Source organism: Luteimonas wenzhouensis (assembly GCF_007859305.1).
In the GTDB taxonomy this organism is placed as follows: Bacteria; Pseudomonadota; Gammaproteobacteria; order Xanthomonadales; family Xanthomonadaceae; genus Luteimonas; species Luteimonas wenzhouensis.
The window spans coordinates 1-201,407 of the sequence record NZ_VOHE01000006.1 but is presented as its reverse complement, the minus strand read 5'-3'; the positions used below and the strand labels follow the sequence as shown (position 1 = coordinate 201,407).

At 73.4% G+C, this 201,407-nt stretch carries 180 protein-coding genes, 1 tRNA gene and 5 pseudogenes; 103 read left to right on the top strand and 83 right to left on the bottom strand.

The annotated features are described in order from the left end of the window. Positions 1-417 precede the first annotated feature (417 nt). From FQY79_RS12140 to FQY79_RS11825, 63 genes are all read left to right on the top strand, one after another. Positions 418-1,338 (top strand): chemotaxis protein CheV, encoded by a 921-nt coding sequence (locus FQY79_RS12140; RefSeq protein ID WP_146313163.1) that lies wholly within the window; start codon positions 418-420, stop codon positions 1,336-1,338. Positions 1,339-1,415: 77 nt separating this feature from the next. After that, on the top strand, positions 1,416-1,775 hold the full coding sequence (flgB, locus tag FQY79_RS12135) for a flagellar basal body rod protein FlgB (RefSeq protein ID WP_146313162.1): 360 nt from the start codon (positions 1,416-1,418) through the stop codon (positions 1,773-1,775). A gap of 22 nt (positions 1,776-1,797) precedes the next feature. After that, positions 1,798-2,205: a flagellar basal body rod protein FlgC gene (gene flgC, locus FQY79_RS12130; protein ID WP_146313161.1), complete on the top strand. Its 408-nt coding sequence runs from the start codon at positions 1,798-1,800 to the stop codon at positions 2,203-2,205. 20 nt (positions 2,206-2,225) lie between these two features. After that, positions 2,226-2,894, top strand: coding sequence for a flagellar hook assembly protein FlgD (locus tag FQY79_RS12125; RefSeq protein ID WP_146313160.1), 669 nt, complete (start codon positions 2,226-2,228; stop codon positions 2,892-2,894). Positions 2,895-2,933: 39 nt separating this feature from the next. After that, the gene (gene flgE, locus FQY79_RS12120) at positions 2,934-4,154 is read left to right on the top strand and encodes a flagellar hook protein FlgE (protein ID WP_146313159.1); all 1,221 of its coding nucleotides are present in this window, start codon (positions 2,934-2,936) and stop codon (positions 4,152-4,154) included. A gap of 121 nt (positions 4,155-4,275) precedes the next feature. Then, positions 4,276-5,022 (top strand): flagellar basal body rod protein FlgF, encoded by a 747-nt coding sequence (locus tag FQY79_RS12115; RefSeq protein WP_027072041.1) that lies wholly within the window; start codon positions 4,276-4,278, stop codon positions 5,020-5,022. A 31-nt stretch (positions 5,023-5,053) separates the two neighbouring features. Beyond that, positions 5,054-5,839: a flagellar basal-body rod protein FlgG gene (gene flgG / locus FQY79_RS12110; RefSeq protein WP_146313158.1), complete on the top strand. Its 786-nt coding sequence runs from the start codon at positions 5,054-5,056 to the stop codon at positions 5,837-5,839. 8 nt (positions 5,840-5,847) lie between these two features. Continuing rightward, the gene (flgH, locus tag FQY79_RS12105; RefSeq protein ID WP_146313157.1) at positions 5,848-6,579 is read left to right on the top strand and encodes a flagellar basal body L-ring protein FlgH; all 732 of its coding nucleotides are present in this window, start codon (positions 5,848-5,850) and stop codon (positions 6,577-6,579) included. A 10-nt stretch (positions 6,580-6,589) separates the two neighbouring features. After that, a complete protein-coding gene (locus FQY79_RS12100; RefSeq protein WP_146313156.1) occupies positions 6,590-7,711 on the top strand; it encodes a flagellar basal body P-ring protein FlgI in 1,122 nt (373 codons plus the stop codon). Between the two features lie 13 nt (positions 7,712-7,724). After that, positions 7,725-8,780 carry a flagellar assembly peptidoglycan hydrolase FlgJ gene (gene flgJ / locus FQY79_RS12095; protein ID WP_146313155.1) on the top strand — a complete coding sequence of 352 codons (1,056 nt, stop codon included), beginning with the start codon at positions 7,725-7,727 and terminating at the stop codon, positions 8,778-8,780. A 3-nt stretch (positions 8,781-8,783) separates the two neighbouring features. Beyond that, a complete protein-coding gene (gene flgK / locus FQY79_RS12090; protein WP_246123105.1) occupies positions 8,784-10,664 on the top strand; it encodes a flagellar hook-associated protein FlgK in 1,881 nt (626 codons plus the stop codon). A 10-nt stretch (positions 10,665-10,674) separates the two neighbouring features. After that, entirely contained in the window at positions 10,675-11,877 is a 1,203-nt protein-coding gene (flgL, locus tag FQY79_RS12085; protein WP_146313154.1) for a flagellar hook-associated protein FlgL, read from the top strand. A gap of 156 nt (positions 11,878-12,033) precedes the next feature. Next, complete coding sequence (locus FQY79_RS12080; protein ID WP_146313153.1) at positions 12,034-13,200, top strand: flagellin; 1,167 nt, start codon at positions 12,034-12,036, stop codon at positions 13,198-13,200. Between the two features lie 175 nt (positions 13,201-13,375). Next, positions 13,376-14,722: a flagellar filament capping protein FliD gene (fliD, locus tag FQY79_RS12075; protein ID WP_027072034.1), complete on the top strand. Its 1,347-nt coding sequence runs from the start codon at positions 13,376-13,378 to the stop codon at positions 14,720-14,722. 2 nt (positions 14,723-14,724) lie between these two features. Further along, the gene (gene fliS / locus FQY79_RS12070) at positions 14,725-15,117 is read left to right on the top strand and encodes a flagellar export chaperone FliS (protein WP_043740842.1); all 393 of its coding nucleotides are present in this window, start codon (positions 14,725-14,727) and stop codon (positions 15,115-15,117) included. Continuing rightward, positions 15,114-15,395 (top strand): hypothetical protein, encoded by a 282-nt coding sequence (locus tag FQY79_RS12065; RefSeq protein ID WP_146313152.1) that lies wholly within the window; start codon positions 15,114-15,116, stop codon positions 15,393-15,395. Before fliS ends, FQY79_RS12065 begins: the two co-directional genes overlap by 4 nt. Next, entirely contained in the window at positions 15,392-15,946 is a 555-nt protein-coding gene (locus FQY79_RS12060; protein WP_146313151.1) for a PilZ domain-containing protein, read from the top strand. The genes FQY79_RS12065 and FQY79_RS12060 overlap by 4 nt, the downstream gene beginning before the upstream one ends. An 88-nt stretch (positions 15,947-16,034) precedes the next feature. After that, on the top strand, positions 16,035-16,667 hold the full coding sequence (locus tag FQY79_RS12055; protein WP_146313179.1) for a response regulator transcription factor: 633 nt from the start codon (positions 16,035-16,037) through the stop codon (positions 16,665-16,667). 197 nt (positions 16,668-16,864) lie between these two features. Next, positions 16,865-18,265 carry an RNA polymerase factor sigma-54 gene (gene rpoN, locus FQY79_RS12050; RefSeq protein ID WP_146313150.1) on the top strand — a complete coding sequence of 467 codons (1,401 nt, stop codon included), beginning with the start codon at positions 16,865-16,867 and terminating at the stop codon, positions 18,263-18,265. Next, positions 18,265-18,669: a response regulator gene (locus FQY79_RS12045; RefSeq protein ID WP_146313149.1), complete on the top strand. Its 405-nt coding sequence runs from the start codon at positions 18,265-18,267 to the stop codon at positions 18,667-18,669. Before rpoN ends, FQY79_RS12045 begins: the two co-directional genes overlap by 1 nt. Beyond that, a complete protein-coding gene (locus FQY79_RS12040; RefSeq protein ID WP_146313148.1) occupies positions 18,666-20,159 on the top strand; it encodes a sigma-54 dependent transcriptional regulator in 1,494 nt (497 codons plus the stop codon). The genes FQY79_RS12045 and FQY79_RS12040 overlap by 4 nt, the downstream gene beginning before the upstream one ends. Before the next feature lie 57 nt (positions 20,160-20,216). Continuing rightward, positions 20,217-20,567: a flagellar hook-basal body complex protein FliE gene (gene fliE, locus FQY79_RS12035; RefSeq protein ID WP_146313147.1), complete on the top strand. Its 351-nt coding sequence runs from the start codon at positions 20,217-20,219 to the stop codon at positions 20,565-20,567. A gap of 64 nt (positions 20,568-20,631) precedes the next feature. After that, the gene (gene fliF / locus FQY79_RS12030; protein ID WP_146313146.1) at positions 20,632-22,302 is read left to right on the top strand and encodes a flagellar basal-body MS-ring/collar protein FliF; all 1,671 of its coding nucleotides are present in this window, start codon (positions 20,632-20,634) and stop codon (positions 22,300-22,302) included. A gap of 19 nt (positions 22,303-22,321) precedes the next feature. Further along, on the top strand, positions 22,322-23,308 hold the full coding sequence (fliG, locus tag FQY79_RS12025; protein WP_186760024.1) for a flagellar motor switch protein FliG: 987 nt from the start codon (positions 22,322-22,324) through the stop codon (positions 23,306-23,308). A 32-nt stretch (positions 23,309-23,340) separates the two neighbouring features. Then, on the top strand, positions 23,341-23,934 hold the full coding sequence (locus FQY79_RS12020) for a FliH/SctL family protein (protein WP_246123109.1): 594 nt from the start codon (positions 23,341-23,343) through the stop codon (positions 23,932-23,934). Then, the gene (fliI, locus tag FQY79_RS12015) at positions 23,931-25,328 is read left to right on the top strand and encodes a flagellar protein export ATPase FliI (RefSeq protein WP_146313143.1); all 1,398 of its coding nucleotides are present in this window, start codon (positions 23,931-23,933) and stop codon (positions 25,326-25,328) included. Before FQY79_RS12020 ends, fliI begins: the two co-directional genes overlap by 4 nt. Before the next feature lie 3 nt (positions 25,329-25,331). After that, positions 25,332-25,781, top strand: a complete 450-nt coding sequence (fliJ, locus tag FQY79_RS12010; protein ID WP_146313142.1) for a flagellar export protein FliJ — start codon at positions 25,332-25,334, stop codon at positions 25,779-25,781. 161 nt (positions 25,782-25,942) lie between these two features. After that, the gene (locus tag FQY79_RS12005) at positions 25,943-26,920 is read left to right on the top strand and encodes a flagellar hook-length control protein FliK (protein WP_146313141.1); all 978 of its coding nucleotides are present in this window, start codon (positions 25,943-25,945) and stop codon (positions 26,918-26,920) included. 276 nt (positions 26,921-27,196) lie between these two features. After that, the gene (locus FQY79_RS12000) at positions 27,197-27,694 is read left to right on the top strand and encodes a flagellar basal body-associated FliL family protein (protein ID WP_186760018.1); all 498 of its coding nucleotides are present in this window, start codon (positions 27,197-27,199) and stop codon (positions 27,692-27,694) included. Further along, positions 27,694-28,698, top strand: a complete 1,005-nt coding sequence (gene fliM / locus FQY79_RS11995; RefSeq protein ID WP_146313139.1) for a flagellar motor switch protein FliM — start codon at positions 27,694-27,696, stop codon at positions 28,696-28,698. The genes FQY79_RS12000 and fliM overlap by 1 nt, the downstream gene beginning before the upstream one ends. Then, entirely contained in the window at positions 28,695-29,027 is a 333-nt protein-coding gene (gene fliN, locus FQY79_RS11990; RefSeq protein ID WP_146313138.1) for a flagellar motor switch protein FliN, read from the top strand. Before fliM ends, fliN begins: the two co-directional genes overlap by 4 nt. 35 nt (positions 29,028-29,062) lie before the next feature. Then, positions 29,063-29,503: a flagellar biosynthetic protein FliO gene (fliO, locus tag FQY79_RS11985; protein ID WP_146313178.1), complete on the top strand. Its 441-nt coding sequence runs from the start codon at positions 29,063-29,065 to the stop codon at positions 29,501-29,503. 101 nt (positions 29,504-29,604) lie between these two features. Beyond that, on the top strand, positions 29,605-30,330 hold the full coding sequence (gene fliP / locus FQY79_RS11980) for a flagellar type III secretion system pore protein FliP (RefSeq protein WP_246123108.1): 726 nt from the start codon (positions 29,605-29,607) through the stop codon (positions 30,328-30,330). Positions 30,331-30,340: 10 nt separating this feature from the next. Then, complete coding sequence (locus FQY79_RS11975) at positions 30,341-30,610, top strand: flagellar biosynthetic protein FliQ (protein WP_146313136.1); 270 nt, start codon at positions 30,341-30,343, stop codon at positions 30,608-30,610. An 8-nt stretch (positions 30,611-30,618) separates the two neighbouring features. After that, entirely contained in the window at positions 30,619-31,407 is a 789-nt protein-coding gene (gene fliR, locus FQY79_RS11970) for a flagellar biosynthetic protein FliR (RefSeq protein WP_146313135.1), read from the top strand. Between the two features lie 7 nt (positions 31,408-31,414). Next, positions 31,415-32,572, top strand: a complete 1,158-nt coding sequence (gene flhB, locus FQY79_RS11965) for a flagellar biosynthesis protein FlhB (protein WP_146313134.1) — start codon at positions 31,415-31,417, stop codon at positions 32,570-32,572. Further along, positions 32,569-34,644 (top strand): flagellar biosynthesis protein FlhA, encoded by a 2,076-nt coding sequence (flhA, locus tag FQY79_RS11960; protein ID WP_146313133.1) that lies wholly within the window; start codon positions 32,569-32,571, stop codon positions 34,642-34,644. Before flhB ends, flhA begins: the two co-directional genes overlap by 4 nt. Before the next feature lie 643 nt (positions 34,645-35,287). Then, positions 35,288-37,003, top strand: coding sequence for an AAA family ATPase (locus FQY79_RS11950; protein WP_186760014.1), 1,716 nt, complete (start codon positions 35,288-35,290; stop codon positions 37,001-37,003). Then, positions 36,990-37,865: a MinD/ParA family protein gene (locus tag FQY79_RS11945; protein WP_146313130.1), complete on the top strand. Its 876-nt coding sequence runs from the start codon at positions 36,990-36,992 to the stop codon at positions 37,863-37,865. The genes FQY79_RS11950 and FQY79_RS11945 overlap by 14 nt, the downstream gene beginning before the upstream one ends. Positions 37,866-37,867: 2 nt before the next feature. Further along, positions 37,868-38,626 (top strand): RNA polymerase sigma factor FliA, encoded by a 759-nt coding sequence (locus FQY79_RS11940; protein WP_425463208.1) that lies wholly within the window; start codon positions 37,868-37,870, stop codon positions 38,624-38,626. A 40-nt stretch (positions 38,627-38,666) separates the two neighbouring features. Then, positions 38,667-39,059: a chemotaxis response regulator CheY gene (cheY, locus tag FQY79_RS11935; protein ID WP_146313128.1), complete on the top strand. Its 393-nt coding sequence runs from the start codon at positions 38,667-38,669 to the stop codon at positions 39,057-39,059. Beyond that, entirely contained in the window at positions 39,056-39,664 is a 609-nt protein-coding gene (locus tag FQY79_RS11930; RefSeq protein ID WP_146313127.1) for a protein phosphatase CheZ, read from the top strand. The genes cheY and FQY79_RS11930 overlap by 4 nt, the downstream gene beginning before the upstream one ends. 2 nt (positions 39,665-39,666) lie before the next feature. Further along, positions 39,667-41,502, top strand: a complete 1,836-nt coding sequence (locus tag FQY79_RS11925; RefSeq protein WP_146313126.1) for a chemotaxis protein CheA — start codon at positions 39,667-39,669, stop codon at positions 41,500-41,502. Between the two features lie 7 nt (positions 41,503-41,509). After that, positions 41,510-42,250: a flagellar motor protein gene (locus FQY79_RS11920; RefSeq protein ID WP_146313125.1), complete on the top strand. Its 741-nt coding sequence runs from the start codon at positions 41,510-41,512 to the stop codon at positions 42,248-42,250. 7 nt (positions 42,251-42,257) lie between these two features. Continuing rightward, the gene (motD, locus tag FQY79_RS11915; RefSeq protein ID WP_146313124.1) at positions 42,258-43,274 is read left to right on the top strand and encodes a flagellar motor protein MotD; all 1,017 of its coding nucleotides are present in this window, start codon (positions 42,258-42,260) and stop codon (positions 43,272-43,274) included. 1 nt (position 43,275) lies between these two features. Beyond that, entirely contained in the window at positions 43,276-44,049 is a 774-nt protein-coding gene (locus tag FQY79_RS11910) for a ParA family protein (RefSeq protein WP_146313123.1), read from the top strand. Next, positions 44,046-44,897 carry a chemotaxis protein CheW gene (locus FQY79_RS11905; protein ID WP_146313122.1) on the top strand — a complete coding sequence of 284 codons (852 nt, stop codon included), beginning with the start codon at positions 44,046-44,048 and terminating at the stop codon, positions 44,895-44,897. The genes FQY79_RS11910 and FQY79_RS11905 overlap by 4 nt, the downstream gene beginning before the upstream one ends. Positions 44,898-44,959: 62 nt before the next feature. Beyond that, positions 44,960-45,271 carry an STAS domain-containing protein gene (locus FQY79_RS11900; RefSeq protein ID WP_146313121.1) on the top strand — a complete coding sequence of 104 codons (312 nt, stop codon included), beginning with the start codon at positions 44,960-44,962 and terminating at the stop codon, positions 45,269-45,271. Continuing rightward, entirely contained in the window at positions 45,268-45,633 is a 366-nt protein-coding gene (locus FQY79_RS11895; RefSeq protein WP_146313120.1) for a response regulator, read from the top strand. The genes FQY79_RS11900 and FQY79_RS11895 overlap by 4 nt, the downstream gene beginning before the upstream one ends. Continuing rightward, positions 45,630-47,630 (top strand): chemotaxis protein CheA, encoded by a 2,001-nt coding sequence (locus FQY79_RS11890; RefSeq protein ID WP_146313119.1) that lies wholly within the window; start codon positions 45,630-45,632, stop codon positions 47,628-47,630. Before FQY79_RS11895 ends, FQY79_RS11890 begins: the two co-directional genes overlap by 4 nt. A gap of 37 nt (positions 47,631-47,667) precedes the next feature. After that, on the top strand, positions 47,668-48,183 hold the full coding sequence (locus FQY79_RS11885; protein ID WP_146313118.1) for a chemotaxis protein CheW: 516 nt from the start codon (positions 47,668-47,670) through the stop codon (positions 48,181-48,183). 70 nt (positions 48,184-48,253) lie between these two features. Then, positions 48,254-50,554 carry a methyl-accepting chemotaxis protein gene (locus FQY79_RS15815; RefSeq protein WP_186760012.1) on the top strand — a complete coding sequence of 767 codons (2,301 nt, stop codon included), beginning with the start codon at positions 48,254-48,256 and terminating at the stop codon, positions 50,552-50,554. Positions 50,555-50,657: 103 nt separating this feature from the next. Then, positions 50,658-53,024 carry a methyl-accepting chemotaxis protein gene (locus FQY79_RS15810; protein ID WP_186760010.1) on the top strand — a complete coding sequence of 789 codons (2,367 nt, stop codon included), beginning with the start codon at positions 50,658-50,660 and terminating at the stop codon, positions 53,022-53,024. 15 nt (positions 53,025-53,039) lie between these two features. After that, complete coding sequence (locus FQY79_RS11870; RefSeq protein WP_146313116.1) at positions 53,040-53,795, top strand: flagellar brake protein; 756 nt, start codon at positions 53,040-53,042, stop codon at positions 53,793-53,795. Positions 53,796-53,882: 87 nt separating this feature from the next. Next, positions 53,883-54,263, top strand: coding sequence for a hypothetical protein (locus FQY79_RS11865; protein ID WP_146313115.1), 381 nt, complete (start codon positions 53,883-53,885; stop codon positions 54,261-54,263). Between the two features lie 59 nt (positions 54,264-54,322). Further along, positions 54,323-56,650: a methyl-accepting chemotaxis protein gene (locus FQY79_RS15805; RefSeq protein WP_146313114.1), complete on the top strand. Its 2,328-nt coding sequence runs from the start codon at positions 54,323-54,325 to the stop codon at positions 56,648-56,650. 37 nt (positions 56,651-56,687) lie between these two features. Next, positions 56,688-58,916 carry a putative bifunctional diguanylate cyclase/phosphodiesterase gene (locus FQY79_RS11855; protein ID WP_146313113.1) on the top strand — a complete coding sequence of 743 codons (2,229 nt, stop codon included), beginning with the start codon at positions 56,688-56,690 and terminating at the stop codon, positions 58,914-58,916. Beyond that, positions 58,906-59,790 carry a CheR family methyltransferase gene (locus tag FQY79_RS11850; RefSeq protein ID WP_146313112.1) on the top strand — a complete coding sequence of 295 codons (885 nt, stop codon included), beginning with the start codon at positions 58,906-58,908 and terminating at the stop codon, positions 59,788-59,790. The genes FQY79_RS11855 and FQY79_RS11850 overlap by 11 nt, the downstream gene beginning before the upstream one ends. Then, on the top strand, positions 59,787-60,377 hold the full coding sequence (gene cheD / locus FQY79_RS11845; RefSeq protein WP_146313111.1) for a chemoreceptor glutamine deamidase CheD: 591 nt from the start codon (positions 59,787-59,789) through the stop codon (positions 60,375-60,377). The genes FQY79_RS11850 and cheD overlap by 4 nt, the downstream gene beginning before the upstream one ends. 1 nt (position 60,378) lies before the next feature. Then, complete coding sequence (locus FQY79_RS11840) at positions 60,379-61,452, top strand: protein-glutamate methylesterase/protein-glutamine glutaminase (protein WP_146313110.1); 1,074 nt, start codon at positions 60,379-60,381, stop codon at positions 61,450-61,452. Positions 61,453-61,517: 65 nt separating this feature from the next. Further along, the gene (locus FQY79_RS11835; RefSeq protein WP_146313109.1) at positions 61,518-62,696 is read left to right on the top strand and encodes a methyl-accepting chemotaxis protein; all 1,179 of its coding nucleotides are present in this window, start codon (positions 61,518-61,520) and stop codon (positions 62,694-62,696) included. A gap of 60 nt (positions 62,697-62,756) precedes the next feature. Then, entirely contained in the window at positions 62,757-64,568 is a 1,812-nt protein-coding gene (locus tag FQY79_RS15430) for a histidine kinase (RefSeq protein ID WP_186760008.1), read from the top strand. A 124-nt stretch (positions 64,569-64,692) separates the two neighbouring features. Continuing rightward, entirely contained in the window at positions 64,693-65,748 is a 1,056-nt protein-coding gene (locus tag FQY79_RS11825; protein ID WP_186760006.1) for an HDOD domain-containing protein, read from the top strand. Positions 65,749-65,761: 13 nt separating this feature from the next. On the opposite strand, the gene FQY79_RS11820 is transcribed toward FQY79_RS11825, so the two are convergent. From FQY79_RS11820 to FQY79_RS11810, 3 genes are read right to left on the bottom strand one after another with little or no spacing between them, the layout of a single operon-like run. Then, entirely contained in the window at positions 65,762-65,893 is a 132-nt protein-coding gene (locus FQY79_RS11820) for a DUF2474 domain-containing protein (RefSeq protein ID WP_146313107.1), read from the bottom strand. Further along, positions 65,893-66,888 carry a cytochrome d ubiquinol oxidase subunit II gene (gene cydB / locus FQY79_RS11815; RefSeq protein ID WP_281289324.1) on the bottom strand — a complete coding sequence of 332 codons (996 nt, stop codon included), beginning with the start codon at positions 66,886-66,888 and terminating at the stop codon, positions 65,893-65,895. The genes FQY79_RS11820 and cydB overlap by 1 nt, the downstream gene beginning before the upstream one ends. 11 nt (positions 66,889-66,899) lie before the next feature. Further along, positions 66,900-68,369 carry a cytochrome ubiquinol oxidase subunit I gene (locus FQY79_RS11810; RefSeq protein ID WP_146313105.1) on the bottom strand — a complete coding sequence of 490 codons (1,470 nt, stop codon included), beginning with the start codon at positions 68,367-68,369 and terminating at the stop codon, positions 66,900-66,902. A gap of 340 nt (positions 68,370-68,709) precedes the next feature. Here FQY79_RS11810 and FQY79_RS11805 point away from each other — a divergent pair, with 340 nt between their 5' ends. The 5 genes from FQY79_RS11805 (at position 68,710) to FQY79_RS15420 (ending at position 74,244) form a co-directional block, all read left to right on the top strand. Then, positions 68,710-68,928: a hypothetical protein gene (locus tag FQY79_RS11805; RefSeq protein ID WP_146313104.1), complete on the top strand. Its 219-nt coding sequence runs from the start codon at positions 68,710-68,712 to the stop codon at positions 68,926-68,928. Next, on the top strand, positions 68,925-69,434 hold the full coding sequence (locus FQY79_RS11800; RefSeq protein WP_186760004.1) for a hypothetical protein: 510 nt from the start codon (positions 68,925-68,927) through the stop codon (positions 69,432-69,434). The genes FQY79_RS11805 and FQY79_RS11800 overlap by 4 nt, the downstream gene beginning before the upstream one ends. A 21-nt stretch (positions 69,435-69,455) precedes the next feature. Next, positions 69,456-72,119, top strand: coding sequence for a DNA ligase D (gene ligD / locus FQY79_RS11795; protein WP_146313103.1), 2,664 nt, complete (start codon positions 69,456-69,458; stop codon positions 72,117-72,119). A 76-nt stretch (positions 72,120-72,195) separates the two neighbouring features. After that, complete coding sequence (ku, locus tag FQY79_RS15425; protein WP_186760002.1) at positions 72,196-73,125, top strand: non-homologous end joining protein Ku; 930 nt, start codon at positions 72,196-72,198, stop codon at positions 73,123-73,125. A gap of 18 nt (positions 73,126-73,143) precedes the next feature. Further along, entirely contained in the window at positions 73,144-74,244 is a 1,101-nt protein-coding gene (locus FQY79_RS15420; RefSeq protein WP_246123104.1) for an SDR family oxidoreductase, read from the top strand. Positions 74,245-74,710: 466 nt separating this feature from the next. On the opposite strand, the gene FQY79_RS11785 is transcribed toward FQY79_RS15420, so the two are convergent. Continuing rightward, a complete protein-coding gene (locus FQY79_RS11785) occupies positions 74,711-75,454 on the bottom strand; it encodes an N-acetylmuramoyl-L-alanine amidase (RefSeq protein WP_146313102.1) in 744 nt (247 codons plus the stop codon). Between the two features lie 184 nt (positions 75,455-75,638). On the opposite strand from FQY79_RS11785, the gene FQY79_RS11780 reads away from it, so the two are divergent. Next, positions 75,639-76,262 (top strand): hypothetical protein, encoded by a 624-nt coding sequence (locus FQY79_RS11780; protein ID WP_027071994.1) that lies wholly within the window; start codon positions 75,639-75,641, stop codon positions 76,260-76,262. Positions 76,263-76,415: 153 nt separating this feature from the next. On the opposite strand, the gene FQY79_RS11775 is transcribed toward FQY79_RS11780, so the two are convergent. The 4 genes from FQY79_RS11775 to glnA all read right to left on the bottom strand — a co-directional run bounded on the left by FQY79_RS11775 (position 76,416) and on the right by glnA (position 80,703). Next, entirely contained in the window at positions 76,416-77,876 is a 1,461-nt protein-coding gene (locus FQY79_RS11775) for an ammonium transporter (protein ID WP_146313101.1), read from the bottom strand. Positions 77,877-77,898: 22 nt separating this feature from the next. Next, on the bottom strand, positions 77,899-78,237 hold the full coding sequence (locus FQY79_RS11770) for a P-II family nitrogen regulator (RefSeq protein WP_027071992.1): 339 nt from the start codon (positions 78,235-78,237) through the stop codon (positions 77,899-77,901). 31 nt (positions 78,238-78,268) lie between these two features. Beyond that, on the bottom strand, positions 78,269-78,973 hold the full coding sequence (locus FQY79_RS11765) for a TorF family putative porin (protein ID WP_146313100.1): 705 nt from the start codon (positions 78,971-78,973) through the stop codon (positions 78,269-78,271). Positions 78,974-79,293: 320 nt separating this feature from the next. Further along, entirely contained in the window at positions 79,294-80,703 is a 1,410-nt protein-coding gene (glnA, locus tag FQY79_RS11760) for a type I glutamate--ammonia ligase (RefSeq protein WP_146313099.1), read from the bottom strand. Between the two features lie 298 nt (positions 80,704-81,001). On the opposite strand from glnA, the gene FQY79_RS11755 reads away from it, so the two are divergent. From FQY79_RS11755 to FQY79_RS11745, 3 genes are all read left to right on the top strand, one after another. Further along, positions 81,002-81,796, top strand: a complete 795-nt coding sequence (locus FQY79_RS11755) for an undecaprenyl-diphosphate phosphatase (RefSeq protein WP_146313098.1) — start codon at positions 81,002-81,004, stop codon at positions 81,794-81,796. 191 nt (positions 81,797-81,987) lie between these two features. Then, on the top strand, positions 81,988-82,371 hold the full coding sequence (locus FQY79_RS11750; RefSeq protein ID WP_146313097.1) for a VOC family protein: 384 nt from the start codon (positions 81,988-81,990) through the stop codon (positions 82,369-82,371). A gap of 29 nt (positions 82,372-82,400) precedes the next feature. Continuing rightward, positions 82,401-82,979 carry a YceI family protein gene (locus FQY79_RS11745; RefSeq protein WP_146313096.1) on the top strand — a complete coding sequence of 193 codons (579 nt, stop codon included), beginning with the start codon at positions 82,401-82,403 and terminating at the stop codon, positions 82,977-82,979. An 8-nt stretch (positions 82,980-82,987) separates the two neighbouring features. Here the strand turns inward: FQY79_RS11745 and FQY79_RS11740 are convergent, their stop codons facing one another. The 11 genes from FQY79_RS11740 to FQY79_RS11690 all read right to left on the bottom strand — a co-directional run bounded on the left by FQY79_RS11740 (position 82,988) and on the right by FQY79_RS11690 (position 92,844). Continuing rightward, positions 82,988-84,247 (bottom strand): RNA polymerase sigma factor, encoded by a 1,260-nt coding sequence (locus FQY79_RS11740; RefSeq protein WP_146313095.1) that lies wholly within the window; start codon positions 84,245-84,247, stop codon positions 82,988-82,990. Positions 84,248-84,965: 718 nt separating this feature from the next. Next, on the bottom strand, positions 84,966-85,580 hold the full coding sequence (locus tag FQY79_RS11735) for a YbhB/YbcL family Raf kinase inhibitor-like protein (protein ID WP_146313094.1): 615 nt from the start codon (positions 85,578-85,580) through the stop codon (positions 84,966-84,968). A gap of 64 nt (positions 85,581-85,644) precedes the next feature. Next, positions 85,645-86,643 carry a YheT family hydrolase gene (locus tag FQY79_RS11730; protein ID WP_146313093.1) on the bottom strand — a complete coding sequence of 333 codons (999 nt, stop codon included), beginning with the start codon at positions 86,641-86,643 and terminating at the stop codon, positions 85,645-85,647. Continuing rightward, positions 86,640-87,437, bottom strand: a complete 798-nt coding sequence (locus FQY79_RS11725; protein WP_246123107.1) for a lysophospholipid acyltransferase family protein — start codon at positions 87,435-87,437, stop codon at positions 86,640-86,642. The genes FQY79_RS11730 and FQY79_RS11725 overlap by 4 nt, the downstream gene beginning before the upstream one ends. Before the next feature lie 97 nt (positions 87,438-87,534). After that, positions 87,535-87,951, bottom strand: coding sequence for a hotdog fold thioesterase (locus FQY79_RS11720; RefSeq protein ID WP_146313092.1), 417 nt, complete (start codon positions 87,949-87,951; stop codon positions 87,535-87,537). A 16-nt stretch (positions 87,952-87,967) separates the two neighbouring features. Next, a complete protein-coding gene (locus FQY79_RS11715) occupies positions 87,968-88,582 on the bottom strand; it encodes a YkvA family protein (RefSeq protein WP_146313091.1) in 615 nt (204 codons plus the stop codon). Between the two features lie 109 nt (positions 88,583-88,691). Then, on the bottom strand, positions 88,692-88,871 hold the full coding sequence (locus FQY79_RS11710) for a hypothetical protein (protein ID WP_146313090.1): 180 nt from the start codon (positions 88,869-88,871) through the stop codon (positions 88,692-88,694). 292 nt (positions 88,872-89,163) lie between these two features. Next, complete coding sequence (locus FQY79_RS11705) at positions 89,164-91,113, bottom strand: phospholipase D family protein (RefSeq protein ID WP_146313089.1); 1,950 nt, start codon at positions 91,111-91,113, stop codon at positions 89,164-89,166. Next, on the bottom strand, positions 91,110-91,709 hold the full coding sequence (locus FQY79_RS11700; RefSeq protein ID WP_146313088.1) for a YceI family protein: 600 nt from the start codon (positions 91,707-91,709) through the stop codon (positions 91,110-91,112). The genes FQY79_RS11705 and FQY79_RS11700 overlap by 4 nt, the downstream gene beginning before the upstream one ends. Further along, entirely contained in the window at positions 91,706-92,182 is a 477-nt protein-coding gene (locus tag FQY79_RS11695; RefSeq protein ID WP_146313087.1) for a SixA phosphatase family protein, read from the bottom strand. The genes FQY79_RS11700 and FQY79_RS11695 overlap by 4 nt, the downstream gene beginning before the upstream one ends. 26 nt (positions 92,183-92,208) lie before the next feature. Continuing rightward, positions 92,209-92,844, bottom strand: a complete 636-nt coding sequence (locus FQY79_RS11690; RefSeq protein ID WP_146313086.1) for a ParA family protein — start codon at positions 92,842-92,844, stop codon at positions 92,209-92,211. A gap of 201 nt (positions 92,845-93,045) precedes the next feature. Here FQY79_RS11690 and FQY79_RS11685 point away from each other — a divergent pair, with 201 nt between their 5' ends. After that, positions 93,046-94,536 (top strand): AAA family ATPase, encoded by a 1,491-nt coding sequence (locus FQY79_RS11685; protein WP_146313085.1) that lies wholly within the window; start codon positions 93,046-93,048, stop codon positions 94,534-94,536. Positions 94,537-94,708: 172 nt separating this feature from the next. On the opposite strand, the gene FQY79_RS11680 is transcribed toward FQY79_RS11685, so the two are convergent. The 4 genes and pseudogenes from FQY79_RS11680 to aceB form a co-directional block, all read right to left on the bottom strand. Beyond that, the gene (locus FQY79_RS11680; protein ID WP_146313084.1) at positions 94,709-95,311 is read right to left on the bottom strand and encodes a hypothetical protein; all 603 of its coding nucleotides are present in this window, start codon (positions 95,309-95,311) and stop codon (positions 94,709-94,711) included. Between the two features lie 165 nt (positions 95,312-95,476). After that, a pseudogene (locus FQY79_RS11675) lies at positions 95,477-96,394 on the bottom strand (gamma-glutamyltransferase family protein); the annotation flags it as partial. Between the two features lie 336 nt (positions 96,395-96,730). Then, the gene (aceA, locus tag FQY79_RS11670; protein WP_027071974.1) at positions 96,731-98,059 is read right to left on the bottom strand and encodes an isocitrate lyase; all 1,329 of its coding nucleotides are present in this window, start codon (positions 98,057-98,059) and stop codon (positions 96,731-96,733) included. Between the two features lie 76 nt (positions 98,060-98,135). Then, on the bottom strand, positions 98,136-99,746 hold the full coding sequence (aceB, locus tag FQY79_RS11665; RefSeq protein WP_146313083.1) for a malate synthase A: 1,611 nt from the start codon (positions 99,744-99,746) through the stop codon (positions 98,136-98,138). Between the two features lie 114 nt (positions 99,747-99,860). Between aceB and FQY79_RS11660 the strand changes: the two genes are divergently transcribed. Next, positions 99,861-100,853: a LysR family transcriptional regulator gene (locus tag FQY79_RS11660; protein WP_146313082.1), complete on the top strand. Its 993-nt coding sequence runs from the start codon at positions 99,861-99,863 to the stop codon at positions 100,851-100,853. Positions 100,854-100,884: 31 nt separating this feature from the next. Here FQY79_RS11660 and FQY79_RS11655 read toward each other — a convergent pair whose 3' ends face one another. The 7 genes from FQY79_RS11655 to FQY79_RS11625 form a co-directional block, all read right to left on the bottom strand. Next, the gene (locus FQY79_RS11655; RefSeq protein ID WP_146313081.1) at positions 100,885-102,255 is read right to left on the bottom strand and encodes a phospholipase effector Tle1 domain-containing protein; all 1,371 of its coding nucleotides are present in this window, start codon (positions 102,253-102,255) and stop codon (positions 100,885-100,887) included. A gap of 24 nt (positions 102,256-102,279) precedes the next feature. Continuing rightward, complete coding sequence (locus FQY79_RS11650; RefSeq protein ID WP_146313080.1) at positions 102,280-102,927, bottom strand: hypothetical protein; 648 nt, start codon at positions 102,925-102,927, stop codon at positions 102,280-102,282. 91 nt (positions 102,928-103,018) lie between these two features. Continuing rightward, entirely contained in the window at positions 103,019-104,077 is a 1,059-nt protein-coding gene (locus FQY79_RS11645) for an isoaspartyl peptidase/L-asparaginase family protein (protein ID WP_246123103.1), read from the bottom strand. A 104-nt stretch (positions 104,078-104,181) separates the two neighbouring features. Next, positions 104,182-104,784, bottom strand: a complete 603-nt coding sequence (locus tag FQY79_RS11640; RefSeq protein WP_146313079.1) for a lysophospholipid acyltransferase family protein — start codon at positions 104,782-104,784, stop codon at positions 104,182-104,184. A 31-nt stretch (positions 104,785-104,815) separates the two neighbouring features. Then, the gene (arfB, locus tag FQY79_RS11635) at positions 104,816-105,241 is read right to left on the bottom strand and encodes an alternative ribosome rescue aminoacyl-tRNA hydrolase ArfB (protein ID WP_146313078.1); all 426 of its coding nucleotides are present in this window, start codon (positions 105,239-105,241) and stop codon (positions 104,816-104,818) included. A gap of 6 nt (positions 105,242-105,247) precedes the next feature. Then, a complete protein-coding gene (locus FQY79_RS11630; RefSeq protein WP_246123102.1) occupies positions 105,248-106,024 on the bottom strand; it encodes a pseudouridine synthase in 777 nt (258 codons plus the stop codon). Beyond that, the gene (locus FQY79_RS11625; protein WP_146313077.1) at positions 106,021-107,292 is read right to left on the bottom strand and encodes a sialidase family protein; all 1,272 of its coding nucleotides are present in this window, start codon (positions 107,290-107,292) and stop codon (positions 106,021-106,023) included. The genes FQY79_RS11630 and FQY79_RS11625 overlap by 4 nt, the downstream gene beginning before the upstream one ends. A gap of 99 nt (positions 107,293-107,391) precedes the next feature. Between FQY79_RS11625 and FQY79_RS11620 the strand changes: the two genes are divergently transcribed. Continuing rightward, positions 107,392-107,766 carry a putative signal transducing protein gene (locus FQY79_RS11620; RefSeq protein ID WP_146313076.1) on the top strand — a complete coding sequence of 125 codons (375 nt, stop codon included), beginning with the start codon at positions 107,392-107,394 and terminating at the stop codon, positions 107,764-107,766. Positions 107,767-107,873: 107 nt separating this feature from the next. Next, positions 107,874-110,225 (top strand): Tex family protein, encoded by a 2,352-nt coding sequence (locus FQY79_RS11615; protein WP_146313075.1) that lies wholly within the window; start codon positions 107,874-107,876, stop codon positions 110,223-110,225. A gap of 15 nt (positions 110,226-110,240) precedes the next feature. Here FQY79_RS11615 and FQY79_RS11610 read toward each other — a convergent pair whose 3' ends face one another. Continuing rightward, positions 110,241-113,207, bottom strand: a complete 2,967-nt coding sequence (locus FQY79_RS11610) for a ligand-binding sensor domain-containing diguanylate cyclase (protein ID WP_186759995.1) — start codon at positions 113,205-113,207, stop codon at positions 110,241-110,243. Between the two features lie 111 nt (positions 113,208-113,318). Here FQY79_RS11610 and FQY79_RS11605 point away from each other — a divergent pair, with 111 nt between their 5' ends. Continuing rightward, on the top strand, positions 113,319-113,525 hold the full coding sequence (locus FQY79_RS11605; RefSeq protein ID WP_146313073.1) for an oxidoreductase-like domain-containing protein: 207 nt from the start codon (positions 113,319-113,321) through the stop codon (positions 113,523-113,525). Positions 113,526-113,555: 30 nt separating this feature from the next. Here FQY79_RS11605 and FQY79_RS11600 read toward each other — a convergent pair whose 3' ends face one another. From FQY79_RS11600 to FQY79_RS11575, 6 genes are all read right to left on the bottom strand, one after another. After that, a complete protein-coding gene (locus FQY79_RS11600) occupies positions 113,556-115,022 on the bottom strand; it encodes an amidohydrolase (RefSeq protein WP_222434284.1) in 1,467 nt (488 codons plus the stop codon). Beyond that, positions 115,019-116,821, bottom strand: a complete 1,803-nt coding sequence (locus tag FQY79_RS11595; RefSeq protein ID WP_246123101.1) for an amidohydrolase family protein — start codon at positions 116,819-116,821, stop codon at positions 115,019-115,021. The genes FQY79_RS11600 and FQY79_RS11595 overlap by 4 nt, the downstream gene beginning before the upstream one ends. An 11-nt stretch (positions 116,822-116,832) precedes the next feature. Next, positions 116,833-117,807: a FecR family protein gene (locus FQY79_RS11590; protein ID WP_146313072.1), complete on the bottom strand. Its 975-nt coding sequence runs from the start codon at positions 117,805-117,807 to the stop codon at positions 116,833-116,835. Beyond that, on the bottom strand, positions 117,794-118,420 hold the full coding sequence (locus FQY79_RS11585) for an RNA polymerase sigma factor (protein ID WP_146313071.1): 627 nt from the start codon (positions 118,418-118,420) through the stop codon (positions 117,794-117,796). The genes FQY79_RS11590 and FQY79_RS11585 overlap by 14 nt, the downstream gene beginning before the upstream one ends. Next, the gene (locus FQY79_RS11580; protein WP_222434283.1) at positions 118,420-121,770 is read right to left on the bottom strand and encodes a TonB-dependent receptor; all 3,351 of its coding nucleotides are present in this window, start codon (positions 121,768-121,770) and stop codon (positions 118,420-118,422) included. Before FQY79_RS11580 ends, FQY79_RS11585 begins: the two co-directional genes overlap by 1 nt. 121 nt (positions 121,771-121,891) lie before the next feature. Then, positions 121,892-122,230: an ArsR/SmtB family transcription factor gene (locus FQY79_RS11575; protein WP_222434282.1), complete on the bottom strand. Its 339-nt coding sequence runs from the start codon at positions 122,228-122,230 to the stop codon at positions 121,892-121,894. 132 nt (positions 122,231-122,362) lie between these two features. Here FQY79_RS11575 and FQY79_RS11570 point away from each other — a divergent pair, with 132 nt between their 5' ends. From FQY79_RS11570 to FQY79_RS11550, 5 genes are all read left to right on the top strand, one after another. Next, positions 122,363-122,566, top strand: a complete 204-nt coding sequence (locus tag FQY79_RS11570; protein ID WP_146313069.1) for a YgaP family membrane protein — start codon at positions 122,363-122,365, stop codon at positions 122,564-122,566. 11 nt (positions 122,567-122,577) lie between these two features. Then, a complete protein-coding gene (locus tag FQY79_RS11565; protein ID WP_146313068.1) occupies positions 122,578-123,657 on the top strand; it encodes an efflux RND transporter periplasmic adaptor subunit in 1,080 nt (359 codons plus the stop codon). Position 123,658: 1 nt separating this feature from the next. Next, on the top strand, positions 123,659-126,907 hold the full coding sequence (locus FQY79_RS11560; protein WP_146313067.1) for an efflux RND transporter permease subunit: 3,249 nt from the start codon (positions 123,659-123,661) through the stop codon (positions 126,905-126,907). 1 nt (position 126,908) lies between these two features. After that, on the top strand, positions 126,909-127,388 hold the full coding sequence (locus FQY79_RS11555; protein WP_146313066.1) for an OsmC family protein: 480 nt from the start codon (positions 126,909-126,911) through the stop codon (positions 127,386-127,388). A gap of 178 nt (positions 127,389-127,566) precedes the next feature. Further along, on the top strand, positions 127,567-128,724 hold the full coding sequence (locus tag FQY79_RS11550) for a porin (RefSeq protein WP_186759985.1): 1,158 nt from the start codon (positions 127,567-127,569) through the stop codon (positions 128,722-128,724). A 21-nt stretch (positions 128,725-128,745) separates the two neighbouring features. Here FQY79_RS11550 and mnmG read toward each other — a convergent pair whose 3' ends face one another. Both mnmG and FQY79_RS11540 read right to left on the bottom strand, forming a co-directional pair. Further along, positions 128,746-130,647, bottom strand: a complete 1,902-nt coding sequence (gene mnmG, locus FQY79_RS11545) for a tRNA uridine-5-carboxymethylaminomethyl(34) synthesis enzyme MnmG (protein WP_146313064.1) — start codon at positions 130,645-130,647, stop codon at positions 128,746-128,748. 626 nt (positions 130,648-131,273) lie between these two features. Next, the gene (locus FQY79_RS11540) at positions 131,274-132,032 is read right to left on the bottom strand and encodes a hypothetical protein (RefSeq protein WP_146313063.1); all 759 of its coding nucleotides are present in this window, start codon (positions 132,030-132,032) and stop codon (positions 131,274-131,276) included. Positions 132,033-132,156: 124 nt separating this feature from the next. Here FQY79_RS11540 and FQY79_RS11535 point away from each other — a divergent pair, with 124 nt between their 5' ends. The 4 genes from FQY79_RS11535 to FQY79_RS11520 all read left to right on the top strand — a co-directional run bounded on the left by FQY79_RS11535 (position 132,157) and on the right by FQY79_RS11520 (position 135,444). After that, the gene (locus tag FQY79_RS11535; protein WP_146313062.1) at positions 132,157-133,122 is read left to right on the top strand and encodes a pyridoxal-phosphate dependent enzyme; all 966 of its coding nucleotides are present in this window, start codon (positions 132,157-132,159) and stop codon (positions 133,120-133,122) included. Next, positions 133,119-133,733 (top strand): YdcF family protein, encoded by a 615-nt coding sequence (locus tag FQY79_RS11530; protein ID WP_146313061.1) that lies wholly within the window; start codon positions 133,119-133,121, stop codon positions 133,731-133,733. Before FQY79_RS11535 ends, FQY79_RS11530 begins: the two co-directional genes overlap by 4 nt. Positions 133,734-133,797: 64 nt before the next feature. Continuing rightward, complete coding sequence (locus tag FQY79_RS11525; RefSeq protein ID WP_146313060.1) at positions 133,798-134,223, top strand: ketosteroid isomerase-related protein; 426 nt, start codon at positions 133,798-133,800, stop codon at positions 134,221-134,223. Between the two features lie 81 nt (positions 134,224-134,304). Continuing rightward, a complete protein-coding gene (locus FQY79_RS11520) occupies positions 134,305-135,444 on the top strand; it encodes a glycoside hydrolase family 16 protein (RefSeq protein WP_146313059.1) in 1,140 nt (379 codons plus the stop codon). Here FQY79_RS11520 and FQY79_RS11515 read toward each other — a convergent pair. From FQY79_RS11515 to bioB, 6 genes are all read right to left on the bottom strand, one after another. Next, complete coding sequence (locus tag FQY79_RS11515; protein WP_146313058.1) at positions 135,399-135,995, bottom strand: hypothetical protein; 597 nt, start codon at positions 135,993-135,995, stop codon at positions 135,399-135,401. The two genes, FQY79_RS11520 and FQY79_RS11515, sit on opposite strands and share 46 nt — an antisense overlap. A 96-nt stretch (positions 135,996-136,091) precedes the next feature. Continuing rightward, positions 136,092-137,036: a methyltransferase domain-containing protein gene (locus tag FQY79_RS11510; protein ID WP_146313057.1), complete on the bottom strand. Its 945-nt coding sequence runs from the start codon at positions 137,034-137,036 to the stop codon at positions 136,092-136,094. Further along, complete coding sequence (gene bioH, locus FQY79_RS11505) at positions 137,033-137,809, bottom strand: pimeloyl-ACP methyl ester esterase BioH (protein ID WP_146313170.1); 777 nt, start codon at positions 137,807-137,809, stop codon at positions 137,033-137,035. Before bioH ends, FQY79_RS11510 begins: the two co-directional genes overlap by 4 nt. Positions 137,810-137,820: 11 nt before the next feature. Continuing rightward, positions 137,821-138,822: a multidrug resistance efflux transporter family protein gene (locus FQY79_RS11500; RefSeq protein ID WP_246123100.1), complete on the bottom strand. Its 1,002-nt coding sequence runs from the start codon at positions 138,820-138,822 to the stop codon at positions 137,821-137,823. Continuing rightward, positions 138,819-140,036, bottom strand: coding sequence for an 8-amino-7-oxononanoate synthase (gene bioF, locus FQY79_RS11495; protein WP_146313168.1), 1,218 nt, complete (start codon positions 140,034-140,036; stop codon positions 138,819-138,821). The genes FQY79_RS11500 and bioF overlap by 4 nt, the downstream gene beginning before the upstream one ends. A 20-nt stretch (positions 140,037-140,056) precedes the next feature. After that, positions 140,057-141,184, bottom strand: coding sequence for a biotin synthase BioB (bioB, locus tag FQY79_RS11490; protein ID WP_146313056.1), 1,128 nt, complete (start codon positions 141,182-141,184; stop codon positions 140,057-140,059). Between the two features lie 49 nt (positions 141,185-141,233). Between bioB and FQY79_RS11485 the strand changes: the two genes are divergently transcribed. Then, positions 141,234-141,962, top strand: a complete 729-nt coding sequence (locus tag FQY79_RS11485; RefSeq protein ID WP_146313055.1) for a ComFC family protein — start codon at positions 141,234-141,236, stop codon at positions 141,960-141,962. A 165-nt stretch (positions 141,963-142,127) separates the two neighbouring features. On the opposite strand, the gene ubiA is transcribed toward FQY79_RS11485, so the two are convergent. Next, positions 142,128-143,036 carry a 4-hydroxybenzoate octaprenyltransferase gene (gene ubiA, locus FQY79_RS11480; RefSeq protein ID WP_146313054.1) on the bottom strand — a complete coding sequence of 303 codons (909 nt, stop codon included), beginning with the start codon at positions 143,034-143,036 and terminating at the stop codon, positions 142,128-142,130. Positions 143,037-143,230: 194 nt separating this feature from the next. On the opposite strand from ubiA, the gene FQY79_RS11475 reads away from it, so the two are divergent. Both FQY79_RS11475 and FQY79_RS11470 read left to right on the top strand, forming a co-directional pair. Next, positions 143,231-143,307: transfer RNA gene (locus FQY79_RS11475), tRNA-Arg, on the top strand. Between the two features lie 134 nt (positions 143,308-143,441). Next, on the top strand, positions 143,442-144,941 hold the full coding sequence (locus tag FQY79_RS11470; RefSeq protein WP_146313053.1) for a catalase: 1,500 nt from the start codon (positions 143,442-143,444) through the stop codon (positions 144,939-144,941). Between the two features lie 51 nt (positions 144,942-144,992). Here the strand turns inward: FQY79_RS11470 and FQY79_RS11465 are convergent, their stop codons facing one another. The 3 genes from FQY79_RS11465 to FQY79_RS11455 form a co-directional block, all read right to left on the bottom strand. Beyond that, positions 144,993-145,577, bottom strand: coding sequence for a copper chaperone PCu(A)C (locus FQY79_RS11465; protein WP_146313052.1), 585 nt, complete (start codon positions 145,575-145,577; stop codon positions 144,993-144,995). An 83-nt stretch (positions 145,578-145,660) separates the two neighbouring features. Further along, entirely contained in the window at positions 145,661-147,802 is a 2,142-nt protein-coding gene (locus FQY79_RS11460; protein ID WP_146313051.1) for a TonB-dependent receptor family protein, read from the bottom strand. Positions 147,803-147,866: 64 nt separating this feature from the next. Next, positions 147,867-148,277, bottom strand: coding sequence for a DUF2946 family protein (locus tag FQY79_RS11455; RefSeq protein WP_146313050.1), 411 nt, complete (start codon positions 148,275-148,277; stop codon positions 147,867-147,869). A 191-nt stretch (positions 148,278-148,468) separates the two neighbouring features. Here FQY79_RS11455 and FQY79_RS11450 point away from each other — a divergent pair, with 191 nt between their 5' ends. Further along, positions 148,469-149,416, top strand: coding sequence for a glutathione S-transferase family protein (locus tag FQY79_RS11450; RefSeq protein ID WP_146313049.1), 948 nt, complete (start codon positions 148,469-148,471; stop codon positions 149,414-149,416). Between the two features lie 252 nt (positions 149,417-149,668). Here the strand turns inward: FQY79_RS11450 and FQY79_RS11445 are convergent, their stop codons facing one another. Together FQY79_RS11445 and FQY79_RS11440 are read right to left on the bottom strand one after the other, a co-directional pair. Next, positions 149,669-150,196, bottom strand: a complete 528-nt coding sequence (locus FQY79_RS11445; protein WP_146313048.1) for an outer membrane beta-barrel protein — start codon at positions 150,194-150,196, stop codon at positions 149,669-149,671. Between the two features lie 347 nt (positions 150,197-150,543). Further along, positions 150,544-151,002 (bottom strand): annotated as a pseudogene (locus FQY79_RS11440) (DNA ligase-associated DEXH box helicase); the annotation flags it as partial. A 110-nt stretch (positions 151,003-151,112) separates the two neighbouring features. Here FQY79_RS11440 and FQY79_RS11435 point away from each other — a divergent pair. From FQY79_RS11435 to FQY79_RS11420, 4 genes are all read left to right on the top strand, one after another. Continuing rightward, positions 151,113-152,387, top strand: a complete 1,275-nt coding sequence (locus FQY79_RS11435) for a putative DNA modification/repair radical SAM protein (protein WP_146313046.1) — start codon at positions 151,113-151,115, stop codon at positions 152,385-152,387. Then, complete coding sequence (locus FQY79_RS11430) at positions 152,387-153,874, top strand: UdgX family uracil-DNA binding protein (RefSeq protein WP_146313045.1); 1,488 nt, start codon at positions 152,387-152,389, stop codon at positions 153,872-153,874. The genes FQY79_RS11435 and FQY79_RS11430 overlap by 1 nt, the downstream gene beginning before the upstream one ends. 155 nt (positions 153,875-154,029) lie before the next feature. Further along, positions 154,030-155,517 carry a sodium/proline symporter PutP gene (putP, locus tag FQY79_RS11425; RefSeq protein WP_146313044.1) on the top strand — a complete coding sequence of 496 codons (1,488 nt, stop codon included), beginning with the start codon at positions 154,030-154,032 and terminating at the stop codon, positions 155,515-155,517. A 51-nt stretch (positions 155,518-155,568) separates the two neighbouring features. Continuing rightward, the gene (locus FQY79_RS11420) at positions 155,569-155,916 is read left to right on the top strand and encodes a DUF488 domain-containing protein (protein WP_027071944.1); all 348 of its coding nucleotides are present in this window, start codon (positions 155,569-155,571) and stop codon (positions 155,914-155,916) included. 9 nt (positions 155,917-155,925) lie between these two features. Here the strand turns inward: FQY79_RS11420 and FQY79_RS11415 are convergent, their stop codons facing one another. Next, positions 155,926-156,984, bottom strand: a complete 1,059-nt coding sequence (locus FQY79_RS11415) for a DUF5694 domain-containing protein (protein WP_425463207.1) — start codon at positions 156,982-156,984, stop codon at positions 155,926-155,928. Positions 156,985-157,220: 236 nt separating this feature from the next. Then, positions 157,221-158,390, bottom strand: coding sequence for a class I SAM-dependent rRNA methyltransferase (locus FQY79_RS11410; protein ID WP_146313042.1), 1,170 nt, complete (start codon positions 158,388-158,390; stop codon positions 157,221-157,223). A gap of 243 nt (positions 158,391-158,633) precedes the next feature. Here FQY79_RS11410 and FQY79_RS11405 point away from each other — a divergent pair, with 243 nt between their 5' ends. Next, the gene (locus FQY79_RS11405; protein ID WP_146313041.1) at positions 158,634-159,416 is read left to right on the top strand and encodes a rhomboid family intramembrane serine protease; all 783 of its coding nucleotides are present in this window, start codon (positions 158,634-158,636) and stop codon (positions 159,414-159,416) included. Positions 159,417-159,522: 106 nt separating this feature from the next. Here FQY79_RS11405 and FQY79_RS11400 read toward each other — a convergent pair whose 3' ends face one another. From FQY79_RS11400 to FQY79_RS15800, 15 genes are all read right to left on the bottom strand, one after another. Beyond that, the gene (locus FQY79_RS11400) at positions 159,523-160,326 is read right to left on the bottom strand and encodes a hypothetical protein (protein WP_146313040.1); all 804 of its coding nucleotides are present in this window, start codon (positions 160,324-160,326) and stop codon (positions 159,523-159,525) included. Next, positions 160,323-161,834, bottom strand: a complete 1,512-nt coding sequence (locus FQY79_RS11395; RefSeq protein ID WP_222434281.1) for a hypothetical protein — start codon at positions 161,832-161,834, stop codon at positions 160,323-160,325. The genes FQY79_RS11400 and FQY79_RS11395 overlap by 4 nt, the downstream gene beginning before the upstream one ends. A gap of 61 nt (positions 161,835-161,895) precedes the next feature. After that, positions 161,896-164,031, bottom strand: a complete 2,136-nt coding sequence (locus FQY79_RS11390; RefSeq protein WP_222434280.1) for a TonB-dependent receptor — start codon at positions 164,029-164,031, stop codon at positions 161,896-161,898. A gap of 194 nt (positions 164,032-164,225) precedes the next feature. Continuing rightward, positions 164,226-164,699, bottom strand: coding sequence for a MarR family winged helix-turn-helix transcriptional regulator (locus tag FQY79_RS11385; protein ID WP_146313039.1), 474 nt, complete (start codon positions 164,697-164,699; stop codon positions 164,226-164,228). A 191-nt stretch (positions 164,700-164,890) separates the two neighbouring features. After that, on the bottom strand, positions 164,891-166,411 hold the full coding sequence (locus FQY79_RS11380) for a thymidine phosphorylase family protein (RefSeq protein WP_146313038.1): 1,521 nt from the start codon (positions 166,409-166,411) through the stop codon (positions 164,891-164,893). Continuing rightward, positions 166,408-168,783, bottom strand: coding sequence for a phosphoketolase family protein (locus FQY79_RS11375; protein ID WP_146313037.1), 2,376 nt, complete (start codon positions 168,781-168,783; stop codon positions 166,408-166,410). Before FQY79_RS11375 ends, FQY79_RS11380 begins: the two co-directional genes overlap by 4 nt. Positions 168,784-168,828: 45 nt before the next feature. Next, positions 168,829-169,716, bottom strand: a complete 888-nt coding sequence (locus FQY79_RS11370; RefSeq protein ID WP_146313036.1) for a ribose-phosphate pyrophosphokinase — start codon at positions 169,714-169,716, stop codon at positions 168,829-168,831. A gap of 28 nt (positions 169,717-169,744) precedes the next feature. Next, entirely contained in the window at positions 169,745-169,939 is a 195-nt protein-coding gene (locus tag FQY79_RS11365) for a hypothetical protein (RefSeq protein WP_146313035.1), read from the bottom strand. 38 nt (positions 169,940-169,977) lie between these two features. Continuing rightward, entirely contained in the window at positions 169,978-171,198 is a 1,221-nt protein-coding gene (locus FQY79_RS11360; RefSeq protein ID WP_146313034.1) for an acetate/propionate family kinase, read from the bottom strand. Beyond that, entirely contained in the window at positions 171,195-173,693 is a 2,499-nt protein-coding gene (locus tag FQY79_RS11355; protein ID WP_281289320.1) for a heavy metal translocating P-type ATPase, read from the bottom strand. The genes FQY79_RS11360 and FQY79_RS11355 overlap by 4 nt, the downstream gene beginning before the upstream one ends. Further along, positions 173,690-174,085 (bottom strand): heavy metal-responsive transcriptional regulator, encoded by a 396-nt coding sequence (locus tag FQY79_RS11350; RefSeq protein WP_146313165.1) that lies wholly within the window; start codon positions 174,083-174,085, stop codon positions 173,690-173,692. The genes FQY79_RS11355 and FQY79_RS11350 overlap by 4 nt, the downstream gene beginning before the upstream one ends. 354 nt (positions 174,086-174,439) lie before the next feature. After that, positions 174,440-175,864 (bottom strand): bifunctional enoyl-CoA hydratase/phosphate acetyltransferase, encoded by a 1,425-nt coding sequence (locus FQY79_RS11345; RefSeq protein WP_146313032.1) that lies wholly within the window; start codon positions 175,862-175,864, stop codon positions 174,440-174,442. Next, entirely contained in the window at positions 175,861-176,739 is an 879-nt protein-coding gene (locus tag FQY79_RS11340; protein WP_186759980.1) for a universal stress protein, read from the bottom strand. Before FQY79_RS11340 ends, FQY79_RS11345 begins: the two co-directional genes overlap by 4 nt. Further along, on the bottom strand, positions 176,736-179,504 hold the full coding sequence (locus FQY79_RS11335; protein WP_146313030.1) for an HAD-IC family P-type ATPase: 2,769 nt from the start codon (positions 179,502-179,504) through the stop codon (positions 176,736-176,738). Before FQY79_RS11335 ends, FQY79_RS11340 begins: the two co-directional genes overlap by 4 nt. After that, positions 179,497-179,982 carry a phasin family protein gene (locus tag FQY79_RS15800; protein WP_186759978.1) on the bottom strand — a complete coding sequence of 162 codons (486 nt, stop codon included), beginning with the start codon at positions 179,980-179,982 and terminating at the stop codon, positions 179,497-179,499. The genes FQY79_RS11335 and FQY79_RS15800 overlap by 8 nt, the downstream gene beginning before the upstream one ends. A 240-nt stretch (positions 179,983-180,222) precedes the next feature. Between FQY79_RS15800 and FQY79_RS11325 the strand changes: the two genes are divergently transcribed. Further along, a complete protein-coding gene (locus FQY79_RS11325) occupies positions 180,223-181,902 on the top strand; it encodes a M28 family metallopeptidase (protein WP_146313028.1) in 1,680 nt (559 codons plus the stop codon). Between the two features lie 725 nt (positions 181,903-182,627). On the opposite strand, the gene prpF is transcribed toward FQY79_RS11325, so the two are convergent. The 6 genes and pseudogenes from prpF to prpB all read right to left on the bottom strand — a co-directional run bounded on the left by prpF (position 182,628) and on the right by prpB (position 189,964). Then, positions 182,628-183,812: a 2-methylaconitate cis-trans isomerase PrpF gene (prpF, locus tag FQY79_RS11320; RefSeq protein ID WP_281289326.1), complete on the bottom strand. Its 1,185-nt coding sequence runs from the start codon at positions 183,810-183,812 to the stop codon at positions 182,628-182,630. Between the two features lie 66 nt (positions 183,813-183,878). Then, positions 183,879-184,232, bottom strand: a pseudogene (locus FQY79_RS15645) (rhodanese-like domain-containing protein); the annotation flags it as partial. Between the two features lie 109 nt (positions 184,233-184,341). Beyond that, on the bottom strand, positions 184,342-184,809 hold the full coding sequence (locus FQY79_RS11315; RefSeq protein ID WP_146313026.1) for an SRPBCC family protein: 468 nt from the start codon (positions 184,807-184,809) through the stop codon (positions 184,342-184,344). Between the two features lie 78 nt (positions 184,810-184,887). Then, positions 184,888-187,506 (bottom strand): Fe/S-dependent 2-methylisocitrate dehydratase AcnD, encoded by a 2,619-nt coding sequence (gene acnD, locus FQY79_RS11310; protein ID WP_186759975.1) that lies wholly within the window; start codon positions 187,504-187,506, stop codon positions 184,888-184,890. Positions 187,507-187,731: 225 nt separating this feature from the next. Further along, entirely contained in the window at positions 187,732-188,889 is a 1,158-nt protein-coding gene (gene prpC, locus FQY79_RS11305) for a bifunctional 2-methylcitrate synthase/citrate synthase (RefSeq protein WP_027071925.1), read from the bottom strand. A 181-nt stretch (positions 188,890-189,070) separates the two neighbouring features. After that, entirely contained in the window at positions 189,071-189,964 is an 894-nt protein-coding gene (prpB, locus tag FQY79_RS11300; RefSeq protein ID WP_027071924.1) for a methylisocitrate lyase, read from the bottom strand. A 95-nt stretch (positions 189,965-190,059) separates the two neighbouring features. Between prpB and FQY79_RS11295 the strand changes: the two genes are divergently transcribed. The 7 genes from FQY79_RS11295 to FQY79_RS11265 all read left to right on the top strand — a co-directional run bounded on the left by FQY79_RS11295 (position 190,060) and on the right by FQY79_RS11265 (position 196,089). Further along, the gene (locus tag FQY79_RS11295) at positions 190,060-191,337 is read left to right on the top strand and encodes a citrate synthase family protein (protein WP_146313024.1); all 1,278 of its coding nucleotides are present in this window, start codon (positions 190,060-190,062) and stop codon (positions 191,335-191,337) included. Positions 191,338-191,717: 380 nt separating this feature from the next. Continuing rightward, entirely contained in the window at positions 191,718-192,509 is a 792-nt protein-coding gene (locus tag FQY79_RS11290) for an ABC transporter ATP-binding protein (RefSeq protein ID WP_146313023.1), read from the top strand. 175 nt (positions 192,510-192,684) lie between these two features. Then, entirely contained in the window at positions 192,685-193,434 is a 750-nt protein-coding gene (locus FQY79_RS11285) for an MlaE family lipid ABC transporter permease subunit (protein WP_027071922.1), read from the top strand. Positions 193,435-193,507: 73 nt separating this feature from the next. Next, the gene (gene mlaD, locus FQY79_RS11280) at positions 193,508-194,020 is read left to right on the top strand and encodes an outer membrane lipid asymmetry maintenance protein MlaD (protein WP_146313022.1); all 513 of its coding nucleotides are present in this window, start codon (positions 193,508-193,510) and stop codon (positions 194,018-194,020) included. Next, positions 194,017-194,682, top strand: coding sequence for an MlaC/ttg2D family ABC transporter substrate-binding protein (locus FQY79_RS11275; RefSeq protein WP_146313021.1), 666 nt, complete (start codon positions 194,017-194,019; stop codon positions 194,680-194,682). The genes mlaD and FQY79_RS11275 overlap by 4 nt, the downstream gene beginning before the upstream one ends. After that, positions 194,682-194,969 (top strand): STAS domain-containing protein, encoded by a 288-nt coding sequence (locus FQY79_RS11270; protein WP_027071919.1) that lies wholly within the window; start codon positions 194,682-194,684, stop codon positions 194,967-194,969. Before FQY79_RS11275 ends, FQY79_RS11270 begins: the two co-directional genes overlap by 1 nt. A gap of 31 nt (positions 194,970-195,000) precedes the next feature. Further along, positions 195,001-196,089 carry an MlaA family lipoprotein gene (locus FQY79_RS11265; RefSeq protein WP_186759973.1) on the top strand — a complete coding sequence of 363 codons (1,089 nt, stop codon included), beginning with the start codon at positions 195,001-195,003 and terminating at the stop codon, positions 196,087-196,089. A gap of 21 nt (positions 196,090-196,110) precedes the next feature. Here the strand turns inward: FQY79_RS11265 and FQY79_RS11260 are convergent, their stop codons facing one another. The 9 genes and pseudogenes from FQY79_RS11260 to FQY79_RS11220 all read right to left on the bottom strand — a co-directional run. Next, the gene (locus tag FQY79_RS11260) at positions 196,111-197,679 is read right to left on the bottom strand and encodes a DNA recombination protein RmuC (RefSeq protein WP_146313020.1); all 1,569 of its coding nucleotides are present in this window, start codon (positions 197,677-197,679) and stop codon (positions 196,111-196,113) included. Positions 197,680-197,756: 77 nt separating this feature from the next. Beyond that, positions 197,757-198,164: a DUF1801 domain-containing protein gene (locus tag FQY79_RS11255; RefSeq protein WP_146313019.1), complete on the bottom strand. Its 408-nt coding sequence runs from the start codon at positions 198,162-198,164 to the stop codon at positions 197,757-197,759. Between the two features lie 4 nt (positions 198,165-198,168). Further along, a pseudogene (locus tag FQY79_RS11250) lies at positions 198,169-198,429 on the bottom strand (YnfA family protein); the annotation flags it as partial. 49 nt (positions 198,430-198,478) lie between these two features. Beyond that, complete coding sequence (locus FQY79_RS11245; RefSeq protein WP_146313018.1) at positions 198,479-199,036, bottom strand: hypothetical protein; 558 nt, start codon at positions 199,034-199,036, stop codon at positions 198,479-198,481. Positions 199,037-199,092: 56 nt separating this feature from the next. Further along, positions 199,093-199,674, bottom strand: coding sequence for a GNAT family N-acetyltransferase (locus tag FQY79_RS11240; protein WP_146313017.1), 582 nt, complete (start codon positions 199,672-199,674; stop codon positions 199,093-199,095). Between the two features lie 88 nt (positions 199,675-199,762). Further along, positions 199,763-200,176, bottom strand: a complete 414-nt coding sequence (locus FQY79_RS11235) for a hypothetical protein (protein WP_146313016.1) — start codon at positions 200,174-200,176, stop codon at positions 199,763-199,765. A gap of 79 nt (positions 200,177-200,255) precedes the next feature. Beyond that, complete coding sequence (locus FQY79_RS11230; RefSeq protein ID WP_146313015.1) at positions 200,256-200,621, bottom strand: VOC family protein; 366 nt, start codon at positions 200,619-200,621, stop codon at positions 200,256-200,258. 44 nt (positions 200,622-200,665) lie between these two features. After that, positions 200,666-201,001, bottom strand: coding sequence for a hypothetical protein (locus FQY79_RS11225; protein ID WP_146313014.1), 336 nt, complete (start codon positions 200,999-201,001; stop codon positions 200,666-200,668). Positions 201,002-201,124: 123 nt separating this feature from the next. Next, positions 201,125-201,280: pseudogene (locus FQY79_RS11220) on the bottom strand (integrase core domain-containing protein); the annotation flags it as partial. Positions 201,281-201,407 lie beyond the last annotated feature (127 nt).

Below are 201,407 nucleotides of genomic sequence, written 5' to 3'. Positions count from 1 at the left end.
GAGCCGCTCTACAAACGGGGTCAGTCAATGCTGCCCCAAGGAGCAAACGGCTTCCCCGGAAACCGATCCTGTCCGGCCAAATGCCGGACACCAGTAACGTACAAGGAGCGGCTTCAGCCGCGACCGGGAGAACCACCCATGCTCCGGGTCGCGGCTGAAGCCGCTCCTACAGGCTCAATGCGGGCCTGCCCGATCCATCCGGCGTGCCGGGGCCGCGAGTTGGACAGGCACGTCCGAGGACCGGGGCGGCGGACCCTCCCCGGCCCGGGGCGTTGCGGCCCTTCCGAAGCGATGCCCAGGCGCGCGGCGCCTGGACGCGGCCGGCCGCCAGGTCGCGGCTGAAACCGCTCCTGCAGGGGAACGGGGCCGACGGAATGCCGGGCTCAAGATCGGGGCGCGGCGGCCGTCACAGGGCACATGAGCCAGGACCTGCTCGACCGCATCGACCAGCGCACCCGCCTGGCCGGCCACAACCGGCTGGCCCTGCTGCTGTTCCGCCTCGGCGGCCGTCAGCTTTTTGGCGTCAACGTGTTCAAGGTCAAGGAAGTGCTGCAGCGTCCGCCGCTGTTCACCCTGCCGCAGCTGCCCAGGGCCTTCGCCGGGGCGGCCGACGTGCGCGGACGCAGCGTGCCGGTGCTCGACCTGGCGCGCGCCATCGGCTATGCCGAGGGCGAGGCCGACGAACCGCGTTACCTCGTGGTCACCGAGTTCAACCGCAGCGTCCAGGGCTTCCTGGTCGCCGGCGTGGACCGGATCGTGAACATCGCCGTCGAACAGATCCAGCCCCCGCCCGACGCCGGCGGCGACGGCCACTATCTCACCGGCGTGGCCCGCCACCAGGGCGAACTGATCCAGCTGATCGACGTGGAGAGCGTGCTGGCCGAATCGGCTCCGCGCGGCAGCGACCTGGGCACCCTGCACGCCCTGCCCGCCGGGCGCGGCCCGCGCGAGGTGCTGGTGGTGGACGACTCGCGCGTGGCCCGCAACCAGATCCGCGCAGTGCTCGAACAGCTGGGGCTGGAATCGCTGCTGCTGTCCGACGGTCGCCAGGCCCTCGACCACCTCCAGGCCCTGGTGCGCAACGGCGAATCCCCGGCCGAGCGCTACGCCATGGTCATCTCCGACATCGAGATGCCGGCCATGGACGGCTACACCCTGACGACGGAAATCCGTCGCGACCCGGCCTTGCGCAACCTGTTCGTGCTCCTGCACACCTCGCTCTCGGGCGTGTTCAACCAGGCCATGGTCGAGCGCGTGGGCGCCGACGACTTCGTGCCCAAGTACTCCGAACGCGAGCTGGCACAACGGGTTGCGGCCCGGATCACGTCCCTGGGCTGACTTCCCGGCGCCCGCGCGCGGCGCGTCTGGCACGCCGCTTGCCTCTCCAAGGGCGAACCCGCCCGACGGAGGGGCCCATGTCCGATTTCCTTGGCATCCACGGCACCGCGCTGGCCCTGCGCGAGCAGCGCCTGCAGCTGCTGGCCGCCAACATCGCCAACGCCGACACCCCCGGCTACCAGGCCCAGGACCTGGACTTCACCCACGCCCTGGGCGCGGCCCTGCGCCCGTCGGCCGAGGCCGGTGACCCCATCGCCGCCGCCGCCGAGGCGGCCCGCTACACCCGCCCGTCCTCGCAGCCGAGCCTGGACGGCAACACCGTCGACGGCGACCTCGAGAACGCGGTCTTCGCCCAGGCGGTCCTCGAATACCGCGCCTCAATGTCGTTCGTCGAATCGAAGGTGCGCGGAATGCTGACCGCGATCACCGGCCAGTAACCGCCGCGACAGGAGCCCCGAGATGAGCAACCTCCCGATCTTCGACGTCGCCGGTTCGGCGATGAACGCCCAGTCGGTGCGGCTGAGCACGATCGCTTCCAACCTGGCCAACGCCAATTCCGTCGCCGGCAACCCGGACGAGGTGTTCCGCGCCCGGCAGCCGGTGTTCTCGGCCACCGCCATCGAGGGCAACCCGGCGCTGGCCGGGGTGCGCGTGGACGAGGTGCGCCAGAGCGAGGCTGCGCCGCTGCGCCGCTACGAGCCCGGCCACCCGCTCGCCGACGCCCAGGGCTACGTGTACGCGCCCGACATCGACCCGGTGGCGCAGATGGTCGACCTGATCTCCGCCTCACGCAGCTACCAGGCCAACGTCGAGGTCTTCAACGCCGCGAAGGAGCTCGCGGTGGCCACCCTGAACATGGGCCGCTGAGGCGGCCGCGAGGAACCACGATGACCACGATCGCCAGCACCGACTACGCCGCGCTGGGCCTGGCCCAGCAGCAGCCGGCGCGCAGCACCACGCTCGGGCAGGCCGACTTCCTGCTGCTGATGACCGAGCAGCTCAAGAACCAGGACCCGCTCAAGCCGCTGGACAACAACCAGTTCCTCGGCCAGCTCGCGCAGTTCTCCACGGTGCAGGGCATCGACGGCATGCAGGCGGCGATGGGCGCCATGGCCAGCATCATGGAATCGGACCAGACCCTGCGCGCGGCGTCGCTGGTCGGCCACGACGCGCTGGTGTCGGTGGAGGAGGTGCCGCTGGCGGCCGGCGCGGGCCTCCGGGCCGAGGTCATGGCGGTCGCGGCCGGGCCGGTGACGATGGACGTCGTCGACGCCAACGGCGTGCGCGTGCGGCGCATGACCATCGAGGCCACCGGCGCCGGCGCCACCGCGTTCGAATGGGACGGCCGCACCGACGCCGGCGTGGCCGCCCCGGCAGGCACCTACAGCTTCCGCGCCGTGACCGGCGCCAGCGATCCCTCGGCCCAGGGCGCCGAGCTGCTGCCCATCCGCGCCAGCGCGCGGGTGGAGAGCGTCTCGATCGAGCCCGACGGGCTGTTCCTCAACCTCGCCGGCATGGGCAGCGTGCCGCTGTCGGCGATCCACCGCATCGGCTGACCGCGCCACGGCGGTTATTCCTTTCCAAAGGAGCACACCATGAGTTTCCTGATTTCGCTGAGCGGCATGAACGCGGCGTCGGCCGACCTCAACATCACCTCTAACAACGTGGCCAACGCCAGCAGCACGGGCTTCAAGGCCTCGCGCGGCGAGTTCGGCGACGTGTTCGCGGCCTCGGCCCACGGTCTGTCGGCCAACACCGTCGGCGCCGGCGTGCGCCTGCAGCGCGTGGCCCAGCAGTTCGCCCAGGGCAACGTCGACTACACCGGGCGCTCGCTGGACATGGCGCTCACCGGCGAGGGCTTCTTCACCCTGTCGGGCAGCGCCGGCATCACCTACACCCGCGCCGGCAATTTCGGCGCCGACCGCGAGGGCTACGTGGTCAACCCGGCCGGCCAGCGGCTGCAGGTGTTCCTGCCCAACGCCAGCGGCCAGGGCTTCGACACCGGCCGCATGAGCGACCTGCGCCTGGCCACCGGCGACGCCCCGCCGCGCGCCACCAGCTCGGTCTCGCTGGGGCTGAACCTGCCCGGCAACGCCACCCCGCCGGAAATGGCGCCGTTCAGCGCCGACGACCCGACCACCTACAACCACACCACCTCGGTGACGATCTACGACTCGCTCGGCGCGCCGCACTCGCAGTCGATGTACTTCGTGCGCACCGCCAACCCGAACGAGTGGCAGGTCTACACCCGCATCGACGGCGTCGACGTCGGCGGCCCGCAGACCCTGCAGTACTCCGACGCCGGCGTGCTGCTGGCGCCGGCCGGCGGCAACATCCCGCTGCCGCCGCACACCCCGCCGGGCGGCGCCGCGCCGATGGAGATCACCCTCGACCTGGAGCGCTCGACCCAGTACGGCGACCGCTTCGGCGTCTCGGCGCTGGTCCAGGACGGCCACGCCACCGGCCGCCTGAGCACGATCGAGGTCTCGGCCGAGGGCGTGGTCAGCGCCCGCTACACCAACGGCGTGTCCACGCCGCTGGGCCAGGTGGCGCTGACCAACTTCGCCAACCCGCAGGGCCTGCAGCCGGTCGGCGACAACGCCTGGGCCGAGACCCACGGCTCGGGCCTGGCCCGCCGCGGCGCCGCCGGCACCGCCGAGTTCGGGATGATCCAGGGCGGCGCGCTGGAGGCCTCCAACGTCAACCTCACCGAGCAGCTGGTGAACATGATCACCGCGCAGCGCAACTTCCAGGCCAACGCGCAGATGATCCAGGCCCAGGACGCGCTCACCCAGACTGTCATCAACATCCGCTGACCCATGGCGCGCCGGCGGCTGTGGCCGCCGGCAGCGCGCGCGGCGCCGCCGCGGCACGGAGGTTGCAGCGGCACCGGGCAGGCGCCGATGGCGCCGGCCCCGCCGCCACACCGAGGCCCGCATGGACAAGTCCCTCTACATCGCGATGACCGGCGCCAGCGCCACCCTGCGTGGCCAGGCCGCGGTCGCCCACAACCTGGCCAACGCCGACACCACCGGCTTCCAGGCCACCCTCAGCGGCACCGTGGCCGCCCCGGTGCAGGGCCCCGGCCACGCCTCCCGGGTTGCCGCCGTGCAGCGCACCCTGGGCGTCAGCGAGGCGCCCGGCGCGCGCACCGTGACCGGCAACCCGCTCGACATCGCGCTCGAACCCGGCCACTGGCTCGCGGTCCAGGCCGCCGATGGCGGCGTGGCCTACACCCGCGCCGGCGACCTGCGCCTGACCGCCAACGGCCTGCTGACCACCGCCAGCGGACTGCCGGTGCTCGACCGCAACGGCGCGCCGATGGCGCTGCCGCCCAGCGACGCGATCGAGATCGGCGGCGACGGCACCGTCTCGGTGGTGCCGCAGGGCGAGCCGATGTCGGCGATGGCCGTGCTCGGCCAGCTGCAGGTCGCGGCGGCGCCCGCGCGCGACCTGGTGCGCGGCGAGGACGGGCTGATGCGGCTGCCGCCCGGCGCCGGGCCGCTCCCGCCGGCCGACGGCAAGGTCCTGGCCTCGGGCGTGCGCGAGGGCAGCAACGTCGACGCGACCGGGATGCTGGTCTCGATGATCGAGCTGGCGCGCCAGTTCGAGATGCAGGTACGGGTCTTGCAGAGCGGTGACGACACCGCCCGCGCGGCCAACACCCTGCTGTCCACGCGCTGAGCGCGCCCACCTCCACTGACGGAATCCCGCCATGACCCAGGCTCTATGGATCGCCAAGACCGGCCTCGACGCGCAGCAGACGCGCATGGCGGTCATCTCCAACAACCTCGCCAACACCAACACCACCGGCTTCAAGCGCGACCGCGCCAGCTTCGAGGACCTGCTGTACCAGACCACCCGCCAGCCCGGCGGCGCCACCTCCGAGCAGACCAGCCTGCCCACCGGGCTGCAGGTCGGCACCGGCGTGCGCGTGGCCGCGACCTCCAAGGAGTTCGCCCAGGGCAGCCTGGCCCAGACCGGCGGCGCGCTGGACGTGGCGATCAACGGCCGCGGCTTCTTCGAGATCCTGATGCCCGACGGCAGCACCGCCTACACCCGCGACGGCAGCTTCAAGATCAACGCCCAGGGCGAACTGGTGACCAACGCCGGCTTCCCGGTGCAGCCCGGGCTGCAGCTGCCCGAAGGCGCGCAGTCGATCACCATCGGCGCCGACGGCACGGTCAGCGTGCAGCTGGCCGGGCAGGCCGAGCCGGTGCAGGTGGGCGCGCTGACCATCGCCGACTTCGTCAACCCCGCCGGTCTCCAGGCCAAGGGCGAGAACCTCTACATCGAGACCGGCGCCAGCGGCCCGGCGCAGACCGGCGCGCCCGGCGAGAACGGCACCGGACTGCTGGTGCAGGGCGCGCTGGAAGGCTCCAACGTCAACGTGGTCGAGGAACTGGTGTCGATGATCGAGACCCAGCGCGCCTACGAGACCAACGCCAAGGCGATCTCGACCATCGACTCGATGCTCGCCTACCTCAACAACAAGCTGTGAGCGCGACGATGAACACCCGGTCCGCCCTCGCCCCTGCCCTGGCCATCGCGCTGGCCCTGTCCGGCTGCGCCGCCACCCTGGGCGACGTGCGCCCGTTCCCGGCGCCCGACGCCGCCAGCCGCGGCTACGCCGCCGCGCCCGCCGTGCAGCCCGCCTACGCGGCGCCGGGCGCGCGCGACGGCGGCGGCTCGATCTACGCCTCGGCCGGCGGCGGCCACCGCGGCATGCACCTGTTCCAGGACAACAAGGCGCGCCAGGTGGGCGACCTGCTGACCATCGTCCTGGTCGAGAACACCCGCGCCCGCACCAACGCCACCACCTCGGTGAGCAAGGACAGCGGCGTCGACATGGCCGCCCCGACGATCTTCGGCCGCGGCGTCACCGTCAACGGCCGCCCGGTGCTGCAGGCGGGGATCGAGGGCTCGCGCGACTTCTCCGGCGCCGGCGACAGCGCCCAGAGCAACCAGCTGGCCGGCAACATCACCGTGACCGTGGTCGAGGACCTGGGCAACGGCAACCTGCGGGTGGCCGGCGAGAAGCGCCTGCGCCTGAACCAGGGCGACGAGCTGGTCCAGATTCAAGGCCTGGTGCGGGTGGCCGATATCGGGGCCGACAACCGCATCACCTCCGACCGCGTGGCGGAGGCGGCGATCGTCTACGGCGGCCGCGGCACCCTGGCGCGTTCCAACGCGATGGGGTGGCTGGGGCGGTTCTTCAATTCCGCCGCGTATCCGTACTGAGGGCCGCGACATGGCAACCAACATCGCGAGCCGCACCCTCGTCGCCCTCGCCGGCCTGCTGGCCGTCGCGATCGCGGCGCTGCCGGCGCCCGCGCGCGCCGAGCGGATCAAGGACCTGGCCCAGGTGGCCGGCGTGCGCGGCAACCCGCTGGTGGGCTACGGCCTGGTGGTGGGACTGGACGGCAGCGGCGACCGCACCAGCCAGACGCCGTTCACCGTGCAGAGCCTGAAGACCATGCTCGACCAGCTCGGCGTGAGCCTGCCGCCGGGCATCAACCCGCAGCTCAAGAACGTGGCCGCGGTGGCGATCCACGCCGAGCTGCCGCCGTTCGCCAAGCCCGGCCAGACCATCGACGTCACCGTGTCCTCGATCGGCAACGCCGGCTCGCTGCGCGGCGGCAGCCTGCTGATGGCCCCGCTCAAGGGCGCCGACGGCCAGGTCTACGCGATCGCCCAGGGCACCCTGGTGGTGAGCGGTTTCGGCGCTTCGGGCCGCGACGGCTCGCGCATCTCCACCAACGCGCCCAACGGCGGCACGATCCCCAACGGCGCGATCGTCGAACGCGCCGCGCCGGGCGGTTCGCCGTCGGACGTGGTCACGCTCAACCTGCGCCAGTCCGACTTCACCACCGCCTCGCGCATCGTCTCGGCGATCGACGCCGCCTTCGGTCCGGGCCGCGCGCGCGCGCTCGACGGGGTCACGATCGAGGTGATGCCGCCGCCGGGCGACCGCATCGGTTTCCTGGCCCGGCTCGAATCGCTCGAGGTCACGCCCGGCGCCGCGGCGGCCAAGGTGATCGTCAACGCCCGCACCGGCACCGTGGTGATGGGCGGCGAGGTCACGGTGATGCCGGCCGCGGTCTCGCACGGCTCGCTCACCGTCTCGGTCACCGAGAACGCACTGGTCAGCCAGCCCGGCGCGTTCGGCCGCGGCGACACCGTGGTCGCGCCGCAGTCCTCGCTCCAGGTCAGCCAGGAGGGCGGACGCATGTTCCTGTTCGAAGGCGGCTCGTCGCTGGAATCGATCGTGCGCGCGGTCAACGCGGTCGGCGCGGCCCCCGGCGACATCGTCGCCATCCTCGAGGCGCTCAAGCGCGCCGGCGCCCTGCGCGCCGAGCTCGAGGTGATCTGAGCACGCACCGGCCATGCACCTGCCCGCCGCCACCCCGATCCCGCTCGCGCCCGCGCAGGCCACCCCGCGCGCGGACATCGAGAAGGCGGCGCGCGAGCTCGAAGCGCAGTTCGCGCACATGCTGATCAAGTCGATGCGCAGCGCCTCGGGCGGCGATCCGCTGGGCGGCGACACCCGCTATCGCGAGATGTACGACCAGCAGCTCGCGCGCGAACTCACCAAGGGCCGCGGGCTGGGCCTGGCGCCGATGATCGTGCGCCAGCTCGAGCGCAGCGCCGGGACCGCCCCGGCCCCGACCACCGCCGCGCCGGCCGCGATGCCGCTGCGGCGCGGCGGCGACAGCCTGCCGTCGCTGCCGCTGACGCCGGCCGCGGCGATGCCGGCGATGCTGCCGCTGGCGCCGACCCGCTCGGGCGTGTCGCTGCCCGGGCTGGCGCCCGCGCAGCCCGCGCCACCGGCCACGACCCCCGGCCCGGACCCGGCGCGCGCGGACGCGCCGTTCGACGCCAGCACGCCGGAAGCCTTCGTGCGTTCGATCTGGCCGCAGGCGCAGAAGGCGGCCGCGGAGCTGGGCGTGCCGGCCAAGGCCCTGGTGGCCCAGGCCGCGCTGGAGACCGGCTGGGGCCGACGCCTGGCCGGCGGCAAGCACGGCTCCTCGCTGAACCTGTTCGGGATCAAGGCCACCGGCGGCTGGAAGGGGGCGCGCGTGAGCGCCGGCACCCACGAGTTCGTCGGCGGCAAACGGATCCAGGAGCGCGCCGAGTTCCGCGCCTACGGTTCGGTCGCCGAGAGCTTCGCCGACTACACCCGGCTGATCGGCCGCGACCGCTACGCCGCCGCGCGCGGCACCGGCGACGACGTCCACCGCTTCGCCACCGCGCTGCAGAAGGCCGGTTACGCCACCGATCCGTCCTACGCGGCCAAGATCACCGCGATCGCCAACGGCGCCACGCTCAACCGCGCGCTGGCCTCGCTCTCCGCGCCGGCGCGCGCCGACGTGCAGGTCGCGCAGGCGGGCACCGCCCGCGCCACCACCGTCGCGGCGCTGGCCGCGGGCCACAGGGGATAGCCCATGACCGGGATGCTCGGTACCGGAACTTCCGCCCTGCTCGCGTTCCAGCGCGCGCTGGGCACCGTCAGCCACAACGTGGCCAACGCCTCGACCCCCGGCTACAGCCGGCAGCGGGTCGAACTGTCCTCGCGCCCGGCCCTGCCCGAGGGCGGGCACTGGGTGGGCCAGGGCGTCGACGCGGCCACGCTGCAGCGCCTGGCCGACGGGCTGGTGTTCGCGCGCCAGATCGACAGCAGCGGCGAGCTGGGGCGGCTCCGGCAGCTGTCCTCGCTCGCCGGCCGGGTCGACGGCCTGGTCTCGGATCCGGCCACCGGGCTGGCGGAGCACTGGTCGGCGTTCTTCAACGCCGCCGACGCGCTGGCCGCCGAGCCCGGATCGACCATCGCGCGCAGCCAGCTGCTGTCCAGTGCCGAACAGCTGGCCGCGCGCTGGCGCACGCTCGACGGGCAGCTGTCGGCGCTCGACGAGGAGGCCGGGAAGCGGCTGCAGAGCACGGTGGCCGACGCCAACCGGCTGGCCAGCGAGATCGCCAACCTCAACCGCGCGATCCACCAGGGCGGCGACCGGGTCGCGCCCGACCTGCTCGACGCCCGCGAGCTGCGCATCAGCCAGCTCGCCGCACTCACCGGCGCGACCACGGTCGAACAGGACGGCATGCTCAACGTGTTCACCTCCGGCGGCCAGCCGTTGGTGGTCGGCAGCCAGGCGATGCAGCTCGCCACCACGCCCGATCCAATGCAGCCCGGGCGCATGCAGCTCTCGCTCCAGACCCCGGGCGGCGACGTGCGCCTGCCCTCCGCGACCGTGTCCGGCGAACTGGGTGGCATCCTCGAGTTCCGCGAACGCGTGCTCGACCCGGCCCGGGCCGAACTCGGCCGCCTGGCCACCGCCTTCGCCACCGCGTTCAACCAGGCCCACCGCTCGGGCGTGGACTACGCTGGCGCGCCGGGCGGCGACTTCTTCAGCCTCGCGCCGCCGCGCGTGGACCCGCACGCGGGCAACGGCGGCAACGCCGGCATCAGCGCGCGCATCGACGACGTCGCCGCGCTTACCGGCCAGGACCTGGTGCTGCGCTTCGAGGGCACCTGGTCGGCGGTGCGCGCGGACACCGGCGAGGCGGTGCCGATGAGCGGCAGCGGCACCGCGGCCGATCCGTTCCGCGTCGGCGGCGTGGCGTTCGAAGTCACCGGCACGCCGGCGCCGGGCGACCGCTTCGCGTTGCGCCCCACCGCGGGCGCTGCCGCCAGCCTGCGCGTGGCGATCACCGACCCGGCCGCGATCGCGGCCGCCTCGCCGCTGCAGGCGGCCACCGACCCGTCCAACCTGGGCGATGCGCGCGCGGCCACCGCCACGGTCACCGACCCGGCGGCGTTCGCCGGGTTCGCCGGCGCCACGATCGAGTTCATCGATGCCGGCCAGTACACCATCGACGGCAATGGCCCGTTCGCCTGGGTGCCCGGCACCCCGGTCGCCGACGCCGCGGCCGGCTGGAGCCTGTCGCTGCAGGGCACGCCGGCGGCCGGCGACCGCTTCACCCTCTCGCCCACCCCGCCGCGCTCGACCGACAACGGCAACGCGCTGGCGCTGGCCGCGCTCGACCAGCGCGAACTGCTCGAGGGCGGCACCCTGTCGCTGACCGGCGGCCTGACCGGGCTGACCGCGCGCGCCGGCGCCGAGGCCCGCCACGCCAGCCTGAGCCACGAGGCGCAGGCCGCGATCGACACCCAGGTGGCGGCCGAGCGCGAATCGGTGAGCGGCGTGAACCTGGAGGAGGAGGCGGCCGACCTGCTGCGCTACCAGCAGGCCTACCAGGCCGCGGCCCAGATCATCGCCACCGCCGACGCGATGTTCCAGACCCTGCTGTCCGCCGTGCGGCGCTAAAGGAGCGATCATGACCGTCCTGCGCATGTCCACCGCCGGGTTGTACAACCAGGGCCTGCAGGGGCTGCTGCAGCAGCAGCAACGCCTGGCCCGCGTGCAGCAGGAGCTGGTCGGCCAGAACAAGCTGCTGCGCGGCGCCGACAATCCCTCGGGCATGGCCCGTGCCCAGCAGATGGACCACCTGCTGGCCTCGCTGCAGCAGCAGGACCGCAACGCCACCCTGGTCGAACATCGCCTGCGCAGCCAGGAGAACGCGCTGGCCGACGTCGGCACCCAGCTCGACCGCGCGCGCCAGCTCGCGGTACAGGCCAACAGCCCGGCGCTGTCGGACAGCGACCGCGCCTCGATCGCGGCCGAGCTGCGCGCGGTGCGCGACGAGCTGCTGGCGATCGCCAACCGTGACGACGGCAACGGCCGGCGCCTGTTCGCCGGCACCCGCGACGGGGTGATCCCGTTCGCCGACAACGGCGGCGTGGTGAGCTACGCCGGCGACGACGGCCGCAACAGCCTCGAGATCTCGCCCGACCACTGGGTGGTCGACGGCGAACCGGGCAGCGAGGTGTTCCTGCGCGTGCGCACCGGCGACGGCATCGTGCGCGGCAGCGCCGCGGCCGGCAACACCGGCACCGGCGTGCTGCAGTCCAGCGGCGTGGTCGACCATGCGGCATGGACCGGGCAGTCGCTGCGGGTCGAGTTCACCGCCGCCGACGCCTGGCGCGTGCTCGACGGCGACGGCAACGAACTGGCCACCGGCAGCTATACCGAAGGCGCCACCATCACCGCCGGCGGCATGCAGCTCAAGATCAGCGGCGCCCCCGCCGCCGGCGACAGCTTCCGCGTCGAACCGGCGCCGGTGCGCGACGTGTTCGCCACCCTGCAGGGCCTGGCCGACGCGCTCGAGGCGCCGGCCGCCGACCCGGCGGCGCGCGCCTGGCGCGCGAACCAGGTCGGCGCCGCCCTGGGCGACCTGGCCACCGCGCAGGACCACATGCTGTCGCTGCGCGCGGCCACCGGCTCGCGCCTGTCCGCGCTTGACAACGCCGCCGACGCGCGCAGCGCCACCGACCTGACCCTGCAGGAGTCGCTGTCGGAACTGCGCGACGTCGACGTGGCCGAGGCCAGCACCCGCCTGGCGCTGCACCTGGCCGCGATCGAGGCCGCGCAGAAGACCATGCTGCGGGTCCAGGGCCTGTCCCTGTTCGACCGCATGTAGCGATTTTTCGCGATCGGGTGTCCCCGGGGCCTAAAGCTTGACAGGACGGCGCCGATACCCATTCCAGCAGCGGCGAGGACCGACCCGGTCAGCACCCTGCGAAGTACCGGCGCAGCCTCTCGTCGCCGCCGGACCCAACCTCCCAGGAGAACCACGATGTCCACTGTCATCAACACCAACGTGATGTCGCTCAATGCGCAGCGGAACCTGACCGCGTCCGGCGCCGACCTCGCCACCAGCCTGCAGCGCCTGTCCTCGGGCATGCGCATCAACAGCGCCAAGGACGACGCCGCCGGCCTCGCGATCTCGCAGCGCTTCACCACCCAGATCCGCGGCCTCGACCAGGCGGCCCGCAACGCCAACGACGGCATCTCGCTGGCCCAGACCGCCGAAGGCGCGCTGGCCGAGATCGGCAACAACCTGCAGCGCATCCGCGAGCTGGCGGTGCAGTCGCGCAACGCCACCAACTCGGCGTCCGACCGCGAGGCCCTGGACGCCGAAGTCCAGCAGCTGAAGGCGGAGATCCAGCGCGTCGCCGAGACCACCAACTTCAACGACGTCAAGCTGCTCGACGGCTCGTTCCAGGCCCAGAGCTTCCAGGTCGGCGCCAATCAGGGCGAGACCATCGACATCGCCGCGATCGTCAACGCCAACATCGACGCGCTGGGCACCTGGACCTCGGTGGGCACCGGGTACAGCCAGACCCTGGACGCGTTCACCGCCACGGACCCCGAGGCTGCGGCCTCGGTCACGATCAATGGCGTCACGATCAACGTCGCCGACGAGGTTGACCGTGATGGCGACGGCTTCGTCGCGGCCCTGAAGGCCGCGTTCGACGCCGCGAAGGCCAACCCCGCCAACACCGCGCTGGCCAACGTGGAGATGAGCGCCGCCGGCGTGCTGAGCACGACCGACGCCGACATCACCCTGGCCAACCTGACCAACCTGACCGGTCCGGCGGCGGGCACCACGCAGAGCACCGAGACCCAGGTCCCCGGCTCGGGCCAGACCGGCTTCGCCACCCTGGACATCAAGACCGTCGATGGCGCCGACAACATGATCCTGGCCATGGACGCCGCGCTGAAGGACATCAACACCGCGCGCGCCAACATGGGTGCGGTGCAGAACCGCTTCACCTCGGTGATCGCCAACCTGTCGACCTCGATCGAGAACCTGTCGGCGGCGCGCAGCCGGATCCAGGACGCGGACTTCGCCAAGGAATCGGCGCAGCTCTCGCGCAACCAGATCCTGCAGCAGGCCGGCACCGCGATGCTGGCCCAGGCCAACCAGGCCACGCAGAACGTGCTCCAGCTGCTGCGCTGATGCACATTGGCCGCAGGGCGTCGCTCCGGGCGCGCCCTGCGGTCCTTTACCGGCCTGACCGCAAGACCCGGGATCTCCGTTCCGCCGCAGCCACCGTGCACCGCCTGCCTGCCGCCGCGCAGCCAGGACGCCGCCCGCGGGCCACGGCGCCACCACGCCAGGGGCAGCACGCGCCATGACCACCATCGGAAACGTTGGCAAGCTCGACGTCATGACCATGGTCGCGCAACTGGTCGCGGCCGACCGCGCCCAGCCCGAGGCGCGCATCGCCGGCAAGGAACGCGAGGTCAATGCCCAGATCTCGGCCATCGGCACGCTGCGCAGCGCGTTCTCCGCGCTCGGCACCGCCATCAAGGGCCTGTCCTCGGGCGAGAATCTCTCCGCGCGCAAGGCCACCGTGCCTGCCGACGCGAACTTTTCCGCCAGCGCCGGCAGCGGCGCGGCGACCGGCCGCTACCAGATCGAGGTGATCGCGCTCGCCAGCGCGCACAAGCTCGGTTCGGCCGCCCACGCCGCCGATGCCGCGATCGGCACCGGCACCCTGACCATCACCACCGGCGACACCACCCTCGAGGTGGTGATCGACGAATCCAACAACACCCTCGCCGGCATCCGCGACGCGGTCAACGCCGCGGCCGGCGGCAAGGGCGTGAGCGCCACGATCGTCACCGGCGACGACGGCGCGCACCTGGTCTTCAACGCCCTGGGCACCGGCAGCGCCGGCGCGCTGCGCATCGCCGCCAGCGGCGGCGACGGCGGCCTGTCCGCCTTCGCCTTCGACCCGGACGTCCCGGGCGGCCTGGCCGAACTGGCGGCGGCCTCCGACGCCCGGGTCAAGGTCGACGGCATCGAGCGCAGCAGCCCGTCCAACACCGTCGCCGACCTGATCGACAAGGTCTCGATCACGCTCACCAAGGCCGAACCGGGCACCGTGCGCGAACTGCGCGTCGAGGGCGACACCGGCGCCCAGCGCAGCGCGGTCAAGGCCTTCGTCAGCGCCTACAACGCGGCGCTGGGCGCGCTGGGCCAGGTGTCATCGTACAACGCGGCGAACAAGACCGCGGCCGCGCTCAACGGCGACGCCATGGTGCGCAACACCACCCGCGACCTGCGCAACATCCTCGGCGACGGCGTGATGGACCTAAAGGCGCTCGGCATCGCGATCGCCAAGGACGGCACGCTCAGCCTCGACGAGGCCGCGTTCGACAAGGGCCTGGCCGACGACCCCGGCGCCGCGGCGCGGCTGTTCGGCGCCGACGGCATGGCCGGGCGCCTCGACGCCGTGGTGCAACGCCTGGTCGATCCCGACGAGGGCCTGCTGGCCGGGCGCACCGCCAACCTCAACGCGCGGACCAAGGCCCTGGCGGCCCAGCGCAGCCAGCTCGACTTCCGCATGAGCCAGGCCGAGGCGCGCTACCGCGCCCAGTTCACCGCCCTCGACGTGCTGCTGACCTCGCTCCAGACCAGCAGCGACTACCTCAGCCAGCAGATCGCCGCCCTCAACAACAACAAGACGACCTGACCATGAACGCGCGCGCCCTTGCCAACCAGTACCGCCAGACCGCGGTGACCAGCGCCGCGCTGGACGCCAGCCCGCACCAGCTGATCGCGCTGATGCTGGCCGGTGCGCGCGACCGCGCCCGCCTCGCCGCGGCCTGCCTCGAACGCGGGGACCTGCCGCGCAAGGCGCAGGCCATCAGCGATGCCAGCGCGATCATCGGCGGCCTCAACGGCGCGCTCAACATGGAAGCCGGCGGCGAGATCGCCGACGGCCTGGCCGCGCTGTACGACTACGCCCAGCGCCGCCTGGTGCTGGCCAACGCGCAGAACGACCCCGCGCCGCTGCGCGAGGTGGACGACCTGCTGGGCGAGATCGAATCGGCGTGGCTGGCGATCGCGCCGACGGAGGCCGCATGATCCCGGCCCTGCCCGCCGACCAGGTGCGCGCCGCGATCGCGGCCGACGACTGGGCGCTGGCCGGCCGCCTGCTGCGCGAGCACGACGCCGCGGTGGCCGCGGCCTGCGCCTCGCCCGGGTTCGCCGCGCTCCCGCGCGAGCAGCTGCAGGCGCTGCTCGACGCCCAGCGCGCGCTGGCCGGCGAGATCCGCGCGGCGCGCGACGAGGCCGCGCGCGCGCTGGAGAAGATCGGCCAGGACCAGCGCGGCGCGCGCGCCTGGCAACGGGCGCTGGCATGAGCCCGGCCGAGGCCGACGCCCTGCTGTTCGGCGACAGCCTGGCCTGCGAGGTGCTGCGCCCGGCCGCGCTGCTGCCGCGCCCGCGCGATCCCGACCCGGCCCTGGCCGCCAGCGGCGAGGCGCTGCTGCGCGCGCTGGCGGTGCTGGAGGACGGCGCCCGGCCGGAAGAGCCCGAGGGCGACGACCACGCCCTGGCGCGGGTCGAGGCCAAGCTCGACCTGCTCACCGTCCTGGTCGCCGGCCTGGTGCGCCAGGAAGATGCCGACCCGGTGCGCCGGCTGGCCTGGTCGGCGCGCGGCGCCCGTCTGGAACTGCCCGAAGCGCCGGCCGAGGCCACCGGCCTGTTCCGGGTGCGCCCGGCCGACTGGCTGCCCTCGACCCTGGTGCTTCCGGCCAGCGAGATCGCGCGCGATACCCGCGCCGACGGCGTGCGCTGCTGGCTGCGCTTCGATCCCATGCCACCGGCGCTGGAAGCGGCGCTGGAACGCCACCTGTTCCGCATCCATCGCCGCGCGGTGGCGGAAAGCCGGCGCCAGAAGCAGGAAACCTGAGACCGCGATCACGTATTCTTGCGTTGCCATGCGCGCGTCCTCCGGGGCCGCTATCGTGGTGGACAGGAAACGCCAGGGGGTCGAGTTGCTGCGAGTCCTCATCTGCGACGACCACACGCTGGTCAGGGCCGGCCTGCGCCGGCTGCTGGAGTCGTTCGCGGACATCGAAGTGGTGGCCGAGGCCGCCAGTGCCGACGAGGCGGTCATCCGCGCCCGCGAGGCGCTGCCCCACGTGGTCCTGCTGGACCTGTCGATGCCCGGCCGCAGCGGGTTCGACGCCCTGGCCGAGCTGCGCCGCACCTGCCCCGAATGCGCCGTGGTCATCATGTCCATGCACGACGATGCGCTGCACGTGCGCGAGGCCCTGGCGCGCGGCGCGATGGGCTTCGTGGTCAAGGAAGCGGCGCCGGCGGAACTGGAGATCGCGCTGCGCGCCGCCGCCGCCGGCCGTCCCTACCTGAGCCCGCACGTCTCGGCACCGCAATTGCAGGCGCTGCGCAACGCCACCCCGGGGGAAGCCAACATCGACGCCCTGCCGCGCCGCCAGCGCGAGATCTTCGAGGCGCTGGGTGCGGGCCGGACCACCAAGCAGATCGCCGCCGACCTGGGCATCAGCGTCAAGACCGTGGAAACCCACCGCGCGCGGATGATGGAAACGCTCGGCTGCCGCAACGCCGGCGAGCTGCTGCGCATCGCGCTGCGGCTGCACGACCGCCCCTGAGCGGCTGACGCAAAGCGTCACTTCGCGTCACCTTCTGCGCCCGCGCGTCGGAAACACGACGAGATGTCGGGGCAACCCCTACACCGGGCCGGGTTTCCCCTGATCCGGAGCCGGGTTTGCCCTGATTCGGGTTCCGTCACGCCCTCGTCACGATGGGTTCCGTCGCCGGCGCGGGAGCCGGCACGGAGGCGAGGAAGATGAAGGCCAACCTGCGCATCGGCATCACCCAGGGCGTCAACCTCACCCCGCAGCTGCTGCAGTCGATCCGGCTGCTGCAGCTCACCGCCCCGCAGCTGGAACAGGAGCTGCGCCAGGCGCTGGAGCGCAACCCCCTGCTCGAGCAGGAAGAGATCGAGGACGAAGACGCCGAGGAGGCCGTGCCCGAGGCGGCGGCGGTGGAAGTCGCGGCCTGGGACGAACTGCCGGAACCGGCGTTCCTGTCCGGCGGCGCCACCGGCGGCGGCGACGAGGACGCGACCCTGCGCATCGCCGACGGCGAATCGAGCGACCCGCGCCTGCGCCTGCTGCGCGAGCTGGCGCTGCACTGGGACCCCGCCGACCTTGAAGTCGCGGCCTGGTGGCTGGACCACTGCGACGACCGCGGCTACCTCGAACGGCCGCTCGACGAACTGCTCGCCGCCGCGCGCGCCGCCTTCCCGCACCGCGCCGGCGACGTCGGCCTGCTGCGCATCCGCCTGCTGCACGGCGACTGGCCGGGCATGGCCGCGGCCGATGCCCGCGAATGCCTCGCGGCGCAGCTGCGCGCCTTGCCCGCCGATGCGTCCACCGGGCTGGCGGCGCGCATCCTCGACCAGCAGATGGAGCTGCTCGCCGCGCACGACGTGGATGCGCTGGCCGCGGCCACCGGCGCCGATCCCGGCGCGGTGCAGGCGGCGGTCGCGACCATCCTGTCGCTGCGGCCGCATCCGGTGCAGGCCCCGGTGGCGGCGGAGGACGGCCACATCGTCCCCGACGTCATCGCCTGGCGCGCCGGCGGCGGCTGGCGGGTGGCCCTGTCCAGCCGCGGGGCGCCGCGGCTGCGCATCGCCCCGCACTGTGAGCGCGCGCTGGCCGGCAGCGACCACCAGGTGCTGCGCGGCCTGCTCGACGAGGCGCGCTGGCTGGTGCGTGGCGTCAACATGCGCAACGAGACACTGCTGCGCACCGCCCAGGTGCTGGTCGAGCGCCAGGCCGGCTTTCTCGACCACGGCCCGGAGGCGATCCTGCCGCTGACCCTGCGCGAGGTGGCCGATGCGATCGGCATGCACGAGTCCACCGTCTCGCGCATCGTCAGCGGCAAGTACATCCAGACCCCGCGCGGCACCTTCGAGCTCAAGCGCCTGTTCGCGGTGCGGCTGGAAGGGGCCGAGGTCAGCGGCGCGGCGGTCAGGGCCATGGTCAAGCGCCTGATCGACGAAGAGCCGGCGAACGCGCCGCTCGCCGACGACGTGATCGCCGGCCTGCTGGCGCGCCAGGGCATCCGCATCGCCCGCCGCACCGTGGCCAAGTACCGCGACCAGCTTTCGATCGGCCCGGCGCGCGCCCGCCGCCGCGCCGCGACCCGTCCGGCCCGCCCCTCCCGCCAGGAGTACGTGTGATGCGCCAGATTTCCGTGCTGCTGGTCGACGACCATGCCGGCTTCATCTCCGCCGCCCTGCGCCACCTGCGCCGCCTGCCCTGGCTGACCGTGGCCGGCACCGCGGGAAACGGCGTGGAGGCCATCGCCCAGTGCGAGATGCTGCGCCCGGACGTGGTGCTGATGGACCTGGCCATGCCCGAGATGGGCGGCCTGCAGGCCACCCGCCTGATCAAGGCCCAGGACAACCCCCCCTACATCGTCATCGCCAGCCACTTCGACGACGGCGAGCACCGCGAGCACGCCATGCGCGCCGGTGCCGACGCCTTCGTCAGCAAGCTGGCCTACATCCACGAAGTACTGCCCCTGCTCGAGGCCCTGGCCGCGCGCGGGGGCGAAGGCAATGAACCGGAGGCCTCGTCATGAGCGAGTCGCGCATCCTGGTCATCGACCGCGACGACGCCCGCGCCGAGCGCGTGGCCACCCTGCTCGATTTCATGGACTTCAACCCGCGCATCGTCGACGACGCCGCGGACATCGACCTGGCGCGCGCGCGCGCCAGCGACTGGGTCGCGGTGGTGGTCGGCGACGTCGGCGACGGCGCCTCGTGGGAGGCGTTCGCGCAGTGGCTGGCGGCCCAGTCGCTGCACCCGCCGGTGCTCGAACTCCCCGGCCACGCCGCGGACGCGCCCTGGCGCGGCCACCTGCACCCGCAGTCGGTGTGGCCGCTGGCCTATCCGATCCGCCGCGCCCAGCTGCAGGACGCGCTGCGCCGCGCCAGCCTCAAGCGCATCGACGACGACGCCCGCCGCGAGGTGCACTCGTCCGGCCCGACCGGCCGCAGCGCCGCGGTGCTGCAGCTCAACCGCATGATCGACCAGGTCGCCCCGCACGACACCACCGTGCTGCTGCTGGGCGAGTCGGGCACCGGCAAGGAAGTGGCCGCGCGCGCCCTGCACGACCGCTCGCCGCGCCGCGACAAGCCGTTCGTGGCGGTGAACTGCGGCGCGATCCCGGCCGACCTGCTCGAGAGCGAACTGTTCGGCCACGAGAAGGGTGCGTTCACCGGCGCGCTGACCCAGCGCAAGGGCCGCTTCGAGATGGCCGAGGGAGGCACCCTGCTGCTCGACGAGATCGGCGACATGAGCATGCCGATGCAGGTCAAGCTGCTGCGCGTGCTGCAGGAGCGCTGCTTCGAGCGGGTCGGCGGCACCACCACCATCAAGTGCAACGTGCGCGTGATCGCCGCCACCCACCGCAACCTCGAGCAGCGCATCGCCAGCGGCGACTTCCGCGAGGACCTGTTCTACCGCCTGAACGTGTTCCCGATCGAAATGCCGGCGCTGCGCGATCGCACCGAGGACCTGCCCGACCTGGTCGCCGCGATCACCCGCCAGCTGGCCGAGTCCGGCCGCGGCCGGGTCTCGCTGTCGGCCGACGCGATCGCCGCGCTGCGCCACTACCGGTGGCCCGGCAACGTGCGCGAGCTGAGCAACCTGCTCGAGCGCCTGGCCGTGCTGCACCCGGGCGGCACCGTGCGCGCGGCCGACCTGCCGGCGCGCTACCGCGCCGCCGCGGCCGCCGCCGGCGACCTGTTCGACCCGCCGCCGGCGCCGGAACCCGGGCCGGCCGCGGCCGAGGCCCCGCAGGCGGCTTCGGCCCTGGACCCGGCCCACATCAGCGCGCTCACCACGCTGCCACCGCAGGGCATCGACCTGCGCGGGCACATGGCCGGGATCGAACTGGGCCTGCTGCGCGCCGCGCTCGAGCAGGCCGGTGGCGTGGTCGCGCACGCCGCGCCGCTGCTGGGCCTGCGCCGCACCACGCTGGTGGAAAAGCTGCGCAAGTACGGCATCGACCGCGAGCAGCTGGCCGCCGGCGAGACCGCCCGGGACCGGCGCGCGGCGGCTTTCTGACGGGGCCGTGGCACGGGACTTGCCTGATCCATCGCAGCCAACACCGGCAACCGGGCCATGACCACCGACGCCATCTCCTCGATCCTGTCCCAGATCCGCGCGCACGAGATGCGCACCGGCGCCATCCGCGCCGACGCCGCGCCGTCCAATGCGATCGACGTGGGCCGGACCGGCGAAACCCGGGCCCCGGGCTTCGCCCAGGTCCTGGGCAACGCGATCGACCAGGTCAGCGCCACCCAGGCCCGCGCCGGCGCCCTGCAGCAGGCGTTCGAACTGGGCGACCCGCGCGCCGACCTGGCCCGGGTGATGGTCGCCATGCAGCAGTCCCAGGTCGCGTTCCGGGCCACGGTCGAGGTGCGCAACCGCCTCGTCCAGGCCTACCAGGACGTGATGAACATGCCGATCTGACCCGGCCGCCGCCGGCCGCACCGCCTCCCCGCTTCCTTCCACGAACACCGGACCCGCCACCACCATGAGCGTGATCGCACTCCCCAAGGCCGCCGCCGCGAACCTGCGCGAACTCGGCCGCCTGCAGGACATCCCGCTGGTCCGCCAGCTCGGGATGCTGGCGCTGGTCGCGGTGACCATCGCGCTGGGCCTGTGGCTGTTCACCTGGAGCCAGAAGCCGGACTTCGTGCCGGTGCACGCCGGGCTCGACGCCAAATCCACCGCCGAGGCCTCGGAGCTGCTGCGCAGCGCGCGGATCCCGTTCAGGCTCGACCCGGCCACCGGCGCGCTCGCGGTGCCGGTGGACCAGGCCGGCGAGGCGCGCATGGCGCTGGCCTCGGCCGGGCTGCCGGCCAGCCCCGGCGGCGGTTTCGAGACCATCCACGGCGACCAGGGCTTCGGCACCAGCCAGTTCATCGAGAGCGCGCGCTACCAGCACGCGATGGAGGTCGAGCTGGCCCGCACCATCGCCAACCTGCGTCCGGTGCGCGAGGCGCGGGTGCACCTGGCCATGCCCAAGCCCAGCGCCTTCACCCGCCAGCGCGAGCCGGCGAGCGCCTCGGTGGTGCTGCAGCTGCGCGCCGGCAGCACCCTTGAACAGGGCCAGGTCAACGCGATCGTGCACCTGGTGGCCTCGAGCATCCCCGGCCTGCCGGCCGAGAACGTCACCGTGGTCGACCAGTTCGGGCGCATGCTCTCCAACGCCGACCCGCACAGCGACGACGCGGTGGGCGCGCGCCAGTTCGAGCAGCAGCGGCGCCAGGAAGCGGTGTACGTGCAGCGCATCCAGGAGCTGCTCGAGCCGATGACCGGCCCGGGCCGGGTCAGCGCCACGGTCAGCGTGGACATGGACTTCGCCCAGACCGAGGAAGCCAGCGAGCGCTACGGGCCGCAGCCGGCCATCGTGCGCAGCGAGCAGATCTCCGAGTCGGGCATCCTCGGCGCCGAACCGGTCGCGCGCGGCGTGCCCGGCAGCGCCAGCAACACCCCGGAAGCGGCGGAGGCGGAGGCGGCCGCCGAGCCGGCCGCGTCCTCCGCGGCCGCCACCGGCCCCGGCAGCCGCAGCGCGGTGCGCAACTACGAGATCGACCGCACCCTGACCCACACCCGCCAGGCGCCGGGCCGGATCCGCCGGGTCACCGCCGCGGTGCTGGTGGACCACATCGCCCCGCCGGCCGCGGGCGCCGGCGGCACCGCCGCGCAGGCCCAGGGCCGGCCGCTGACCGAGGCCGAGCTGGCCCGGATCGAGACCCTGGTGCAGCAGGCGATCGGCTTCGACGCCACGCGCGGCGACGTGGTCTCGGTGGTCAACGCGCCGTTCGCGCGCGACACCGGCGAGGCGCCCGACGAATCGATCCCGTTCTGGGAGCACCCGCGCGCACGCGAGTTCGGCCGCATCATCTTCGGCGGGCTGGCGGTGCTGGTGCTGATCCTGGCCGTGCTGCGCCCGGCCTCGCGCCAGCTGCTCGGCGCGCGCACCGCCACCGCCACGGTGATCCCGGCCGGCGAACTGGACGAGGATCCGACGGTGAGCCTGTCGGCGCCGGCCCAGGTCCAGGCGGCCAAGGACGACGGCCCGGCGCCGACGGCGGCGATGAGCTTCGACGAGAAGCTCGAGATCGCCCGCACCGCGGTCAGCACCGACCCCAGGCGCGTCGCCCAGGTGGTCCGCGACATGGTGGCCTCCGATGGCTGATCCCGCACTCGAACCGCCCCTGACCGGCGTCCAGCGCGCCGCTATCGTCCTGCTCTCGCTGGGCGAGCAGCAGGCCGCCGAGGTGCTCAAGCACATGGGCGCCAAGGAGGTGCAGAAGCTCGGCGTGGCCATGACCTCGGTCGGCGACGTCAGCCGCGAGACCGTGGCCCGGGTGTTCGACGAGTTCGTCGACGTGCTGGCCCAGCCCAGCGGCCTGGGCGCCGGCGCCGACGACTACGTGCGCGCGGTGCTCACCCAGGCGCTGGGCGAGGAGCGCGCCAGCAGCCTGATCGACCGCATCCTGCACGGGCGCAACACCTCCGGGCTCGACACCCTGAAGTGGATGGAGCCGCGCGCGATCGCCGAACTGGTGCGCAACGAGCACCCGCAGATCATCGCCATCGTGCTCGCCCACCTCGACGGCGACCAGGCCGCCGAGGTGCTCAAGTGCCTGCCCGAGCGGGTGCGCGTGGACGTGCTGCTGCGCCTGGCCACCCTCGACGGCATCCCGCCGCACGCGCTCAACGAGCTCAACGACGTGATGACCCGGCAGTTCTCCGGCAGCCAGAGCATCAAGTCCTCGTCGGTGGGCGGGGTCAAGGTGGCGGCCAACATCCTCAACTTCATGGATTCGGGCCAGGAGGAGGCGCTGCTGTCGGCGATCGCCGAGGTCGACGGCGACCTGAGCGTGCAGATCCGCGACCTGATGTTCGTGTTCGACAACCTCGCCGACCTCGACGACCGCGCGATGCAGGCGGTGCTGCGCGAGGTCAGCAGCGAGCAGCTGGCGCTGGCGCTGCGCGGCGCCGAGGCCAAGGTGCGGCAGAAGATCACTTCCAACATGTCGCAGCGCGCGGCGCAGATCCTGATCGAGGACATGGAAGCGCGCGGCCCGGTGCGCCTGGCCGAGGTCGAGGCGGCGCAGAAGGAGATCCTGGCGATCGTGCGGCGGATGGCCGAGAACGGTGACATCACGCTCGCAGCCAAGGCCGAGGTGCTGATATGAGCGACGCCGCGCCGGCCTTCGACGAGCTGCGCCTGTCCGGCGAGGTGGTGCGGTGGACCGCGCCGGGCCTGGCCGAGCCGCCGCCGGCGCCCGCGGAGGAACCGCCGGCGCCGCCGAGCGTGGAGGAGCTGCAGGCGCTCGAGCGTGCCGCGCGCGAGGAAGGCTACGCCCGCGGCCACGCCGAGGGCCTGGCCGCCGGCCAGGCCGAGGTGCGGCGCATGGTCGCCCAGATCGAGGGCGTGCTCGACGGCTTCACCCGGCCGCTGGCGCGGCTCGACGCCGAGGTCGCCGAGGCCCTGGCCGAGCTGGCGGTGCGCATCGCCGGCTGCCTGCTCGGGCGCGCCTACAAGGCCGACCCGACCCTGCTCGCCGACCTGGTGCGCGAGGCGCTGGAGGCGGTGGGCAGCGACACCCGCGAACTGGAACTGCGCCTGCACGACGACGACTTCGGCGTGCTGGCCCCGCACCTGGCCGGCCTGGACGGCGTGCGCCTGGTGATCGACAGCAACCTGGGCCGCGGCGAACTGCGCCTGCACAGCGAAGGCGTGCGCATCGACGGCACCCTGGGCGCGCGGCTGCAGTCGGCGCTGGAGGCGACGCTGGCCCGGCACGAGGCGCACCCATGAGCAACGTCGCCGCGGCCCACTGGCAGGAAGCGCGCAACCTGCGCCTGGCCGAGCGCCTGCGTTCGGCCAGGCCCAACCTGCCGTCGCTGGGCCTGGCCCGCGAGGGCGTGCTGCGGCGCGCGGTCGGCCTGACCCTGGAAGCCTCCGGCTGCAGCGCCCCGCTGGGGTCGCGCTGCCGGGTCGAGACCGCCGGCGGACGCTGGGTCGACACCGAGGTGGTGGGCTTCTCCGGCGACCGCACCTTCCTGATGCCCACCGCCGACCTCGAGGGCCTGCTGCCCAACGCGCGCGTGGTGCCCTCGCGCCGGCGCGGCGAGGTCGCGGTCGGCGAAGGCCTGCTCGGGCGCGTGATCGACAGCGACGGCGTGCCGCTGGACGGCCGCGGCCCGATCCGCGCCGAACAGTGGGCCGGCCTGGCCGGCGCGGCGATCAACCCGCTGATGCGCGAGCCCATCACCCAGTCGCTGGACGTGGGCGTGCGCGCGATCAACGCGATGCTGCCGATCGGCCGCGGCCAGCGCATCGGCCTGTTCGCCGGTTCGGGCGTGGGCAAGTCGACCCTGCTCGGGATGATGACCCGCTTCACCGCGGCCGATGTGATCGTGGTCGGCCTGATCGGCGAGCGCGGCCGCGAGGTGCGCGACTTCGTCGAGAGCACCCTGGGCCAGGAGGGCCTGCGCCGCTCGGTGGTGGTGGCCGCGCCCGCCGACCGGCCGCCGCTGGCGCGCCTGCACGGCGCGCTGCGCGCCACCGCGATCGCCGAGTACTACCGCGACCAGGGCCTGCACGTGCTGCTGCTGATGGATTCGCTGACCCGGTTCGCCCACGCCCAGCGCGAGATCGGCCTGTCGGTGGGCGAACCGCCGACCACCCGCGGCTACCCGCCCAGCGTGTTCGCGCGGCTGCCGGCGCTGGTCGAGCGCGCCGGCAACGGTGCCGACGGGCGCGGCTCGATCACCGCGTTCTACACCGTGCTCACCGAGGGCGACGACCAGCAGGAGCCGATCGCCGACGCCGCGCGCGCGATCCTCGACGGCCACATCGTGCTCAGCCGCCGCATCGCCGATTCCGGCCAGTACCCGGCGATCGACGTCGAGGTCTCGGTGAGCCGGGTAATGCAGGACATCACCGACGCGCCGTGGCGCGAGCGGATCCGCAAGCTCAAGCGGCTGATGGCCGCCTACTCGGCCCAGCGCGACCTGATCGCGATCGGCGCCTACCAGCGCGGCAGCGACCCGCTGGTTGACGAGGCGCTGGCGCGCTGGCCCGCGATCCAGGCCTTCCTCGGCCAGGACGTGGCCGAGGCCGCCGACGTCGAATCCAGCCGCGCCGCACTGGCGGCGCTGCTCGACGACGCCCCCGCTCCCACCCACGGCACCACCACGGAGGCTTGACGGATGCGCTCGCAACGGCTGGACCCGCTGCTCAGGGTCATGCAGCAACGCCAGGACGCCGCCGCGCGCGACGTCGCCGAGCGCGAGCGCGCGCTGAGCGAACAGGAGCAGCGGCTCGAGGCCCTGCGCCGCTATGCCGCCGAGTACGCGGCCCCGCCCACCGATGCGTCGATCTCGCCGGCGCTGCTGGTCAACCGCCTCGCCTTCCGCGAACGGCTCAACGCTGCGGTGGTGCAGCAGGCCGGGATCGTCGACCAGAGCCGCCAGCTCAGCGACGTCGAGCGCGCGCGCCTGCTGCTGGCCAGCCGCGAGACGAAGGTGCTCGAGAAGCTGGCCGACAGCTACCGCGCCCAGGAGTCGAAGGCCGCCGAGCAGCGCGTGCAGCGCGAGCTCGACGACCTGGGCGGCCGCCGCGCGCGGCTCGCCGCCGCCGACCGGGATCCCGCGCCGTGACCGGCCCGGGCGCGCTCGGCACGGTCGCCGCGGCGCCGACACCACAGGTCCACGCCATGCACTCGGCCACCGATCCGCAGACCTCCACCGCCGCAAACACGGGCGCGAAGGCGCCCGCCGCCCGCCCCGGTGCCCACGGCCGCGACGGGGACGATGCGGCCATGCCCGGACACGCGTTCGCCGACCTGCTGCTGGCAGCCCCGCCATCGCCGCCGTCGCCGGACGCCGCGGACGCGGCGGCGGTCGAGGACGACGCGGCCACGGGCCCGGACGCGGCCGTGCCGGGCCAGCTGCTCGCCCTGCTGGACGGCTATCGCCGCGACGCGGGCGCCCCGGCGGCCCAGGCGGCCCCCGGCGGCGCACCCGCCGGCCCGGATCCGGCGCAGGCGGTGGGGCTGGACGCGGCCGGCCTGCCGGCCGCGGGCACGGCGCCGGCGGATGCAGGCGCCGCGCCTGCCCCGGCCCGCGCCGCCCCGCCCTTCGCCACCCCGCTGGCCGCCGCGCTCGAGACCGCCGGCACGGCCCACGCACCCGCCATCCCGGCGGCGGCCATGGCCACCGCGCCGGCCGAGGGCGAGACCACCGTGGTCGAATCGCTGGCCGCCTCCGCGGCCGGGGCCGCGCCCGACGCGCCCGACGCGCTGGCCGCCTCCGCACCGGCGGCGGCGCCGCGCGTCCAGCAGGCCGCCCCCGCGCTGCCGCCGCTGGCCCTGCCCGCGGAGCCGGGCGACGGTTTCGACGACGGCTTCGGCGCGCGCATCGCATGGATGGCCGGGCAGCGCCTGGGGCATGCCGAGATCCGGCTCAATCCCGAACACGTGGGCCCGATCGACGTGCGCCTGAAGCTCGACGGCGACCAGGTCCGGGCCGAATTCAACAGCGCCAATGCCGAGGTGCGCCAGGCGATCGAGGCCAGCCTGCCGAGGCTGCGCGAGATGCTCGGCCAGCAGGGCCTGCAGCTGGGCCACGCGGACGTGGGCCAGGGCCGGCCGGACGCGGACGGCGGCGCCGCGCGCGCCGGCGGCTCGGGCCACGCGCAGGCGGGCGGTGGCGGCGGTGGCGGCGACGCGGACGGGGCGGACCCGGCGCCCGCGGCGGCGCCGGTGCGCACGCGCGGACTGGTGGACGCGTACGCCTGAATGGCGCAGTGGCGCAGCGCGCGCCCCGGGGCCGCGGGGTGATCGTGGGCTTGCGGGGCGCTGGCGCGGCTTGCAGTTGAGGGCAGGCCGTTTGCCCCCTCCCCGGCCGGCCCCTGCGCGCGGCGGCAGGGGCCGGCGTCGGGCGCCATGCCACGACGGGATCGCCCGCCGTCAAGACTCCGGCATCCGCGCCCTGCCCCGCCGCGTCAAAACCCCGCCGCCGGCGCGGCACGCCGATTGCATCAGGCCAGGCATCGATCCTCCGGAGCCTGTCCCGTGTCCGCCGCAGCCGCCAACCCCAAGTCGCAAGCCCCCGAACAGAAGGCCCGCCGCCGGGCATGGCCGTGGATCCTGGCCATCGTCGTGCTGGCTGCGGCCGGCGCCGGCGGCTGGTGGTGGTGGCAGGACCGGCAGGCCGCCGCCGAGGACGCCGCGGACGCCAGGCCCGACAAGCAGCCGGCGCAGTACATCGCGGTCGAACCTTCGTTCGTGGTCAACCTGGCCGACCCCGGCGGCAACCGCTACCTGCAGGCCGACGTCCAGGTGGTGAGCCGCGACCCGGCCACCGTCGACGCGGTCCACGCCCACCTGCCCTCCGTGCGCAACCGCCTGCTGCTGCTGTTCGGCCAGCAGGAGTCGACCCGGCTGGCGCAGCGCGCGGGCAAGGAGCGGCTGCAGGAAGTGGCGCGCGAGGAAGTGCGCGCGCTGCTGCGCTCCGAGGGCGCGCCGGACAAGGTCGAGGCGGTGATCTTCACCAGCCTGGTGACCCAGTAATGAGCGCCGACCTGCTCTCCCAGGACGAGATCGACGCCCTGCTCCACGGCGTCGACAGCGGCGCGGTCGAGACCGAGCCGCCGCCGGCGCCGGGCGAGGCGCGCCCGTACGACTTCGCCAGCCAGGACCGCATCGTCCGCGGCAAGCTGCCGACCCTGGAGATGATCAACGAGCGCTTCGCGCGCACCTGGCGCATCGGCCTGTTCAACCTGCTGCGGCGTTCGGCCGACCTGTCGGTGCGCGGCATCGACCTGGTCCGCTTCGGCGAGTACATGCACTCGCTGCAGGTGCCGTCCAACCTCAACCTGGTGAAGATGAAGCCGCTGCGCGGCACCGGCATCATCGTGTTCGAACCACGGCTGGTGTTCACCGTGGTCGACAACTTCTTCGGCGGCAACGGCCGCTACCACATCCGCATCGAGGGCCGCGAGTTCACCCCGACCGAGATGCGGGTGATCCAGCTGCTGCTCAAGCAGACCTTCGCCGACCTGGTCGAGGCCTGGGCGCCGGTGATGCCGGTGGAGTTCGAGTACCTCAACTCCGAGGTCAACCCGCACTTCGCCAACATCATCAGCCCGCGCGACTACATCGTGGTCAGCCGCTTCCACGTCGACCTCGAGGGCGGCGGCGGCGAGCTGCACGTGGCCCTGCCCTACGCGATGCTCGAGCCGATCCGCGAACAGCTCGACGCCGGGGTGCAGAGCGACCGGATCGAGAAGGACGAGGGCTGGATCCGCGCCCTGCGCAACCAGCTCGAGGACGCCGAGGTGGAGCTGAGCTCGGCGATTGCCGAACGCCAGATCAGCCTGCGCGAACTCTCGCGCCTGCGGGTAGGCGACGTGATCCCGATCGAGCTGGCACGCACCGTGCAGCTGAAGGTCGAGCAGATGCCGCTGTTCAGCGGCGAGTTCGGCATCCACAACGGCAAGAACGCCATCAAGATCACCCGCGTGCACAGCCCGCGCGCCGCCACCCAACCCGACCCCTCCGACGAATCGCCATGACCAACAACGACGCCGCGGCCGTGGCCGCCTTCGACCCGCTCACCGCCGATGCCGGACAGGCCGGCGCGGACCTCAACCTGGACGTCATCCTCGACGTGCCGGTCTCGCTGTCGCTGGAGGTCGGCCGGGCGCGGATCCCGATCCGCAACCTGCTCCAGCTCAACCAGGGCTCGGTGGTCGAGCTCGAGCGCGGCGCCGGGGAACCGCTCGACGTGTACGTCAACGGCACCCTGATCGCCCAGGGCGAGGTGGTGGTGGTCAACGACCGCTTCGGCGTGCGCCTGACCGACATCGTCAGCCCGTCCGAGCGGATCAAGAGGCTGCGGTGAGCGGCGCCGCCGGCCCCGTGGTCGCTTCGCTGCCCGTGACCGGCGTCGCCGGCGCGGCCGCCATCGCCGCGGGCGACGCCACGCCGGCGACGACGGCCACCGCGCAGGTGCTCGCGCCGTCCGCGCCGCCGCCCCCGGCCCCGGCGGGCGCCGGCAGCCTGGGCGGCGCGGTGCTCGCCCTGGTGCTGGTGGTCGGGCTGATCCTGGCGCTGTCGTGGCTGGCGCGCCGGATCCCCGGCCTGGGCGGTACCGGCGGCGGCCACCCGGGGCTGCGCATCGTCGGCGCGCTGCCGCTCGGGCCGCGCGACCGCCTGGTCGTGGTCGACGTGGGCGGCACCCAGCTGCTGCTCGGGGTCGGCGCCGGCGGCCCCCGCACCCTGCACACCCTCGACCAGCCGCTGCCCGACCCCCCGGCCCGCTCCGCGCCGGCGTTCGCCCAGCTGCTGGCGCAACACCTGGGAAAGAAGACGCCATGACCCTCCCGCGCGCGCCGCGCCACCCCGCCGCGACCCGCCGCGCCGCCGCGCCGGCCTGGCTGCTGCTGCTCGCCAGCCTGGCGCTGGCGCTGCTGCCGGCCATGGCCTTCGCCCAGGCGGCCCCGGCCGTCGATCCGCCGGCCGTGCCGGCGCAGCCGCTGCCCTCGGTGGAGGTCGGCAGCGTCGGCGGCCAGCCGGTGAGCCTGCCGCTGCAGGTGCTGGCGCTGATGACCGGTATCACCCTGCTGCCGGCCGCGCTGCTGGGCCTGACCGCGTTCACCCGGATCATCATCGTGCTGGCGCTGCTGCGCCAGGCGCTGGGCACCGGGCAGACGCCGAGCAACCAGGTGCTGCTGGCACTGGCGCTGTTCCTCACCGCGATGGTGATGATGCCGGTGTTCGATCAGGCCTGGGCCAACGGCATCGCGCCCTACCTCGACGACCAGCTCGACTTCCGCGCCGCGTGGGCGGCCGCGTCCGAACCGTTCCGCGGCTTCATGCTCGCCCAGGTGCGCGAGACCGACCTGATGACCTTCGCCGGCCTGTCGCAGACCGGCCCCTACGCGAGCCCGCAGGACGTGCCGTTCGGCGTGCTCGCCGCCTCGTTCCTGACCAGCGAGCTCAAGACCGCGTTCGAGATCGCGTTCCTGGTCTACATCCCGTTCGTGATCATCGACCTGGTGGTGGCGAGCGTGCTGATGTCGATGGGCATGATGATGCTCTCGCCGATGCTGATCTCGGCGCCGTTCAAGATCCTGCTGTTCGTGCTGGTCGATGGCTGGGTGCTGATCGTCGGCTCGCTCGCGGCCAGCTTCAACCCGCTGTGAGGCCCCTGCCATGACCCCCGAAACCGCGCTCGGCGAAATCTCCCGCGGCCTGCAGATGGCGCTCACCCTCGGCGGCCCCGCACTGATCGCGGTGCTGGTGGTGGGCGTGGCGGTGGGCGTGATGCAGGCCGCCACCCAGGTCAACGAGCCGACCATCCAGTTCGTGGTCAAGGCGCTGGGCCTGGTGGTGGTGCTGGCCACCACCGGGCATTTCCTGCTCGGGCGCCTGGTGGCGTTCACCATCGACCTGTTCCACCGCATTCCGCACCTGATCGGCTGAGGCCCGCCGTGGACACCGTCTCGCTCGTCGCGCTGACCGGGGTCGACCTGTTTGCCATGCTCGGCGCGGTGCTGTGGTACGCGCTGCGCGTGGGCGCGGCGCTGCAGGTGCTGCCGGCGGTGGGCGGGCGCGGGATCCCGGTGCGGGCGCGCCTGGTCATCACCCTGGCGCTGTCGGCGGCGATGGCGAGCGTGCTGCCGGCGCCGCCGCCGATGGGCGTGGACGCGGCCACCGTGCTGGGGGTGCTGCGCGAGTTCTCGCTCGGGGTGGCGATCGGGATGATGCTGCGGCTGGCGTTCGAGGCCGGGCGCCTGGCCGGCGAGCTGGTCAGCGTGGGCATGGGCCTGTCGTTCGCGACCATGGCCGACCCCTTGAGCGGCACCTCCTCGCCGGTGCTGTCGCAGTGGTTCTACCTGGCGTTCGCCCTGCTGTTCTTCATCGTCGACGGTCACCTGGCGCTGGTGAACCTGCTCGCCGACAGCTATGGCGGGGTGCCGGTCGGCGCCGCCCTGCCGGACGTAGCCGGCCTGCTGGCGGCGGTGCCGGAGTTCTTCGGCGCCTGCCTGCGCGCCGGGCTGCTGCTGGCGCTGCCGGTGATGATGGCGCTGCTGGCGGTGAACCTCGCCTTCGGCGTGCTGGCGCGCGCCGCCTCCCAGCTCAACCCGATCGCGGTCGGCCTGCCAGTCTCGCTGCTGGCCGGGCTGACCCTGATGATGCTGTTGATGCGCGGGATCGAAGCCCCGGTGCGGCGGCTGTTCGAGGACGCGTTCACGGCCGCGCGGGCGCTGGCCGGGTGAGGCGGCGATGAGCGAACAGCCGCAAAAGGAGGACCGCACCGAACGCCCGAGCGAGAAACGGCTGCGCGACGCGCGCGAGAAGGGCCAGGTCCCGCGCTCGCGCGAACTGGCCAACGTGGCGGTGCTCGGCTGCGCGGTACTGGCGCTCAAGGCCACCGGCGGCTACGTCGGCGCGGCCGCGCGCGACTGGATGAAGAACGCGCTGACCCTCGACCCGGCCCTGCTCGGCGACCCGGACCGGATCCTCGTCCACTCGCTGGCGCTGGCGCGCGACCTGTTCGTCCCGGTGCTGCCGCTGCTGGCCGTGGCGCTGGCCGCATGCGCGATCTCGCCGGCGGCGATGGGTGGGCTGCGCTTCGCCTCGCAGGCGCTCAAGCCCGACTTCGCCCGCCTCAACCCGCAGAAGGGCCTGGCCCGGATGTACGGCAGCGAGAGCCTGGCCGAACTGCTGCGTTCGCTGCTGCGGGTGGCGCTGATCGGCGGCGTCGGCGGCTGGGTGGTGTGGCGCGCGTTCGCGGCCCTGCTGGCGCTGCCGCAGGCCTCGCTGGAGGCTTCGGTCGCCGGCGGGGTGGACCTGGTGCTGGGCGCGGTGCTGGCGATGGTCGGCTCGCTGCTGCTGCTGGCGGCGATCGACGTGCCCTGGCAGCACTTCCAGCACCGCAACAAGCTGAAGATGACCAAGCAGGAGGTGCGCGACGAGCACAAGGAGCTCGAGGGCAACCCCGAGGTCAAGGCGAAGGTGCGCCAGGTGGCGCGGCAGCTGTCGCAGCGGCGGATGATGGACGCGGTGCCGGCGGCCGACGTGGTGGTGGTGAACCCGACCCACTATGCGGTGGCGATGAAGTACAAGCCCGGCATGCGCGCCCCGGTGGTGGTGGCCAGGGGCGTGGACGAACTGGCGCTGGCGATCCGCGCCATCGCCGAAAAGCACCGGGTCGCGATCGTCGAGGCGCCGCCGCTGGCACGCGCCTTGTATCGGATGGCCCAGGTCGACCAGGAAATCCCGGTGAAACTCTACGCCGCCGTCGCGCAGGTGCTGTCCTACGTCTACCAGCTGCGGGCCTGGGTGCCCGGCCGCGGGCCGATGCCCGAGCTGGCACCGCTGGACGTGGGCGCCGAGGGCGCGCCCGACCCGGCCGACGGCGACGGGAGTCCGGCGCGATGAGCAGCGTGCCCGGGCGCGGCGCCGGGATCCTGGCGGCGATGCGCGGCGGCCTGGCCGCGCCGCTGGTGGTCCTGGCCCTGCTGGCGATGGTGGTGGTGCCGCTGTCGCCGGTGCTGCTGGACGCGCTGTTCACGATCAACATCGCGCTGTCGCTGGTGGTGATGCTGGCGGTGGTGTACGTGCGCCGGCCGCTGGAGTTCTCGGTGTTCCCCAGCGTGCTGCTGATGGTCACCCTGCTGCGGCTGGCGCTGAACGTGGCCTCGACCCGGGTGGTGCTGCTGCACGGCCACGAGGGTCCGGCCGCGGCCGGCCACGTGATCGAGTCGTTCGCCGAGTTCGTGATCGGCGGCAGCTACGCGGTCGGCATCGTGGTATTCGCGATCCTGACCATCATCAACTTCGTGGTCGTGACCAAGGGCGCGACCCGCATCTCGGAAGTGTCGGCGCGGTTCATCCTCGATGCCCTGCCCGGCAAGCAGATGGCGATCGACGCCGACCTCAACGCCGGCCTGCTGACCCGCGAGGAAGCCAAGGCCCGGCGCCAGGAAGTGCGCGAGGAGGCCGACTTCTACGGCGCGATGGACGGCGCCAGCAAGTTCGTCCGCGGCGACGCGATCGCCGGCATTCTGATCCTGGCGATCAACCTGGTCGGCGGGATCGTGATCGGGCTGTTCTCGCACGGGCTGTCGCTCGCCGATTCCGCCCAGGTCTACACCACGCTGGCGATCGGCGACGGCCTGGTCGCGCAGCTGCCGGCGCTGCTGATCGCGGTCGCCACCGCGATGCTCGTCACCCGCTCCACCGGCGAGCACGAGATGGGCGAGAGCGTGCACAAGCAGGTGTTCGGCCAGCAGCGCGCGCTGGCCGTGGCGGCGTTGCTGATGGGCCTGGTCGGGGTGGTGCCGGGCATGCCGAACCTGCCGTTCCTGGCCCTGGCCGCGCTCCTGGGCTGGGCCGCGTGGCGGCTGCGCGCGGGCGCGGCGGTGGCGCAGGAGGGCGAGGCCGCGGCGACGGATGGCGCCCCGGCCGCGACGGCCGCGGTGCCCGAACTGAGCTGGGACGAGGTGCGGCCGCTGGAGCCGCTGGCGATGGAGGTCGGCTACCGGCTGATCCCGCTGGTCGACCAGGCCCAGGGCGGGCAGCTGCTGGCGCGGCTCAAGGGCGTGCGGCGCAAGCTGACCCAGGACCTGGGGTTCCTGATCCCGGCGGTGCACGTGCGCGACAACCTCGAGCTCGCGCCCGGCCAGTACCGGCTGCTGGTACACGGGGTCCCGGTCGCCACCGGCGAACTGGTGCCCGACCGCGAAATGGCGCTGGACCCGGGACAGGTGTTCGGGCCGCTCGACGGCATCCCGGGCAAGGACCCGGCCTTCGGCCTGGACGCGGTGTGGATCGTGCCGGGCCAGCGCGCGCACGCCGAGTCGCTGGGCTACACCGTGGTCGACGCCTCCACCGTCGCCGCCACCCATCTCTCGCACATCGTGCGCGAGCATGCGGCCGAACTGCTCGGCCACGACGAGGTGCAGAACCTGCTGGCCACGCTCGGCCGCAGCGTGCCCAAGCTGGTCGAGGACCTGGTGCCCAAGCTGCTGCCGCTGTCGGTGGTGGTCAAGGTGCTGCAGTCGCTGCTGGCCGACCGGGTGCCGGTGCGGCAGATGCGGCAGATCGTCGAGGCCCTGCTCGAGCACGGCGCCCACACCCAGGACCCGGCCGCGCTCACCGCCGCGGTGCGGGTCGCGCTGGGCCGCTTCATCGTCCAGGAGATCAACGGCATGGCGCCGGAGCTGCCGGTCTACACCCTGGCCCCGGCGCTGGAGCAGGTGTTGCAGGATTCGGTCAACGGCCAGGGCGCGGCGCTGGAGCCGGGCCTGGCCGAGCGCCTGCACCAGAACCTGGGCGAGTGCGTGCGCCGCCAGGAAAGCCGCGGCGAGCCGGCGGTGCTGCTGGTGCCCGGCGGCGTGCGCGCCGCGGTGGCGCGGCTGGTGCGCCACAGCGTGCCCTCGCTGGCGGTGCTGGCGTATGCCGAAGTGCCGGAAGACAAGCGCCTGCGCCTGGTGGGCTCGGTGGGGTGAGGCCGGCCCTCTGGCCTTCCGACATCCTGCTCTCCCCTTGGAGGAGCGACTGCTGCCACGACCCGGCCCGCCACGTCGGCCGCGACGTGGCGCTGGCGACGGGTCGCGGCTGAAGCCGCTCCTACAGGCGCGGTCGCGAGGCGGCGCGTCACGCGACCGGCGCATGGGCCGCGTCAACACCCCGCCCCGCCCATGGAGCTGGAGGGAGCGGCCCAGCTCATGCCGGCGGCAGGCGTGCCCCCACCCCAGCCCTCCCCCGCAAGCGGGGGAGGGAGCCGTTGCCGGCGGCACGGTGTGGGGGACGGGGCCGCGACCGGCTCCGTACGAAGCGGCAACACCGCTCCTCCCCGCATGCGTGGGAGGCTGCTGGAGAAGGCGTTGCGAGACTCCTCCCCCCGCGTGCGGGGGGAGGCCGGGAGGGGGCGGCATCAGGTCACGCCGGCGGCGGGCAGCCCCCACCCCAACCCTCCCCCGCAAGCGGGGGAGGGAGCGTCCCGGGGTGGCGACGTTGCCGGCGGGCGGGGCCGGATTTCCGTCGCCGGGGGCGCGCCAAGCTTCCGGCGGAGGCGGGGAAACATTCCGGCCCAGGTCTTGCAGGGAAGGGGGCAGGCCGGCTCCAGGCCGCTCCAGACGGGCTTTCGACATGCGAATCAAGCGTTTCACCGCTCCCGACATGCGCACCGCCCTGCGCATGGTCCGGGAAGAACAGGGACCGGACGCGGTCATCCTGTCCACACGCCCTGGCGCCGGCGGCGCCGGCATCGAGGTGGTGGCCGCCACCGACTACGACGAGGCCCTGGTGACGCAGGCGCTGCGCGCCGCGGCACCGGGCCTGGAGGACGCCGGCGCCCAGGCCGGCACGGTGCCGGAACGTGCCGCGTCCGGCGCCCCGACCTCCACGACTCCGACCGCCCACGCCCCGGCCTCGGCCGCGCGCCGCGACGGGGTGCGCGAGAGCCTGCTCTCGCGGGCCCGCGCCGTGTTCCGGATCGACGAGGGCCAGACCCTGGCCGAGCTGACCACCGGCACCCCGGCGGCGGCCGACGCGGGCGGCGGCACCCCCGCCCGTCCCGCGCCTGCCGGCGTCCCGGCGCCGGCCAGCGGGATCCGCGACGGCGCCCGCCCGGCCACCCCGGCTTCGCCGGCCCGGGCCCCGGCAGCTGCAGCGGCTCCGCGCCCGCACCGCGACCGGAGCCCGGCGGCGGCACCCGCCGCCCCGGCCGCGCCGAGCCGGTTCGAGGCGATGATGGCCGCGCTCGACGCCACGCCGCGCGCCAGCGCCGGCCGCGACGGGGAGCCGGCGGCCGACGAGTTCGACCGCCTCCCGCCGGAACTGCCCGTGCCCGAACGGCCCGAGCCGCCGGTCGAGTCCGCCGCCACCACGCCAGCCCCGGCCCCGGCACCCGCCGCGGCCACGCCGCCCGCGCTGCAGGTCGTCGCCGCGCCCGAGCAGGATCCGGCGATCGTCGCCATGCGCGAAGAGCTGGCGCGGATGCGGCGGATGATGGAGACCCAGCTCGAGCAGCTCTCGATCGAACGCCTGCGCGGCTCGCCGGCGCGCGCGGCGGTGCTCGACGCGCTCACCGGCTACGGCTGCAGCGAGTCGCTGGCGCGCGAAGTCGCCGCGGGGATCGATCCCACCCTGGCCCCGGACCAGGTCCACGGCCCGATGCACGCCGCCCTGGCGCGGCTGCTGCCGATCGTGCACGGCGAGCCGATCGAGGACGGCGGGGTGATCGCCCTGGTCGGTCCCACCGGCGCCGGCAAGACCACCACCGCGGCCAAGCTCGCCGCCCGGTTCGCCGCGCGCCACCGCGCCCGCGACGTGGCCCTGGTCACCACCGACGGCCAGCGCGCCGGCGCCCTGGAGCAGCTGCAGGCCCTGGGCCGCCGGTTGGGCATCACGGTCTGCGAGGCGCAGGGCCCCGACGGCCTGCAGGCCGCCCTGGAGCAGCTGCAGGACTACCCGCTGGTGCTGGTCGACACCACCGGCCACGCCCCGCGCGACCGCGCCGTGTTCAGCCAGATCCTGTGGCTGCGCGCCGCCAAGCGGGTGCGCAGCCTGCTGGTGCTGCCGGCCAACGCCCACCCGCAGGACCTGGGGGAAGTGATCCGCCGCTACCGCCCCGCCAAGCCCGACGGCGTGGTCCTGACCAAGCTCGACGAGACCTGCCAGCCCGGCTCGGCGCTTTCGGTGCTGGTCCGCCACGAGCTCGGGCTGGCCTACACCGCCGGCGGCCAGCAGGTCCCGGGCGACCTGGAAGCCGCCGATGCCCACCGCCTCGTCCAGTCACTGGAGAAAACCCGCCGTGCTGCCGATAACCCCCTCGTCACCGAGGATCGCCATGCAGTCGCCTGACCCCCATCCGTCCGCCGCCGCCGCCGGCCAGCCCGGTGTCCCCGGCCCGGTCCGGGTGATCGCCGTCGCCAGCGGCAAGGGCGGTGTCGGCAAGACCTCCGTCTCGGTCAACCTGGCCGCGGCGATGGTCGCGGCCGGCCAGCGCACCCTGCTGCTGGACACCGACCTGGGCCTGGCCAACGTCGACGTGATGCTGGGCCTGGCGCCGCGCCACACCCTGGCCGACGTGTTCGCCGACCGCTGCGAACTGCGCGACACCGTGATCCAGGCCCCCAACGGCCTGATGGTGGTCCCGGCCGCCTCGGGCAAGCGGCACATGACCGAACTCACCCCGGCCCAGCACGTGGGCCTGGTGCACGCGTTCTCGCAGCTCGACCTCGACCTGGACGTGATGGTGGTCGACAACGCCGCCGGGATCGCCGACGGCGTGCTGACCTTCTGCCAGGCCGCGCAGGACGTGATCGTGGTGGTCTGCGACGAACCGGCCTCGGTCACCGACGCCTACGCCCTGATCAAGGTGCTCAGCCGCGACCGCGGCGTGGCCCGGGTGCAGGTGCTGGCCAACCAGGTCCAGGACCAGCGCGAGGGCCGGCAGCTGTTCGACAAGCTCGAGCGGGTCAGCTCGCGCTTCCTCGACGTCACCCTCAACTACCTGGGCGCGATCCCGCGCGACGAGTGGCTGCGGCGCGCGGTCCAGCGCCAGGAGCCCGTGGTCGACGCGTTCCCGTCGGCGCCCTCGTCGGTGGCGTTCCGCGACATCGCCCGGCGCTCGCGCCAATGGCAGTCGCCGGCCGGCGCGCGCGGCCACGTCGAGTTCTTCCTCGAGCGCCTGGTGGCGCCGGCGCGGGGGGCGATGGCATGAACATGGCCGCCGCCGCGCAGTACCGCGCCAACCAGCAGGGCTCGCCCGCCGAGGTGGTCGAGCGCCACGGCGAACTGGTGCGCCGCATCGCCCACCACCTGGCCGCGCGCCTGCCCGCGAGCGTGGAGATCGACGACCTGGTGCAGGCCGGCATGCTCGGCCTGATCGAGGCCGCGCGCAATTTCCAGTCCGACCAGGGCGCGGCCTTCGAGACCTACGCCTCGATCCGCATCCGCGGCGCGATGATCGACGAGATCCGCCGCGGCGACTGGGTGCCGCGCTCGGTGCACCGCCGCTACCGCGACCTGGTCGCGGCCACCCGCGAGGTCGAGCAGCGTACCGGCCAGGCGGCCACCGCGCAGCAGGTCGCGGCCGAACTGGGCGTGTCGCTGGACGAGTACCACGCCATGGTCGAGAACTCCGCGCGCGGCCAGCTGGTGAGCCTGGACGCGCACATGGACGAACACGACGGCGAGGCCCGCGTGGCCAGCCGCGGCACCGCGACGCCCGAGCGCGCGTTCGAGCAGTCCGCATTCCGCGACGCGCTGGCCGAGGCGATCGCCGGCCTGCCCGAACGCGAGCGCCTGGTGCTGTCGCTGTACTACGAGCAGGAACTGAACCTGCGCGAGATCGGCGCGGTGCTGGGCGTGAGCGAGTCGCGCGTGTGCCAGATCCACGGCCAGGCCGCGGTGCGCCTGCGCGCGCGGCTGGCCGACTGGCACCGCGACGACGGCGACGACGACGACCACGACCTGCCCTGAGCGCCCCGCGCACCACCCACCCCCGCTACCACGAGGCCCCATGGACAAGAACATCCGCATCCTCATCGTCGACGACTTCTCGACCATGCGTCGCATCGTCAAGAACCTGCTCAACGACCTGGGGTTCTTCAACACGGTCGAGGCCGACGACGGCACCTCGGCGCTGGTGGAGCTGCGCAAGGGCCCGTTCGACCTGGTGATCACCGACTGGAACATGCCCGGCATGCCCGGCATCGACCTGCTCAAGGCGATCCGCGCCGACGCCGCGCTGTCGAAGGTCCCGGTGCTGATGGTCACCGCCGAGGCCAAGCGCGAGCAGATCATCGAGGCCGCGCAGGCCGGCGTGAACGGCTACGTGATCAAGCCGTTCACCGCCGCCACCCTCAACGACAAGCTGACCAAGGTGTTCGAGCGCCTGGGAGCGGTGGCGTGAGCACCACCCCCGCGCCGCCCGCGGCGACGCAGGGACGCGAGGCGCTGGTGGCCTGCCTGCACGCGGCGCTCGATGCGCTCGAGCGCGAGGACGACACCGCCTGGCGGCGCAACGTCGACGAGTTGATCCAGTGGCGCACCCAGCCGCTGGTGCAGGGACTGGTGCGCCTGGCGCGCGAACTGGAGACCACGCTGGGCACCGGCGGCGGCAACGGCTCGCTGCACGAGGCCTGCCTGCGCCTGGAGCACGTGGTCAAGGTGAGCGAGGAGGCCAGCCACCACACCCTGGACCTGATCCAGGACTGCCGCATCCTGCTCGGCACCCTCGGCAAGGGCGGCGACGACGCGCCCACCCTGGCCGCGATCCGCTCGCGGCTGTCCGAGATGACCGCGGCCCAGGGCTACCAGGACCTCACCGGCCAGATCATCCGCCGGGTGGTGGAGCTGGTGCGCGCGGTGCACGAGGGTCTGGGCGAGTACGCCGGCGACGACGCGCGCCCGCTGCAGCTCGACCCGCGCGGCCACGGCCCCTCGGTCCAGGGCCTGGACGGCCCGGCCGCGACCCAGGACGACGCCAACCAGCTGTTGTCCTCGCTGGGGCTGTAGCCATGTCCTCGATCGCCCCGGACATTTGCGCCGACTTCCTGGTCGAGGCCGGCGAGATCCTCGACCAGCTCGGCGAGCAGATGGTGGCGCTCGAGCGCGCCCCGGGCGACCGCGAGTGCCTGAACGCGGTGTTCCGCGGGTTCCACACCATCAAGGGCGGGGCCGGCTTCCTCGACTTCGACCCCATGGTCGCGGTGTGCCACGCCGTGGAGGACCGGCTCAACGCCGCGCGCGACGGCAGCGCGCCGCTGGACCCGGAGGCGTTCGACGGGGTCCAGCAGGGCATCGACCTGCTGGTGGACATGCTCGCCAGCATCTCCGCCGGCGCGCCGCCGCAGCCGGCGCCGCAGGCGCTGCTCGACGCGCTGCGCGCGGGCGCGGCCGGGACCGCGCCGGCGCCGGCCGCGCCGGTGGCGCCTCCGCCGGCCGCCGCGGCCGGCGACGACGATTCGATCGACGACCTCGATTTCGAGGCCCTGCTCGACAGCCTGCACGGCGTGGGCGGGGTCCCCGGCGCCCAGCCGGCCGCCGCGCCTGCGCCTGCGCCTGTGCCTGCGTCCGCGCCTGCACCCACGCCTGCACCCGCCCCGCCGCCGCGCCCGCCGGCGCCCGCGGGCGGCTCCGCGCCCAAGGCCCACGAGCCGGCCGACGTCACCGTGCGCGTGGACGTGCGCCGGCTCGACGCCATGGTCAACCTGGTCGGCGAACTGGTGCTGGCCCGCAACCGGCTCAAGACCATCCGCCCGCGGCTGCGCGACGACGAGCTCGACCGCGCGGTGGCCGCGCTCGACGTGGCCACCTCGCGCCTGCAGGGCGCGGTGATGACCGCGCGCATGCAGCCGGTGGGCCGGGTGTTCGCGCGCTTCCCCAAGCTGGCGCGCGACGTCGCCCGCCAGCTGCGCAAGCAGGTGCAGCTGGAGGTGGTCGGCGCCGACACCGAACTCGACCGCAACCTGGTCGAGGCCCTGGCCGACCCGCTGGTACACCTGGTGCGCAACGCGATCGACCACGGCATCGAGATGCCCGAGGTCCGGCGCCGCGCCGGCAAGCCCGAGCAGGGCGTGGTGCGGCTGTCGGCGCAGCAGGAAGGCGACCACGTGCTGATCGAGGTACGCGACGACGGCGCCGGCATCGACCCGGAGAAGATCCGCCGCGGCGCGGTGGAGAAACGCCTGATCGACGACGACGCGGCCGCGCGCCTGTCGCCCGAGGAATGCCTGCAGCTGCTGTTCCTGCCCGGCTTCTCCACCCGCACCGAGGTCAGCGACCTGTCCGGCCGCGGCGTGGGCATGGACGTGGTGCAGTCGAAGATCCGCGAACTCTCCGGCACGGTCCAGATCCAGTCCTCGCCCGGCGCCGGCTCGCGCTTCTCGATCCGGGTGCCGCTGACCCTGGCGATCCTGCCGACGCTGCTGGTGGAGGTGGGCAGCGACGTGTACGCGCTGCCGCTGGTGCGCGTGGTCGAGGTGCTCTCGCACGATCCCGGCCAGGCGCTGTGGATCGACGGCCAGCGCATGCTCGACCTGCGCCAGCGCCCGCTGCCGCTGCTGGGCCTGCGCGAGTGGCTGGGCCTGGAGCCGCTGCCGCTGCGCGACTCGACCTGCGTGGTGCTGCAGTCGGGCGAGCAGCGCTACTGCCTGGCGGTGGACCGGGTGCGCGGGCGCGAGGAAGTGGTGATCAAGGCACTGCCGCCGACCCTGCGCGGCCTGCCCGGCTACGCCGGCGCCAGCCTGATCGGAGATGGCCGCATGGCCCTGATCCTGGACGTGGACGCGCTGCAGGGCGGCGGCGCGCGCACCCCGGGGCCGCGTTCAAGTCAACCGCCCACGGACCGATAAACAGGCAATGGACAGACTCAGCGTCATCGGCGTCGTGCTCGCGCTCTGCGCGCTGGTTGGTGGCAGCATCCTCAAGGGAGCCGGCCTGGCCGGGCTGTGGTCGCCGGCCGCGTTCCTGATCGTGATCGTCGGCACCATCGCCGCGATCCTGGTCCAGACCTCGGCCTCCACCTTCATGCGCGCGATGAAGATGCTGCCGTGGGTGTTCCGCCCGCCGGAGCAGGACCACCAGGCGGTGATCGCGCAGATCGTCGAGTGGTCCACGACCGCGCGCAAGCAGGGCCTGCTGGGCCTGGAGGCGCAGGTCGCCGAACAGGCCGACCCGTTCATGGCCAAGGGTCTGCAGATGGTGGTCGACGGACTCGAGCCCGAGGCGATCCGGCAGATGCTGGAGATCGAACTGCAGGGCCAGAGCGAACGCGACGTGGCCGCGGCCAAGGTGTTCGAGGGCATGGGCATCTACGCGCCCACCCTGGGCATCGTCGGCGCGGTGCTGGGCCTGATGGCGGTGATGAAGAACCTGGCCGACCCGAGCAAGCTCGGCCACGGCATCGCCGCCGCGTTCACCGCGACGATCTACGGCATCGGCAGCGCCAACCTGGTGCTGCTGCCGGTCGGCAACAAGCTCAAGACCCTGATCCGCGCCCAGGCCACCGGGCGCGAGATGATCATCGAGGGCCTGATCGCCATCGCCCAGGGCGAGAACCCGCGCAACATCGAAGCGCGCCTCAACGGCTACCTGCACTGAGGCCGCGATGGCACGCCGGCGCCACCACGAAGAGCACCAGAACCATGAGGCATGGGCCGTGCCCTACGGCGACCTCATGACCCTGCTGCTCGCCTTCTTCGTGGTGATGTACGCGATCTCCTCGATCAACGAGGGCAAGTACCGCGCGGTGTCCGACGCGCTGGCCTCGGCCTTCGGCGGGCCGCCGCGCTCGATCACCCCGATCCAGCTCGGCCAGACCCAGCTGCGCGGCTCCTCGTTCGACCGCCCGTCCCTGCTCACCCCCGGCGCCAAGACCGGCCCGACCGCGACCGCGCCGGTGAGCAACGTACGCGTGCGCCAGATGCTCGACGTGCCGCTGGGCCAGCAGGGCCGCGCCATGGCCCAGCGCGACAGCGCCAAGGCGGCGATGGACGCCGCGCTCGCCGGCCAATCCCAGCTCAACACCCTCGGCCGCCGGATCCAGCATGCGCTGGCCGAACTGGTGCGGCAGAAGCTGGTCACCGTGCGCCGCGGGCGCACCTTCCTGGAAGTCGAGATCCAGAGCGACATCCTGTTCGCCAGCGGCGTGGCCGTGCCCAGCCCGATGGCCCTGGCCACCGTGCGCAAGCTCGGCGCGGTGCTGCGCGACGAGCCCAACGCGGTCCGGGTGGAGGGCTACACCGACAACGTGCCGATCAACACCCCGGCGTTCCCCAGCAACTGGGAACTGTCGGCCGCGCGCGCGGCCAGCGTGGTGCACGTGCTGGCCGACGAGGGCGTGGACCCCACGCGGCTGGCGGTGGTGGGCTACGGCGAGTTCCAGCCGCTGGCCGACAACGCCACCGTCGAGGGCCGCAACGCCAACCGCCGCGTGCTGCTGGTGATCCTGGCCGCGCCACAGGGCGTGGACGCGGTGCCCGAGGAAGCCCCCGAGATCGCGCTGGCCCCGGACCTCCACCCGATCGATGTCCCCACGGCCGTGGCCGGCGACGGCGCAGGCGCAGCGCCCGACGTCGCCGCGGCGATGCCCGCGGCCCCCGGATTCAATGCAGGAGCGCGCTGAGATGCACGTCTGGGCGATCGCCAACCAGAAGGGCGGGGTCGGCAAGACCACGACCACCCTGTGCCTGGCCCGCGGGCTGGCACAGGCGGGCCACCGCGTGCTGCTGGTGGACCTGGACCCGCACGCCTCGCTTACCCGGGCCTTCGGCGTACCGGCCAGCCCGCCGCCGAGCGGCACCCACGACCTGTTCACCGGCAGCGGTGCCACCCTGGCCTCGCTGGCCCGGCGCACCGAACTGCCGGGCCTGCAGCTGGTGGCCGCGCAGCCGGCGCTGGCCACCCTGGAGCGGCGCGGCTCCACCCAGCCCGGGCTCGGTCTGGCGCTGGGCCGTGCGCTGCACGGCGCCCATTCCAGCTACGACCACGTGCTGCTCGACTGTCCGCCCACGCTCGGCCTGCTGATGGTCAACGCGCTGGCCGCGGCCGACCGGCTGGTGGTGCCGACCCAGACCGACCCGCTGGCGCTGCACGGCGTGGCCGACATGCTGCGCACCGCGGCGATGGTCGAGCGTTCGCGCCGGCGCCCGCTGCCCCAGCATGTGCTGCCGACCCTGTTCGACCGCCGCACCCGCGCCGGCGTGCAGAGCTTGGCCCAGCTGCACGAACAGTACGCGGACCGCGCCTGGCCCGGTGCGGTGCCGATGGACACCCGGCTGCGCGACGCGCACGCGCTCGCCCGCGAGGGCGAGGTCGGCGGCCGCGGCTACGAGGCCTACGGGCGCGCGCTCAAGTGGCTGCTGGCGCAGGGCGATGCCGCCCAGAGGCGGGCGGCATGAGCGCGGGCGAAGGCGAAGTGGTCGACTACATCGACATGCTGCTGGACGAGGCGCCGGACGGCGCCGTGCCGGCGGCCGCCGCGGCCCAGGACGCCCCCGAACCGCCGGCGCCGACGCCGGCGGACCCGGCACCGCCTGCGGACCCGGCCCCGGCGCCCGCGCCGGCTCCGGCAACGGACCCGGCCATGGACACGACCGCGGACTCGACCGCGGACTCGACCGTGGCCCCGGCCACGGGAGACCCGGCCGCGGGCCCCGCGCCGGGCGCGGCGCCGACGCCGGCCGCGGCGGCGCAGCTGCCGCCCGCCCCGCCGCTCCAGCCCGTGGCACCGCCGTCCGCCGCCGGGCCCGTCCCCGCCACGGCGGCGACGCCGGCGCCCCGGCCTCCGGGCCCCTCCGCGGCGGCCGCCGAGGCGCCGCCCGCCCCGCTCCATGCCGCTCCCGCGCCGCGCTGGCTGCGGGTGCGGGTGGGCGCGGCCAGCTACGCGCTGGAACTGCTGCGGGTGCAGGAAGTGGTGCGGCTGATGCCGATCGTGGCGATGCGCGGCGCCGACCCGGCGGTGCTCGGGGTGATGAACCTGCGCGGCCGGATCGTGCCGGTGTTCGACCTCGGCCTGTGGCTCGGCACCGGGCGCGTGGAGCCGGGCGACCAGGGCCGGATCGTGGTGGTCGAGCGCGACGACGAGTTGATCGGCCTGCTGGTCAGCGCGGTCGAGGACGTGGTCACGCTCGGCCGCGACCGGATCGAGCCGGCGCTGCCCGGCGACGACCGCGGCGTGGTGCTGGGGGTGGCGCGCGTGGGCGACGTGCCGACCGTGCTGTTCGACGCGCACGCGCTGTACCGCTGAGGCGCTCAAGCCCCGCCCGTCGCCGCCGTTAATCCCCTGGACCGCAACCACGTGCCCCGTCCATGACCCAACTGACGCTCCAATCCGATCTCGGGATCGAGCGCGTCGCCGACCTGCAGGCGGCGCTGCAGCCGCACCTGGACGCCGACGCGCCGCTGGAGCTGGCCGGCGACCGGGTCGAGCGCGTGCACGCGGCCGGGCTGCAGCTGCTGCACGCCTTCGTCCGCGACCGCGCCGCGCGCGGCCGCAGGACCACCATCGTCCACCCTTCGCCGGCGCTGGCCGAGGCCGCGCGCCAGCTGGCGCTGGCCGCCAGCCTGGGCGTCGACGGCGACGCCCCCCGTTCCGCAAACGCCCCCGGAGCAACCGCATGAGCAAGCAGCTGCTGGTCGTCGACGATTCGACTTCGATGCGCCAGATGGTGGCCTTCGCCCTGACCTCGGGCGGCTTCCAGGTGAGCGAGGCCGAGGACGGCCAGGCCGCGCTGGAGATCGCGCGCACCCGGTCGTTCGACGCCGTGGTCACCGACGTCAACATGCCGCGCATGGACGGCATCGCCCTGATCCGCGAGCTGCGCCAGCTGCCGGCCTACCGCTTCACCCCGCTGCTGATGCTCACCACCGAGTCGGGCGCGGACAAGAAGATGGAAGGCAAGACCGCCGGCGCCACCGGCTGGCTGGTCAAGCCGTTCGACCCCGAGCAGCTCGTCGCCACGGTGCGCAAGGTCCTGGCCTGAGCATGGACGTCTCCCGCTTCCACGCCGCATTCTTCGAGGAGAGCCGCGAGGGCCTGGACGCGATGGAGAGCGGCCTGCTGTCGCTCGAGTCGGGCGGGGCCGACCCCGAGACGATCAACGTCATCTTCCGCGCGGCGCACTCGATCAAGGGCGGCGCCGCCACCTTCGGCTTCACCGCGGTCACCGACCTGACCCACGTGCTCGAGACCCTGCTCGACGAGGTCCGCGGCGGCCGCCGGGCGCTCGACCGCGACGCGATCGGCGCGCTGCTGTCCTCGGTGGACGTGCTGCGCGGCCTGCTCGCGGCCTGCGAGCACGGCGGCGACGTCGACGCCCCGGCGCTGGGCGCGGCCCGGGCCGCGCTCGACGCGCTGCTCGCCGGCGGCCAGGCGCCCGCGGCGGACGGCGCGGCCGCGGCCGGCGCCGCCGGGACGGACGCCGCGGCGGACGGCGACTGGCGCATCGCCTTCGTCCCCGGCCCGCAGCTGTTCCTGAGCGGCAACGACCCGCTGCGGATCCTGCGCGAGCTCGCCAGCCACGGCGAGATGGGCGTGGAGTGCGTGGACGGGCGGCTGCCGCCGTTCGCCGAGATGGATCCGTTCGAGGCCTACCTGGCCTGGAACCTGACCCTGCCCGGCAGCGTGCCGCGCGCGGCGATCGACGAGGCGTTCGCCTGGGTCGCCGACGAGTGCGAGCTGGACATCGCCACCGTGCCCGCCGGCCGCGCCCCGGCCCCCGCGCCAGCGGCAGGCGCGCCGGCCGCCGCCGCGCCCGCCCAGGACGCCACGGCCCCCGCGGCGCGCCGCAGCACCGACCACGACAATTCGATCCGGGTCGCGGTGGCCAAGGTCGACGCGCTGATCAACCTGGTCGGCGAGCTGGTGATCACCCAGGCCATGCTGCGCCAGCGCACCGAGCACCTGGACCCGGTCGCCAACGAGGCGCTGCTGTCGGGCCTGGTGCAGCTCGAGCGCAACACCCGAGACCTGCAGGAGTCGGTCATGGGCGTGCGCATGCTGCCGGTCGACTTCGCCTTCAGCCGCTTCCCGCGCATGGTCCGCGACCTCGCCACCCGGCTCGAGAAGAAGGTGGTGCTGCGCACCCACGGCGAGGCCACCGAGCTGGACAAGGGCGTGATCGAGAAGATCGTCGACCCGCTGGTGCACCTGGTGCGCAACGCGATCGACCACGGCCTGGAGTCGCCGGCCGAGCGCCGCGCCGCGGGCAAGGACGAGACCGGCACCCTGACCCTGAGCGCGGCCCACCAGGGCGCCAACATCCTGATCGAGATCAGCGACGACGGCCGCGGCCTGGACCGCGAGCGGATCCTGCGCAAGGCCGCCGAACGCGGCATCGCGGTGCCGGACAACCCCAGCGACGGCCAGGTCTGGGACCTGGTGTTCGCGCCGGGCTTCTCCACCCGCGACGAGGCCACCGACCTGTCCGGCCGCGGCGTCGGCATGGACGTGGTGAAGAAGAACATCGCCGCGCTCGGCGGCCAGGTCGAGATCCGCAGCCGCCCCGGCGAAGGCACCACCGTGGCCATCCGCCTGCCGCTGACGATGGCGATCGTCGACGGCATGTCGGTCTCGGCCGGCGGCGAGGTGTTCATCGTGCCGCTGGCCATGGTCGTCGAGTCGCTGCTTCCCGCGCCCGGCCAGGTGCGCACCATCGCCGGCGAGGCGCGGGTGCTGCGCGTGCGCGAGGACTACATCCCGCTGGTCGACCTGGCCGCGCAGTACGGGCTGCAGCCGGCCGAGCGCGGCGAGGACGCGCCGCCGCGCATCGCGGTGGTGGTCGAGGCCGACGGCCGGCGCCTGGCGCTGGAGGTCGACGAGCTGCTCGGCCAGCAGCAGGTCGTGGTCAAGAACCTCGAGTCCAACTACAAGCGCGTCGCCGGCGTGTCCGGCGCCACCATCCTCGGCGACGGCCGCGTGGCACTGATCGTCGACGCGGGCGGGCTCGCCCAGTCGGCGCCGGTGCCGGCGGCCGCCTGATCCCCCAACGCAAGCACCCCATCCAAGGGACCACCCCATGTCCGCATCCGACCAGACCGTCCAAGACGCACCCACCACTCCCGAGGCCGCCGCCGGCGTGGGCAGCGGCGAGTTCCTGACCTTCGTGCTCGGCGAGGAGGAGTACGGCGTCGACATCCTGCAGGTGCAGGAGATCCGCAGCTACGACGCGGTGACCCGGTTGCCCGACGCCCCGGACTACATCAAGGGCGTGATCAACCTGCGCGGGGTGATCGTGCCGGTGGTCGACATGCGGCTGAAGTTCCGCCTGGCCAAGGCCGAGTACAACGCGCTCACGGTGATGATCGTGCTCAACGTCGGCGGCCGCGTGGTCGGCATGGTCGTCGACAGCGTCTCGGACGTCGTCCGGCTGTCGGGCGAGCAGGTCCGGCCGGTGCCGGAGATCGGCGCCACCATCGACCGCCAGTTCCTGACCGGCATCGGCACGCTCGACCAGCGGATGCTGATCCTGCTCGATATCGAGCGCCTGATGGGCCACGAAACCATGGGCCTGGTGGCGGCCGAGGCCGCCTGACGCCCGCCCCGCGCCGCTGCGGCCGGCGACGGCCGCGCGGCGCCGCCCCTCCCCGGGAGCCGACATGCGCATGAACCTTCCCGTCACCCAGCGCGAGTACGTGCTGGAGGACGACGAGCCGCTGGTCTCGCGGACCGACCGGCGCGGTGTGATCGTCTACACCAACGCCGCCTTCGTCCGCGCCAGCGGCTACGCCGAGGCCGAACTGCTCGGCCAGCCGCACAACATCGTGCGCCACCCGGACATGCCGCCGGAGGCGTTCGCCGACCTGTGGCGCACGCTGCAGGCGGGGCGGCCGTGGGTGGGCATGGTCAAGAACCGGCGCAAGGACGGCGACCACTACTGGGTCATGGCCCACGTCACGCCCTACTACGAGGGTGCCGACCACGTGGGCTACATGTCGGTGCGGCGCCGGCCTTCGCGCGACGAGGTCGAAGCGGCCGACCGCGACTACGCCGCGATGCGCGCCGGCAGCAGCCGCCTGCGCGTGCGCCACGGCGCGCGGGTCGTGCCCGACCGCCTGCGCGCGCTCAACCCGCTGTGGCGGATGAGCCTGCGCCAGCGGCTGGCGCTCGCCGCCGCCGGGGTCGGCGGGTTCGGCCTGGCGCTGGTGCTGCTGGCCGCGGCCGGGATCCAGGGGTCGGTGCTCTACGGCCTGGTCGCGCTCGCCACTGCCGCGGCGGGATATTCGGCCTGGTGGCTGGGCAACGACGTGGTCGGCCGGCTGGAGACCGCGGTCGGCCACCTGCGCGACTTCGCCACCGGCCACTACGACCGCGAGATCGCCATCGACCGCAACGACGAGGTCGGCAGGGTCCTGCTCGGGCTGAAGTCGATGCAGGTGCGGCTGGGCTTCGAAATCGAGGATCGCCGCCGCCACGCCGAGCAGATGGCGCGGGTGCAGTGCGCGCTCGACGCCGCGCCCACCAGCGTGATGGTGGCCGGGCCCGACCACGCGATCGTGTACGCCAACCCCGCCGCGCGGGCGATGCTCGCGGCCGCGGCCGACGACGTGCGCGCCAGCTGCCCCGGGGTCGACCCCGGGGCCCTGGAACGCAGCGCCCTGCATGCGCTCGACCCCGACCCGGCCGCGCGCCGGTCGCTGCTCGACGCGCTCACGGCGCCGCATCCCTACCGCGCCGTGCTCGGCAAGCGCACCTTCGACATCACCGTCACCCCGGTGCTGGGCGACAGCGGCGAACGGCTGGGCACGGTGGCCGAATGGCGCGACCGGACCGACGAGCTGGCGCTGGAACGGCAACTCGAGGAAGTGGTCTCCGCGGCCGCGGGCGGCGACTTCAGCCGCCGCCTGCGGCTGCACGGCGCCACCGGCTTCGTGGCCGCGGTTGGCAGCGGCCTGGAACGGCTGATGCAGGCCACCGAACAGAGCCTGCGCGAGACCGCCGCGGTGCTCGACGCGCTCGCCCAGGGCGACCTGCGCCGCCGCATCACCCGCGAGATGCACGGGTTGTTCGGCGAGATGAAGGCCAGCACCAACGCCGCGGTCGACCAGCTCGCGCAGCTGGTCGGCGAGATCCAGGCCGCCACCCTCACCATCGGCCAGGCGGCCGCGGAGATCGCCAGCGGCAACGCCGACCTGTCCACCCGCACCGGCCAGCAGGCGGCCAACCTGCAGGAAACCGCGAGTTCGATGGAACAGCTCACCGCCGCCGTGCAGCGCAACGCGCACAGCGCGCAGCAGGCCGACGAACTGGCGCGCGGCGCCGGCGAGGTAGCCGAGGACGGTGGCCGGGTGGTGGCCGAGGTGGTGGCCACCATGGCCCAGATCAGCGAATCCTCGCAGCGCATCGCCGACATCGTCGGGGTGATCGACGCGATCGCGTTCCAGACCAACATCCTCGCGCTCAACGCCGCGGTCGAGGCCGCGCGCGCCGGCGAGGAAGGCCGCGGCTTCGCGGTGGTGGCCAGCGAGGTGCGCGACCTGGCGCTGCGCTCGGCCGAGGCCGCGCGCGAGATCAAGGCCCTGATCGAGGATTCCACCGCGAAGGTCGGGCTCGGCGCCGAGCGCGTGGACCGCGCCGGCCGGACCATGGCCGGGATCGTGGAGGCGGTGCAGCGCGTCACCGCGATCATGGGCGGCATCACCGCGGCCTCGCGCGAGCAGTCGGCCGGCATCGGCCAAGTCAACCGCGCCGTGGCCCAGCTCGACCAGGCCACCCAGCAGAACGCCGCCCTGGTCGAGGAGGCCTCGGCCGCCGCCAGCAGCCTGCAGGACCAGGCCCGGCACCTGGCCCGCGCGGCCGCGGCCTTCCGCCTGGACGACGGCGACGCGCCGCGGCCCGCTGCCACGCCCGCCGCGCCCGCCCCGGCGCACGTCGCCGCGCCCGCGCCGGACGCCGCGCTCGCCTGAGCGCCCGCGTCCGCGCGCGGACGCGGGCGCGGCCCGGCCCGCCCGGCCAAAGTTTCGCGGCCCGCGGCCGATAGCAGGGTGACGACCCCACCCGGCGGATCCCATGGCCTCCTTCCTCTCGCGCCTCGGCGTTTCCCGCAAGCTTGAGCTGCTCACCCTGCTCGGGACCCTCGCGGTGCTGGTGGTGATGGTGGTGCAGCTGCTCGACGCACGCCGCGCGATGATCGCGGAGAAGGAAGCGGCCACCCGCGGCCTGGTCGAGACCGCGCTCAGCCTGGTCGCGCACTACCACGCCCGCGCCGAGCGCGGCGAGATCAGCGAGCAGGCCGCCCGCGCCGGCGCCGCGGACGCGATCAAGGCCCTGCGCTTCGGCGACGACGACTATTTCTGGATCAACGACCGGCACCCGCGGATGGTGATGCATCCGTTCCGCCCGGAGCTGGACGGCACCGACCTGAGCGACTACGCCGATCCCGACGGCGTGCGACTGTTCGTGGAGATGGTGCGACGGGTGGAGGCCGACGGCGGCGGTTTCGTGCACTACGCCTGGCCGCGCCCGGGCGAGGACCGCCCGGTGCCGAAGATCTCCTACGTGCAGGAGTTCGCGCCCTGGGGCTGGATCATCGGCTCGGGCATCTACGTCGACGACGTGCAGGCCGCGGCCTGGGCCTCGGTGCGCGCGGCGCTGCTGATGCTGGCGCTGGTGCTGGCCTTGCTGCTGTCGGCCTCGTGGATGCTGGCGCGTTCGATCACCCGCCCGGTGCTGCGCGCGGTGGACGCCGCGCACGCCATGGCCCAGGGCCGCCTGGACGTGGACCTGGAGGCCGAAGGCGGCAACGAGACCAGCCGCCTGCTCGGTTCGCTGCACGCGATGCAGCAGGTGCTGCGCCGCTTCACCGACGCCCAGCGCCGGATGCACGAGGCGCACGAAGCCGGCACGATCAGCCACACCCTGCCCGCGGACGAGTTCCCCGGCGTGTACGGGACCATGGCCAGCGGCGTGAACGCACTGGTGGCCTCGCACATCGCGGTGAAGATGCACGTGGTCGACGTGGTCTCGGACTACGCCCGCGGCGACCTGTCGCGCGACCTCGATCGGCTGCCGGGCGAGAAGGCGCGCATCACCGCGGCGGTCGACGCGATCAAGCAGTCGATGCTCGACGCTACCGCCCAGGTGCGGCGCCTGGTCGAGGGCGCGGAAGCCGGCGATTTCTCGCTGCGCGGCGACGCCGGCCGCTTCGAGCACGCCTACCGGGAGATGATCGAGGGCCTCAACCGGCTGATGGCCACCACCGACCAGGGCCTGTCCCGGGTCGGCGGGCTGCTGTCGGCGGTCGCCGGGGGCGACCTGGCGCGGCGGATCGACGACGACATGCCGGGCCGCTTCGGCGAGGTCGCCGCGGCGGCCAACCGCACCGTCGGACAGCTGGCGGAGATCGTGGGCCACATCCGCGAGGGCAGCGACGCGATCAACGCGGCCGCCGGCGAGATCGCCGCCGGCAACGACGACCTGTCGCGCCGCACCGAGCAGCAGGCCGCCAACCTGGAGGAGACAGCCGCCACGATGGAGGAGCTGACCTCCACCGTGCGCCAGAACGCCGAGCACGCGCGCCAGGCCAACCAGCTGGCCATCGGCGCGGTCGACGTCGCCTCCCAGGGCGGCGAGGTCGTCGGGCGCGTGGTCCAGACCATGTCCGCCATCTCCGAGTCCTCCAACCGCATCGCCGACATCATCGGCGTCATCGATGGCATCGCCTTCCAGACCAACATCCTCGCCCTCAACGCCGCGGTCGAGGCCGCCCGCGCCGGCGAGCAGGGGCGCGGATTCGCCGTGGTCGCCGCCGAAGTGCGCTCGCTGGCCCAGCGCTCGGCCGGCGCCGCCAAGGAGATCAAGCAGCTCATCACCGATTCCACCGACAAGGTCCGCCAGGGCAACGAGCTGGTCGACCAGGCCGGCCGCACGATGGGCGAGATCGTCACCAGCGTGAAGCGGGTCACCGACATCATCGCCGACATCTCGGCCGCCTCGCAGGAGCAGAGCGCGGGCATTGAGCAGATCAACCAGGCCATCGCCCAGATGGACGAGACCACGCAGCAGAACGCGGCGCTGGTCGAGGAGGCCACCGCCGCCGCGCGCAGCATGGAGCAGCAGGCCGGACAGCTGGTGCAGACCGTGGCCGTGTTCCGGCTGCAGGACGGCGAGCGGCCGACGGCCGCGAAGCCCGCGCCCGCGTCGGCGGACGTGGCCGCGGGCGACGACCGCGGGCCGGGGCACGCGCCGCGCCCGGCGCCCGCGCCCCCATCGACACCGGCGCCATCGACACCGACACCGACACCGGCACCGCCACCGGTGCCGACCGGGGCACCGGTGGCGGCCGGCGGCCGCGCCGGTCCGGCGCTCCCGGCCCGGCCGGCCCCGCGGCGGACGCCCGTCGCCGCCGACGCCGACGGCGAATGGCTGGAGTTCTGAGCGGGGCCCAGGACGATGCCCGACGCCGACGCCCTCCACCTGCTCGACGACGAGGAACACTCGCCGTTCGCACTGCACGATCCGCAGCAGATCGGGCAGGTGCTGCGTGGGCTGGCCGAGGCCCGGGCGCAGATCGCCACGCGCCTGGTGCCCGGCGGCCACGCCTGCCCGACGGCGCTGCTGGAGGTCCGCGACGACCGCACCCTGGTGCTCGACGGCAACCGCGACGAGGCCATGAACCAGCGGATGGCCGCGGCCACCCGCGTGGTGTGCAGCGCGCAGCTGGACCTGGTGCCGATCCGGTTCCGGCTGTCGACCCCGCGACGCACGCTGCACGAGGACTACGTGGCGTTCACCGCGCCGTGGCCGGCGGCGCTGCTGCGGCTGCAGCGGCGGGAAAGCTACCGGCTGCCGCTGTCGGCCACCGCCACCGCCACGCTGCTGCCGGGCGCGGATGCGGACGGCCGCACGCTGCGGGTGCTGGACCTGAGTGCCGGCGGCCTGGCGCTGGCCGTGCCCGACGACGCGATCCACGGCTTCCAGCCCGGCACCCGGCTGCCGCCGTGCCGGCTGCAGCTGGGCGACGCCGAGCCGGTGCCGGTGGCGGTCGAGGTCGCCTGGACCGCCCGCGACGGCGTCCGCGGCAACACCGCCTGGTGGCGCGCCGGCTGCAGGTTCGCCGAGCTTCCCGCCGCGCTCGAACAGCAGCTGATGCAGTACATCTTCCGGATCGAGCGCCAGCGCAACGCGCGGCTGCGCCGGGGCGGCTGAGCGGCGGCTAAAGTCCCGGCCGGTCCGGCCGCTACAGGGGCAACGGGTGCGCGATCGCCCACCACACCCCACTGGAGTACACCGGACATGACCATCAGGACCACCCGCATCCTGGTCGCGCTGCTCGCGGCCAGCTGTGTTTCCGCCGCCGCCGCCCAGAGCGTCATCCGCCCCGAACACGCCGTCCGCCACGCCGGCCAGACCGGCATGGTCTGCGGCAAGGTGGAGAAGACCCGCTACGCAGAGAACTCGGAAGGCCAGCCGACCTTCCTGCACATGGGCGGCATGTTCCCGCGCCACACCTTCTCCGCGCGCATCCCCCAGGAGCTGCGCGGCCGGTTCCGGCCCACGCCCGAAGAGCTGGAGGGCCGTGACGTGTGCGTGATCGGCACCATCCAGCGCGACGCCAGCCGCGCCGAGATCGCGATCGCGTCGCCCAACGACGTGAAGCTCGCCACGATCGAGTGACCCCGCGGCCCGCTGCCGCGCCCGACCCCGGTCGCCCACCAACGCCAGGCGGAACCACCATGCACGTCATCACGAACATGAAACTCATGCCGAAGCTGATGCTGGCCTTCGGCATCCTCCTGCTGATCATGCTGGTCCAGGGCGCCGGTGCCTACATGGGCATGCGCTCGATGGACCGCACCAGCCAGAGCATCGCCCAGGGCGTGCTGCCGGCCGTCACCCTGGTCGGCCAGACCCGCGGGCTGCTGGGCGAGTACCGGACCGCGTCGTACCGTGGCCTGGTGCGCGCCAGCGAGGCGGCCAAGCAGGAAGCGCGCGAGCGCGCGGTGGCGATCGACGCGCAGCTGGCGCAGAACTTCAAGGACTACGAGCAGTACGTCACCACGGCCCAGGAGCGGCGCATGCTCGAGGAGCTGGTGGCGGCCTGGGCCGCGGCGCGCGCGTCCTACGACTCGGTCAACGAACTGCTCGACCTGGAGCTGCCCGACGACGCGATCGACACCTTCATCGGCCAGACCAGCGGGCTGCACGACGCGACCAGCGCGGCCCTGGCCGCGCTGGCGGACGAGTCCAACCGGATCGCGGCCGCCTCGACCGCCGCCGCCTCGCGCGCCTACGTCGCGTCCAACACCCTGACCCTGACCCTGCTGGTCGCCGGCATCGCCGTGGGCCTGGTGGTGGCCTGGCTGATGGCGCGCAACCTCACCCGGGCCGCGCGCGAAGCGGCCGTGGTGGCCAACGACGTGGCGGCCGGCAAGCTCGACAGCCACATCGACACCCGCCGCGCGGACGAGATCGGCGACCTGTTCAGGGCGATGAAGCGCATGCAGCACGACCTGCGCGAGCGCATCGAGCGCGACCAGGCCGTGGCCAGCGAGAACCTGCGCATCCGCACCGCGCTCGACAGTTCCGGCACCTGCGTGATGATCACCGACGCCCAGCGCCGGGTGATCTACGCCAACCAGGCCGTCGCCGACCTGCTGCGCCAGTACCAGGACGATGTCCACGCCAGCCTGCCGGGGCTCGAGGCCGGCGAACTGGTGGGCACCGCGCTCGACGACTTCCACCAGGATCCCGACCAGCTCGCGGCCCGGCTCGGGCAGCTCGAGGACGTCTACCAGGGCGAGCTGGCGATCGGCCAGGCGCATTTCGGCGAGAACATCGCCCGGGTCGCCGACGCCGACGGCACCCTGCTCGGCTACGTGGTCGAATGGCGCGACCGCACCCCGCAGGTGCGGGTCGAGACCGAGCTGGCGCGGGTAGTCGAGGCCGCGGCCGCCGGCGACCTCTCGCACCGCATCGCGCTGGAGGACAAGCAGGGTTTCTACCTGCAGCTCGCCGGCCTGCTCAACGGCCTGCTGGACGCCAACGCGGCCAGCCTGCAGGAAGTCTCGCGGGTACTCACCGCGCTGGCCCGGGGCGACCTGACCGTGCGCATGGAGGGCGACTACCAGGGCGTGTTCGCGACCATGCGCGACGACGCCAACGCCACCGTCGAGCAACTGACCGCGATCGTCGCCCGGATCCAGGCCGCGGCCGACGCGATCGGCGCGGCCTCGACCGAGATCGCCGCCGGCAACGACGACCTGTCGCGCCGCACCGAGCAGCAGGCCGCCTCGCTCGAGGAAACCGCCTCGTCCATGGAGGAACTCACCTCCACCGTGCGCCAGAACGCCGACAACGCCCGCCAGGCCAACCAGCTGGCCATCGGCGCGGTCGACGTCGCCTCCCAGGGCGGCGAGGTCGTCGGGCGCGTGGTCCAGACCATGTCCGCCATCTCCGAGTCCTCCAACCGCATCGCCGACATCATCGGCGTCATCGATGGCATCGCCTTCCAGACCAACATCCTCGCCCTCAACGCCGCGGTCGAGGCCGCCCGCGCCGGCGAGCAGGGGCGCGGATTCGCCGTGGTCGCCGCCGAAGTGCGCTCGCTGGCCCAGCGCTCGGCCGGCGCCGCCAAGGAGATCAAGCAGCTCATCACCGACTCCACCGACAAGGTCCGCCAGGGCAACGAGCTGGTCGACCAGGCCGGCCGCACGATGGGCGAGATCGTCACCAGCGTGAAGCGGGTCACCGACATCATCGCCGACATCTCGGCCGCCTCGCAGGAGCAGAGCGCGGGCATCGAGCAGATCAACCAGGCCATCGCCCAGATGGACGAGACCACGCAGCAGAACGCGGCGCTGGTCGAGGAGGCCACCGCCGCCGCGCGCAGCATGGAGCAGCAGGCCGGACAGCTGGTGCAGACCGTGGCCGTGTTCCGCGCCCAGCGCGACCGGCAGGCCGCGCCCGCGCCGACGCCCACGCCAACACCCGCGGGCGCGCCGCGCGGCGGCCGCCGGCTGGCGGTCGCGGCCCCGGAAGAGGCGGCCAGCGCGCTGGCCTGACGCCACCGCCGCCCGCCGCCCCTCCCGGACCGTCGCCATGCTCGAGCCCCTGGTCGCCCCCGACGCCAGTCCCGGCAAGCCCGCATCCCCGAATCCGCCGCCCCCGCAGCCGGCCGCCGCGCACCGGCACGAACGGCCGCGCGGCCAGGTCCTCGAGGCGGTGCTCGCGGTCGCGGCCGGCCTGTTCGACTGCCGCTGCGCGATGCTGTGGACGATGGACGCCGGGCGCCTGCGCCTGGCCGCCGCGCGCGGACTGCCGGCCGGCGTCGACGGCACCGACAGCGCGCTGGCCAGGCTGGTGGACGCGGACGCGCCCACCGCGGTGGTGGCCGACGCCGGCGCGGACCCGCGACTGGAAGGCGATCCGCTGGTCGCCGGCGACGGCGGCGTGCGCTTCTACATGGCGGCCCTCCTGCGCGGCGCGGACGGCGAGCTGCTCGGTGCGCTCGGCGTGGGCGACGCGCGGCCGCGCGAGCCGCGGCCCGACGCCCGCGAACGCCTGGCGGCGATGGCCGCCGTGGCCGCGCCGGCGCTCGGGCGCCTGGCCGGCCCGCGTTGCCGGCAGGCGGCCGACGCCAGTTCCAGCGCGATCCTGGTGGTCGATCCGGCCGGCAGGACGCTCTTCGCCAACGGCGCGGCACGCGACCTGCTGGGTCCGGCGGCGATGCCGGGCCAGCCGCTCGACCGGCTGCTGCCGCTCCCGCTGCAGGACGATCCGGAACAGGTCGTGCGCTGGCTGCACGGCGACGGCAAGGCCCGCGACGAAGTCCCCAGCGCGCGCCGGCTGCGCATCCGCGACGCCGCCGGCGAACTGCGCGTGGTCGAAGCCGTGCGCTGCGACTGGCACGACCGCAACAGTCGCGGAGTGTCGCTGATCCTGCGCGACGTCACCGAAGCCGGCGCCGCGCCGCGCGAATCGCGGGCGGTCCGGCGCGACGCGCTCACCGGCCTGGCCACCCGCGAGGCCCTGTTCGCCACCATCGACTCGCTGCGCCGCCGCGGCGCCCGCCTCGGCGTGGCGCTGCTGGGCCTGGACAACTTCCGCGCCGTGAACGAGGCCCTGGGCCACGAGGTCGGCGACACCGTGCTCCAGGTCGTGGCCTGCCGGCTGATGGCCTGGCTGCCGGCCGACGCCCACCTGGCCCGGTTCGGCGGCGACGAGTTCGCGATCCTGTTCCAGGCCCCCGCCGGGCTCGACGCGTTCGAGCCGCGGCTGCAGGCGCTGCTGCGCGACGTCGCCAGGCCGTGCGAGATCGACCACCAGCGCGTGCACGTGGAGGCCTGCATCGGCCTGGCCTGCGACGCCGACGCCGAGGGCGCCGCGCACGGCGGCCACGGCGGCAGCGGGCTGCTGGCGCTGGCGTCGCTGGCCCTGCACCACGCCAAGCGCGCCGGCAGCCTGCAGCTGCGCCGCTTCTCGCCCTCGATGCGGGCCGAGGCGATCGACCGCCGGCACCTGGACCTGGAACTGCGGCGTGCGTTCCGCGACGGCGAGTTCGAGCTGCACTACCAGCCCCAGGTCGACCTCGCCACCGGCCTGCCGTCCGGCGCCGAGGCGCTGCTGCGCTGGCGCCACCCCGAGCGCGGCCTGCTGATGCCGGTGGCCTTCATCGACGCGCTGGCACGCAGCGCGATCGCGCCGGCGGTGGGCAACTGGATCCTGCAGCAGGCCTGCCGCGACGCCGCCAGCTGGCCGCCGGCCGGCGGGCGCCCGCTCAAGGTCGGGGTGAACCTGTTCCCGGCGCAGTTCAACGACGACGCGCTGGTGGACAAGGTGGACGCCGCGCTCGCCGCCAGCGGCCTGGCCCCGGAGCAGCTGGAGATCGAACTCACCGAGACCATCGCCCTGCGCGAAGACGGCGTGGCCGAGCGCACCCTGGGCCAGCTGCGCAAGCGCGGCATCCGCGTCTCCTACGACGACTTCGGCACCGGGCACGCCTCGCTGTCGATGCTGCACCGGCTGCCCGTGGACCGGGTCAAGATCGACCGCTCGTTCGTGCGCGACCTGGTCGACAGCCGCGGCGACAAGGCGATCGTGCGCTCGATCACGCTGATCGCGAAGAACTTCGACATGGAGGTGATCGCCGAGGGCGTGGAGTCGGTCGAGCAGGCCGCGCTACTGCGCGAGTTCGGCTGCCACGAGGTCCAGGGCTTCCTCTATTCGAAGGCGCTGCCGCGGCCGGTGTTCGACCACTGGCTCGCCGCCCGCGTCGCCTCGCCCGGGGCGGCCGGCGGGCCGGCGGTGGAGCCGGGCGATGGCGGCTGAGGCGCTGCGCGAGCCAGCGGACGCGATCGGCGCGGCCGGCGAACGCGGCTTCGTGTTCGAGGAGCGGGACTTCCAGCGCGTGTGCCGGATGATCCATGCGCGCGCCGGGATCAGCCTCGGCCCGCACAAGCGCGACATGGTCTACAGCCGGCTGGCGCGGCGCCTGCGCGCGCGCGGGATCGAGCGCTTCGCCGACTACCTCGACCTGGTGGAACGCGACGCCGACGGCGAGGACGAACAGTTCGTCAACGCGCTGACCACCAACCTGACCTCGTTCTTCCGCGAGGCCCACCACTTCCCGCTGCTGGCCAGCCAGCTGCGCGCGATGTACCGGCGCGGCCCGTCGCTGCTGGTGTGGTGCTGCGCGGCCTCCACCGGCGAGGAGCCCTACTCGCTGGCGATCACCGCCTGCGAAGCCTTCGACAGCCCCACCCCGCCGGTGCGGATCCTGGCCACCGACATCGACACCTCGGTGCTGCAGGTGGCCGCGCGCGGGGTGTACCCGCTCGAGCGCATCGCCGGGATCGATCCGGTGCGCCGGCGGCGCTTCTTCCAGCGCGGCGCCGGCGCCAACGAGGGCCTGTGCCGGGTGCGCCCGGAGCTGCGCGCGCTGGTCGAGCTGCGCCCGCTCAACCTGCTCGCGCACGACTACGGACTGCGGCCGGGCTCGTGCGCGGCGGTGTTCTGCCGCAACGTGATGATCTACTTCGACAAGCCCACCCAGTACCGGGTGCTGCAGCGGATCACCCCGCTGCTGGCCCCGGAGGGCCGCCTGTATACCGGGCACTCGGAAAGCTTCAACCACGCCGCCGACCTGGTGGCGCCGTGCGGGCGCACCGTGTACCGGGCCGTACGACAGGGAGGTGGACGATGAGCACGGCCCTGGCCGCACCGCCCGCCGGAACCTACTACGACACCGCGTTGAAGACCCGCGCCATCCGCCTGCTGCCGGCCGACTACGTGGTCACCGACGAGCCGGTGGCGCTGGTCACCCTGCTCGGATCGTGCGTGGCCGCGTGCCTGTACGACCCCCTGCCGGGACTGGGCGGGATGAACCACTTCATGCTGCCCGGCGGCCACGGTGACGACGGCAAGCCCGCGCGCTACGGCGTCAACGCCATGGAGCTGCTGATCAACGGCCTGCTCAAGCGCGGCGCCAACCGGCGCCGGCTGCAGGCCAAGGTGTTCGGCGGCGGCAACGTGCTCAGCGGCATCCACAGCGACCCGATCGGCACCCGCAACGCGAGCTTCGTGCTCGATTACCTGGACGCCGAGAAGATCCCGGTGCTGGCCCAGGACCTGGGCGACAACCAGGCGCGCAAGATCGGCTTCTTCCCGCGCACCGGCCGCACCCTGGTCAAGCGCCTGCCGGCCACCCGCGACGACGTGGTGGACGTCGAGCGCGCGCTGTACGGGCGCCTGGCGCGGGCGCCGGTGGCCGGCCCGGTGGAACTGTTCTGACATGGGCCCGCGGCCGGTCCGGGTGCTGGTGGTCGACGACTCGGCGCTGGTGCGGACGCTGGTGTCCGAGCTGCTGGGCGCCGATCCCGGGATCGAGGTGGTCGGCACCGCCGCCGATCCCTACATCGCCCGCGACAAGATCAAGCGCCTGGCGCCGGACGTGATCACGCTCGACGTCGAGATGCCGCGCATGGACGGCCTGACCTTCCTGCGCAACCTGATGCGGCTGCGGCCGATGCCGGTGATCATGGTCTCGTCGCTGACCGAGGCCGGCGCCGCGGTGACCCTGGACGCGCTCGCGGCCGGCGCGGTCGATTTCGTGGCCAAGCCCAGGATCGACGTCGCCCGCGGCCTGGTCGAGTACGGCGCGCGGCTGGCGGAGAAGGTCAAGCTGGCCGCGCGGGCCCGGGTGGGGCACGCCGCCCCGGCCGCCACGCCGCATCGCGAGGGCCCGATCGGCCACCATAGCACCGGTCGGCTGCTGGCGATCGGCGCCTCCACCGGCGGCACCGAGGCGATCCGCGAAGTGCTCGGACAGATGCCGGCCGACGCCCCGGCCACGGTGATCGTGCAGCACATCCCGGCCGCGTTCAGCGCCTCGTTCGCCGAGCGGCTGGACCGCCACAGCCGCATGGCCGTGACCGAGGCGCGCGACCGGCAGCCGCTGCTGCCCGGACACGCCTACGTCGCCCCCGGCGGCCGCCACCTGCGGGTGGCGCGCAGCGGCGGGCAGTGGATCTGCCGCCTGGGCGACGACGCACCGGTGTGCCACCACCGCCCGAGCGTGGACGTGCTGTTCGAATCGGTGGCCGCGGCCGCCGGCCGCGACGCCTGCGCCGCGCTCCTCACCGGCATGGGCGAGGACGGCGCCGCCGGACTGCTGGCGCTGCGCCGCGCCGGCGCGCTGACCATCGCACAGGACGAGGCCACCAGCGTGGTCTGGGGCATGCCCGGGGCCGCGGTGGCGCTGGGCGCGGCGGCCGAGGTGGTGCCACTGCGCCAGGTCGCCGCGCGCCTGCTCGCCCCCGCGCGCGAGGACGGCGCCGCCGCGGCCGCGCCGCCGCCCGGTGGCTAAAGCAGGCCCGATCGCAGCCGTTACCTAGGCAGACCGTCCAGCCCCCCATCCCGACAGGACCGACAATGGATTCGCGTGTTTTGCTTCGTCTCGCAGCGCCGCTGGCGCTCACCCTGGTCCTGGTGGTGGCCCAGGCGCTGGACCTCGCCCCGGCGGTGCGCTGGGGTGCCCTGGCCGCCATGACCCTGGCCTGGCTGTGGTTCGCGTGGACCACGGGCCGGCCGGCCGACACCGCGCTGCTGCGCGACCAGGGCCGGCTGCTGGAGGAGCTGCGCAACTTCATCGGCGCCGAGGTCGAGGGTTCGCGCGCCGAGATCGACCGCACCCGCGAGCTGATCCGCGAGTCGGTGGCCAAGCTGGGCACCAGCTTCGACGCGGTCAACCGCCGCTCGCGCCAGCAGAGCGAGGTCGCCGCGCGCATCCTCGACCGCCGCAACGGCGGCGACGACAGCGGCAGCGGCTCGGACGTGCACCGCTTCGCGGTCCAGGCCAGCCAGCAGATGGAACAGCTGGTCGAGGCGCTGGAGGCGGTGAGCGGCCAGAGCGGCGCCACCGTCACCCACATCGACGCGATGGCCGAACACCTGGACGGCATCTTCTCGCTGCTCGAGGACGTCAAGTCGATCGCCGACCAGACCAACCTGCTCGCGCTCAACGCCGCGATCGAAGCCGCGCGCGCGGGCGAGGCCGGCCGCGGCTTCGCCGTGGTCGCCGACGAGGTGCGCAACCTGTCCGAGCGCTCGACCGCGTTCAACGAACAGATCCGCAAGCTCGCCCACAGCTCCAAGGACGCGATCGCCCGCGTGCGCGAGACCGTGAGCACGATGGCCTCGCGCGACCTCGACCGCAGCCGCCAGGCGCGCAACGAGGCCGCGGCGATGCTCGAGCGCGTGGACGAGATCAACCGCAACCTCGGCGCCGGCATGCGCGAGATCGCCGAATGCAGCAAGGCCATCGACGGCTCGGTCGCCGAGGCGGTGCGCTCGCTGCAGTTCGAGGACATCGCCACCCAGGCGCTGGCCGCCGCGAACCTGCACCTGGAGCGGCTGGGCGCGATCAACCGCGAGGCGACCGTGCTGCAGGACCTGCTCCACCGCAACGGCGCCCAGTGCAGCCCCGAGCTGCGCAAGGCCCTGGCCCAGATCGGCCAGCGCATCTCGCAGATGCGCGGCGAATGGGAGCGCCCCCCGCACAAGCCGGTGACCCAGCAGTCGATGGACGCCGGCAGCGTCGAACTGTTCTGAGCACCGGCCACCCGCCGGCAGGCTTGCGGCTCCGCCTCCGGGGCCGGTAGCGTGGCCGCCATGCCCGACACTGCCACCACCACCCGGCCCGGCTGGGCCCTGCTCGGCGAATTCACCAAGCTGCTGCTGCTGGCGGTCGCGCTGCCGGTGCTGGTGCTGGTCGGGCTGCTGCTGTGGCAGCTGTCGCTGTCGGTGCACGCGCGGTATTCGGCCCGGCTCGCCGCCACCGCCAGTTCCACCGCGCGCGAACTCGACAGTTTCCTGCGCGTGCACATGGCGACCATGCAGGTGCTCGCCGACCGCCGCATCGCCGCCGGCGACATCGACGACGTCGCCGGCTGGGACACCGACCTGGCGCGGATCAACCGCCATTACCCCGCCTTCGCCCACCTGCTGGTGGCCGGCGCCGACGGCCAGGTCCTGGCCGCCAACCCGGCGCTGGCCGGGGGCAGCGACCGCTCGGTGGCCGGTCGCGAGTATTTCCAGGTGCCGCGCGAGAGCGGACGCGGCCACGTGTCCGGGGTCTACATGGGACGCGGGCCCGAGCGCTCGCCGCGGGTCGCGGTGTCGGTGCCGCTGCTGCAGGGGGACCGCTTCGCCGGGGTGGTCTCGGGTTCGATGCCGGCCGCCGCGCTGGTCCCCGGCCACGGCCTGGAGGAGCACGGCTTCGAACTGCTGCTGCTCGATCGCGAGCTCACCGTGGTCCAGGCCAGTCCGGGCCTGTCGCTGCAGGCGCTGGAGCGGCTCGATGCCCGCGGCGGGCGCGAGGCCGAACGCGACCTGGCGCGCGCCGCGCGCTCCAGCAGCCTGGTCCGCGAACTGCGCGGCGTGCTGCGCGACGGCGGCGATGCGCTGGCGGTGCCGGTCGCGCTGGAGAACGGCTGGCGGTTGCTGCTGCTGCAGCCGCGCGCGGCGCTCGACGCCGAACTGCGGCGCACCGCGCTGGCGCTGCTCGGCCTGCTCGCACTGGTGCTGGGCGGAGTGATGATCGTGGTGGTGCTGCGGATGCGGCGGCTGCGCCGCAGCGTGCGCGGCCTGCTGGAACGCATGCAGCAGTTCGCGCTCGACAGCGATTCCGACCAGGTGGTGCCGGGGCGGATGCCACGCGAGCTGCGCCCGCTGGCGGACGCGATGAACGCGCTCGCCGCGCGCGCCCGCGCCTCCTACGACGAAGTCAGCTTCAGCCTGCAGGAACAGCGCCGGCTGCGCGAGGAACTGCAGACCGTGGCCCAGCGCCTGCTCACGGTGCAGGAGGACGAGCGGCGCACGCTCTCGCGCGAGCTGCACGACGACATCGGCCAGTCGATCACCGCAATCAAGCTGGCCGCGACCTCGCTTACCGACGAATCGCTGGGCGGCGATCCCGAGGCGCGGCGCGAGATCCTCGACGAGGTGATCGCGATCGCCGACCAGACGGTGCACAAGCTGCGCGACCTGTCGCTGCTGCTGCGCCCGCCGCAGCTCGATTCGCTGGGGCTGGAACCCGCGCTGCGCGGCCAGATCGCCCTGCTCTCGCGCAACAGCCGGGTGCGCATCGAACTGGACGTGGCGCCGGTGGACGAGCGGCTCCCGGCGGCGGTCGAGCTGGCCTGCTTCCGCATCGCCCAGGAGGCGCTGACCAACGTCGTGCGCCACGCCGCCGCGACCCGGGCGCGGGTCGAGGTCGCGCTCGCCGACGACGGCCGCGCCCGCACCCTGGTGCTGCGGGTGGTCGACGACGGCCGCGGCCTGGACCCGGCGCGCGGCGGCGGGCTGGGAATGCTCACCATGCGCGAACGCGCGGCCCAGCTCGGCGGCAACGTGGTCGTGGTCGCGCGCGTCGGCGGCGGCACCGAAGTGGTCGCCCGGCTGCCGGTGGACGGGGTGGCCTGACCATGCCATGCCGCGGAACCGCACCGAACTGTGCGCGGCGTGGAAGAACCGCGCCCGCGCGCTGTGGCCGCGCGCCGTGGCGGGGTATCTTTGGCGGTCCAGGGGACGCAACAGGATGAGTGCCGTGCAGATCGTTGTGGTCGGTGGCGATTCCGCGCAGGTCGCGCAGGTCGCCCGGGAACTGTCGGATTACGGGATGGAGTGGCGGCTGCGGCATGCGCCCGGCCCCGCCGACGTGCCCGCGCCCGACGCCCCCGACGCGCCGGAGGTGCTGGTGGTGTCCGCACGCGAGTCCGAGGGCGGCGGCCTGCCGGTACTGGCCGCGCTGGCCCGGCGCCATTCGGGCACGGTGCGCATCCAGCTGATGGCGCCCGACAGCGGCCACGACCTGCTCGACGTGCTGACCAACAGCCACCGGATGCTCAACGAGCCGCTGGAGGCGATGGCGCTGATCGAGGCGGTGGAAAGCGTGGCCGAACTGCGCGAACTGCTCGAGGATCCCGCGCTCAAGCAGGCGATCGAGCGTGTCGGCACCCTGCCCGCCGCGCCGCGCCAGTACCTGGCGCTGACCGCGCTGCTGCGCGACCCCGACAGCACCGCGGCGCAGATCGCCGAGGTCGTCGGGCAGGACCCGACCGTGGCCGCACGGGTGCTGCGGCTGTCGAACTCGGCCTATTACTCCGGCGGTCGCGAGATCAGCGACCTGCGCACCGCGGTCACCCGCCTGGGCCACAACGCGCTGCGCCAGCTGGTACTGGCGAGCGAGGTGTTCTCGGTCGGCCCCGAGGCCGACGAGCTGCGCGAGCGCGCGCTGCGCATTTCCCAGCTTGCCGGCAGGCTGCTGGCCGGGCCCAGTGCCGACCTGGCCGCCACCGCCGGGCTGCTGGCCGAGGTCGGCCTGCTGTTGCCGCGCAGCGCCGGCATCGATCCGGCGGTCACCCCCTACAGCTCCACCGGCGCCTACCTGCTGGGCCTGTGGGGGCTGCCCGGGCCGATCGTCGAGGCGGTGGCCTTCCACGACCGCCCGGCGCGGGTGCGCGGCAGCTTCTGGGTGACCGGCGCGGTGCACGTGGCCGCGGCCCTGGTCAACGGCCGCGAGCCCGACGAGGCGTACCTGCGTTCGGTGGGCCAGTACGACCGCCTGCCGCGCTGGCGCGAAATGGCCGCCGCCGTCGCCTGAGCCGGCGCGGCCCTCAGCCGATCCACAGCCGCAGCGTCCAGGCCACCAGGCCCACCGCGGCCAGCCCGCCCAGCCACAGCGCCGCGAACCACAGCAGCCGCTTCCACAACGGCCCGGGCGTGCGCGTGCCGTGCGCGACGGGCATCAGTGGTAGCCCTCGTCCCCGACCTTGCCGCGGAACACCCAGTACGCCCAGCCGGTATAGGCCAGGATCACCGGCACCAGCACCACCGCCCCGACCAGCATGAAGCCCAGGCTGGCGTCGGGCGCGGCCGCGTCGTGGACGGTCAGCGCGCGCGGCACCACGTAGGGGAACATGCTGATGCACAGGCCGGCGAAGGTCAGCGCGAACAGGCCGAGGGTGAGCAGGAACGGCGCCAGCTCGCGGCCGCGGCGCAGCGCGCGCCACGACGCGTAGGCGAGGATCGCGGTCAACAGCGGCACCTGCGCGGTGAGCAGCACCACCGGATAGCGGGTCCAGCGGTTCCAGTAGTCGAACTCCAGCCCCAGGGTGGCCAGGCTCACCGCCACGATCCCCGCCAGCAGCCCCGCCCCCAGCGGCGGCGCCATCCGCCGCGCGCGCGCCTGGGTGTCGCCCGTGGTCTTCCACACCAGCCAGGTCGCGCCGAGCAGGGCGTAGCCGACCACCACGCTGGCGCCGGTGAGCAGCGAGAACGGCGTCAGCCAGTCGAGCCAGCCGCCGGCGTACATCCGGTCCTCGACCGCGATGCCCTGCAGCAGCGCGCCGAGAATCACGCCCTGGGCGAATGCGGCCACGGTCGAGCCCACGGTGAACGCCAGGTCCCACCACGGCCGGTGCGCGGGGTCGCGCCAGCGCGCCTCGAAGGCCACGCCGCGGAACACCAGCGCCAGCAGCATCGCGACCACCGGTGGATAGAGCGCGGTCATGATCACGCCGTAGGCCAGCGGGAACGCGGCCAGCAGGCCGCCGCCGCCGAACACCAGCCAGGTCTCGTTGCCGTCCCACACCGGCGCCACCGAATTGATCGCCTGGTCGCGGCCGCGGCCGGGCGGGAACGCGGGGAACAGGATTCCGATGCCCAGGTCGAAGCCGTCCATCACCACGTAGGCGAACACGGCGAACAGGATCAGCAGCGCCCAGACGGTGGCCAGGTCCATGCCCATCGCCCTCAGCCCCCGCCCGCGATGCGTTCGGCCGGCCCGGGAGTGATGCCGGCGGTGCGGATCGGGCCCTCGTCGCCGTCGACCGCGGGCTCGCGCGCCTGCACGCCCTTGGCCATCAGCCGCAGGATGTACCAGGTGCCGAAGCCGAACACGATGAAGTACACGACGATGAAGGCCAGCAGCGAGGCGCCGACCGCCGGCGCGTCCAGCGGCGAGGCGCTTTCGGCGGTGGTCAGCAGCCCGTGCACGGTGAACGGCTGGCGCCCGACCTCGGTGGTGATCCAGCCGGCGATCACCGCGACGAAACCCGCCGGCGCCATCGCCAGCGCCGCGCGGTGCAGCGCCGGCCAGTCGTACAGCCGGCCGCGCAGTCGCGCCAGCAGGCTCCACGCGCCCAGCGCCAGCATCGCCAGCCCCAGCGCCACCATCACCCGGAACGACCAGAACACGATCGCCACCGGCGGATGCAGCGACCGGTCCACCGTGTCCAGGCCATCCAGCGGCGCATTCATGTCGTGGCGCAGGATCAGCGAGGACAGCTTCGGGATCGCCACCGCATGGTCCACGCGCTGCCGTGCGTCGTCGGGCAGGCCGAACAGGATCAGCGGCGCGCCGTCGGGATGGCTGTCGTAGTGGCCCTCCATCGCCATCACCTTCACCGGCTGGTGCTCGAGCGTGTTGAGCCCGTGCAGGTCGCCGGCCAGGATCTGCAGCGGCGCCACCAGCGCCGCCATCCACATCGCCATCGAGAACATGGTGCGCGCGGCGGCCTGCGAGGGCGGCAGCGCCGGATTCTCGCCCGGCAGCGCGGCCGCAGCCTCGCGCGCCTCGGGCCGCGGCTGGCGCAGCAGGTGCCAGGCACCCACCCCGCCCACCACCAGGGCGGTGGTCAGGTAGGCGGCGACCACCGTGTGCACCAGGCGGTAGGGGAAACTCGGGTTGAAGACGATCGCCCACCAGTCGACGGGCACGAACTGGCCGGCGGCGTTGAGTTCGAACCCGGCCGGCGTGTGCATCCAGCTGTTGGCGCTGAGGATCCAGAACGCCGACAGCAGCGTGCCCAGTCCGACCATCAGCGTGGCGAGGAAATGCAGCCGCGGCCCGACCCGGTCCATGCCGAACAGCATCACGCCGAGGAAACCGGCCTCGAGGAAGAACGCGGTCATCACCTCGTAGGCCATCAGCGGACCGATCACCGGCCCGGCGCGGTCGGAGAACACCGCCCAGTTGGTGCCGAACTGGTAGGACATCACGATCCCCGACACCACACCCATGGCGAAGGCGACCGCGAAGATCTTGACCCAGAAGCGGAACAGGTCGAGGTAGACCTGGCGCCTGGTCCGCAGCCACAGCGCTTCGAGCACCACCAGGTAGCTGGCCAGGCCGATCGAGAACGCGGGGAAGATGAAATGGAAGCTGATGGTGAACGCGAACTGGATCCGCGCCAGCAGCACCGCATCGGCCTCGGCGAACATGGCCGCCTACTTCCCGCCCGGCGGCGGGGCCGAACGCATCGGCGCACGGGCCATGGCCGCAAGCGTGTTGGCATCGGATGATCGCATCGTCGCACTCGCCAGGCATCCGGGGCAGCGGACCGGTCGATGCACGGCCGCGCGCATCGCAAAGGTCGCAGCACGGATGATATTGGTGGCGCCCACCGCGTCCGTCACACCGCCTTGACCTCGCGTCGGACGACGCAACGCGCCTGGCCAGCCGTGGGCGGGCCGGATGCCGGCGCGACGCGCGGCGCTTCACGTCGTCATCCCGGCCGCAGGCGCAATCTGCAGCGTGTTTCCCGCGACACCGGAGGTTCCGATGGCCAGGTGCGACGTCTGCGGCAACGAATACGAGCACGCCTTCACCGTGCAGACCGCGCGCGGCGACGGCGTGTTCGACTGCTTCGAATGCGCCATCCACGCCCTCGCCCCACGATGCGCCCATTGCGGCTGCACCGTGATCGGCCACGGCGTGGGCCGCGGCGGGCAGGTGTACTGTTGCCCGCATTGCGCGGACCAGGCGGAGCAGGCGGCATGAGCCGGCGCAGCATCCATTGCGCGCCCGACCTGGCGCGCGCCGAGCAGGCGGTCGCGATCGCGCGCACGACCGGGCTGGGCGACGAGGCGCTTTCGCTAATCGCGCGCTCGGACATCGAGGTCGGCGCGGTCTCCGACGACCTCAAGCAGGCCGACACCGACATGCTCCCGGCCGCCGCGCGCGGCATGGGTTACGGCGCTGCGGCCGGCGCGGTCGCAGGCCTGGCGGCCGCCACCTTTCCGCCGCTGGGGCTGACCCTGGCCGGCGCGATGCTGGCCGGCGGCGGGGCCGGCGCGCTGGTCGGCGGCTGGGCCTCGGCCCTGTTCGGCGCCACGCTCCCCGAGCCGGAACGCCGGAACTACGAGGAGCTGATCGAGGCCGGCAAGGTCCTGGTCGTGGTCGATGCCGACGATGACCACCATGTCGCGCTCGCGCCGCGCTTCGCGGAGCTCGGCCTGGTGCGGCTGGAGATCGACGGCGACCAGACGGCGACGCCCGCGGCCTGACCCGGCCGCGCCGCCACCGCCATGGCGCTGGAGGACTACCGACGCAAGCGGCGCTTCGGGCAGACGCCCGAACCCGACGACCGCCCGCGCGCCGCGCCCCCGGGCCGGCGCCCGATCTTCGTGGTCCAGCTGCACCACGCCAGCCACCGCCACTACGACTTCCGGCTGCAGGTCGGCGACGTGCTGCGCAGCTGGGCGGTGCCCAAGGGCCCGAGCCTGGACCCCTCGGTGAAGCGCATGGCGGTGGAGGTCGAGGACCACCCGCTCGACTACGCCGGCTTCGAGGGCGAGATCCCGGCCGGCCACTACGGCGCCGGCCACGTCGCCCTGTTCGACCGTGGCACCTGGACCACCGAAGGCGACGTCGCCGCGCAGCTGGCCAAGGGCCATCTGCGCTTCACCCTGCACGGCGAGCGGCTCAAGGGCGGCTGGCACCTGGTGCGCTCGGGCAAGCCGGCGCGCCAGCCGCAGTGGCTGCTGTTCAAGCAGGACGACGCGTGGGCGGGCGATGCGGAGGCGGACGACCTGCTCGAGGGCGTCACCCCGCCCCCGGCATCGAAGCGTGGCGCGCGGACGGTGAACAAGGCCGCGAAGACGCCGGCGCGGTCGGCCACCGCGAGGACGCCCGCCCGGCGGGCGACGAAAAAGACCGCCAGCCGCGCGAAGGCGACGCGCACGTCGGCTGGGTCACGCCGGCGCACGGACTGGGCCGCCCTCGCCGCGAAGCTGCCCGGCGCGCGCCGTCGCGCGCTGGCGACCGACGCTCCGCGCCCGCAGCTCGCGCGCCTGGTGGCGAAGCCGCCCGACGGCGAGCGCTGGCTGCACGAACTCAAGTGGGACGGTTACCGCCTGCTCGCCGCGCTGCGCGATCGCGAGCCGCGGCTCTGGTCGCGCAACGGCCTGGACTGGACCGCGCGGGTGCCCGAGGTCGACGACGCGCTCGCCGCCCTCGGCGTGCGCGACCTGCTGGTCGACGGCGAACTGATCGCCGGCCAGGGCCGGCGCGAGGATTTCAACCTGCTGCAGCAGGTGCTCTCTGGCGAGCGCCAGGGACGGCTGCGCCTGGTGCTGTTCGACCTGCTGCACCTGGACGGCATCGACCTCTCCGGCGCACCGCTGCACGAGCGCAAGCAGCTGCTCGAACGCCTGCTGCGCGGCGCGCCCGACGCGCTGGCCTACAGCTCGCACGGCATGGGCGACGGCGCAGCCGCGCTCCAGGCCGCGCTCGAGGCCGGCTTCGAGGGCCTGGTCTCCAAGCGCGGCGACGCGGCCTACCATCCGGGGCGCGGCGACGACTGGCGCAAGACCAAGGCACTGGCCAGCGCCGAGTACGCGGTGGTCGGCTACACCCCACCCAAGGGCAGCCGCCGCGGCATCGGCTCGCTGCTGCTGGCCACGCCCGATCCCGAACACGGCTGGCGCTACGTCGGCCGCGTCGGCAGCGGCCTCGACGACGCGCAGCTGCGCGCGCTCGGCGAGCGGCTGGCCGGCAAGGGACGCGACGCGCCCACCGTGCACGTGCCGGCGAACGACACCGACCTGCGCCAGGCCAGGTGGCTGCCGCGTCCGGCGTTCGTGGTCGAAGTCATCACCCGCGGCACCGGCGGCAGCGGCCTGCTGCGCCAGGCCAGCTTCAAGGCCCTGCGGCCGGACAAGCCGGTGTCGGCGCTGGCCGACGCCGGCGGCGACCGCATCGAAGCGGAGGAACGACCGATGGCGAAGCAGGCGGGCACGCGCAAGGGCACGGGCAAGGCGATAACGAAGCGCGGCGCGTCTTCGGCAACGACGAAGGGCAAGTCGCGCAGCACCGCGTCGCGTGCCGGCAGCCGCGCGCCGCCGGAGCTGTCGAGCCCGGAGAAGGTGCTGTTCCCCGACGACGGCATCACCAAGCAGCAGCTGGCCGACTACTACGCCGCGGCGATGGACTGGCTGCTGCCGGAGATCGCCGGCCGCCCGCTGTCGCTGGTGCGCTGCCCGTCCGGCCTGCGCGCGCAGTGCTTCTTCCAGAAGCACGCCACCCCGGGCATGGACCTGGTCTCGCGCGTCCCGATCGAGGAATCGGGCGGCGGGCGCGAGGACTACCTGTACGCGACCGACGCGGCCAGCGTGCTGGAGCTGGTGCAGTTCAACACCATCGAGTTCCACCCCTGGGGCGCGCGCGTGGAGGACGTCGAGCACTGCGACCGGCTGGTGTTCGACCTCGACCCGGACCCGTCGGTGGGCTGGCCGGAGGTGGTCGCCGCGGCGCGCCAGTTGCGCGGCTTCCTCGGCCAGGCCGGACTGGAGTCGTTCGTGCGCACCAGCGGCGGCAAGGGCCTGCACCTGGTGGTGCCGCTGTCGCCGCCCGCGCCCTGGCCGCAGGCGCGCGCCTTCGCCCAGGCCGTGGCCGAGGCCGCGCGCGAGGCCGACCCGCTGCGCTACGTCGCCACCGCCAGCAAGCGCCGGCGCAAGGGCCGGATCTTCATCGACTGGCTGCGCAACGGCCGCGGCGCCACCAGCGTGGCCAGCTTCTCGGTGCGCGCGCGTGCCGGCGCCCCGGTCTCGATGCCGCTGCGCTGGGAGGAACTGGGCCGGGTCAAGGCGGGCAACGCCTGGCACATCGGCAACGCCCTGGCGCGGCTGTCGCGCCTGCGCGGCCACCCCTGGGACGGGTTCGACAGCCTGCGCCAGTCCCTGCCCGGTTGACCGGCCGGCCGCCTGCACGGCGCCACCACACGCCCCGCGGCAGGCTGGCAGGCCCGATCCACCCCCGAGCGACGGCATGGCCCGACCGATCTGGACCGGCAACCTCAGCTTCGGCCTGCTCAACGTGCCGGTCTCGCTGATGTCCGGCACCCGCAGCAACGACCTCTCCTTCCGCATGCTCGACTCGCGCGACCGCAACCCGATCCGGTTCGAGCGGGTCAACGCCGAGACCGGCGAGGAGGTGCCCTGGAAGGAGATCGTCAAGGCCTTCGAGTACGACAAGGGCAACTACGTCGTGATCGAGAAGTCCGACATCGCCTCGGCCGCGCCGGAAAGCCACGAGTCGGTGGAAATCGAGGCCTTCGTCGATGCCGATTCCATCGACGTGCGCTTCTACGAGAAACCCTACGTGCTCGTTCCCGGCAAGAAGGCCGAGAAGGGCTACGTGCTGCTGCGCGAGACCCTGCGCAAGGCGAACAAGATCGGCGTCGCCCGGGTGGTGATCCGCACCCGCGAGTACCTGTCGGCGGTCATGCCGCTGGGCGACGCGCTGGTGCTGATGCTGATGCGCTACCCCCAGGAGCTGGTGGACCCGTCCGAGTACAAGCTGCCAGAGGGCAAGGCCGGCGACTACCGGATCAGCGCCAAGGAGCTGGAGATGGCCACCCAGCTGGTCGATTCGATGGCGGCGAAGTGGAACCCCGGCGACTACCACGACGAGTTCCGCGAGCGCCTGGCCGAGATCATCCGCAAACGGATCAAGGACAAGGGCGCGACCACCCAGGTGCTCGAGGAGCCCGAGCCCGAGGAAGGCGCGGCGACCAACGTGGTCGACTTCGTCTCGCTGCTGCAGAAGAGCCTGAAGGACAACAGGCGCACGCCGGCGAAGAAGACCGCGACGAAGAAGGCGGCCAGGAAGGCCGCCCCGCGCAAGGCGGCCAAGGCGAAGAAGGCCCCGGCGAAGAAGGCCGCGAAGTCCGGCACGCGCACCCGCAAGGCCGGCTGACCGGGGAGGACGATGGCGATGGCACGCAGCAGGACCACCGGTCCCACGCGCGGCGCGGCGAAGCGCACCGGCAGCCGGTCCACGACCGCGAAGTCCGCGAAGCCGGCGAAGAAGGCCGGCGCCCGGTCGCGCCCGGACGCGTCGGCGGACGCCGGCGCCGCGAAGAAGACCGCGCGCCGCCAGCGCGCGCTCCAGCAGTCGATCGAGCGCAAGGACGCGCGCCGCCCGGGCAAGGGCGGTCGCAAGGCCGCCACCCAGGCCGGGACCCGCCGCCAGCCGGTCGAGATGCCGGCCCAGCACGTCGCCAAGCCCGGGCGCGAGGCCGAACTCGACCTGGCGCCGCGGTTCGAGGCGCCGGACTACGCGGGCAGCGGCAAGCTCGCCGGGATGAAGGCGATCGTGACCGGCGCGGACTCGGGCATCGGCCGCGCGGTGGCGGTGCTGTTCGCGCGCGAGGGCGCGGACGTGGCGATCTTCTACCTCGACGAGCACGACGACGCGAAGGAGACCGCGCGCCGGGTGGAGGCCGAAGGCCGCGAGGCACTGCTCGTGCCCGGCGACGTGCGCGACCCCGCCTTCTGCAAACGCGCCGTGGATCGCGTCGCCAAGCGCTTCGGGCGCATCGACGTGCTGGTCAACAACGCCGGCTTCCAGCTGCACGCCGAACGCCTGGAGGACATCAGCGACGAGCACCTGCAGGAAACCCTGCAGACCAACGTCGCCGGCTACCTGTACATGGCGCGCGCAGCGCTGCCGCACATGCAGCGCGGTGCGTCGATCGTGAACTGCGGGTCGGTGACCGGCCTGTTCGGCAGCCCGAAGCTGATCGACTACTCGACCAGCAAGGGCGCGGTCCACGCGTTCACCAGGGCGCTGGCCGCGAACCTGCTGCCGCGCGGGATCCGGGTCAACGCGGTGGCGCCCGGGCCGGTGTGGACGCCGTTCAATCCCGCCGACAAGCCCGCCGACGAAGTGGGCGAGTTCGGCCGGGACAGCGCCATGGGCCGCCCCGCGCAGCCGGAGGAACTGTCGCCCGCGTTCGTGTTCCTCGCCTCGCCGGTGATGTCGTCCTACGTCAACGGCATCGTGCTGCCGGTGATGGGCGGGCCGAAGGGCTGAGGCGGTGGCGTCGGAGCCGCGGCCCCGCACGTTCCGCGCCCTGCCCCTTCCCCCGCTTGCGGGGGAAGGCCGGGATGGGGCGCCCTCCGGCGCCGGGACAGCCAGGGGCATGACGCGACCCGTTGCCCCCACCCCAACCCTCCCCCGCGAGCGGAGGAGGGAGCAGGCGGTGGAAGCGGGGGTGGCGTGGTCGGGCACCCGCCCGGTCATCGCGTTTCGGCGGGCACCGGTGTCCCGGATGGCGGCGAGGCGCGCGCGACAGGGCGCGGACGGACATTGCGCCTTGCGGCGAAGCCCCGGTCGCGGCTGAAGCCGCTCCTACAGGGAACCGCCGACTGTAGGAGCGGCTTCAGCCGCGACCACCGCACCAGCTCCTCCCGCACGCGGAACGTCGGATGCCCGGACCCGGCAGGCATCACCCGGCACACGCGGGCGCCACTCGGCGCATCCCCGCCTCCAGCTGCGCTCATGGCGCCCCGCCGCGCCTGGTCAGCGCATGCAGGATCCACAGGTCCTGCGCATCCAGTACCCGGCCGTTGTCGCCGCGAAAGCGCATGCGGTAGGAGCGGATCGCCGCCTCCGGGTCGTCGATCGCATAGCCGATCAGTCGCAGCGCCAGCATCGGATCGAAGCCGTCCGGCGGCGGCGGCGCGTCGGGATCGGGCCAGATGCCGAACCCGGCGTCGAACAGCCGCTTCCACGGGAACAGCGGACCGGGGTCGATCTTGCGCCCCGGCGCGAGGTCCGAGTGGCCGATGACCGCCGACTTCGGCAGCCGGTGGCGCGCCGCCAGGTCCTCGAGCAGCCGCAGCAAGGCCTCGATCTGCGCCTCGGGGAACGGTTCGCGGCCGTTGTTGTCGAGCTCGATCCCGATCGAGGCCGAGTTCAGTTCGTGGATCGTGCCCCAACTGCCCGCTCCCGCATGCCAGGCGCGGTACTGGTCGGAGACCAGCTGGTAGATGCGGCCGTCGCGGCCGATCAGGTAATGCGCGCTCACCCGGCCGCCCGCGTTGCGCGTGCGCAGCGTGGCCAGGCTCCGGGCCACGGACTCCTGCTCGGTGTAGTGGATCACGACCAGCTGCGGACGCCGCAGGTCGTGGTTGGGCGAGGGCACCCAGGTCGCCATCGGATTGCGCGGCGCGCCGTGCTGGCAGGCGGCCAGCGCCAGGACGCAGGCGAGCGCGGGGATCGACAGGTGAGACAGCTTCATCCGGACATTGCAGCCGCGCGGCGGCAGCGATGCAAGCAACGGGCCTGTGTCCACCCGGCGCGGGTCGCCGGTCGTCCACCGGATGCGCCTGCGACGGCGGACGGGTGTGGTAGAAACGCCTGACGGGTGGGCCCCAGGTGCGAGACGGCAGCGGGCCGCCCCTTCCTGCAATGGACGGCAGCCCATGACCCCGACCTTCCGCCCGGGCGACCACGACGCACCACCCGCTGCGACCATGGCCCCCGCGCCGTCGCGCCGTGCACGCCCGACCGTACTGGTTCTGGCCGGCCTGCTCGCCTGCCCCAGCCTCGTGCAGGGTGCGCCCCGGCCGCAAGCGGACGACGCGGCCCCGCCGGCGCCACGGGCCGACGCCGCCCGGATCCCGGAACCGGCCCTGGGCGTCTGGTACCCCGACGACGCGCAAGCGCAGTGCGGGCACTACCTGCAGGCGCCGGGACCGGACGACGACGTCGACGCCGACACCATCGCCCTCGTGGGCGCGCTCGTGGTGACACCGCGCCTGGTCCACGCCTACGCCGAATACGGCGAAGGAGAGTTCCATCTCGTCAAGCGCGTGGAGCAGGTGGCGGACGCCACGTGGCGGGTGGAGGCGGACGTCGGCATCGACGTCTTGCCCGACCCTTCCGTCCCGGCAGACGCCGTCGCGCCGGAGGTCTTCAGGCTCGATTTGCGGTCCGACGCCATGACCTGGAGCCGATGGGAGCCCGGCGCCGGCGCGGACGACGCGTCGGCCGTGCACTACGTGCGCTGCGGCGCGGTGCGTGCGGGCCTCTACCCGCTGGAATAAAACCCTGCGGGGACACGCGCGCCTGGCGGCCGGCCCAGCAGCCGCCCGGCAGGCTCGAGTCGCGCGCGGCCCCGACCGCCGCCCAGAAAAAAACAGGCGGGCGGCTTGCGCCGCCCGCCTGCACCTCGTGGGGGAGGTCGATCGCCCTGGCGATCAGCTCTCGTAGGCCGACTCGCCGTGGGAGACGATGTCCAGGCCCTGGCGTTCCTCTTCCTCGGTCACGCGCAGGCCGAACACGGCCTTGGCGACGAGGATCGCGATCGAGGTGACCACGGCGCACCAGACGATGGTGAACAGCACGCTGAAGGTCTGGGCCCAGACCTGGGCGCCGATCGTGCCCTCGATGCCGGTGCCGCCCAGCGACTCGGCGCTGAACACGCCAGTGAGCACGGCACCGACGATGCCGCCGATGGCGTGCACGCCGAACACGTCGGCGGTGTCGTCCACCCGCAGCATGCGCTTGAGGCCGTTCACGCCCCAGACGCAGATCGCGCCCGCGGCCAGGCCGATGACGATCGCGCCCATCGGGCCCACCGTGCCCGCGGCCGGGGTGATGCCGACCAGGCCGGCGATCGCGCCGGAGGCCGCGCCCAGGGCCGAGGGACGACCCTTGGCCAGGGCCTCCACCAGGCTCCACGCCACCACGCCGGCGGCGGTGGCCACCATCGTGTTGATCATCGCCAGCGACGCGATCTCGTCCGCGGCCACGGCCGAGCCGGCGTTGAAGCCGAACCAGCCGACCCACAGCAGCGAGGCGCCGATGAAGGTGAACGGCACGTTGTGCGGCTTGAGCGCTTCCCGGCCGAAGCCCAGCCGCTTGCCGAGGAAGTACGCGCCGACCAGGCCCGCGATGCCTGCGTTGATGTGGACCACGGTGCCGCCGGCGAAGTCGAGCACGCCCTTGTGCGCCAGGAAGCCGCCGCTCCACACCATGTGCACCATCGGCAGGTAGGCGAAGGTCACCCAGATCACCGAGAACAGCAGCACCGACTTGAACTTGATGCGCTCGGCGAACGAGCCGACGATCAGCGCGGTGGTGATGCCGGCGAAGGTGGACTGGAACACCACGAACAGCAGCTCGGGCAGGCCCGCGGACTCGCTGCTGGTGGTGATGCCCTTGAGGAACGCCTTCTGCGTGAACGAGCCGAAGAAGTTGTTGCCGTCGGTGAACGCGGCGCTGTAGCCGTAGGAGACCCAGACCAGGATCACCACCGAGAACACCACCAGCACCTGCATCAGCACCGACAGCACGTTCTTCGAGCGCACCATGCCGCCGTAGAACAGGGCCAGGCCCGGGACCACCATCAGCAGCACCAGCAGGGTCGAGGTCAGCATCCAGGCCACGTTGCCGCTGTCGAAGGCGGGGCCTTCGGCTTCGGTCCCGTCCGCCGCTTCCTCCGCCGCCGCTTCCATGGCCGGCGCTTCGGCCACCGCGGCCTCTGCCTCGGCGGCGGCGTCTTCCACCGCCGCGACCGCTTCGGCGACCGGCGCATCGGCCTCCGCTTCCTGCGCCAGCACCGGGGACGCCGCGAACGCCGCGGCCACGCCGAACAGCAGCGCCAGCGCCGCCGCACGGGTACGGGTCTTCAGCCCGGAGAACATCTTGGTCTTCATGGGTTCAGCCTCCGAGGTCTGGTCAAAGCGCATCGGCGTCGATTTCGCCGGTGCGGATGCGGATGACCCGGTCGAGCGGGACGACGAACACCTTGCCGTCGCCCACCTTGCCGGTGCCCGCGGCGCGGGTGATGGCCTCGAGGGCGGCGTCGAACACGTCGTCCGACACCGCCGCCTCGATCTTGAGCTTGGGCAGGAAGTCGACGACGTACTCGGCGCCGCGGTACAGCTCGGTGTGGCCCTTCTGCCGGCCGAAGCCCTTGACCTCGGTGACGGTGAGCCCGGTCACGCCCGCCTCGCCGAGCGCTTCGCGCACCTCGTCGAGCTTGAACGGCCGGATGATGGCGATGATCAGTTTCATACAGTTGCCTCCTGTGGCCGGTGGTGGCCGCTCAGAACGACTTCGAGAGCGACACCAGCACGGTGTCGTCGAGGCCGTCGATGTCGGTGTCGTGCCATTCCAGGCCGATGCCGAACCCGTTCTCGAAGGACTTGCCGGCAGCGACCTTCCAGTAGTCGTAGTCGAGCTCGCCGCCGTAGCCGCTCACCCACTGCCGGCCGTAGGCAACGCCGACGCTCCAGCCGCCGTCGAACTCCCAGTCGGCGCCGAGGTCGAGCGCGGTGCTGCCGTCGGAGTCGGGGATGCCGAACAGGTCGGTGGTGGCGTAGGAATACTTGGCGCTGAGCACGTTCCAGCTCAGGCCGAAATAGACCTCGAGGGTGTCGGGATCGTTGTAGCCGGCCGGGTAGCGGCCCGGGTACCAGTAGTAGTTGGCGCCGACGTCGTAGCCGAAGCCGCTGTCGCCGAACTCGCCGGCGTAGCCGATGAAGCCGTCGAGCTCCACCTGGCTCGACACGTCCGGATCGGAGTCGGCCAGCCAGCTGATGCTGCTGCCCCAGCCGCCGACGTAGAAGCCGCTTTCGTGCTCCCAGGTCACCCCTGCCTGCAGGGCCGGCTTCTCGTTGGTCTGGGTGACGCCGCGGAACAGGTAGTCACTGACCACCGTGACCGAGCCCGACACTTCCGCCGAGGCGGGAGCGGCCGCAAGCAGGCCGGCGGACAGGAGTGTGGCAATAGCGATCTTGCGAGACGACATGACAGGCTCCTCGTTGGATGAAAAAGCCCCTCCCCGGTCTTGCTTGGTGCAGCTTCGCCCGCCGGCATCCCCATGCCTGGCGCGGGTGCCGGCGGACGCTCTGCGGCGCCTCGTCCGGTGTCATCTTTCCCGTCCGTGTTGTCGATCTGGCCTGGGCGTTGCGTGGTCCTCGCGAAGGAAAGTGCGCGGCCCGGCGTGGGGGAGGGCCGCACGTCCGGTTCGCCACCGGACATGAATCGGTTGGAAGTGGTGCCGGGGAGGTGCTGGCGCGGCCGCCCCGGCGGTGCCCTGCCCCCGCGCGGGGGCAGGGGCCAGGTGCGTCAGACGCCGTAGTACATCTGGTACTCGAGCGGGTGGGTGGCGGCGCGGAAGCGGGTGACCTCCTGCATCTTCAGGTCGATGTAACCGTCGATGAAGTCGTCGCTCATCACCCCGCCGGCCTTGAGGAACTCACGGTCCCTGTCCAGCGCCTCGAGCGCCTGGTCGAGGCTGGCGCACACCTGCGGGATCTTCTTCTCCTCCTCCGGTGGCAGGTCGTACAGGTCCTTGTCGGACGGGCCACCCGGATCGATCTGGTTCTTGATCCCGTCCAGGCCGGCCATCATCAGCGCGGTGAAGGTCAGGTAGCCCGACTGCAGCGGATCCGGGAAGCGCACCTCGATCCGGCGCGCCTTCGGGTTCGACACCCAGGGGATGCGGCACGAGGCCGAGCGGTTGCGGGCCGAGTAGGCCAGCATCACCGGCGCCTCGAAGCCCGGCACCAGGCGCTTGTAGCTGTTGGTGCCGGAGTTGGAGAAGGCGTTGATCGCGCGGGCATGCTTGAAGATGCCGCCGATGTACCACAGCGCCAGCTGGCTCAGGCCGCCATAGCCGTCGCCGGCGAACAGGTTCTGGCCGCCCTTGGCCAGCGACATGTGCACGTGCATGCCGCTGCCGTTGTCGCCCACGATCGGCTTGGGCATGAAGGTCGCGGTCTTGCCGTTGCGGAAGGCCACGTTGCGCACCACGTACTTGGTCGCCAGCAGTTCGTCGGCCTTCTTCACCATCGAATTGAACTTGGTGCCGATCTCGCACTGCCCGGCGGTGGCGACCTCGTGGTGGTGGACCTCGACCTCGATGCCGATCTGCTCGAGGGTCTTGACCATCTCGGCGCGGATGTCGTGCAGCGAATCGACCGGCGGCACCGGGAAGTAGCCGCCCTTCACGCCGGGGCGGTAGCCGCTGTTGCCGCCCTCGTAGTCCTTGCCGCTGTTCCAGGCCGCTTCCTCCGACTCGACGTGGAAGAAGGTGTTGCCCATCTCGTTGGCGAAGCGCACCGAATCGAAGATGAAGTACTCGGGCTCGGGGCCGAAGAAGGCCTGGTCGGCGATGCCGCTGGACCTGAGGTAGGCCTCGGCGCGCTTGGCGATGCCGCGCGGGTCGCGCGCGTACGGCTGCATCGTCGCCGGCTCGAGGATGTCGCAGGTCAGGTTGAGGGTGGGGTCGGCGTAGAACGGGTCCAGGTATGCGGTGGACGCATCGGGCAGCAGGATCATGTCCGACTCGTTGATGCCCTTCCAGCCGGCGATCGAGGAGCCGTCGAACATCTTTCCGTCCTCGAACAGCCCCGGTTCGACGATGCTGGCGGGGAAGGTGACGTGCTGCTGCACGCCGCGCATGTCCACGAAACGCAGGTCGACGAACTCGACCTTGTGGTCCTTGATCAATTTCTCGACGTTCTCAAGCGACATGGTGGTGCGGCCTCTGGTTGGCGAAGGTCTGCACCCATTGGAGCAAGCGCCGTGCCAACCCCGGGATGCTCCTAACGTATTGATTCGCAAAGAGCCGCCAGAGAAAGTTGTGCTGCCGCGCACGAAAAAGGTGAAGCCCGGGTGATGCATGCACCAACTTGGGGAGGCGCCCCTGGCGTCCGCCCGGTCGCCGCGGGGAAGGCCTGTCGCGTCGCCCCCGGCCCTGCGCCCGGGCCACCCGGCCGGTCCCGGCGCAGCCCTTCCGTTATCCTGCCTGCCCCCCGGCCGAACCACGTCCATGTCCGAACCACTGTCCGCCCTCCTGCTGGGCATCCTCGAAGGGCTGACCGAATTCCTGCCGGTGTCGAGCACCGGCCACCTGCTGATCGCCCAGCACTGGCTGGGCGCGCGCTCGGACTTCTTCAACATCGTGATCCAGGCCGGCGCGATCCTTGCCATCACCCTGGTGTTCCGGCAGCGCATCTGGCAGCTGGCCACGGGCCTGGGCACACACGACAACCGCGACTACGCGATGAAGCTCGCGGCCGCGTTCCTGGTCACCGCCCTCGTCGGCCTGCCGGTACGCCTGGCCGGCTGGGAGCTGCCCGAGACCGTGACCCCGGTGGCGTGGGCGCTGATCCTCGGTGGCCTGTGGATGCTGCTGGCCGAGCATTTCGCGGAACGCCGCGGCGATTCGACCCACGTCACCTGGACGGTGGCGGTGCTGGTCGGCCTCGCCCAAGTGGTGGCGGGCGTGTTCCCCGGCACCTCGCGTTCGGCCGCGGCGATCTTCATGGCCATGCTGGCCGGACTGGGCCGGCGCTCGGCGGCCGCCGAGTTCGTGTTCCTGGTCGGGATCCCGACCATGTTCGCCGCCAGCGGCTACGCCTTCCTGGAAGTGTGGAAGGAGGGCGGACTGGGCGGCGAACCCTGGGGCGACGTGGCCCTGGCCTTCGCCGCGGCCACCGCCACCGGCTTCGTGGTGGTGAAGTGGCTGCTGGGCTACATCAAGCGCCACCGCTTCACCGGCTTCGCCGTGTACCGGATCCTGCTCGGCGCCGCGCTCGTGCTGTGGCTGCCGGCGGGCGACTGACGGAGCGTTTCCCCGGCCGGGCGCGGTCCGCGCCCGCCTCCCCTTCGCGGGCCGCGTGCGGATGTCGATCCACGCCGCCCCGCTTCGTCGTGGCTGCAGGTGGCACGCCCGGCCCCGGCCCCGCGGCCCGACGGGGGGCCACCGCCACGCCCATCCACCGACAGGCCGGTCCGCCCGGCGCAGGAGCCCCGATGTCCGCGGTCAACAGCGTCAACTGGTTCGAGCTCTACGTGCGCGACATGGACCGCGCGCGCGCCTTCTACGAAGCCGTGTTCGCAGTGGCGCTGCAGCCGCTCAAGCCGCCCGGCGACGACGGCCTGGAGATGTGGGAGTTCCCGGGCGGGCCGGACCGCTACGGCGCCAACGGCGCGCTGTGCCGGATGCCCGGCGTCGAGCCCGGCCCCGGCGGCACGGTGGTGTACTTCGCCACCGAGCACTGCGGCGACGCCGCCGAGCGTGTGGTCGCGGCGGGCGGGCGGATCATGCGGCCGCGGATGTCGATCGGTCCGTTCGGATTCATCGCCCTGGTGTTCGACACCGAGGGCAACCTGATCGGCCTGCACTCGATGCAGTAGCCGCCACGCAAGCACGAAGGAGCCCCGACATGCGCACCATCCCGCTGCTGCTGGCCGTCCTGCTGCCGGCCGCCATGCCCGCGACCGCCGCGGAAGTCCGCTACGAACTCGACCCGGCCCACACCTTTCCCAGCTTCGAAGCCGACCACCTCGGCGGGCTGTCAGTGTGGCGGGGCAAGTTCAACCGCAGCCGCGGCTGGGTCACGCTCGACCGTGAGGCCGGAGACGGGCGGCTGGAGGTGGTGGTCGAGACCGGTAGCGTCGACTTCGGCCTGGACGCGATGGACGAGCACGCCCGCGGCCCGGACCTGCTCGACGTCGACCGCCATCCCGAGGCGCGCTACACCGGCCGCCTCGCCGGCTTCGCCGACGGCCGGCCCACCCGGGTCGAGGGCGAACTCACCCTGCGCGGCGTGACCCGGCCGCTGGCGCTGGAGATCCTCTCCTTCCAGTGCATGCCGCACCCGCTGCACGGCCGCGAGCTGTGCGGGGCCGACGCGCTGGCGCGCTTCCAGCGCGACGACTTCGGCATCGGCGCCGGCAAGGCCTACGGCTTCGACATGGCCGTGACCCTGCGCATCCAGGTGGAGGCGGTGGCGGCGGAGTAGGCGCGCCCTCAGCCGGCGGCCGCTTCGGCGCGCGCGAGCAACAGCTCGCGTTCGCGCGCGTTGCGGGTCATGTCCGCGGCGCGCAGGAATTCGGCGCGGGCCTCGTCGCCGCGCCCCAGCCGCTGCAGCAGATCCCCGCGCACCGCGGGCAGCAGGTGGTAGCCGCGCAGCGCCGGTTCCCCGGCGAGTCCGTCGACGATCGCCAGCCCCTCCGCGGGTCCGCTGTGCATCGACACCGCGACCGCGCGGTTGAGCGCGACCACCGGCGACGGCGACACGTCCTCCAGCGCGCGGTAGAGCGCGACGATCCGGCCCCAGTCGGTGTCCTGGGCCCGGGCCGCGCGCGCGTGGCAGGCGGCGATCTCGGCCTGCAGCGCGTAGGGCCCGGGTGCCGGCGCCAGGCGTCGCGCGCGCGCCAGCGCGTCCAGTCCGCGTTCGATCGCGGCGCGGTCCCAACGCGAACGGTCCTGGTCGGGCAGCAGCACCGGCGCGCCATCGGGGCCGGTGCGCGCGGCGGTGCGCGAGGCCTGCAGCTCCATCAGCGCCAGCAGGCCGAAGGCCTCGGCCTCGGCGGGCGCCAGCGCCACCAGCAGCCGGCCCAGGCGCAGGGCCTCGGCGCACAGCGCCGGCCGCATCCAGTCCTCGCCCGCGGTGGCCGCGTAGCCCTCGTTGAACACCAGGTAGACCACGCCCAGCACCGCCGACAGGCGTTCGGGCAGTTCGTCGCGGCGCGGCACCTCGAACGCCACGTCGGCCTCGCCCAGGGTGCGCTTGGCGCGCACGATGCGTTGCGCCACCGTGGCCTCGGGCACCAGGAAGGCGCGTGCGATCTCGTCGGTGGCCAGGCCACACAGCAGGCGAAGGGTCAGCGCCACCTGGGCATCGCGCGAAAGCAGCGGATGGCAGGCGACGAAGATCAGCCGCAGCAGGTCGTCGCCGATGTCGTCGTCGAGCGCGGCCTCGCGCGCGGCGTGCAGCTCGTCGTGGAGGCCGTCGAGTTCCTGCGCGATCTGCGCATGCTTGCGCGCGAGCATGGCCTCGCGGCGGAGGTGGTCGAGCGCACGGTTCTTCGCGGCGGCCATGAGCCATGCGCCCGGGTTGTCAGGCAGGCCGGCGTCGGGCCAGCGCTCGAGCGCGGTGACGAGGGTGTCCTGCGCCAGCTCCTCGGCCAGGTCGAGGTTGCGCACCAGGCGCATCAATGCCGCGATGATCCGCGGCGACTCCTCGCGCCAGACGGCGTCGATGCGGCGGTGCAGGTCGACGGGCATGGGCGTGCATCTGAACACCGCGCGGCAGTGGCGCGCAAGCAGCCATCGTTCAGTCCCGCCGCCGGTGCGGCGTCGCGGCCGCCGGTGGACGCCGCGCCGCGCGCGCCTGGCCGCCGCCCGGGCCGTGCGCGGCGGGCGCGCGGTCCCGCGGGAGCGATGGCGTGGCCGCGGCCGGCGATCCGGCTGCGCGCCGCAGCAGCAGGCCGAGCACGCTCATGGCGCGCGTGCCACGAGGCCGTCCGCGCCGCGGCCGCGGCACACGCAGGCCGGTCCCCCGTTCGGGCGGCGTGCGTCGGCCAGCGGACGATCGGTGAAGGCCCGGGAGCCGGGCCTGGCCGGCCGCCCTGCGTGGAGGTCTCCGGATACCGCCATGCAGGTCGCGTCGTCGTCGCTGGCACGCGGGTCGAACGCGCGTCGTGGTGACCGGGGCCTGAGCCGGCGCTCCCCTGCCGGCGGGGAAGGGCGTGGGCAGCGGGCGCGGGGGAACGGATGGTTGGCGAAGATCCGGCGTGACATGGACGCTCCGGCGGCATGGACGCGGGGCGGCGCCGGCCGGCGCGCCCGTCATGTCGACGACGAGCGGCGGCGGCGACGATCGACATCCCCTCGCGCGGGCATGCCGGCCGCCACGGAGTGCTCCCCGCGCACGCGCGAGGCCCCGTCTGGCGCCGCCCGGCGGGAGCGGCCCATGCCCTCGGCTGCGTCCCGGCGCCGGCGCTCAGCCGGCCGCGTCCGGATTGAGCGTGTAGGTGCCGTACACCGCGGCCTCGGCCAGCACGTGGCCCTGGATCGCGCGCAGCAGGTCGCCGGCCCCGAAGCGCTGCGGCAGCTCGAGCGTCGCGACGTCAAGCGCGAACACGCGGAAGAAATAGCGGTGCACACGCCGATCGTTGGGCGGCGGGTACGGGCCGTCGTAGCCGAGGTAGTCGCCGCCCAGGTCGGGGTCGCCGGCGAACCAGCCGGTGTAGTCGTTCAGGCCCTGGCGCGCGCCCGCCGGCCCCGGCGGCTGGCGCTTGCCGCCCCTGGCGACCCCGTCGCTGCAGCTGCCCGCGGCGATCTCGCGCACCTCGGCGGGGATGTCGGCCATCGCCCAGTGCACGAAGTCGCCGCGCGGATGCTCCACCGGGATCTCCACGCCCTCCTTGCCGGCGAGCGAAGGATCGGTGGGCGCGTCGGGGTCGATGCACAGCAGGGCGAACGAGCGCGTGCCCTCCGGGGCGCCGTCCCAGGCCAGGTGCGGATTGCGGTTGCCGCCGAAGCCGTCCGGCGCGCCCATGGCGAACTCGGCCGGGATCGGGCCACGCGGCGGGAAGCTGTGGCTGCGGATCTGCATGTCCGGGCTCCCTGTGTTGCGGTCCTGCATCAGGATAGCCCAGCGGCCGCACGTGTCCGCCGGTTCAATCGCCCGCCAGCCGCGCCGCCACCCAGCGTTCGGCGTAGCCCGCCGCGCCAGTGCCGTCGAGGAAGGCGCAGTGGCCCCCCCAGGGCAGGATCTCCAGCCGCGCGTGCGGGGGCAGCGACACCTGGTGGAAGGCATCGAGCGGAATCACCGGATCGTCGGCCGCCATCAGGATGTGCGCCGGCACCGGCAGTGCGGCGAGCCGGTCGCCGGCCACGCTGTAGCCGTCGAAATAGCGGTCGATCGAGCCGAGCGTGGTGTGGTGGCGCACCAGCCATTCGGTGAGCTCGCGCATGCGCAGCCGCAGCACCTTGCGGTCGAAGCCGACCCGGTCGGGGAACAGCGCGCGCTTGCGCGCCAGCGAGCCGCGCCACTTGCGCTCGAAGTAGTGCAGGTAGAACCACGGCCCCTGCTCCATCCGCTGCATGGTGCCGGCCGGGTCGAGCACGGGGCACACCGCCGCCACCCGCGCCAGCGGCAGCCCGGCCTGGCGCGCGCGCAGCGCCACGCGCAGGGCGAAGTTGCCGCCCAGCGAATAGCCCGCCACCACCATCGGCCGCGCGCCGAAGCGGTCGGCCACGTCGCGCGCGGCGTGCACCACCTCGTCGATCCGGCAGGAGTGGAAGATGTCCGGGTTGAGGTGGTGGGTGCCGCCGTGGTCGCGGAAGTTGAGCCGGAACACCTCGAAGCCGCGCGCGAGCAGCTGGGCCGCGGCCAGCTGCATGTAGCTCGATTCCGCGCTGCCCTCCCAGCCGTGCAGCAGCAGCGCCAGCCCGCGCGGCTCGGTGCCGGGAACCACGCTGTGCAGGCCGTGCAGGCGCACGCCGTCGCCACCGTCGAGCAGGTGTTCGCGGGTGACCGCGCCGGTCCGGGCCAGCACCGCGGCCGCCACGCGCCGGCGCCACGGACTGCTGCCGAGCACGGTCTGCACGTGCGGGTTGCGCAGCCAGCGCGGCGGCGCGAAGTCCGCTCCCTGCCGGCCGGCGTCCGGGCTCATGCCGTCATCGCCGCCACGATCCGCTCGCGCGCGGCCTCGGCGATCCGGCGCCGCCCGCCGGCCGCCTCGCCGGGCTGGATCGGCTCCAGGAACGCCACCTCCACGGGCCGCGAGGGTTCGCCGAGCAGCCGCAGGAAGTTGGCGAAGAAGCCCTCGCGGGGGCGGAAGGCCACCGCCACCTGGCCGCTGCCGCCCTCGCCGTAGCGCAGCGCCACCGGCTGCACCGGCACCCCGGCCTCGACCGCGGCCAGGAAGATCCGGGCATGGAACGGCCCCACCTCGCGGCCGTCGCGGGTGCGCCCTTCGGGGAACACCCCCACCGCGCGGCCGGTGCGCAGCCGCGCCAGCATCTCGTGCAGCACCCCACCCAGCGACTCCTGGCTGCCGCGCTGGTGGTAGATGGTCTCGGCCTGCGACGCCAGCCAGCCGACCAGCGGCCAGTCCGCGATCTCGCGCTTGGCGACGAATCCCATCATCCGTTGGCTGTGCAGGGCCACGATGTCGATCCAGCTCACGTGGTTGGCCACGAACATCACCGCGCCGGGCATCGGCGTGCCGGTGCGCCGCACCCGCATCCCGAACACCCGCAGCAGGCCGCCCGACCACCAGCGGACCATGCGGTGGTGGAGCAGCTCGCCGCCGGCCAGCCGCAGGCGGCCGAACGGCGGCGCCATCAACAGCAACGTCAGGGGCAGGTGGACGAGGACGTGCCAGGCCAGCAACGGCAGGCGGACCAGGTAGCGAAGCGGGCGCACGGGAGCTCGATCGGGAGGACGGGACGACCCGCGCACGATACCGGGCCGGCCCGCGGCCCGCCAACGCGCCGGACCCGCGGCCCCGGCGCGCACGTCCGGCGCGGGCCGCACGCCGCGCGCGGGCCGGCGGACCGGGTCAGGGGTCCGCGATCACCGCCAGGGTCAGGCGCGACACGCAGACCAGGCGCCCGGCCCCGTCCTCGATCCGGATCTCCCAGACCTGGGTGCTGCGCCCCAGGTGCAGCGGGCGCGCGGTGCCGCTGACGATGCCCTCGCGCACGCCGCGCAGGTGGTTGGCATTGATCTCGATCCCGACCACCCGCTGCCCGTCGGGCACGCAGATGCCCCCGGCGGTGCTGCCCAGGGTCTCGGCCAGTAGCACCGACGCCCCCCCATGCAGCAGGCCGTGCGGCTGGCGGGTGCGCGCGTCCACCGGCATGGTGCCGCGCAGGTAGTCCGGCCCGATCTCGGTGAACACGATGCCCAGCGGCTCCATCGCGGTGCCGCGGGACAGGGTGTTGAGGGTCTCGACCGTGACGTCGGGCCGGAACATCGCCGCCGCCACCGCGTCAGCGGAAGCGGAACAGGCTCGGGCGCCAGGCGCGGGCGTAGCCGGCGCGGCCGTAGCCGCTGCTGTCGCCGTAGCCGAAGCCGAAGCCGCCGTCGCGGCTGCGGCGGCTGCGCATGCGCTCGACCAGTTCGTCGCGGCGGGCGTCCAGCCACTCGGTGCGGCCGACCGCGGAGGGCTCCACGCCGCGCTTGCGCGCCTCGCGCTCGCGGTACTCACAGAACTCGTCGTAGGCCTCGAGCTCGTGGCGCAGCTCGCGCACGCACAGTTCCACCATGATCGCGTCGTCGAGGAAGCCCAGCACCTCGACGTGGTCCGGGATCACGTCCTTCGGGTCGGCGAAGTACACCAGCGCGGACAGGACGTGCCGGCGATCCTCTTCGTCCAGGTGCCAGCCTTCGTCGCGGACCATCGCGATCATGTCGTCCAGGCGCTCCAGGCGCTGGCGGATGAAGTCGGGCAGGCGCACCTTCTGGGCGTTCTCGAGCAGGCTCGCGGCCGCCGAGATGACCTCTTCCTCGCTGCGGCCGGCGGCGGCCTTGTTGGCGGCCTCCAGCGCGTTCCTGAAGTGCGCGAGGTCCTGCTCGTTGAGTTCGATCGTCAGGGTAAGCGACATGGGGGGACCGGTGATGGAAAAAGGACATGCAGCCTAGGGCGGCCGCGCCAAGCGCGTCAATGCGGCGGGCCGCGGGCCGTTTGACGGCGCGCGGCCGCCGACGGCGGGGTCAGACGACGCGGAAACGCGGGGCGCCCGTGGGCGCGTAACGGCGACCGCTGGCGTAGCCGCTGCTGTTGCCGTAGCCGACGCCGAAGTCGCGCTCGCGGCGCTCGGAGACCGGCAGCGGACGCAGGACGCGCGCAAGGGGCCGGGACTGGGGGGCGGGGGTGCGGGGGATGGTGTACATGGTGTTGCCTCGGGAGGTGTGTGTCTTGGTGTGTTGGTAATGTAATACACCTAAGCAGGTCCGGCATGGGCCGGAAGTCACGGGCCCCGGCGGAATCGTTCCGATCGCCCGGAACCCGTTGATATGGATGGGAAAACCCGCGCGAACGTCGCAGCGCGCGGGCCTGACCGACGACAGGGGGCGGTGCCCGCGGACACCCCCTGCCCCGGCGCCCGCGGGGCGGCCGGCCCGCCAGCGGACCACGCCGGAGCGCCGGCACGCGACCGGCGGCCGACGGTCCGGGCCCGCCGCTTCAGAGGATGGGCGCGAGGCCGGCGCCGAAGGCGGTGAAGATCCGGGTCAGCAGGGTGCGGAAGCCGATGTTGACCTCGGGGAAGTCGCCCACCGGCTCGTGGCAGGCGCGGAAACCCGGGTCGAACGGCGACAGCGGCCGGGGGCAGTCCGGGCCGGGCTGGAACTCGTAGCTGGTGGCGTAGCGCACCGGCCACAGGTCGAACAGCGGCAGGTGCTCGGACGCCTTGGCCAGGGAGTACTCCAGCCCCGGCAGCACCCGCGGCTTGTCGCGCCGCGCGATCACCCAGGAGTTGGCCGGTGCGATGTCGCGGCGGATGCTGTCGGCCAGCGCGCGGGCGAACGCCGGGTCCTCGATCACCACCGCGCTTTCGGTGTTGTAGGTGTCGCCGCGCGGATCGAAGTTGTGGGTGCCGACCACGCCCACCCGGTTGTCCACCACCAGCGACTTGGCGTGCATGCCGAACCGCACCCCCGCGCGCTTGAGCGGCACGCGCTCGTGCACGCCCACCCCGGCGTAGCGCAGCGCGGCGTATTCGCGGCTCAACGGCGACTCGCGGCGCTGGCCGTCCCCGCCCTCCCCGCGCCGGGGCACGGCCGCGGCGGGCCGTTCGGGCGGCCCGATGTTCACGCTGCCGTCCTCGTTCCAGGAGATCGCGACCGCGCCGGTGGCGTCCAGGTCGATCGGCGCGTCCTCCGGGAACGGCTTGAACTCGTGGATCTCGAAGCCGAAGTCGCGCAGGTAGCGGCGCTTGTACTTGTACGACAGCGCGTAGGTGATGAACGAGTCGGTGGCCGCCAGGCTGTTGGTGGACACGACCACGCGCGGGCGCGGATCGCGCTGGCGCATGCGCCGGAACATCTCCTGGGCCTCCTTCGACAGCACCAGGTACGGCGTCTGCAACAGCACTTCCTCGGTGGCCGACTCGATCAGCCCCATCAGCAGCGGCGAGGCGTGCACCGCGCTGGCGGCGACCTCGGGGTCGCGGCGGTGCTTCTGCGGCTGGTCGGCGATGAACAGCACCTCGCCCACCGGGATGGCCGCGTCGGCCAGGCGCTGGCGCACCAGGTCGGTGTCGTCGGCGGCGCGGGAGGCGGCCGCGACCCGCTCGGGGTCGGCATAGGGCCAGTCGCGCAGCTCCGGCGCGCCGTTGCGCAGGAGGAAGCGGCCGACATCGTCGAGCCGCTCCACGGGCACCGCCAGGCGCGCATTCCAGAACGCCTCGAAGTTGGCGGCCATGTCGGCGATGACCGGCCCGCCCACCAGTACGTCGCGGTCGCGGAAGTTGTACTCGGGGTTCCAGTCGTAATAGTCGTCCTGGTAGTTGCGCCCGCCGGTGATGGCGACCAGGCCGTCGATCACCAGCAGCTTGCTGTGCATGCGCTGATTGAGCCGGCGCCAGCAGCAGGCCGCCGCCCAGGCGTACATCGGATAGGTGATCCGGGCCCGGTGGAGCACCGGGTTGTAGATGCGCAGCTGGAAGTTGACGTGCGAGGAGGCCAGCGCGGCCAGGGTCTCGACCTGGCGCAGCGCCGAGAGCTGGTCCACCAGCATCCGCACCCGCACCCCGCGGCGCACCGCGGCCATCAGCTCCTCGAGCACCAGGTGGCCGGCGTCGTCCTCGTCGAAGATGTAGGTCTGCAGGTCGATGCTGCGGCGCGCGCCGCGGATCAGGTCCAGGCGCGCGAGCAGCGCGTCCTGGCCGTAATCGAGCAGCACGGCGTAGTGGCGCGGCCGCCCCGGCGCGCTCTCGGCCAGCGCACGCTCGCCCAGTTCGCGCAGCGGCGAGGGACGGGCGCAGGCCGCCTCCGCCTCGCAGGCCACCATCCGCCCGGACCGGGCCTGGGCGGCGATCTCCGCGGCCCGGTCGCGCTCGAGCGTCGACAGGCTGGCGCATCCGCCGCCGGCCAGGACCAGCAGCGCCAGCAGGACACGCACCGCCGCGGTCATGGCGCCGCGGACGGACGCGTGCGCAGGTGCAGCGAGAACACGACCCGGTCGGCCAGGGCGAAGGCCCAGCGGTCCATGGCGTAGTCGCTGCGGTAGACCACGCCGGTGGCCACCACGTCGCAGTCGATGGTCGGCCGCGCGCAGGTGGCCGGCGCGAGCGCGAACACCTCGCGCCGGCGCACGCCGCGGATGGTGAGCTGGCCGCCGAGCAGCCCGCCCTCGCGCAGCAGGGCGTCGTCGTAGGGATCGGACACGAACTCCACCCAGGGATGGTGGTCGGCATCGAAGAAGCCCTTGCCCCGGGTGATCTTCGAGTACTGCGGATGGTCCAGGATCTCGACCTCGCTGGTCGGCAGGCGCAACCGCACCCGCCGGCGCTGCGCGGAGACCGGCTCGATCGTGCCGCTCCACTGCGGGAACCGGCCCTCCAGCTCCTGGCCCCAGCGGGTCTTGAGGGTGAAGCCGATGCGCGAGCGCGCGGTGTCGATCTCGGCCGCCGGCCCGGGCGGGGACGCGGCCACCGGCGCCAGCCAGCCCGCGCACAGCAGGGCCAGCCACCAGTGCCAGCAGTGGCGCTGCGACAGCCGGGCGCTCATGGCCACCAGAACGCGGTCAGGGTGGCGACGCCCGGTTCGAGCGGCGCGTCCTCGGGCAGCGACAGCACCGCCACCGCGGCCGGCGGCATTCCGCGGTAATCGCCCGACTGGCCGCTGTGGAGCAACGCCACCAGGCGCTCCAGCCCCGGGTTGTGCCCCACCAGCAGCAGGCGCTCGGCGTCGCGATGGGCGTCGAGCAGCCCCGCCAGGGTGCCCGGCATGGCCTCGTAGATCGACGGTTCGAGCTGCTTGTCCAGGCAGCCCACCACCTCCATCACCGCGTCGAGGGTCTCGCGCGTGCGCCGCGCCGGGGAGCACAGCGCCCGGTCCGGGACCAGCGACTTGTGCTGCAGCCAGTGGGCCACGGCGGAGGCCTCGGCCAGGCCGTCGGCCGAAAGTGCCCGGTCCAGGTCGGCCTGGCCCGGGCGGGGCGGCTCGGCATGGGCATGCCGCAGCAGGATCAGTTCGCGCATCGAGGCGTCCCCGGACCGGTGGTGGCTCAGGCCTTGCGGACCCACCTGAGCAGCGGCTGCCAGTCCGCCTGGTGGTCGCGCACCAGGGCCGAGTTGTAGTCGTACAGGCTCTTGCCGAAGCCGACCAGCATCACGTAGGCCTGGCTGTCGCGCAGTTCGGCCACCAGCGGGTAGGGCCATTGCCGCAGCAGGTCCATGGCCTGCTGCGAGGCATTGGTCCAGGGCCGCAGGCGGTTGCCCACCAGGCCCACGCGCAGCGCGCCGCCGCGGATCCGCGGGTGCCTGGCCAGGGTGTTGAGGAAGGGCACGGTGGCGTCGATGTCCAGCGCCGAAGGCAGCACCGGCACCACCAGAGCGTCGGCATGCTCCAGATAGACCTCGAGCGCGTCGGCCTGGGCCCCGGCCGGGGCGTCGATCACCACCCGCTCGGTGCCTTCGGGGATCGACCGCCACGCGCTGCGGTGCCGGCTGGACCCGTCGATCGGCAGCACCGCGCTGTCCATGCCGGAACGGCGTTCGGCCCAGCGCGTGGACGATCCCTGTGGATCGGCGTCGACCAGGACGGTCCTGCGGCCCGCGAGGGCGGACTCCGCCGCCAGGTGGGTCGCGATCGTCGTCTTGCCCACACCCCCCTTGGAACTGGCCACCAGCACAGTCTTCATCCACTGCCTCCGCCATGGGAACGAGCCGCGAGCGTACACCGGCCGCGTGACGGGGGCGAAACGCGGGACGCACGCGGGGTCCGGTCTTTACGGGATCTTTACGCGGCGTCCCGGAAGCGCGGCAACGACGGCGGGCGCCATGGGCGGTCCGCGCCTGCTATCGTCGCAGGCCGCCTTCCCATCCCGACCCGCTCCTCGTCGATGAGTGACCTGCAGGACCTCGTGGCGCTGATCCGCGCCGACACCCCGCTGATCGTGGTCGAGACCCCCGACGAGATGCGCGTGGTGGAGCTGTTCCGGCAGTCGCTGACCCGGATCTGGCGGGCGCTCTACCGCTGGTCGATCACCGAGGGCCTGCGCCGGCTCGACCTCGACCGGGAGGACCCGGCCCAGGCCCCGCCCGACGCCGGCACCACCCTGGCCGCGATCCGTGGCGCCGACCAGCGCGGCGTGTACCTGCTGCTCGATTTCCACCCCTACCTGGGCTACGCCGCCACCCGGCGCCAGCTGCGCGAGATCCTGCAGCGGCGCGGCTGCCTGCCGCACACCATCGTCCTGGTCGGGCACCGGGTGGAGCTGCCCGGCGAGCTCGAGGCCAGGGCCGCGCGCCTGCGCCTGCGCCTGCCCGACGGCAACGCCCTGCTCAGGATCGTGCGCGAGGAAATCGCCGCCTTCCAGCGCGAGAACCAGGGCGCGCGGGTGGTCGCCGACGACGCCGTGGTGCGCCGGATCGTGCGCAACCTGCAGGGCCTGGACGCGATGGACGCGCGCCGCATCGTGCGCCACCTGGTCCACGACGACGGAGTGCTCGGCCCCGGAGACCTGCCCGAGCTGACCCGGCTGAAGTTCGAACTGCTCAACAAGAGCGGCCACCTGCACTACGAGTACGACACCGCGCGCTTCGCCGACGTGGCCGGGGCGCGCCGGCTCAAGCGCTGGATCGACCTGCGCCGGCGCGTGTTCACCGGCGACGGCGAGCCGCCGCCGGGCCTGGACCCGCCGCGCGGCATCCTGCTGCTGGGCGTGCAGGGCTGCGGCAAGTCGCTGCTGGCCAAGGCGGTGGCCGGCGGCTTCGGCGTGCCGCTGGTGCGGCTGGACTTCGGCACCCTCTACGCCAAGTACCACGGCGAGACCGAGGCCAACCTGCGCCAGGCGCTGGAATCGACCGAGCGGCTTGCGCCGTGCGTGCTGTGGATCGACGAGATCGAGAAGGGCCTGGCCGCCAGCGGCGCCGACGGCGACGGCGGCGTGTCGAGGCGCGTGCTCGGCTACCTGCTGACCTGGATGGCCGAACGCAAGGCGCCGGTGTTCCTGGTCGCCACCGCCAACCAGGTCCACGAACTGCCGGCCGAACTGCTGCGCAAGGGCCGCTTCGACGAGATCTTCTTCGTCGACCTGCCCGACGCCGACACCCGCGCCCACGTGTTCGAGCTGCACCTGCGCCGGCGCCAGCTCCCGGCCGAACGCTTCGACCAGGCCGCGCTGGCGGCGGCCACCGAGGGCTTCTCCGGCGCCGAGATCGAGCAGGCCATCGTCTCGGCGATGTACGCGGCGCTGGCCGGCGGGCGCACGGTCGATACCGGCCTGCTGCTGGAGGAGATCCGCGCCACCCGCCCGCTGTCGGTGGTGATGCGCGAGCAGGTGGCGGAACTGCGCGCCTGGGCCGGCAGCCGCACGGTGCCGGCGGATTGAGCCAGTGATGTGCTACCCGCCGTGAATTCTTGAAAGAAGGCCTAAATAACCGTGATCTCGAGCGTAAACGCGAAGCGCTCTACAACGGTGGATCTGGCCGAATCAATGGCATTGATTTGGCCAGACCCATCAATGCGTTCGGAATGAGAAACTGGAACTGTCCATGTATTCTTCAATTCTTGCCGGCCCTTGACGAAACCACCTTTCTCCCACTGCTCGAATCAAAAATAAAATTGTAGGTCAACCTAATGGCAACCGGCTCGAGCGTTGCCCCCTCATCCTCGCAATTATCATTCTTTGAAGCCCCTTCCGGAAAACTACATATGGCGGCGCCAAAGAATGTCCATCCGGAAACAGCAGACACTACAGCCCTTCCAAATGCACTAGCGGCATACAAGCGAGAGTCAGGGCAAGCAGGCATATCAACAATCTCAACTTCTTCCACGACTCCTTCTTCAGTAACCACAAAGGAGGCGCATATATGGAGTTTCTGATTGATGCCATCGACCTCTTCAGGATATTCAGGATTCCTGATATTGATGGGGACGGCCATGATGAACTGCTGGTCATCCTTGACCTCGTACCTTGTCGCTCCCAGCGGGATAACCATTTCGCGATCGACTTTTGTTGAGATAGCAGCGCATCCCGATGCCAAGACAACAAAGAAAACCGCAAGAATCTTGGATTTATTGCTTCTGAGAGCAGACAAAATCCATTTCTTATTTTCTTTCTTCACTTTTATAGCCACATGCGCCCATTTCTTGAACCCGGGCACAGCCTTTGGGCTGCGCCCGGATCGGACTCACTTAAGGATCAATCGTATCGTCTTGTTTGGGTACACATGTGACCACCCCTCCTGACGCTGTGCAATCCCATCCCGGGGGACTCGGCACGGGACCATCTGGCAACGTTGGCGGCGTATCCTCCGCAAAAGCACGGGGCTGCCGAAGCCGTAGGACTTGAGGTCGTAGGGTTCGAGCAGGTTGAGGATCTGCAGCGCGGCGATGCCCTGCCCGTTGGGCGGCAGTTCCCACACGTCATGGCCGCGGTAGCGTGTCGACACCGGTTCGACCCATTCGCCCGCGTGCGCGGCCAGGTCCTCGTAGGACAGGAAGCCGTCGTTGGCCTTGAAATAGGCGTCGATGGTGCGCGCGATCTCGCCCTTGTAGAACGCGTCGCGGCCGCCGTCGGCGATCTTCTGCAGGGTGTCGGCGAGGTTCGGGTTGCGCCAGGTCTCGCCGGTGCGCGGGGCGCGGCCGTCGATGGTGAACTGCTCGCTGAAGCCCGGCCACTTCGACAGCCGCGGCACCGAGCGCTCCCAGTAGTAGGCGATCACCTCGTGCACGGGGTGGCCCTCGCGCGCGTAGCGGATCGCCGGCTCCAGGTTGCGCGCCATCGGCAGGCGGCCGAAGCGGCCGTGCAGGGCGAACCAGGCGTCGACCGTTCCGGGCACGGTGACCGGCAGCGGCCCGTGCGACGGCACCTCCTCCAGCCCGCGGCGCCGGAACTCCTCCAGGGTCAGCGAACGCGGCGAGCGGCCCGAGCCGTTGTAGCCGTAGAGGCGGCGCGTCTTCGGGTCCCACACGATCGCGAACAGGTCGCCGCCGATGCCGTTGTCGGTGGGCTCCATCAGCCCGAGCGCGGCGTTGGCCGCGATCGCGGCATCGACCGCGCTGCCGCCGGCCTTCATCACGTCCAGCGCGACCTGGGTGGCGAGCGGGTGCGAGGTGGCCGCCATCGCGTGCGGCGCGTGGACCTCGCTGCGGGTGGCGAACGGCTTGCCGGTGATGCGGTCGGCGGCAGCAGTGGTGCCGGCGACGCACGCGGCCAGCGCGACGGCCGCGACGAAACTGTGGATCCTGCGCACGCAAGGGGCCCCTGGTCCAATGGTGGGGCCCACCTTATCCCCTCGGCCCGATGCGCGCGACATCGCGCGCCGGAGCCTGGCGCGGACGACGGCAGTAAGGCGCCCACCCCGGCCCTCCGCGCGATGCGGCGGAAGGCGCCTCTCTCCCGGTTGCGGCGTCGGGCCGGCCCGGCGCCACCGCGCGCCGCGCCGCCCTGCCCGCCGCCTCCGCGCTCCGCACGGAGGACCGGGGTGGTGCCTGCTGCAGCCATGCAGGGCCGGGTGCCCCGGCGCCTCCCCGCCCCGACCGGCGGGGAGGCGCCAGGTCCCCTTCCCCCTCCCGGGCCGTCAGGCGGCCGCGTCGAACTGCGCTTCCTCGGTCGAGCCGGTCAGCGCGGTCACGCTCGAGGCGCCGCCCTGGATCACGGTGGTCACGTCGTCGAAGTAGCCGGCGCCCACTTCCTGCTGGTGCGAGACGAAGGTGTAGCCCTTCTCGCGCGCGGCGAACTCCGGCTCCTGCACCTGCTCCACGTAGTGCTTCATGCCCTGGCCGCGCGCGTAGTCGTAGGCGAAGCGGAAGGTGTTGAACCAGTTGATGTGGATGCCCGCCAGGGTGATGAACTGGAAGCGGTAGCCCAGCGCCGCCAGCTCGTCCTGGAAGCGGGCGATGGTGGCGTCGTCGAGGTTCTTCTTCCAGTTGAAGCTCGGCGAGCAGTTGTAGGCCAGCAGCTTGCCCGGCTGCCTGGCGTGCACGGCCTGGGCGAACTCGCGGGCGAAGCCCAGGTCCGGGGTGCCGGTCTCGCACCACACCAGGTCGGCGTAGGGCGCGTAGGCCACGCCGCGGCTGATCGCCTGCTCCAGGCCATTGCGGACCTTGTAGAAGCCCTCGCTGGTGCGCTCGCCGGTGACGAACGGGCGATCGTTGGCGTCGAAGTCCGAGGTCAGCAGGTTCGCGGCCTCGGCGTCGGTGCGCGCCAGCACGATGGTCGGCACGCCCAGCACGTCGGCGGCCAGGCGCGCGGCCACCAGCTTCTGGATCGCCTCCTGGGTCGGCACCAGCACCTTGCCGCCCATGTGGCCGCACTTCTTCACCGCCGCCAGCTGGTCCTCGAAGTGCACCGCCGCGGCGCCGGCGATGATCATGTTCTTCATCAGTTCGTAGGCGTTGAGCACGCCGCCGAAGCCGGCTTCGCCGTCGGCCACGATCGGCAGGAAGAAGTCGATCGCGTCCTCTTCCTTCATCTTGCCGTCGCAGATGTTCTTCCACTGGATCTCGTCGGCGCGCTGGAAGGTGTTGTTGATCCGGCGGACCATCGTCGGCACCGAGTCGTAGGCGTACAGCGACTGGTCGGGATACATGGTCTCGGAGGTGTTGCCGTCGGCGGCGACCTGCCAGCCCGACAGGTACACCGCTTCCAGCCCGGCCTTGGCCTGCTGCATCGCCTGGCCGCCGCTGATCGCGCCGAAGGCGTTGACGTAGCCCTTCTTCGCCTCGCCGTTGACCAGCTTCCACAGCTTCTCGGCGCCGCGGCGGGCCAGGGTGTGCTCGGGCTGCAGGCTGCCGCGCAGGCGGACCACGTCGGCGGCCGAGTACGGGCGCTCGATCCCGGTCCAGCGCGGGTCGTTCTTCCACTGCTGCTGCAGGGCGTCGATCTGTCGGGTGCGTTCGTTGTTCATGTGCGTTCTCCGGGGGCCGGCGCCGTGCGCGGCCCGTGTGCATGGATGCGGGTGGACGGGTGCGGGAAGCGGGCCGTCAGAGGCGCTCGTACGCCGGCAGGGTGAGGAACTCCTCGAGCGTGTCGCGCAGGGTGAGTTCCTCGAGCATCGCGATCGCCTCGGGGATGCGTGCCGCGCCCGGCATCGGATGCCCGGCCAGGCGCGACGGCAGCCCCAGCAGCACGCGGTCGAACAGCGCTTCGTCGATCACGGTGCCGTCGTCCAGGTGCAGCGGGCAGCGGCCGCCGTCGGCGGCGTGCAGCCACTGCCACAGCTGGGCGCGGGCGATCTCGGCGGTGGCCGCGTCCTCCATCAGCCAGTGGATCGGGACGCAGCCGTTGCCGTCCAACCAGGCCGCCAGGTAGCGCACGCACACCTCGACGTTGTTCTCGAACCCGGCGCGGCTGATCGTGCCCAGCGAGGGCGCGAGCAGGTCGTCGCGGGTGACGATCACCTCCTCGCGGCCGACGTGGTGCTGGTTCGGGGTCGGCATGCGCTCGTCGAACACCTGGCGCGCCACCGGGATCAGCGCCGGGTGCGCGACCCAGGTGCCGTCGTGGCCGGCGGTGACCTCGCGCAGCTTGTCGGCGCGCACCCGCGCCAGCGCCTGCTCGTTGGCCTCGGCATCGTTGTTGATCGGGATCTGCGCGGCCATGCCGCCCATCGCGTGCGCGCCGCGGCGGTGGCAGGTCTGGATCAGCAGCTCGGAGTAGGCGCGCAGGAACGGCTGGGTCATCGTGACCTGCGAGCGCTCGGGCAGCACCCGGTTGCGGTGCGCGCGCAGGGTCTTGATGTAGGAGAAGATGTAGTCCCAGCGGCCGCAGTTCAGGCCGACGATCCGCTCGCGCAGCGCGTGCAGGATCTCGTCCATCTCGAACACCGCCGGCAGGGTCTCGATCAGGACCGTGACCTTCATCTGCCCCTCGGGCAGGCCAAGCTCGCGCTCGATGTGGGCGAGCACGCCGTTCCACAGCGCGGCCTCCTCCATCGACTGCAGCTTGGGGATGTAGAAGTACGGGCCGCGGTCCTTCGCCGCCAGCGCGGTCGCGTTGTGCCAGGCGAACAGGCCCAGGTCGAACAGCGAGGCCGAGATGCGCTGGCCGTCGACCAGGACGTGCTTCTCGTCCAGGTGCCAGCCGCGCGGGCGCACGATCAGCACCGCGCGCTCGTCCTCCGGACGCAGCTCGTAGCGCTTGCCGCCCGACTCGAAGGTCAGCGTCCCCGCGACCGCCCCGCGCAGCGCGCGCTGGCCGGCGACCAGGTTGTCCCAGGTCGGCGCGGTCGAGTCCTCGAAATCGGCCATGTAGCAGTTGGCGCCCGAGTTCAGGGCGTTGATGACCATCTTCGGGTCGACCGGGCCGGTGATCTCGACCCGGCGGTCGCGCAGCGCGGCCGGGATCGGGGCCACGGTCCAGTCGCCTTCGCGGATCGCCCGGGTGTCGGTGCGGAAGTCCGGCAGCGCGCCGGCGTCGAACTCGGCCTGGCGCTGGCGGCGACGGGCCAGCAGCGCCTGGCGGGCGGGCTCGAAGCGCTCGTGGAGGCCGGCGAGGAAGGCCTGGGCGCGGTCGTCGAGGAGATCGGCCACGCCCGGGGGATCGGGCAGGCGGATCGGGGACGTGGCCGGGGACGACTTCAGGACGGCGGACATGGCGGGCTCCAGTGGATGTTGCGTTGCAGCGCCAACGTCCTCCCGAGCCGAGTATTTGACAAGACAGTTTTTTCAATGTAATTCATTAGTTTTCCAAATACTGCTGGCGGATCAATGCCTTCCCGGTCGAAATCGGGCCCTGAACCGCGACCGAACTCGCCCTCGCGCTTCGCCTACAAGGCCGACCGGCTCAAGCCGCTGCGCGCCTTCTGCCAGACCACCCGCCTGGGGTCGGTCTCGCGCGCGGCCGAGGCCCTGTACCTGAGCCAGCCCGCCATCACCCTCCAGCTGCAGGCGCTCGAGCGCGAACTGGGGCACAAGCTGTTCGAGCGCAGCGGCCGCCGCCTGGTGCCGACCCGGGCCGGGGAGCTGCTGTACGAACTGGCGCGCCCCCTGGTGGACGGCATCGACGGCCTGCCGGCCGCCTTCCGCAACCAGCTGCGCGGGATGGACGCGGGCGAGCTCAACATCGCCGCCAACAGCTCCACGATCCTCTACCTGCTGCCGCCGATCGTGGAACGCTTCCGCCAGCGCCACGGCGACGTGCGCCTGAGCCTGCACAACACCGTCAGCGCCGACGGCACCGACCTGCTGCGCAGCGACGCGGTCGACCTGGTGGTGGGCTCGATGCAGGACGTGCCGGCGGATCTGGTCTACGAACCGCTGCACCGGTTCAAGCAGCACCTGGTGATGCCGCCGGGGCACCCGCTGGCCGACAAGCCCGACCTGGAGCTGGCCGACATCGGCCAGTACGGCCTGATCCTGCCGCCCAAGCGCCAGATCACCTGGCGCCTGGTGGACCTGGTGTTCCAGCAGAACCGGGTGCCCTACCACGTGGCCCTGGAGGTCGGCGGCTGGGAGGTGATCAAGCAGTACGTGGCCATGGGCATGGGGATCAGCATCCTGTCCTCGATCTGCCTCACCGAGGCCGACCGCGGCCGCATCGTCACCCGGCCGCTGGAGCGCCATTTCCCGCCGCGCAGCTACGGCGTGATCATGCGCAAGGGCCGCCTGCCCTCGCCCCAGGCGCGCGCGTTCATGGACCTGATCCAGCCCGACCTGTTCGTGCGCCGCGACTACTACGACAGCGGGCATTCGGAGCGCTGAGCGCGCGCCGGCCGCGGCCGGCGCACCCGCGTCAGCACTGCGGTTCCAGCACCGCCGGCATCCGTTGCGTGGCGTCGTCCGGAAGCCAGCCACGCCCCTGCAGCCTGGCTTCGCCCTCGGCCAGCCAGGCCTGTCCGGCCGGGCCATCGAGCAAGTCGAGCGAGAACCGGCGTATCGCTGCCGCGTCGTCCCGGAGGGCGGCCTCCAGCAGCCGGTCGAGCCCCGGCAGCCTTTCCGGGACAACGGTCGTCGCCGCGGCCTGCGCGGGCGCTCCCGGCACCGGGCCGATCGGCACGCGTCGCCATTCCAGGGCCGCCGCCATCGCTTCGTTGCGCGGCTCGGCATCGCGGCAGTCGATCGCGCACAGCGGCGGTGGCGCCAGCTCCTCCTGGTGCACGCGGCCGCCGCGCCCATCGTACCTGGACGTGCGGTAGAACACCTGGTGCTGCTCGGAGCGATGGATGACGTTGAGGGCCGGATCGTCGGGTTCCGGGCGCTTCGCCAGGAACGGCCGGTCGCTGAGCGCGTTGAGGTAGTCGATCATCAGGTTGCCGCTGCGCACCGACAGGCCGTGCTGGAGGTAGCCTCCGCCGACGTCGCTGTGTGCGCCGGGCAACGCCAGGTTCGTAAAGCGCCCGTCCATGGTGATGCCGGGATCAGCCACCTGCGTCCCCTGGAACAGATTGCGTCGCTCGTGGAGTGCGGTCAGCTGGAGGCCTGATACGACCGACGGGGGCGGCCGCCGATCATGCTGGCGCGGCACGCCCGTACCCACTGGATCGAACAACCCGATGGCCTGTACGACACTTCCCGGCTCGCGGAGAGGAGGAGCCGTGAACTCGATTCGCTGGATCATCCCGTCGCGGTCCCGGGAGACCCTTGCTCCATCTGGATCCTGTATTCCCCGGCCCTCCACCATTCGGGTGAACCCGACCGCCTGCTCTGCGCCGCGACTGAATCCGATCGCGCAGACGCGGATGTCCGCCTGTGGGTTCGCGTCCATCCAGTTCTTCGCCTGTACGATGAACTGGAGGTACATGTCCTCCAGCCGCGCCTGGTACGTTCGCCCCGATGCGAGGTCACGCAATCCAGAGAGGCCTCCTTGCGTACCCACGCCTTCGACGTAGCCTGCGCGGATGTGCCCAACGCCATCCCTGTTGCGGTGGAGCACCTGCTGGTAGATCAGCGCCACGTTCGTATGGTTCGCCGGCGCGTCCTTCTTCATGCTGTTGCCGGTGCCGTCGAATGCCGCCAGGAACATGCGGTCGGTCCCGGAATCTTCCCGCACCAGGATCGGGGCCACAGACTGGGCGAGCATCTCTCGCGCCCGGTCGAACGCCGTGAGCTGCTCGGGGGTCACCGGCACCGTCTCGACGCCGTCCGGATGGCGTTGTCCTCCCATGCTCGACCTCCCTGTCGAACCGGATCAGTAGGTGCGCGTCCAGGCCAGCACCAGGTCTTCCCGGAAATTGCCAGTGGGCAGCCCCTGCTCCCGCGCCGTCCTTGTGGGCACGCGGGCCCGCATGTACACGTTGATGGTGCGGTCGTTCACCTCTAGCAGGATGGCTGGATCCAAGATGGACACTCCCTGCCTGACGTCTTCGCGCGCCACGTTGTGCAGAATCAAGCGGTCGCGGAATATCTCGCCGATATCCACCTCGGCTTCGTGCGACATGCCGTCGCTCGACCGCCAGCTCACCCGTGCAGGAGGAGGAAAGTTGCTTACGCCAAGGTAACTGCCGTAGAGGTTGTCCGGATACCGGTCACCCAACGACGCCGACGACCGCTGCAGCTCGTCGTCGGGATCATTCGTATGATCGAACCCGTTGTAGACGACCCGGCAACCGTACGTCGAATAGCAGAACGCCCCGAAGCTGTGCTGCACGAACTTCAGCGGCCAGTCGGCCACCGTGTTGTCGATGCGTACCGCGTCTTCCGCCGGTTCCCGCTCAGGCGTCTTCGCCATGCCCTGGCACCCCGTGGTCGCCAACGCGGCGGCGATCATCGCCGCCATGACCGGACCGCCCGGCGCCCGTGCCCCGCGCGGTCGCCCCGCGCCCGGTTGCTGCTCCATGCCGACCTCCCTGTCGGCGCCGCTTGCGCGACGCGCTCCGGGCCGACCTTAGCGCCGCAGCGGGCCGGGCGCAACGGATCGCGCCGGCATTTCAGGGCGCGGGGAGTTCCTCGTCGCGCCAGATCGCCACGTGCGGCTCACCATCCGCGCCGATCCAGCCGCGGTACATGCCGCCGGTGTTGAACGGGAAGGCGACCGCGCCGTCGGCGCCGAGCACGATCGCGCCGCCGTTGCCGCCCGCGGCCGGGATCAGGCCGTTGACCACGTCGTCGGCCGCCTTCTCGATCGCGTCGCCGGACAGGCGCACCCGCGCGCAGATCTCGTGCGCGGCCGCGGTGCGGATGTAGAACTCGCCCCAGCCGGTGGCCGAGACCGCGCAGCGTCCGTCGGCCCAGGTGCCCGCGCCGATGATCGGCGCGTCGCCGACGCGGCCGTAGCGCTTGTTGGTCATGCCACCGGTCGAGGTACCGGCGGCAAGGTGTCCCTGTGCGTCCAGCGCCACCGCGCCCACGGTGCCGAAGTAGGCCTTGGCCGGCGCGGTCGAGTCCAGCGCGTGCGGCTGGCTCTCGTCGCGCAGCGCGCGCTGCAGCTGCTGCCAGCGGCGCTCGGTGCGGAAGTATTCCGGCTCGACCAGGGCCAGGCCCTGTTCGGCGGCGAACTGCTCGGCGCCCTCGCCGATCATCATCACGTGGCGCGAGCGTTCCATCACCGCGCGCGCCAGCTCGATCGGGTTGCGCACCCGGCGCAGGCCCGCGGCCGCGCCGGCGCGGCCGGTGGCGCCGTCCATGATCGAAGTATCGAGTTCGTTGCGCCCGTCGTGGGTGAACACCGCGCCGCGACCGGCATTGAACATCGGCGCGTCCTCGAGCACGCGGATCGCGGCGGCCACCCCGTCCAGGGCCGGCTTGCCGGCGGCGAGTTCGGCATGCCCGGCGCGCAGTGCCGCGGCCAGCGCGGCGCGCGCCCCGGACTCCTCCTGCGCCGTCAGCTCGCCCGGGTCCACGCCGGCGCCGCCGTGGATGACCAGCAGCGGCGCGCCCCCGGGCGCAGGCGCAGGCGCAGGCGCGGGCGCGGCGAGCGCGAGCGCCGGCAGCGCCGCCAGCAGCCAGAGCAGCGCGGGGAGCATCCGGGTGGCAGGTCGTGTCGTCATGGCGGTGGTCCTGGTCCTGGGTGGGGGCATGCGCCGGGAGTCGCACGATGCCGCGATCCGCCCCGGCCGGCAAACCGCGTCGCGCGCGACAGGCGGGCGCGGGCTCACGTCGTGCCGCGGTGGCGGCCCTGCCAGGGTCGGTACCACTGGCGCAGCGCGGCCAGATCGGCATCCATGTCGCCGCTGGTGCGGAACGGCGGCCCGAGGCCGATGACCTTGTCGGGGTAATGGAAGTACGCCGGCAAGATCGGCACCTGCGCATCGTGCGCGATCTTCCAGAAGCCGGTCTTCCAGCGCTCCACGCGCTTGCGGGTGCCCTCCGGGGCCAGCGTGTACCAGATGCGCTCGCTGCGCCGGATCAGCTCCACCGCCTGCCCGACCGTACCCTGCGGCGCACTGCGGTCGATCGGGATCACCCCCAGCCGCCGCAGCAGCGGGCCCAGCGGCCAGCGGAACAGCTGGGCCTTGCCCAGCACCCGGATCTCGAGCCCGAGCGCGAGCTTGGCGGCGAATCCCCAGATGCCGTCCCAGTTGGACGAATGCGGGGCGGCGATCACCACCATCTTCGGCTGGTCGGGGAACTCGCCAACCACGCGCCATCCGCCCAGCCGCAGCACGGACCGGCCGATCCAACGGGCGAGGGGACTGGGTGCGACCCGTGGCGCGCTGGCCGGCAGCGGCGGCACCACGTCTTTGCTCGTGCTCATCGATCTCCCGCGTCGCGGCCCCGCCCCGGCCTCAGTCCCAGTCGCGCCGGCCGCGTGATTGCTTGATCGTACTACGCTGGCGCTTGTCGACCAGGCGCCGCTCGCGCGCGGCGCGCGAGGGGCGGGTGGCGATGCGCGGCTTGGGCGCGCGCAGGCCGGAGTCGATGAACGCCTGCAGGCGCTCGCGTGCGTCCTGGCGGTTGCGCTCCTGGGTGCGGAAGCGCTGCGCCTGGATCACCAGCACGCCGGCGTCGGTCATGCGCCGGTCGCGCCGCGCCAGCAGTCGCGCGCGCACCGGCTCGGGCAACGAGGGCGAGCGGGCCACATCGAAGCGCAGTTCGACCGCGGTCGCCACCTTGTTCACGTTCTGCCCGCCGGCGCCGCTGGCGCGGACGAAGCGTTCGACGATCTCGTGGTCGGGGATCGTGATGCCCTCGCGGATGGCGATGCCGGCCATGCGCGGTCAGGCCGTGGTCGACGCCGGCGGCGCGGCGAGAGCGTCGTCGGCGCCGGGGAACAGGGCCAGCGCGCGCCGGAACTGCGCGTCCGGCGGCGCCTCGACCCGCATCGGGACGCCGGTCGCCGGGTGCGCGAACCCGAGCCGCCAGGCGTGCAGCAGCATGCGGTGGATGCCGAGCGTGCGGAAGTGGCGGTTGTGGCGTCCGTCGCCGTGGCTGGTATCGCCCACCAGATGGTGCGAGGCATGCTTGAGGTGGCGACGGATCTGGCGGAAGCGCCCGGTCACCGGTCTCGCCCGCAGCAGCGCGTAGCGCGAGGTCGGGAAGCCGGCCGAAGGCAGGTCGAGCTCGCAGGTGGCCAGGCGCTCGAAACGGGTGAGCGCCGGTTTCTTCAGCGGCTTGCCCGGGCCGCCGTCGAGCGGATGGTCGATGGTGAACGCCGGCCCGGGCCAGCCGCGGCATACCGCCAGGTACTGCTTGTCCACCTCGCCGGCCATCAGCGCGCGGCCCAGCGCGGCGGCGGTGTCGCGGTCGAAGGCCAGCAGCAGGCAGCCGCTGGTGGCGCGGTCCAGGCGATGGACCATGTACACCGGCCCCCCGAACTGCTCGCGCAGGCGGTCGGCGAGGAAGTCGCGCTCGCCCCGCGCCAGCGCGCTGGCGTGGGCCATCAGTCCGGCCGGCTTGTCGACCACGGCCAGGTGCGGGTCCCGGTACAGGACCGCGATCGCGTCGGGCGCACCCGGCGGATCCGGCGGCGCGGCGGCGGCCGGCGCCGCACTCACCGGCCGCGCACGATGCGCACGCCCTTGAGGTTGGGCGTGCCGTCGGCCACGTCGGTCCAGACCACCCAGGCGGCGCCGCCGGCCAACGCCAGCTGCGGGAAGCCGGTGGCGCGCCCCTCGCCGCGCGGCCGCGCCAGCTCGATGCGTTCGTGTTCCACCGCCAGGTCGGGGCTGCGACGCGACAGCCACAGCGACTGCCCGCCGGCGTCCTCGCGCTGCCACAGGATCCAGGCCTGGTCGGCGTCGAGCGCGACTGCGACCCGGCCCAGCACCGCCGGGCCCGCGTCGATCGTGACCGGCGCGGCGAAGCGGTCGCCGGCGTCCGCGCTCGCGGCCGCGCGCACCTCGGGCTCCCCGCCGGCCTCCGTGTACCAGGCCACCACCGCAGCCTCGCCGCGGGCGGCCACGTCCGGCCCGTTGACCGGGCAGGCCGGCATCACCCAGCCGTCGACGTGCACCGGCGCGGGCGGGCGCCAGCCGCTGCCGTCGTGGCGCGTGGCAAGGATGTCGCGCACCTCGTCGGCGCCGCGGCCGCGGTAGACCAGCAGCGGCCCCCGGGCGGTCATCGCCACCGCGGTCTGGCAGCAGTCGCACACGCGCGGGTCGATCTCGACCTCCCCGCTGCGCGCCAGGCTGGCGTCGAACACCGCCGCGCGCAGGGTCATCGCCCCATCGTGCCCGCCATGGCCGCCGCCGGTGTGGCGACCGTCCAGCCAGGCCATCCCGAGCGCGTCGGCGCCGTGCGCCCACATCGACACGAAACCGTGCTCGGTCCGGGTGCCGTCGTCGTGCGCCAGCACCGGCGGCGCCCAGTTCGCGCCGCCGTCGCGCGAGCGGCTCAGCACCACGTCGTAGGCGTAGGGCGCATCGCCGCTCTTCTGCAGCCAGTGGGCCCACAGCGCGCCGTCGGGCGTGGCCAGCAGGTGCGGCACGTCGGCCCAGTTCACGAACATGCGGTTGCCGATCGCCACCGTGCTCATCTGGTGCATCCAGCGGCCCCAGTCCGGCGCGTAGCTGCTGAACTGGAAGATGTGGCGGCGGCCCTTCTGCGAATTGGTCCAGCCCAGCAGCAGGCGCCCGTCGGGCGTGACCGACAGGCTCGGCGAGGCCGATCCGGGCAGGGTGGGCGGCAGGGTCCATTCCTCGACCCGGCTCGGGGCCGACGCGTCGACGGCGGCGGCGGCCGGCACGTTCTCGCCCTGGCCGCCGCAGCCGGCCAGGGCCAGCGCGGAGGCGACCAGGATGGCGGAAAGCGCGCGCTTGGGCATCGGGGCACCTCGTGTGGAACGTGCGCCGGCGCGTCGTGCGTCGCGGCACCGGTTCGCCCCTTAGCGTAGCCTGTGGCCGGGCCCGAATCATCCACGCGCATGTCCATCGTGGTCGCCAGCTACACCGATCCGGTCCAGGCGCAGATCGCGCGCGGCCTGCTGCAGGCCGAGGGCATCGAAGCGCACCTGGGCGACGAGCACCTGGCGCTGGCGAACTGGGAATGGCGGCTGGCGATCGGCGGCGCCAAGCTGCGCGTGGCCGCGGCTGATGCGCCGCGCGCGCGGAAGATCCTGCAGGCGCTCGACGCAGGCGAATACGCCATCGACGACCAGGCCCGCCCGGCCGACCCGCAGCTGCAGCCGCCCGACCGCGAATCGCCGTCGAGCCGGCTGGCGTGGCTGGCGCTGGTGCTGCTGAACATCCCGCTGCCGTGGCGCCGGCGCGCATCCGCGGACGTGCGCCGCCAGGCCTGAGGCGGCGGCCAACGCGACCGCGGCGCCGCTGTCAACGCCTTCCGGTGCGGGTCGCCGGCCTGCACAATCGCCGCTCCGCGGCCGTGCGCCGCCCGCCACCGTCGTCCATGTCCCAACTCCCGCCCGCGACCGCCCGGAAGATCGCGCAGACCATCGCCGAGGAAGTCGGCGCACGCCCCGAACAGGCCGTGGCCGCGATCGCCCTGCTCGACGAGGGCGCGACCGTGCCCTTCATCGCCCGCTACCGCAAGGAGGCCACCGGCGGCCTGGACGACACCCAGCTGCGCAACCTGGAGGTGCGCCTGGCCTACCTGCGCGAACTGGAGGAGCGCCGTGCCGCGATCCTGACCAGCATCGAGGAGCAGGGCAAGCTGACCGACGCACTGCGCGCCGACATCGAGGCCGCCGACAGCAAGTCGCGGCTGGAGGACCTGTACCTCCCGTACAAGCCCAAACGCCGCACCCGCGCCCAGATCGCGCGCGAGGCGGGGCTCGAGCCGCTGGCCGACGGCCTGCTGCAGGACCCGACCCTGGTGCCGGAGGAGTTCGCCGCCGGCTTCGTCGACGCCGGCAAGGGCGTGGCCGACGCGAAGGCCGCGCTGGAGGGCGCGCGCGCGATCCTGATCGAGCGCTGGGGCGAGGACGCGGCGCTGATCGGCGAGCTGCGCGAATGGCTCTGGAACACCGGCCGGATCCGCGCGAAGGTGGTCGAGGGCAAGGAACAGGGCGGCGAGAAGTTCCGCGACTACTTCGACCACGCCGAACCGCTGGCGAAGATCCCCTCGCACCGCCTGCTTGCGCTGCTGCGGGGGCGGCGCGAGGAAGTGCTCACGCTCGACCTGGAGCCGGGCGAGGACCCCGAGGCCGGGCACCAGTACGCCGAAGGCCGCATCGCCCTGCACGCGGGCATCCGCGACCAGGGCCGCCCGGCCGACGCCTGGCTGCGCAACGCCTGCCGCCTGGCATGGAAGGCCAAGCTGCACCTGCACCTGCTGATCGACCTGTTTGCCCGCGCGCGCGAACAGGCCGAGGCCCAGGCGATCGCGGTGTTCGGCGAGAACCTCAAGGACCTGCTGCTGGCCGCGCCCGCGGGCCCGCGCCCGGTGCTGGGCCTGGATCCGGGCCTGCGCACCGGGGTGAAGGTCGCGGTGGTCGACGGCACCGGCAAGCTGGTGGCCACCGACACCATCTACCCGCACGAGCCGCGCCGGCAGTGGGACGCCTCGATCGCCACCCTTGCCGCGCTGTGCCGCGCGCACCGGGTCGAGCTGGTGGCGATCGGCAACGGCACCGCCAGCCGCGAGACCGACCGTCTGGCGGCCGACATGATCAAGCGCCATCCGGAGCTGGGCCTGCGCAAGGCGGTGGTGAGCGAGGCCGGCGCCTCGGTGTACTCGGCCTCGGAGCTCGCGGCGAAGGAATTTCCCGGCCTCGACGTCTCGCTGCGCGGCGCGGTGTCGATCGCGCGCCGGCTGCAGGACCCGCTGGCCGAACTGGTGAAGATCGAACCCAAGGCGATCGGCGTCGGCCAGTACCAGCACGATGTCGACCAGTACAAGCTGGCGCGCGCGCTCGACGCGAGGGTCGAGGACTGCGTGAACGCGGTCGGCGTGTACGTGAACACGGCCTCGAGCGCGCTGCTGGCGCGGGTGTCCGGCCTGTCGGCCTCGGTGGCCGAGAACATCGTCGCCTACCGCGACGCCAACGGCCCGTTCCGGCGCCGCAGGGACCTGTTGAAGGTGCCGCGGCTGGGCGAGAAGACCTTCGAGCAGTGCGCCGGCTTCCTGCGCATCGCCGGCGGCGACGAGCCGCTCGACGCCTCGGCGGTGCACCCCGAGGCCTATCCGGTGGTCGAACGCATCGTCCAGGCCACCGGCCGGCCGATCCAGGCGCTGATCGGCGACGGCGCCTTCGTGCGCACCCTCGAGCCGGCCCGGTTCACCGACGAGCGCTTCGGCGAGCCGACCGTGCGCGACATCCTGAAGGAGCTGGAGAAACCCGGCCGCGATCCGCGCCCCGAATTCCGGGCGGCGAAGTTCGCCGAGGGCGTGGAGGACATCAAGGACCTGCGCGAGGGCATGGTCCTCGAGGGCGTGGTGAGCAACGTGGCCGCGTTTGGCGCCTTCGTCGACATCGGCGTGCACCAGGACGGGCTGATCCACATCTCCGCGCTCTCCGACCGCTTCGTCAAGGATCCGCGCGAAGTGGTCAAGGCCGGCGACATCGTCAAGGTAAAGGTGCTGGAGGTGGACATCGCGCGCCGGCGCATCGCCCTGACCCGGCGCCTGGACGACGCCCCCGCCCCGCGCGGCGCCCAGGAGCAGGCGCGGCGCGGCCGCGAGCCGCGCCGCGACGGCGGCCGTGGCGGCAGGCCCGGCGGCGGCCCTGCCCGTTCCGCCGCGCCCCCGGGCAACAGCGCCCTGGCCGACGCCTTCGCCCGCGCCCGCCGCGGCGATTGACCGCCACGCGCCGCCTCAGGCGGTGACGATGCGGTCGCGTCCCTGGCGCTTGGCTTCGTAGAGTGCCGCGTCGGCGCGCTGCAGCAGGGCGTCGATGCCCTCCTGGCCGCTGCGCTGGACCAGGCCGACGCTGATCGTGCAGCAGGGCAGGTCCGGGCCGTCGAGCCCCAGCGGCATCGCGGCGATGTCGCGGCGCGCGGCCTCGAGCAGGCGCACCGCGGTGGCCAGCGGGGTCTGCCCCAGCACCACCAGGAACTCCTCGCCGCCCAGGCGGGCCACGCTCAGGCCCGGCCCGCGCAGCGAGGCCTGCAGCTGCAGGCCCACCTGGGCCAGCACCCGGTCGCCGGCCTGGTGCCCATGGCGGTCGTTGACGTGCTTGAAGCGGTCCACGTCCACGATCGCCACGCACAACGGGCCGTGGCTGGCGTCGGCCTGCTGCAGCGCGGCCGCCAGCGCCTGGTCGCCGGCGCGGCGGTTGGGCAGGCCGGTCAAGGGATCGTGGCTGGCCTGGTAGGCGAGCTGTTCGATCAGCAGTTCGCGCTGGCGCGAGGCCGCCTCGAGCTGCTCGTTGGTCCGCTGCAGCTCCTCGGTGCGCTGGGCGACCACCGCCTCCAGCCGTCGCTGGCGCTCGCGGTGGCGGCGGCCCAGCGCACGCTGCAGCCACGCCAGTGCGCCAAGCAGCCCGAGCGCGACCGCCACCGCCGCCCAGGGCCGGCGCCACCAGGGCGTGTCCACTTCGAGGTCGAGGCCGACGGACGCGGCCGGGCGGCTCCAGTCGGTGAACGAGGAAGCGGCCTGCAGCTCGAACCGCAGCGCGCCGCCGGGCAGGTTGGTGTAGGTGACCTCGCGGGTGGCCCCGGCCTCGACCCAGTCGCGATCGACGCCCCGCATCCGGTAGCGGTAGCGCAGCGCGCCGGGCTGGCGCAGGCTGAGGCCGGCGTAGCGGACCTGCAGCCGCGCGCCGGCGGGCAAGCGTCCCGGCGCCGAGGCCGGGCGCTCCTCGCCGTCGACCTGCAGCGCGTCGATCACCAGCGGCACCGTGTCGCGTCCGCGGTCCATCACCGGCGCCGGGGCGAATACCGCGATCCCGCCGGCGGTCGGCACCCACAGTTCGCCGCTGGCCAGGCGCCAGCCGGCCGGCCAGCTGCCGCCGTTGGCCTGGCGGCTGGGCATGCCGTCGTCGCGGCCGAACCACTCCACATCCAGGCGCGCGCGCTCGCCGCGGTCCACCGCCGCGAACGCCCCGCGCCGCACCCGCAGCACGCCGCGGTTGCCGGTCAGCCAGAGGTTGTCGAAATCGTCGGCCAGGATCCGGAACACGGTGCTGCCCGACAGCCCGTGCTCGACGCCGTAGGCGCGGTAGCCGGCGGAGTCGTGGCGCAGCACCCCGCGGTCGGTGGCGATCCAGATCCCGCCGTCGGGATCGGCAAGGAAATCGAAGGCCGACTGCGCCGGAAACTGCAGCCCCGGCCGCTGCGCCACCAGATGGCCGTCGGGTTCGCGCCAGGCCAGTCCGCCCATCTGGCCGATCCACAGCCGCCCGTCGCCGGCCAGGTGCAGTGCGCGCACCGGCAGCGCCGGCAGGCCGGGCAACGGATCGGGGTCGAGGCGCCCGCCGCGCCACGCCAGCAGGCCGCGCTCGGTGCCGATCCACAGGGTGCCGTCGGGCGCCTCGAGCAGCGCGCGCACCTGCTCGGTGGCGAGCGGGTGGTCGTCGGGGACCAGCGGCTCCACGCGCACGCCCCCCGGCGCCACCCGCAGCACGCCGCGGTTGTAGGTGCCGGCCCAGATCCCGCCGTCGGCGGCGGCCGCCATTGCCAGCACGCTGGCCGGCGCCTGCCCCGGCGCGGGGAACAGCGACTGGAAGCCGCCGGGGCCCAGCCGGCTCAACCCTGCGGCGTGGCCGACCCAGACCGTGCCGTCGGCGGTCTGCATCACGCTGCGCACGTAGTCGGAAGGCAGCCCGGGCTGGCGGACGATGCCGCGCACCGGCCCGTCGGCGATCCGGAACAGGCCGTGGGTGGTCCCGAACCACAGCAGGCCCTCGCGGTCCTCGAACAGCGCGCCGGTGGCATAGCCGACCACGCCCTCGCCGCGGCCCAGCTGGTCCCAGCGGCCCTCCCAGTAGCGCAGCACCATACCGTCGGTGGCCGCCACCCAGACCGCGCCGCCGCGGTCCACCAGCAGCCCCTCGGCGCGCTCGCCGCGCATGCGGTCCAGGCGGCCGTCGAGGTGCCGCCACACGCCCTGTTCGCCGGCGATCCAGGTCGCGCCCCGGGCATCGCGGGCCAGTGCGCGGACCTCGCCCGGCGGCAGCCCCAGGCCCTCGCCCAGCGCCTCGAGCGGCCCGCCGTGCCAGCGGTAGAGGCCACGCGGCAGGCCCAGCCACAGGCTGCCGTCGTCCTGGGCCAGCAGCGCGTTGACCGCGCGCCCGGCCAGGCTCTCGCCCCCCGGCACCCGCTCGCAGCGCCCGCCCGGCCGCAGCCGGTAGAGCCCGTCGGCGGCCGCGAGCCAGGCGCCGCCGCCGGCCGCCGCGGCGATGCGCGCGACCGGGAGTTCGGCGGTGCCGGCGCAGGCCGGGCCCGGCGCGCGGTCCGAAGACGCGCGCAGCAGGCCGGGGCCGTCGATGGCCACCAGCATGCTGCCGTCGTCGTCGCGCCAGACCAGGCGCGAGGCCAGCCGCCCGCCCGCCGCCTCGTGCAGGCCCCTGACCGGGGTGAAGCCGAGCCCGTCGAAGCGGGCCGTGCCCTCCCAGGTGGCGACCCAGAGGAAGCCGTCGGGATCCTGGCCGATGTCATGGATCTGGCTGTGCGGCAGCCCGTCGTCCGCGCTCCAGCGGGTGACCGTGTAATGCGCGGCCCGCATCTCCGGGTCGAGCGCGCGCGACGGCGTCGCCGGCAACAGGCCGGCGCAGGCCAGCACGACCAAGGCCAGCCGCCGCCATGCCCGCATGGCGCGGTGGGTGCCAAGCGCTGAAGGCATGGAAGCGCACGTGCCCCTGTTCACGTTCGGCGCCGATTCTACGTGGCGGGGCCCGCTGCGCGCTGCGCGGAAGGTTTGAACCGTGACGACCGTACGCGCGACCATGGCGGCATGTCGATCCCGCCCGCGCCCGCGCCCGGTCCGCCGGGGCCGGCCGACCCCGGCGACCCGCGCCCGGTGCCGCCGGAGCGGCCGCTGCCCGGCGACTGCTGCGGCGGCGGCTGCGACCCCTGCGTATACGACCTGTACGACGAGGCCCTGGCGGACTACCGCGAGCGGCTCGCGCAGTGGCGCGCGCGCCATCCCGGCGCGGACTGAGCCTGCCGCCGCCCGCCTGCGGCCCGGGGCTCAGGGCGCAGCCGGCCCGCGATAGTCGAGCGGCGGCACCTCGCGCTGCAGCAGGGGCCGGTAGCCGGCGTCGCCGCGCGCCCGGACGAACTCCGCCCGCGCCGCCTGCACCAGGTCCGGCCGCAGGTACAGCTCGACCGCGGCCATGGCCAGCGCCGCGGCCGCGTTGCGCGCCCCGCGCCGCCCGATCGCCGTGCCCGAGGCGGCCACCGCCTGCCAGCTGTGCGCCGGGGTGCCGGGCACCCAGGTCGCCGTGGACAGGCCGGCGGTCGGCACCACCCGGCTCACGTCGCCCACGTCGGTGGACGCCAGCCCCCGCACGTCGCTGCGGTACGGCGCGACCTCGAGCGCGGACTCGACCGGCCTGGGCACGTCCAGCGATGGCTGCAGCGCGCGGGCGAAGGCGAGGTCGTCCTCGTCGTAGTGCACGCCGCCGACCTCCCGCAGCGCGCGGTCGAGCACCTGGCCCAGGGTGTCGTTGGGCAGCAGCCCGTGGACCCCGCCCAGCGGCTCGAACTCGACCGTGGTGCCGGTGCCCAGCGCCGCGCCGCGGGCGGCGTCGTGCAGCCGCGCGAACACGTCGCGCACTACCTCGGCATCGTGGTGGCGCACGTAGTAGTACGCCTCGGCGCGCGCCGGGACCACGTTCGGCGCGCGGCCGCCGTCGGTGACCGCGTAGTGGATGCGGGTGCCCTCGGGCACGTGCTCGCGCAGCAGGTTGGCCATGTGGTTGAGCGCTTCCACGCCATCGAGTGCGGAGCGGCCGCGCTCGGGCGAGATCGCGGCGTGCGCGGCCACGCCGTGGAAGCGGAACTTGCCGCTGATGTTGGCCAGGCTCGTGGACTGGGCGGCGGAGTTGGCATCGGCCGGGTGCCAGTGCAGCACCACGTCGACGTCATCGAACAGGCCGGCGCGGACCATGAACACCTTGCCCGAGCCGCCCTCCTCGGCCGGGGTGCCGTAGACCCGGACCTCCCCCGGGTGGCCGCCCTCGCGCAGCCAGCCGGCGATCGCGCGCGCCGCGCCCACCGCGGCGGCGCCGAACAGGTTGTGGCCGCAGGCGTGGCCGGCGTCCTGGCCCGGCACCGGCGAGGCCACCGGCACCGCCTGCTGGGACATGCCCGGCAGTGCGTCCATCTCCGCCAGCAGCGCGATCACCGGGCCGTTCCCGCGCCGCCCGGCGCGGGCGACGAAGGCGGTCGGGATCCCGGCCACGCCCGCCTCGACCTCGAACCCCGCCTCGCGCAGGCGCTCCTGCAGCAGCGCCGAGCCGGCGTGTTCCCGATAGCCCAGCTCGGGCCGTTCCCACAGCGCCTGGGCCAGGGCGTCCTGCGGTCCGGCCCAGGCCTCGACCGCCGCGCGCACCCGCGCCTTCGCGGCGTGGAGGTCGACGTCGGCCGCGCGCGCCAGCGGCGCCGACGCCGCCAGGCAGGCCACGGCCGCGACCAGGCGCAGCGTCCGGATCACGGCAGCACCCCGGCGTCGAACAGGCGCACGTCGTCGAGTTCGAACCAGGCCTCGCCGCCCGGCTCGCCGCCGACCGAGAAGCCGATCTGCAGCGCGTCGTCGGGGCGCCAGTCCGGCGGTGGACCGTCACCGCGCCACGGCGGCAGGCCGGCGAACGCGTCCCAGCCGACCCGGTAGTCGCGCCACTGCGGCCCGAGCTCGAACCGGTGCGCCCAGCGTCGCCCGTCCTGGCCGCGGACCTCGACCTGGATGCGCCGGGCCTCGCCGCGGGCGCGGAACGACAGCCCGGCCCAGGCGCCCAGGTCGGCCGGGCCGACCGAGCCGCGGGTGAGCGGCAGCAGCACCGCGGCGAAGGCGCGCGGCGAATGCGACAGCCGGGCGTGGGTGGAGAGCACGTGGCCCGGGCCGTCGGCGCGGGCGATGCGCAGGCTCGACTGCCAGGTGCGGTCGTTGCCGCCGTCGGCGTCGGTGATGCGCAGGGTGCCGAGCGCGGTGCGGCCGTCGTCGCGCTCGAAGTCGTCGATCAGCGCCGGCAGCGCCACCGGCGGCAGGTGCTGGCGGGCGTTGTCGGCCGGGCGGCGCGCGTCGGGGCCGGTGACCTCGACGCCGGCCAGGAACACCCGCCGCACGCGTTGCATCGCGGCCACGTCGCGCCAGGGCTCGCCCTCGACCAGCACCAGGTCGGCGCGCATGCCAGGCGCGATCCGGCCGCGGTCGTCCATGCCCAGGACCCGCGCGGCGGTGGCGGTGGCCGCGCGCAGCGCCTCGGCCGGCGACAGCCCGGCGCGCACCAGCAGCTCCAGCTCGCGGGTGGTGGCGCGCCCGTGCGGGGTGCCGGGCATGCCGGCGTCGGTGGCCACCACCACCGGCACGCCGGCCTCGTGCAGCCGCTTCACGTTGGCCAGGGCGACGGCGAAGTTGGCGCGGCGCCGCTGCAGCACCGGGGCCCCGGGGTCGGCGGGCGCGGCATCGCCGATGCGCACCGGTTCGTACACCGCCAGCGTCGGTCCGTAGGCGGTGCCGTGTTCGCGCATCAGCGCCACCAGCTCGTCGTCGACCGCGCGGTCCAACACGCTGTGTGCGATCAGGTCCACGCCCGCGCGCGCAGCCTGCTTCGCCCGCTCCACCGTCACCGTGTGGCTGAACACGCGGATGCCGTGGCGGTGCGCCTGGTCCACCAGGGCGGCGAGGGTGGCCTCGTCCATGCTGGTGTTGTCGGCGGCGTTGCCGTAGCGCCAGCCGTCGGTGAAGGCCTTGATGAAGTCCGGCCGGTAGGCGGCGATCGCATCCACCGCCGCGCGCGCGGCGGCGGGCGAGTTGACCCAGCGGGTGGTGGCCTGGTCGGCCCAGTCGGCACCGTGGCCCAGCGGCGTGCTGATCCGGGCGCCGAACCGGACGGTGGGCGCGGCCAGCCGCGCCAGCCATGCGCGCCGCGGCGCGTGCGCCTCGGGCGCCTGGTGGTAGTCGGTGACCGTGGTCACCCCCGCGTCCAGGTAGGCGTTGGCCACCGCCGGCACGGCCGAGGGCCGGGTATTGGGGGTCCAGTGGGTGTGCAGGTCCAGCAGGCCGGGCACCAGCGCCAGGCCGGCGGCCTCGACCACGCGCACGCCGTCGGGCGCGGCCAGGGCGGGGCCGACCTGCTCCACCCGGTCGCCGCGCACCAGCACGTCGGCGACCGCGGCCGTGCCGGTGTCGGGGTCGAACACCTGCGCGCCACGGACCAGCACGTCCGCCTGCGCGGCACCGGCCAGCGCCAGCGCCAGCAGCGCGACCAGGACGCGGGCCCACCCGCGCGGCATCGTGCCCGGCCTCACTGCAGTTCGCGGCCCGGCGGCCGCTGCGGCGCGCGCGGCGCGGACAGCCGGATGCCGTCGCCCACCTGCTGCACTTCCAGGCCCAGGCTCAGGGCCACGTTGCGGGCGAAGCCGACCGGGTCGGCGGCCGGGTACAGGCCGACGACGCGGCGACTGCCCACGTCCGGGTCGTCGATCAGGATCGGGATGTCGCTGTAGTGGCGGAACCGGGCCGCGGCCACCGACAGCGTGTCGCCGTTGAAGGCCAGCATGCCCTCGCGCCACATCAGGCGCTGGTCGAGCTCCTGTTCCCCGACCGGGGCGATCTCCACCCCCGCGGTCGGCCGCACCAGCGCGCGCATGCCGGCCTGCAGGCGCGCGGGCACCGGATGGCGGCCGCCGTCGGCCACGTCCACCACGCCTTCGCTGACGAGCACCTCGACCGGACCGGCGGTGCGGCCCAGCCGGTCCATGCCGACGCTGAAACGCGTGCCCACGGCGGTGACCCGGGCGCCACCGGCCTCGACCGAGAACGGACGGTCGGGGTCGGGGGCGACGTCGAACAGGGCGGTGCCGCGCAGCAGGCGCAGCTCGCGCCCACGGGCACCGTAGTGGACCCGCAGGCGGGTGTCCGCGTCGAGCGTGGCGGTGGAGCCGTCCTCCAGCGCGATCCGCAGGATCTGGCCACGCCCGGTCTGGTGCAGCGTGCCCTGCGGCCAGGCCAGCCACGCGCCCGCCGCCAGCACCGCCAGCAGGCTCGCCGCCACCGCCAGCGGCCAGCGCGGTCGCCGGGCGGCCGCCGCGGGGGCGGACGCGCGCCCGCTCCAGGCCAGCACCGCGCGCGCGCGGGCGTAGGCGCCGAAATGCCGCGACGACGCGGCCAGCCAGCGGTCGCGCTCCAGGCGCTCGGCCTCCGCCAGCGGCCCCCGGTCTTCACGCACCACCCAGGCGGCGGCGGTGGCGTCGATGTCGTCGCGATCAACCTTGGCCATGCGCTCGTTCCTCGCGCCCGATGTGGTCCACCCCGGCCCCGGGCACCTGCCCGTCGCCGGCCGGGGCGGCGCTGATCCCGTCCATCATCAGCCGCAACGCCCGGATCATGTGCTTTTCCACGGTGCTCTGGCTGATCCGCAGGCGCTCGGACACCTCGCGCTGCGACAGCCCTTCGATCCGGCGCAGGCGGAACACCTGGCGGCAGCGCGCGGGCATCGCCGCGAGCAGCCGCTGCGCCAGCGCCAGCTGCTCGCGCGCCGAGGCGACCCGTTCCGGGGAGGCCTGGGGCGCCTCCGCGCCGAGCCCGTCGAGCTCGGCCATGGTCTCGATCGCCACCACCTGCCTGCGCCGCAGCTGCTGCTGCACCAGCGAGCGCGCCACCGTGAACAGGTAGGCGCGCGGCTCGGCCACGTGGTCCACCGCACCCATCCCCGCCAGCCGGGCATAGCTTTCCTGGACCACGTCGTCGACGTCGGCCGGCGCCAGCGCCAGTCGCTCGCGCAGCCAGCCCCTGAGCGCCGGCTCGTGCGGCAGCACGTGCTCGGCCAGCCAGGCCGTCCGGCCCTCCGGCAGCGGTGACTGCGCGCGCGCGTCCGGGTCCCGCGTGGCCATCAGAACGACTTGGTCACGCTCATGTACCAGTAGCGCGGGTACGGCTGGTACAGGTTGGACAGGTAGCCGTAGGCGTTGGACGACACCGGCGGGCGCTTGTCGGCGACGTTGTTCACGCCCAACTTGACCGACAGGCCCTCGGCGAAGCCCGGACCGTCGAACTCGTAGCGCGCGAACAGGTTGGCGATGGTGTGCGAGTCCACCTGCCAGCGGTTGCCGTCGCTGTCGGCCAGCCCGGTGTCCCAGACCGCGCCGGTGTAGCGCAGGCTGCCGCCCATGCTGAAGGCGCCCAGGCGCCAGGTGGCCGTGCCGCTCCAGCGCCACTCCGGGGTGCCGCCCTGCGCGCGCAGGTCGCCGCCGCCGGCGATGAACACCGACCCGTCGATCACCCCCGAGTCGCGGGCGTCGGCCAGCACCTGGATGTCGGGCGACAGGTCGCGGTAGAACTCGATCACGTGGGTGCCGTTGATCGACACGCCGAACTGCCCCGCAGCGGTCTGCGGCGAACGCCACGAGGCCGCGAAGTCCAGGCCGCGCACCGTCTGCGGCTGCAGGTTCACGTAGCGGTCGTGCACGTACAGCACCCGGCCCGCCGGCTCCAGGCCGGTGCCGGCGTAGCGGGCGATGTCGTCCACGGTCGGGTCGGCGCGCACCACGTTGGGGTTGCTCGAGCCCTGCAGCCGCAGCAGGTAGTCCAAGGTCAGCGCGTTGCCCTCGCCGAACAGGCCGATGATGCCCTCCTGCTCGTACTTGAAGTAGTCGACCGAGAACAGCCAGCGCCCGGCCGCCTCCGGCAGGAACCGCGGCTGCCAGACCATGCCCACGCTGGTGTTGGTCGAGGTCTCGGGCTCGAGGTCGGGGTTGCCGGAGCGGCGCGCGGTGGTCGAGGCGCTGTGCGCGCAGTTGGTGAAGCTGTCGGAAGCGCCGCTGCGCACGTCGGCCTCGCACTGGATGTAGTCGGTGCGGGTGTTGGAGCGGCTGATCAGGGTGGCGTTGACCTGCTCGAGGTTGGGCGCGCGGAAGCCCTCGGCCCAGGACGCGCGCAGGCGCAGGCCGTCCACCAGCTCCCAGCCCAGGGCGAGCTTGGGCTTGGCGACGTTGCCGAAGTCGCTGTAGCGCTCGGCGCGGCCGGCCAGCTGCAGGTCGAGCGAGCGCACCAGCGGCACGTCCATGTCCGGCGACACCAGCGGCACCGACAGTTCGGCGAACGCGGCGTGCACCGTGCGCGAGCCTTCGGTGTCCGGGGTCGGGCTGACGCCGTACATGTCGCTGGGCAGCTCGCGCGCGGTCACCGCGTCGACGAACAGCACGCTGCCGTCGACCCGCGGATCGCGGTCGTCGAGCTGGGTTTCATGCCGCGCCTCCACGCCCACCGCGATGCCGACGTCGCCCGCGGGCAGGCTGAACAGGTCGGGGCGCGAGGCCTTGAAGTCCCACAGCCACAGCCCGGTGCGGCTGCGGCGCACGGCGTCCACGAAGAAGCGGTCGAGCACCTCGTCGCTGTTGCAGCCGCCGCAGAACGGGTTGTAGGCGCCGGGGCCGGCGTCGGCCAACGCCTGCTGGAACAGGGTCATGCTCACCGCCTGCTGGGTGTCGACCACCTGGGCGCGCGAGTACAGCAGCGCCGACTCCCAGTCGAAGCCCAGGTGCGAGCCGCGCAGGCCGGCCAGGGCGCGCACCTGCTCGTTCTCCACCTGGATCCGGGTGGGGCGCTCGAAGCGGTAGGAGGAGATCGTCACCGGCAGCCCGTCGGGGCCGATGTCCAGGCCGTCGAGGCGGTTGGGGCTGCCGGCGGCGCCGAAGGGATTCCAGTAGTTGCTGGCCGGCACCACCACCGGCAGCGCGGCGATCGAGTTCACCGGCATCTGCAGGCTGTCGGCGTCGGCATGGTAGTAGCCGAGTTCGCTGAAGAACTCGATGCCGTTGTCGAACGCCCACTTGCTGGTCAGGAACAGGTTGGTGCGGCGCACCTCGGGGGTCAGCGACAGCGGCCACTGCGCCTGCGCGTCCGAGCGCAGGTTGCGGTCGGCGCCGGAGCTGGCCTTGCTGCCGCTGGCCACGCAGACACCGTCGCCGAGCTCGGCGGCGCAGGCGGTATTGGTCACCGGCTGCACGTGGAAGGCGCCGGCGCCGGAGGTGACCAGCTGGCCGTCCCGGCTCACCCCGGTCCCGGTGGTGAAGTTGCCCCAGGCGCTGGTCGCGCTGCGCGCGTCCAGGCTCGGGTCGCCCTCGAAGCGGGTACCGATGAAGTCGAAGCGGCGGTCGGCGGTCGACGTCCAGTCGTAGTCGTGGGAATCGATGCCGGTGGTGCGGTAGTGGTTGAAGGACAGGGTGAGGTTGCCGCGCAGGTCGTCGGTGTTGCGGCCGACGATGCCGCTGATGCCCCAGTCGCGCAGGCCGGTGCCCTCGCCGGTGCCGGCCTGCACGGTGATCTCGCCGCCGTGCATGTCGTCGCGCAGGACGTTGTTGACCACGCCCGCCACCGCGTCGGTGCCGTAGATCGCGGCGGCGCCGTCAAGCAGCACTTCCACCCGCTGCAGGCCGCCGACCGGGATCGCGTTGGCGTTGTAGGTGAGCACCGGCACCAGGTTGCCGTCGGCCTGGCTGGTGGGATGGACCACGGTGCGGCGGCCGTTGACCAGCAGCAGGGTATTGCCCACGCCCAGGCCACGCAGGTTCACCGAGGCGATGTCGCCACGCGCGTAGTTGGAGCTGTTGCCGCCGTTGGTGCCGACGAAGGACACGTCGCCCATCTGCGGGATCGAGCGGTACAGGTCGTCGCCGGAGACCGCGCCAGTGGCCTCGATCTGTTCCGGCTGCAGGGTCACCACCGGCAGGATCGCGGTCGCGGCCGAGCCGCGGATCTGGCTGCCGACCACGGTGATCTGGTCGAGCGTGGTCGCCTCCGGTGCCGGCGCGGGCGGCGCTGCCTCGGGGCGCGGGGCCTCGCGCGGCGGTGGCGGCGGCTCCGGCGCCGGGGTCGCGTCCTGCGGGCGCGGGGCCGGGGCGGCGGCGAGCGAGGCCAGCACCTGCGGCCGGTACAGGGTGATGGTCTGGCCGTCGTCCGCGGCCACCTCCAGCCCGGTGTTGGCGATCAGGCGCGCGAGCGCCTCGCGCGTGTCCATGGTGCCGCTGAGCGCGGGCACCTGGGGCGAAGGCCGGCCGGCCTCGCCGGCCGGGGCGATGATCTGCAGGCCCGCCTGGCGCGCAAACTCGGGCAGCACCTGCTCCAGGCTGCCGCCCTCGACCTCGAACGTCGCATCGGCAGCCAGCACCGGGCCGGCGCCCACGACCATGGCCAGCAGTCCCAGCCGCACCGCGCGCCGCAGCGCATCGCCTCGCTCTTGCATCATTTCCCTCCGGGGTTTCGCCCTGTCTGCAGCGGTCGTGGAGCGACCGTCCTGAGGGGTACGATGCACGGGCGCGGAATTTCCTCCATCGGCCCCCACCGGCCCTGGCGCACGACCACCCTCACGCCGCGGCCGGGTCGGCGCCGGCGCCGCAGTAGATCGCGTGCAGCGTCTCCATCAGCCGGGCGCCGGGGCCCGGCGCCAGCGCGTAGTACACCTGCTGGGCCTCGCGCCGGGTCGCCACCAGGCCCTCCTCGCGCAGCACCGCCAGGTGCTGGGACACCGCCGACTGGCTGAGCTGCAGCAGCCGCGCCAGCTCGCCCACCGGCCGTTCGCCGTCGGCCAGCAGGCACAGCACCTGGAGCCTGCGCTCGTTGGCCAGGGCCTTGAGCAGCCGGGCCGCCTCACCGGCGTGGGCCTGCATGGCGTCCAGGTCGAAGCGGGGCGTGGCACTGGGCATCGGTCCTCCTGGGGCGGCCGGTCCTGCGGACGCGGCCTCGGGCGGTGCCGCCAACTTATCAGTTGACCCTAATATAAGCAAATTCTAATTTAACTACTGCCGGAATATCCCGGCGCTTCCGCAGGAGTCACCATGAACCTCGATCGCGCCGTCCTCGCCTTCGCCGGACTGATGGTGCTGGCCAGCCTCGCGCTGGGGCACTTCGTCTCGTCCTGGTGGCTGCTGCTCACCGCCTTCGTCGGACTGAACCTGGTGCAGGCCAGCATCACCGGCTTCTGCCCGGCGGCGAAGCTGTTCGCGCGGCTGGGCATCCCCGCCGGCTGCGCCTTCCGCTGAGGCCGCCGGCGATGCGACTGCAGGCCCGGCGCCCGGGCGCCCCGCTCCTGGCCGCGCTCCTGGCCGCCCTGGTCGCCTCCTGCGCGGGCGACGGCGGGCCCGCGCCCGGCCCGGTGACGCCCGGCGACCTGGAAACCCTGGTGGTCGCCGATCCGGCCAGCGGGCCCGGCCGGGCCTGGGACGGGGTGGTCGAGGCGGTGAACCAGGCCACGCTGACCGCGCAGACCGGCGGGCGCGTGGTCGAGGTGGCCCATGACGTCGGCGACCGGGTGGCCGCGGGCGCGGTGCTGGTGCGCCTGGACGCGGTCGAGCAGCAGTCGGCGGTGGACGCGGCCCTGGCCGGCTTGCGCGCCAGCGAGGCCGCCGCGCGCGAGGCCGAGGCCGAGCACGCGCGCCACCTCGAGCTGGCGCGGGGCCGCTACGTCTCGCAGGCGCAGCTGGAGCGGGCGCAGGCCGCACGGGACGCCGCCGTCGCCGCCCGCAACGCCGCGCGCGCCGCGCTGGCCCGCGCCCGGCAGGGGGCCGGCTACACCGTGGTGCGCGCGCCCTACGAGGGCATCGTCGCCCGCCGCCAGGTCGAGCCGGGCGAAGCGGTGGCGCCCGGCCAGCCGCTGGCCACGCTGTTCTCTCCCGACGCGCTGCGGATCGAGGTGGCGCTGCCGCAGGCGGTGGCCGAGGCGGTGCGCGAGGATCCGCGCGCGAGCGTGCAGCTGTCCGATGGACGCACCCTCGCCGCGGACGAGGTGGTGGTGTTCCCCGCCGCCGAGGCAGCGACCCTCACGGTCCGGGTCCGGGTCGGGCTGCCGGCGCTGGCGCCGGCGCCCGCGCCCGGCACCCTGGCCAAGGTCCGCTTCCCGGCGGCGGCCGGGGCCGCGCATCCGCGCATCCCCGCCACCGCACTGGTGCGCCGTGGCGAGGTCGTCGCCGCCTACGTGCTCGGCGACGGCGGGCTGTCGCTGCGCCAGCTGCGGCTGGGCGAGGCCGCGTCCGGCGAGGTCGAGGTGATCGCCGGCCTGCGGGCGGGCGAGACCATCGCCGCCGACCCGGTGGCGGCGCGCCAGGCGCTGGTCGCCGCGCGCGGGGGCCGGTGACGTGGCCGCGTCCGCGGCCCCGCGGCCGGGCATCGCCGGGCGCCTTGCCGGCGCCTTCCAGGCCAATCCGCTCACCCCCGTCCTGGCCCTGCTCGGCCTGCTGCTGGGCGTGGTCGCGCTAGCGATCACGCCGCGCGAGGAAGAGCCCCAGATCGACGTCACCATGGCCAATGTCATCGTGCCCTTCCCGGGCGCGGACGCGCGCCAGGTGGAGCAGATGGTGGCGTATCCGCTCGAGCAGGTGCTGTCGGAGATCGAGGGCGTCGAGCACACCTACTCGGTCAGCCGTCCCGGCAAGGTGGTCGCCACGGTCGAGTTCGAGGTCGGCGTGGAGCGGCAGGCCGCGCTGGTGCGGCTGTACGACAAGGTGTTCTCGCACCAGGACTGGATGCCGCAGGGCCTGGGCGTGGGCCAGCCGCTGATCCGGCCCAAGGGCATCGACGACGTGCCGGTGATGGCCCTGACCCTGTGGACCGACGACGCCGAACGCGGCGCGCGCGAGCTGGCGCAAGTCGCGCATACGCTGGAAACCGAACTCAAGCGCATCCCCGGCACCCGCGACGTGTTCACCATCGGCGCCCCCGAGCGCGCGCTGGTGGTCGAACTCGACCCCGTCCGCCTGGCCAGCCACGGCCTGGCGGTGGAGGACCTGTCGGCCGCGCTGCAGGCGGCCAACCTCGCGCTCCAGGCCGGCGAGCGCGTCGGCGCCGACGGTGTGGTCCAGGTCACCGCCGGGCGCTTCCTCGCCGGGCGCGAGGAAGTCGAATCGCTGGTGCTCGGGGTACGCGGCGGCGAGCCGGTGCGGCTGGGCGACGTGGCCAGGATTACCGACGGCGCCGACACCCCGTCGAGCTACGTCTGGCACGGCGCACCGGCCGCACGCCCGGGGCCCGCGGCCGGCACCGCGCCCGCGGTGACGGTGGCGATCGCCAAGCAGCCCGGCACCAGCGCCTCGCGGATCGCCCGCCGCGTGCTCGAGCGGGTCGACGCGCTGCGCGGCCAGGTGATCCCCGAAGGCGTGCAGGTCGAGGTCACCCGCGACTACGGCGCCACCGCCAGCGACAAGGCCGGGACCCTGATCAGGAAACTGCTGTTCGCCACCTCCGCGGTGGTGCTGCTGGTGCTGTTCGCGCTCGGCCGGCGCGAGGCGCTGGTGATCGGCGCCGCGGTGGTGCTGACCCTGGCGCTGACCCTGTTCGCGTCGTGGGCGATGGGCTTCACCCTCAACCGGGTGTCGCTGTTCGCCCTGATCTTCGCGATCGGCATCCTGGTCGACGACGCGATCGTGGTGGTGGAGAACATCCACCGCCACCTCGCGCTCGGCGGTACGACGCTGCGCGAGGCGATCCCGGCGGCGGTCGACGAGGTCGGCGGCCCGACCATCCTGGCCACCTTCACCGTGATCGCGGCCCTGCTGCCAATGGCCTTCGTCGGCGGGCTGATGGGGCCGTACATGCGCCCGATCCCGATCAACGCCTCGGTCGGCATGCTGCTGTCGCTGCTGGTGGCGCTGGTGGCGACGCCGTGGCTGTCGCTGAAGCTGCTGGGGCGGCGCGCGGGCGGCGCCGGCCACGCGGCGGGCGCCATCGCCGCGCGCCTGCACCGTGGCTTCGGCCGGCTGCTGGCGCCGTTCCTGGATCCGGCCCGCGGCGGTCGCCGGCGCCTGCTGCTGTTCGCGTCGATGGCCGCCCTGGTGCTGGCGGCCGCGGGCCTGGCCGGCTTCCGGGTGGTGGTGATGAAGATGCTGCCCTTCGACGACAAGTCGGAGCTGCAGGTGGTGGTCGACCTGCCCGAGGGCCGCAGCCTGGAGGACACCGCGTCGGTGCTCGCCGAGCTGGCCGCCACGCTCGGGCAGGTGCCCGAGGTGCTGCACTACCAGGCCTACGCCGGGACCGCCGCGCCGATCAATTTCAACGGCCTGGTGCGCCAGTACGACCTGCGCGCCGGCGCCAACGTCGGCGACCTGCAGGTCAACCTGGTCGACCGCCGCGAGCGTCGCCGCAAGAGCCACGACATCGCCCGCGCGCTGCGTCCCGCGCTGGCCGGGATCGGCCGCCGCCACGGCGCCTCGGTCAAGGTGGTGGAAGTGCCCCCGGGCCCGCCGGTGCTCGCGCCGATCGTGGCCGAGGTCTATGGCCCCGACTACGCACGGCAGCGGCAGCTGGGGCTGGCGCTGGCGCAGCGCTTCCTCGCCACCGACGGCATCGTCGACGTCGACACCAGCGTCGAGGCCGACGCTGCGGGCGAGGTGCTGGCGGTCGATCGCGGCCGCGCCGCGCGCCTGGGCGTGTCGCAGGCGGCGATCGCCACGACCATCGCCGCAGGACTGTCGGGCCACGATGCCGCGTACGTGGTCGACGCCGGCTCGAAGTATCCGCGGCCGATCCGGCTGCGCCTGCCGCCCGCCGACCAGGCTACGCCCGACGGCCTGCTCTCGCTGCGCGTGCGCGGCGGCGACGGCCGGCTGGTGCCGCTGTCGGGACTGGTCGAGACGCGCGCGACCGGCTGGGACGGCGCGATCCACCACAAGGACCTGCTGCCGGTGGTGTACGTGACCGGCGACGAAGGCGGCGAGGCCGACAGCCCGCTGTACGGGATGTTCGGCCTGGCCGGGCAGCTCGCCCGCGAGGCGGTCGACGGCGAGCGGCTGGCGCAGCACTACTTCGCCGCGCCCGGCGACACCGCGGGCTTCTCGGTCAAGTGGGACGGCGAGTGGCGGATCACCTGGGAAACGTTCCGCGACATGGGCCTGGCCTACGCCGCGGGCCTGGTGCTGATCTACCTGCTGGTGGTGGCCTGGTTCCGCGCCTACCTGGTGCCGCTGGTGATCATGGCGCCGATCCCGCTGACCGTGGTCGGGGTGATGCCCGGGCACGCGCTGCTGGGCATGCAGTTCACCGCCACCAGCATGATCGGCATGATCGCGCTGGCCGGCATCATCGTGCGCAATTCGATCCTGCTGGTGGACTTCGTCAACCACGAACTGGCGCGCGGACGCCGCCTGGCCGACGCGGTCGTCGACGCCTGCGCGGTGCGCGCCCAGCCGATCGCGCTGACCGCGCTGGCGGCGATGGCCGGCGCGGTGTTCATCATCGACGACCCGATCTTCAACGGCCTGGGGATCTCGCTGTTGTTCGGCATCCTGGCCTCGACCGCGCTAACCCTGTTCGTCATCCCGCTGCTGTATTACGCGCTGCTCGCGCGCACACTGCCCGGGGACGTCCCCGATCCGCCCGCCATGGGAGCCTGACATGAGCATCGACAGCCCGATCCGCATCCACCTCGAACAGGACGGCGACTTCGCCTTCCGGGTCGAGTTCCAGGACACCACCCTGGCGCCGCTGCTGACCGACGAGCCGCCGCCGCTGGGCCACGACCGCGGCCCGAACCCGTCGCGCATGCTGCTGGCCGCGGTCGCCAACTGCCTGGCCGCCAGCCTGCTGTTCGCCCTGCGCAAGCACCGCAACGCCCCCGGGCCGCTGCGCGCGGAGATCATCGCCGTGCCGCAGCGCAACCCGCAGGGCCGCTGGCGGATCCCCTCGGCCGCGGTCACCCTGCACCTGCCCGGGCACAATGCCGACTACCAGGCCCTGGACCGGGTGCTGGCCCAGTTCGAGGACTTCTGCGTGGTGACCCAGAGCGTACGCCAGGGCATCGAGGTGGAGGTCACCGTGGTCGATGGCGAGGGCCGCGTCCTGCTCGGCGACAAGCACCACGAAGCCGGGGCGTGACCGCTGCGCCGGCCCGCGCCTGACCGCGCCGCGGCCCGCGTGCGCGCCTGCGCCGCCGCAAAGCGCGGGCCCGGCACGACGGCATCGCGGTCGATCCCGGCGACGCCTGATCCCGATCACGGCGCCGCCGCGCCGCGGCGCGCATACTCGCGCCGCCACGTCCACCGCCGAGGCCGCCATGCCCGCGCCATCCCGACGCCCCTGCCTGCCTTCGCGATGCCGCCTGGCGGTCGTCCTCGCCCTGGCCGCCGGCGCGGCCCACGCCGAGTCCGGCTGGAAGGCCAGCGGCGACCTGCGCATGGGCTACGTGGCCTCCGAGAGCCGCGCCCGCAGCGGCGCCGGGTCCGACGCCGACAGCCTGCGCGCCCGCCTGCGGCTGCGCCTGCGCGGCGAACTGGGCGGCGGCTGGCATGCCAGCGGCCGCCTTGCCGCACGGCTCGACAGCGAACAGGACGACACGCAGTTCTGGATGCGCCGCTACGCCCCCGGCCCGTCCGGCCTGGAGGACGGCCAGGGCACGATCGACGAGGCCTACCTGGAGTACCGGCCGGCCGATGCGCGCTGGCGCCTGCGCCTGGGCCGCTTCCAGGCCGCCTGGGGCCTGGACGACGTGATGAAGAAGTCGCTCGACCAGAACGACAGCTCCAACTTCGACATCACCTGGACCGACGGCGCCTGGCTGCAGTGGCGCCCCGGCGACGACTGGACCGCGCACCTGGTGCTGCGCCACAACGACCGCCGCGGCCCCACCGGCAGCCTGCGTCCCCCACTCGCCTTCGATCACGGCGGATCGCGCGTGGGCGTGCTGGCGGTCGCCGAATCCACCACCGCCATCGGCCCGCTGGTCCAGCGCGTGGTCACCCTCAACTGGCTGCCTTCGGCGCTGCATCCGTACGGCGTGGCCGATCCGCGCGTCGAGGACTACCTCGCGGTGACCACCAAGGCCACCGCGCAGTGGCCGCTGGGCGCGGGCGGGACGACGCTGCGCCTGGGTGGCGAACTGGGCTATGCGCCACGCACGCCGCGCCGCGAAGCGGTGGGCTCGGGTGCCGGCAGTGCCGGCTCGCTGTCGTGGCAGGCCTCGCTCAACGTCATCGATCTCGTGCCAGGCCACGACCTGGCCCTGGTCTACGGCCGCGTCGCCGACGGTTGGCTGCTGTCGGGCGACTTCCGGCCCAACGACACCCTGGCCGAAGTGCGCTGGGTCTGGCGGGCGAGCGAAGCCTGGCAGTTCGACGCGCGCCTGCGCCGCCGCGAGGAGATCGACCTGCCGGCCGGCGTGCCGCACGCGCGCCGCGACGACGATCTCTACGTGCGGGCCACCTGGCGCTTCTGAGCCGCGACGGGCCCGACGCTCCTAGGCCGCGTTCGCGCGCTTGCGCGCCAGGTGCACCAGCAGCAGCGACACCGCCGCGGGGGTCAGGCCCGGGATCCGCTGCGCCTGGCCGACGGTCTGCGGACGCACGCGCTCGAGCTTCTGCCGGGCTTCGGCCGACAGGCCGCGCACGGCGGCGTAGTCGAAGCCCTCCGGAATCCGTGTGTCCTCGTGGCGCCGCTGGCGCGCGATCTCGTCGCGCTGGCGCTGCAGGTAGCCGGCGTACCTGGTCTCGATCTCGACCTGCTCGGCCACGTCGCCCTGCACCGGCGACTCCGGCGCGAACGCCGGCAGCGCGACCAGGCGCGCGTAGTCCAGCTCCGGCCGGCGCAGCAGGTCGAGCGCACTGCCTTCGCGGCTGAGCTCGATGCCCAGCGCCTGCGCCACCGCCCGGCCTGCGGCGCTGTTGGGCGAGACCCGCAGCGCCTCCAGGCGCGCAGTCTCGCGCGCGATCGCCTCGCGCCGGGCCTCGAAGCGCGCCCAGCGCGCGTCGTCCACCAGCCCCAGCTCCCGGCCGACCGGCGTCAGGCGCAGGTCGGCGTTGTCCTCGCGCAGCTGCAGCCGATACTCGGCGCGCGAGGTGAACATGCGGTACGGCTCGCTGGTGCCGTGGGTGATCAGGTCGTCCACCAGCACGCCGATGTAGGCCTGGTCGCGGCGCGGCGACCACGGCTCCAGGCCGCGCACCAGGCGCGCGGCATTGACGCCGGCCAGCAGGCCCTGCGCCGCGGCCTCCTCGTAGCCGGTGGTGCCGTTGATCTGGCCGGCAAAGAACAGGCCGGACACCGCGCGGGTCTCCAGCGAGGACTTCAGCCCGCGCGGGTCGAAGAAGTCGTACTCGATCGCATAGCCGGGGCGGGTGATGTGTGCGCGCTCGAAGCCGACCACGCTGCGCACCAGCTCCAGCTGTACGTCGAACGGCAGCGAGGTGGAAATGCCGTTGGGATAGATCTCGACCACGTCGAGGCCTTCCGGCTCGACGAACACCTGGTGGCTGGAGCGCTCGGGGAAGCGCACCACCTTGTCCTCGATGCTCGGGCAGTAACGCGGGCCGATGCCCTCGATCTGGCCCGAGTACAGCGGCGAGCGGTGCAGCGCGCCACGGATGATCTCGTGGGTGCGCTCGGTGGTCCGGGTGATCCAGCACGGCACCTGGCGCGGATGGTCGTCGCGCGAGCCCATGAACGAGAACACCGGACGCGGATCGTCGCCCGGCTGCGCCGCCATCTTCGAGTAGTCCAGCGTGCGCCCGTCGATGCGCGGCGGGGTGCCGGTCTTGAGCCGGTCGACCACGAACGGCCCGTTGCGCAGGCGCGCGGCCAGGGTCACCGCCGGCGGATCGCCCATGCGCCCGGCCGCGTACCGGGTTTCACCGATATGGACCTTGCCGGCCAGGAAGGTGCCGGCGGTGAGCACCACCGCCGGCGCGTCGAAACGCAGGCCGGTGTTGGTGATCGCGCCGCGCACCACCTCGCCGCGTCCGTCCGGTTCGATCACCAGGTCGTCCACCGCGGCCTGGAACACGGTCAGGTTCGGCTGGTGCTCGACCGCGCGACGGATGAAGGCGCGGTACAGGCTGCGGTCGGCCTGGGCGCGGGTCGCGCGCACCGCCGGCCCCTTGGACGCGTTGAGGCGGCGCCACTGGATGCCGGCCGCGTCCGCGGCCCGGGCCATGATCCCGCCGAGCGCGTCGATCTCGCGCACCAGGTGGCCCTTGCCGATGCCGCCGATCGCCGGATTGCAGCTCATCGCGCCGACGGTGTCGATGCTGTGGGTCAGCAGCAGGGTGCGCGCGCCGGCCCGGGCCGCGGCCAGCGCGGCTTCGGTTCCCGCGTGGCCACCGCCGATCACGATGACGTCGTAGCGATGGAAGTCCTGGCTCATGTCGAAGTCATGTCCCGCCGGCGCGGGGGTCGCCCGGGCCGGGATTGTTCGCGCGCGCCGGGCCGCGGCGCAAGCGCCCGCCCCCGCGGCCGTGGAAAGTTGGCACGGTTCCTGCGAACCACTTCCCTGCACCCGGGCTGGCAGCGTCAAGGGGGGCGCGGCCGGAGATTGGAACAGGGCTGGCCATGCACGGCCCGGGGAAGCAAAGGGGCCGGATGTCGGGGGACATCCGGCCCCATTCTATTTCGGCCTCCCGGCCCGTGGCGTCCCGGATTGCCCGGTCCGCTCCGCGGCCCGGCCGGCCGCAGGGCCCGGATCCCTTCGCCCGCGGCGCCGCGGGCAGCAGCGGGGCTGCGCGACGCCTGCAGGTTCCCAGGGAACGCGGCGATTGCCGCCGGCGGGCGGCGGCCTGGGCCGCCACGGCCCGGTCACGGGCATGGGCGCGGCCGGTAAAGGGCGCCGACGCCCGGCGGGAGCGGAACAGGGGGGATCCGGTATCCCCCGCCGGGTGTCGACATGCGAAACGCATTTTTTGTCTTTCCCGACCGTTAGCGTCGGATTCCGACGCTGCCGGTCAGCCAGGCTAGCTTGAACGCCCCTGCGTCCGAGCGCAAGGGGTCCGGCGCCTAATCTTCGCGCCGGGGCGGCGCCCCGGAAATCGACCGGCGCTCGCTGCGCGGCGCGCTGCGCGGCACCGGCGCGGGCCTGCTGGCCGGGGCCGAGGCCGGCACCCGCGCCCCCGCGGCCGGCTGGACCCGCGGCGCTGGCGCCGCCGCCGGCGTCCGCCGGGCCGGCGTGGACGAGGTCGGGGCCGGCAAGGTGCGGATGGCCGGTGCGGCCAGCGGCTGGCCCGCCGGGCGCCGGAGCGGCGCGGACCCGGTGCGCGGCAGCGCCCGCGGCGCGCGCGCGTCGCCCCGCACCGGCGCCGGGGCGACCCGGGCCGGAGCGGCCTGCGGCGCGACCCGGCGGCGCCGCGGCGGCAGTTCGCCGCCGGTCGCCCGTTCCACCTCCGGCGTGGTGGACGGAGGCGGGGCGTCGGGCCGATGGGACGGGCGCGGGCGGGGAGCGTAGTACGGCCAGTAACCGCCGTGCGGCCAGAACCGGTAGGCCCCGCCGCCGTACCCGTAACGGAACGGATAGCCGTGGTAGCGGTACGGGTAGCCGTCGCCCAGGCCGCCGTACCACCCACCGTGGCCAAGCCCCAGCAGGCCGTATCCGCTGCCGTAGTAATAGGTCGACCCGCCGTAGTAGTAGCTGGACGCACCGCCGTGGTACGGATCGTCCCCGTAATAGGCGTCGCCGAAGCGGTCGTGGTAGTGGTGGTAGCTGGCGCATCCGGACAGTCCGCCGAGCGCGACCAGCGCGATGAGAAGCGTGCGGACCATGCCGGATCCCCCATGTCAGCTGCAGGCCAGCATCCGGCCGCCGCTTTGAATCCGTGCTTAACCCTTCCCCTGCCGCATTCGGCTTGCTGAACACCGCCGGCGCCGGGTCGGCTAGGCTTCGCGCATGCCTTCCAACGCGCCGCTGCCACAGTTCGACGACGTGTTGGACGCGGCCGCGAGGATCGCACCCCACGTCTGCGTGACCCCGCTGCTGCGCGCCGATGCGCTCGACGCCGCCGCCGGCGCCCGCCTGGTGTTCAAGCCCGAGGGCCTGCAGCACGCGGGGGCCTTCAAGTTCCGCGGCGCATGCAACGCGGTGGCCGGCCTGCCCGGGGCCGACGCGGCGCGTGGGGTGGTCACCCATTCGTCCGGCAACCACGGCGCGGCGCTGGCGCTGGCCGCGCGGCTGCGCGGCATTCCCTGCCACGTGGTGGTACCGGAAGGAGCGAACCGGGCCAAGCTGGACCTGATCGTCGCCCAGGGGGCGATCGTGCACCGCTGCGCGCCAACGCTGGCGGCGCGCGAGGCGCGCTGCGCCCAGGTCCAGGCCGACACCGGCGCCACGCTGGTGCACCCGTATGCCGACCCGCGGGTGATCGCCGGCCAGGGCACGGCCACGCTCGAGCTGCTGGCGGCCGCGCCAGGCCTGGACGTGGTGGTGGTCCCGGTGGGCGGAGGCGGCCTGGCCGCGGGCGCCGCGCTGGCGCTGGCCGGGCGTTCCCCGGGTACGGCCCTGGTGCTGGCCGAACCGGCCGGCGCGGCCGACGCCCTGCACGCGCTGCGCAGCGGCCGCCGCGAGCCGGTGCCTGCGCCGGGCACCATCTGCGACGGCCTGCGCGCAACCCTGGGGGAACCGAACTTCCGCATCCTGCATGCGAGCGGGGCGCAGGTGCTGGCGGTCGAGGACGCCGACGCCATCGCCGCCATGCGGCTGCTGCTCGAACGGCTGCGGCTGCTGGTGGAGCCTTCCTCGGCGGTGGCCCTGGCCGCGGTGCTGGCCCATCGCGAGCGTTTCGCCGGCCGGCGCGTGGGCATCGTGCTGACCGGCGGCAACGTCGATCCCGACGCGCTGCCGTGGGGGCCGCGATGAGCCGCCGCGCGCCGCGCAGGCAGCGCCCGCTGTTGCGCTGGGTGCTGCGGCTGTGCGTGCTCGCGGTGTTGTGGCTGGCGGGGGTGGCGACCTGGATCCACTGGGTGGGCGAGCGCGACGAGGCGCGGCCGGCCGACGCGATCATCGTGCTCGGCGCCGCCGCCTACGACGCGGTGCCCTCGCCGGTGTTCCGGGCGCGGATCGAACACGGGCTGGACCTCTACCGCGCCGGACATGCGCGGGTGCTGCTGTTCACCGGCGGCTACGGCGGCGGCGGCGCGCGGTTCGCCGAGTCGCAGGTGGCGCGGCGCTACGCGATCCGCCAGGGGATCCCGGAGGAGGCGATCCTGATCGAATCGAGCTCGCAGACCACCTACCAGAACCTGTTCGAGGCCCGCACCCTGATGCTCGAACATGGACTGCGGGACGCGATCGTGGTCAGCGACCCGCTGCACATGGCGCGCGCCCTGCGCCTGTGCCGCCAGCTCGGCATCCGCGCCTACGGCTCGCCCACGCCGCGCACCCGCTTCCGTTCCTTCCGCACGCGCTGGGAGTTCCTGGCGCGCGAGGTGTACTTCTTCCACCGCGACCTGGTGGTGCCTCCGCAGTAGGGCGGGCGCGGCACGCTATGATGGCCGCGCGCCCGCCCACCGCCGGCGCGCCCGGAGACGACCCATGCGCATCGACGGCAGCCGCCTCCACGACCGTGCCACCGAACTGGTGCTGGCCTACTACGCCGCGTTCAACCGCGGCGACCGCGAAGGCATGCTGGCCCTGCTCGCCGACGACGTGGTCCACGACCTCAACCAGGGCGCGCGCGAGCACGGCCGCGAGGCCTTCGCCGCGTTCATGGCCCGCATGGACCGCTGCTATCGCGAGCAGCTGCGCAACGTGGTGGTGATGGCCACCGCCGACGGCACGCGCGCCGCCGCCGAGTACGTGGTGCACGGCGAATACCTCGCGACCGACGACGGCCTTCCGCCCGCGCGCGGACAGCGCTACGAGCTGCCCGGCGGCGCCTTCTTCGGGATCCGCGACGGCCGCATCGCGCGGGTGAGCAACTACTACAACCTCCAGGACTGGCTGGCGCAGGTGCGCTGAACCGGGACAGCCGCCGCCCCGCGTGGCAGGATCTGCCCTGCCCGCGCCGCTGCGGCGCGCATCGACGGGGAGGGGGACGGCATGCGCTTTGCGTTGGGGGGTGCCCGGGGGCCGCTGGCCACGATCACCGCGCTGGCGTTGCTGGCCGGCTGCGCCACCGGGGCGCAAGGCGCGCCACAGGCCCTTGAACTGGCGTGGTCGGACGAGTTCGACACCGCCGACGCCTCGAACTGGAGCTTCGAGACCGGCGGCCACGGCTGGGGCAACCGCGAGCTGCAGTACTACACCGACGGCGCGAACGCCTTCATCCAGTACGACGAGATGGCCGGCAGCCGGGTGCTGGTGATCGAGGCGCGGCGCGGCGCGCCGGCGGGCGCGAGCTGCTGGTACGGCGCCTGCCAGTACAGCTCCACGCGCATGGTCACCCGCGGCAAGCGCGAGTTCACGCATGGACGGGTCGAGGCCCGCATCCGCCTGCCGCATACCCAGGGCGTCTGGCCGGCGTTCTGGATGCTGGGCTCGGACTTCGCCCAGATCGGCTGGCCGGACAGCGGCGAGATCGACATCATGGAACACGTGGGCTCCGAACCCACCCTCACCCACGGCGCCCTGCACGGCCCGGGCTACTCCGGCGATCGCCATTTCAACGGCACCTACGACCTGGGCGAGGCGGCCGACGCGCGCTACCACGTCTACGCGGTGGACTGGGACGCCGGCGGCCTGCGCTGGTCGGTGGACGGCCACGAGTATTTCAGCCTGACCCGGGCGCAGGTCGAAGCGCGTGGGCGCTGGGTGTTCGACCAGCCGTTCTTCCTCCTGCTCAACGTCGCGGTCGGCGGCGACTGGCCGGGCAGTCCGGACGCCGGCAGCGTGTTCCCGCAGCGCATGTACGTGGACTGGGTGCGGGTGTTCCGGAAGGTGGCGCCGAAGCGGCGTACCGGCGCGCAGCCGCTGGCGCCGCCCGCGGCGGCGGCACCTGCCTCCACGCGCTCCGGGACGACGGCCGCGGCGGCGCAGGCACCCCGGCCCACGCTGCGTCCGCTGCTGCGCCTGGGCACGCCGGGGGCGGCGGATGCGCCCTGTACCAGGGGCGGCGCGGATGCGTGCGGATCCTCCGGGGACGCCGGGCGCCGCGACCGCGCTGACCTCGGCCGAGGCGCCCGGCGCGCGGCCGCTCAGGAGTCGCCGCCCAACCGCGCCAGCCCTTCGCCGAGCAGGTAGCGCGTGGCGGCCACCCGCCGCCCGGCCTCGAATCCGTGCAGCACCTGGAGCAGCTGCCGCAGTGCGGTGCAGCGGGCGCGGCGCGCGGCCGCATCCGCGCCGGCATTCTCGAGCGCCGGCATGAAGCCCTCGTGCAGCATCGCCGCGGTCACCGCCGCGGTCCTGAGCGCCTGCTCGCCCTCGGCCGGATCGTAGGGCTGCGGCGGGTTCTGCAGGCCGCCGATCGCGACCCCGGCCAAGGCCTCGATGAAGCGCGCCCGGCTGTCCCCGCCCAGCGCCTCGGCCGCGCGCTGCAGGCCCTGCAGGCTGCGGTCGGCGCCGGGCTCGAACAGCGCGCACAGGCCGCACGCCTCGGCGTCGTTGCGCGAAGCGGCGTGTACGGCCTGGAACAAGCGGTCGATATCGGCGTCGGGCGCACGCGCGACCAGGTCGTTCGCGCCGGCGATCAGCGCCAGCGGATCGATGCCCTGCGGCGCGGTGCGCGGGCTTTGCGCCAGCGCGGCGGGCATCGCGACCAATGCCAGGCACAGGAGAGCGGCGTGGAGCTTCATCGTGGGCGAGGTCCGGCGGGAGGCGGACGAGTCTAGGGCGTGCGGGGTGAACCGGTGCCTGCGGGGGAGGGCAAGCGTGGGGGCAAGGCCCCGGCCTCACCCCCGCCGCCGCACCCGGATCCGGTCGGCCGGGAACGCCGCGATCTCCGCGCCCTGCTCGCGGATCGGCGCGCCGGGCTGCGGGGCCCAGGCCAGCGCGGTGATCACTTCCCAGCTCGCCGGCAGCAGGTCGGCCTGCGCGTCCGGCAATCCCGCGCCACGCAGCGGTTCGTACGCCGCGGCCGCGGCCGCGAACCGCGCGCGTCCGGTGAGCGTGCGGCGGCGCGCGCGCAGGGCGTTGGTCGCGCCGATCGCGCGCAGTTCGTGCATCAGCGCCGGCAGGTCGCGATGTCCGCGCACCAGCACGTCGCGGTCGAGCACCGGATCGCGGAAGCCGGCATGCATCAGCGCGTCGCCGAACTGCGCGATCGAGGCGAACGGACTCACGTGCGGCACGTCGTCGGCGCGCGCGAACGCCTCGCGCAGCTCCCACAGCGTGTCCGGCCCGAAGGTCGAGCACACCAGCGTGCCGCCCGGCCGCAGCACGCGGCGGAAGCCGGCGAACGCCGCCGGCAGGTCGTCGATCCACTGCAGGCAGAGGTTGGAGAACAGCACGTCGACGCTGCCCTCGGCCAGCGGCAGCGCGCGCAGGTCGGCGCAGACGCGGTCGACCGGGCGCCGCAGCGACAGCGCGTCGCGCCAGCCGCCGCGCGGCATCTGCCGCAGCATGTCCTGCGACAGGTCGAGCGCGACCACCCGCGCCTTCGGCCAGCGTTCTCGCATCGCGCGCGCGGCGCGGCCGGGGCCGCTGCCCACGTCCAGCACCACCCCTGGCGACCAGCCGCTGCCGCGCTCGGGCGCGAGTTCGAGCAGCTCGAGCGACTCGAGCAGGCGCGACTCCACCTCGCGCTGGAGCGCCGCCGCCGAGGCGTAGCCGGCCGAGGCGCGCGAGAACGCACGGCGCACGTGGCGCGAGTCGAACAGCGGCGCGCCGGGCTTCATGCCCCGCCCTCCGCGGCCGCGGCCGCGAAGCGGTCCAGCGCGTCCGCCACCACGTCGGCATGGGTGAGGAACGGGGCATGGCCGGCATGCTCGACCACGACCACGTCGGCGCCCGGCGCCAGCGCCGCGGCGGCGCGCATCGCGCGCGGATCGACCAGGCGGTCGCGGCGCCCGGCCAGCCACAGGCTCGGCATGCGCAGCCCCGGCAGCGCCGGGCGCAGGTCCACGGTTTCCAGCAGCCCGAGGCCGTCGGCGAGCACGTGCGCGGCCGGCTCGCCGCGCGCGAACACCTCGTCGCGCAGGACCCGCATCTCGCGGCGCGCGTCGTCCGAGCCGAAGGCCTCGAGCGCGATGAAGCGCTCGAGCGTGGCGCGCCAGTCGCTGCGCAGTCCGAGCGCGAAGCCGCGGAAGATCTCCGGCGACATGCCCAGCGGCCAGTCCTCGCCGCGCACGAAGCGTGGGCTGGCGCACAGCATCGCCAGGCCGCGCACGGCATCGGGCCGGGTCGCCGCGGCATGCAGCGCGAACAGCCCGCCCAGCGACCAGCCGGCCCACAGCGCGCGCGGCACCCGCGCCACGATCGCCTCGACCACCGGTTCCAGCGCCAGCGGCAGCGCACTGTTGCGGCCATGCCCGTGCCCGGGCAGGTCGACCAGGTGCAGGGTGTACCGCCCGGCCAGGCGCCCGGCGAGCGCGGAGAACACGCCCGCATGCATCGCCCAGCCGTGCACCAGCACCAGGTCCGGGCCCTGGCCGGTCGTTTCGATATGCACTCCCGCGTCCATCACGCTCCCTTGTCCGTGCGCAGCGCCGCCACCTCGCGGCTGCCGGCGGCGGGGCGCGCCACGATCCAGGCGAAGGCGACGATCCCGGCCACCACCACCAGCGCGCCGAGCGCGGTGCGCCCGGTCGGCCAGGGTTCGCCCAGCAGCAGCACGCCCAGCAGCACCGCGAACACCACCTCCGCGCCCTGCATCGCCTCCACCGCGCCCAGGGCCAGCGGCCGGTCGCGGACCATGCCGGTGGCCTGGAAGAACAGGATCGTGGCGATCACTCCGGCCGACAATGCCACCCCGGCGCCCAGCCAGACCTGGGCCACGGTCGGCGGCCCGGCCACGCAGGCCGCGTAGGCCAGCACCAGCAGCCACAGCGGCTGGCTGGCCAGGGTCATGCCGAACACGCGCTGGATGGCGTCGAGCGGTTCGCCGCTGCGCTCCAGGTGCAGCAGCAGCAGGCGGTTGCCCAGCGGGTAGGAGACCGCCGCGACCAGCACGCAGCCCAGCGCGATCCATGCCGCGCGGTCAAGCGCGCCGCTGGCGTGGCCGAACTGCATCAGCAGCACGCCGGCCAGGATCATCGCCGCCACGCCCAGCCCCGCCAGCGGGATGCGGCGCCGCTGGTCGCGGTACAGCAGCGGTGCGCACAGCAGCCCGGCGATCACGGTGAACTGGAACGAGCCGGCCACCAGCCACGAAGGTCCGCTCGCGGCCGCGTACGAGAGCATCACATAGAACAGCACGAAGCCGATCCCGGCGCAGCGCAGCCAGGCCCAGGGGTGGGCGGCGATCGCGCGCAGCACGGGGCGGGCGCCGCCGCGCACCAGCATCAGCGGCAGCATCAGCGGCAGCGTGATCAGGTAGCGCAGGCAGGCGACCCAGGCCCAGTGGGCGCCGGTGCTCGCGCTGGCGCGGTTGAGGACATAGGTCATGGTGAAGAACAGCGCCGACAGCAGCGCCAGGCCGACCGCCGCCAGCGCGACGCGGCCGTGTGCGTCGGGCATGGTCATGCCGTCGGGCTGGTCGAAGCGTCGAGGGCACGGTCGCGGGCCGCCGCCATGGCGTCGGCCAGGGCGTCGACCTGCGCCGGCTCATGCGCCGCGGTGAAGGTCACCCGCAGCCGCGCCTGGCCCTCGGGCACGGTGGGCGGGCGGATCGCCGCCACCCAGTAGCCGTCGTGCTCGAGCGAGGCGGCCATCGCCAGCGCATTGGCGTTGCTGCCGCACAGCACCGGCTGGATCGGGGTCTCCGACGGCATCAGCTGCAGGCCATGGCGCCCGGCGCGGTCGCGGAAGCGGCCGGCCAGCTCCTGCAGCCGCTCGCGCCGCCAGTCGTCGCGGCGCGCCAGGCGCACCGCCGCCAGCGCGGCTGCCGCCACCGGCGGCGGCAGCGCCGTGGTGTAGAGCAGCGGCCGTGCGGTTTCCGCGAGGTGGTCGACCAGGTCCGGCTCGCCGGCGACCAGCGCGCCGTGGCTGCCGAGCGCCTTGCCGAGCGTGACCAGGCGCAGCGGCACCGCGGTCGAATCGAGCCGGGCCGCGGCCACCGACCCGCGCCCGCCGGGCCCGAGCACGCCCACGCCGTGGGCGTCGTCGACGTACAGCAGCGCCTGCTGCACGCGCGCGGCGATCGCCAGCTCGCGCAACGGGGCGACGTCGCCGTCCATGCTGAACACGCCGTCGGTCACCAGCATCGCCGCCGCCTCGGGCATGCTGCGCAGCTGGCGCAGCGCGCCTTCCACGTCGGCGTGCGGGTAGCGGCGCAGGCGGCAGCCGGCCAGGCGCGCGGCATCGATCAGGCTGGCGTGGTTGAGCCGGTCCTGCACGCACACGTCGTCGTCGCCCAGCAGCGCCTGCACCACCGCCAGGTTGGCCGCGTAGCCGCTGTCGAACAGCAGCGCGCGCGGCACCTCGAGCCAGTCGGCGACCTCGCGCTCGAGTTCGGCGTGCAGCGCGTGGTGGCCGCAGACCAGCTGCGAGCCGGTGGCGCCGGCGCCGTCGCGCGCGGCCGCGTCCTGCAGCGCGCTCACCACCGCGAAGTGCTGGGACAGGCCGAGGTAGTCGTTGCTGCAGAAGTTGAGCAGGGTGCGGCTGCCGCCGGCGGGGTCGGCGACTTCGCAGCGCACGCTGTCGTGGCGCAGCACCTCGCGCCGCGTGCGGCGCGCCGCGTCGGACTCGCGCTGTCCGCGCAGCGCCGCCACGCGGGCGTGCAGGTCGGGACGATCCACCGGCATGGTCAGCCTCTCCCTCAGCCGCGGCCCCCCGCCGCGCAGGTGCCGGCCCGGGCCGCGCCGTCCCCGGCGCCCTGCCCGTCCGTGATGTCGGCATGTACGGTACCACCGTGGTCGTGTCCATCGGCATCCACCGCCACCGGCATGGCCTCCAGGCCGAGGCGGTCGAACAGGGCCTGGTCGTGGGCGGTGTCCGGGTTCGGGGTGGTCAGCAGCTTCTCGCCGTGGAAGATCGAGTTGGCCCCGGCCAGGAAGCACAGCGCCTGGAGCTCGTCGGACATCTGCTCGCGGCCGGCCGACAGCCGCACCATCGAGCGCGGCATCAGGATCCGGGCCACGGCAATGGTGCGCACGAACTCGAACGGGTCCAGTTCCGCGGTGCCGTGCAGCGGCGTCCCCTCGACCTGGACCAGGCGGTTGACCGGCACCGAGTCCGGGTGCGCCGGCAGGTTGGCCAGCGCGCGCAGCAGGCCGGCGCGCTGGGCGCGGGTCTCGCCCATGCCGACGATGCCGCCGCAGCAGGTCTTGAGCCCGGCCCGGCGCACGTGCTCGAGGGTCTCGAGCCGGTCCTCGAAGCCGCGGGTATGGATGATGTCGCCGTAGTAGCCCGGGTCGGTGTCGAGGTTGTGGTTGTAGTAGTCGAGCCCGGCCTCGCGCAGGGCCTGCGCCTGCTCCGCGCTGAGCATGCCGAGCGTGGCACAGGTCTCCAGGCCCAGCGCCTTCACCTGGCGGATCATCTCGGCGACCTTGGGGATGTCGCGGTCCTTGGGCGAACGCCAGGCGGCGCCCATGCAGAAGCGGCTGGCGCCGGCCTCGCGCGCCTGGCGGGCCTTCGCCACCACCTCCCCGGTGGTCATCAGCTTGGTCGCCTCGACCCCGGTGTGGTAGCGCTGGGCCTGCGGGCAGTAGGCGCAGTCCTCGGGGCAGCCGCCGGTCTTGATCGACAGCAGGGTGCTCACCTGCACCCGGGCCGGGTCGAAGTGGCGGCGGTGGACCGTGGCCGCCCGGTACAGCAGTTCGGGGAACGGCAGGTCGAACAGGGCTTCCACCTCCTCCTGCCGCCAGTCGTGGCGCAGGACGGCATCGGCGGAGGGCCCGGTCGCGGCACGCGGCGACCCGGGGCGGAGCGGACTGACGGCGGTCATCGGGATTCCCTGACGGACGGGACGGGGCAGGCCGGGCAGTCTGGAAAGCATGCCAGGGCCTGTCAACCTGAACCACCTCGCACGGGTTGACGGCTGGTGGCATCGGCTCGGCGTGGCGCTGTGCCGGTCACGCTGCCTGGCCTGCGGCGAGGCCGCGGCGTCCGGTGTCGACCTCTGCGCACCCTGCCGCGACGGCCTGCCCTGGAACACGCCGGCCTGTCCGCGCTGCGCCCTGCCCCTGGCGGCGCCCGCCCCGCGCTGCGCCGACTGCCGCGCGCGGCCCCCGCTACTGCACGGCGCGTACGCCGCCCTGCGCTACGCCGCCCCGGTGGACCGGCTGCTGCCGCGGTTCAAGTTCCACCGCGACCTGGCCGCGGGCCGGCTGCTGGCCGAGGCGATGGCCGGACGCTGCGCGGCGCTGCCGCGGCCGGACGCGCTGCTGCCGGTGCCGCTGCACCGCGGCCGCCTGCGCCAGCGCGGCTACGACCAGGCGCTGGAGCTGGCCCGTCCGCTGGCGCGCGCGCTGGACCTGCCGCTGCTCACCGGGGGCCTGCGGCGGGTGCGCGCCACCCGCCCGCAGTCGCAGCTGGATGCCGCCGGCCGCGCGCGCAACCTGCGCGACGCCTTCGCGGTCGACGCCTCGCGCCCGCTGCCGGCGCACGTGGTGCTGGTCGACGACGTGATGACCACCGGCGCCACGCTCCACGCCGCTGCGCGCGCGCTCAGGCGTGCAGGGGTCGGGCGGGTGGAGGCCTGGGTGTGCGCGCGGGTGGCCTGAGCCGCGGTGAGTCCGGTGTCCCCTGCACGGTGCCTCCCCCGGGAGCGGCTTCGGCCGCTAGCTGGCAGGCCGGACACGTCGGGCGCCCCGGTTCCCGGTCGCGGCTGAAGCTGCTTCTGCAGGCTGGTCGGGTCCTGGTCGGCGTCCAGGCTGGCCGGCGCCGCCTCAGCCCAGCGCGTAATCCAGCGCGATCCCGGCGAACACCGCCATCCCCACCCAGTGGTTGTGCAGGAAGGCGCGGAAGCAGGCGGCGCGCTCGCGATGCTGGGCGATGGCGAACTCCCACGCCACCAGCAGCGCGGCCATGCCCAGGCCGGCCCAGTAGCAGCCGCCCAGGCCGGCCTGGCGCCCCGCCAGCACCAGCGCCAGGAAGGTCGCCGCGTAGAGCACGGCTTGGGCGACGAGGTCGAGATCGCCGAACAGGATCGCGGTCGACTTCGCGCCCATGCGGATGTCGTCGTCGCGATCGACCATCGCATACCAGGTGTCGTAGGCCGTGGCCCAGAAGATGTTGGCCACGTACAGCACCCAGGCCAGCGGCGGCACGCTGCCCTGGACCGCGGCAAAGGCCATCGGGATGCCCCAGCCGAAGGCCATGCCCAGGTACACCTGCGGCAGGTAGGTGTAGCGCTTGAGGTAGGGATAGGTGGCGGCCAGGAACAGACCGGCGACGCTCAGCAGCACCGTCAGCCGGTTGAGCGTGAGCACCAGGGCGAAGGCCGCCAGCATCAGCACCGCGAACACCGCCAGCGCCTCGCGCCCGGACACCGCGCCGGTGGCCAGCGGCCGCCCCCTGGTGCGCTCGACCGAACCGTCGAGCCAGCGGTCGGCGTAGTCGTTGATCACGCAGCCGGCCGAACGCGTCAGCCACACGCCGGCGCTGAACACGAACAGGATCCAGGCCGGCGGTACCCCTTCGGCGGCGATCCACAGCGCCCACCAGGTCGGCCACAGCAGCAGCAGCCAGCCGATCGGGCGGTCGCCGCGCAGCAGGGCCCAGTACAGCGCCAGCCGCCGGCGCCAGCCGGGTGCGGCGCGGCCCGGCGGAATGTTCGCGGTACGGTGTTGCAGCATGGTTGCCAGTGTAGCGATCCGGCCGGCGGACCTGCGCGACGGCTGGCCGGGCGGCCGCGCATCGGCCCGCCAGCCCCGCCGGGCGCCCTCGCCCGCGATTGCCGTACAATAGCCGGCCGCGCGACGGCCCCGGCGACCCGGCCGGACCGACGGCACCGCCCGAGGCGGCGCCGCGCGCAGGTCCTGAACACGACGCGCCTGTAGCTCAGCCGGATAGAGTAGTGGCTTCCGAAGCCATTGGTCGGGGGTTCGAATCCCTCCAGGCGCGCCATCCCCGCTCCACGACGCGGGCCTGCCAGGCGCTGGCCGCCTGGCGTCGCGCGCGATCGCGCGACGTCCCCGCGTAACGATTCCACCACATCGCCGGGGCGATGATCTCCAGTCCACGCCGCGATGGAGACCGCCATGGCCAGGCACGACGACGAGCACGGCACCGGTTCGACGATGAGCACCGGCGCGCCCGCGCCCAGCGACCGCCACTCCCTGACGATCGGACCGGACGGCCCGATCGTGCTGCACGACGTGCACTTCCTGGAGCAGATGGCGCACTTCAACCGGGAGAAGGTCCCCGAGCGCCAGCCCCACGCCAAGGGCGGCGGTGCGTTCGGGGTGTTCGAAACCACCGGGGACGTCTCGCGCTACACCCGGGCCGCGCTGTTCCAGCCAGGGGCCAGGACCGACCTGCTGATCCGCTTCTCCACCGTGGCCGGCGAGATGGGCAGCCCGGACACCTGGCGCGACGTGCGCGGGTTCTCGATCAAGTTCTATACCAGCGAAGGCAACTACGACCTGGTCGGCAACAACACGCCGATCTTCTTCGTCCGCGACCCGATGAAGTTCCCGCACTTCATCCGCAGCCAGAAGCGGCTGCCCGACTCGGGCCTGCGCGACAACCACATGCAGTGGGACTTCTGGACGCTCAACCCCGAATCGGCCCACCAGGTGACCTACCTGATGGGCCCGCGCGGGCTGCCGCGCACCTGGCGGCACATGAACGGCTACGGCTCGCACACCTTCATGTGGATCAACGCCGCCGGCGAACGCTTCTTCGTCAAGTACCACTTCCACACCCAGCAGGGCATGGCGTTCTTCAGCAACGCCGAGGCCATGGCCATGGCCGGCAGCGACGCGGATTTCCATCGCCGCGACCTGTTCGACGCCATCGCCCGCGGCGAGCATCCCGAATGGGTGCTGAGCGTGCAGGTGATGCCCTACGAAGAGGCGAAGCACTACCGCATCAACCCCTTCGACCTGACCAAGGTGTGGCCGCACCGCGACTACCCGCTGATCCGGGTGGGCGTGATGACCCTCAACCGCAACCCGGAGAACTTCTTCGCCCAGATCGAGCAGGCCGCGTTCTCGCCGGGCAACACGGTTCCCGGGATCGGCCTGTCGCCGGACAAGATGCTGCTGGGCCGCGCGTTCGCCTACAACGACGCGCAGCGCCGGCGGATCGGCACCAACTTCCACCAGCTGCCGGTGAACCAGCCCAGGGTGCCGGTCGAGACGTACCAGTTCGACGGCCACATGGCCTACCACCACAGCGGCGCCGCGCCGGTATACGCCCCCAACAGCGGCGGACGCCCGTGGGCCGACCGCACCGGGCGGATGGACGACGGCTGGGAGGCCGACGGCGAGATGGTGCGCAGCGCCTACACCCTGCGCGCGGACGACGATGATTTCTCCCAGCCCGGCGCGCTGGTGCGCGAGGTGTTCAGCGACGCCGAGCGCGATGCCCTGGTCGAGACCGTGTCCGGCGCCCTGCTCGGCGGCGTGCGCAGCCCGGTGCTCGAGCGCGCGTTCGACTACTGGAAGTCGATCGACCCCGACGTGGGCCGCCGGATCGAGGAGACGGTGCGCCGCGGCCATGCGCCCGAACCCGCGGCGGGCATGAGCGAGAGCTGAGCCCGGCCGCCAAGGCCCCCCCGCGGCGCCATGCCGCGGGGAGGCCGGGCCCTAGTGGTGCTCGTGGCCGCCTGCGGGCGACTGCGCGGCGATCGCCCGCACCTCGAACTCCACCGCCAGCTCGCCGGCGCGCTCGAAAACCAGGGTGGCCGCTACGGAGCGCCCGGCCACGAAGCCATCGCCGGGGCCGATGAACATCAGGTGGTAGCCGCCGGGACGCAGTTCCACCGCTTCGCCCGCGGGCAGCGGCAGGCCGTCGGGCAGCGGACGCATGCGCGCCATGCCGTCCTCGTGCCGGACCTCGTGGATCTCCACCCGCTGCGCCGCGTCGCTGCGCACCTCGACCAGGCGGTCGTCCTCGCCGCCGTGGTTGCGGATCGCCAGGTAGCCGCCGGCCACCGGCGCCGCCGGCGGAATGGCGCGCGACCAGGCGGCGGAGACCTCCAGGTCGCCCGCCAGCCAGTGGCGGCCCCGGCCCTCGTGCTGCCCGTGTCCGTCCCGGGCGGCCTGCGGGTGGTCCGCGTGCGTGGCCCGGTCCGGCGCCTGGCCCTCCAGATGCGGAGCCTGCTGCCCGTGCTGGCCGCAGCCGGCCAGCAGCAGGGCCAGGGCGGCGGCGCGGAAGATCGTGGTTTTCATCGTTCAACTCCCAGTGGTTCGAGGAAAACGTGGCTGCGGTCGCGGGCGCTGCCGGAGCGCGGGCCGGCACCGCCCCGGCGCGGTCAGAAGCGGACCCTGAGCCCGGCGTGCAGCGTGCGCGGCAGGCCGGCCTGGAGGATGGCGTCGCCGGGCGCGGCGCGGTCGCGGACGCTGAACGTGCCGACGTGGTCCCTGTCGGCGAGGTTGCGCGCTTCGGCGAACAGCTGCCAGCGCTCGCGCTCGATGCCCAGGCGCAGGCCCAGCAGACTGTAGCCGCCGACGCGGTAGCGGTTGGCGAAATCCGCATGGCGCGCGCCCACCAGGTCGAAGGTGGGCCCGGCGAAGAAGCCGCTGGCATGACGGTACATGACCTCGCCACGCACGGCGTAGGCGGGTGCCGCCGGCAGGTCGTTGTCGCCGTAGACCGGATCGTCGTCGAACGAGAACGCGTTGACGGTGGCGCTGACCAGCGGCTCGATGCGGTACGCGCCGCCGCCCGGCCGGAAGCTGGCGCCGACAGCCGCCTCCAGCCCCGCGTGCACGGTGCGCGCGATGTTGGTCGACAGGCTGGTGCCGGGCGCCGACGGGTCTTCCACCGACAGGATCGCGTCGCGGATGCGCGCGCAGTACAGTGACACGTCCCAGTGCCAGGCCGCGGCCGCGCCGTCCGGTGCACTGGCACCGCGCAGGCCCGCCTCGACCACCGTGCCGTGCATGGCGTCGAGCGTGGAGCCGTCGCCGCGGGCGTCGTCCTCCAGCTCGAACACCGTCGGCGCTTCATACAGGCGGCCCAGGCTTGCGAACGCCTCGCTGCCCGGAGCCAGGCGGCGGATCACGCCCAGCCGCGGATTGAACGAGGCGTAGTCGGCGCGCAGCTGGCGCGAGGCGCCGCTGGCGATGTCGGTGCTGCGCACGTCTCGGCCGGTGAGCACGCCCTGGGCGCCGTAGACCAGGGTCCAGTCCGGCGCGAAGCGCCAGCGGTCGACCAGGAACAGCTCCACGCTGTCGGAGCGGTTGTCGATGGTGCCGGTCAGCCCGTTGCGGCGGCCGCCGTCGTTGCGGTGGTTGCCGCCGGTCTCGCGGGTGTCGGCCAGGTCGATGCCGGCCAGCAGGTCGTGGTCGCCGAGGCGCACGCCGTAGCGCAGCATGCCGCCGGCCGTGCGCTGGTCGGTCATCTTGAGCAGGCTGAACACCTCCACCGGCGGCATCGGCCCCGGTCCGTCGAAATCGACCATCACCTTGTCGACGATCGGGTGGTACAGGTGCTGCTCCTCCCACGACAGGCCCGTCTCCAGTCGCCGGCCGTCGCCCGGGTCCCACTGCGCCTTGCCCGCCAGGCGCGTGGTGCGCACGTCGAGCTGGAAATTGCCGCTGACCGCCGAAGGGTTGGCCTGGTAGGGATCGGCGTCGAACTGCGCGCGGCTCAGGCCGCCGGCCAGCTCCTCCTCGCTGTCGATGTAGCTGGCGAACAGGCGCAGCTCCAGCGCGGGCGTGGCGCGCCAGCCGGCGTTGGCATACAGCCCGGCGCGGTCCTGGCGGCTGTGTTCGCGGTGGCCGTCGCGGCCCAGCGCTTCGAGCGTCAGCATTCCATCCAGATCGCCCGACACGCCGCCGGCGGTCAGTCGTCCGCTCCACAGCCCGTGGCTGCCGGCGGCAAACGCGGCCTGCGCCGGCGGGCTGTTGCGCGCGGTGGGCGTGATGAAGTCGATCGCGCCGCCCAGGTTGCTGGCACCGTAGGTCAGCGCATTGGCGCCGCGCGCGACCACCACGTGCCGGGCCGCCACCGGGTCGAGGAAGCGGTTGTGGTTGTTGCCGTCGGCCGTGGACACCGGCAGGCCGTCCTGGAACAGCTTGACCCCATTGCCGTCGTAGCCGGTGGCATCGAGGTTCGAGCCGCGGCTGGAGAGGAACACGGCATCGCCCCCGGTGCTGCTCTCGACCCATACGCCGGGCACGTAGCGCAGCGCGTCGGCCAGGTTGGTGACCGGACGTTGGTGGAAGCTGTCGCCGTCGACGATGCTGACGCCGCCGGGCGTGAGCGCGCGTTCGGCGTCGATCGGGCTGCGGTGGCCCTGGACCTCGACGGCATCGAGCGTCCTGGCGTCCGGCGGCGGCCGGTGCCCGGGCGCGGCCCCGGCGAACGCGGTGGCAGACAACGACAGCGCGGCCAGCACGGCCACGCACGGGCGCGGCGCACGCGGCGCCCGCCGGGATGGGATCGGCATGTTCTGCTCCTGAAGCACGAAGGCGCGGCGCGAAGGCCGCGCGCGGACCGGTCGGACGTGCGGTTCAGGACAGGACGGGTGGCGCCTGGGAGCCCAGCCCGCGCAGGTTGCGCAGCGGCCGTTGCGCCAGCGCGTAGCGGCGATCGGCGGGCGGCGCGGGCCTCCACGCCAGCGCGGCCAGCAGCAGCGCCAGCACCACCAGCAGCGGGGTGGCGAGCACACAGTAGTCGCAGGCCGGCGCCATCGGCGCGGTCGGCGGCGGCGACGGTGCGGGGTCGCCGTCGGAGGCGCCCAGGAACGGCGACACATCGATCAGCTGGATGCCCGCCATCGTGCACATTTCCATCAGGATCGGCGTGCCCTTCGCGGCCGTGGCCGCCAGCGTGCGGCTCACCGTCGGCGCCAACGCCGCCAGCAGCGCCGCCAGCAGGGCGAGCACGGCCAGATGCCTGCGGATGGACGGTCGGCGGCTCATCGCCGCGGAAGTATACGGCGACGCCGCCCTTGGCTTCCTGGCGCGTCGGCGCGACTCCAGGCGCGACCGGCATGGACAGCGCACGACGCGCGCTGACCCGCGTAGTCCGGCTGCATGCAGGACGGGTGAACGCGCGCGCCGCCGGCGGCTGGCATCATCGTTGTTCCATGCGCACGCGCAGGAGGCGTCCGATGGGCCTGTTGATCGAAGGCGAATGGCACGACAAGTGGTACGACACCAGCGGCGACGGCCGCTTCAAGCGCGAGGAGGCCAGTTTCCGCGACTGGCTGAGCGCGGACGGCGGCCCCGGGCCCGACGGGCAGCGCGGATACCGCGCCGAACCCGGCCGCTATCGCCTGTACGTGAGCTACGCCTGCCCCTGGGCGCACCGCACCCTGATCGTGCGCGCGCTCAAGGGGCTCGATGACCTGCTGCCGGTGTCGGTGGTGCACTGGCGCATGCGCGAGCACGGCTGGACGTTCGAGCCCGGCCCCGGCGTCGGCCCCGAGCCGGTGATGGGTGCGCGCTACCTGCACCAGCTCTACACCCGCGCCCGTCCCGGGATGACCGGCCGCGTGACCGTGCCGCTGCTGTGGGACCAGCAGACCGACAGCATCGTCAACAACGAGTCGTCCGAGATCATCCGCATGCTCAACACCGCCTACGACGGGCTGGGCGCGAAACCGGGCGACTTCTATCCCGGGCCGCTGCGCGCGCGGATCGACACGGTCAACGAGCGCGTCTACCACACGGTCAACAACGGCGTGTACCGCGCCGGCTTCGCCACCACCCAGGAGGCCTACGAGGAAGCGGTGCTGCCGCTGTTCGAGACCCTCGACTGGCTGGAGCAGCAGCTCTCGGGCCGCGACTGGCTGGTCGGCGACGCGATGACCGAGGCCGACATCCGCCTGTTCACCACCCTGATCCGCTTCGATCCGGTCTACCACGGCCACTTCAAGTGCAACCTGCGGCGGATCGCCGACTACCCCGCGCTGCATGCCTTCACCGCGCGCATGATGGGGGTGCCGGGCATCCGCGACACCGTGCACTTCGACCACATCAAGCGCCACTATTACCAGAGCCACACCACCATCAATCCGACCGGGGTGGTGCCGGTGGGTCCGGAACAGCCGTTCTGATCCCCGACCCGCGGTCCCGGCCGCGCGCGCCTGCGCCCGCCCCGCGGCTTTGCCATGTGTCCGTCGGTCTTCGGCCACCCCCGCCCCTGTTGCGGCTGCCCGGTCCATCGCGGGGACCTGGCGCGGCGCACGGCACCCCGGCCCGCGCGTGGCCGGCGACGTCCGGGCGCCATGGACAGGCAATAAAAGGGCCCGGTGCTGGCGCGCACCGGGCCGTGCGGAGTGTCGCCGGCCGTGCCGGCGTGGCGCGGATCAGAAGTCGAACCGCACCTGCACCTGGGCGGTGTCGACGTCGGCGTCCTCGAACTCGCTGCGGACGTACTCGCCGCGCAGCGCCACCGCGTCGGTGAAGCGGTACTGCAGGCCGAGGCCGTACAGCGGATCGGTGCCATCGCCCTTGCCGGTACCGGTCAGGTCCGGCAAGGTGCGCTTGAGGTCCCAACGCTGGATGCCCGCCTTGGCGTAGCCCGAGAAGCGGTCGGTGAACGGCACGATGCCGACCGCCGCCAGCGACGCCGAGGTCGCGTCCAGGTTCTGCCCGGCGCCGTCCGGCTTCAGCTTGCCGTGGTCGGTGTAGCCGGCCTCGAGCGCGAAGTTGCGGTGGAACTGGTAGCCGCCGAAGGCCGAGAACGCGGTGTCCTCGTCGTCGTATCCGCGCTCGTCGACCAGCGACTGGCCAACGCCGAGTCCGGCATACCAGCCGGTGTCCTGGGCATGGGCGAACGAGGCGCCGCCCAGCAGCACGGCGGCGAGCGTGGTGGCAAGAAGCTTGGAACGCATGTGTGTCTCCTGTTGGGGGATGGAGCAGTCGGTCGGCCACGGGGCGTCATGCCACAACGCCACCGGGCGTGTCCTGGAGATGGGTGCGCATGCCGCCTGGCCAATCCCTCCGTTGTGGATTCTTTATCCCGTGTGCGGAACCAATCGAAAGCGCGGGTTCAGCAGCGATGCGCTCTGGCGCGACGCGCGACCGCTCCGCGCGGCGCATCGACGGCCCTGGCGGCACGTGCCCGCTGGTGCCATGCCCAGGCCTCGGCCGCACGCGGATGCGGCATGCGCGTCCACGCACGGCGCGGGCCGGGCGCGGCCGCAGGCATGCCGCTCCGGGCGCGCCGCCGGGCGGCACCTCAGGGCAACCGCAGCAGCTGGCGGCCGGAGGCCTGCAGCTGACGCAGGCTGCGCAGCGCGCGCCCCGGCAGCGACGGCGGCAGCAGGCCGGCCACGCGCGCGATCTCGCGGAACTGGCGCCGCGCCAGTTCGCCCAGGTTGGCGCCGTCGCGCAGGTCGTCGAACAGTTGCGCGGGGTCGAGCAGCGCGCGCAGCGTGTCCGCGTCCATTTGCGTCCGTGCGTGCGCGGTCAGCGCCAGGCCGTAGTCGTTGACCGCGAAGCCGAAGGTGTTGGGTGCCAGCCGGCTCCAGCGCAGCGCCAGCAGGGCGGCCAGTCCCTCGTGCACGCCACGCCCGGCGAAGGGATACACGAACAGGTGCCAGCCTTCGCGCGTCTTCGCGAACTCGGCCAGCAGGCCGTCCGCGGCCGGCAGCGCCGAGATCCGCGCCTGCAGTTCCAGCAGCGGCGCCAGCGCGCGGCCAGCCCGCGACCCGGGCGGGTGCGCGGCTGAACAGCCCGGCGCCGGCTGTTCATGATCGATGCGCCGGCGTCTCACGGACTGAGACTGCGGGCTTCCAGCCTGCGGCGATGGAAACGGCCCGCAAACTGTCCATCCTGGCCGATGCCGCCAAATACGACGCCTCCTGCGCCTCCAGCGGCGCCGGCCGGCGCGATTCCTCGCGCAGCGGCGGCATCGGCAGCACCGAAGGCATGGGCATCTGCCACAGCTACACGCCGGATGGCCGCTGCGTGTCGCTGCTCAAGATCCTGCTGACCAACTTCTGCGTCTACGACTGCGCCTACTGCGTGAACCGCGTGTCGAGCAACGTGCCGCGCGCGCGGTTCACCGTGGACGAGGTGGTCCGGCTCACCCTCGACTTCTACCGGCGCAACTACATCGAAGGCCTGTTCCTCTCCAGCGGCATCATCCGCAGCGGCGACTACACCATGGAGCAGCTGGTGGAGGTGGCGCGCCGCCTGCGCGAGGAGCACCGCTTCGCCGGCTACATCCACCTCAAGACCATTCCCGAGGCCTCCCCCGAGCTGCTGGCCGCCGCGGGCCGCTACGCCGACCGGCTGTCGATCAATGTCGAACTGCCCACCGAGCAGGGCCTGGCCGCGCTCGCCCCGGAGAAGCAGCTGCCCGCCATCCGCGGCGCGATGGGCGAACTGCGCTGGCGGATCGAGGAATCGAAGCAGGCGCGCAAGGCGGCGACCGGCACCGCTACGGTCGCCGGCGCGCCACGCCGGCGTGCGCCCCGGTTCTCGCCTGCCGGGCAGAGCACGCAGATGATCGTCGGCGCGGACGGCGCCAACGACCGCACCATCCTGTCGATGGCCGACAACCTCTACGGCAACTACCGGCTGCGCCGCGTCTACTACTCGGCCTTCAGCCCGATTCCCGACGCCAGCAGCAAGTTGCCGCCGCGTGCACCGCCGCTGCAGCGCGAGCACCGCCTGTACCAGGCCGACTGGCTGCTGCGCTTCTACGGCTACCGCATCGAGGAGATCGCCGATGGCCGCGGCGACGGCATGCTCGATCTCGATGTCGATCCGAAACTCGGCTGGGCATTGCGCCATCCCGACCGCTTCCCGGTCGATCTCAATACCGCGGCGAAGGAACTGCTGCTGCGCGTGCCAGGCCTGGGCCTGCGCAACGTCGAGCGCGTGATCGCAGCGCGCCGCCACGGCCGCCTGCGCGTGGCCGACCTCGCCCGCCTGCGTGCGCCGCTGTCGAAACTGCTGCCCTTCGTGCAGCTGGCCGACCACCATCCGCGGCGCGCGCTCGACGATCCGCAGGCGCTGCGCGCGAAGCTGGCGCCGCCGCCGCAGCAGGGATCGCTGTTCGACGCGGCCGCCTGATGGCGCGCTGGACCGCCCGCGTCGATCCGCCCTGGGACCTCGACGCCTGGCGCGACATCGCGCGCCATGCGCTGCGGGCTCGGGTGCCGCCCGTAGACATCGACTGGCAGGACGGCAACGCGCCCGCCGCGCTGCTGGCGGCGCCGGACCTGCGCGGGGCGCCGACGACCCGCCTCATTCCGCGCGCCTCCAGCGCCCTGCTTGGCATCGCCGGGGACGTGCTCTGCCATCGCGACCCGCAGCGGCTCGGGCTGCTGTACCGGCTGCTGTGGCGGATCAACCACGGCGGGCCGACCGTGCTCTCCAACCCCGCCGATGCCGACGTGCGCCGCGCCCAGGCGCTGGCCCAGGCCGTACGCCGCGACGCGCACAAGATGAAGGCCTTCGTGCGCTTCCGCGCCGTGCCGGGCGATGGCGACGCCTTCATCGCCTGGTTCGAGCCCGAACACCGCATCGTCGACCGGGTCGCGCCGTTCTTCGCGCGCCGTTTCGCCGGCATGCGCTGGGCGATCCTCACCCCCTACCGCAGCGCGCGCTGGGATGGCCAGGCGCTGGCCTTCGGCGACGGCGCGCTCGCGTCCGACGCGCCACCCGACGACGCGCACGAGGACCTGTGGCGGACCTACTACGCCCACATCTTCAATCCTGCGCGGCTCAACCCGCGGATGATGCGCCAGGAAATGCCGGTGAAGTACTGGAAGCACCTGCCCGAGGCGCAGCTGCTGCCGACCCTGGTGCGCGAGGCCGGCACGCGCGTGCACGAGATGGCCGAGCGCGAAGCGCAGGCGCCGCGGCGCAGGATTCCCGCGCGCGCCGGGCCGGCAAAAGTCGTCCCCGTGCGCCCCGACGAGGTGCCGCGGCTGCAGGACACGCCCGACCTGCCCTCGCTGCGCGACGCCGCACGCGGCTGCCGCGCCTGTCCGCTGTGGGAACCGGCGACGCAGACGGTGTTCGGCGAAGGCCCGGTGGACGCGCGCGTGCTGCTGCTGGGCGAACAGCCGGGCGATACCGAGGACCTCACCGGCCGCCCGTTCTCCGGCCCGGCCGGCCGGCTGCTCGACCGCGCACTGGCCGAGCTCGGGCTGGATCGCAATACCTTCTACCTCACCAACGCGGTCAAGCATTTCCGCTTCGAACGGCGCGGCAAGCGCCGCCTGCACCGGAATCCCGAGGCCATGCACGTCGAGGCCTGCCGCCCCTGGCTGGCGCGCGAGATCGAGGCGGTGCGGCCGGAGGCGATCGTCTGCCTCGGCGCGACCGCGGCCATGGCCCTGCTCGGCCGCGGCGTGCGGCTGATGGAAGAGCGCGGCCGGTGGCGCGAGCTGCATGACGGCACCCGCGCCCTGCTCACAGTGCATCCGGCCTGGGTGCTGCGCCAGCAGGACGGCGCGGCGCGCGAGGCCGCGTACGCCGCGCTCGTCGCCGACCTGGCCCTGCTGCGCGGCCCCGTCGACACGACGGACGACGCCCGGACGATCACCCGCTAGCCTCCGGACGCACGCCTGTCCCGGCCGGGCCGCGCGATCCGGCCCGCGCCCCCGCGCCCCGGCCGCGTCCGGCGCGGGCCGTGCCGTTGGTCATTGGCGCCCCCGGCACGACTTCGGCCACACTCGGCAGCTGCTTCCTGCCCGGTGCCCGCCGCATGTCCTACACCTCGCCGCTGTTCCTCACCTTCGCCGCCTACCTGCTGCTCATGGTCGCGATCGGCTTCATCGCCTGGCGGCGCACGCGGACCTTCGACGACTACATCCTCGGCGGGCGCTCGCTCAACAGCTACGTGACCGCGCTGGCCGCCGGCGCCTCGGACATGAGCGGCTGGCTGATGATGGGCCTGCCCGGCGCGCTGTACCTGGGCGGCGCGTCGGAGTCCTGGATCGCGATCGGGCTGGTGATCGGCGCCTGGGCCAACTGGCGCTTCGTCGCCGGCCCGCTGCGGGTCTACACCGAGCGCACGGACAACGCGCTGACCCTGCCCGACTACTTCACCCACCGCTTCGAGGACCGCAGCCGGCTGCTGCGGATCCTGTCGGCGCTGGTGATCCTGGTGTTCTTCGCGATCTACTGCGCCTCGGGCATCGTCGCCGGCGCGCGCCTGTTCGAGAGCATGTTCGGGCTGCCGTACGGGCAGGCGATGCTGTGGGGCGCGGCGGTGACCATCGCCTACACCTTCATCGGCGGCTTCCTGGCGGTGAGCTGGACGGACACGGTCCAGGCCACGCTGATGATCTTCGCCCTGCTGCTGGTACCGGTGTTCGCGATCATCGGCGTCGGCGGGCCGGTACAGGCGCTGTCGCTGATCGACCAGGTGGATCCCTCGCGACTGGACTGGTTCGCCGCCGGCGGCGCGATGGCGATCGTCTCGCTGCTGGCATGGGGCCTGGGCTACTGCGGCCAGCCGCACCTGCTGGCGCGATTCATGGCCGCCGACAGCCTGGCCACCATCCCGCGCGCACGCCGCATCGCCATGACCTGGATGGTGCTGTGCCTGGCCGGGTCGATGGCCACCGGCTTCTTCGGCATCGCCTGGTTCGCGTCCCATCCCGAGCATGCCGCGCCGGTGGAGGCCAACCCCGAGCGGGTGTTCATCGTGCTCTCCGAACTCCTGTTCAACCCGTGGATCGCGGGCGTGCTGCTGTCGGCGATCCTGGCCGCGATCATGAGCACGCTGGCGGCGCAGCTGCTGGTGTGCTCGAGCGCCCTGACCGAGGATTTCTACCGCGGCTTCCTGCGTCCGCGCGCAGGGCACCGCGAGCTGGTCTGGTTCGGTCGCGCGATGGTGCTGGCGGTGGCCGCGCTGGCGATGTGGATCGCGCGCGATCCCGAATCGCGGGTGCTGGGCCTGGTCGCCTACGCGTGGGCGGGGTTCGGCTCGGCCTTCGGGCCGGTGGTGGTGCTCTCGGTGTTCTGGAAACGCATGACCCGCAACGGCGCGCTCGCCGGCATGCTGGTGGGCGCGGCCACCGTGCTGCTGTGGAAGCAGACCGGCAGCGCGCTGTACGAGATGGTGCCGGGCTTCCTCGCCGCGACCGTGGCGATCGTGGTGGTCAGCCTGCTCGGCCCCGCGCCTGCGCCGGCGCTGCAGGCGCGGCACGAACAGGTGCGCGCGACGCTGCGCGAACAGGGCTACTGAGCGCGGCGGGCGCGGATTGATCGGCGCCGTCCATGGGCCTAGAGTCGGTCCATGGACATCCGGCTCAAGCGCGCCTATGAGCCACCGGCCCGCGCCGACGGCGCGCGGATCCTGGTCGAGCGGCTGTGGCCGCGCGGCGTCGGCAAGGAGGCGCTGGCGCTGGACCTGTGGCTCAAGGACATCGCGCCCAGCCCGGGCCTGCGCCAGTGGTATGGCCACGAGCCGTCGCGGTTCGAGGAGTTCGTGCGCCGCTACCACGCCGAGCTGGAGGCCAATGCCGCCGCCGTCGAGGAGCTGCGCGACTGGCTGCGCCGGGGCCGCACCACCTTCGTCTACGCCGCGCGCGACCCGGTGATGAACAGCGCGCGCGTGCTGCGCGACTGGCTGCTCGCCCGCTGAGCCGCGGGCTCAGTCGCCCAGCACCTGTGCGGCGTCCACCACCTCCACGCCCTGCAGCTGCCCGAGCAGGCGGTCGAACCAGGGCTTGTGCGAGACGCCGACGATGCTCAGTACCCGCACCCCGGGACGCTCGCGGAAGGTCTCGCCGATGTTGGCGACCATGCGCAGGTTGCGCAGGTCCCAGCCGGTGACGTACTGGCGGCCGTAACGCTGCGGCGAGGTGTCGGCCAGCGCGAGCGCAAAGTCGCAGCGCATCGGCACCGTCTGGTAGGCGGCGCGATTGATGTGCTGGTACAGCGGCAGCAGGTCCGGCGCCTGCCGCAGTTCGCGCAGGTACGCGTACGTTGCGGCGCATTCGGGCGGCGCGCGGTCCCAGGCGCCGCGGATCGCGGCGGCGTAGGCGTCCTCGTCGTCGATGCGCAGGTTGTCGCCGGTGTGGTCGTCCACGGGATGCACGCGCTGCAGCCCCAGGCGCACGGCCAGCGCGGCGCCGATCACCGTGTTCTCGTTGCTGGACGCGGCCCGCTTGCGCAGCGCCTGCACCAGCGCGGCGTCGAGCCCGTCGCCGGCGCGGCGCTCGGCTTCGGGCAGGTACAGCCACTGCACCAGGGCCGAGGTCAGGTCGCCCGCGGCCAGGAAGGTCGCGGCCAGGCGCCGGCGCTGCGCCGCGGTCGGCGACTGCGGCCACGCGGCCAGCTGTTCCTCCACCGAGGCGATGGCGGCCGGCACGTCCAGGCCGGTGGCGGCCCGTGCCGCGTCGGTGTCGGGACAGTAGTGCGCGATGCCCTCCTCGTCGTACACCGCCGGGTGGCGGCGCATCAGGTCGCAGGTCTCGCCGCGCATCGCTTCGACGGTGATCACCTGCGGACCGAACGCGGCCAGGCGCTCCAGCAGCCGACCGGTCTCGCGGGCGGTGACCGGACCGCCCTCCTCCTGCGCCAGGTGCACGCTGCCCAGCACCAGGACCCGCGTGGGCGGACCGGCGAAAGGCGCCCGCGGCCCGTCGTGCGGCGCAGGGGCCACCTGCGCGCACAGCGGGCTGGTGGCCAGCAGGAGGACGGCCAGCAGGGGCATTCGCATGGCAAGGTCTCCGATTGCCGTCGAGTCGTGAATGAAACGCCAGCGCGACCGGCGCGGCATGACCGGATGGTCACGGTGACGATCGACACAGTCGCCAGGCGGTCAGGGCACGATCCGCACCGGCGGGCCGGTGGCGCCGACCGCGCGTTGCCGGCCGCGCCCTCGCCGTGGGCCCGCACGATGTCGTCGCCGGGCGCCCCGGCGCGGGCCCGCGGACCGATGGTTCAATCCAGCACGCGGCAGAACACCGCCTTCAGGTAGCGCGACTCGGGCACGTGGGCCAGGAACGGATGGTCGGCGCCGGCGCCGGCCACCTTCAGCACCTGCACCGTGCGCCCGGCGTAGAACGCGGCGCGGCGCAGCATGTCGAGGAACTGCTCCTCGCTCACCAGGCCGGTGCAGGAGAAGGTGGCGAACAGGCCACCCGGCTTCACCACGCCCAGCGCCAGCTTGTTCATGTCCAGGTACTTCTTGAGCGCAGGGATCACCTGCTCGCGGTCGCGGGTCATCTTCGCCGGGTCGAGCACCACCACGTCGAAGCGCTCGCGGTTGGCGGCCGCGTCGCGCAGCCACGGGAAGATGTCGGCCTGGACGAAGCGCGGACGCACGTTGTTGAGCCGGGCGTTGCCGCGGGCAATCTCCAGCACCGCTTCATCGATGTCGATGCCCACCACCTCGGCGGCGCCGCGCACCGCGGCGTAGATGCCAAAGCCGCCGGTGTTGCAGCACAGGTCGAGCACCCGCTTGCCGGCGCAGCGGTGCGAGAGCCATTCGCGGTTGTCGCGCTGGTCGGCGAAGAAGCCGGTCTTGTGCGCGCCGGCCGGGTCGGCACGGAAGCGGACGCCGTGCTCGGTGATGACCGCCGGCTCGGTACCGGCGGTTTCGCGGAAGTCGAACGACTCCTGCTTCTGCACGTGCTCGTCGGCCAGGGCATGGAAGCGACAGCCGGGGAACTGCGCGCGCAGGGCGTCGTGGATCCACTCGCGGTGGCGGAACATGCCGGCGCTGAAGTACTCGACCACGAGCAGGTCGTCGTAGCGGTCCACGACCAGGCCGCTCAGGCCGTCGCCCTCGCTGTGGACCACGCGCCAGGCGTTGCTGGTGTCGTCCAGGCGCAGCACCTCGCGACGCAGGTGCACGGCCTCGGCGATCCTGCGCGCGAACCAGGTGGCGTCGACCGCCACGTCCGGATCGGTCTCAAGGATGCGCAGGGCGATGCGCGAGTGGCCGTTGTAGAAGCCGCGTCCGATCCAGGCCCCATCCACGCCCACGATGTCGACGATGCTGCCGGGCTTGACCCGCTGGGCCGGCTTCTCGACCAGGCGCTGGAAGATCCACGGGTGGCTGGAGCGCCAGGCGTTGCGCAGGCGGATGGTGGGGAGGGGGTCGGTCATGGATGCCAGTTTACGTGGGCGGCTTGCCCCCACCCCAACCCTCCCCCGCAGGCGGGGGAGGGAGCACGGCCGGATGCACTACCAATGCGCCGGCACCCCCTCCCCCGCAGGCGGGGGGAGGGAGCACGGCCGGACGCGCTACGAAGGCGAGGGGCACTCCCTCCCCCGCCTGCGGGGGAGGGTTGGGGTGGGGGCAAGCCGCCAGACCCTTGCATCCCCGCGATCCGCCGCCACCCTTGGCGAATGCACCTGCGCTCCGCCGACGAACCCCGGGATCCGGTCGCCCAGCGGGCCGCCGACAAGCGGCGCCTGGCCAATGCGGTCCGGGGCAGCCTCGCCTTCGTGCTGCTGCTGGTCCTGGTGTTCGGCCTGCAGGGTCTGGGCGACGCCCGCGCGCTGGCGGTCGGGCCGGGGTCGGCGGCCGGGCTGCTGGGCCTGCTCACCGCCCCGCTGCTGCACGGGTCGCCCGCGCACCTGCTGGCGAACGCCTCGGCGCTGCTGATCCTCGGCACGCTCGCGCTGGCGGTGTATCCGCGCGCCACCGTGCGCGCGCTGCCGCTGATGTGGCTGGGTTCGGGGCTGGGCGCGTGGCTGTTGGGCGAGCCCGGCTCCTGGCACCTGGGCGCCAGCGGCCTGACCCACGGGCTGATGTTCCTGGTGTTCGTGCTCGGGCTGCTGCGCCGCGACCGCGCCTCGATCGCCGCCGGCATGATCGCCTTCTTCTTCTACGGCGGCATGCTGCTCACGGTGCTGCCCCATGAGCCCGGCGTGTCCTGGCAGTCGCACCTGGGCGGCGCGCTCGGCGGCGTGCTCGCGGCGTGGCTGCTCCGGGGCAGCGATCCGATCCCGCCGCGGCGCCGCTACAGCTGGGAGATCGAGGAGGAAGAGGCCGAGCGCGCGGCGCAGGCCGAACGCGACACCTGGGAACCCGGTTCCCCGCGCGACGTGCCGGTGCTGTGGAACCGTGGGGAGCGGCGCGACGACGAACGCGGCGTGGTGCTGCCGTTCCGTCGTCGCGAGGACTGAGGCGGCCTGGGCCGGTCGCCGCGACGGATGCGGCTCCATGGCCGAACGGCGCGAGGCCAGCGGCCCGCGCCGCCCTGCCGGCTTCGCGTAGGAACCGCCTCCCCGCTCAGGGGATGACCCGGACCTCGACCCGGCGCCGCGACGGCGACAGCAGCCCGTCGCTGCCCTCGAGCGTGGACGTGGACCCGTCGTGCGCGACCTTGACCACGATGCGTTCGGCGGGCACGCCCATCATCCGCAGCCAGTTGGCGACCGCGTCCGCGCGCCGGCGGGCGAGCATCGCGTCTTCCACCAGCACGTGCCCGGACACCGTCTCGGGCGTGGTCACCGACCAGCCGGTGATTTCCACCCGGCTGGCGTCGATGTCCAACGCGTACAGCGAGGCCATGTGGGTGAAGTAGTCGCTGAGCTGGTAGACGATGAAGTCGCGGCCATGGTCGAACCACACGCCGAAGGTGCGTTCGGCGTACGGCCTGGCCGGCAGTTCGCGCGGCTCATGGATCGGCCGGATGTTGCGCGCCGGCAGCTGGAAGCGCACGCCGGGATAGCCCTGGGCCGGGAGCATCGCGCGCGGACACGCCTGCGCGAGCACGGACACGCGCACCGGCTCGAGCACGATGCCGCCGCAGGTGTCGGCCTGCCCGGCCGACACTCTCCCTTCGACCAGTACCGCGCGGTTCCAGTCGGGCTTGGTCGGCGAGCGGGTGACGTCGTAGCGCAGGCCGTCTTCCGGGCTGTCGGCCAGCCAGCAGCCGGATTTGCGGCCGGCGTCGGTGTTGCGGTAGACCGGGCAGGTGACGAAGCGCAGCTCCGGCGAGGTCTCCGGCGCGGCGGGCGTGGCGCAGGCCGGCAGGGCCAGGCCGAGGGCCAGCGCCGCGGCCAGCGCGCGCAGGGGTGCGAACGCGCTCACAGGGCCTCCATCAGGTGCACCAGGTCCTGGATTTCCTGCTCCGAGTAGCCGATGTTGTAGCGGCGATCGTAGTACTCGATCACCTCGCGCAGGGTCTTGGCCGAACCGTTCGAGAAGTACGGCGCGCGCGCCGCGAGCCCGCGCAGGCTCTGCAGGGTGATCTTGCCGACGTCGGCGCAGCGGCCGGTGGTCAGGGCGAAGCCGGGATCGTGGGTCTCGATCACCCGGCCGTAGTGCGGATGCGGCTCGCCGGTGCAGGTGATGCGGAACAGCGGCAGGTGCGGCTGCGGATCGGCGAACGGCCGGGTGGTGGTGCCCAGGTCGACCTGGCCCGGGGCCACGTCCATGCCCATCTGGCTCATGTTGTGGCAGAAGGCGCAGCGGTCGAGCACCGGATTGCCGAAGCCCATCGGCGAGTTGATGCCGGTGGTGTCGCTGATCAGGAACATGCGCTCGCGGAAGTTCTGCGCGCCGCGCGCCACCGATTCGCGCCACGCGCGCTGCCCGGGGGTGAGGCTCGCGTCCTTGCCGGCGTCGGCCCAGGCGTTGAACTCGCTCCACACCGGCACGCCCTGGCTGCCCAGGCGCCCAGCCGGCGAGTCGCGCAGCGTCGCCGGTCCGCCCGTCGCGCCGCCGGTGTCGAGGTCGCCGCCGACGCGCGAGGTCTGCTGCGCCGCGTACACGCGCTGCTCGAAGTCGGTGATCCGGGCGATGTCCTCCGGCGACAGCCTGCCCTTGAACTCCAGGTGGGTCTGCAGGGCGTCGCGGATCTGCGCCTCCAGGCTCAGCACGCGCCGGTCGGCCATCAGGTTGCCGGACACCATCTGGCCGGTCTCGGGGTCGATCGGCAGCGGCTGGCTGCGCTTGGGATCGACCGCGAAGCCCATCGCGAGGATGTACTTGAAGTTGGCGACCGGGCGCGGGCGGCGGTAGACCGACACCATCGGCTCGGGCGCGGCCAGGCCCCAGCGGTCGCTGAGGTTGCAGCCGGTCGGGTCGCGCACGACTTCGATTTCGAAGTCGGTCTCGATCGGGCTGCCGTCGTGGTCGCGCGGCGGCCACGGCCGCGCGATCCGGATCAGGCCGTGGTCGAGCAGCAGCGAGTGCGACTCGCGCCGCTCCTGCGGCAGGTCGGGACAGTTGGAGCCGTCGAAGGCGGCGAACAGCGGATCGTGGTGCCCGCGCAGCTCCCACTGCCGGCGGATCGAATCGAGCGACAGGCTCATCGCGTCCGACGGCTGGTGGCAGGTCACGCAGGCGCGGCCGTTTTCCCCGAGCGGTTCGAAGAACGGGTGGCCGCGGGTGTCCATCGGGCCGTCGACCAGCAGCACGCGCAGCGAGCCGGCGGCGTTGGGGTAGTCGGTGCTTTCCTGCATCACCCGGCCTTCGCCGGGCTTCCACCACCGGTCGGGCTGGACGCTGGCCGCGAGGCCGGCGGCGGCCAGGCCGGCGATCGCACCGAGGGCGAGGAGGGGGCGCAGTACGCGACGACGTGAGGTGTGGGGCATGGTGGTCCTGCAAGCGGCGAGGGGCCGGCCCCGGGCCGGCCCCTGCTGGCGTCGCCGCAGCTTAGTAGAAGTCGTAGCGCACGCGCACGCCGTAGTGGCGCGGCGCGCCGTACAGCGTCCCGCCGTCGGCGGACGAGGCGTTCATCAGCTGCATGGTCGAGTAGGTGTCGTCGAACAGGTTGTTCACGAACGCGTCGAAGCTCAGGCTGTCGCTGTAGCGCAGGCTCAGCTTCGCGTCGAACACGCTGCGCGAGGAGATCTTCGTGCGCTCGCTCTGGAACGGCGTGGAGTAGCTCTCGCTGACGTAGGTGTACTGCAGGCGCGGCGTCAGCACCTTCTCGCCGAACACGAAGTCGTACTGCACGCCGGCATTGAAGGTGACGTCGGGCGAGAATGGCAGCACGTCGCCCTTGCGGACCAGCTCGTTGAGGTTGGTGAGCGTGTTCTGCAGGATCGCGTCCGCGCCGAACTCCGCGTCCAGCCAGCCCAGGCCGGCGTTGATCGAGGCGTTGCCGAGCAGGGCCACCGCTTCGAGCTCGATGCCCCTGGCCTTGCCGGAGGCGGCGTTCTGGGTCAGCGGCAGGCCGCTGGCGAGGCTGGCCAGCTGCATGTCGCGGTAGTCGGAGTAGAACGCCGCGGCGTTGAGGCGCAGGCGGCGGTCGAACAGCGTCGACTTCAGGCCGGCTTCGTAGACGTAGTTGGTCTCCGGGCCGAACGACTCCGCCACGATCGGCAGGTTGCCGCCGCCAGCCTTGTAGCCCTTGGAGGCCGAGAGGTAGCCCATCACGTTGTCGGCGAAGTCGTAGTTGAAGGCGAGCTTGCCGGTGGTCTGCGCCGACTCGAGCGTGGTGGTGCCGACGCCGCCGGGGCTTACCAGGCGGTCGTAGGACTGGCGGTCCCAGCTGCGCCGCGCGCCGACCACCACTTCGCTGCGCTCGCCCACGCGCACGTTGGCCTGGCCGAACACCGACTTGGAGTTGTTGCGCATCTCGGTGACGATGGTCGAGGTCGATTCCACGAAGTCGACGGTGTTGTTGTTGTCGCGCAGCACCGAGGCGTCGATCCGGCCGTCGAGCAGGAAGCCGCCGAGCACCCAGTCCACGGGGCCGTCGCTGGTCTTGATCAGGTTGACCTCGTGGATCGCGTTCTCGATCTGGGTGTTGGTGTAGCCCACGCGACCCGTGCCCGGCCGCGGCAGCGCGGTGTCGGTGCGGTCGCCGTCGGCCTGGTCCACGGTCTCGCCGTCCTGCCAGCTGCTCAGCCAGCGCAGGTCGAGGGTGTCGGTGAGGGCGTAGGTCGCCTCCGCCGACGTGCGCGTGCCGCGCTGGCGCATGTACGAGATCGCGTCCTCCTGGATGCTGAAGGGGTCGCTGCTGACGGTGTCGTTCCAGCGCTTGACGGCGTTGTTGTCGGTGTCGCTGTCGTAGTACTCGCCGCGCAGGTTCACCTGCAGGCGGCCGTCGAAGCCGCGCAGCGACAGGTTGGCGCGCGCGCCGGTGAAGTCGGTGTTGCCCGGGTCGCTGGGGCTGGGGCCGGTATTGGTGGTGAAGCTGTCGCGGACTTCGCGCACGGCCGCCACGCGCAGCGCGACGTTCTCGTTGATGCCGAAGTTGACCGCTCCCAGCGACTTGCTCCAGCCGTAGTCGCCCAGCGACTGCTCGACGTAGCCGAAGGTGGCGTCGTGGTCGGGCGCCGGCGTGCGCACGTAGATCGCGCCGCCGGTGGAGTTCTGCCCGGTCAGCGTGCCCTGCGGGCCGCGCAGCACCTCGATGCTCTGCAGGTCGTAGAAGCTCTGCGAGATCGACTGTTCCTGCGGCACCAGCTGGCCGTCGATGTAGAACGCGATGCCGGGGCTGGAGGTGGGCGCGGTCTGGGCCAGGCCGACGCCGCGGATGTTGATGTACATCGAGCGGTTGACCTGGTTGACCGAGATCGAGGGCACCGCCTGCATCATGTCGTGCAGGTTCTGCAGGCCGCGGCGATCGATGTCCTCGGCGGTGATGACGGTCGCCGCGATCGGCACCTTCTGCACGTTCTGGCTGCGGCGTTCGGCGGTGACCCGGATCTCGTCGAGCACCTGGATCTGGTCATCGGCCGCGGGCGCGGGGTCCTGGGCGTGCGCGGCCGCGGCGGAGGCGGAGAGGGCGAGGGCGACGGCCGTGGCCAGTCGGCGATGGCGGAGCAGAGCGTGGATCACCTGGCGTTCCTCCCTGGGGAACAGGTCTCGTGGATTGCCGTCGTGGGCCGACCGGCGCGGAAATTAGTTATTTATAACAATCATTGTGACTTGAATCCATGTAAAGTTGCAGTGCAGCAAAAGCCGCGCAACGGGTCGCTGCGCGCAGCAGCGCCCTCCCGGCCGAGGCCGGGGCCTGCGCGGGAAACGGGGGTTCAGAGCTGCTGGATGCGGCGCAGCGCGCGCTCGAGCTGGTCGTGGCCGACGTCGCCGATCGCCGCCAGGATGCCCTGCTCGAACTCGGTGACGATGCCCTCGGCCTCCACCAGCAGGCGCGCGCCCTCGGCGGTGAGGTGCAGGTGCTGGACGCGGCGGTCCTGGCGGCTGCGGGCACGACGCACCAGCCGGCGCTTGATCAGCCGGGTAATGACGCCCACCAGGTTGGGCGGCGAGATCCCCAGGGCATCGCCGATCTGGCGCTGGTTGATGCCGTGGTTGCTGTCGATCAGGACCAGGATCGAATATTCGACCGGGCGCAGCGACACCGCCTGCAGGCGTTCGACCAGGCGGCGGTGGAGCTGCAGCTGGGCGCGGGTGAGCTGGTAGCCGAGCAGTCCCTGCAGCCGCGACTGCTCGACGCTGCCGGCATCGTCCTGTACCGCGGCCTGGGTCTCGGCATCCATCGGCATGTCGGGGGTCGGGGGGAGTCGGGCAAGAGTCTAGCGGCAACGGACGGGCAGGAGGAGGCAGGCGGGCGCGACGGCGGGAAACGCGCGCGCCTGTGGAAACCGCCGCCGTCGCGTCGCGCACGTCGCTCCGCGCAAGCGCCGGAGCGCCGCATCCGCGGTGCGGCGGGCAAGGCACGCCGTGCCGACCGGGTTCAGGCCACGACCTGGACGATGTCCCCCGCATCGCGCGCGTAGTCGAGCGCGTACGCCAGCTCCGCCGCGGTCTGCGCATGCAGTTCCAGCAGCGGCTGCCCGCGGGCGACCTCGTCACCCAGGCGCACCCGCAGGCGCAGGCCGGCGGCGGGGCTCTCCGGGGCGCCGGCGAGCTTGGCCAGCCGCGACAGGCGGCGGTTGTCGACGTGCACCACGCGTCCGCCGTGGGTGGCCACCAGTGGCGCCACGCAGGCGGCCTGCGGCGGGGTGCGCAGTCCGCCCTGGGCCTCGCAGATGCGCACGAAGCGTTCCCAGGCGCGGCCGCTGTCCAGCGTTTCCAGCGCCAGGCGCGGGCCGGCGCCTTCGGCGGCCACACCCCCGAGTTCGAGCACGACCCCGGCGATGTCGGCGGCGCGCTCGCGCAGGTCCGGGGGCGCGTCGTGTTCGCAGCGCAGCACCGCCAGCACGTCGCGCGCCTCCAGCGCCGGGCCGATGCCGCGGCCCACCGGCTGCGCGCCGTCGGTGAACAGGCAGCGCACCACGAGGCCGAAGCGTTCGCCGACCGACTGCATGCGCGCGGCCAGGTGGCGCGCCGCCTCGGGGCTGCGGATCTTGGCCGTGGGCCCGACCGGAATGTCGATGGCGACATGGGTGGCGCCGGCGGCGATCTTCTTCGACAGCACCGAGGCGACCAGCTGGCCCTCGGTGTCGATGTCCAGCTCGCGTTCGATGCGCACGAAGATGTCGTCGGCCGGGCTCAGGTGCATCGCCCCGCCCCAGGCCAGGCAGCCGCCTTCGCGCTCGACCACGCGCCGCAGCGTGGACAGGTCGAGGTCGACCGGGGCCAGCGTTTGCATGGTGTCGGCGGTGCCGGCGGGCGAAGTGATCGCGCGCGAGGAGGTCTTGGGCATCACCAGGCCGTTGGCGGCCGCGATCGCGACCACGATCGGCGAAGTGCGGTTGCCCGGCAGGCCGCCGACGCAGTGCTTGTCGACCACGACCGGCGAGGGCCAGGACAGGCACTGCCCGACCTCGACCATGGCATGGGTCAGGTGCACGGTTTCGTCCGCGTCGAGCGGCAGGGCCGCGGTGGCGGTGAGGAAGGCGGACAGGTGCACGTCGGTGTAGCGGCCCTGGACCACGTCGCGGACGATGGCCGCCATGTCGCCCGCGTCGAGCCGGCGGCCGTAGATGCGGCGGCGAACGCCGGCCAGCGATTCGAGTACCGGCGGATGGCGCACCTGCACCGGTTCGCCCTCGGCCAGCCCGAGCGCGCGCCACGCCGCCTCCGACAGCGCCACCTGGTCGGGCGGGAAGCGCTCGTCGTCGGTCTGGTAGAGCAGCGCCTGCACCTGCCGTTCGCCGCGGGTCACCAGCACCTGGCTGCGCGGCGACAGGCCCTCGGAGCGGCAGACGTGGCAGTCGCTGCGCATCACCGCGATCGGCTGGTGCGCCGCGTGCAGCTGCAGGCGCGCGGCGCGCAGCGGCGGCAGGGACGGCGGGGGCGCGACGACGCTCATGGCGCCCTGTCCTGCAGCACGCGCGGATCGCCGCGGCCGTCGAGCGCGTCGCGCAGCGGCGCGTCGAGCAACTCCTCGCGCGGCCATCCCGCCACCGCCGTGCAGGCATCCACCGCGTGCGCCCAGGTACAGCGGTTGGCGAACAGCATGCCGGGCACGTCGAGCGTACCGCCGCGGCTGATGTAGCCCAGCGCACGCGTGCGCGCGGGGCCCGAGTCGATGCGTCGCAGCACGCCCAGCATCGGCTCGGGGCGGGTGTGGCTGAGGAGCACGCGCGGCAGCTCCGGCGGGAACAGCGCCTGCACCCTGGCGTCGTCGGCCACGAACGCGGCCTCGATCGCGTCGCGCGGCACGCGCAGGCGTCCGGGCTCGAGCACCACGCTCACGCAGGCGCGCCGGCCGCGCGCGGCGAGGTGGCGCTGCGCGGCGAGCGCGGCGTCGAGCTGGTAGGCGCCGATCGCCACCAGCTGCACGTCGGCCTCCAGCGGATCGCCGACGACCTGGCCCGCGCCGTCGCGCACCAGGCGCTGCGCGGCCTCCGCGTCGAAGTGCTCTTCGACCTCGCGCTTGGACACCACCACGCAGGCGACCTGGCCGCGCCCGGCATAGACGTCGCGCAGCGCGGCGACCGCGGTATTGCCATCGACGGGGAACAGCACGCGCGCGGTGTCGGACATCTCGCCCAGCAGCGCCTCGCCGATGGTCGGGTCCTGGTGCGACTGCTCGTTCTTGCTGTTCTCCCAGGTGTGCGAGGTCACCACCAGCGGCACCGGCAGCCAGCGCGGCGGTTGGCCGACCTCGCGCTGGCGACGGGCGAAGATGGTTTCCTGGCGCAGCAGGCCCAGCATCTTCACCGCGAACGCCTCGTAGCTCACCACCAGGTTGAGCCCGCCCTTGTTGGCCAGCGCCGCGGCGGCCACCGCCTCTTCGTTGAGCGCGGTGATGATCGCGCCGTGCAGGTCCTCGGCCACGCCCGGCTCGGGCGCGTTGACCCGGTGCCTGAGCCGCTGCAGGGTGCCGCCCATCTTGTTGCTGGCCAGCTCGTCCGGATTGCCGATGCGTACGCGCAGGCCGGGATTGGCCTCGACCAGGGACACGAACCAGCGGTCGAGCGCGGCCATCGCGCTGGCGCTGCCGCCGGGCGTGGCCCAGTCCGGTTCCGGGAGCACCGGCGCGGGCGGGTCGCGGTGCGCCATCGGATGCAGGCTTTCCTTCACCCGGCCCTGGGCGGCGTGGCAGTCGAACGCGGCGAGCGCCGCGTCGAGTTCTTCCGGCGGCACGAACAGCGCGGCGGCGCCGCGATTGAAGGCCTCGCGCGCGGCGGCATCGTGGCGCGGGTTGCCGTCCAGCGGCAGGTTGTGCGCGGCATTGCGGCCGGCGCCGGGGAAGCCGAACCCCTTCTCGGTCTCGGCGATCACGTACGGCAGGCGCGCGGGATAGCGGCGCTTGGGGCTGGCGGCGAAGGCGCGCAGCACGTCCTCGGCCTCGACGATCGCGCAGGCGATCGCGGACGGGTCGCGCCCGTCGACGATCACCGGGTCGAAGCCGTTGTGGCGCACGTCGCCGGCCAGCCACTGGGCCCCGCCCTCCTGCACGATCTGGGTGCGCTGCTCGATGCGGCGGCCGTTGAGGATCATCACCGGGATCGCGGCGCCGCAGTCTTCGGCGCGCCACCAGCGCGGGGCCCAGTCCTGGCCGCGCTGCTCCTCGAACGCGCCGTCGCTGAGGAAGGCGACCAGGCTCTCGCCCGGGAGCGGCATGTGCACGTACTGCAGCCCGGCGAAGCCGAGGTAGCCGCCTTCGCTGACCGCGCCGGCCGTGTCCGGCCCGGCATGGCTGCCCAGCGGCACGGCGGGCCGGCCGTCGGCGTCGATCGCGTAGCAGTAGAAATCGGCGACCAGCCGCGACAGGCCTTCGGCGCTGCGGTCGTAGCGGCCGCGCTGGCGCGGCGAGACGTCGCCGGTCAGCGCGTTCACCGCCTCGATCGCGGCCACGCAGTGGCCCTGGCCCATGATCCAGCCGCGGGTCTGGCCGGTCAGGGCGTTGGCCAGCAGGTAGCCCACGAACCCCTGGACCATGTTGAGCGAGCCACCGGTGTGGCCTTCGGGCGCGGGCTTGAAGTCGTCGGCGTCGAGCGGCGCGCCGGACAGGTCGATGCGCCGGGCATAGGTCATGTGCGCGACCACGCTCATGGCCATGCAGGCCAGGCGGTCGGCGGCGGCGAGGAGCCCGTAGGCGGCCTCGGCCGAGGCGATGCGGCCGTCCTGGAGCAGGCGCGCGACCAGGGCCTCGACGCGGGCGACGGTCGCGTCGCGGTGGACGATGGGCCCATGGCCGGCGATCCAGCGCTCGCGTGAGGTGTCGGTACTCATGGCGGTGGATCCTCCCTCTGGTGCGGCGCGTCCGCGCCGGTCGGGTCAGTCGCGCAGGTCGCGCCGCAACGCGTCGGCCAGCAGCGGCGCGAGCGCGATGCGGTTGCTCGGATGCGGTACGGAGTCGGTGGACGTGATGCGTGCGAACCGCGGCGCGAGCTCCTCGAAGGCGCCGTCGGCGAGCAGCGCGTGCACCACCACGCATTCGGCCCGGGGCAGGCCCTGCGCCTCCAGGCCGCGCGCCGCCTCGGCCAGGGTGCGGCCGGACGAGGCGATGTCGTCCACCAGCACCGGGGTGCGGTCGCGCCACCGCGACAGATCGGGCAGGTCGATGCGCACCTCGCGGTCGCCGAGCCGGGTCTTGCGCAGCACCACGTGCGGCGCGCCGATGCGGGCCGCGATGGCACCGGCCCACTGCCCGCTCTCCTCGTCGGGGCCGACCACCAGTGGCGCGTCCACGTGCGCGGCGATCCAGTCGGCCAGCAGCGGCGCAGCCTGCAGGGTCGCGGTGGGTATGGAGTAGATCGCCGACAGCGCCGGGTGCCGGTGCAGGTGCGGGTCGACGGTGACCAGCCGGTCGACGCTCGCCGACAGCAGCCGCGCGAAGCTGCGCGAACTGACGCACTCGCCGGGGAGGAAGCGGATGTCCTGGCGCATGTAGGCCAGGTAGGGCGCGACCAGGGTGACCTCGCGGGCGCCCAGCTCGCGGGCGGCGTCGGCGGCGAACACCAGGGCCAGGAAGCCCGGGTCCGGCCGGGCCAGGGTGCAGACCAGGTCCACCGGCCGCCCGGCCGGGTCGCCGTGCAGGCGCACGTAGCTTTCGCCATCGGGGAAGCGGCGGGTCTCCACCCGCCCGGTCTCGCCATCGCAGGCCCGGGCCAGCGCGGCGGCCAGCGCCTCGTTGCCCGGCATCGGCAGGATCAGCCTGCGCATGCCCCGCCCTCCCTGCGCAGCCCCCGGCTCACAGGCGGACCTTGTCGAGGATGATCAGCAGCGCGCTGACGCCGGCCAGGAACAGCACCAGCACCCCGCTCCAGGCCGCGCCGACACCGCCGCGGCGGCGCAACAGCAGGTTGAGCAGACCCACCGCCAGCACCGGCGCCAGCAGCACCACCAGCAGCATCTTCCAGATCGAAGCGTCGAGGCCGAGCAGCATCACCTTCCGTCCTTCCGCGGCGCCGCCGCGGTGCGCAGTCAGCCCAGCGCGCGCAGCGCGTCGCGGGCGGCCACCCATTCCTCGTTGGTCGGCTCCACGCCCACGCGCACGCGGCTGGCGTCGCTGGAGATGATCGGCGCGTCGACCGCGTTCGCGCCTTGATCCAGCGCAAGCCCGAGGAAGGCCAGGTCGCGGCACACACGCTCGCGGACGAAGGCGTTGTGCTCGCCCACGCCGGCGGTGAACACCAGCAGGTCCAGGCCGCCCAGCACCGCGGCCAGGGCGCCGATCTCGCGCACGATCCGCCGCACATAGAGCTCCAGCGCCAGGCGGGCGCGCTCGCCGGTTTCGCCTGGATCGCCCTCATGGCGCACGACCACCCGCGGCTCGGACGAGATGCCCGACACGCCGAGCAGCCCGGAACGGTGGTAGAGCATCTGCCCCACCTGTTCCAGCGACAGCTTCTCGATCTCCATCAGGTACAGCAGCGCGCCCGGGTCGAGCGCGCCGGTGCGGGTGCCCATCATCAGGCCGTCGAGCGCGGAAAAGCCCATGGTGGTGGCGACGCTGCGCAACCCCTGCATCGCGCACAGGCTGGCGCCGCTGCCCAGGTGCGCCACCACCACCCTGCCCCGCGCGAGGTCGCCGTGGCGCTCGGGCAGCGCGGTCGCCATGTATTCGTAGGACAGGCCGTGGAAGCCGTAGCGGCGCAGGCCGCGCTGCCAGCAGTCCCAGGGCAGCGGCAGCAGCTTCTCCACGTCCGGCAGGGTGTGGTGGAAGCCGGTGTCGAAGCAGGCCGCCTGCGGGATGTCGGGGCGTTCGCGCAGCAGGATCGCGATCGCCTCGAGCGCGAACGGCTGGTGCAGCGGGGCCAGCGGGATGTAGCCCTCGAGGTCGGCCAGCACCGCGGCGTCCACGCGCGTGGGCGCGAAGTAGCGACTGCCGCCATGGACCACTCGATGGGCGATCGCGGCCAGCCGGCGGCCGCCCAGGCGCGCCACCACGCCCTCGCGGATGCGCTGCAGCGCCGACAGGTAGGGCCGTTCCGGGTCCAGCGCGACCGGCGCCGGCTCGATGCCGGTCTCGCCGTAGGTCGGCGACGGCCCGCCGATGCCATGGACCTTGCCGTTCCAGGCCGGCTGGCGCGGCAGCGGGTCCTGGCCGGCGTCGAACAGCGCGAACTTGATGCTCGACGAACCACAGTTGAGCACCAGCACCAAGTCGCCACGGGTGGGATAGCGGTCGGCGGGGCGGTTCATGCGCGGGACTCTCCGGGCTCGGGCAGGGACAGGCGGCGATGGCGCAGGCGCAGGGCGTTGCCCACCACCGAGGTGGAGCTGAAGCTCATCGCCACCGCGGCGATCATCGGCGACAGCAGCAGGCCGGTGAACGGGTACAGCACGCCGGCGGCGATGGGCACGCCCAGCGCGTTGTAGGCCAGGGCGAACAGCAGGTTCTGGCGCATGTTCGACACCGTGGCCTGCGACAACGCGCGCGCCGTGGCGATGCCGCGCAGGTCGCCCTTGACCAGGGTCACCTGGGCGCTGTCCATGGCCACGTCGGTGCCGGTGCCCATGGCGATGCCGACGTCGGCGCGGGCCAGCGCCGGGGCGTCGTTGATGCCGTCGCCGGCCATGGCCACCACCCGGCCTTCGCGCTGCAGGCGTTCGACCAGGGCCAGCTTGTCCTGCGGCCGGACCTCGCCGTGGACCTCGTCGATGCCGAGTTTCGCGGCAACGGCATTCGCCGTAGTCAGGCCGTCGCCGGTGGCCATCACGATGCGCAGGCCGGCCGCATGCAGCGCCTCGATGGCCGCCGGCGTACTGGCCTTGACCGGGTCGGAGACCGACAGCAGGCCGGCGAGCGCGCCGTCCACGGCCAGGAACATCACGCTCGCGCCCTGGCCGCGCAGGGCTTCGGCGGGTTCGCGCAGGGGCGCCACGTCGACCCCCGCGTCGCGCATCAGCGCGGTATTGCCCAGCGCCAGCGCGCGGCCTTCCACGCGCCCGCGCACGCCGATGCCGGTGCTCGATTCGAACCCTTCCACCGGCACCAGCGCCATGCCGCGTTCGCGCGCGGCGGCGACGATGGCCTGCGCCAGCGGATGCTCGCTGCCCTGGTCGAGGCTGGCGGCCAGGCGCAGCACCTCGTCGGCGCTGCCGCCCTCGACCGCGACCGCCTCGCCGAACGCCGGACGCCCCTCGGTGAGGGTGCCTGTCTTGTCCACGACCAGGGTGTCGACCTCGCGCAGGCGCTCGATCGCGGCGGCGTCGCGGAACAGCACGCCCATCGTCGCGCCGCGGCCGGTGGCGACCATCACCGACATCGGCGTGGCCAGGCCCAGCGCGCAGGGGCAGGCGATGATCAGCACCGCCACCGCGTTGACCAGCCCGTACACCCAGCCCGGTTCGGGCCCGAACAGGCCCCAGGCGAAGAACGCGACCACGGCCACCGCGACCACGCCCAGCACGAAGCGGCCGGCGACCACGTCGGCCAGTCGCTGCATCGGCGCCTTCGAGCGCTGCGCCTGCGCCACCATCTGCACGATCTGCGCCAGCAGGGTCTCCGATCCCACACGCTCGGCGCGGATCACCAGCGCGCCGGCGCCGTTGAGGGTGGCGCCGGCCACCCGGTCGCCGGCGCGCTTGCCGACCGGCAGCGGCTCGCCGGTGAGCATGGACTCGTCGACGCGGCTGGTCCCCTCCAGCACCACGCCGTCCACCGGCACCTTCTCGCCCGGGCGCACGCGCAGCCGGTCGCCGACGTGGACGTGGTCGAGCGGGATGTCCTCCTCGCCGCCATCCTCGCGAAGGCGGCGCGCGGTCTTCGGCGCCAGGCCGAGCAGCGAGCGGATCGCGGCCGAGGTCTGCGCGCGTGCCTTGAGCTCGAGCAGCTGGCCGAACAGGGTGAGGGTGACGATCACCGCCGCGGCCTCGAAATACACCGACACCCGCCCCATCGACGAGAAACCGGCCGGGAACACGCCCGGCGCCAGGGTGGCGACCACGCTGTAGGCATAGGCCGCGCCGGTGCCCAGCGAGATCAGGGTCCACATGTTCGGGCTGCGGTTGCGCAGCGACTGCCAGCCGCGCACGAAGAACGGGGCCCCGGCCCAGAGCACCACCGGCGTGGACAGCAGCAGCTCGATCCAGCTCCGGGTGGCCGGGTCGAACCACGGCAGCCGGTGGCCGAACATGCCGAGCACGAACACGGCCGCGGTCAGCGGCAGGGTCCACCAGAAGCGGCGGGAGAAGTCGCGCAGCTCGGGGTTGTCGCCCTCGTCCAGGCTCGGCAGCTCCGGTTCCAGCGCCATGCCGCACTTGGGGCAGGTGCCCGGGTGGTCCTGGCGCACCTCCGGGTCCATCGGGCAGACGTACATGGTGCCCGGCGGGGGCGGCGGCGCGGCCGGCGGCGGCGCGCTGCCGTCGTAGCGCACGGGGTCGGCGGCGAACTTCTCCGCGCAGCGCGCGCTGCAGAAGCGCCAGGCGCGGCCGGCGTGTTCGACCCTGTGCGGGGAATCCGGCTTGACGGTCATGCCGCAGACCGGATCGCGGTCGTCCGGGAGCGCCTCGCGGCTGCCGTCGTAGCGCGACGGGTCGGCGGCGAACCTCGCGGCGCAGCGCGCGCAGCAGAAATGCCAGGTGCGCCCGGCATGTTCGACCGCGTGCGGGGACTCCGGCGCCACCACCATGCCGCAGACGGGATCGCGCCGCTGCGTCGTCGCCGCGCGGACGGGGTCTTGATACGCGCTCACGTCGCGTCCTCCCCGGAGAGCGCGTTGAGGATCGGGCAGGCCTCCGCCCGTCCGTGGCCGGGGCAGGCGGCCACCAGGGTGCGCAGGCCGTCGCGCACGCGCTCGAGTTCGGCGATGCGCGCGTCGACCTGCGCCTGCTTGCGCGCGGCCACGGCACGGATGCTGGCCACGTCGCTGCGCTCGCCGAGGCTGAGCAGTTCGGCGATGTCCTCCAGCGAGAAGCCCAGCGCCTTGGCGCGGCGGATGAAGCGCAGGCGCTTGAGTTCCGCGTGACCGTAGCGGCGGTAGCCGGACGCCAACCGCCCGGCAGGTGGCAGCAGGCCGACGCGCTCGTAGTAGCGCACGGTGTCGATGGCGACGCCGGCGGTCCGGGCGAGCTGGCCGATGCGCATGGAGGACATGGGCGATCTCCGGGCGGGGGCCTACAGTCTGCAGTCTGGACCTGAGTCCAGAGTCAAGGGCGACGGCGGCGGCGTGCCCCTTCCCCCGCACGCGGGGGAGGGAGAAGAGCCGCGTCGTCAGGAGCGCCCGGCCGGCCCCTTCCCCCGCCTGCGGGGGAAGGCTGGGATGGGGGCACGCTCCGGCGCGGAACCGCTTGCCATCGCGACCTGCGGCAGGCTGCCCCCCACCCCGGCCCCCTCCCCCGCGCGCGGGGGAGGGAGAGGAGCCGCATCGGGTGCAGCCGGCCGGCTCCTTCCCCCGCCTGCGGGGGAATGTCGGGATGGGGGCGCTGTGCGACTGCCGGGTCAGGGCGGCGCGGTGCGGTAGCGGTGCGCCAGCATCAGGGCGATGGCGCACGAGGCCAGGCGCGACTCGCGGGAGTCGGCGCGGCTGGTCAGCACCACCGGCACCTTCGCGCCCATCACGATCCCGGCGCTGGCCGCGTCGCCCATGTACATCACCTGCTTGGCCAGCATGTTGCCGCTCTCCAGGTCCGGCACCACCAGCACGTCGGCCTGGCCGGCGACGTCGGACACGATGCCCTTGGTGCGCGCGGCGGCGATCGACACCGCGTTGTCGAACGCCAGCGGGCCGTCGAGCACGCCGCCTTCGATCTGGCCGCGGTCGGCCATCTTGCACAGCGCCGCGGCATCGAGGGTGGCCGGCATCGACGGCGTCACCGTCTCCACTGCGGCCAGGATCGCCACCTTCGGCCGCTCGACCCCGATCACGTGCGCCAGCTCGATCGCGTTGCGCACGATGTCGGCCTTCTGCGCCAGGTCCGGCGCGAGGTTGATCGCCGCGTCGGTGACGATGAACGGGCGCGGGTAGTGCGGCGTCTGCAGCACGAAGCAGTGGCTCACGCGGCGCTTGGTGCGCAGGCCGCCGGCCGAGGACACCACCGCCCCCATCAGCTCGTCGGTGTGCAGGCTGCCTTTCATCAGCGCCTCGACCTTGCCCTCGCGCGCCAGCGCCACCGCGCGCTCGGCGGCGGCGTGGCTGTGCGGCACGTCCTCGACCGCGATCCCGGCCAGGTCGATGCCGGCTTCGGCGGCCGCGGCCTCCAATCGCGCGCGGGGCGCCACCAGCACCGGGTCGATGAGGCCCGCGTCGCGCGCGTCCATCGCGCCGGCCAGGCTGAGCGGATCGCAGGGATGCACCACCGCCACCTTCACCGGTTCGAGCGTGGCGACGTGGGCCAGCAGCCGCGACAGGCCGTCGTCGCCGGCCACGTCGAGGCGGATCTCCGGCAGCGCGGTGCGCGGGCGCTCGATGCGCTCGTCGGGCGCGATCACCTGCGCCTCGCCCTCGATCGCCACCTCGCCGCGCTGGTTGGTGCCCTTGCAGGCCAGGGTCACCAGGCGCCGCCCGGGCTCGAGCGCGGTCACCGTGACCTGGATCGTGAGCCGGTCGCCGATCCGCACCGGCGCCAGGAAGCGCAGGGTCTGGCCGAGGTAGATCGTGCCGGGGCCGGGCAGGCGCGTGCCGAGCACCGCCGAGATCAGCGCCCCGCCCCACATGCCGTGCGCGATCACGCCGCTGTAGCGCGTGGACGCGGCGAACTCGGGATCGACGTGGGTCGGGTTGAGGTCGCCCGAGAGCAGGGCGAACAGCTGGATGTCCTCCTGCGCCAGGGTGCGCTCGATGCTGGCGCAGTCTCCGACCGACAGTTCGTCGAAGGTGCGGTTGCGCAGGACGCGCAGGTCGTCGTCGCGGGGCGGCAGGTTCATGCGCGCACCGCCAGCAGGTCGGCCTGGACCGTGGCCAGGATCCGCCGCGCCACGCTGCCCACCACCAGTTCGTGGATCGCGCCACGGCCGTGGGTGCCGAGCACGACGAGGTCGGCGCCGAAGGTCTCGAGGTACTGCTGCACGAGTCGCGCGGGTTCGCCGTGCTCGACCAGCAGCTCGACCTCGTCGCCCAGGCCCTCCTCGCGCAGGAACGCGCGCCCTTCCTCGCGCAGCTGCGCGGCGGTGTCGGCCAGCGCCTGGTCGCGGGTGCTGTCGAGCAGGCCCAGCATCGGCACCGAGTAGCCGTGCAGCACGGTCATCGGCGTGCCGGGGAACAGGGCGCGCGCGCGCCGCAGCGCCGCGCGGCAGGCCTCGGAGAAATCGCTCGCGAACAGCAGCCGGCGGTACGGGCGGTGCGCGCGCTCCTTGACCATCAGCAGCGTGGCGCCGGGCCGGCGCAGCACGCGGTCGACGGTCGATCCCAGCACCGCGGGGCCCACCAGGCCGTCGCGGACCGGCCCGGTGACCAGCACCGCCTCGCCCAGCGCATCGAGCAGGCCGGCCACGTGGTCGCCGGCCGCGCCCCGCGCCACGTGCACCTCCCACCGGCGCGGGGTGGCCTCGAACTCGCGCTCGAGCCGGCGCCGCGCGAGCTGCACGTCGTCCGGCTCGGTGTACCAGCCGGGCAGGTCGTGGCGCGGCACGTTGCGCGCCGAGCGCTCGAACGGCTCGACCACCGTCGCCGCCAGCGCGCGAGCGCTGCCGCCGCGCGCGAGCGCGATCGCGCGATCGGTGGCGCGGTCGCAGCGCGGCGACAGGTCGGTGGCCAGCAGCAGGTGGCTCGCCTGGATGGTCCCGGCATCGGGTGGGTTCATGCATGGGCTCCCTGGGGCGTGGACCCCGATCCTGCCACGGTGCGCAGCTCTGCGAACACGTCGAAGCGGCGCAGCAGCCATTTCTCCAGTTCCAGCAGCGCCAGCAGCACCACGCCGGCCGCTACCACCACGAGATTCTCCAGCAGCGGCACCGGGCGGCTGCCGAACACCGCATGCATCCACGGCAGCCAGGTGAACGCCACCTGCGCCAGCACCACGGCCGCGATCGCCCACAGCACCGCCGGCGTGCCGCGCAGGCCCCGCAGCGAGAACGAGGTGCCGTGCAGGTAGCGCACCGCGAACAGGTAGAACACCTCCAGCACGCAGAAGGTGTTGACGACCATGGTGCGCGCGGTCTCCAGGTCGTGTCCGCGCGCGCGCGCCCAGGCGAACACGGCGAACACCAGCGCGCTGAACAGCACCGACACCAGGCAGATCCGCCACAGCATGAAGGGCGAGACCAGCGGCGCGTCGCGGCGCCGCGGCGGGCGCGACATCACCCCGGGCTCGGGCGGCTCGAACGCCAGCGACAGGCCCAGGGTCACGGTCAGCACCATGTTGATCCAGAGGATCTGCACCGGCGTCATCGGCAGCACCCAGCCCAAGGCCAGCGCCAGCACCACGGCCAGCGCCTCGCCGCCGTTGGTGGGCAGGGTCCAGGCGATCACCTTGCGGATGTTGTCGTACACCGCGCGGCCCTCGTGCACCGCGGCGGCGATCGAGGCGAAGTTGTCGTCGGCCAGCACCATCTGGCTGGCCTCCTTGGCCGCCTCGGTGCCCTTGTGGCCCATGGCGATGCCGATGTCGGCCTGGCGCAGCGCGGGCGCATCGTTGACGCCGTCGCCGGTCATGGCCACGGTGTGGCCGCGCGACTGCAGCGCGCGCACGATCCGCAGCTTGTGCTCGGGCGTGGTGCGCGCGAACACGCTGGCCTCGGCGGCGAGCGCGGGCAGGTCGGCGTCGGCCACGTGCTCGAGCTCCTGCCCGGTCACCACCCGCACCCGGTCGGCCAGCCGCAGCTGGCGGGCGATCGCCGCGGCGGTGGCGGCATGGTCGCCGGTGATCATCTTCACCGCGATGCCGGCGCCGCGGCAGTCGGCGACCGCGCGGATCGCTTCCTCGCGCGGCGGGTCGATGAAGCCGACCAGGCCGGCGAACACCAGCCCGCCCACGTCCTCCAGCGCCAGCTGCGCGGGCACGTGGTCGAGGCGGCGGAAGGCGAAGCCGAGCACGCGCTGGCCGGCGTCGCCGGCGGCATCGATCGCGGCGCGCCACGTCGACGGATCCAGCGGCGCCTGCGCGCCGTCCGCGCCGGCCTGGGCCACGCTCAACGCCAGGACCTGTTCCGGCGCGCCCTTCACGCACAGCAGCGCGCCCTCGCCGTCGGCGTGCAGGGTGGCCATGAAGCGGTGCGCGGCGTCGAACGGCACCTCGTCCAGGCGCGGATGCGCGGCGCGCAGGGCCTCGCGGTCGATCCCGGCGCGCGCCGCCAGCGCCAGCAGCGCGGCCTCCATCGGGTCGCCGTCGGCGCGCCAGTGGCCGTCGGATGCTTCGCGCAGGTGGGCGTCGTTGCACAGCAGGCCGATGCGCGCGACCGCGCGCGCGGCCTCGAGCGCCGCGCCGTCGCCACCGGCCGCGTCCAGCCGCCCGTGCGGCGCGTAACCCTCGCCCTGCGCCTCCACCCGGCCGGCAACGGTCACCACGCTGCGCGCGGCCATCTCGTTGCGGGTCAGGGTGCCGGTCTTGTCCGAACAGATCACGGTGGTCGCGCCCAGCGTCTCGACCGCCGGCAGGCGCCGGACGATGGCGTGGCGTGCGGCCATGCGGCGCACGCCCAGGGCCAGGGTGATGGTGATGACCGCGGGCAGGCTTTCCGGGACCACGCCCACCGCGAGCGCCACCACCACCATCAGCGCATCGAGCCAGGCATAGCCGCGCACGGCCACGGCGAACAGGAACAGGGCGACGGCAGCGACCAGTGCCGCCACCGTGAAGCCGCGGCCGAAGCGCCGGATCTGGCGCAGCAGCGGGGTTTCCAGCGGTTCGATCCCGCCCAGCAGCGCGCCGATCCGGCCGATCCGGCTGCGCGGACCGGTCGCCACCGCCAGCGCCACCGCCTGGCCGGTCGCCACCAGGGTGCCGGAATGGAGCATCGAGGTGCGGGCGGCCAGTTCGGCGTCGGGGGCCACCGGATCGACCTGCTTGTCGACCGGCACCGACTCGCCGGTGAGCACCGATTCGTCCACGCGCAGGCCGCGCGCGCGCAGCAGCCGGGCGTCGGCCGGCACGCGGTTGCCGGCTTCCAGCAGCAGCACGTCCCCGGGCACCAGGCTCGCGACCGGCACCGTGGCCCGGCGCCCGCCGCGCAGCACGCGCGCGGTGGGCGCGAGCATCGAGCGCAGCGCCGACAGCGCCTGCTCGGCGCGCCCTTCCTGGACCACGCCGACGATGGCGTTGACCAGCACGACGGCGGCGATCACGCCCGCGTCGGCGTAATGCCCCAGCAGCGCCGACAGCACCGCGGCGGCGAGCAGGAACAGGATCAGCGGATCGTTGAACTGGCGCAGCAGGCGGCGCCAGCCGGGGACGCGCGGCGGTGGCGGCAGGGCGTTGGGGCCGTACTGCCCGAGCCGGCGCGCGGCCTCGTCCGGCGCCAGACCGTCCCCGTCCACCCCCAGCCGCGCCAGCGCCTCCCCCGGTTCGAGGGCATGCCAGTCGTCGGGCGCCGGGGCCGCCGGCGCGGCGGGCGGTGCCGGTTTACCCACCCCGCTTGCGCGCCCCGCCCCGGCTGCCGGCCGACTGCATCGCGGCGATGGCCTGGTCCATGCTCGACAGCAGCGCTTCCCACGACCCGGCCGTGGCCGAGGCGATACCTGCGTCGATGCCGGCTTCGGTCCAGGCCCGGGCCAGCTGCCGCTGCCATTCCTGCAGCGCTTCGCCCAGGCCGGCCACGAAGCGCTCCTGGGCCTGCACCGCGGCCTCCGCGGCGGCCTTGCCCTCGCCCAGCCCGGCCTCAGCCTGGCGCCAGAAGGTCTCGAACGGCAGCGAGGCCAGTGCCTGCCAGTCGCCGGCCTGGAGCAGCTTCCGGGCGTCGGCCTGGAACTGGGCGGCGCCGTCGCTGGCCGCACGCGTCCCCAGTTCCAGCCACTGCTGTCCGCCCTCCTGCATCAGCCGGCCCAGGCGGGCCTGCAGGTCCAGATTGGCCTTCCACAGCGCCATCGGCATATTGGAAACCTTGTCCATGTCGTCACCTCGGGGGATCGATGTCGGGAACAGGGGGCGCGCCGCGGCGCAGGGCACGGAGGACGTCCGCCGCCATGCTGGCCCGCACGCGCGCGCCTGGCATTGACCGCGGTCAATCGCGGCGGGCATGCCGGTCCGATCATAGGCACGGGCCGTTGCCGCGGCGTGTGCGCGCGCTGGCGCGGTTGTCCGGCCCGGCGCCCCGGTGCTAGCGTCCCCACGGCCTTCCGGAGTGTCCCCATGCCCTGCCGCACCACCGCCGCCCTGCTGCTGGGCGCCTGCCTGGCGCTGGGTGCCTGCCAGCGCAGCCCCGCCCCGCCTGCCGGCGCCGCGGCCGACCCGGCCGCGCCCGCCACCCCGAAACCGGCCAACGACACCCCCGCCGGCCAACGGATCGAGGCCGACGTGGTGGCCCTGGCCGACGACGCGATGGAAGGCCGCGAAACCGGCACCCCCGGCTACGACCGCGCGGCCGGGTACGTGGCCGAACGCTTCGCCGCGCTGGGCCTGGAGCCGGCCGGCGACGACGGCGGCTGGCGGCAGGCCGTGCCGCTGCTCAAGGGCACCGCGCTGGCCGAAGGCGCGCGGCTGGAGGTCCGGCGCGGCGGCCAGGCCACGGCGCTCGAGCTGCGCACCCAGTTCCTGCCGGGCGCCGACTTCAACCGCGAGCGGTCGGAGGTCGAGGCGCCGGCGGTGTTCGTCGGCCAGGCGGTGCATGCGCCGGAGCTGGGCCACGACGATTTCGCCGGGCTGGACCTGCGCGGCAAGATCGCGGTCGTGTTCGGCGGCGCCCCGGGCACCTTCGACGACACCCGCCGCGCGTTCCATTCCTCCTGGCGCGAGAAGCTGCGCAACCTGGTCGAGCGCGGCGCGATCGGCGCGGTGATGGTGAACACCGCCGACGACGAGGCGCGCTATCCCTGGGCGCGCACCGCCGAGCAGTTCGGGCGGCCGTCGATGCGCCTGCGCGGGCCCGACGGCCGGGCGATCGGCGCCTGGCCGCAGCTGCAGGCCACGGCCGTGGTCAGTGCGGCGGCGGCCGACCTGCTGTTCGAAGGCGGCGACATGACCTCCGCGCAGCTGTTCGATGCCGCGCGCCAGGGCCGGCTGCGCGGCTTCGACCTCCCCGGCACCCTGCTGCTGGCCGGCCGCACCCGGCTCGAGCCGGCGGAATCGGCGAACGTGGTGGGCCGGATCGGCGGCAGCGACCCGGTGCTGGCGGCCGAGCACGTGGTCTACACCGCGCACCTGGACCACGTCGGCATCGGCGCCGAAGTGGACGGCGACGCGATCCACAACGGCGCGCTCGACAATGCCCTGGGCGTGGCGATCATGCTCGAGGCCGCGCGCGAACTGGCGCAGGGGCCGGCGCCCGGGCGCTCGCTGCTGTTCGTCGCGCTCACCGGCGAGGAGCAGGGCCTGCTGGGCGCGGAGTGGTTCGCGCGACACCCGCCGGTCGAGGGCACCCTGGTGGCCAATATCAACATGGACATGCCGGTGCTGACCGCGCCGACCACCGACGTGGTGCCGATCGGCGTGGCGCATTCGGACCTCGACGCGGTGCTGGAGCAGGCCGCGTCCGAGATCGGGGTGGCGCTGTCGCCCGACCCGTTCCCCGAGGAAGTGGTGTTCGTGCGCAGCGACCAGTACGCCTTCGTCCGCGCCGGCATCCCCGCGGTCTACCTGATGGGTGGCGTGGTCGGCGCCAATCCCGGCCAGGATCCGAAGGTCGCGATGACCTGGTTCCTGCGCCACTGCTACCACCGCCCCTGCGACGACACCTCGCTGCCGATCCAGTACGGCGACGCCGCCCGCCTGGCGCGGCTCAACGCCCGCATCGGCCAGCTGGTGGGCGATGCACCGCAGCGCCCGCGCTGGAAGCCGGGCGACTTCTTCGGCGAGCGGTTCGGGAAGGAGTGACGCGGGCGAGCCGCGCCCGCTTCCACCTTCTCCAGCGCCTTCCCGTTCCAACGCCTTCCCCACGCGCCTGCCCCTTCCCCCGCTTGCGGGGGAAGGTTGGGATGGGGGGACGCGCCGCAGGGGCGGAAGGCACCAGCGCCACCCGCTTGCCCCCACCCCGACCCGTGCACGGGGGAGGGAGTCATGGCCGCGGGGATGCGGCCGGAGTCAGGCGACCACGTCGGCCGGCACGCGCACCCAGCCTTCGCTTCGCACCCGCCCCTTCCCCCGCTTGCGGGGGAAGGTTGGGATGGGGGGACGCGCCGCAGGCGCGGAAGGCGCCAGGGCCACCCGCTTGCCCCCACCCCAACCCTCCCCCGCACACGGGGGAGGGAGTCATGGCCGCACCCGCCCCTTCCCCCGCTTGCGGGGGAAGGTTGGGATGGGGGGACGCGCCGCAGGCGCGGAAGGCGCCAGGGCTACCCGCTTGCCCCCACCCCAACCCTCCCCCGTACACGGGGGAGGGGGGCACCAGCGCGAATTCGGGAATCGGCGGCGCCGGAGTCAGGCGACCGCGTTGGCCGGCACGCCCGCCAGCCTTCGATTCGCACCCGCCCCTTCCCCCGCTTGGGGACGCGCCGCAGGCGCGGAAGGCGCCAGGGCCACCCGCTTGCCCCCACCCCAACCCTCCCCCGTGAACGGGGGAGGGGGCACCAGCGCGCATTCGGGAATCGGCGGCGCCGGAGTCAGGCGACCACGTCGGCCGGCACGCGCACCCAGCCTTCCATCAGCACGCGGGCGCTGCGGCTCATCACCGCCTTCGTGACGCTCCAGTGTCCGTCGACCTGTTCCACCGAGGCGCCGACCTGCAGGGTGCCGGAGGGATGCCCGAAGCGCACCACGTCGCGCCGGCCGCCGCCGGCGGCCAGGTTCACCAGGGTGCCGGGCACCGCCGCGGCGGTGGCGATCGCGACCGACGCGGTTCCCATCATCGCGTGGTGCAGCTTGCCCATCGACAGCGCGCGCACGTTGAGGTCGATGTCGGCGGCGGCGATCGCCTTGCCGCTCGAGGCCACGTAGTCCTTGGGCGGTGCGACGAAGGCGACCTTGGGCGTGTGCTGGCGCGTCTGCGCCTCCTCCGGCGTGCGGATCAGGCCCATGCGCAGCGCCCCCGCGACGCGGATCGCCTCGAGCATCCCGAGCGCCGCCCGGTCGTCGTTGATCGCCGGCTGCAGCTCGGTGCCGTCGTAGCCGATGTCGGCCGCGTTGACGAACACGGTCGGGATGCCGGCGCTGATCAGCGTCGCCTGCAACGGGCCGATGCCGGGCACGTCCAGGGTGTCGACCAGGTTCCCGGTCGGGAACATCGCGCCGCCATCGCCGTCGTCGGAGGGATCGACGAACTCGAGCACGATCTCCGCCGCCGGGAAGGTCACGCCGTCGAGCTCGAAGTCGCCGGTCTCGCGCACCTGGCCGTCGACCACCGGCACGCGGGCGACGATGGTCTTGCCGATGTTGGCCTGCCAGATGCGCACGGTGCAGGTGCCGTCCTTCGGCACGCGCGCGGGATCGATGAGCCCGTTGGCGATCGCGAACGGCCCGACCGCCGCCGACAGGTTGCCGCAGTTGCCGCTCCAGTCGACGAAGGCGCTGTCGATCGAGACCTGGCCGTAGAGGTAGTCGACGTCGTGGCCGGGCACCGTCGCCTTCGACAGGATCACGCACTTGCTGGTGCTCGAGGTCGCGCCGCCCATGCCGTCGGTGTGCTTGCCGTAGGGGTCGGGCGAGCCGATCACGCGCATCAGCAGCGCGTCGCGCGCCGGGCCGGGCACGCGCGCGGCCTCGGGCAGGTCCTCGAGGCGGAAGAACACGCCCTTGGAGGTGCCGCCGCGCATGTAGGTGGCCGGGATGCGGACCTGGCCGCCCGCCAGCCGCGTGGCGGCGGCCGCCGGCGCGCGCGTCTCCTTGCGCGCGACCTCGCCGCCCGCCGCCTTCCAGGCATGGAAACCGCCGGCGACGTGGGCCACGCGCGCCAGGCCCATGTCCTGCAGCGCGGCGGTCGCCAGCGCCGAGCGCCAGCCCGACTGGCAGTACAGCACGAAGCGCCGGTCCTGCCCGAACACCGGCTTGAAGTACGGGCTGTCCGGATCGGCCCAGAACTCGAGCATCCCACGCGGCGCATGGAACGCGCCGGGCACCAGGCCCTCGCGCTCGAGCTCGCGCACGTCGCGGATGTCGACGAACTGCACGTCCGGGTCCCCGAGCAGCGCCCTGGCCTCCTCCACCGGGATCGTGGTGATGCGCGCGTTGGCCTCGTCGACCAGTTGCCTGATGCCCTTCTTCACTGCCATGGGAACTGTCCTGGGTTGCGACGCGTGGTCACGGAATTCGTGGGCGCGGGAGCGGCGCGCCAAACAGGTCGCCCTGCGCCATCAGCGCCAGCTGGCCCGGATCCATGGCTCACGCTCCGTCCGGGATTTCAGGCTCGACCAGCCGGGCCAGCAGCTCCAGCGATTCCTGCCAGCCGGCGTAGCAGAAATCAACCGGGACCGCTTCGGGCAGGCCTTCCTGGCGGATGCGCAGCACGGTGCCCACGGGGCTGGGTTCGAAGGTGACGGTCACCTGCATCTCGCCGGGCAGGCCCGGGTCCTCGAACGCGTCGGTGTAGCGGATGCGCTCGCCCTCGACCAGCTCGACGTAGCGGCCGCCGAAGGTGTGGCTGGTGCCGGTGGAGAAGTTGGTGAACGACATCCGGTAGCCGCCGCCCACGCGCACGTCGCTCTCGTGGACCACGCCGGTGAAGCCGTGCGGCGGCGACCACTTCGCCATCGCCGCCGGATCGACGAAGGCACGGTACACGCGCTCGGGCGGCGCGCGCAGCACGCGGTGCAGGGTGACGGTGCCGGTGTTGTTGTTCGCGTCGGACATGCTCGGTCTCCTGGGTGGGTCTGCAGGGATCCGACGAACGGCGCGGGCGGGATTCGACAGTCCGGCCGCAACACCCGTTCAGGCCGTCCGCGACCGGGCCAGGAAATCCTGGGCGAAGCGCTGCAGCACGCCGCCGGCCTCGTAGATCGACAGCTCCTCGTCCGAGTCGAGGCGGCAGGTGACCGGGACCTCGACGCGGCTGCCGTCGCGGCGATGCACCACCAGGGCCAGCGTCGCGCCCGGCGCGGGCGTGCCGACGACATCGAAGGTCTCGGTGCCGTCGATGCCCAGGGTCAGGCGGGTCGTGCCCGGCTGGAACTGCAGCGGCAGCACGCCCATGCCGATCAGGTTGGTGCGGTGGATGCGCTCGAAGCCCTCGGCCACGATCGCCTCCACCCCGGCCAGGCGCACGCCCTTGGCGGCCCAGTCGCGCGAGCTGCCCTGGCCGTAGTCGGCGCCGGCGATGATCACCAGCGGCTGGCGGCGCTGCATGTAGGTCTCGATCACCTCCCACATGCGCATCACCTGGCCTTCGGGCTCCAGCCGCGCCAGCGAGCCCTGGACCACGTTGCCGTCGTCGTCGCGCACCATCTCGTTGAGCAGCTTGGGGTTGGCGAAGGTCGCGCGCTGCGCGGTGAGGTGGTCGCCGCGATGGGTGGCATAGGAGTTGAAGTCCTCCTCGGGCAGGCCCATCGAGGCCAGGTACTCGCCCGCCGCGCTCGACGGCAGGATCGCGTTCGACGGCGAGATGTGGTCGGTGGTGATGTTGTCGCCGAGCACCGCCAGCGGGCGCATGCCGCGCAGGGTGCGCTCGCCGGACAGCGCGCCTTCCCAGTACGGCGGGCGGCGGATGTAGGTGCTCTGCGGGCGCCAGTCGTAGAGCGGGCTGGCCGGTTCGCCGCCCTCGACCTTGAGCCGGAACATCGGCCCGTACACCGCGCGGTACTGCTCGGGCTTGACGCTGGCCTTCACCACCGCGTCGATCTCGGCGTCGCTGGGCCAGAGGTCCTTGAGCGTGACCGGATTGCCGTCGGCGTCGAAGCCCAGGGGATCCTTCTCGATGTCGAAGCGCACCGTGCCGGCGATGGCGTAGGCCACCACCAGCGGCGGCGAGGCCAGGAAGGCCTGCTTGGCGTAGGGATGGATCCGGCCGTCGAAGTTGCGGTTGCCGCTGAGCACGGCCACCGCGTACAGGTCGCGGTCGACGATCTCCTGCTGGATCTTCGGGTCCAGCGCGCCGCTCATGCCGTTGCAGGTGGTGCAGGCGAAGCCGACGATGCCGAAGCCCAGCTGCTCCAGGTGCGGCAGCAGGCCGGACTCCTCCAGGTACAGCTGCACCGCGCGCGAACCCGGCGCCAGCGAGGTCTTCACCCACGGCTTGCGCGCCAGGCCCTTCTGCACCGCGTTGCGCGCCAGCAGGGCGGCGGCGATGACGTTGTGCGGGTTGCTGGTGTTGGTGCAGGAGGTGATGGCGGCGATGATCACCGCGCCGTCGGGCAGCTGGCCCTCGCGCTCGGCCGCGCGCGCGGCCTCGAGCTTGGCCGGGTCGGCGATGCCGCGCTCGGCCAGCGCGCGCGTGGGCAGGCGCCGGTGCGGGTTCGACGGGCCGGCCATGTTGCGCTCGACCGCCGACAGGTCGAAGTGCAGGGTCCGCTCGTAGCGCGCGTCGGCGAGGTCGTCGGCCCACAGGCCGGCCGCCTTCGCGTAGGTCTCGACCAGCGCCACCTGCTCCTCGCTGCGGCCGGTCAGGCGCAGGTAGTCGAGGGTGTTGCCGTCGATGAAGAACATCGCCGCGGTGGCGCCGTACTCGGGCGCCATGTTGGAGATGGTGGCGCGGTCGCCCACGGTCAGCGCCGCCGCGCCCGGGCCGCGGAACTCCAGGTATGCGCCGACCACGCGCTGCTGGCGCAGGAACTCGGTCAGCGCCAGCACGATGTCGGTGGCGGTGATGCCGGGGCCGGGTCGGCCGGCCAGTTCCACCGCGACGATCTCCGGCGTGCGCATCCACGAGGCGCGCCCGAGCATCACGTTCTCGGCCTCCAGGCCGCCGACCCCGATCGCGATCACGCCCAGCGCGTCCACGTGCGGGGTGTGCGAGTCGGTGCCCACGCAGGTGTCGGGGAAGGCGACGCCATCGTGCACGTACACCACCGGCGACATCTTCTCCAGGTTGATCTGGTGCATGATCCCGTTGCCCGGCGGGATCACCTCCACGTTGTCGAACGCATGCCGGCACCACTCGATGAAGTGGAAGCGGTCGGCGTTGCGGCGGTCCTCGATCGCGCGGTTCTTCTCGAACGCCTGCGGGTCGTAGCCGCCGCATTCGACCGCCAGCGAGTGGTCGACGATCAGCTGCACCGGCACCACCGGGTTGACCGCGGCCGGGTCGCCGCCCTGGTCGGCGATCGCGTCGCGCAGGCCGGCCAGGTCCACCAGCGCGGTCTGGCCGAGGATGTCGTGGCAGACCACGCGCGCCGGGAACCAGGGGAAGTCGAGCGTGCGCTCGCGGCGCACCAGCTGGCCGAGGTAGTCGTTGATGCGCGCGGGGTCGGCCCTGCGCACGATGTTCTCGGCATGCACGCGCGCGGTGTAGGGCAGGCCCGCCCAGGCGCCGGGCTGCAGCGCCTCGACGGCTTCACGCGCGTCGTACCAGTCGAGCTGGGTGCCGGGAAGGGGTTTGCGGTGCAGGCTGTTCATGGCGGGCGACTCGAAGCTGGGGAGTTGGCCCCTTCCCCCGCGAGCGGGGGAAGGTCGGGATGGGGGCGCGCTCAGCGCGCGTCCCGGGCAGCGATGCGGCCGCTGGCCCCACCCCGGCCCGTCCGGCCCGGCGCAGGGCGCCGGTCGTCCGGGCATCCTGCACGGCATGCCGTGCAAGCAGGATGCTCCCACCCCCGCACGCAGGGGAGGGAGCAACGCGGTGGGTCAGGGCCGCTGGTCGATCGGCACGAAGGTCTGGTCCTCCGGACCGGTGTAGTTCGCGCTCGGGCGGATGATCTTGCCGTCGATGCGCTGCTCGATGATGTGCGCGCTCCAGCCGGAGGTGCGCGAGATCACGAACAGCGGGGTGAACATGTCGGTCGGCACGCCCATCATGTGGTAGCTGACCGCGCTGAACCAGTCGAGGTTCGGGAACATCTTCTTGATGTCCCACATCACCGACTCCAGGCGTTCGGCGATGTCGTACATCTTCGTGTTGCCCGCTTCCTCCGACAGCTCCTTCGCGACCTGCTTGATCACCTTGTTGCGCGGGTCGGACACGGTGTAGACCGGGTGGCCGAATCCGATGATGACCTCCTTGTTCGCCACCCGGCGGCGGATGTCGGCCTCGGCCTCATCCGGGGTCTCGTAGCGCTTCTGGACCTCGAACGCGACCTCGTTGGCGCCGCCGTGCTTGGGCCCGCGCAGGGCGCCGATGCCGCCGCAGATCGCCGAGTACATGTCCGAGCCGGTGCCGGCGATGACGCGGCAGGTGAAGGTCGAGGCGTTGAACTCGTGCTCGGCGTACAGGATCAGCGAGGTGTGCATGGCGCGCACCCAGCTGTCCTTCGGCTTGCGCCCGTGCAGCAGGTGCAGGAAGTGGCCGCCGATCGAGTCGTCGTCGGTCTCCACCTCGATCCGCCTGCCGTTGTAGGCGTAGTGGTACCAGTACAGCAGCATCGAACCGAGCGAGGCCATCAGCCGGTCGGCGATGTCGCGCGCGCCCGGGTGGTTGTGGTCGTCCTTCTCCGGCCGGACGCAGCCGAGCACCGACACGCCGGTACGCATGACGTCCATCGGGTGTGCCGACGGCGGCAGCTGCTCGAGCGCGGCCTTGACCGCGGCCGGCAACCCGCGCAGCGACTTGAGCCTGGCCTTGTAGGCGGCCAGCTCGGCGCGGTTGGGCAGCTTGCCGTGCACCAGCAGGTGGGCGATCTCCTCGAACTCGCAGGTGGTGGCGAGGTCGAGGATGTCGTAGCCGCGATAGGCGAGGTCGTTGCCGGTGCGGCCGACGGTGCACAGGGCGGTGTTGCCGGCGGCGGTCCCGGACAGGGCGACCGACTTCTTCGGCTTGAACGGCGTGGCGGGGGTGGCTTCGGTCATGGGGAACCTCCTGGATGGGCGGCCGCCTGCCCGGGGATGCGCGTCCGCTTTCTGGCGGCGGCTGCGTTGACTGGATCGAAGCGGCGATCGCGCCGCGCCGGAACGCGCCGGAGGCAGCCGGTCGGGGTGCATGCCCCCGCCGGCCCGCCGGCCGACCAGCCCGACGGCGGCCGCCGCGCGTTCACCGCCCGGCGGCGAACAGCGCGTCGAGCCTGCGCTCGAACTCGTGGTAGCCGATCCGCTCGTAGAGCTCCTCGCGGGTCTGCATCATGTCGACCACGTTCTTCTGGTGGCCGTCGCGGCGGATCGCCTCGTACACGGCCTCCGCGGCCTTGTTCATGGCCCGGAACGCCGACAGCGGATAGAGCTGGATCGCGACCCCGGCCGAGGCCAGCTCGTCGCGGGTGAACAGCGGGGTCTTGCCGAACTCGGTGATGTTGGCCAGCACCGGCACCTTCACCGCGTCGACGAAGCGGCGGTAGGTGTCCAGGTCGTAGGCGGCCTCGGCGAAGATGCCGTCGGCGCCGGCCTCGACGCAGGCGATGGCGCGCTCGATCGCCGCGTCCACGCCCTCGACCTGGATCGCGTCGGTGCGCGCGATCAGGAAGAAATCCCTGTCGGTCTTCGCGTCGGCCGCGGCCTTGACCCGGTCCACCATCTCCGCCTGCGGCACGATCTCCTTGCCCGGCCGGTGCCCGCAGCGCTTGGCGCCGACCTGGTCCTCGATGTGGCAGGCGGCCGCGCCGGCCTTGATCAGCGACTTGACCGTGCGCTCGATGTTGAACGCGCTCGGGCCGAAGCCGGTGTCGATGTCGACCAGCAGCGGCAGCTCGCACACGTCGGTGATGCGGCGCACGTCGATCAGCACGTCCTCGAGCGTGTTGATGCCGAGGTCGGGCAGGCCCAGCGACCCCGCGGCCACGCCGCCGCCGGACAGGTAGATCGCGCGGTAGCCGGCGCGCCTGGCGAGCAGCGCATGGTTGGCGTTGATCGCGCCGACCACCTGGAGCGGGGATTCGGCGGCGAGCGCGGCGCGGAACCGGGCGCCGGGAGAGGCACTGGAGGGCTGGGTCATGGCTGCGGGCCTCGGACGGGGATGTCCCGGGGGCGGCCAATGTGGCACCCTTCCTGGGGTTGATCAATCTTGATCGAACGAATCAAGCTGACTCCATGCCCCGATCCACCGCCCGAGGCGGCGACCTGATCCCGGCCCGCGAGGCCTGCGCCCTGCTCGGGATCAGCCCTGCCACCCTGTACGCCTACGTCAGCCGCGGCCTGGTCGAGTCCCGGCCGGGGCCCGACCACCGCAGCCGGCTCTACCTGCGCCGCGACATCGAGCGCCTGGCCCAGCGCAAGCAGGCCGGCCGCGGGGCCGCCCGCGGCGCCGCGCAGAGCCTGGACCGAGGCCTGCCGGTGATGGAGACGGCGATCTCCCTGATCCGGCCCGACAGCCCCTACTACCGCGGCCGTGCGGCGGTGGCGATGGTGCGCGAAGGGTCCACGCTCGAGGACGCCGCGCGCCTGCTCTGGGACTGCGGCGACAGCGATCCCTTCGACCCGCCGCCGGCCCGCGGCTGGCCGGCGCGGGTGGCGCCGATCGCCGGCGACGCCAGCCTGCCGCCGCTCAAGCGGGCGATGGCGGCGATCCCGCTGCTGGCCGTGGACGAACGCGACTCGCTCAACGCCGCCCCGGCCACGCGCCGCCGCATCGCCGCCACCCTGCTGCGCCAGAACGCCGCGCTGCTGGTCGGCGCCGCGCCCGACGCGCGACCCGTGCACCGGCTGCTGGCCGACGCCTGGCGCCCGGGCGACGAGGCCTTCGCGGACCTGGTGCGCGCGGCGCTGGTGCTGTGTGCCGACCACGAGCTCAACGTCTCGGCCTTCGCCGCGCGCGTGGTCGCCTCCACCGGCGCGCACCTGCACGGCACGGTCTGCGCCGGACTGGCCGCGCTCTCCGGCCCGCGCCACGGCGGCGCCACCGCACGCGCCTACGCCCTGCTCGCCGACGCGGCGGCCGCCGGTTCCCCCGCCGCCCACGTCGACGAGCGCTGGCACCGCGGCGACGAGCTGCCCGGCTTCCACCACGTGCTCTATCCCGACGGCGACCCGCGCGGCGCCGAGGTACTGGCGATGCTGCGCCGGTACCGCGCCGGCGACCCGCGCATGGCCCACGTCGAGGCGGTGGTGGAGGCGGCGGCGCGCACCAGCGGCCGGCTGCCGAACATCGACGGCATGCTCGCGGCGATCTGCTACGTGCACCAGCTGCCGCCGGCCCCGGCGCTGGTGATGTTCGCCGCCGGACGCCTCGCCGGGTGGCTGGCGCACGCCCAGGAGCAGCAGGCGGCCGGGCGGCTGATCCGCCCGCGCGCGCGCTACAACGGCGTGCTGCCGGAGACGCCGGCGGCCGATGGGCCGGGAGGCAGGGAGGCCGTTGCGGGGACTGGCTGACGGGGCGGCCAGGGACAGGCCGGGCCGCCTGGTTACCCGGGCCGGGGCGGCGGTCGGACCGGACCCCGACAGCCCCCCTCCCAGCCTCCCCCCGCAAGCGGGGGAGGGGCCACGGCGCCGGGACCTGCCCGCCCCCTCCCCCGCCTGCGGGGGAGGGTTGGGGTGGGGGCAACCGGCGCGATTGCTCCAACACGCGATCCTCCACCCCACGCCACAAGCTGACCAGGCCACCCTCCGGCCATCCCCTGCCCCACCGGCCCCGAGCCTACATTCCGCCACCACCGCCCACCCCGATACCCGTGACGACTCCGTCAAGGTTCAGCCGCGTTCAGCCATCCTTGAACGCTTCCGGGTCCGTCCGGACCCGTCGTCGTGCCGCCATGACCGACGCCTCCCGCGACCCCGCCGTGCGTTTCGACGCCGTCCGCCTCGACCGTGGCGGGCGCACCATCCTGTCCGGCATCGACCTGGTCGTGCCGCGCGGCAGCGTGACCGCGATCCTGGGGCCGTCGGGCTGCGGCAAGTCCACCCTGCTGTCCGCGCTCACCGGCGAACTGGCACCGGCCGCCGGCCGGGTCGAGGTGTTCGGGCGGGCGGTGCCGCAGCGCACGCGCGAACTGCTGGAGATGCGCAAGTCGATCGGCGTGCTGCTGCAGGGCAACGGCCTGCTCACCGACCTCACCGCGGCCGAGAACGTGGCCCTGCCGCTGCGCACCCACACGCGGCTGCCGCGCGCGGTGATCGACCGCCTGGTCGAGATGAAGCTGCACGCGGTGGGCCTGCGCGCGGCCGCGGACCTGTATCCGCGCGAGCTCTCGGGCGGCATGGCCCGGCGCGTGGCCCTGGCCCGCGCGATCGCGCTCGACCCGCCGCTGATGGTGTACGACGAGCCGCTGACCGGGCTCGACCCGATCGCCTCGGGCGTGATCATGAACCTGGTCTCCGAGCTCAACGACCGCCTCGGCCTGACCAGCCTGATCGTCACCCACCACGTGCACGAGACCCTGCCCATCGCCGATCGCGCGGTGGTGCTGGCCAACGGCGGGATCGTGTTCGACGGCACCCCGGACCAGCTCCAGGCCACGCAGGACCCGCTGGTGCGCCAGTTCCTGCGCGGCGAGCCCGACGGCCCGATCGCCTTCGACAGCGCGCCGCGCAGGGAGGCGGCGTGAGCGTGGCGGCGGTCGCCCCCCTCCCAGCCTCCCCCCGCAGGCGGGGGGAGGCGCATTCCCGCCCCCTCTGCCGCCAGTTGGATGTGGAGCGTTCCTCCCCCCTCCCCCGCATTGCGGGGGAGGGCCGGGGTGGGGGCAGCAGCCCAACCGCCGGCAGCACGCGGAGGCGCCGCTGATGGCCCTCGCCGCCACCCTGCGCTCGGTCGGCCGCGCCGGCCTGTTCTCGCTGTCGGTGCTGCGCGCCTCGCGCCCGACCGCCGACCTGTTCGCCGAACTGGTGCGCGAGATCTACAAGATCGGCGCGCGCTCGCTGCCGATCATCGCGGTCGGCGGCGCCTTCGTCGGCCTGTCGCTGACCCTGCTCGGATTCCGCGCCCTGGAGACCTACGGCGCCGCGAACCAGGTCAGCGTGCTGATCGGCCTGGGCCTGTACCGCGAGCTGGCGCCGGTGCTCACCGCGCTGCTGTTCGTCGGCCGCGCGGGCTCCTCGATCGCCGCCGAGCTCGGCCTGATGCGCGCCACCGACCAGATCACCGCGCTCGGGCTGATGGCGATCGACCCGGTGGCCAAGGCGGTCGCGCCGCGGTTCTGGGCCGCGGTGGTGACCGTACCGCTGCTGGTCGGCTTCTTCGCCAGCTTCGCCATCGCCGCCAGCTGGTTCCAGGCGGTGCAGGTGCTGGGCATCGACAACGGCACGTTCTGGCAGACGATGAAGGACGCGGTGGATTTCCACGACGACTTCGTCCCGGCGTTCACCAAGGCCGCGGTGTTCGGCGGCACCGCCGCGCTGGTGGCCTCGTACGTCGGCTACCACGCCGAGCCGACCATCGAGGGCACCTCGGTAGCGACCACGCGCGCGGTGGTCAACGCCTCGCTGCTGGTGCTGATGTTCAACTTCGTGCTCTCGGCCTTCCTGTTCCGGTGAACCGCATGCGCCGCGTCCACTCCCCTTCCGCAACGAGCAGTCCGCCGCGCCCCGCGGCGTCGAGGTGACCCCAATGGCAACCCGTGGCCCCCGTCTCGAATTCGCCGTCGGCGCCTTCCTGGTGCTGGCGCTGGCCTCGCTGCTGGTGCTGGCGATCGCCTCCACCAACGGCCGCTTCGGTTTCGCCCGCGACAGCTACGAGCTGACCGCGCGCTTCACCCAGATCGGCCAGCTGCGGCCCAACGCGCCGGTCAAGATCGGCGGCGTGACCGTGGGCCGGGTGGCGAAGATCGACCTTGATCCCGAGCGTTTCGACTCCATCGTCACCCTGGCCATCGACGCCCGCTTCGACCAGATCCCGATCGACACCTCGGCCAGCATCCTCACCGGCGGCCTGCTCGGCGAGAGCTACGTCGGCCTGCAGCCGGGCGGCGACCTGGAGGTGTTCAGGCCCGGCGAGGAACTGGTGTTCACCACGCCGGCGGTGGACCTGATGCAGATGGTCGGCAAGTACATGTTCAGCGGCGGCGGCGACAATGCCGCACCCTCCGCGCCCCCCGCCACGGAAGAAGGAACGACCCCATGATCCGCCTCCCCCGCAACGCCATCGCCATCGCGCTCGCCGCGACCCTGCTCGCCGCGGCGCCCGTGGTCGCCACCGCCCAGGCGCAGCAGGCCGCGCCCGCGGCCATGCAGGGCTCGCCGAGCGAGCTGGTGCTCAACAACACCCGCCGCGTGCTCGAGACCATCGAGGCCCGCCGCGCCGAGTTCGCCGGCGACCGCGCCGCGCTGCAGGCGTTCATGATCGGCGAGTTCGAGAACATGTTCGACCGCGACTACGCGGCGCGCCAGGTGCTCGGCCGCCACGGCCGCGGCGCCTCGGACGAGGAGGTGAAGGCGTTCGGCGACGCCCTGGCGCAGAACCTGATGCGCCGTTACGGCTCCTCGCTGATCGACTTCAACACCCGGCTGCAGGTGCGGATCAAGTCCGAGACCGCGCTGCCGCGCGGCCTGGGCGTGAAGGTCTCGAGCGAACTGCTGCGCCAGGGCGGCGAGCCGATCCCGGTCGACTACCTGCTGCGCCGCGCCGGCAACGGCTGGCGCGTGTTCGACGTGATGGTGGAAGGCGTGTCGTTCGTGCAGACCTTCCGCCAGCAGTTCGACGCGGAACTGCAGCGCAAGTCGATCGCCCAGGTCACCCGGGAGCTGCGCAGCGGGCAGCTCTCGCCCGCCACCGGCGGCAACTGATGGCGGCCGCGGCCACGGTCCGGCGCGAGGCGGGCACGCTGGCGTTCGCCGGCGCGCTCGACCGCGCTGCGGTGCCCGCGCTGTGGCCGCGCGCGCTCGACGTGCTCGCGGGCGTGGAACGCTTCGATCTGACGGCGGTGGCCTCGGTCGACAGCGCGGGCCTTGCGCTGCTGGTGGAACTCGCGCAACGTGTCGGAGGCGTGGAAGTGGCCGGCGATCCGCCCGGTCTCGACGGCCTGCGCCGCGCCTACCGGCTCTCCCCCTCCCTGTCCTTCGCGCGGGCATGAGGCCCGCGCGGCCACGCCGACGGATCGCCCGATGACGCCGCGCCGCCCCCCACGCCTGCTCCCGTTCCTGCTGCCCCTGCTGCTGGCCGCATGCGCCGGCACCGGCGGCACCCGCGCCCCTGCGCCCGCACCGGCCGCGATGCCAGACGCCACGCCCGACGCCACGCTCGATGCCGGCGACGCGATGGACGCCGCGTCGGTGCCCGCATCGCCCGGGGCCGGGGACACCGGTGCAGCCGCGCCGGACGCGCTGCCGCCGTCCGGGGCGACCGATGCCGCCGCACCGGACGTGGCGATGCAGGGCGACGCGTCCGTGCCCACCCAGGCCGAACTCGACTACGCCGCGATCTACGGCCAGGCGCCCTACGACCCGGTCGCCGATCCCACCCTGCCCGAACCGGCCCAGCTGCCGGTCAGCTACGATCCGTGGGAAGGCTGGAACCGGCGCGTGCACCGCTTCAACAACGCCGTCGACCGCTCCATCGCCAAGCCGCTGGCGAAGTTCTACGTGCGTGTGGTGCCGCGCCCGGTGCGGCTCGGGGTGGGCAACTTCTTCAGCAACCTCGGCCAGCCGGTGAGCGCGCTCAACGCGCTGCTGCAGGGCCGCCCGGGACATGCCGGGCAGTCGCTGGGCCGGTTCCTGGTCAATGCCACGATCGGCATCGGCGGGCTGTTCGACCCGGCCACGAGGATGCGGATCCCCAACCGCAGCGAGGATTTCGGCCAGACCCTGGGCGTGTGGGGCTGGAAGAACTCGCGCTACGTGGAACTGCCGCTGTTCGGCCCGCGTACCCTGCGCGACACCTTCGGCCTGCTCGGCGACGCCCCGCTGTCGCCGATCCGCCAGGTCGAGGACGACCGGGCCCGCTACTTCCTCCAGGGCCTGCAGCTGGTGGACCTGCGCACCCAGCTGTTCGCGGTCGACGCGATGCGCGAGGGCGCGGCCGACGAGTACGCGCTGGTGCGCGACGCCTGGATGCAGCGGCGCAACTACCTGATCCAGTCCGACCGGCGCAGCGAGCAGTCCGAGGACCTGCCCGACTACCTGCTCGAGGACGAGGCCAACCCGACGGTGCCGGTGGACGTGATGCCGATCGTGCCGCTGTCGCCCACGCCCTGAGCGGGGGCCCACGGCACGGGATCACGCCGGGGCGTCGTCACCGTCGTCCGCGTTGGCGGCATCGCCGAGCAGGCCCGCGGCCTCCGGGCCGGACAGCGTCTCGACCCCGCGCAGGTGGCGCTCGATGGTGCGGGTCTTGCGGCTGGCGTCGCCGAGGCTGCGGCCGACCGTGGTGATCTGCTTCTCGGCCCGCTCGAGGATGCCGGCGAACTTGCCGAACTCGCTCTTCACCGCGCCCAGCAGCTTCCACACCTCGCTCGAGCGCTGCTCGATCGCCAAGGTGCGGAAGCCCATCTGCAGGCTGTTGAGCAGGGCGGTGATCGTGGTCGGCCCGGCCACCACGATGCGGTGGTCACGCTGCAGTGCGTCGGTCAGGCCGGGGCGACGGATGACTTCGGCGTACAGGCCTTCGGTGGGCAGGAACATGACCGCGAAATCGGTGGTGTGCGGCGGCACGATGTACTTCTCGCAGATCGACTTGGCCTGAATCCGCACCGCCTTCTCCAGCTGCGCGCCGGTGGCACGCACCAGGTCCGGCTCGGCCTGCTCCTGCGCATCGAGCAGGCGCTCGTAGTCCTCGCGCGGGAACTTGCAGTCGATCGGCAGCCACACCGGCGCGTCGCCGCTGCCGCGCCCGGGCAGGCGCACCGCGAAGTCCACCGCCTCGGCGCTGTCGGGGCGCACCCGCACGCTGCGCGCGTACTGCTCGGGCACCAGGGTCTGCTCGAGCAGGTTGTCCAGCTGCACCTCGCCCCAGGTGCCGCGGGTCTTGACGTTGGTCAGCACCCGCTTGAGGTCGCCCACGCCCGTGGCCAGCTGCTGCATCTCGCCCAGCCCGCGCTGGACCTGCTCCAGGCGCTCGGAGACGAGCTTGAACGAGGAATCCAGGCGCGTGGTGAGCGTGCTCTGCAGCTTCTCGTCCACGGTCTCGCGCATCTTCTCCAGCTTGGCGGCGTTGTCCTCCTGCAGCGCGCGCAGCTGCTGGTCGAGGGTGGCGCGCATCTCGCCGATGCGCTGCTCGTTGCGCTGGGTGAGTTCGGCCAGGCGCGCGCCCAGCGCCTCGGCGAAGCGCTGCTGCTGCTCGGCGCCCTCGCCGCGCGAACGCGCCAGTTCCTCGGCCAGCGCCTGGCGCAGCGCGGCCATGCCCGCGTCCACCCGCGCCACCAGCTCGGCCTGCTGCTGGGCGAAGGCGTGCATGCGCGCCTCCTGCTGCTGGCCGAACGCGTCCATCTGCTCGCGCATCCCCTGCAGCCGCTGGCCGAGCGCCAGTTCGAACCGGTGCTGCTGCTCGGCGTGCTCGCCGCGCGACTTGCGCGCGTCCTCGGTCAGCGCCTCGCGCAGCACGTCCAGGCGCTGGTCGGTGCGCAGCGCCAGGTCCTCCAGGCGCCGGCCGAAGGCTTCGTTGCGCTGCTCCTGCAGCGCCGACAGCCCGTCGAGCTGCTGGCGCAGTTCGGCCCGGCCCTCGCGCTGCTCCTCGCGCAGCGCGCGCTCGAGCAGCGCGCCGGGGCGGCGCAGCACCAGCGCCACCAGCAGGCCCACGGCCAGCAGCAGCAGGACGGCGATGACGATCAGCAGGGCGGTCGGTTCCATCGGCACAGTCTAGGCCGCGGCCGTCTCACAACCTGCACAGGCATCTTCCCCGCCGCGCGGCCGGCGCGCCGGCGCGCTCACGGCGCCTGCAGCCCGCGCAGCGGCTCCAGGCGTCCCTTGCGCCTGGCCAGGTTGCGGTAGTCCCACTGGATCTGGCGCGCCTTGCCGAGCCAGCGGCGCAGGGCCGCCACGTCGACGTCCCCGGCCTGGCGGTAGAACACCGAGGCGTCCCGGAACTTGCCGCCGGCCACGTCGAGCCCGGGCTCGCCGAAATCGGCCCCGCTCCAGAACATCAGGCGGATGCCCTGCTTCTGCCGGCTGTAACCGACGATGGGGTTGCCCTCCAGGAACCAGACCGGATGGCCGTGCCAGACCCGGTTCTCCGCGCCGGCCAGGTGGCCGTCGATCTCGCGCGCCAGCAGGTCGCAGAGTTCGCGCTGGCCGGGGTCGAGCGGCGCGTTGTAGCGCGCGGTGTCCGGATGCATGGCCGGGCCGGATCGCATCCACGGCCCACAGCCAGGCCAGGGCCACGCAGATGTACACCCCGCCATAGGCGGCGTACACCCGGCCGGCGGCGTGCGGATGCAGCGTGAGCAGCCAGACGAACGCCGCCAGGCTCAGCGCGGCCGGCAGCAGCAGCCACGCCGGCTTGCCCTGCCTGAGCCAGAGGTACGGCAGGTAGCAGCCGACGATCTCGGCCAGCGCGGTGGCGACGAACAGGCCCAGGAGCTTCAGCGCCTGCACGACCATCCTTCCCGACCTCGCTCCCGCCGCGATGCCGCTGCCCGGCCGCCGGGCCTCAGGCCGTGGCCTGCGGCGCCAGCGTCCGCCACAGCCCCACGAGCTTGCGGACCAGGCCACCGATCTCCGCGGGCGCCGGAGCGATGGACGCGAGCTGGCCGACAAAGACCCCGCCCGGCAGGTCGCCCGCGCAGATGACGATCCCCGAACCGATGGTCCGCAGGTCGACGTAGTTGGAGATCTCCTTGAACCGCTTCCGCGACCGCGCGCCCGAGGCCTGCAGCGCGCGCCATGTCCTGACCCCGCCGTTGCGCGGCGGCGGCGGATGCGCGTGGTACTGCAACAGCGAATCGAGGACCGCATACCCCAGTTCCTCGTCCGCCACGTCCCAGGGCAGTCGCGCCACGGGGCCGGCCTCCCAGATGCTGGTCGTGGCGGTGACGAGGTAGCGATCCTCGCCGCAGGCGTACACCACCGACCGCAGCTCCTCGACACGCGGATAGCGCAGCATCGCGTTGACCGCCTTGCGGCGATCGATGATCGAACCTCTCCCGAGGTCCGCATACCGTCCTGGTGGTGGAAGCAGCGGGGGCGCGGATGGAGCGGCGTCGTACATGCGTCAGGATCCTCCTTGAAGAGTCGTCCATGGATGGCGCTGGCCTGGCGCGCACGTCAGGCCGGGCGGCCGGAAGGCGCGGGCGATGCGTGCGCGGCGCTGCCGTCGAGCGCCAGGCCCATCACCCGGTCATCGTAAGCCGTTCCGCCGACATTGAACCGGCGCTCGGCCACGTCCACGAACCCGTGCCTGCGATAGAAGCCGATCGCCGCCGCGTTGCCGGCGTACACGCCGAGCAGCAGCCGCGACGCCCCGGCATCGCGCGCGAACGCGATCGCTTCGGCGAGCAGGCGCCTGCCCGTGCCGCCACCACGACAGCGCCCCAGCAGGTAGATGCGCTTGAGTTCGAGGTCGCGTCCGGGATCGGCCGACGGAAGGTCCGGGGCCGCCACCAGCGCGTATCCCACCGGCGCCCCGCCCGGCGCCTCCGCCAGCCAGGCCGCGCAGCCGGGTTGCTCCAGCCACTGGCGGTACCGCGCGGCGGAATGGGCCTCGCGGCAGTGGGCGACGATCGCCGCGCCGTCGAGCACGCCGGCGAACGTTTCCAGGAAGGTCGCCTGGCCGACCACCGCCAGCGCGGCATCGTCCGCGGACGACGCGCGCCGGATGGCCGTTTCGATAGAGGTCGGTGTCGCCATCGATCCCCGCCTGGATCGAACGTCGCGCGCTGGCGCGGCCCGACCGCATGGATGGAAGCCCGCCGCGGATCGTACGCGGGGGCGGGCCTCACTGCACGTCGACGATCACCACCTCGCCGGCCCTGCGCTCGAGTTCGATCACCAGCGGCTCCCCGGCCTGCTTGTGCAGGTAGTACGTCTCCGGCGTCCGGACGAAGCGTCTGTGGTGGGACGTCCCGGGGCTGGCCAGCACGTTCCCTTCCGCATCCCGGCACCAGAAGACCAGCGCCCCCACCTTGTCCAGCTGGACGGTGTAGGGGCCCTCGCACTCCCCGGGCCTGGACGGAACCTCGTGGCGCAGGGTGACCCGGTCCCCGTCCCTCTCCAGACTCCTGGCGGCGGCCTCGATCTCGAACGCAAGGCGGGTGGCGGCATCGGTCAGGACGTCGCAGCCGGCGACCAGCAGCAACGCCGCCATCGCCGCCCCCCGCAGCGCGGCCCTGGTGCGGACAGGCCGTTGCATCAAGGCGAAAGGACCGGAAGGCCCCAGGCCCCCGGCCCGCCAGCACGGCGGGCGCGACGCACCGCCAGCTGCCTGCCCGTCAACCGGCCGGCTGCCCACGGGCCTGCCCCACCCAGACCTGGTTGCCGCTGGGATCGAGCACGCGGAACTCCCGCATGCCGTAGAAGGTGTCGCGGATCTCCGGCCCCTCGGGCCCGGCCAGCGCAGCGCGCTCGCGGAGCTGGTCCAGGTCGTCCGCGTACAGGTACACGACCGCGTTGCGGCACGCATGCACGCCGCCGGCGATGGAACGGTCCAGCATGATCCGGTGCGGCCCGAGGGCCATCGAGGCCCAGCCCCACTCCTCGCGCAGGTTCTCCACCTCGAACCCCAGCCGGCGATAGAAGGCCACGCTCGCCGCCAGGTCGTGGGCCGGAAGCATCGGGACGATCCCCACGAGTGCCATGACGCGTCCTCCCGCCTCCGGCCCCGGGGCCAGGCGCGGCGCCCTTACAAGGTCAGGACCATGGCGATCCCCGAACCGACCGCGAGCGGGAAGGCCACCAGGACCAAGGTAACACCAAGCGGAAGCACCGCGTAAACGAGCCCCGCGACGAGGGACGCGACGGCCAGGCTGACCAACGGCACCCACCAGGCATACGCCGCGAACCCCCAGCCGAGCAGGGCGAGGATCCCCAGGGTCGCGAGCCCGCCTCCGAACCAGCGGTAGGCCGTCGATTCCACGGTTCCCGGAACCGGTTGCATGCCGGCATCGGCGGATGTGCGGTGGTGTGCGTAACTTGCGATGAGCAGGAAGACAAGCGTGGCGAGGTACAGCCAGTACATCACTTCCTCGGGAACTGCGAAGCAACCACTTTTCCCCGGACAAACGCCCCGGGACGCGACATCGCCGGGCGGTTGGCCAAGGCTCGCCAGCATACCTGACCTGAGTATGGAACTTGTAGCCAATCAGGCAGTGAGTCCGGGGTGAATGGTATCGGGTTCCGACCAGTTCCGGCGAACGGTCGCCGGGGGTTTGTAGCCATGGGCGCTGTGCGGCCGCTGCTCGTTGTAGAACTGCCGCCAGCGTTCGATCAGCACCTTCGCTTCGGCGCGGCTGCGGAATGCGGGTACCAATGAGATTGATCACTGAGAACAGTGCGGGGTGATCGCTCAACCGACCTTGCTGACCATCAGCAGCGGATCAAGCAGGCTCGCCAGTCAAGAAGCTGCTGGGAGATCTTCCAGCACT

What these genes read in the sequence shown, in the direction of transcription:
- FQY79_RS12140 (WP_146313163.1), top strand. Translation starts at nt 418, where the DNA reads ATGAGCCAGGACCTGCTCGACCGCATCGACCAGCGCACCCGCCTGGCC.
- flgB (WP_146313162.1), top strand. Translation starts at nt 1,416, where the DNA reads ATGTCCGATTTCCTTGGCATCCACGGCACCGCGCTGGCCCTGCGCGAG.
- flgC (WP_146313161.1), top strand. Translation starts at nt 1,798, where the DNA reads ATGAGCAACCTCCCGATCTTCGACGTCGCCGGTTCGGCGATGAACGCC.
- FQY79_RS12125 (WP_146313160.1), top strand. Translation starts at nt 2,226, where the DNA reads ATGACCACGATCGCCAGCACCGACTACGCCGCGCTGGGCCTGGCCCAG.
- flgE (WP_146313159.1), top strand. Translation starts at nt 2,934, where the DNA reads ATGAGTTTCCTGATTTCGCTGAGCGGCATGAACGCGGCGTCGGCCGAC.
- FQY79_RS12115 (WP_027072041.1), top strand. Translation starts at nt 4,276, where the DNA reads ATGGACAAGTCCCTCTACATCGCGATGACCGGCGCCAGCGCCACCCTG.
- flgG (WP_146313158.1), top strand. Translation starts at nt 5,054, where the DNA reads ATGACCCAGGCTCTATGGATCGCCAAGACCGGCCTCGACGCGCAGCAG.
- flgH (WP_146313157.1), top strand. Translation starts at nt 5,848, where the DNA reads ATGAACACCCGGTCCGCCCTCGCCCCTGCCCTGGCCATCGCGCTGGCC.
- FQY79_RS12100 (WP_146313156.1), top strand. Translation starts at nt 6,590, where the DNA reads ATGGCAACCAACATCGCGAGCCGCACCCTCGTCGCCCTCGCCGGCCTG.
- flgJ (WP_146313155.1), top strand. Translation starts at nt 7,725, where the DNA reads ATGCACCTGCCCGCCGCCACCCCGATCCCGCTCGCGCCCGCGCAGGCC.
- flgK (WP_246123105.1), top strand. Translation starts at nt 8,784, where the DNA reads ATGACCGGGATGCTCGGTACCGGAACTTCCGCCCTGCTCGCGTTCCAG.
- flgL (WP_146313154.1), top strand. Translation starts at nt 10,675, where the DNA reads ATGACCGTCCTGCGCATGTCCACCGCCGGGTTGTACAACCAGGGCCTG.
- FQY79_RS12080 (WP_146313153.1), top strand. Translation starts at nt 12,034, where the DNA reads ATGTCCACTGTCATCAACACCAACGTGATGTCGCTCAATGCGCAGCGG.
- fliD (WP_027072034.1), top strand. Translation starts at nt 13,376, where the DNA reads ATGACCACCATCGGAAACGTTGGCAAGCTCGACGTCATGACCATGGTC.
- fliS (WP_043740842.1), top strand. Translation starts at nt 14,725, where the DNA reads ATGAACGCGCGCGCCCTTGCCAACCAGTACCGCCAGACCGCGGTGACC.
- FQY79_RS12065 (WP_146313152.1), top strand. Translation starts at nt 15,114, where the DNA reads ATGATCCCGGCCCTGCCCGCCGACCAGGTGCGCGCCGCGATCGCGGCC.
- FQY79_RS12060 (WP_146313151.1), top strand. Translation starts at nt 15,392, where the DNA reads ATGAGCCCGGCCGAGGCCGACGCCCTGCTGTTCGGCGACAGCCTGGCC.
- rpoN (WP_146313150.1), top strand. Translation starts at nt 16,865, where the DNA reads ATGAAGGCCAACCTGCGCATCGGCATCACCCAGGGCGTCAACCTCACC.
- FQY79_RS12045 (WP_146313149.1), top strand. Translation starts at nt 18,265, where the DNA reads ATGCGCCAGATTTCCGTGCTGCTGGTCGACGACCATGCCGGCTTCATC.
- FQY79_RS12040 (WP_146313148.1), top strand. Translation starts at nt 18,666, where the DNA reads ATGAGCGAGTCGCGCATCCTGGTCATCGACCGCGACGACGCCCGCGCC.
- fliE (WP_146313147.1), top strand. Translation starts at nt 20,217, where the DNA reads ATGACCACCGACGCCATCTCCTCGATCCTGTCCCAGATCCGCGCGCAC.
- fliF (WP_146313146.1), top strand. Translation starts at nt 20,632, where the DNA reads ATGAGCGTGATCGCACTCCCCAAGGCCGCCGCCGCGAACCTGCGCGAA.
- fliI (WP_146313143.1), top strand. Translation starts at nt 23,931, where the DNA reads ATGAGCAACGTCGCCGCGGCCCACTGGCAGGAAGCGCGCAACCTGCGC.
- fliJ (WP_146313142.1), top strand. Translation starts at nt 25,332, where the DNA reads ATGCGCTCGCAACGGCTGGACCCGCTGCTCAGGGTCATGCAGCAACGC.
- FQY79_RS12005 (WP_146313141.1), top strand. Translation starts at nt 25,943, where the DNA reads ATGCCCGGACACGCGTTCGCCGACCTGCTGCTGGCAGCCCCGCCATCG.
- fliM (WP_146313139.1), top strand. Translation starts at nt 27,694, where the DNA reads ATGAGCGCCGACCTGCTCTCCCAGGACGAGATCGACGCCCTGCTCCAC.
- fliN (WP_146313138.1), top strand. Translation starts at nt 28,695, where the DNA reads ATGACCAACAACGACGCCGCGGCCGTGGCCGCCTTCGACCCGCTCACC.
- fliP (WP_246123108.1), top strand. Translation starts at nt 29,605, where the DNA reads ATGGCCTTCGCCCAGGCGGCCCCGGCCGTCGATCCGCCGGCCGTGCCG.
- FQY79_RS11975 (WP_146313136.1), top strand. Translation starts at nt 30,341, where the DNA reads ATGACCCCCGAAACCGCGCTCGGCGAAATCTCCCGCGGCCTGCAGATG.
- flhB (WP_146313134.1), top strand. Translation starts at nt 31,415, where the DNA reads ATGAGCGAACAGCCGCAAAAGGAGGACCGCACCGAACGCCCGAGCGAG.
- flhA (WP_146313133.1), top strand. Translation starts at nt 32,569, where the DNA reads ATGAGCAGCGTGCCCGGGCGCGGCGCCGGGATCCTGGCGGCGATGCGC.
- FQY79_RS11950 (WP_186760014.1), top strand. Translation starts at nt 35,288, where the DNA reads ATGCGAATCAAGCGTTTCACCGCTCCCGACATGCGCACCGCCCTGCGC.
- FQY79_RS11945 (WP_146313130.1), top strand. Translation starts at nt 36,990, where the DNA reads ATGCAGTCGCCTGACCCCCATCCGTCCGCCGCCGCCGCCGGCCAGCCC.
- FQY79_RS11940 (WP_425463208.1), top strand. Translation starts at nt 37,868, where the DNA reads ATGGCCGCCGCCGCGCAGTACCGCGCCAACCAGCAGGGCTCGCCCGCC.
- cheY (WP_146313128.1), top strand. Translation starts at nt 38,667, where the DNA reads ATGGACAAGAACATCCGCATCCTCATCGTCGACGACTTCTCGACCATG.
- FQY79_RS11925 (WP_146313126.1), top strand. Translation starts at nt 39,667, where the DNA reads ATGTCCTCGATCGCCCCGGACATTTGCGCCGACTTCCTGGTCGAGGCC.
- FQY79_RS11920 (WP_146313125.1), top strand. Translation starts at nt 41,510, where the DNA reads ATGGACAGACTCAGCGTCATCGGCGTCGTGCTCGCGCTCTGCGCGCTG.
- motD (WP_146313124.1), top strand. Translation starts at nt 42,258, where the DNA reads ATGGCACGCCGGCGCCACCACGAAGAGCACCAGAACCATGAGGCATGG.
- FQY79_RS11910 (WP_146313123.1), top strand. Translation starts at nt 43,276, where the DNA reads ATGCACGTCTGGGCGATCGCCAACCAGAAGGGCGGGGTCGGCAAGACC.
- FQY79_RS11905 (WP_146313122.1), top strand. Translation starts at nt 44,046, where the DNA reads ATGAGCGCGGGCGAAGGCGAAGTGGTCGACTACATCGACATGCTGCTG.
- FQY79_RS11900 (WP_146313121.1), top strand. Translation starts at nt 44,960, where the DNA reads ATGACCCAACTGACGCTCCAATCCGATCTCGGGATCGAGCGCGTCGCC.
- FQY79_RS11895 (WP_146313120.1), top strand. Translation starts at nt 45,268, where the DNA reads ATGAGCAAGCAGCTGCTGGTCGTCGACGATTCGACTTCGATGCGCCAG.
- FQY79_RS11885 (WP_146313118.1), top strand. Translation starts at nt 47,668, where the DNA reads ATGTCCGCATCCGACCAGACCGTCCAAGACGCACCCACCACTCCCGAG.
- FQY79_RS15815 (WP_186760012.1), top strand. Translation starts at nt 48,254, where the DNA reads ATGAACCTTCCCGTCACCCAGCGCGAGTACGTGCTGGAGGACGACGAG.
- FQY79_RS15810 (WP_186760010.1), top strand. Translation starts at nt 50,658, where the DNA reads ATGGCCTCCTTCCTCTCGCGCCTCGGCGTTTCCCGCAAGCTTGAGCTG.
- FQY79_RS11870 (WP_146313116.1), top strand. Translation starts at nt 53,040, where the DNA reads ATGCCCGACGCCGACGCCCTCCACCTGCTCGACGACGAGGAACACTCG.
- FQY79_RS11865 (WP_146313115.1), top strand. Translation starts at nt 53,883, where the DNA reads ATGACCATCAGGACCACCCGCATCCTGGTCGCGCTGCTCGCGGCCAGC.
- FQY79_RS15805 (WP_146313114.1), top strand. Translation starts at nt 54,323, where the DNA reads ATGCACGTCATCACGAACATGAAACTCATGCCGAAGCTGATGCTGGCC.
- FQY79_RS11855 (WP_146313113.1), top strand. Translation starts at nt 56,688, where the DNA reads ATGCTCGAGCCCCTGGTCGCCCCCGACGCCAGTCCCGGCAAGCCCGCA.
- FQY79_RS11850 (WP_146313112.1), top strand. Translation starts at nt 58,906, where the DNA reads ATGGCGGCTGAGGCGCTGCGCGAGCCAGCGGACGCGATCGGCGCGGCC.
- cheD (WP_146313111.1), top strand. Translation starts at nt 59,787, where the DNA reads ATGAGCACGGCCCTGGCCGCACCGCCCGCCGGAACCTACTACGACACC.
- FQY79_RS11840 (WP_146313110.1), top strand. Translation starts at nt 60,379, where the DNA reads ATGGGCCCGCGGCCGGTCCGGGTGCTGGTGGTCGACGACTCGGCGCTG.
- FQY79_RS11835 (WP_146313109.1), top strand. Translation starts at nt 61,518, where the DNA reads ATGGATTCGCGTGTTTTGCTTCGTCTCGCAGCGCCGCTGGCGCTCACC.
- FQY79_RS15430 (WP_186760008.1), top strand. Translation starts at nt 62,757, where the DNA reads ATGCCCGACACTGCCACCACCACCCGGCCCGGCTGGGCCCTGCTCGGC.
- FQY79_RS11820 (WP_146313107.1), bottom strand. Translation starts at nt 65,893, where the DNA reads ATGCCCGTCGCGCACGGCACGCGCACGCCCGGGCCGTTGTGGAAGCGG.
- cydB (WP_281289324.1), bottom strand. Translation starts at nt 66,888, where the DNA reads ATGGACCTGGCCACCGTCTGGGCGCTGCTGATCCTGTTCGCCGTGTTC.
- FQY79_RS11810 (WP_146313105.1), bottom strand. Translation starts at nt 68,369, where the DNA reads ATGTTCGCCGAGGCCGATGCGGTGCTGCTGGCGCGGATCCAGTTCGCG.
- FQY79_RS11805 (WP_146313104.1), top strand. Translation starts at nt 68,710, where the DNA reads ATGGCCAGGTGCGACGTCTGCGGCAACGAATACGAGCACGCCTTCACC.
- FQY79_RS11800 (WP_186760004.1), top strand. Translation starts at nt 68,925, where the DNA reads ATGAGCCGGCGCAGCATCCATTGCGCGCCCGACCTGGCGCGCGCCGAG.
- ligD (WP_146313103.1), top strand. Translation starts at nt 69,456, where the DNA reads ATGGCGCTGGAGGACTACCGACGCAAGCGGCGCTTCGGGCAGACGCCC.
- ku (WP_186760002.1), top strand. Translation starts at nt 72,196, where the DNA reads ATGGCCCGACCGATCTGGACCGGCAACCTCAGCTTCGGCCTGCTCAAC.
- FQY79_RS15420 (WP_246123104.1), top strand. Translation starts at nt 73,144, where the DNA reads ATGGCACGCAGCAGGACCACCGGTCCCACGCGCGGCGCGGCGAAGCGC.
- FQY79_RS11785 (WP_146313102.1), bottom strand. Translation starts at nt 75,454, where the DNA reads ATGAAGCTGTCTCACCTGTCGATCCCCGCGCTCGCCTGCGTCCTGGCG.
- FQY79_RS11780 (WP_027071994.1), top strand. Translation starts at nt 75,639, where the DNA reads ATGACCCCGACCTTCCGCCCGGGCGACCACGACGCACCACCCGCTGCG.
- FQY79_RS11775 (WP_146313101.1), bottom strand. Translation starts at nt 77,876, where the DNA reads ATGAAGACCAAGATGTTCTCCGGGCTGAAGACCCGTACCCGTGCGGCG.
- FQY79_RS11770 (WP_027071992.1), bottom strand. Translation starts at nt 78,237, where the DNA reads ATGAAACTGATCATCGCCATCATCCGGCCGTTCAAGCTCGACGAGGTG.
- FQY79_RS11765 (WP_146313100.1), bottom strand. Translation starts at nt 78,973, where the DNA reads ATGTCGTCTCGCAAGATCGCTATTGCCACACTCCTGTCCGCCGGCCTG.
- glnA (WP_146313099.1), bottom strand. Translation starts at nt 80,703, where the DNA reads ATGTCGCTTGAGAACGTCGAGAAATTGATCAAGGACCACAAGGTCGAG.
- FQY79_RS11755 (WP_146313098.1), top strand. Translation starts at nt 81,002, where the DNA reads ATGTCCGAACCACTGTCCGCCCTCCTGCTGGGCATCCTCGAAGGGCTG.
- FQY79_RS11750 (WP_146313097.1), top strand. Translation starts at nt 81,988, where the DNA reads ATGTCCGCGGTCAACAGCGTCAACTGGTTCGAGCTCTACGTGCGCGAC.
- FQY79_RS11745 (WP_146313096.1), top strand. Translation starts at nt 82,401, where the DNA reads ATGCGCACCATCCCGCTGCTGCTGGCCGTCCTGCTGCCGGCCGCCATG.
- FQY79_RS11740 (WP_146313095.1), bottom strand. Translation starts at nt 84,247, where the DNA reads ATGCCCGTCGACCTGCACCGCCGCATCGACGCCGTCTGGCGCGAGGAG.
- FQY79_RS11735 (WP_146313094.1), bottom strand. Translation starts at nt 85,580, where the DNA reads ATGCAGATCCGCAGCCACAGCTTCCCGCCGCGTGGCCCGATCCCGGCC.
- FQY79_RS11730 (WP_146313093.1), bottom strand. Translation starts at nt 86,643, where the DNA reads ATGAGCCCGGACGCCGGCCGGCAGGGAGCGGACTTCGCGCCGCCGCGC.
- FQY79_RS11720 (WP_146313092.1), bottom strand. Translation starts at nt 87,951, where the DNA reads ATGTTCCGGCCCGACGTCACGGTCGAGACCCTCAACACCCTGTCCCGC.
- FQY79_RS11715 (WP_146313091.1), bottom strand. Translation starts at nt 88,582, where the DNA reads ATGTCGCTTACCCTGACGATCGAACTCAACGAGCAGGACCTCGCGCAC.
- FQY79_RS11710 (WP_146313090.1), bottom strand. Translation starts at nt 88,871, where the DNA reads ATGTACACCATCCCCCGCACCCCCGCCCCCCAGTCCCGGCCCCTTGCG.
- FQY79_RS11705 (WP_146313089.1), bottom strand. Translation starts at nt 91,113, where the DNA reads ATGACCGCGGCGGTGCGTGTCCTGCTGGCGCTGCTGGTCCTGGCCGGC.
- FQY79_RS11700 (WP_146313088.1), bottom strand. Translation starts at nt 91,709, where the DNA reads ATGAGCGCCCGGCTGTCGCAGCGCCACTGCTGGCACTGGTGGCTGGCC.
- FQY79_RS11695 (WP_146313087.1), bottom strand. Translation starts at nt 92,182, where the DNA reads ATGCGCGAACTGATCCTGCTGCGGCATGCCCATGCCGAGCCGCCCCGC.
- FQY79_RS11690 (WP_146313086.1), bottom strand. Translation starts at nt 92,844, where the DNA reads ATGAAGACTGTGCTGGTGGCCAGTTCCAAGGGGGGTGTGGGCAAGACG.
- FQY79_RS11685 (WP_146313085.1), top strand. Translation starts at nt 93,046, where the DNA reads ATGAGTGACCTGCAGGACCTCGTGGCGCTGATCCGCGCCGACACCCCG.
- aceA (WP_027071974.1), bottom strand. Translation starts at nt 98,059, where the DNA reads ATGAACAACGAACGCACCCGACAGATCGACGCCCTGCAGCAGCAGTGG.
- aceB (WP_146313083.1), bottom strand. Translation starts at nt 99,746, where the DNA reads ATGTCCGCCGTCCTGAAGTCGTCCCCGGCCACGTCCCCGATCCGCCTG.
- FQY79_RS11660 (WP_146313082.1), top strand. Translation starts at nt 99,861, where the DNA reads ATGCCTTCCCGGTCGAAATCGGGCCCTGAACCGCGACCGAACTCGCCC.
- FQY79_RS11655 (WP_146313081.1), bottom strand. Translation starts at nt 102,255, where the DNA reads ATGGGAGGACAACGCCATCCGGACGGCGTCGAGACGGTGCCGGTGACC.
- FQY79_RS11650 (WP_146313080.1), bottom strand. Translation starts at nt 102,927, where the DNA reads ATGGAGCAGCAACCGGGCGCGGGGCGACCGCGCGGGGCACGGGCGCCG.
- FQY79_RS11645 (WP_246123103.1), bottom strand. Translation starts at nt 104,077, where the DNA reads ATGACGACACGACCTGCCACCCGGATGCTCCCCGCGCTGCTCTGGCTG.
- FQY79_RS11640 (WP_146313079.1), bottom strand. Translation starts at nt 104,784, where the DNA reads ATGAGCACGAGCAAAGACGTGGTGCCGCCGCTGCCGGCCAGCGCGCCA.
- arfB (WP_146313078.1), bottom strand. Translation starts at nt 105,241, where the DNA reads ATGGCCGGCATCGCCATCCGCGAGGGCATCACGATCCCCGACCACGAG.
- FQY79_RS11625 (WP_146313077.1), bottom strand. Translation starts at nt 107,292, where the DNA reads ATGCCCAAGCGCGCGCTTTCCGCCATCCTGGTCGCCTCCGCGCTGGCC.
- FQY79_RS11620 (WP_146313076.1), top strand. Translation starts at nt 107,392, where the DNA reads ATGTCCATCGTGGTCGCCAGCTACACCGATCCGGTCCAGGCGCAGATC.
- FQY79_RS11615 (WP_146313075.1), top strand. Translation starts at nt 107,874, where the DNA reads ATGTCCCAACTCCCGCCCGCGACCGCCCGGAAGATCGCGCAGACCATC.
- FQY79_RS11610 (WP_186759995.1), bottom strand. Translation starts at nt 113,207, where the DNA reads ATGCCTTCAGCGCTTGGCACCCACCGCGCCATGCGGGCATGGCGGCGG.
- FQY79_RS11605 (WP_146313073.1), top strand. Translation starts at nt 113,319, where the DNA reads ATGTCGATCCCGCCCGCGCCCGCGCCCGGTCCGCCGGGGCCGGCCGAC.
- FQY79_RS11595 (WP_246123101.1), bottom strand. Translation starts at nt 116,821, where the DNA reads ATGCCGCGCGGGTGGGCCCGCGTCCTGGTCGCGCTGCTGGCGCTGGCG.
- FQY79_RS11590 (WP_146313072.1), bottom strand. Translation starts at nt 117,807, where the DNA reads ATGGCCAAGGTTGATCGCGACGACATCGACGCCACCGCCGCCGCCTGG.
- FQY79_RS11585 (WP_146313071.1), bottom strand. Translation starts at nt 118,420, where the DNA reads ATGGCCACGCGGGACCCGGACGCGCGCGCGCAGTCACCGCTGCCGGAG.
- FQY79_RS11580 (WP_222434283.1), bottom strand. Translation starts at nt 121,770, where the DNA reads ATGCAAGAGCGAGGCGATGCGCTGCGGCGCGCGGTGCGGCTGGGACTG.
- FQY79_RS11575 (WP_222434282.1), bottom strand. Translation starts at nt 122,230, where the DNA reads ATGCCCAGTGCCACGCCCCGCTTCGACCTGGACGCCATGCAGGCCCAC.
- FQY79_RS11570 (WP_146313069.1), top strand. Translation starts at nt 122,363, where the DNA reads ATGAACCTCGATCGCGCCGTCCTCGCCTTCGCCGGACTGATGGTGCTG.
- FQY79_RS11565 (WP_146313068.1), top strand. Translation starts at nt 122,578, where the DNA reads ATGCGACTGCAGGCCCGGCGCCCGGGCGCCCCGCTCCTGGCCGCGCTC.
- FQY79_RS11555 (WP_146313066.1), top strand. Translation starts at nt 126,909, where the DNA reads ATGAGCATCGACAGCCCGATCCGCATCCACCTCGAACAGGACGGCGAC.
- FQY79_RS11550 (WP_186759985.1), top strand. Translation starts at nt 127,567, where the DNA reads ATGCCCGCGCCATCCCGACGCCCCTGCCTGCCTTCGCGATGCCGCCTG.
- mnmG (WP_146313064.1), bottom strand. Translation starts at nt 130,647, where the DNA reads ATGAGCCAGGACTTCCATCGCTACGACGTCATCGTGATCGGCGGTGGC.
- FQY79_RS11540 (WP_146313063.1), bottom strand. Translation starts at nt 132,032, where the DNA reads ATGGTCCGCACGCTTCTCATCGCGCTGGTCGCGCTCGGCGGACTGTCC.
- FQY79_RS11535 (WP_146313062.1), top strand. Translation starts at nt 132,157, where the DNA reads ATGCCTTCCAACGCGCCGCTGCCACAGTTCGACGACGTGTTGGACGCG.
- FQY79_RS11530 (WP_146313061.1), top strand. Translation starts at nt 133,119, where the DNA reads ATGAGCCGCCGCGCGCCGCGCAGGCAGCGCCCGCTGTTGCGCTGGGTG.
- FQY79_RS11525 (WP_146313060.1), top strand. Translation starts at nt 133,798, where the DNA reads ATGCGCATCGACGGCAGCCGCCTCCACGACCGTGCCACCGAACTGGTG.
- FQY79_RS11520 (WP_146313059.1), top strand. Translation starts at nt 134,305, where the DNA reads ATGCGCTTTGCGTTGGGGGGTGCCCGGGGGCCGCTGGCCACGATCACC.
- FQY79_RS11515 (WP_146313058.1), bottom strand. Translation starts at nt 135,995, where the DNA reads ATGAAGCTCCACGCCGCTCTCCTGTGCCTGGCATTGGTCGCGATGCCC.
- FQY79_RS11510 (WP_146313057.1), bottom strand. Translation starts at nt 137,036, where the DNA reads ATGAAGCCCGGCGCGCCGCTGTTCGACTCGCGCCACGTGCGCCGTGCG.
- FQY79_RS11500 (WP_246123100.1), bottom strand. Translation starts at nt 138,822, where the DNA reads ATGACCATGCCCGACGCACACGGCCGCGTCGCGCTGGCGGCGGTCGGC.
- bioB (WP_146313056.1), bottom strand. Translation starts at nt 141,184, where the DNA reads ATGACCGCCGTCAGTCCGCTCCGCCCCGGGTCGCCGCGTGCCGCGACC.
- FQY79_RS11485 (WP_146313055.1), top strand. Translation starts at nt 141,234, where the DNA reads ATGCCAGGGCCTGTCAACCTGAACCACCTCGCACGGGTTGACGGCTGG.
- ubiA (WP_146313054.1), bottom strand. Translation starts at nt 143,036, where the DNA reads ATGCTGCAACACCGTACCGCGAACATTCCGCCGGGCCGCGCCGCACCC.
- FQY79_RS11470 (WP_146313053.1), top strand. Translation starts at nt 143,442, where the DNA reads ATGGCCAGGCACGACGACGAGCACGGCACCGGTTCGACGATGAGCACC.
- FQY79_RS11465 (WP_146313052.1), bottom strand. Translation starts at nt 145,577, where the DNA reads ATGAAAACCACGATCTTCCGCGCCGCCGCCCTGGCCCTGCTGCTGGCC.
- FQY79_RS11460 (WP_146313051.1), bottom strand. Translation starts at nt 147,802, where the DNA reads ATGCCGATCCCATCCCGGCGGGCGCCGCGTGCGCCGCGCCCGTGCGTG.
- FQY79_RS11455 (WP_146313050.1), bottom strand. Translation starts at nt 148,277, where the DNA reads ATGAGCCGCCGACCGTCCATCCGCAGGCATCTGGCCGTGCTCGCCCTG.
- FQY79_RS11450 (WP_146313049.1), top strand. Translation starts at nt 148,469, where the DNA reads ATGGGCCTGTTGATCGAAGGCGAATGGCACGACAAGTGGTACGACACC.
- FQY79_RS11445 (WP_146313048.1), bottom strand. Translation starts at nt 150,196, where the DNA reads ATGCGTTCCAAGCTTCTTGCCACCACGCTCGCCGCCGTGCTGCTGGGC.
- FQY79_RS11435 (WP_146313046.1), top strand. Translation starts at nt 151,113, where the DNA reads ATGGAAACGGCCCGCAAACTGTCCATCCTGGCCGATGCCGCCAAATAC.
- FQY79_RS11430 (WP_146313045.1), top strand. Translation starts at nt 152,387, where the DNA reads ATGGCGCGCTGGACCGCCCGCGTCGATCCGCCCTGGGACCTCGACGCC.
- putP (WP_146313044.1), top strand. Translation starts at nt 154,030, where the DNA reads ATGTCCTACACCTCGCCGCTGTTCCTCACCTTCGCCGCCTACCTGCTG.
- FQY79_RS11420 (WP_027071944.1), top strand. Translation starts at nt 155,569, where the DNA reads ATGGACATCCGGCTCAAGCGCGCCTATGAGCCACCGGCCCGCGCCGAC.
- FQY79_RS11410 (WP_146313042.1), bottom strand. Translation starts at nt 158,390, where the DNA reads ATGACCGACCCCCTCCCCACCATCCGCCTGCGCAACGCCTGGCGCTCC.
- FQY79_RS11405 (WP_146313041.1), top strand. Translation starts at nt 158,634, where the DNA reads ATGCACCTGCGCTCCGCCGACGAACCCCGGGATCCGGTCGCCCAGCGG.
- FQY79_RS11395 (WP_222434281.1), bottom strand. Translation starts at nt 161,834, where the DNA reads ATGCCCCACACCTCACGTCGTCGCGTACTGCGCCCCCTCCTCGCCCTC.
- FQY79_RS11385 (WP_146313039.1), bottom strand. Translation starts at nt 164,699, where the DNA reads ATGCCGATGGATGCCGAGACCCAGGCCGCGGTACAGGACGATGCCGGC.
- FQY79_RS11380 (WP_146313038.1), bottom strand. Translation starts at nt 166,411, where the DNA reads ATGAGCGTCGTCGCGCCCCCGCCGTCCCTGCCGCCGCTGCGCGCCGCG.
- FQY79_RS11375 (WP_146313037.1), bottom strand. Translation starts at nt 168,783, where the DNA reads ATGAGTACCGACACCTCACGCGAGCGCTGGATCGCCGGCCATGGGCCC.
- FQY79_RS11370 (WP_146313036.1), bottom strand. Translation starts at nt 169,716, where the DNA reads ATGCGCAGGCTGATCCTGCCGATGCCGGGCAACGAGGCGCTGGCCGCC.
- FQY79_RS11365 (WP_146313035.1), bottom strand. Translation starts at nt 169,939, where the DNA reads ATGCTGCTCGGCCTCGACGCTTCGATCTGGAAGATGCTGCTGGTGGTG.
- FQY79_RS11360 (WP_146313034.1), bottom strand. Translation starts at nt 171,198, where the DNA reads ATGAACCGCCCCGCCGACCGCTATCCCACCCGTGGCGACTTGGTGCTG.
- FQY79_RS11350 (WP_146313165.1), bottom strand. Translation starts at nt 174,085, where the DNA reads ATGCGCATCGGCCAGCTCGCCCGGACCGCCGGCGTCGCCATCGACACC.
- FQY79_RS11345 (WP_146313032.1), bottom strand. Translation starts at nt 175,864, where the DNA reads ATGAACCTGCCGCCCCGCGACGACGACCTGCGCGTCCTGCGCAACCGC.
- FQY79_RS11340 (WP_186759980.1), bottom strand. Translation starts at nt 176,739, where the DNA reads ATGAACCCACCCGATGCCGGGACCATCCAGGCGAGCCACCTGCTGCTG.
- FQY79_RS15800 (WP_186759978.1), bottom strand. Translation starts at nt 179,982, where the DNA reads ATGGACAAGGTTTCCAATATGCCGATGGCGCTGTGGAAGGCCAATCTG.
- FQY79_RS11325 (WP_146313028.1), top strand. Translation starts at nt 180,223, where the DNA reads ATGCCCTGCCGCACCACCGCCGCCCTGCTGCTGGGCGCCTGCCTGGCG.
- FQY79_RS11315 (WP_146313026.1), bottom strand. Translation starts at nt 184,809, where the DNA reads ATGTCCGACGCGAACAACAACACCGGCACCGTCACCCTGCACCGCGTG.
- acnD (WP_186759975.1), bottom strand. Translation starts at nt 187,506, where the DNA reads ATGAACAGCCTGCACCGCAAACCCCTTCCCGGCACCCAGCTCGACTGG.
- prpC (WP_027071925.1), bottom strand. Translation starts at nt 188,889, where the DNA reads ATGACCGAAGCCACCCCCGCCACGCCGTTCAAGCCGAAGAAGTCGGTC.
- prpB (WP_027071924.1), bottom strand. Translation starts at nt 189,964, where the DNA reads ATGACCCAGCCCTCCAGTGCCTCTCCCGGCGCCCGGTTCCGCGCCGCG.
- FQY79_RS11295 (WP_146313024.1), top strand. Translation starts at nt 190,060, where the DNA reads ATGCCCCGATCCACCGCCCGAGGCGGCGACCTGATCCCGGCCCGCGAG.
- FQY79_RS11290 (WP_146313023.1), top strand. Translation starts at nt 191,718, where the DNA reads ATGACCGACGCCTCCCGCGACCCCGCCGTGCGTTTCGACGCCGTCCGC.
- FQY79_RS11285 (WP_027071922.1), top strand. Translation starts at nt 192,685, where the DNA reads ATGGCCCTCGCCGCCACCCTGCGCTCGGTCGGCCGCGCCGGCCTGTTC.
- mlaD (WP_146313022.1), top strand. Translation starts at nt 193,508, where the DNA reads ATGGCAACCCGTGGCCCCCGTCTCGAATTCGCCGTCGGCGCCTTCCTG.
- FQY79_RS11275 (WP_146313021.1), top strand. Translation starts at nt 194,017, where the DNA reads ATGATCCGCCTCCCCCGCAACGCCATCGCCATCGCGCTCGCCGCGACC.
- FQY79_RS11270 (WP_027071919.1), top strand. Translation starts at nt 194,682, where the DNA reads ATGGCGGCCGCGGCCACGGTCCGGCGCGAGGCGGGCACGCTGGCGTTC.
- FQY79_RS11265 (WP_186759973.1), top strand. Translation starts at nt 195,001, where the DNA reads ATGACGCCGCGCCGCCCCCCACGCCTGCTCCCGTTCCTGCTGCCCCTG.
- FQY79_RS11260 (WP_146313020.1), bottom strand. Translation starts at nt 197,679, where the DNA reads ATGGAACCGACCGCCCTGCTGATCGTCATCGCCGTCCTGCTGCTGCTG.
- FQY79_RS11255 (WP_146313019.1), bottom strand. Translation starts at nt 198,164, where the DNA reads ATGCATCCGGACACCGCGCGCTACAACGCGCCGCTCGACCCCGGCCAG.
- FQY79_RS11245 (WP_146313018.1), bottom strand. Translation starts at nt 199,036, where the DNA reads ATGTACGACGCCGCTCCATCCGCGCCCCCGCTGCTTCCACCACCAGGA.
- FQY79_RS11240 (WP_146313017.1), bottom strand. Translation starts at nt 199,674, where the DNA reads ATGGCGACACCGACCTCTATCGAAACGGCCATCCGGCGCGCGTCGTCC.
- FQY79_RS11235 (WP_146313016.1), bottom strand. Translation starts at nt 200,176, where the DNA reads ATGCAACGGCCTGTCCGCACCAGGGCCGCGCTGCGGGGGGCGGCGATG.
- FQY79_RS11230 (WP_146313015.1), bottom strand. Translation starts at nt 200,621, where the DNA reads ATGGCACTCGTGGGGATCGTCCCGATGCTTCCGGCCCACGACCTGGCG.
- FQY79_RS11225 (WP_146313014.1), bottom strand. Translation starts at nt 201,001, where the DNA reads ATGTACTGGCTGTACCTCGCCACGCTTGTCTTCCTGCTCATCGCAAGT.